Raw genomic sequence first — 230,686 nt, forward strand, 5'->3', positions numbered from 1 at the left:
CAGTAGACATCAGTGCATCGGCAACATTCGCTACTCTTCCTTTAAAACTTACAGCATTCTCTATTCCCAGTTTATTCACTAATTCCTTCAGGATGTTTTCTTCTTCACCTGCACCATATAGGCTTAATCGTACAGACTGATTTGTTTGATAAACTTTTGCAAATGCCTGAATTAAGAGGCGGTGGTTTTTCTGAGTATTTAACCTACCGAAAGTAGCTATTTCTTCAATGGATTCTCTTCTCTGATAATCGCATTCTATTAGGGCATTGCTTACCGGATTAGGAACCACAAAGATTTTTTTCCGTACAAATTTCGGAAAAAAATCAGCTTGTTCTTCCGTTTGCAGAAAGATTCCAGTGGATAACAACGCAACCATCTTGCCAACAAACCTCATGAGGTTTGATTCTGGATAGACAAACGGATTATTTCGGACAGTAAAGATGAATGGAATGTTCATAAATCTTGATGCGATATAGACATGGTTTACTTGATCGGGTAAAAACGGAATGATGATATCAGGCCTGATTTCATCAACCAATTTTCTCATGATTGAAAATTTCCGCATATAGTAATAGATTTTATTTTCGCCTTTTCTTTTAGGCAGGAGGTGCAGTTTTACTTTATCCGAAATCGGATATTCATTTTCAACTCTCACATATAGGATTAAATGAACTTCATACCCTTTCTCAGCGAGAAGGCTTGCTAATATGGATACAACCCTCTCTGCTCCACCGGATGAAAGAGAATTCGTTACAAAAAGATACTTTTTAACAGGCATATCAAATCCCCTTAAACAATTTTTTTCGAATTTAGCCGCCGGAAGTGCTAGTTAGTTGATTTGATTGTAATACATTTCAATTAAGTCCTCGTTGCCATATTCATGTTCTTGTAAATAGTGACTTAATTGTTTCCTTTTACTTGGATTGTTCAATAAATCGATAATGACCCCGGCGATTTGATGAGGTTCAAGCGGGACGATGATTCCTTCCGAACCTCCAATAATTTGATCTTTAACGGTATCATAATTGGAAACCACAATCGGTTTCGCTAAAATTTTCGCTTCATCCAGCACAACTGATTTTCCCTCATATCTCGATGGCTGGACGACGATATCACAATAATGGCAATAGGGATATGGATTCTCCCTGGTCCCTAATAGTATGACTTTGTTTTGTACCTGTGCATCATGTATTTGCTTCTGTAATTTTCCCTTTAGCTCACCCTGCCCGATAATATACCAGATAAAGTTAATGTTCTGATCCTGCATTACTTTTGCCGTTTCAATTGCCATATCAAATCCTTTTTGGCTGCTTAGCCGGCCAATGGAAAGAAGGATTGGCTTCTCAGGATCCATTTCTCTCACTTCCTTATATTCATGCGGAAGAAAATCAAGCGCCATTTTCTTAATTAATGAGGATGATGTGAGATTCGGTATAGATACGGTCCTGTCAGCAAAATCAGTAAAAATATCACTGAATATTTTTACGCATTCATCTGATATGGAAACAATTCGATCGAATTTCGCAAAATAGGGCCGATCTAACTCCTGATCAAATCCAGCGGCATGATAATCATTGTGTACCCATGTAATCTTTTTCTTTGCATGTACCTTATCAGCGACATAATACATCGCTTCACCGTGCATATAAGAAATCGCGACGTCATATTCCCCTGGTAAATCCTTAATCGCATTTCTATAGAACGTGTTCCATCGGATTTGTTTACCCTTATTCATATTGCCTTTATATCTATACCTTGTATAAAAGGTACCGATATACCTTCTTATACCTGAATTTAAGGTAGAAATTTTTCTGACTCCATCCGAGTCCAAAGATTTGAATGCATATTTCAATGTGTTCGGGATGCTTAATATCGTAACCTCTTTCGGTACTTGTTTAATAAACTCACCCTCATGTTTAAATAACAGCAAATCGACTTTGAACTTTGAATAATCCAAAAGATTCAGCAGATTGACTAAGCTTTTTTCTGCTCCTCCGGTTGTTAATGCTGATATGACAAAAAGAACTTTTTTCATTTAAATCATCCCCTAAATGAGGTACTTGCTGCTTAATCCTTACGAATATCCGTGAGTGTATCTACTTATTCCATTAACCTAGAAATTGCTTTTAATATAGAGGTTTTAACCCTATCCTCTGTATAGTTTTCTTTTATCCGATCGTAAACAAATTTTGAATAAATTCCCCATGATTTATCCTGAATGATCTTATCCATAACATTAGCGTATCCGGTTGGATCCATCTCAGTAACAACCAGTTCTGGTTTAGCGACGATACTACTATTAAATCCTGCTGAACTGACAACTGGGACCACACCGAAGGTCATCGCTTCTGTGAGTGAATTGGAATGGCCCTCCTTTTTCTCTTGCGAAGGAAAAATAAAAAAGTGTGCTTTTTGTAATTCTTCGCTTATCATTTCAAAGGGCTGCTGCCCTAAAAATCTGATTGTGCCTTCAGGAATATTCATGTTAGCAATATGCTGATCCAAGTCCTTTTTATATTCTTCTGAATAAGATCCAATAATAATCGTTTCAACGTTGTAGCCTTTTTTTAAGAGTTCATTACACACATCGACAATTAATCCAACATTTTTTGTCTCCGTAACACGACCAAAGTAGATCAACCTAACAACATCTAGAGGACGCTCTGCATTATACTTCTTCAAACTCTTGTTTAAGACATAATTTGGAGTATATACAGATTTTTTCTTATATTGTTGTTCTATAAACTCTACATATTCGAGCCCTTGGCAAAACACGGTATCCACTTGCTTGAGTATAGAACCCATCATGAACCTATAAATCTTTCCAAATTCAAAATATGCCTTAACCAATCTACCGTTCCTTGCTTCATAGATAGTCTTTCGAGAAAGTAACTTTCCAGATATGATAATGAACCATTCCAAGTAAACATTTTTTTCATAGAAACCAACTGTATATAAGATAGCACCCTTATTAGAGACTAATGCTTTCAAAAGTCTGCTATAACCCTTCAGTGCCATCTTTACATAACCAATAATCCCATTTTTCCCCATGATAGGCTTATCGATTGTAATAACATCAAACCCATTTCCTTTTAAAATATCTCTTGTTCTACGGCACCCAATTTCACCTCCACCCAATTGGTATCGTGGCAAATTTGTACCTACTGGAGCATAAAAGACAATAACATTTTTTTCCATATCACATACCTCTAGCTATTAACCATAAAAACTTTGTATTCGTGTAAAGATATCTCTTAAACAATCTTTTCGGGTCTTGCATCAACCGGTAAAACCATTCCAAATTACTCTTCTGCATCCATTCTGGTGCCCTAGAAATGTTTTCTGCATAATAATCAAATCCAGCACCAATGCCAATCATCAAGGAGTTTACCTCTCCCTGATGAGCTGCCATCCATCTTTCCTGCTTCGGTGCGCCTAGACCAATCCAAACAAAGTCAGGGGCTGTGTCATTAATGACCTTCACAATGGCTTCGTCCTCCTTTTCTGTCATCGGACGAAAAGGAGGACTGTACATCCCAGCAATCTCTAAGCCTGGATAGTTTTCTTTCAATTTTTGAGAGAGTTTTTCTAAAGTTTCTTCTGAAGACCCGAAAAAATAATGTCGATAACCTTTCTTTACAGAAATCTTGAAAATTTCTCCCATAAGACTAGGTCCAGTGGTTCTAGCCATATTTTTATGACCCTGTTTTCTGCCAATAGCAGATAGTGGACCACCATCTGGAATAGCCATAATACCACCGTTCTGAATAGCACAATAATCCGGTTCTTCATAGCTGGTTACTGTGGTATGCACATTGGAAACACAGATGTAGTCACCGGTTAAGTCCTTTATATTATTAATTAAATAATCAATTAACCACTCCATATTAATCGCGGCGATATTTACCCCTAAGATATTGCATGTTGGGATCCCCGATTTATCCACTTTTCGGACAAAACCCTCAACAGGTTCCTCTGCAGTCTTTCTCAACACATTTGACATCTGTGTCTGCCCCCGATTAAACCATAGTAATATTCAAATATTCTGTTAAATAACCCCAAAAAAATGATGATTATACTGAAACATAATCAAATATCTTTTTGGCTATATCTTCCTTCTCAACTTTCTTCATATCCGCCTCCACCATGATACGGACTAACTCCTGGAAAGAAGTTTTTGTCGGATTCCAACTTAATAATGTTCTTGCTTTTGTTGGATCTCCTAATAACTGCTCTACTTCTGCAGGTCGGAAGAATTTAGGATCAACCTCAACAATGACTTCACCTGTTGCTTTGTTAATCCCTTTCTCTTCTAAACCATGTCCTGTCCACTCGATATGGACACCAACATGTTTGAATGCTAACTCGACAAATTCTCGTACAGTATGCATTTCACCAGTTGCGATGACAAAATCCTCAGGATTATGGTGTTGAAGGATTAACCACATACATTCAACATAATCTTTCGCATAACCCCAATCGCGTAAAGAGTCTAAATTTCCTAACAATAATTTCTTTTGTTTCCCCTGGGCAATTCGCGCTGCAGCAAGTGTGATTTTTCGTGTTACGAACGTTTCACCGCGACGTTCTGATTCGTGGTTGAACAAAATCCCATTTACTGCAAACATATTATAAGATTCACGATAATTCTTTGTAATCCAGAATCCATATATCTTTGCTACTCCATATGGAGAACGTGGATAAAAAGGAGTTGTTTCTTTTTGTGGAACCTCCTGAACTTTTCCATATAGTTCAGAAGTGGAGGCTTGGTATACACGTGTTTTATCTGTTAATCCTGAAATTCGTACTGCTTCCAAAATATTCAAAGTACCTTTTGCATCCACATCCAATGTATATCCTGGCATGTCAAAAGAAACACGAACATGAGATTGGGCTGCCAGATTGTAAATTTCATCTGGCTGGATTTCACCAATTATACGGGTAACGTTTAAAGCATCTGTAACATCTCCGTAGTGAAGGTGGAAGTTTTGGTTATTTATTAATTCATTTGCTTCTTCAACAGTAAGAATGTCTTCTAATCGTTCTTGATTATAAGAAGAGCTGCGTCGAATAATACCGTGGACTTCATATCCTTTTTCCAATAAAAACTCTGCTAAATAGGAACCATCTTGCCCTGTTACACCGGTAATTAATGCCCTTTTCATGTGAGTCCTCCCATTTATTCATTTCACTTTCATTAATTCATTTTCCAAAAACCATTGATAGGCTTTTTGTAATCCTACTTCTAAAGGCATACTTGCTTTCCAGCCTAACGAATTTATTTTAGATACATCCACTAATTTACGAGGGGTTCCGTCAGGTTTTGTCGTATCAAAAATGATTTCACCCTCATAGCCAATAACCTGTTTAATCGTTTCAGCAAGATTTTTAATCGAAATATCTTCTCCAACACCCACATTTACGATTTCATTTCCTTCATAATGATTCATTAAGAATAGACACGCACCAGCCAAATCATCGGAATACAGGAATTCTCTTTTTGGTGTTCCTGTTCCCCATACCTCGACCTCAGACCTATTGTTGACTTTCGCTTCATGGAATTTACGGATCAATGCTGGCAAAACATGTGATGTATGTAAATTGAAATTATCATTAGGGCCATATAAGTTTGTTGGCATAACAGAAATGTATTTAGTGCCAAATTGTCTATTGTATGATTGGCACATTTTGATCCCGGCGATTTTTGCAATCGCATACGGTTCATTAGTTGCTTCTAGTTCACCTGTTAATAAATATTCTTCTTTTAGAGGCTGAGGGGCAAATTTAGGATAAATGCAGGTACTTCCTAAAAAAAGTAGTTTCTTTATCCCCGTTTTATATGCTGCATCAATCACATTCGTTTGTATTAAAAGATTATCGCGAATGAAATCAGCAGGATATTCATTGTTTGCTACAATTCCTCCAACTTTTGCGGCAGCTAAAAACACATACTCAACTTCTTCTTCTTCAAAAAAGGCTAATACCTTCTCAAAATTCCGTAAATCTAATTCGTCGCTAGTTTTATAGAGCAAATTTGTAAATCCGTCATTCTGCAATCTTCTTAAAATAGCAGATCCAACTAATCCTCGATGCCCAGCAACATATATTTTTGAATGTTTTTCCATTCAAACACTCCCTTAGTTAAAACGCATTCTTTGATCCAAATAAAACGAGAAAAGTTTTTAATATGACTCTAATATCCATCCAAAGATTTCTTTCAGAAATGTATTTAAGATCCAATTCAACCATTTCCTTAAAACTAAGACTATTTCTCCCACTAACCTGCCATAAACCCGTACAACCAGGTGTGACAGTTAACCGTTGTTTATCATAATCATCATATTCCTCTACTTCTCTGGGTAACGGCGGCCTAGGTCCAACTAAGCTCATTTCACCTTTTATTACATTCCAAAGCTGAGGAAGTTCATCAATACTTGTTTTTCTGATAAACTTTCCTACCCTCGTAATACGGGGGTCATCTTTCATCTTGAACATCGCACCACTTATTTCATTTTTTTCTAGTAAATCCTTTAATAATTCCTCCGCATTCATAACCATTGAACGAAATTTGTACATATAAAACTTTTGTCCATTTTTGCCAACTCGTTCTTGCTTAAAAAAAATAGGACCTCTTGGGTCCTGCATTTTGATAAGAATAGCAAAAATCAAAAAAAAAGGTGACAATAAGATGAAACCAGAGAAAGCACCAACAATATCTACGATACGTTTCGTAAGTAGATACCCCACTTTTTGATTAACGAAGTTTTTTTGACTAAAATCACTAACTACGTTCTCTCTTTCTTTCATTTTAGTAAGAGCCAACAGTCTCTCCCCCTACTAGTTGGATACTTTTTCAACTCCAAGATATTTTTCTAATGCTTGAAAAATACCTTCTCTCAACTCTTCATTTTTCATTGCAAAATCAATAGTTGTTAGGATAAAGCCAAGCTTTTCACCAACGTCATATCTAGTACCTTCAAAATCATAGGCATAGACTTCTTGCAATTGATTTAATTGTTGAATGGCATCCGTTAATTGAACTTCTCCCCCAGCACCAATCGTTTGGTTGTCCAAGAATGTAAAAATCTCAGGAGTTAATACATATCTCCCCATAATGGCTAAATTTGAAGGTGGATTTTCTTTTGGTTTTTCAACAAAATTGAATACTTTATAACGTCTTCCTTCTTGTCTAAGGGGATCAATAATTCCATAGCGGCTTGTTTGATTGTAAGGAACAGGTTGAACTCCAATAACAGATGATCCGGTTTGTTCGTATTGCTCAATCAATTGCTTTAATCCAGGCTTTTGAGAAACAACAATGTCGTCTCCAAGTAGAACAGCAAATGGCTCATTACCAATGAATTTTCGTGCACACCATACAGCATGCCCTAATCCTTTCGGTTCTTTTTGGCGAATATAATGGATATCCACAAGCTTTGAGGAATGCTGCACTTTTTCTAACAAATCGTACTTTTCTTTTTCCATTAACGTTTGTTCCAGTTCAAATGCATGATCAAAATGATCTTCAATTGCTCTTTTTCCTTTTCCTGTCACGATGATGATATCTTCAATGCCAGATTCAATTGCTTCCTCTACAATATACTGAATAGTAGGCTTATCAATTATTGGGAGCATTTCCTTTGGCATTGCTTTTGTTGCAGGTAGAAATCTCGTCCCTAGGCCTGCTGCAGGTATAATTGCTTTTCTAACTTTTTTCAAATATTTCCCTCCCTGTTTTTTAAAATATATGAAAACAACTTAAAAGCTCTTATGTATAAAGATCACTTGCGAGACATTATACATAAGAGCTAGAAATTAATAATAATTGGGCATCAAACCCGACCTCACATTACACTTTCGACGACTAGCGTCTAAGGTATCATTAACCCACAGCATAACCGAGTGCCTCCATTGATAGTGGTAAGGAGACATCACCACATTATTGAAAAATGACAAACGGTTGTTCTCTATTAAGAACTAATTGAGTAAAAAAATAATAATAAAAATAACTTAATCGATATTCTTTATTACATCTTTGTCATTGGGTGAATTTTTGTTCCTAATAATGAACTCTTTGAGAGTTTTAATTAAATATCATAGAAAGTTATATGGTTATTACCTACCGTAATAAGAATGCCGGTCACCTTTTCTTTTTTTTATTTAACACCACACCTATGAGCTTTGCTTTTGCTGATTTTAGTGTTTCTAACGCAATTAAGCCCTTGTCTTTTTTCGTTTTGCCACTGTTTACAACTAATACAACACCATCACATGAATTAGACAATATTTGCGTATCGGCAACTGCATTAACAGGCGGGGAATCAAATAAAATCACATCATACATTTCTAAGGCCTGCTCCATAACCTCTTTCATTGCACCTGAACTTAGTAGTTCTACTGGATTGAGAGGAATAGGTCCACTAGGCAAAATATCTAATTGATCAATCTCCGTTTTTCGTATAGCTCTTTGTAATGAAGTTTGTTGTATAAGTACATTGGTTAATCCAGTCGTATTTTCGGTTTTAAACATATAATGCATCATTGGTTTGCGGAGGTCTGCATCGACAATGAGAATCTTTTTTCCTTGTTGAGCCATTACGACTCCCAAGTTTGCCGTTGTCATTGTCTTTCCGTCTCCAAACCCTGGGGACGTAATGATTAATGTACGATAGGCCTTTTCAATGGATGAAAATTGAATTTTCGTTCGAATGGTCCGATATTGTTCTGAAATCATTGATGTCGTATCGATGTAATTAATTAAGTTTGTATCTTTTCTATGTTTTGCCTTTTTACTTCGTATAAGCATCAATTGCCTCACCTCTAATTGATAAATTAACTTGTTTTCCATTTTTCTTTTGTTTGCCTTTTATTTCAGACACTGCACCTAATACCGGAAGATCAAATACCTCTTCCACGTCACGTTCTGTTTTAATCGAATCATCCATCCGCTCAAGCATGAAGCAAAGTCCTATACTTGCGAGTAGTCCAAATATAAAAGCAACGACTATTATTAATTTCGGATTAAGATTAATTGGTGATGGATTAACTTCTGCCTTTGATAAAATATTCTCATTTTCAACATTCAGTAATGTTGGAATTTGTTCATTAAATGTCTCTGCAATCGCGTTAGCTATGTTTGCTGCCGTTTCAGGGTCTTTATCTTGAACTGTTACAGTAAATACTTGTGATTTCTCTCCTCTGCTTATTTCAATCTGATTAATTAACGACTTTCCAGGGCGATCTAATCCCAACTCGGCACTAACAATATCGAGTATCATTGGACTCTTGATGATATCACTATAGGTCTCTATTAATTGGAGGTTTGATTGGATTTGGTTATAATTAATTCTTTGCCCATTTTCTTGTGTTTGATTTACAAGAATCTGGGTAGAAGATTGATAGAAGGGAGTTACAAAGTAAAAACTATAAATACCACTTGTAACTGTTGCGAGTAATGTGATTAATACTATCATCCATAAACGTCTCTTAACGGCATTAAATAACTCTTTTACTGTAATAAAATCCAATTCTTCCATAGTTCCCTCCATTAAAATATATTTTTCAAATATTGGTAGTAAAAATTTTTACCGCTCCTACCTATAAGGCTTTTTACTCACATATGTTCTTAATGATGAACAAGTTGGGAATACAAAAGCACTACTAAAAATAAATAATTTCTTTATAAGCTTATTTTATGTTCCTTATAAAGAACGTGTCAAGTTGAAAATTGTTCTTTTTAAAATTCCATTTAACAAATGTATTGACATTTTAATGTCAGTCAATATTCTTCCTACATGCTTATCCCCATCTTGTTAATACCAACTCTTATGACAATAATCATCAGGTCGTTCTTAAAAGAGAATTGACTTAAAAAATATATCATACAAATTCTTATTTGAACAATACAAAAATGGTAAATTTTGAAATTCCCACTTGGTCCGTTTAGCAAACAAGAAAGCATTCTTCTTGTTCTCTATTTCCTTAATTTATTCTTAAAAATACTTGTAATGCATCATTTCGTTCTTTATAATGAAAATGTGAAATCGCTGTTCAATAAGCATGATCTTTTTCAAACATATAATTCAAGCTGTGTTTGCATTCAATCTGCTGCTGTTGACTACAAACAAAGCTTTAATGTGCCAAATGTTGGATTTTACTTATTAGTAATATTTTATATCCATTTATTTTTTTCACAATCAGTTCGTTATAACGCATATACATTATCTATTTTAAGGAGGTAAAAATGGTTGGAGTTCGTATAAAAAAATTGAGAGAACAAAAGGGGTATTCCATTACGGAATTAGCAGAACTTGCAGGAGTATCCAAATCATACCTGAGTTATATTGAACGAAATCTTCAAAATAATCCCTCACTCCAGTTTTTATCAAAGATTGCTGTACCATTGGATACTACGATTACATTTTTATTATGTATTGATGATAACGAATCACACCCTTTGATGGATCAACTACTGGATGAAGAGTGGAGGGCCTTAATTCAAAAGGCTATTAATAATGGAATGAGTAAAGATGATTTCAAGAATTATCTGGATTATATTCGTTTTACAAAATGGTTAAATCAAAAAAAGGAGTTTGGTGAATAAGCATGACAACAACTATTATGGAACAAGATTCTAAAACCCCTTTTGATGATGAATGGAAGAAATTAATATCATATGCAAAAATTTCAGGCCTTACAAAAGAAGATATACTTCAATTCTTGCAAAAAAATAGTACGAATGAATTATGTAAAAAGATATAAGATTACAATTCTTACATCCTTTTAAAGTGAGATGTATCCTTTTCAGGTTTCTATGAGTTCTTTAGGATGACACTGAACTACTAGAATGGGGTAAACTTTAGCTAAGGATTTTCACAAAATCTTTACACCAGAAAACAAGAACACCTTAACCCACGACATCTATGCCCCCTGCACTTTTATTTTGTTTTGCATTTAGCCGCATAGGCACTTATGTATATTTGTATTCTTTCTTTATCTTTTTCACCAAGTACTTAAATCCCTCTCCATTTTGTTTGTTATTCGAAAAAATGGAAATTTCAGGGTCTGCTTAAGGTCGGTCATTTTTATAAAAATATTTCCGTTTAACTTATGTAGGATTATACGCTGTTACTGAATTTTAAGTGAATCCATAGTGAATTTTTGGAATCCTCTTTGCTGAGTTTATTCTGGAGTTATTAAAAATTGTTCTTTTGGAGGTAATAATCTTGCAACCTTTATTCTTGAAGTCAGTTTTTAAAGAGAGAATTTGGGGCGGTACGACCTTGAAGATGGAATTTGGGTATGATATTCCAACTGAAAATACAGGGGAGTGCTGGGCAATTTCAGCTCATCCAAATGGACCATCAGTGATTGAGAATGGCCCTTATGCGGGAGTAGGGTTGGACACGTTATGGAAGGAACACCCAGAGCTGTTTGGACATCCAAAGGAAGAGGTTTTCCCACTGTTAACAAAAATATTAGATGCCACTATGGACTTGTCTGTCCAAGTTCATCCAGAGGACTCATATGCTAAGGTCTATGAAAATGGCGAGTTAGGGAAAACGGAATGTTGGTATATTCTTGATTGTAAAGAAGATGCCTACATGATCTATGGCCATCATGCACAGTCAAGGGAAGAATTAATGGAGCAAATTAACAAAGGTCAATGGAATAAACTATTGCGTCGAGTTAAGATTAAGCCAGGGGATTTTTTCTATGTTCCTAGCGGAACCATTCATGCGTTATGTGAAGGAACCCTTGTAATTGAAACACAGCAAAGCTCCGATACGACGTATCGTGTATATGATTATGAACGCCGGGATGCAAATGGAAATTTACGTGAACTTCACCTGGAGAAGGCGATTTCTGTAACCAGTGTGCCGTTTCAAGAAACTGGTGTTATTCCCAATATTAAAGTGAGGGAAAATGTCGCGATTACTACTTTCGTAGAATCTGAGTTTTTCTCTGTACATAAATGGGATATTACCGGTCAATCTACCTTCCTAAATGATAATCAATATTTACTAATGAGTGTGATAAATGGGGAAGGAATCCTTGTTCATAATGGGAATCGTTACTCACTGAACAAAGGAACGCACTTTATTATTCCGGTTGGATTTGGAGAATTCAGTATAGAAGGAAGTTGTAGTTTAATTATTTCGCATAAATAAGATGTGGGGGTCTGACCCCAGTACTAAGGTTATTCGTAATCTCTTTCATACGTACCCATTTTGTAAGTATCTAAAAAATGCACACTCTAAAATATTCCATTTATAGCCATAAAAAGGGAATACTAGAATACCAGGGGAATGCCACAGGAATTGCAATAGGGATTGCAATAGGGATTGCAATAGGGACGGTTCCCGCGGTATCTGTAAAAAAATCCGCCAGAACCGTCCCTAAAATTCATTTCCTCAAATTTCAGTTTTTTAAGAGAGTTAAATGTCCGACGATTTCCTTCGCTTCAAATTTTTCCATCGGCGGAAGGGCAATTACAGTTAATGAACCCGCTTTAATCTCTGTTAAGCCACTATCATGTATACTGAAAAAACCTCTTTTTTCTAACTTTTCAAGCTCGGTTTGTTTACCCTTTAGAATAATTTTCTTCATTCCGCTCTGTACCCATTCCACGAAATCATCGTGCCTTTCAGGAAAAGGGGAATGTGAGGACATCAGGTTAATCGTACTTAGAGTTGCAGCATGAGCCACTTGTGCGGCTGTTTTACCCGTCGACATTTTTAGGTCTTGGTTTACAATAAAATATTGAACGAGATCTCGTTTATTCATCTTCGTGTTCAATCCTTCTATAAAGGTTAATTCAAAGCTTCATACTTTAATCATTCTATCTAGTACCGTGACTTACGTAGTTTCGCATCAAGAAAAATATTACCGAAAGGAATAAACGCAACAGCAATCGCTGAGGTTACCCATATAAAGGACCACCTAATCTTAAAAGTTACATATGCAATAGTAAACAAATACATGATAAAGAACAAACCGTGAAGCGAACCAACAACTGTTACTACTTCTGGGAGACCTGCAAAGTACTTAAGCGGCATAGCAATAAATAACAAAATGAGCAGGGATAAACCTTCTATAAATCCCATTAACCTAAATCGACCAATTGCTGAGGTTAACATACTATTCCCTCCTATCTTTTATCTACCATGCATTTTAATTGTTTAATACTAATTTTTCTATGGCATAAGCTACTCCATGTTCATTATTAGATAGTGTATGGAACTGGGCCGCTTCTTTCACAACAGATACTGCATTGGCCATTGCCACTCCACAGCCTGCATACTCAATCATACTTAAATCATTCTCGCCATCCCCCATGCAGATGACCTCTTCTCGTTTAATTCCAAGTTTTTCAGCCAGCTGTTTGACTGCATTTCCTTTGCTGACACGCGGATCTAGGATTTCTAAAAAGAACGGAGTACTTTTTACGAACGTATATTTTTCCCAGAATGATTCAGGTATGTTGGCAATGCTCGTATTCAAACGGTCCGGTTCATCAATGAACATTACCTTCGGAATTAGCATGTCCTCTGGTACTTCATCAATTGGCAGATAATGAAGAGGCATCTGATTGATATGAGCTTCATGAATGGTATACTCGTTTATTACTCTATGCGGTGTATAAAGATGTTCTGTATCAAAGTAATGGAGCGGTGAACCAATCTTTAGGCCTAATTCATATATGTCTTTTAAATCATCATAGCTTAAGGTAATTTGGGATTCTACATCCTTGCTGTACGTATTTTGTACAAGTGCACCATTAAAGGTAATCACAAAGTCATCTTCATCGTTTAATTTTAATTCCTCTATAATCGATTGGACACCAACGATTGGCCTCCCCGTACAGATTACCACCTTTACTCCTTTTGCTTTAGCAGCTTGAATGGCGTCATTGACCTCTTTTGTAATTTCCTTTCGATCATTCATCAGTGTTCCATCAATATCTATTGCTATTAATTTATACAAAACATGTCCTCCTAAATCTCGCTTTTAATTGAGCATATTACCATATTACAAGAAGGACAATGATTAATCCAGAGGACCCATACTATCTTAATATATCCGTAACTCATGGCTTTTTTATTTTTTAACGTTTAAAAAGCTAGTGTTTCGGGTATATATATAGTATTTGGAATAGGAACCCTAAAAACTGAATAATATAGAGTTAAAGACCTATAACTCTACTTCGTAGATATCAGATAGTATCTATATATACATAAACGCAAAACTAAAGGGGCTAACAACATATTTGGTGATCATGCTCGCCAGTTACCGAATACGGTCTCTTACGATTTTTGAAAAATTAAAGGAGACAAACATTATGGAGATCAACAGGAATATGACAAAACTTAGAATTATGTGGCATTCGGCAAGAATAAACTATTTAAAGCAATTATTGGATAGCTGTCTCGATACCATTATTCAAACAAAATTGAGACGAAAAATAACCTATCATTACAATAGGTTAATTGATCTTAATTAGTCGGGTACCTTAACCACTGGGACGGTACATCATGGTTAAACCATGGTAAATATCTTAGGGTGATGTTCATCCCTCGGCTCACTAATATCACCAATTAATAAGCCATATAAACCGCCCACAATGTTCACTCGGTTTTACGCAAAAAACGCCTTTACTTTTTTAGACCCTTTTACTAAGTAAGCAATGGGTTTGATATAGATAGGATATCCTTCAGTGTTATTGATGGCGTCTTCCACATCAATTAAAGCTGGAACCAGTCTCTTCTTACCAAACATAACTTCCTCGCCAACTTTTTCGATTCTGAATTTAAACTTCTCGGTTAATTTTACATAATGATTATGCTCTAAATAGCTAACGTAAAAGCGAACCTGGTTATTCTTAGCATGCATGGCTGCCAGCTTAAGCAAATCCAATAAGATGGATTTTGAAGCAAACTCTTTTGTTACCCCCATTTTACGAACCTGGTAAGAATACTTTAAGTTTTCTAGTATGCGTGTTTCTTTTGATATATCAATTAAATCCTCAATTTCCAAGAGATTCGCATCACATGGCACAAATTCGATTGTTCCAACACTTCTGTTGGTTTTGTCCTTTAACAGATAAGCTTCTGAGTTTTCAGCAAGCGTTGTTACCTGGTATTTCCTTTCATTGGCGATTTGACTCCACAGAGTCATAAACTCTTCTTTTTGTTCATGGTTTTCTACCAAAACATTCATCGTTATCATCCCCGCTAGTTGTATTACTTTGTCCTTTTAATTGTGTAATAATTAACCAAATTTGGCAATAGAAAAACGTTTGGTCTATAAAATGCCCTCCACCATATGCTAAATTATTACATTATTTGACTAGCTACAACAAACTGGTAACTAATCAAACGTTTGATTAGTTTGAATTGAATCTGTTTAGCAACTTGAATTTCCTTTATAATAATGGTGCAATAATTGTCGAGGAAATATCGTCAATATGTGACCCTATAAATAGAACCAATCAAGAACTTTGAAACAAAAAACTGCACCTCCAAATGTTAGTCGCAACTAGCAATTGTGGTGCAGCATTAAATATTGTTCTTCTTTAGAATACCTATCATAATCATAAGAAATAACCTTACTCAACCCGCCATATATAGAAACGAAAAGTTAGTCCGCAAAGATGGTGCCTAGCAAGTGTTCACGTTCAAATTGATCTAAAACCTCACCATCAACTACAATCATCTGATCGATATACGAATCCCCGGTTATCCCTATATCGATGATGACAGACACGACTTCCCCATCCCGGTCTGCTACTCCTGTAAAGCGAACAATCTCATAAGGAAGCTCGGTTTCTTGGTTTTCCCAGTGGGGAGACCCAAAAAACCGGTGAAACCCATTTCCAATCGTAGCTGATGGATAACTTTTATAGGATCCGTTCTGAACACTTACGATATTTATCGCATTAGGTGGAATAAGCACGTCCTGACTAACCAAATAAAAAATTACAAAACCCATGAAAGAAGTTATGGCAGTTATCCAATTAGTTCTGCCCTTCTTTTTCGACCATATGTCCATTTTTTCCTGATTATTGTTTCTTCGTTTACCTTTCGTCAATTGCCGTTTGGTGTGCTGCAAATAAAAATAGTTTCCGAACAATCCATAAAGTAACGTAATGCAAACCTTTAGCACCCATAGGATCGGAAAATAAAAAATAGAATAGGTGATATCAATAAAGTACAACAACAAATCTAACCAAAGATAGATACCTGCCAGAAACCCAAGATACCGATACATTTTTCGGTAGCCGAGCCAAATTGGTCCTAGAAAAAAGGATGCCCAATTCCAGCTTGTTTTGATTGCTCGATTTTCTAACTGGTCCCATTTTCTTCGATAATAATGATGCTTTTTTCCCACATAAGACTGCTCCATCTCAAGGTCGTTTTCAACAAGTTCTTGCGCTGGTTTTGGATCTTGTACATATTCACTGGAAACAACATGCCCACATCTATAGCAATGAGCCTCATGTTCCCCTATTTCCTGACCACAATCTCGGCAACTCAAATTCATCACTTCTCTCTTATAAATAGACGAATGCAAAAAAGTTTTTCCTTGATTATATTCAATAAAAAAATTCATTTATCCTATCTCCATTCATTTTTTTCTTAACTTTTTCAATCAATCGACAAAGAGTGACATATATGAATTCAATTAAACGTTTGATTAGTGGAAGATTCAAACCATACCCAGTTTGGGATTAGTACAAATAATTGTTGCAAGAATTGTCGATGATATGGACATTACTCCATGAAAAAAGAGAGACCATAAGAAGTCTCTCTTAACTACGAAACTATGATTTTTTATATTTTCCAGGTATATATTTTTCACTGGCTTTAAAGTTATAAACGGGTTTGATAAAAGAAACAATCTCCGTTGTTTCCTCGATTTTTTCTAGAATTTCATTCATTGGCTTGTAGGCCATTGGCGCTTCATCAAGTGTTTCTTCAGATACTGATGTCGTCCAAACGCCCTCCATTGTTTTGTGAAAGTCTGCCATATCTAAAGTTTTCATTGCTTTTGTACGGCTTAAGACACGGCCTGCTCCATGTGGTGCGGAATAATTCCAATCCTCATTCCCTTTACCCACCGCTAAAATGGAACCATCCCTCATGTTGATCGGAATAATGAGCCGTTCTCCCTTTTGGGCAGAAACTGCCCCTTTTCGCAAAATCAAGTTATCCGTATCAATATAATTGTGCACGGTATCGAAGCGATCGAGTTCCTCAAATCCCATATTGTCAATGATAGCTCTTGCAATTTCTTCGCGGTTTGATTTTGCGAATGCTTGAGCTAATTTCATGTCATGCATATAATTATAAAAATCCTCACCTTCCAAATACGCTAAATCATTTGGAATCACTGGATTCTTTTCTTTGTAATTTTGAATGGCCGTTTGGATTTCTCTTTCCCGGCCCGCAGCTTTTAATTGTTCAATCATTTCCGTTAAGTCTTGATTACGAAGCTTTGAAATTGCTACCTTCTGATAGTAGGTTGCAATCTTTGCCCCAACATAACGGCTACCAGTATGGATCGTTAAGAAGTGGCAGCCATCGGAATCAATTGACGCTTCGATAAAATGATTTCCGCCCCCAAGGGTTCCCAAGCTATAAAGACTTTTATTCTGACTGAGTATATGTTTAGCCCTGAACTCTTCTGTGGATGGGAAATCCGTGCTAATAAATTTTACCGTATCATCCGTATGAAGTTCATGGCCGCTTGGGACGTATGAACGAATGACGTTATCCAGTTTGTTAAAATCAACTTTTTTATCTTGAAGCCTAACGGTCAGGACACCGCAGCCAACATCGACTCCAACTAGGTTAGGAACGACCTTATCTTTCAACTGGATGGTTGTGCCAATTACACAGCCTTTCCCAGCATGATAGTCTGGCATTATACTAATCTTTGTATCCTTTAAAAACGCTTGATTACATAGCTCCTGTATTTGCTCCATCGCCGTTTCCTGCGGATAATTAGAAAATACCTTTGCTTCTGTTTGTGTCCCTTTTATTGTTATCACAAGATTTCCCTCCCCCAACGCAGATTACCAATAGGCTACCATTTTACCTACATTCTTACAATCGATTTCGTGCGACAATTTTAATGGGTTATAAGTCTTTGTTTGAGTATTAATAATACCGCCATCAATGTTTCCTTAATCGACAAGAAACGTCTTAACTAATCGTTTAATTAAAACTCTCTTAAACCCTTTTGAAAAACGAACTTTTAATAGTTTTCCGGGAAATTTTTTGTCGATAACATATTCTCTTACCGACAGCAAAATGACAATTACTTTCCAAAAACATTATATTTTTCCACTAGTAGACTCCCTTAGACAAATCAAAAACTAATTAAATGATTGATTAATTTGACTAAAATCCCTCCACCTGCAAGAAGTTTCTTCACCCAAGAAGTACGTAAAATGTCGAGAAAAAACACCCTTGAAATTCAAGGGTGTCTAATGATAGTCTTTTTACTTTTAGTTAATTACTTGTTTAATAAAATCTCCACTTACCCATCCGGTAGTTGTGGAATTAGGCACAAACACTTGATACCAGCCATTTTGTGTTACAGGCACTCCGTTGATCGTAACAAGATTCAAATAAGCACCGTTTCTAACACTAGCAATCATACTCGAATCCGTTGAAGCACTGCTGCGAATATTTAAAGAACCGCCAGCAAGGGTTACCTGTGCTAAGTTTTGAATCTGTAAATATCCACCATAAAGCCAGCCGGTTTGGCCATTCACACTTACTCGGTACCAACGATAGGCGTAATTACCTGTTGTAGTCGGTTCATAGTAAACATCAGTATTATATCCTAATACGGTGATGGCTGTACCCTGAGGAATGGAACCGATGACGGTTGATCGTAAAATATATGGTAATGATCTTAAAGTTAGTGATGAAGTATTCACTATCTTTGCGTTGATCCCACTTGGGAAGTTAATAATCGTATCTTCCGGATATGGCAGTCCAGCTGGAATATCTCTCACCAAAGTAGGTGGAGCAATGTTAGACATTCCAAGAACATTCGCATTGGAATAATAGGCGTTATCATAAGGTTTCATACCTTGCATAAGATTTGCAATCCCATTTTTCCAATTTTGATCTGTCGCATAGTTCACATTCATCCCGATTAAATTTGGACCTTCATAATAAGCTCCAGACTCATTTAGATAATCCACTCTAACCTGATAGGCTACTCTAAAAATACTATCCTGAACGGATTGGAAATAGTAACCACAAGTGAAAGGACACGGATCATAGGCACCATATCCATAAAGGTTATTCTTGTAACCTATTAAATCTGAACCGCCCCAGCCAGTCTCCCAAATCGCGTGAGCGACTAAATATTGTGCATTTACACCATATCGATTCTGAGCGTCAATAAAGCTTTGGGCATAATTTTTTAGCGGGCTGCTGGATTGATTTCTAGAATTAAAGAAATTAACAATATCATTAGCAGTTATATTCGCTGGTTTCATTAGATTTAATGAAAGATATGGACTACCATTTTTAACTGTAATGCTTGCAGAAAGAGTATGACTGTTGCCATTTTTCCCCGTTTCTTTAATCGTTAGAGTATGTGGTCCATCTGTGATTTGTTTTGTATCTAACGAGTATTGGAAACCTGCGTTTGAATTAAGGTATTCTGGGAGGACATTTGCCACATCAGTACGGCTTAAGCCATACTGTGCATTTCCAATCAACTTGTCATCCACAAAAACTTCAATTTTTTCTACACCACTGCCATCTAAATACCATCCACGAATCGTTGACACTCCGTTAATGGTTGTACCGGATTGTGGAGTATCTAAGAATCCCAATGTCGGCAAATGATCAAGATTTTGGATACTTACACTACTATCAAACTGTTTCGTTGAACCGTTCTTCGCAGTAGCTTTAACGGTAATGGTGTGTGCACCGTTTGCATAGTTCTTAGTGTCAAGAGCAAACTCATATCCACCGTTTGCGTTATTATACTGAGGGTAGAATCTTTGAACATCTAATCGAGTGAGACCATACTTGGCCTGACCGACCAATTGTCCATCGACTAAAACATCAACTCTAGCAATCCCGTCATCATCTAAAAACCAGCCGCGTACGGTACTGATTCCTTTTACAATTGAATTATTCGCGGGTGCATCCAAAAATCCAACTAACTCCAAATTTACAGCATTTTTAACATTTACACTAACGCTTTGAAGTTCAGTGCTGGCTCCATTTTTACCAGTTTCTCTAACCGTAATCGTGTGCAACCCATTAGTAAGTTTTTTGGTGTCAAGAGCAAACTCATAACCCGCGTTTGCGTTTTGATACTCCGGTAAAACGTTTAGAACATCTGGCCGGGAGCTGCCGTACTGTGCCTGCCCCACAATCTGTCCATCAACTAAAACCTCCACTTTAGAAACACCACTAGCGTCTAAAAACCAACCCCGTACAGACGTTATGCCACTAATCGTAGAGCCATTCTTTGGTGTATCCATAAAACCAACCGTTGGCAAATTTTTAACATTCACTGTCTTAGTTGGCAGTTCAGTTATAGTGCCGTTATTTCCAGTCCCTCTCACAGTAATAACGTGGGTACCATTTGTAAGCTTTCTAGTATCAAGAGAAAATTCATAACCCGCGTTTCCGTTTTGATAGGCTGGAAGAACTTTTAGAACGTCAGGTCGAGAAAGGCCGTACGTTGCTTGTCCCATAATTTTTCCATCTACAAAGACTTCAACTTTGGAAACACCACTAGCATCTAAAAACCAACCTCTTACATTCGTAATACCATTAATGGAAGAGTTAGAGATTGGTGAATCAATATGACCAGTTGGAGCTAAAGCTACATTCTGCACATTTACTGTTTTCCCCTGTAATGACAGTGTAGACCCGGTCTTTGAAGTAGCTTTAACGGAAATGGTATGTTGTCCATTGGTAAGTGACCTGGTATCAAAATTAAATTCATAACCAGAATTTGCATTTTGATAGTCAGGAAAAACGTTATAAACGTCAGGTCGAGAAAGACCATATTGGGCTTGGCCGACAACTTTTCCGTCAACTAAAACCTCCACTTTGGAAACTCCGCTGGTGTCTAAGATCCATCCCCGAACCTTGACCATCCCACTCACCGTTGATCCTGCAGGTGGCGTGTCCAAAAACCCTAGGGGTTGAAGTGGTGTACTGTTTGCTAGCACTTTACCATTATTAAACAATATGAGAATTGTAAAAAAGGCGGCCAACAGTATATACCTGTTTGCTTTTTTGATAATGTGTATGCACCTCCAAGAAAATGTAAAACTAGTAGACTAGTACAACATGAATTTTAGCAAAAAAGGTCGAAAAATGATAGAGTAGCTGTCATTTTAATGCATAAGTCATACAAAATTGTAATAAATTGTAATTTTATAAAAAGTCTCCGTAAATTAAAAAAAGCTTCGAACGATTGAAACTTTTCCCACCTACAAACAGTCTAATTGCAGTAGATGTTAACCAAAAATTTACAATAAATACATATCAAGTTAACTCTATAATTTTATAATGTATTTGGAGTTATATGATGGGAGGGATTTTCATGAAACGAAAGGATTATTTTATTTTTACATCGCTTTTAGTATTAATTGTCTTGATAGCAAGACCTTTTGTATATTCTTTGGAAGCCATCCTGGTTAAAATTTTTTCAGTTTAAACACTAATCGTCTTACTTTGCATGTTGAAAAGATTTGACTAAAAAATACTTAGAGTAAAAACTCTCTCTTTGAAAAAGGGAGAAATACCAAATGGTACTTCCCCCTCTCTTTTAGCGTACTATTCTTTAACATTAAATAGCATTTCAGTCCGTGCTTCAAAGGATTCACCTGAACCAGGTTTGCCCTTTTCTTTACCAAGAACAATGATCGTGTAACTTCCTGCACTCGTTGGTGTCCAAGTTACTGTATCATTGCTGCTATACTCCTGAAGAGTCGCAGGTGCACCCTTTTCACCCTTGACCAAGAATCGGTACTCAGGTTGATTGATTCCTTCAGATGCTGCTGTTAACGTAATCGGAGTTCCAACAATGGTTGATGAAGGCTGATCTGCTTTAACTTGAACACTTGTTTCTTTTCCAGCTTTAATCTTATAACTCATTTCAGTTTGAGCTTCAAATAAATCCTTCGATCCCTTGTCCTTACTATGAACAATTACAGTGTAGTTGCCTTTACTCGTTGGTGTCCATGTAAAGGTGTTATCATCACTATACTCCTGAAGAGTGGTTAGATTTCCCTTGTTATCTTTAACATAGAAAAGGTACACAGGCTCATTGCTTCCTTCAGATGTTGCCGTAAACGTAATAGGTGTTCCAACAACATTTGGAGAAGCTTGATCCGCATCAACCTGTAAACTTGTAACTTTTCCAACATTAATCGTATAGTTTAGTTCATTTCGGGCTTCATAAAAACTAGCTGAGCCAGTTTTGTATTTATCCTTTGCCTCCACAATAATGGTATAGTTACCTGGCGCAGTCGGTGTCCATGTTATGGTATCTTGACTGCTATACTCTTGAATAGTCGTAACGTCTCCTTTATCATCACGGACATAGAACCGATACTCTGGGTTACTGCTTCCTTCTGAAGTTGCCTTAACAGAAATAGGTGTACCTACAATTTGCGGACTTGTCTGATTAACTTCAAGATTTACTGAAGTAACGGGTTCACTTTCGTTTTGGTCGACAAATAGAGGTTGAGGGAATGTGTCATATACGTAATTACCTGCTCTATCCTTTGCCGATACTTCCAATCTCCATTTTCCTGTGTAATCAACTGAAGTAATCGTTTTACTTCCAACCCAGACGTTTTCATTAGGGTCATATTCTAAGTCGATCGTTTCAAAGTGTCCGCCAAATTCACTTGCATTCCAAAACTGTCCATCCATGAAAATAACACTGACACTTTCAACCTCTGATCCTGCATCTGTCGCTTTTACTCTGAAAGAAACTGAGTCACCTAATTGAACGGTTCCAGGTGTAAAGCTCAATTCTTCGAAAACCGGTTTTTCATAATCAGGCGTGTCATTTAAAATTAACAATTCATCGTTCATCCAGTATCCACCGTAATTACCCGCTTGGTCTACAGCCTCTAATGATATAGAATGTAATCCAGTAGAGGAGTATGCTGGAATTGTATAAGATCCTACCCATAATTCACGGGTCTCATCATAGGATAGTGTTACTTTCTTCGTTCTAGATTCAGCATTGCCATACTGACTGATTTGAACGTAGACACTATTCATTCCTGACTGATTTTCACTAACCTTCGCTTCAAACTGAACTGTATCACCAGGTTGTGCAATAATTTTGTCAAAGTTAAAGGATTCAATTGTAGGTGCAGTTATATCTTGATTTGGATTATCGATTTCCATTTGATACGTACCAGACTGAATATTACCAGCGAAGTCCCTTGCCATAATTTCAACAGTCCATATACCGGATGCATCCCTTTGTTCCACTGTGAATTTCCCTATCCATTTCTTGGTCGTTTGATCAAGGGAAAATGTGATATCTCGGTAACCTAGATCCCCCATATTCATGAAGGCATATACAGAGTGGATGCCAGATCCGATATCGGATGCTTCTACTTCAATCGTTACCTCATCACCCAAAGTTGCTGCATCAGGTGTAATCGTCACGTCTTCGATTACTGGCAATTCTGTATCAGCATTTGGATTTTCTATGGTGAACGTCTTCTCTGCTGAAAAATAATGACGATTTCCTTTTACATCTTTTACATTAAAGTATACATACCATTCTCCAGGTTTGTCATTTTGACTTACAGGATAGCTTCCAATCCATGTTCCATTTACTGAATCATAAGTAAGTTCTACATATCTGTTGAGATTTAATTCATCCGTAATTCTTGCTGTTACACTGTTAATTACATTTTCATCATTAGCAAATTTCGCTTGAATTTGAAGATTATCGCCTGCCATAACAGGATTTGAAGAAAATTCAACGTTTTCTAATGTGAGCGGAGTTGGGTTGGATACATAAAATGATTGTGATAACCATTCAGACCTTTTATTCCCCTTGAAGTCGATGGCTTCTACACTATGAACAAAGATCTCTCTTCCATCTTCAATAGATTCAGGAATCATGACTGCTGCCGTCCACTTTCCATTTTCAGGATCATACTTGAATGGTACATAACCTAAGTAGTCCAGATATGCTTGAACATAGGCTACACCTGATTTGTCATCTTCCACGGTTACTGACAATGTCACTTTTTCACCAACCGATACGTCGGTCGGATTAACTTCTAAATTTGAGATTGTAGGAGCTGTATAATCCCCATCAGGATTCATGACAGTAAAATATGATGAATAGTAATTTGAGCTATTATTATCAAAATTGTCTGTTGCACTTACATACAATAACCAATCACCATCATAGGTAGTTTCCTTTGCAGTGAAAGTACCTACCCATTTGTTTAGTTCTTGATTGTAATTCATCTTTACTGTTACATAGTGCTCGTAGTTAGATGAATGAAGACTTGCTGATACTTCACGAACTCCTGATTTACCGTCGCTTACATCAGCCGTTATCGTCACCGTTTCTCCTACTTGAATAACAGAAGGTGAAACCTCGATATTTTCAATAACCGGTGCCGTAAAATCTCCATCTTCATTATTGATATAAAGGGTTTTAGACGTATCAATCGTTCCATAATTACCTGCTGTATCTTGTGTGTCCACCATTAAGGTATTTAAGCCGTGACTGTCGTTTTTTTGTACAGTATATGAACCAACCCATTCCCCTTTTTCTTGGTCATATTCTAAATAGACATAACGATTCGTTCCATTAACAGATTGCAGATATGCATTCACATAAGAAATATCAGACTTATCATCGGTAACCTTCATTGAAATAGTAACAACGTCCCCAACATTAGCAGTAACCGGATCAATGACAACGTTTTCTACTGCAGGAGCTGTAAAGTCTCCGTCAGCGTTATGTATAGTAAATGACTCTGAAATATAAGCCCAGTTTGAATTATACATGTTGTCCATCATGTGAATTTCCTCTAAAACCCATTCTCCAGGTACATCATTCACTCCTACATTATAGGTCCCGATCCAATTAGATGATTCAGGGTTGTAGACAAACTCAATGTACCTGGCACCATTAGGTTTTGATTTGTCTGCTAAGTATATCATGGCAGATACACTTGATACTCCGGAAATGTCATCCGATACTGAGGCTGTAAAAACAATCTCTTCCCCTACATTGACCTCTGTTGTAGATAATTGAACGTTATGAAGAGTAGGTCCCATATAATCAGACTCTGTGGTTTGATCACTTGTAACGAATGACTGAGCCATCGTCATTAGTGGATTCGTGATTAACAAAATGATTAGCAAGAATACTAGTGACTTGTTGTTCAAAAGCCCCACTCCCAACTTATTAATTTCTCTCTCTTTCTATCACTTTCTGAGGTTAAACAAGCTTTTTCATTTCTTCCTTTAATCTCAATAAGCGATCTAACTTCTTTTGTTCGTACTCTCGCTTATACTCTTCTTCCATTGAAGCAGGGAGGTTATTTTCAAGCATGTCTGATTCCAGTTTATCTAAAAAGATTTTAAATTGGCTGTCTGCTTCTTTCTCTTTTTCTCTTAGAATCGCCTCATATTTTATTGGAATGATAGATAAATCCATATTGACTTCTTTTTTCACTTTTACTTCCTTCTCGGCTATCTCTAGTAAAGCGGTTAAGGTTCCTTCTGCCTCCTGTGTGATTCTATTAAACTCAGCCTTAGAATCAAATTTATCATCAACCAGTGTTTTTTCGTCATTTGATTCAGTTTCGGCATTTACAGTTACAGAGTTTTGAACCCTTGTTTCGACTTTTGCTGTTGGAGCTTTTTGAACCTTTGTTTCCTTCAGATTCTCTTCCTTCTCTACTACACTCTTCCCCATCTCTTTGCCAGCCATTTGAAACGATTCCTTAGAGTTCAATAGAGAAAAAACCAGTACCAATAGAGCAGCCAAAGTGATTCCAAATAATAATCCTTTTTTCATTTGCTCCCCTCTCTACAATTATTTTCATACAAAATATTATATTCTTTACATGTGCAATTTGAAAGATACTAGAAGAATTTTACTTATTTTGGAGAATTAATTTGTATAATAAAAGCGCTAAGTATTGGAAACTGCTGTGAAAAACTATCATAAATTTGTTTAAATCTATTAATCTTCAAAAACTGAGATAACGGAATTTGAAAAAGACCGTCCAATATGAACGGTCTCTTTTGTTACTATATAGATATAACCATGTGCTATAGACAAAAGGCCAAACAATCTAAAAGTTATATCGGTTACCAACTTGGTTAAACAAACCTATATTGTAGAAACAACTGAGTTGTCTACAATAGGGTTAGGTTCTCAGGCAATTTGACAGACGTCAATATATCAAGCTCCGTTAATCGAGTATGGGTGTAGGATGAAACGTTTAAAAGGGTATTGTCCAAGTATGCGGGATGGCACATAATTTCAACTCTCTTTCCATCTTCTAGTCGATCCGCCAGGCTTAGAAAATATTCCTCCGTTACACCTTCTCCATAAAAGTCAAAAAGACATAGGTCTGAAAATGCTTTTACCTCAGCAATCTTCTTGCTCCCATTTGTTCTTACCGCTAAGTTATACCTTTTTGCTAATCGTTGCACCACTGGCAGCAATTCTTCCATCGTATGTACATGATGATGACTATCAAAGTGCGTCGGCTTGAGACCCGCAGCTAAAAATCTTTCTATTTGAGCTGTCCATTCTCTTTCCAGTTCCTCCAACGAAAGGTCCTTCGTCCTCGTTAAGTAGGATAATTTCTTAAAGTCCCCATTTTCATCTACTAAAGAAGGTACATTTTTTAATAATGGTTTTCCACAAGTCAGAACAAGGTGAATCCCCACACGCAAACCAGGGTGTTTTTTTGCCAATTCAATCGCATGTTCTGTCCCCGGCATATTCATCATCATCGTTGCGGAATTTACAATTCCGTATAAATAGCTGTCGACGATTCCGTTGTTTACCCCGCGGCTAAGCCCAAAATCATCTGCATTGACGATTAAAGTAATCATACTAATCCCCTTTTAGTTTAACGTTCCAGGTAATTTAATAGCCCGATATAAATCAACCATTTCCGAAGCCAAATCCCTCATGGTTATGGCATTCATTAAATGGTCCTGAGCATGAACCATTAACAGTGAAATCTCCGTCTTTTCTCCCCTAATTTCCCCCTGAATTAGAGAGGTCTGGATGTGATGAGCCTCATTTAATGCTGCAGATGACTCCTTTAGTTTTTCTTCCGCTCCTGCAAAATTGCCCTTTTTTGCTTCCTGAATCGCCTCCATAGCTGAACTCTTTCCATTACCGCCATGTAAGATGATCTGAAAAATCACCGTTTCTAAGTTTTCCATTATTCCTTCCTCCTAAAATAAACTGGCTTACAGGAATTCCTTTCATGGAACTGCCTGCAAGCTAAATCATCAAACCATAGATGAACGAAACTGCGGCAGATAGGCTTTGTGTGCTTCAAGCATTTCATCTAATATGATTTTCGCGACACGATCACTAGGTACAAGCGGATTAATCGTCATCGCAAGCAAAGCCGTTCCATAATCACCTGTAACAGCTGCCTCAATCGCAACTTGCTCAAATGACTTGATTGATTGAACAAGACCTCTGATTGCAACAGGAAGTTCACCCATTGTGATTGGTTTTGGTCCATCCTTCGTAATAACGCAGCTTACTTCTACAGCCGAATCATAAGGCAAACCTGCGATGGCCCCTCTGTTGATCGTATTTACAGGCTGGATATCTCGTTTATCTGTATACATGGAATGAATGAGTCTTACGGCTGCGTCACTATAATAAGCTCCTCCGCGTTTTTCTAACTGCGGCGGCTTGATCGCTAAATTAGGATCTTTATATAATTCAAACAGTTCGTCTTCAAGCTTTTTTACGACCTCGGCACGTGTGCCGCCTTCATTAAAATTCTTCAGCTCTTTTTCAAGCATGTCGCCAGACTTATAATAGTAGTTATGGTATGGACATGGGAAAACGTTCAACGCTTGCAAGAATTCAGGCTCCCAGCCCATCGCATGAATATTTTGCATCGTAATACTTTTCTCCGGGTCTGTTAGTAAAGAAATAACTTCATCCTTAACGGATATTCCATCGACATAAACATCTAAGCCGTATACCATATGGTTTAATCCAGCAAAATCAATTCTGACCCGGCTGTGGTCAACATTTAATAATTTTGCAACGCCCATTTCCATTCCAATAGGCACGTTGCACAATCCAACTACTTTTTTAATATTGCTGTAGCGAAGTACAGCTTCTGTAACCATTCCTGCCGGATTTGTAAAGTTTATCAGCCAGGCGTCAGGACATACCTCTTCCATTTCACGGCAAATATCGAGGATGACAGGGATTGTACGGAGAGCTTTGAACAATCCCCCGGGCCCGTTTGTCTCCTGGCCAAGAACCCCATGCTTTAAAGGAATGCTCTCATCTTTGCCACGTGCCTCAAGCATACCTACTCGAAATTGAGTGGTGACAAAGTCTGCATTTTTTAACGCTTCTTTTCGGTCTAATGTTAAGTGAATCTCAATCGGAACCCCTGCCTCTTTTACCATTCTTTTTGCAAGGTTTCCTACAATCTCAAGTTTTTCCTTACCTGCTTCCACATCAACTAGCCAAATTTCACGAACTGGAAGGTCACTATGGTACTTAATAAATCCTTCAATCAATTCTGGTGTATAACTAGAACCACCACCGATTGTTACAATCTTCAATCCTGTTGTCATAACTCCGCACACCTCTAATTAAGGGATTATTCCCCTGAATTTTTAAAATTTTTTAAAAGATAAAGCCCTGAGCACTTATAAAAACAAAATGTCAGGGCAGCAGTTTTTTAGAAATATAGTTATAATCGATTACATGTTTAACGTATCAGTTTTATTCTCTGCAGCCTTTATTTTTTTAGCATCCATTTTTCCTTGAGCAATGACAAACGGAAGATAAACAACGAATGAAATCGCTAAGTTAACCGCTGCTAATACGGCACCTGAAATATGTCCTCCGGTTGCAAGTAAGCCTCCAATAATCGCTGGCGTTACCCAAGGTATATCAGCAACAACTGGGTGTACAAGCCCAAGACTAATAGCTAAATAGGCTGTCACTGTCATTAAAATTGGACCAAGAATAAACGGAATAAACCAGATTGGGTTTAAAACAATTGGCAAACCGAAAAGGATTGGTTCGTTAATTTGGAATATTCCAGGAGGTGTACCTAGAGCCAATAACTGCTTATTCCGTTTTCTGCCAGCAATAAACATAGCAACGATTAAACCTAACGTTGCACCTGATCCGCCTAGATATACGAATGCATCTAAAAAGGCACCTGAAAGTACATTATATTCACTTAAATCCTTAACTCCTTGTGCATACATGTTCAAGTTTTCTTGGCCAAGCTTTGTCATCAAAGGAGTGGTAATTCCTCCAAGAATATTCGGACCATGAAGACCAATCATCCAGAAGCCGTGTACAAGCCCTACAATTAAAATCGCAAACGGCAGGGAATCAACTGCACCAGTCAGCGGAGTTACTAAAACGGTATTTAACCAGTCATTTAAGTAAGCGCCGCTGCTGATGAACTTACGTAAAATTAAACCAAACAATCCCATGATGAAGATGGTAGCCATTCCCGGAAGAAGCTTTGCAAACGCGCGGGCAACTGCCGGCGGTACTCCATCAGGCAATTTAATTTCGAGTTTCTTTACTTTTGCTAAACGAACGAAAATTTCAGTTGCTGCGATTGCCACAACAATCCCTGTGAATAATGCCGTTGCACTGAAATAGTTCCAGCTGATAAAGCCCCATGCTCCACCTGTAACTGCTTCTCCACCCTCTGGAGTAATGGTTACATTTCCAACCTGAGGTATTAACACAAAGAAAGATGCGGCAGCAACAAGCATTGCTTCAAAACCATCATCCCCGTAGGATTTAGCAAGTTTATGAGAGATTCCGAACACCGCAAAGATTGTCATAAACGCAAGTGTTCCCCACCAAATATCTCCTCCCAGTGTGGTCCATGTTTCTCCGAAAATGCTAATCATTAAATTTTGATAAGGTTTCCCGATCCCAGGTACAGAGCCTAAGTTATTTAATAAAACGGCTAATGACCCAATCATCGTAATCGCAATCATTCCGACTAGAGCGTCACGAATGGCAAGAAGATGCCTATTGTTACCAAGTTTATTAGCGAACGGCATAATATATTTATCTATAAAATTCATCATATCCCTATTCCCCTTTAATAAGCTTAATAGCTTGCTTCAATACTTCTTCTCCATTGCAAAGGCCATAATGCATAGGGTTAATGGAATCCACTGGAATACCCTTCTTTTCTCCAGCCGCTTTAAGTTGTGCAAGCATAAAACGAACTTGTGGACCTAGCAGCAATACATCCGCTTCCGCTTTTTCAATTTGCTCCTGAACCTCTGTCGAGCCGACAGCCCAGATGGTACAATCTAACCCTTGAGCTTCCGCACTTTTCTCCATTTTAGAAACTAAGAGACTTGTAGACATACCAGCAGAACAACACAATAAGATTTTCATTTAAGATACCCCCTAAAATAGAAAACGATTTCAAAGTAAGATAATGGCATTAAATATTTATCCAATTCATCACTAGAACACAACCTCATTAAGAGCTGAAGGTTGCCCCACCTCCTAACACCAAAATGTAATCGCTTACTATAAATTGTTGTAATCTCATTGTAATGACAATTAAGATTAAATTCAATACATTTTTTTAAATGTTATAACAAATTATTTAAAATTGAACTTATACATACAAATCTTACGGCTTTTCTGATAATCTATAGTTACTAGGGAGGAAGATATGATGGAAGAATTAAAGGATAACGGTGCTCTTCATCAGCAGGTGAAGGATGCAATCATTCAATTAATCAACAACGGAGAATATAAACCTCATACCCAGCTGCCAACTGAAGCTGAATTTTGTGAGAAGTATGGAGTAAGCAGGACAACAGTACGCACTGCATTACAGCAGCTTAGTGCGGAAGGGTATGTTTACCGTAAACGGGGTAGTGGGACCTTTGTTTCAGCAAATAAAGTAAAACAAAAATTAACAACAACGGTTGAAAAATTCGCTGAACAAATAACGATGCAGGGAAAAACTCCATCTATAAAAGTTCTCGAACTGGAAGTTATTCCAGCGGACGAATATCTTAGCGACCTTCTAAAAATAGATGTAGGTCAACCTGTTAATGTGCTTGAAAGGGTCCGATTTGTAAATGATGAGCCTATTCAATATGAAACCGCCTATTTGCCCTGGTATAAAACACCAGGTTTAAATAAACAAGCGTGTAAAAATTCACTATATCAGCTTTTGGCTTCCCAATTTAATTTGAAAATCAGCAAGACTGTTGAAACCTTGGAGCTATTTATCGCTGATGAAGCATCAGCAGAAAAGCTCCATATCCATATAGGTGATCCCTGTTTTTCTCTCGATACCCTTGCCTATTTGAACGACGGGACAATCATAGAATATTCGAAAACAATCTTTCGTGGTGATTTGGCCCATTTTGTAATAGAAAGAAATTACGAATAAGTAAATATTTCGACTAAAAAAGGTATAATTCCCCAAATGTTCGTGGGATTATACCTTTTCCTTTCTACTCCTCAGTTGGTATATACCGACTAAAATACTCGAGCAGCTGCTGTCTATTATTTTGGAAATACATACACAATTGGTGCCCAATGGGTGCTGAATAAATAATTTTTTCACATAAACTGCAATTTTCTTGCTTACTAAATTGGTGCTTAACACTCAGTGGATAGGGATTCCTAGAATTCCCTACGATAAAAACAAAGGTTTGCCCGCAGACCGAAAACTCTATTTCAAATCCGTTAAAACCGGAGCTTTTTAAAACTCGAACATTTTCTATTCCCAGCTCTTCCATTTCAACTCTCTTCAATACGTAACCCCCTCGGCCTGTTAAGTTGTTATAACAAATATCTATTCCCATAGATAGTACCTTATTTGTTCCGTTACGTGAACCCTCTAATCGAAGGAATGATTCTTCATAATTTATGAAGAATTAAAGCCAAAGCCGCTAAAAAGATAATAACAATTTCCCTAGAACATAAACATCTCTATAAAAGTAGACAAAATCGTCCTTAAATTTTCCAATTGTCGTATGGATATGTGGACAAAATGGGACATAAAAATGGTATTTTCTCCAACATATTCATTTTTCGACTAATTATGACATTTTTGGGACAAAAAATGGCGAAGTATTACGAATATTTCAGAGTAAGAGTTAATTTAGAAAGAGATAAGGGGAATTGGTTAATTTGACTACACAATTAGTTGTTAATGGTGAATGGACACTTAGCAGGAAAGAAACCTACGGAAAAGGCAAGCAAGCAAAATGTGTACCTGTTTTCACCACAAGAATGGAAAAACGTGAATATTATAAGAGCATCCATTTTGATATTCGAAATGTACTAGATGCCCAAGGGTTTTTAAAGGATATCCGCACAGATTGGAATACATATGTATCACAGGTTCACGAATGGATTCAAAAAAATGTTGTAAAAAAACTGGTCGTGACTGGCATTTTTATGGTCGTCCTTGGCTTGTACTCCAACACGGCCAATGCAGCCATTCATATTCCAGAATACACCTATCAGGTAAAAAGCGGCGAAAAAATTGAAACCATCGCGATGCAACATGGTGTCACAGCCCAAGAAATATTAGAGGCCAATGGACTGACTTCCATTGACGGCAAAAAAATTCTTTTACCGAAAGTAGAAGATAGAACGGTGACCGCTACCACACTAAATATCCGCTCACAGCCAAGCACGAAAAGCAGTATAATTGGAACCTATAACAAAGGAAGTATCGTAAAGGTTGCATTTATCGAAGATGGTTGGGCTGGCATTCTGATCAAAGGGAGGGTTTGTTTCGTCAGCGCTGAATATCTCACAAAAGCACCTGCACAAGCAGGCACATCTACAGTCGAAGCTCAAACGAAAACCATGTATGTAACGGCCACATCCTTAAGAGTTCGTGCAGCTGCTACTACCAGCAGTGCTGTCCTGGGTTCGTTGAAATTTAATGACCGTGTAACGGTAACCTCCAGTTCAAAAGGGTGGGCCAAGATTCAATTCCAAGGCAAAACAGCATATGTGAGTGAAACCTTTTTAACGAAAAAACAGCCAGCTACTGCACCAGATGAGTCTAGTAACAACAACAGCTCACCAGTTGATTCATCTGTGTATGTGATTAAAAGCGGTGATACCTTTACAAAAATCGGCAAGGCTTTAGGGGTCCCTGCCTCAACCATACAAGCACTCAATCCAGCCTTGGAGCCAACCCGGCTAAAAATTGGACAAACAATCAAAGTCCCTGCTGCAACTGTATCTACTGCAAATCAACTAATGGTGACAGCTCAAATTGGAGGTGTCGAACCGAACGGAACCTTCCGATTTATCACGTCGAACGGCAACACGTACGACGCAAAGGCAGCAGGCAACATGATAAACGTACTATTCGCCCATCAAGGAGAAAAAGTAACCCTAACTCTCGAAGCAAAAAGAGGTCAAAAAATGAACCTCCTTGCTATTCATTAGGAATCATGCGAACGGTTCTTATGCAGGTCTTTTGAAAGGCTGAAAAAAGACAGATGATTCCATCCATAAATGATTGTTTCTTTTAATAGAACTTAAAATAGAAGAGCCATTCACGCTCCGAAAATGAGCAGGAATGGCCCTTTTTTTATTTTGAAATATTGCGGGAAAAACGTATCCGCTCTTCTTAATTCCCCGTCACCATTAACCCAATTTGCTAGGTAGGTGTACATCTCTATTTCCTAAATGCCACCAATTAAAAAGCCAGCAGAACCGGCCAATGGTCTAGTAATCTTCCACATACTAAAACCCTTTAACCTATTTAAGATGGGGACACCAATATTAACTCTTATACTTATTAAAAAACAAGTCCCTTTTTGGGAATCGCGGTTCCAATTTGAATCAAATTTCACCCCCTAAAATCAATTTTTCATTATTAAATTCAATTTTCTGTGATTCGAAGTTTTCCTTTATATGAATTATGGTAAGGCTACCTAGGAATATAATCGGAAGCGCGCTGCCTGAAGGATCTTACCAGTGGAGAGCTTTGATGAATTAGTGGTACAGTATCAACCTATGATTCATAAGATTATAAAATCTTTGCATATTTACCGGAACCAAGATGAATTCTATCAAACGGGGTTAATTGGACTTTGGGAGGCTTCACTATCCTATAATGAGGGAAAAGGCAAGTTCTCTAATTATGCTTACACTTATATGAAAGGAAAAATGTTAACGCAAATGAACCAAAACAACCAGTATCAAGAAAAATATGTTCTTCCTCAAAGGGAATTCTGGGAATGTATTGAAGACTCTGAATCATCCCTTTTTCTCGAGAAAGAAGCCATTCAAACCTATTGCGATGGTCTGACGGAAAAAGAATCAATTTGGGTAACCGCCTTCTCAATTGAACACCTAACCACTAAGGAAATAGCGGAAAAGGAGAAGGTATCGGTATCTGCTGTTAAGCAATGGAAGTCTGGGGCACTAAGAAAGCTAAAAGAAAAGGCTGCAATCCTAAATTAACAGATTTATCCCATTTCGGGCGGTTTGCGGTATAAAACCGCCTGATATATCATTTATTGGCAATATTCGACATAATTGGACTAGTTTCACAAAATCTCCACTATTGGTACGCATATGCGGTGGAAATACTATCGTAATAAATGGTATTTTTTGATTAACGGTTTCAATATTGTTTAATGGTAGAAGAAATACTTCTAGAATTACTTTCCTAAAAAAATTCTGATTCCCTTCATGATCTTGATTGAAACGAACCTCTTGGTACCAAACAGAATCTCCCTAGTTTTTTGACCTTCTCAACATGTATTCATCACATATAGCATCAGTTTTCACTTCAACCTAGCTATTTACTTTGGAGGGGAGGCTTTTGGAGCACAGGACCCATATCTAACAGCTATTCGAACAAGAAATCTAATATGATGAAAATTCAGGAGTGATTTGTTTGATTATTAAAAATTACTACGTTATTAATCAGCATATGATGTACATGTTTGGCTTATTGGATCGAAATGCAAAAGTTTGTACGCTAGTAAGAGATTTCTACGGTGTGTTTATCGTAGACCGTTCACCTTTAGAGATATTAGATGATAGTCTTAGAAGTATTGGATTTAATTTGAAGGGTGCCATGGAGTCTGCCAAAATCATCATCGAGAACAAAATGATGTGCCCTGTCATGCTCAACCATATACACAACATCTGTGTCTTTCCTGACAAATCACACAAACACGAAGATACGATTTGGTTTAATCCTTGCCAGATCTTACGAACACATAGCATCAAACGTAAAACACAAATCGAGTTTCGAAATAGGCTTTCACTCAAGATTGATTCAAAACTTTTTTCTTTTAATAACAAGTTAAAATCAGCAGAGCAGCTAAGCAGAATTACCATTGAGAATGCCAATAATCCGCAATCCTATTTCATTGAACCACCAAAGAAGAACAGGAAAAGAAAGTTCAAGAAAGCCAAAAAGTAATCTTAAAAATCTGCACATAGCAATGATATTAATTTCTTTCCATAAGAACATTATTCTTAAAAAAATAACCATATAAAATATGGATTGGGTAAAGGAGAATTATGGATACGATTGTTGTTGTGAAATTAAAGAGTCTACTGTTGGAAAGAGGGATGACGATAAGGGAACTTTCTCGCCGCACCGATGTACGTCATGCCACTATAAGTGAATTAGCGAACCAAAAAAGGCTCAGCGCCCACTTTCCTCATTTGGCAAGTATCGCTCATGCTCTAGACATTAAAGATATGAATCAAATCATTACCTTTGAAAAAATTAAGGAATAAATGATGAATCAATAGGTACAACCATTTTCATTAGATATTCCTTTAAGATAACGGAATTGGATTAAACAGAATTCAGTTCGTTATCTTTTTATTTGTAAAAAATCACCATTGTACCTAACGGGGGTCAGACCCAATTTGTTAGGCAGAAGGAGCCCCTTCTGCCTAACTGTTATCCTATTATTCTTAAGGATTCTTGCACAAATGCCGGTATATCTTCTGGCTGTCTGCTTGTGACCAGCTGGTTCTGGCAAACAACTACTTCCTTGTCATGTAAATTAGCGCCAGCATTTTCTAGATCAACATGAATGGATTTATAGCCTGTTACGTCACGCCCTTCAAGCGTTTTCGCTGTAATAAGCAGCTGAGGTCCATGACAAATGGCTAATACAGGTTTTTTAGCTTCCATAAATGCTTTTGCGAAACGAACAAAACGCTCGTCGGCACGAAGAATATCCGGTGAAAATCCGCCTGGTATGAAAAGTACATCAAATTCCCCATGGGATACATCATCAATGCTTTCATCAATAACAGCTTCGCTTTTCCCCTGCTTTCCTTTCACGGTTTTTCCCTTTTCCATCTCGATGATGATTACCTCATGCCCCTTTTCCTTAAAGGCTTGTACAGGTTCGACATATTCGGAATCCTCAAAATCATTCGTTAGTAAAACAGCAATTTTTTTACTCATTATCATCAACTCCTCACCCATACAGTACCCTTATATTTATTGGGTGAAACATGTGATCAAGTCTAGTCTAGCCATGGAATTCCGACAAATTTGCGGTAGTTTTCCTTCTGAGGTTCAGGAAAATGGGATAATATTTTTGTGGTTGAAACAAGGGGATTAATCGATTCCGATATGTAGGTAGTATAGCTGCTCCATCGATATTCTTCAGGAGCTTTCACCATTTTTGCTTCAACTGGGTTTAAATGAATGTATCTACTAACTTCTAAAAGATAGTCAGTGGAATCAATAATTTTTGATCTATACCTGCCTTGAAAAACGTGCCCTACTAGGGTATGTCGTTTATTAAAATACATCGCATATCTGGAATTAAGCATTTTCATTATATCTTTTGGATGATGTTGGATGGTTTCTACTTGAAGATGTATGTGATTGGTCATAAGACAATAGGCGTGGAGGTGAAAAGGAAAACAATGACGGGCTTCTTCTAGTAATTGCATATAAACTTCACGGTCAAAATCATCATAAAAAATATATTACGATTTCCACGGCTCGTAATGTGATACATGGCACCTGGAAACCAAACACGATGTTTTCTCGACAACTGACATAACATCTCTCTTTCTACCATTTATTCATATATCTATACATTCTACACATTCTACAATTTTAGCCATAATCCTCCTCATTCTGCTAAAAAACTTACAAAAAACATTAAAAGGCAGAAAGCACATGCCATCCACCTTTCCTCATACTTTACCACGTTAAAACTTTAACCCAGCGGGGGTCTGACCCCAGCTTCCCTGTAATTCTATAGGATTTAGTACTGAAGAAAAGTGTTTTCCTTTTAAGGAAAGCACTTCTTTTATTAGCGATAATGATTGAAAGGATAATTGGAGGTTTTAAGTAACGAAAAAAGATTATCGATCATGTCGAATTTATTTTTTGTCGGATGAAGTGTTCTAATTTTGTTGAGAGGAACTTCTGTAAGACCTGCCATTGAAAACCTGGCTACATATTACCTCCCCCACCAATATTTGGTTTAATATCTTGATTAAAGATAGGACCATCTATCATTTCAAAGCTATCTACCTCTGGATGGTGTCTGGTATCCGTTCCCCTTTAACTAATTTTATTTTAATACTCTAAATTTTCAGAATAATATATTGATGATTGTTTCGTTTTTTGTTAGTATATAAACATATTTCAGAATAATATTACAACTGACATCAGGAGGGTTTTATCATGATAACATTTTTAGCAGCAATCGCTCTGTTACTTTTAGGCTATATGTTTTACGGAAAGTTGGTTGAGCGGACTTTTAAAATAAATCCGACAAGTAAAACTCCTGCCTATATGAAAGAAGACGGCCTTGATTATGTTCCTATGCCGTGGTGGAAAGGCTGGCTGATTCAATTATTAAATATCGCTGGATTAGGACCAATCTTTGGTGCCTTAATGGGTGCATTATATGGTCCTGTAGCGTTCATTTGGATTGTGGTCGGCTGTATTTTTGGGGGAGCGGTTCATGATTATTTTTCCGGAATGATGTCCCTTCGTCATAATGGTGAACAATACCCATCGCTTGTCGGACGTTATTTAGGTAAAAACATGAAAGTGATCATTAATGTCGTATCACTTGTGTTAATGATTCTTGTAGCAGCTGCCTTTACAGCGGGGCCGGCACAACTCATTGCACAAGTCACCCCATTGTCTTTTGGTACAGCACTCACCATTATTTTTGCTTATTTTTTAATTGCTACTGTATTACCCGTAAATAAAGTGATTGGAAAAATCTATCCTATCTTTGGTGCAATCTTAATTTTTATGGCTGTAGCCATTGCAGTCTCTCTTTTATTTTTGGATAATCCAATACCAAATCTTACATTTAAAAATCTCCATCCGCAAGAACTGCCTATATGGCCGTTAATGATGGTTACCGTATCGTGTGGAGCCATTTCTGGATTCCATTGTACACAAAGTCCAATTGTAGCAAGGACATTGAAAAACGAACGTGACGGACGAAAAGTATTTTACGGTGCTATGGTTGGTGAAGGGGTTATCGCATTAATCTGGGCTGCTGCAGGTATGACTTTCTTTCATGGTACAGAAGGATTACAAGCTGCAATAGCGGCTGGCGGACCTGCAGGTGCAGTAAACGAAATCTCTACATCTCTTTTAGGTAAAATGGGAGGAATTTTAGCGATCTTAGGTGTTATTATTTTGCCAATCACAACAGGAGATACAGCACTTCGTTCCTCGCGAATGATTCTAAGTGAGATGGTTGGTGCAAAGGAGCAAACAAACTGGAAACAAGCATTACTATATTCCATTCCTGTTGCCCTTCCAACCTTATATTTAACAACCATTGACTATTCATTCTTATGGCGTTACGTAGGGTGGTCCAACCAGCTTGTAGCAACCGTGACATTATGGACAGCGACTGTTTACTGCTTACGTAACGGTAAATTCCATTGGATATGTGGTATTCCGGCATTGTTTATGACAGGAGTTGTCAGCACTTATATTTTCTACGCACCTGAAGGATTAAAACTAAGCTATCAGCTATCCATGATCATCGGATCCATCATTACATTGGCAGTTTCCTTCTGGTATATTTACCAAATACGCAGCCACCAGCAGCAACAAACACTCGAAATGAAAACAGCAGCTTAACGTCTATAGCAAGTTGAGGCAGAGTCCCACTAGTGGACTCTGTCTTTTTTTAATCAAAAGAATGGGCGAGCGATGGTGTGGCTACAGTCAATGCCAGCAGGAGAAGGTACTACATAATTTTTTAATGACCATGCTTTGGCTTACGACGGCGCAGAGTGGTTTCCTTTTCTCTAGAACATTCTTCCAAAAAAAATGCGCATACTTCCCGCACAATTCCCTTCAGAATTTCTCGTAGAACTTCAAGAATGTTCCAGGATTATCACCTCCTCCCTTAATAGGAAAAGATGATTGACACCCCCGTCTCTTACAAGGGAAACTTAACCTTTTTCGAAACGACTTTTCTCCTAAGAAAATGGCACAAATAATGGCGCCATTCCTATTTCTCTTGTAAACTGCCAAGTTAATGTCACTGTATGCAACCTATCTGACTCCTTACCCAACATACTTAATCATAGCGACTTCATCACAGCAATTAAACTTAGGACAATTCATACAATCCACCCAAACTTTTTCAGGCAAAGTCTCCTTTTCTACAATCTTAAAACCACATTTTTTGAAAAACTCTGTTTCGTATGTGAAAGACATTACACGGCTAATTCCAAGTTTCGGAGCATCACTAATAATTCGATTAACTAGTCTGCGACCAATACCTTTTCCAGCATAATCGGGAGAAACAACCAAAGATCGTATCTCTGCCAGATCCTGTCCTAAAACATGTAATCCCGCAACTCCTAGTATTTTATTCTCCTGTTTCATAACATACAAACATTGTAAATGTTGATAGAGTGATAAATATGTACGGGGCAACACGATTCCTTTTTCAGCATAAATTTCGATTAAATCATATATATCATTAACATCACTTGTCACTGCATGATAAATTTCCATTCTGTATCTCCTTTTAATAATTATTTATAAATATACAATAATGTGTATTTATATTCAACTATTTTCAGAGAAAAACAGGTCGGATCAACCTTCCAAGCTACATTGCCATTTAACTGCTCCTACCTTAATTTCATTTTGAATCGTGCCTTCTCCTGTTTCCAAATCCGCAATGGTGGATTTATTCCAATAGGGAGTACCTGCAATTTCAACATCCGCTTTCGACAATTTTCCCTTCCGTCACTTCGTTGAGCTTTTTGATACCCTTTTGTTGACAATTATTTATTACAAGACAGCATTATTAATCTTGATGAATATGTAAAGCCGTAACATTGCATGACAAAACCGGTCTTTTTATCTATCAGAACCCCAACAACATAGCTCAGCTTTCGCTTGTTATTCTTTTTTATTTTCTAGTTGTTGTTATTCTTTTTCTTTTTGCCCACGTATCGTATAACTATGCGGGAACGTATCGTCAATCTCTTCACATTTTGTATCGATATATGTATCAGTTTCATCTAGCCCCACAAATACAGCATTTGAATAGAAGAAACAGGAAACCATTTTCAGGTTCCCTGCTTCTACTTCAAAACGATTTCTTCCTTACATGGACTATTCTAAGGTAAATTTGTTTCATCCATTAAATATCTATCACACTCCCTGGCAGCACCTCTTCCTTCATTTATAGCCCAGACGATAAGACTTTGACCACGACGCATATCACCTGCTGCAAAAACCCCTTCGATATTTGTTTTATATTTTCCATACTCAGCCTTTACATTTGAACGATTATCCGTCTCGACGTTCATTTTTTTTAGTAAATCCTGCTCTGGACCACTAAATCCAATCGCGAGTAATACTAACTGAGCAGGCCAGATTTTTTCTGAACCAGGAATTTCTTTTCGAATTCTTTGTCCGTTTTCATCGGTTGTCGTTTCAACGTTAATGGTATGAATCTCTTTGACATGCCCATTTTCATCCCCCACAAACCTTTTCGTCATCACCGCATAGGCTCGAGGATCTTCACCGAACGTGGCTGCGGCTTCTTTTTGGCCATACTCCACTCGATGGATAACGGGCCATTGCGGCCATGGATTATCATCTTCTCGAACTTCGCCTTTTTTCTGATAAATATCAAATTGTGTTAAGCTCTTGCATTTATGACGTACAGAAGTAGCCAAACAATCTACCCCTGTATCCCCGCCGCCAATAACCACCACATCTTTGTCTTTTGCGGATAAATACTCTCCGTTCTCAAGGTTGGAATCCAATAAACTTTTTGTATTGGCATGCAGAAAATCAATGGCAAAATGGATTCCTGTTAGCTCTCTTCCTTCTACTTGTATATCACGATGTTTTGTTGCACCTCCGCATAGAACGATTGCATCAAATTCCGATTGTAACTTAGTAATGGGATAGTCTTTGCCCACGTCTGTATTGGTTACGAAGGTAATCCCCTCTTCTTTAAGAATATTGACCCGTCTCTCCACCACAGAATAAGGAAGCTTCATTTCAGGTATCCCATACGTTAAGAGGCCCCCAATTCGATCATGACGCTCAAAAACAGTGACATGGTGTCCCGCTTTATTAAGCTGGTCTGCACAAGCCAATCCGGCTGGACCTGAACCGACAACCGCGACCTTTTTATCCGTCCGTGTCTCTGGAGGCTCCGGTTTCACCCAACCTTCCTTAAAGCCTCTATTGATAATTTCCAGCTCGATTGTCCGGATGGCAACCGGCAGCTCATTAATTCCAAGGACACAGGCTCCTTCACATGGGGCCGGACAAGCTAATCCGGTAAATTCCGGAAAATTATTCATTTTATGTTCTCGCTTCAGGGCTTCCTTCCACTGGCCTTGGTATACCAAATCATTCCACTCCGGTATAAGGTGATGGACGGGACAACCTGAAGTCATCCCGTTTATCATAATACCCGTATGACAAGTTGGAATCCCGCAATCCATACAACGAGCACCTTGTTCTTTTAATTCATGTTCTTCAAGAGGTACCGTATAAACATCCCAATCATCCGTTCGTTTCTTAGGGTCACGTTCGGGCCTTGATTGGCGTTCGTAGTCCATAAAACCAGTTGGTTTTCCCATCGCTCACCCTCCCTCTTTTATTGCTTTCACTGCTTTTTGGCTTTCTTCAAATGCCCTGAGTGCTGCTTGATGTTCACTTAACCCTTCCTCTAGCATTCGATTTATTCGCTCTTTCATTTCCAAATAGTCCTTCGGAATGACACGGACAAATTTCTTGCATATGTCTGCCCAGCTATTTAACACTCTCTCCCCAAGAGGACTATGCGTATATTGAACATGCTTTTCAATCATTTGGCGGACAAGTTGGAGTTCCGACTCATCTTGAATGGGATCGAGATAAACTTGAGCCTGATTACATTTGACTCGAAAATCGTTTGAACTATCCAATACATACGCAACACCACCCGACATACCGGCTGCGAAGTTCTTCCCTGTTTCCCCCAGTATAATCACTGTTCCACCTGTCATGTATTCACAACCATGGTCGCCCACACCTTCTACGACCACATTTGCTCCACTATTCCTCACACAAAAGCGCTCTCCGGCAATTCCGCTGATATAGGCTTCTCCTGCCGTTGCCCCGTAAAAGGCAACGTTTCCGACAATAATATTATTTTCCCAGGTAAAGGTAGCCCTCCTAGAAGGGCGAACAATAATTTTCCCCCCCGATAACCCTTTACCGATAAAATCGTTGGCATCTCCAACAAGTCTCATCGTTAATCCGGGTGGAATAAAGGCAGCAAAGCTTTGCCCGGCAGAGCCTGTAAAGGTTAAGTGAATGGTATCTTCAGACAGCCCCTTAGCACCATACCGTTTGGTTATTTCACTCCCTAACATGGTCCCTGTAACTCGGTTAATGTTCCGTATCGACAAAGTCGCCTGAATTGGTTCCTGGTTTTCAAGCGCTTCTTTACATAAAGGGATTAACTCTTGTTTGTCCATTGTTTTATCAAGTCCATGAACCTGTTCCACCGTGGCAAAACGGCTGGTATTTTTCGGAACCTCAGGCTGATAGAGAAGAGCAGAGAGATTTAACCCTTTTGCTTTCCAATGATTAATCGCTTGATTGGTCTCTAAAACATCCGTCCTTCCAATCATTTCATTGACCGTACGGAATCCGAGTTCGGCCATAAGCTCTCTTACTTCCATGGCGATGAATCTCATAAAGTTGATTACATGCTCCGGTTCACCCGTAAATTTTTTCCGTAACTCGGGGTTTTGTGTGGCAACGCCTACCGGACAAGTATCAAGGTGGCATACCCGCATGATGATACATCCTAATACAACTAACGGTGCTGTTGAAAATCCATATTCCTCTGCCCCAAGTAAGGCAGCAATGACAACGTCCCGGCCCGTCATCAATTTCCCGTCTGTTTCCACGACGATTCGATCACGAAGACGATTTAACAGCAATGTTTGATGTGTTTCGGCTAAGCCCAGTTCCCACGGCAATCCTGCATGCTTTAAGCTTGTCCTTGGCGCAGCCCCCGTTCCGCCGTCATATCCGCTAATCAGAACAACATCGGCTCTTCCTTTGGCAACACCTGCCGCAATGGTTCCGACACCGGCTTCCGATACAAGCTTGACACTAATTCTGGCGGATGGATTTGCATTTTTTAAGTTATGAATTAATTCGGCCAAGTCTTCAATGGAATAAATATCATGGTGGGGCGGCGGTGAAATCAATCCTACGCCAGGTGTTGAGCCCCTTACCTCAGCAATCCATGGATATACTTTTTTTCCGGGAAGATGTCCCCCTTCTCCCGGCTTGGCACCTTGGGCAACCTTAATTTGGATTTCATCCGCATTGACAAGATAATGACTGGTCACTCCGAATCGGCCTGATGCTACTTGTTTAATCGCACTGCGCCTCGATTGCCCATTTGCATCACGTGTAAATCTCGCCGGGTCCTCTCCGCCTTCTCCCGAGTTGCTTCTTGCCCCAAGTTTGTTCATGGCAATCGCAAGTGATTCGTGCGCTTCCTTACTAATGGATCCGTATGACATCGCTCCTGTTTTAAACCTTTTACAAATTTCTTCAATGGATTCCACTTCGTCAATCGGTATCGACTCTCGCTTTTTAAAAGATAGCAAGCCGCGAATCGATTGAAGATTGTCGCTGGGATCTGTCAATAATGCTGAATACTCTTTGAAAAGTTTATAATTATTCGTTCGGCATGCTTGCTGTAATAGATGAATGGTCCGCGGGTTGTATTGGTGATCTTCTCCGTCATGGCGCCACTGAAAATCATCACCTGAATCCAATGTCCTCTCCACGCCTCTTGTCGGATCAAATGCTCGTTTATGCCTCATCATCACCTCTTCGGCAATGATACCCAACCCAATACCCTCAATTCGTGAAGCCGTTTTAGTAAAATATTTCTCGATTACGCCTTGATCAATCCCGATTGCCTCAAATATTTGTGCCCCAATATAACTTTGAATGGTTGATATCCCCATTTTCGATAACACCTTAACGATTCCATCGGTTGCTGTCAAAATGTATGTATTAATAGCCTTGTCGACTTCTGTTTCGCGTATATCACCGATTTCAATCAAACCCCTTAGAGACTCAAAGGCTAAATAAGGATTGATCGCTTCCGCCCCGAAACCAAGTAATGCTGCCAAATGATGGACCTCTCTTGGTTCCGCCGATTCAACAATGATGCTTACCTTTGATCGTGTTCCTTTTCGAATTAGGTGATGATGCAATCCCGAGACTGCGAGCAGAGCTGGCAACGCGGCATATTCGGCATCGACTCCGCGATCAGATAAAACCAGTAAAGAAATACCATTGTCGATGGCGGTGTCAGCTTTTAAAAATAAGCTATTTAAAATTTTTTCAAAATCGGGTGTAGCTGTTTCAACAGGAAACAGGATGGATAGTGTTTCCGTTTTAAAGCTGGAATAGTGAAGTTTTTCTAACTGACTATTCGTCAAAATCGGTGTCTGAAGCTGAATTTGTTGACAACTTTCAGGCTCAGGTTTAATTATGTTTTTCTGTGGTCCAATTGTTGTTAAAACGGAAGTAATAATCTTCTCCCGAATGGCATCAATCGGCGGATTGGTTACCTGGGCAAAAAGCTGTTTGAAATAGTTATATAGCAACTGTGGTCTTTTAGATAAAACAGCCAGGGGAGAATCATACCCCATTGATCCAATGGGATCATGCTTATCTGTAACCATCGGCTTCAAAATTTTATTGAGGTCTTCGTTTGTATACCTAAATGCAAGTTGCTGTGTCAGTCTTTCATCCGTATTAAAAACTTGTTGATGGCTATCTTTTTCAGGCAGAGCATCAATATGAACCAAATGTTCTGCTAACCAATCTTTATACGGGTACTCTGAAGCGATTTGCATTTTAATTTCTTCATCCGGAATAATTTTGCCCTTTTCCAAATCAACAAGGAGCATTTTCCCTGGGAGTAGTCTGCCTTTATATTCAATATCCTCAACAAAAATATCCAATGCACCTACTTCAGAACCCAAAACAATCATCCCGTCTTTTGTTACATAATATCGGGCAGGCCGGAGTCCATTACGATCAAGACTTGCCCCGATTTGTATCCCATCCGTAAATACAACGGCTGCAGGCCCATCCCATGGTTCCATTAAACAGCTATGAAATTGATAGAATGCCCTCTTTGCTTCATCCATTGTTTCATCATGTACCCATGGCTCGGGAATCATCATCATCGCTGTATGCGCAAGTGAACGTCCTGAAAGATGCAGAAATTCAAAACAATTATCAAACATGGAAGAATCACTGCCATCCGTGTCGATGACCGGAAATAACTTTTGATAATCCTTCTGGCGAAATAGTTCAGATTCACAAAGAGCCTCTCTAGCCTGCATCCATTTAACATTTCCTTTAATCGTGTTAAATTCACCATTATGAATCGTAAAGCGGTTTGGATGAGCTCTTTCCCAGCTGGGAAATGTGTTTGTACTAAATCGCGAATGAACAAGGGCTAGTGCAGACTTAAAATCACGATGATTTAAGTCAACATAAAAGGAATCTAGCTGTTCAGGAATTAACATGCCTTTATAGACAATCGTTCTTGAGGATAAACTGCAAACATACATCCCTTCTTGATGTTCCTTGTCAGTTGGGCACACTTCTTTTTCTAACCGTTTACGGATTATATATAATTTTCTTTCGAAATCATTTTGATAATGTGTATTAAGAGAAGAAGCAATAAACATTTGACGGATAAACGGTTTTGATTTTTTGGCCATGTCACCAACAAAAGAATCATTAACCGGTACAGTCCTCCAACCTAGAAAGACCTGTTCCTCCTCTATTATGACGTTTTCAATTTGTTTTTGGATTTTTTTTCTGACTTCTGGATCCTGTGGTAAAAAGATCATACCAATCCCGTATTTACCCGCTTCAGGGAGTTCAATGTTTTCTTTTTCACATTGTTTCTCAAAAAATGAATGGGGAATTTGCGTAAGAATCCCTGCTCCATCCCCGGTACTCGTGTCTGCTGATTGTCCACCCCTGTGTTCCAAATTACATAAAATCGTTATAGCATGTTCAACAATATCGTGCGACTTTTTTCCATCTATATTTGCGACCATTCCAATTCCACAAGCTTCATGTTCATATTCAGGGTGATATAAACCTTGCGGGCCAGGATACCCAGGATTTTTCATGACAACATCCCTTCTTACAAGAATTTGCATTTTATGTTCAAGTAGACTTGCTATGTACTACTTTTACTTGGTAAATATTTTTTCACATAAAAATAGTGTATACATTCCAATTCTATTTATCCTACTTCAAATAGGTCTTTCGTTCGGGATAACTTGTGGGTTTGGTATGTTACTTTAATATTGATTGATTTAAAAAAATCAATCTAAAATTAATATTGGTTTAATCTAATTTCAATATATATAATAAAATCAATAACAATGAATGCGTTTACAAGTTGTGGCTGCTTGGCTACTACTCATGTAAAGGGAGGAAATAAGATGAGCAGATTTGAAAGGGATTTTAAAGTCAGGCAATTATTAGAAAAACAAAAATTCAATGAGAAAGAAATTGCCAATATGACAGATTCCCAGATCGAGTATTATCACTGGCTCTATTTTGTAGATTCTGTTTATGATTATATGTAAGATGAAAATCATAATGTTTTTGGTTTTCACACAATTTTAAAACCCAAATTGATCGGAGAGGAGTTTCCTTAAACCCCCCCTCAGATTTTAGTGAAATGATTAACCCACAAGCCTTAAATGATTTATTACAATCGGACCAAGATGGGATAGGGTATAGGTGCCATATTGCCTAACTTTCATTTATTATTTTTAGAATTTACTAGATTGAATTCTCATAGATAAACACTGACTATAAATAATACAAATTGGTGCTACCAGAAAGGTAACACCTTTTTTATGCTCTCTTTTTAGATAAGCCTGCCCCGTTAGCCATCCATGAATCACTAAAAAACAGCTCTTCACCACAAAGAATGAAAATGTATTGAATCCGTCCATACTTGTCCTAAGGCTGGAGAGGAAGGTCGATGTACTATGGTGCCATAGAGCCCATCCGTTAGTCTGACTCCAACGACCACGGTGCACCACAAACTGTCGCTCCCTTACGGGAAGCACTCATGGTAGATTAATCCTTATTCTGATTGTTGCACCAGCCTCCAATTTATAAGCCTAGAAAGGAAGAATTTCAATGGATGTAATCATTGAAAGAGCATGTGGTATGGATGTTCATAAAGATAATATCACTGCGTGTATTATGACACCTGATGGAAAGGAGATTCAAACGTTTTCTACTAAAACAGTTTTTCTACTCAAGTTAATCGACTGGGTTAAAGAACATGGTTGTACACATGTAGCAATGGAAAGCACGAGTGTTTATTGGAAACCTATAGTCAACTTACTAGAATCTGAAGGGATTGAGTTTCTAGTTGTAAACGCCCAACACATGAAGGCACTCCCAGGTCGTAAGACCGACGTTAAAGATGCCGAATGGATTGCACAACTTCTTCGCCATGGTCTACTCAAAGCGAGTTTCATTCCAAATCGAACTCAAAGAGAGCTGCGAGAACTTGTTCGTTATCGCCGTAGTATTATAGAAGAACGTGCAAGACAACATAATCGGATTCAAAAAGTTTTAGAAGGAGCCAACATCAAACTAGGCTCTGTCGTTTCTGATATTATGGGGGTTTCCTCAAAGGATATGCTTCGAGCTATCGCTGATGGCGAAGATGATCCTGAGAAACTAGCAAACTTCGCTCGTCGTACAATGAAAAAGAAAAAAGAACAACTTGAATTAGCACTTCAGGGCTATGTAAACCCACATCAACGCTTAATGCTCAAGACGATTTTAACCCACATTGATTTTCTAACTGAGCAAATTGAAATGCTAGATCAAGAAATAGCCGAACGAGTTAGCACTTATGAAGAAGATATTGAAAGACTAGATTCGATACCTGGAATCGCCAGAAGAATGGCTGAACAAATTCTAGCTGAAATCGGTACTGATGTTAAAAAACAATTTCCAACTGCGGCACATCTTTGTTCGTGGGCAGCTCTCGTACCTGGACATAACGAAAGTGCTGGAAAAAGAAAATCAACTAGATCGAAAAAAGGAAATAAGTATTTAAGATCAGCATTAACTGAAGCAGCTCAATCAGTGAGAGGTTCTAAAAACTATCTAGGTGCACTATATCGACGAACAGCAGGACGAAAAGGAAACAAAAGAGCAGCAATAGTAGTTGCACATGCAATATTGCGGATTGCATATTACCTGTTAATTAGAAAAGAAATGTATGTAGACTTAGGCGAAGACTACTTTGATAAACAAAGACAGGTATCTATTGTACGCCATTCGGTTCGTAGGCTAGAAAACTTAGGCTATTCGGTTACAATAACAGAAGCTTCCTAATCCATTAAACAAGTATATAACCGCCAAAGATCAGACGCTCTCCCCTTTTAAAAAGATGAATGAGCTGCGTTTATTTAAGTATTGCCATTTTTCGGTTCTAACAGAAGTTAATTTTCATGGTAGTGCGCTACCGAAGCAGCCAATAATTCTTAAACTCTAGCACCCGTCTAAGTGTAATTATTCACATTCAAATCAGGGAGTGACAGGGCATTAGAACGAGTTCGAGTCCCTTCTCAACTGGAATAATTTTATGTATAATGGACATATACTAAAAAAGAGAAGTGCTGCTAACACTTCTCCCTGCAACCTCAACCGTCAGGGTGGTGGTTGTCAATAAAAGTTAGTTTTCTCGAGAACCACCCTTTGGCTTGTGACAGCGGGTGGTTTTCTTGTTTTCTAAAACGTTTTTCCGAAAGAAATATGCACTCACTTCACACACAATTCCTTTAAGAACTTCTCGTAGAAATTCAAGAAAAGTTTCCAGGAGTATCACCTCCTTCCCTGATAAAGGAAAAGAAGAGCGACCCATCCACTACTCAATCTAAATCAGCAGATGTATCAGAATGGCCGTCAATGCAGGTCAGTTTGAACCTCCCCAGGGTCCCTGTTCTTTTCGGGACAAATCGAGTAAAATGGTAATAAAAAATTGTGATTTTTGTTAAAGCAGAAAGTTACATCAAGGAGAACCTGGATGATTATAGGATTATTAATTTGTGCAATCGCAATTATACCAATTGTTCTAGCTGTCGGAATAAGAAATCTATATAAAGGCTCTGAATTATCCTTTTGGCTTTTAATTTATATGGGGATTGTTTGTGTCTGGCAATTAGATGTTAGCATTCTTTACTTTAAAGATGTTTTAAGTGAAAATACAATCTTATTTATTTTCCGTCTGCTAAGAATCTCCACTATCTTTTCAATTCCAATCGTTTTTTATATCACATATATTATTATCAATAAACACACGACAACCTTTAAAGATAACTTTTTTAATTTGCTTTTAAGAGTGATCTTTTCAAGAAAAACGTTAATCGTTTTATTAATTTGGAGTACGGTCGTCTATATCACGAATTGGACTTCATTTGGCATAAAGAAATTGGTAGTTAGACAAGCCTCCTATTCCTCTATTGAATTCTATTATCCGGAGTACGGAAATTTATCATGGATATTTGTACTTCATATGAGTAGTTTTTTCATATTTTTATTCTTTATCTATATTGTTTCTCGAAACATATTAAATCAGTATATGAAAAACTTTTTAAAGACCTTTTCAATTTGTTCACTTTTATTATTCTTTACAGGCTTTATGAATTTTCTTCCTAGTTCCGGGGTTATCGTAAGCAGTATCGGCGTTATCATTTTTTCAGTAGCCATTATGTTATCATTTATAAAACTCAATACATTCATCATAATGGATTATAATAACCTACTGGAAAGGCAAAAAAAGTTAGACTACACTGGAAATTTGGCAGCTAGCCTAATCCATGAGATTAAAAATTCAACACAAGTAATAAAAGGATTTGTAGCTCTTCTAAACCAAAATTTTTCTAGTAATGATTATGCGATTAATTCATTAGCAATGGTACAAAATGCTACCGACCAATTAGAGGATTTGACCAATAATTATCAAGACTATATGAAATACTCAAAAATGGAACTTAAGATGGAGGATATGAATGCGATTATTTTATCCTCTATTTCGTTATCAAATGAAATAGTAAAGAAAAAGGGAGTGGAAGTGAAGTTTGATAAAAAATACAGAGCATTGAGGGCATTTGTTAATAAAACTTATCTTCAACAAGTTTTTATTAACTTAATCATCAATAGTACAGAAGCATTCCCAGATGACCTCAAGTCTAGAACGATAAAACTAGAAGCTAATTTGGTTGCCGGTAATATCATAATTAATATGTATGATAACGGAAAAGGGATTCCTCCTCAAAATTGGGAAAGTATTTTTGATCCTTTTATTTCTTCAAAAACTGGTGGAATGGGGCTTGGTTTACCTTTTGTAAAAAAAATTATTCTCGAACATAAGGGAGAAATCCAAATTATTGATAGTACACCCTCAGGAACTCAGTTTCAAATTGTAATACCGCAATTTGAATTAAATAACTTTAATTAACTTTTATCCATTTTTTCCAGATTGGTGAGTGCGGGTCTGACCCCACTGGCTTAACACTCCATTTTTTAGATGAGGTCCTACTTCATTATTACGTAGTTCATTTACTAAGATTTTTTCCCTAATGAAAATATGTAGCTGAGTGAAATCCATCTTCACTCAGCTATTGCTAGTTTTTCTGAAACAGTGTTTGCCACTAATACTTTTCATGACCGTGAATCCTCATATCGTCTTGCAATTCCATTTTCTACTAATGTATTGATTAATCGGGCTGCTCTAGCATGGAGGTCTGACTCTACTATCTAGTGATAGGCATGGGATACCTATAATGGGTGTCTTTAAAAATATGTAGATACAATATAAATGATAATACCCCAAGGTATTAAGGATAGAATTAACCCCCATAAACATCCTTTTGCGAAGGATCCGTCATTCTCATTTAAGTACATTTAATTCCAGTTCCCTTACCTTAGCTTCTACTCTCTTGCTTTCGTACCATTCAACTTTTACGCTCTTTCGCAGTCAAGTACCCCTCTTTGCTTCTAGGTGCATTTTTCCTCATGTTTTTTCGATTCATTCTTCTCCTCCAAAGTAATCGTACGGAGGTTTTTAAGTATTCGGCAACTGGCAGGCATAGTCCAAAGACCTTAGCCCCTATAGTTTTGCGTAACCAACTTTCGTTGGTGCTGCCCTTTCGTACGATTGTATGTTCACTATTAGTATAGAAAACTTTTGTAGTTTTAGGAAGAATTTTGCCGCCCGCAAGTTTAACAATCCATGCACTGTCTGTTCATGAGCGGTGAAAGGCACTAAAAAAGGTACCGGTTGACCAGTACCCTTTACCTTAATGGGAATTCACGGTGAACCCGGGATAAAAAGAGGAAAGCTGGAATCTGCTGACAATGTGGCAGAAACATTGGTCACTTCTATATTAGCTGATTTTGAAGGCGAACAAGAGGTTAAGGAAGTTTCTGTTTTAGTTAACGGCCTTGGCGCTACCCCTTTAGAAGAACTTTATATTGTCTACAGAAAGGTCCATAACTTTCTAACGGAAAGAGGCATTAAGGTTTACAAAAGCTTTGTAGGCGAATATGCTACATCGATGGAAATGACTGGGCTGTCTGTATCCTTACTAAACCTCGATGAGGAAATGAAGGAGCTTCTCGATTCACCATTTGAAACTCCTTTTCATGTCCAACAATAATAGAGGAGATGACTAGATTGATTTATGTAGAGGATGTTAAGGATATTTTTAAAGAAATTCGTGTATTGATTGATGATCATAAAGACTTTTTATGTCAGCTGGATGGAAGCCTTGGCGACGGGGATATCGGTATCACGTTGTCTAAGGGATTTGCAGCCATCGATACTACTAGTTTAGAATATGGAGAAAAAGACATTGGTACTCTATTACTCTCCTATGGGATGGTCATGGGGGAAAAGGCTCCTTCCACCATGGGGACTTTATTGGCATCCGCTTTCCTCAAGACTGGAAAACAGTTTAAAGGACAAGAACATTTAACCCTAAATGACCTTGTTACCTTCCTTGAGACCATGATACAAGGAATCAAAGATCGGGGAAAAGCAGAATTAGGGGATAAAACGGTTCTTGATTCTTTGATACCACCTTGGCAAACGTTAAAGACTTCTTCTGAAAACAAGGAAAGTTATCAGCAAGCTTTTGAAAAAGCCTATAAATCTGCTGATGAAGGTATGAAAAATACGATTAATATGAAATCCCGTAAAGGCAGAGCTGCACGGTACCTGGACGATTCCATTGGAAAACAAGACCCAGGAGCAACAGTAGGTGCTTTGTTTATTAAAGGTATATTAAATTATGTAACGAAAAACCAAACCAAACTGGAAACCGCTAACACAAAGGGTTAAATATTAAAGGGTATGCCATAGGGACGGTTAGTGGAAGGAACCTCAAGAACCGTCCCCCTTGCTTCACAATATGGTCAAAGGGCAAAATCGTGAATGATCAGCCAGACGGCTATTGGGAATGGTATCGTCTCGATGGAACCATCAAGCGTTCAGGGTATTTTGAAATGGGCGAACCTGTTGGTGAGTGGATCACCTATGGCAGCAAAGGCAACAAACACAAAACAACAAACCGTAAATAAAAGTAAACTGCCAGGGGTTCTTGCACTTTAATGTGCGAGAACCCCTTTTTCTCTATCTCGGCTTTTCGACAATTTCCGTGGTCTGTTAGGACAACAAACATAATAGTGACACCAGCTACAGCGATTCTAATCAATCGTTTAGTTAACATCCAGTCTACTAATCAAACGTTTGATTAGATTGCAGTTGAGCCCTTTTGTTGAGCGAACTTTCGATTGGTTTCAGGAGAATTAATTGGTGAATAATGGTTACGAACATCCGCAAAATTAACAATAAAAACTAGTATATTACACATTCTGACAAACCTATACAAGTTGAAATACTAACCAAACGATTAATTAAAAGTACAATAAACCCTTTTGAAAAACGAACTCTTGGCAGTTTCCATTCAAAATAATTGCCGAGGACAAGGATTCCTGTATCCGGTAAATTTTCAAGATCCTTCTAATAAGGGCTTGATTATTTCAGCATTAGACGAGAGGTCCATCTTTTCGTAATTAAAAGAATTTAGGGCTTCATGAAAGCGTCATGAGGTCCATCTTTTCTTTTTTGCAGTCTTTTAGTTTTCTGATGCAATTAGATACTTAGATAGAGCGTTCAGGTACTGAAACTCCACAAAAAAATGGGGAAGAAAAGAAGCTTGTATATATCACTTAACCATTTTCTCCCAAGTAGCCACGAGAACCCTCCCCCCTGGCTAATTAAACTTCATTATATATTCAGCTTGGAACGTTGCTCCTGCTTCAAGCTTGTTCACTCCAAACTTCTCCTTTAAGTTGCCCGTTGTGTCATATGTATCTGCTATGCCATACCAAGGCTCGATGCAAACAAACGGTGCTATCGTCCCATCTGTTTCAATATATATTTGGACCAAATCCCAACAAACGGATAATCTTGAAGCATTACTTCTACACCATGACCGGACTGATTAGATTCCAATGTAACTTTATTGATATTGCTGTAAATAAGAACATCATGGACAAACAGAGAGTTTGTGAGTTGAATCGTTGAAAGATCATTAGCTGCCCCTTCTCCTGAATGAGGGAGTTCTTTAGCTCATATTCCATCACACTCTTATCGCCCAAGAGACTCAAACACTAAAGAAACGTTGGTTGATGTCTGCTCGGCCACATCGAATTCAACGTCACGCAGAAAGCCATGCTGCGACATCTTGTAGGTCTGGCCATCCACTTGATAGTGATCTTCCTTTAACCGTCCCACAATCGGAAATAAGATAGGAGAGACTCGTCCCCAATATGCCTCATCCCCTGTCCACACTTATAAGAATATTCTGGATAATTCTAAATCACCTCTCTATATCACAACTAGGAGTTCAATGGTTTCCCCTCAAATACTTTAGCATCTAAGCGGGCCACTATTATTCCATACTTTATTTTCATAATTTTAATACAGTGGGCAAAAATAAGGTTTGAAATGAGGTGATTGGGTAGATGCCGTTAAAGTATAAAAACTTTTTTTCAATACTGGGGCAATGGATTTTCTTGGGAAGCATCATTGGTATAGTTGTCGGTTCGACAACTAACTTCCTTTTAGAGACAAACGATTTTCTAGGAAAAGATGTACGATTAAAAAGAGATTGGCTTATCTTCCTTCTCCCCTTTGGAGGAATTATCATAGGATACGTATATATGAACTACGGAAAGGTATTTTTGAATCATACTTTAAATGACACTGCTGAAGCAAACAATCTCGTAATAGACTCGGTTCATGGAAAAAAAGAGGTGCCGCGGAGAATGGGACCTATTGTCTATTTCGGGACTTTTATCACAGTCCTTTTTGGTGGTTCAACGGGAAGAGAAGGTGCAGCTGTCCAAATGGGAGGAAGTGTAGCTGCAGCGGTCAACAAATTTTTTAAGGTAAATAGATTTGACAAGAACATTTTAATTATGAGCGGTATTAGTGCTGGTTTTGGGGCTGCATTTGGAGCACCGATAACTGGTGCTATTTTTGGCATGGAAATGGCTGCTTTAGGAAAGCTAAAATTTGAAGCACTTGTTCCTTGTCTTGTGTCTAGCTTTGTTGGTCACTATATAACTACAGCAGCGTGGGGACATAAACACGAAGAATTTATGATACAGAACGTACCAGAAATATCTGCTATTTCATTTCTAAAAGTTATTCTTATGTCTATTATTTTCAGCCTGATCAGTGTTTTATACTGCCAGCTGAGACACGGGATACAAAACTTCTCTGAGAAAATTTCCAAGAAAAACCATATGAAGAGAGCCTTTTTTGGAGGAGTCATCATTGTAGTATTAACATTGATGGTTGGTTCCCAAGACTATAATGGCCGGGGATTAGAGATGTTGGAACAATCTTTTAAAGAAGAAGTCCCTCCCTTCGCTTTCCTGGCCAAGCTGGTATTTACAGCAGTAACTCTCGGAAGTGGATTTGTTGGCGGGGAGGCCATCCCGCTATTTTTTATCGGGGCAACATTAGGTAATACCTTACACACGTTCATTGATTTACCTATGTCTTTTCTTGCTGCATTGGGATTGATCGCTGCTTTTTGTGGAGGTGCGAATACCCCTATAGCAGCTTTCCTATTGGCAATGGAAATGTTTGATGGGAAAGGGTTGGAGTACTTTTTTGTTGCTTGTTTAGTCAGCTATCTATTTTCAGGACATCATGGACTATGGCCTTCTCAAAAAATATATGAACCTAAGAGCAGGTTATATAATATCCCCCACGCAGAAACGATTGAAAATGTAGAAAAAAAGAAAAAACGTTAGGAAATTAGACGTTAAAACAAGCAGGACCATTTTAGTTTATAGGGCAAAAAGGGTCAACCGAAGCTTTATTGATATATTGTTTGAAAAGAGGGGATGCTTTTGGATTTACACTTCATATGGAAAGCTATTTTCATCGTCGTTGGAGGAGTCCTTATTTTGCGCTTAGCTGGGAGAAAATCAATCTCACAGCTTACGGTTGCTCAGACGGTCATGATGATAGCTGTTGGGTCATTGATTATTCAACCTGTTGGCGACAGGAACATTTGGATTACAATGGTGATTACATTTCTAATGGTGAGTACACTTCTCTTTATTGAGTATATCGTTTTGAAATCGAATGCTCTAGAGACTTTTATTTATGGAAAATCAATTATAGTAGTCGAAAACGGCCAAGTTCATGAAAGCAATTTGAAAAAGCTGCGATTAACGGTTGATATGCTTGAAGTAAGAATGAGACAACAAAACATCCCGCATTTTACTGATTTACAATGGGCTACAATTGAAGCGAACGGTCAGTTAGGATATATGTTAAAGTCTGATAAACAATACGCTACGAAAGAGGATATCCAGATGCTGAAATTGCTGATTGAATCCAATCAATCTAATCCATCGAGTGGAACATCAACAAGTCAAGCCATTTTGTCAGATAACCTATTTACTGAGGTTAAAAACAGAAAGCATAAAGATAAACCTAAAGAAAATCTTGATTAAGAGCAATGATCAACTACGGCATGTTCATGTACGTTTTGGTAAAAAGTTTATATAGTTTTATAACCACCACCCTCACAATATTGTGGGGGGTATTTAGTCACTTCAATCTATTCATTAGTTCTATACACTTATACATCTAAATATTTATTTACAACCGTTTTTTTGCATTTGATAAATTCTTTTGTACGGAGTAAACATTCTAACATATAAGACATATAATTCATTAAAAATAAATACCTAAACCGAAAGTCTAAACTAACAAACAATCTTAATAAATTTTTTTGTCCAAAAAGTTTCCCTATGGCAAAAAAGATTCCTTATGGAAAATCAAAAATTAAGGGGGAGTATTAAAATGAAAATTAAAAATTTAAAACTGTTTCCATCACTTATTGTTTTAACACGGGTTCTTTTTGGAATGGGTTGGTTATTGGCAGGAGTAACCAAAATTACGGAAAAATTATGGTTTAAAGAACCGGGTATATTTTTGAGAGAATATCTCAAGCAATCATTACAACAATCGAATGTCCCACCCCTTTATAAGATTTTCATAGAGAATATAGTTTTAGAGCATGTACTAATTTTTAACTATGTTATACCAATTGTTCAATTTATACTTGGTTTATTTCTTATAGCCGGTTTATTCACCATACCTTCTATCCTTGTTTGTCTTTTTATGCACATTAACTTTATCCTATCTGGAAATATGAATTTAATAAGCCTTATCCTTTACACAAATGCATTTTTATTAATTATTTTTAGAACAAATATATATTACTTCAGTTTAGATAAGCATTTTAATTGGGTTTCTCTGTTCACCATTAATTTAAACAAAAGAGGAACAACCGTTTCCCTACAATCTAAGAAAGAAAGGTTACATGATAACTCTTAAATCGTATTTTAATTAAATAAGTCTATTAACATTGTAGTAATCCAATAAAGCAATCCATTAATATTTATTAACACAAGACCATATAATAAAATTCCCGAAATCTTCAAAATCATTACTCCCTTTCTACTAAATGTTTTCAGTACCAATTAACAAAATTATGTTAAAGTCAGCTCAAAAAACTATAAAAGCTGTCACTATTCTTAGTAACAGCTTTTATAGTTTACTTTGTACTATTTATGATACGGTTAACCGTAATGTATCTAAACACAAATTTCTATTTGACCATAAAGTATATATCAGCATTTGAATAGAAAGCACCAAGCTTAAATGGTATGTAAAAAGAATGAGATAAAACCCTCCTAATCGTAGCCAACCGCAAACATTATTCCCAATTGGAATGTTATTCTGCTTAACCAAGTCGGTGTTTCAGTTACTTTTATTATCGGATAAATCGAATAAATATATGAACCGAGAGTAACACTACACATAAAACTAATGTGGGGTATTAATGACATGAAACAGATTATTCTCTGGTCACTCTTGATATTGCCTTGGGCATCCTTGTTTTTTTTGAAGATGGATACTGTACGCAGGTACATGCCGGTCGCTCTATTTATGACCGTTATTCATACCTTGGCATATCAAGCGGCTTACCATTACGGATGGTGGAAAGAGACAGGTTCCAGTCTGTTCGGGTGGGATAAAGTCATCCCGGTTCCTTGGGTGTATGGAGCATATTTAGTTATAGTTATCTGGATATTCCGCTTTACTTTCGGGAAATTTTGGATGTATTTGACTGTCAATATACTTTTGGATGGGTTATTTATGTACATCGTTTACCCAGTATGGCAACGGATGGGGCTTGTTTCGAGTGAATCGACTTTGTCTACAATAGCTATTGTTGCTATGATGGTCGGTTTTGCGTTTATCATCTATCTGTATCAAATGTGGCAGGATGAAGTGTTCAAACAGTCCAAAGCGGAACTCATAAATGACCAAGAACTGACTTGACGTCCCCTTCATTGGAGAAGGAAAGCGAAGTAACCGAAAACATGGAGATTTCCGATTCGAAGACTTTTCCACGTTGACTTCACAATAGCGATAACCTTGCTCCACAGACTGTACGAAGCAGTAGATTCCGCACATTCTTCATTGGATTGGCCTGCCCTTGCTAGGCCTTTTTTGCGAAGATGGCCGCAGCTGTGATAATCAGTGCATTTACCTCCTCTGAATCAAATGATACTCCTTGCTTATGCCTCTATTTATGGTACAGCTCACCCCGATTTATTCGAAAATCCCTATAAATCTGCTCTCCCAAAATCGGTTTCATCAGTTAATAGGAGGTCATTTTTGAAAAAACGGGTGCTTATTTCATCAACCTAATAATCTGCTGATAATAAAGGCCCCTCTAGGGTCCCTCTACAAATAGTGATTTAATTCTCCTTACCTAAACGTTTAATTAAAAGTACCTCAACCCTTTTGAAAAACGAACTTTAGCCTCGCTTTAAGAGAATTTCTTGTCGAGGAAAAGCTTTTTCTACTATCCCCCCAAAGCTCATCAACAAAAATGGATTTCTACAATCATTGACGGCTTCCTCCGACTAACCCCTTCAGAACTTCTCCTAGAATCTCAAGAAATGTTTCCATGATTATACCTCCCTTCGCAATTACTGAAAGAAGAGCAACCAACTCCCCCAACCATTTCCAGATTCAACTTTACTCAAACACTCTTTATGTATTTTACAATCAATCTTCGATAAAAATCGGGGAGTGACTGGCACCCGTATTCAATCGCGAACATCCGCAACTGGAAAAAAGGGGAATTCCTGAGCTAGATAAAACGTTAGACCTGTTAGTACAACAAAATAACCAACAAAGACAACATCAAATTTTGAAAAACCTATTTTGTAATAAAATGTGCGTTCCTTTGCGTAATCAAACCTCTTTGCTTCCATAGCAACGGCTATACGAAAAGCTCTCCGGATGCATTGAGACAGCAATGGAATCGAAGTGATTTTGAATAGGTGAAAAAGACCCTTCATTCCAGCACCGGTTCTCACGCCTCTCACTTTTTGAGCACTGCGAATATGTTGAAATTCTTCGATCATGATCGGCATTAAGCGAATTCCAGCCATAAAACTATAGGAATATTTTGGATTAAGCTTTAACTGCTGCATCATCGAATAAAATAAAAACACAGGCCTTGTTGTAAGGGCAAACGTTAAGCCCAGAAGTGCATAGGTTAAAGCCCTGAATCCCAAGTGAATTCCTCGAAATAAACTTTCTTCTGTTACATGGACGAGACCCCATCTGAAAATAGTACTATCCCCTTTGCCAAAAAAGATCATCGAGGTGGCCGTCGAGATGAAAATAAATAGAAACGGTATCGAGAATAGCAAAATTCGCTTATAGGGATGGCCTGTAAAAAATACAAATAGGATCATCGTCACAATGGTAAAAAGAATCATCTGATTAAGATTATGAATAAAAATCACCAGGATAAACAAGAAAATCATCGTCAGGAGCTTCAGACTTGGATTGATTTTATGTAGCCATGTTTCTCTAAAATCAAATGTTGTGTGCATAAGCTACTTGGTCCCTCCCCTGATGTACATGTTCGTTTTTCCAATCTTTGACGACCTTACCGTTATCCATCTCCCAAACTCTTGTCGCGAAACGCTTAACGATTTCCGAATCATGCGTGACCATGATGATGATGCACCCTTTTTGCCGTTCCCTCTCTAACAACTCAAGCAGATGGAATGTATTCTTGGAATCCTGCCCAAAGGTAGGCTCATCCAAGAGCAAAAGCGTTGGATTTTCTACAAATGCAGTCGCTACACTCAGTCGGCGTTTTTGCCCTATAGAAAGATGATAGGGATGGTGGTGCTGTTTTTTTGATAATCCAAATATGGCTAACAGCTCACCCACCCTCTCTTTAATGATTGAGGGTTCTTCCTTTTTCACAGTGAGAGAATAGGAGATTTCTTCATAGACAGAGTTTGTGATAAATTGGTATTCAGGATTTTGAAAGACAAAATAAGCTTTCTTATGGAGTTGTTTAATATTCTGTATAATTTCTCCATTTACTACATAGGTTCCTGACGTTTTCAGAAGCTGCATCAATGATAATAGCAAGGTACTTTTTCCTGCTCCATTATCACCAACCACCGCGATCCATTCCCCCGATAGAGCAGAAGCGTTATCAAGTTGAACTTTTATTTCTTTTTTTCGGTAACCCTTAAAGTTCTCTAAAATCAGTGAGTGGTTGTAACCGTGTCCAGCATTCGCTTCGAAAGACATTAAGTAATCATCCCAAACCCCCGGGTACCAGATACCATATTCTTGTAGTTGTTTACGATAAAAGGAAAACACGGTATTCACATCATCATCTGCAATGACCACCCCGTCATCGTTAAAAACAATGACACGATCTATAAAATCCAAAATGTGATCAATCTTGTGTTCGACAATAATGACTGTTTTATCTTTAGCGACGCTCTTTACACTATCCCAAATTTGTTTAGTGCCTTCTTCATCAATCAGCGCTGTTGGTTCATCTAAAAATACACATTCAGGATTGAGTGCTAATACGGATGCAAGCGCAAGTCGCTGCTTCATACCTCCAGATAGAGATTGGATAGAAGCATGATATAGATCCAATCGCAACCCAACAGCGGACAATAATGCTTCAATCCTATCAGGCATTTCACCTCTTGGTACATTAAGATTTTCTAATACAAATGCAAGCTCTTCATCGACATATGGCATACAAAATTGCGAATCCGGATCCTGGAACACGTAACCCCAGGATTCGGGATATTGAATATGTCTATACTTAATTGGTACTTCTATAGACTTTGGAATTAATCCTGAAAGTGTTTGTAAAAGAGTTGATTTACCACATCCAGAAGGTCCGAGTAATAAGACCTTCTCACCTTTTTTAATGGTAATGGATAAATCTTTGAACAGCAGGTTGTCGTCTCCCGGAAACTTTAATCTAAGCTGTTCCACCATCGCTATATTTGTCACGTCTTCACCCCTGATTATTGATTTAAGGCGTCGTAATCTTCTTTGGAAGCAGGACGAAGTAAATTGGTAACTCCTGTTGCCTCTAGTGCCTTCGCAATGCCAAATGCCATAAACCCTGTAAAGATAACAGACCCAATCAACCTGAAACCAATGAGCAACATGAAGTTCCATGTTGACAAATCACCCATATATCCTTTGTAGTAATCCATAAATATAGACCCAATAGCCGCACTAATTCCAGCTAAGCTAACAACAAGTAAATCAAAGCGCTTATACCTAAAAGCCATTATGACAAGTTCAGCAAATAACCCCTGCACAACACCATATAAAAGAACTTCTAGTCCAAATTCAGACCCCATTAGAAACTCTCCAGAAGAAGCCGCAACTTCCGCAAGAAAGGCCACACCAGCTTTACGTATGATGAGGAACGCAACGGTCGCAGCAATAAACCACATTCCGTAAATCAGCTGGTCAATATGTAATCCAAAAGGTTTTACTGCGTAATAAAGCGGTCCCCAAATTTTGTAAACAATCCCAAATGCGATGGATATCACGATGGTTACTAAAATATCCGTTAACTTTAACCCTTTTTTCATTGTTTCATTCTCCTTTTTTAGCAAAGGGGAGAACTCATTCCCCCTTGCGAACATGATCGTTTCCTTATTAGCTAGTACTAAGTTGTTCTTGGGAATTCGCTTCAATGGACCATTTTTCGAATGTATAAGCCATTTCCCAGAATAAGTATTCGTATTGACAGCTAATTAAGAAATGATCAATCATTCGACCTTTTTCTTTTTCGGAAGCGGTTTTTGCTAGCTCATCTAGACGATTCAATTGCTCCTGGACCAATTCGCCAAACCATTCTCCACCATAGGCCGCAATCCATTCCTGATAGATCGGTTCATCCGGTGTCGCCCCTTTTAACTGCTGACCGATATCATAATAAATCCAGTAGCATGGTAGAATAGCGGCGATAATCTCTCCTAAACTTCCAGATGCCCCAACGCGATATAGATGGGAAGTATATGCATAGGCCGTTGGTGCAGGCTGGAAGTTTGCTAGCTCCTCTGATGTAACTTGCAGCTGTTTGATGAATTTCTCATGTAAGCTTAACTCTGCTTGTGAAGTACCTTGCGCATGAGCAGCCATTCTTGCTGTAGTGTTTAAATCTTCTGCTCTCGAAGCACCAATCGCTTGAACACGAGCAAAGTGTGATAAATAATAGGAATCTTGTAATACGTAATAGCGGAAACTTTGTAAATCTAATTTTCCACTAGCAATTCCTTGAACAAATGGGTGTTCTAGATTCGCCTCCCATATCGGAGCTGCTTTTTCTCGTAGAATTTCAGTAAATGTAGACATACGTTACCTCCATTTAATTAATTGCTTAGTGTTAACGATTTAATGGTCGTTTTCAAAAACATACAGTTAATACTTTGTTAGATTGATTGTAAATACATCCTTGTTTGCCGGCAGCGGACGTATTTTTTCCAATAAAAAACCACTTTCTATTGGAAGAAAGTGGTTGTATTGGAAATGTGGTTGAAACATAAGGAATTCCCGTTACACCACTTCCCTACGCTGGTATGATCCAGATCAGGTTCTAAGAGTCTTAAAGTTTCACTTTAATCTCAGCCTTCTCAAAAGGCACCCCTAGTGGTATTTTTTATGAAATTAGTATTTTGATTATTATGTTATCACTATCCACAAGATAGTCAAACATTTTATTCATAAGCTTTAATAGTTAAGTGCGGAGATTGTCGAGATTGTATTACCAAATCTAACGATTTGTTAGTTATGATGAAACCTTAGTCAGATTCGTCATGTTTGGCAATACTTTTCTTTTGTTTCGTTGTACATGTACAATAAAATAAAACTAATCAAACGATTGATTAGTTTGGGAATAAAACCAGCTACAGCAACGGTTTTATTTTGGTTAGTAATTGCAAAAATTGTCGGAAATAGACTCTCTGAAACAACATATCTATCAAAACCAATATCTACTCTTTTGTTATCCCCATTAATCGTTTCCTGATATTCAACCCTTTTTTCATCTGATTTCTCTGTTACTTTTTCGATATTTTTTACCTCATTACCCAAATTTACAGAAAATTTACAGAAAAAAAGAAGGGATTTCGGTATCTTTATAAAATAACTAATAGTGTTGCAATAATACATCAAAGGGAGAGAACTTTATGAAAGTATTGGTATCATTTTTTAACCGTATCATGCAGAGGTACTTGCCAGATCCATTTATATTCGTCATCATTTTAACTTTTGTTGTTTTTGGATTAGGCCTTATTTTCACAGATAATGGACCATACCAAATGGTCCAGCACTGGGGAAATGGCTTTTGGGCACTTCTTTCTTTCACGATGCAGATGGTCCTCGTATTAGTAACAGGACATGTCTTGGCAAGCAGCTCTATTTTTAAAAAAGGGTTAGGGTCTCTTGCTTCATTTGCCAAGTCACCAGGGCAAGCTATTGTCATCGTCACGATCGTATCGATGATTGCAAGCTTAATTAACTGGGGATTCGGGCTTGTCATTGGAGCTTTGTTCGCAAAGGAATTAGCGAAAAGAGTAAAAAATGTTGATTACAGGCTGCTAATTGCAAGCGCTTACTCTGGTTTTCTCGTATGGCATGGAGGAATTTCGGGGTCTGTCCCATTAACAATTGCCACTCCAGGACACTTTACAGAAGATCTAATCGGTGTGGTATCAACAAGTGAAACGATTTTTTCAACCTTTAATATCGTGATCGTATTAGGGCTGCTTGTAACCATTCCTATTATCAACCGCTTAAGCATGCCGTCGAAGGAACAAACGATAAGTATTGACCCAGCACTCTTGCAGGGTGATTTCCAGGCAGCGGCCATTGAAAAAGAAGCTCTAACACCTGCTGACAAACTTGAAAACAGTAAACTTGTTTCTTTATTAATTGGAATACTTGGACTGGTTTTCCTATTCTATTATTTCGCTAATAATGGATTTAAGTTGAATCTCGATATCGTGAATTTCTTATTTTTATTTCTTGGCATTCTATTTCACGGTACTCCAAAACAATTCTTGGACGCTGTGTTAAACGCTGTAAAAGGAACGAGCGGTATTATCGTCCAATTCCCTTTCTATGCTGGATTAATGGGATTGATGACGACCTCAGGATTAGCTGCAGTCATATCTGACGCGTTTATTGCCATTTCAAATGACTTTACCTTCCCAATGCTGGCCTTTTTAAGTGCAGGTATTGTCAACTTCTTCGTTCCTTCTGGTGGAGGGCAATGGGCAGTTCAAGGTCCTATTATGCTGGATGCAGCAACACAACTTGGTGCATCACTCCCAAAAACAGCGATGGCAGTTGCATGGGGCGACGCCTGGACGAACATGATCCAGCCATTCTGGGCACTTCCAGCACTGGCAATTGCAGGTCTGAAGGCAAAGGACATCATGGGTTACCTTGTACTGGTTCTTGTTGTCAGCGGTGTAGTCATTTCACTAGGACTACTATTCTTCTAAACAGCAGAGAGGATGATTCAATGAAAATGAATCACCCTCTCTTTTTTATTTCTGTATCCTACTACCACATAATAAAAGCCAGCAGAACCGTCCTCATGGTCTAGTTACTAGCAACTATCGGACTAGAAACCAACTTCGTATAAACAATATACCGATCCGGTGCATCCCCAATAAAATCAAAGGGATAACACGTCGTTAACGTAAGAGTTTCATAATCAGTTGGTACCATAACCGTCATATCGTCTGCTGGGACGATTTTAAAGTCGATGGTTTCATAAACAAAATCACCATATGGGGTACTAAAGGTCACTTGTTCACCTAGTTTAAGGTGTTCTAGCTTCCTAAATACGGTATCTCGGTGTCCGCTTAAAATAACATATTGCCGCCTTGGCCTGGAAGAGCGCTGCCGGCAAAATGACCAGCACCTTTTTTCAGCTCATTGTCATGAGTGCCTTGGACCACAGGAACATTTAAATCAATCGAGGTGAATTGCAGCTCACCGATCGATGAACCTGGGTCCGGCAGTTTTGGCCATGGCTGGTCAAATGTCTGAGCAGGTAATTCTGGTTCGTATTCATCAACCACTTCGTGCGCTAACAAAACTGTCTGTTTTGATAAATCCCAACCAAAATAAGCTACAACGCCAACACCAGCTGCAATTAGTAAAATCGGAAAACTAAGCAGTACCCATTTCCACTTCTGATACCACTTCTTTTTCCTCTTTTTCTTTCTTATTTTTTCTATGATTTTTTAAGCTTCAATTTCGGATTTGCCTACCAAACGTACTGCTGGAACTGCCGCAATTCCGCCTAATAGAATTAATAATCCGCCTAATGCCATATAATCTACGGTATTGCTGTCTGTGTTAGGAATTGGAGCATTTGGCATTGGAACGAATGTGCCTGCTTTGTCTAATTGTTTCTTAGCTTGAACCGCACTTTTTAGTGCATTCATTTTTGCTTGAAGAGCAGCGATATTTAAATCCTCTCTCTTAGGATTTATCGTTGCTAATAAATTTCCTTTCAGATCCTTTAACTGGATAAGAAGGTTCGTACCATCGACCTTAAAGGTTGTGATATCAATTGGGTTCCCAAATTCGTCAACAATTGATGCTTGTAGGTGGGCTAATTTTACACTTTCTAGGAATAAACGTGCGATTTCTACTTTAGACGTATTAGGAAGATCCTGTGGATTAGCGGCACCTTTCAAAAGTTGGCTAACTATCTAACAACCTATCAATCTTCGAAAAATAGCTGGGAGTGACAGGCACGGATTATACGTTGATAGGCACTTTCAACAAGGTCGGAATCAGGGTCTTTCCCGTTCATTTTTGGAACATCAAAGTCAGATAGGACGAAATGATGTTGCGGCGATACATCGTGCCTAGCTAAGCAGCTCTTCACACAGGATAATGGACATCCATCAATCGCAATAATCTCCCGCCCGGATTTTGCGGTTCGTACAAGCGGCTTTACATCCCCGCCAACTCCGGCAATACAGGACATTTCTGCTACCTTTTCTCGGTCCATTTTAATCGCAATCAAATTAGCCGTTTGTGCAGCCGACGAACATCCAGAGCATGAATAGACAATCGGAAAATCAGTTCTTTTCATCACTGTACCTTCCCTCTCTCTTATTTTTTAAAGAGTAATACTTAACTTTTGTCTATTATATTGCTCTTCGACTTCAGTGTCTGTGATATTTTTCAACAATTCAAATTAATTAAAATCCCATCTAGAGGGACCAAGATCCAGAAGTAGCTCTTACCTAGATATTTATAATTTCGAAAAAAGGAAAAGACGCCCCGCATGAAATATATCGCAAAGAGACGAGAACTAGAAGGAAAAATCTTAATCGAAGTGAGATTAGAAAGCAACTAAATAGGTAATATAGCACTCTTTTCCCGAAAGATATAGGCACATACTTCCCGAACTATTCCCTTCAGAACTTCTTGGACAAATACCGGGGAGTGACAGGCACTAAAGAGGCCGGTTTCTTATTTGAAACTGGCCTCTTTTTTGATTTAGGATAACTATCTATACAATGGATACTAAGTTCAATAGTTGACCTCTCTTACCTTCCAATGATAGTGTTGCTTTCTTTCCTTGAAGGTAAAATAAGTCATTGATCATGTTGCCTGATGCTTTGGCAGCATAGGTGGTACCATCTGTCGTCATAAAGCGAAAGGTTCCTTGAGGGTCCACTCCACCGATATGAGCTGTTTGGCCGTAGCTTCAGTAGTTGAAGGAATCTTGATGGTTTGTCCAATTTTCAACTTTGTTGGTTCAACACCTGGATTTAATTCTATAATCTGTGTAACAGACATACCTACTTTTTTAGAGATTTTTGCAAAAGTATCACCACTTTTAATGACAAAAGTGTTTGTTCCAATCATCGGATCATTATTTGTTTTTTTAGGTTCTTCATTCGTTAAATAGGTTGCACTCACATACGCAACTTTTCCATTGAAATCAATCTTTGCCCAACCATTAGAAATGGATACCACGGCTACACGATCTGTTAATTTCAAAGTGCCAAGGATTGCACTACTCGTAGAATCTGCTTGCCTTACTCTCAACGATGTTGCCGTTACATACATGGTTTTCGTCGTCGGACGTGATTCAACTGTTTGTTTGGCTGTAAGATAATCCATACTCACAAAACAAACTCTTCCTTTAACCAAAATACCCGCCCATCCATTTTCTTTAAATGCAACCTTAACCACATCACCTTTTTTATATTTTCCGATAATACTACTTGTAGTGGTCGGCTGCGATCGAATATTCAGTACAGTGGCAGTAACTATTTGATCTGTTACTTTTGGTAGTAATATTTTTTTCCAGCAATGGAAATCAGCCCATTGGCTTCTAATATTTCTTCTGGTGTTACACCATGTTGCGCAGCGATCGTTTCAATTTTTTCACCACTTTTTACGTATATTCTTCTATCAAAGGCTGGGCATTCGCAGTGATGGAGGAAATACATAGAACCACGGTAAAAATTCCCGTCACAACCAATCTTTTTACTGAATTTGTTTACTTAAACCTCATTATATATTCAGCTTGAAATGTTTCTCCTGCTTCAAGCTTATTTACTCCAAACTTCTCCTTAAAGTTTCCTGTTGTATCAGATGTATCCGCAATCCCATACCAAGGCTCAATGCAAACAAACGGAGCAATCGTCCCATCGGTTTCCTCATACTTTGACCAAATCCCAACAAACGGAAAACCTTGAAACATTACTTCTACACCATAACCTGACTGATTCGATACCAATGTGACTTTGTCGATGTTGCTGTAAATAAGAGCATCATTGGCAAATAGAGAGCTAGTAATTTGAATCGTTGAAAGATCATGAGCTGTTCCTTTCTCATGAATGAGGGAATTCTTTATCTCATATTCCATCACATTCTGATTTGCTGCAGGAGTAAATTCCAAATGGTAATCTTCAATCGTTTCATTTGCAAACATTGGAACCTTAAATGCAGGATGTGCACCAATGGAAAAATACATCTCTTCTTTGCTTTCATTTAGGATTTGCCACTGAACAATCAGAGAGTCTTCTTTGAGACGGTACTGTATTACCGCTTTAAATTCGTAAGGATACACATGAATGAAGCGACCAAGAGACTCAAACACAAAAGAAACAGTTGTTGATGTCTGCTCGGCCACATCAAATTCAGCGTCACGCAGAAAACCATGCTGCGACATCTTGTAGGTCTGACCATCCAGTTGATAGTGATCTCCCTTTAACCGTCCCACAATCGGAAATAAGACTGGAGAAACCCGTCCCCAGTATGTCTCATCCCCTGTCCACATATAATCCAGCGCATTTTTCTTATGCGTTACTTTACGTACTTCTGCTCCGTGTCTTTCAATACTGACCTTCAACCAATCATTTTCAATGACAATCATCTTAATCCCTCATCTCTTTATTCTGGCAATTCATATTCTTATTATCCTTATTGAACCTTCATAATACTGTTGATCATTTTGTAGTTAGCAATATTCTATATAAATGCTCCTGTGAATAAGGAAAGGAACTTCTGCACCTGCTCAAATTTACAATATCCCAAGTGTAGCGTTAAATGTAGACCAAATCAAACGACTAGGGTGCCAATGGAGGCGTTTGTGGGCAATTCGACCGGTGCTATAGGTGACAATCATTTTCCTAGTGAGTCTTTTAGAAAAGTGGTTAAATAGTCGACATTGATTATTTTTTTATTACATTCGCTGCTGTCAGCACAAATAAGATTGCCGATGGCCTTATAATAATCCGGGTTATTTGATTTTTTCGCTTTTGTTACTGTTGAAAAATAAGCAACCTCACCAAAACTATTACAGAAGGAACAAAGATTTTTTTTACTCGTTGGTGCAAATTCACATTCAATGCCGACCATTTTTCCTTCTAGCTCATAGACAATAAATTTCTTATTCGATCTCAGATCATTCCAGCTTAAATAGGTTAACTGGCTGTGGTCTATCGTTGATAAATCAGGCAGTTTAAGTTTTTTATGTTTCGGAAACATTCTTTTCAGCTGCTGCTCGGTGATGGTTGGAAAGGGCAGCAAACAGTCCGAAAGGTGCTGGATATATTGCTCATACTCTTTATCTGTTTTCAGGCTGGAAAGATTCAGCATTTCTTGTTGTTCCAATGATACATGTGGAAAGAGATCAATGATTTTGGCATTCGCTAAATCAATCACAGAAGCCAAAACGTTTTGTGGGATGTTCTTTTTAGTGCTGTCCTTAATGAAAGCGATCTGCTTTTTTATAAAATTAAACTGTTCATTTTTAATAAATTTTTCGGTCATCTATCTCTCTCCAATCATTTTGCTACATTTATTTTAAATAATACAGCAACCCCCTAATATAGAAAAAATGACTTATAAACGTTTTTTACATAACAAAAGCACCGGTGAAAGAGCTTCACCAGTGCTGTTCGTCTACTTTTTATGAGTATAAACAATTTTTTTTATGGTTTCGGTTGAAAGATAATATTCCTCAGCCAGCTGCTGAATACTGCTGCCACTAATAAATGAATTTCTAATGGTTTCATTCCGGCGATCAAGCATTCGTCTCCCGCCACTTGAGGTTCCCCATTTCTGATACTCCGTTTCCGGCTTGGGAATATAAAGAGTTTCCCCCTGAACATACTTTTGAATTTCTACAATTAGCTTTTCGGGTAAAACGTGGTTTGCATTCATATATTTCAATTTTGCTCGCTCCTTATTTTGATTTTGAAAATAAGGTGCAAAGCCAAATAGTAGAAAAGCTTTTTGAGCGATAATGTTAACTGTTTCGCCCCATGCAAAGTATCGCCTTTCCAATACTAGGCTTTGCATGAGTGGAAGAAGTATCAGATAGTCGTAAGCGATTATCCAACTGTAACACCCCCTTTAAATGGAATTTTACGCATAAGGAACCTAGCAATCAAGTATACTTTACACTCTTTTCTACTTATCCCCTATCTCGACAATCTTCACATATTATCATTACCACAAATGTTGATATAACAACGGTTACAGCGAATCTAATCAAACGTTTGGTTAGTCATGATTTTTCTAACTAAACGTTTAATTAAAAGTGCCTTAAACCCTTATGAAAAAAGAAAATTGGATTGTTATTTCTAAAAATATTTGTCGAGATAAAAGTACTTCATCCAACTATATTTATATTCGTTTCCAATAAGTATTGGTCCCATTATTTTTTAGAATTGCATCTTGCGGAACCTGCTTCATTATCAGAAGGAGATTTAAGAGATCCACGGATGATGCCATAGCGTTTAGAATGATCAAAAATTTTAATGTCGGTGTTAATAGTCCAAATACACCTAATAGCAATGGCAAAATGATTGAAATAATCATAAAAGGAGCAATGGTAATGAAGAGATATCTTGATTTTGAAATCTCCTCCTCCGTTACAACAAACCCTCCGAAAAGAGTAAGACCTATATATGTTTTTTCGGATTGAATTAAATGAGGGATGAAAATCAGATGAAGTAATTCGTGAAAGATCACAAGTAAAACGATCCAAAAAATAATGCCTAAGTTAATGGATATTGATATGGAATTGGATGTCATTCCGTATTCGCTTAAGGAAATGGAAGAAAAGATAGTAATGATCCCAATCGAGATCATGGCTGCGACAATCATCAAAGGAATCGATAACAAAATAGCACTCATTAAATTCTTAGGTTCTTTCATTGGAACCCAATCATTGTTAATTAAATCCACATGTAAACGATGGTCACTTTTTGGCAGTTTGTTCACAAATTTCATTAAAACACCCCTCCACTCAATTCTCAATTCAAGACAAGTTTATTGAGTACACCCTCCATCCCCTTATACATATTAACATATTTATCCAACTGTCTTAAAAGTACAACTGTTCCTTTCAACCTTTATTGAAGGTCAAACCTAAATGTCCCATCGACAAAAACCGGGGAGTGATCATGGTGCTGCCTGCATAGATATGCTTAACCTAATTCAGAAATTTCTTATTGGCTGGTTTGAGCAACTTAATTATGCTCCTGCTTAAACTAATGCTATTTTTATGCCAAAATTAAATATTGAAAAAAAAAGATTAGGAGGAACTTACCAACCTAAACGGACACGGTTGCCCTTAACATTTCTGGATAGTAATAGTGGCAGGAATATTATGCGTCATGCAATTTGCCTTTTCACTGAACTAGTGACATTAAAAAGACTGCAAATACTATTGATTTTTCTAGTGTGGTATTTAACTATATATAAGCAGATTGGGGCAGTTTGAAAGATCCAAAAATCTCCTCTATCCTAATTAGTGTCATCAGTTAATAGGGGAGGTCGTTTTTGAAAAGACAGCTGCTCAATTGATCTTGTTATTTTACATTTTCCAACAGATATTAAATTTAGCCATATAAAAAACTGCACCTCCAATTGTTAGTTTTGTGTCTAACAATTGGGGTGCAGTTCATTTTGCTGCTACGGTGGGGGGGCCTGGTTCTCTAGTACGTTTTTTCGAAAGAAATATGCGCTAACTTCATGCACAATCCATTTCAGATCTTCTCGTAAGATTTCAAGAAAATCGTCAACCCGGCCACCCAACAATATTCAGCTGCAACTCCATTCTATCACTGATAAGCTATTTAAAAACCTATCAAACTTCGTTAAAAAATCGGGGAGTGACATCACCAATATTCATGGTAATTGACATACATCTTTTTCTGCCCATACATGAAGACAAAAATGTGGACGCCGTGAAGTGTCATTTTATTTCTATGAAATTAAAGTGACATTTTCACAGGTCTAAAACCGTCCCCCTAGTCACATTCCAGCAACAAAAAGCCACCAGAACCGTCCCCTAGGACCTTAAGCAATTCCTTGTTGCTGTTTTTGTTTGGCCTCTATTTCGAACTTTTTGATGTCTAATCGAAGTAAGATCGAGACAAGGAATGCGACGATAATTAATGCTGTAAATACATAGAAGACAGGGATGTAGCTTTCTGTTCTTTCTCTAATTTGTGATACTAATAGTGGACCTAAAATGCCGCCTAACGACCATGTTGTTAATAAATAGCCGTGAATGGCACCAAGTTGCCTGGTTCCGAATAAATCTCCGATGAATGCAGGGAGGTTTGAGAAGCCGCCGCCATAACAGCTCACAACAATTAAAATTAGTGCTTGGAACAATAATACATTTGTTGTATTCGGAAGTGTTAAAAAAGCGATTAATTGCAGGATAAAGAACGTCATGAATACGGTATTTCGGCCGATATAATCGGAAATGGCTGCCCAGCCAAGTCTTCCGCCGCCGTTAAAGATCCCCATGATCCCTACCATCGCAGCTGCTCCAGCTGCTGATAATCCAACGACTTCTTGAGCCATAGGAGAAGCGACAGAAATCATCATAATCCCAGCGGTGGTATTAATGAGCATCATTGTCCATAACATCCAAAAACGCTTTGTTTTCACAGCTTCTTTTGCAGTTAATTGTGATAAATCTTTTTTAACGACTTTTTTACCAGATGCAATATCTTTTTTCAACCCCTGCGGCATCCACCCTTCAGGTGGGGGTGCGATATAGGAAGCTCCTAGTACCATAAGAACAAAATAACTGATCCCCAAAATATAAAAATTCATTTGAATGCCGATTGATTCCATTAGGCTAGCTGCAACTGGGGCTGTAATCAGAGCTCCCGTACCAAAACCCAAAACGGCCATACCAGTGGCTAACCCTCTACGGTCAGGGAACCATTTAACGAGTGTCGACACTGGAGAGATGTAACCAAGGCCCATTCCTAACCCACTTGCTAATCCATAGGTAAGAAGGAAAAGAAAGAGGGAATCAATCGCAACGGCAACACCAGCACCAGCTTGGCCAGCTCCAAATAGTATCGCTGCAAGAATCGCTGATTTTCTTGGACCATTTCGTTCAACAAAATTGCCAAAGAAAGCTGCTGCGATCCCTGCGAGTGCCATCATAATCGTAAAGGATAGCGTAATTCCTGTCTTTGACCAGCCCATTGCATCATGAATGGGATTTGTATAGACACTGTACGCGTATGCAGCACCAATGGAAAGGTGGATCGCAATTGCCGATAAAGCGATCAACCACCTGTTTTTACTAGTTTTCATGTATTTCCTCCTTCAATAATATGATAGTTTTTAAACATCTCGGCTCACGAATAGAAGGGGCGACCTATCCATTCATGAGCAGCCACAGATTCCTACTAGTCTTCCATTGTAGATAAATCACCTGTCGGAAGGTCCAGCTCCCAAGCCTTTAACACTCTTCTCATAATTTTACCGCTTCTTGTTTTTGGCAATTTATCTTTAAATTCAATTTCTCTTGGAGCAGCATGTGCAGCCAATCCTTTTTTTACAAAGTTACGGATATCTTCTTGAAGTTCAGCGCTTTGTTCATATCCATCTCGTAACGCAATAAATGCTTTAATAATTTCCCCGCGCACAGGATCTGGTTTTCCGATGACCCCAGCCTCAGCTATAGCTGGATGTTCAACAAGTTTGCTTTCGATTTCAAAAGGTCCGACACGTTCACCTGATGTCATGATTACATCGTCGATACGTCCTTGGAACCAGAAATATCCGTCTTCATCCATGTAGGCCGAGTCTCCCGAAACATACCAATCTCCTGCAAGAAAATAGGATTTATATTTTTCTGTATTATTCCAGATCGCTCTCATCATTGATGGCCAGCCTTTTTTGATTGCTAGATTGCCCATTCGGTTTGGAGGCAGGACGTTCCCTTCGTCATCGACAATCGCAGCTTCGACCCCTGGAATTGGTTTGCCCATGGAACCTGGTTTCATTTCCATGGAAGGATAGTTACAAATGAGCTGGGATCCCGTTTCCGTCATCCACCATGTATCATGGATTCTTAAGTTCATGATTTTCATTCCCCAGCGGATTACTTCAGGATTTAGCGGTTCACCTACACTTACAACATGTCGCAACGAAGAAAGATTATAGTTTTTAATAAGCTCATCTCCAGCTCCCATTAACATTCGGAAAGCTGTCGGAGCACTATACCATACGGTTACGTTATAATTTTCAAGAGTCTGATACCAATCAGAAGGACTAAATCGTCCACCACGGATGACGTTTGACACACCCGCAAGCCAAGGAGCAAAAACTCCATAAGTGGTTCCTGTTACCCAGCCCGGGTCTGCGGTACACCAGTAGACATCATCGTCTTTTAGATCGAGGACCCATTTAGCAGTTTGGTAATGTTGGATCATCGCGTTGTGTACGTGTAAAACGCCTTTTGGCTTTCCTGTTGAACCGGACGTATAATGAAGGATCATTCCATCTTCACAATCAACCCATTCAACATCGAGCGTGGTGCTTGCTTGTTCAAAGTTTTTAGTAAAATCAATGTACGTTTCATCTTCTTTTACATCTTCTCCAACGATAACAACTTTCTTAAGATTAGGAAGTTCGTTAACTGGAACACGTTTGAGCAGTTCAGAGGTTGTGACAAGGACTTTTGCGTTGCTGTCTTCAAGGCGATCCTTTACAGCCCCTTCCATAAAAGCCTCAAATAATGGCCCAACAATGGCACCAAGCTTTATTGTTCCTAGTAAAGCGAAATAGAGTTCTGGAGAACGGGGCATAAAGATGAACACTCGATCACCTTTGTTTACGCCAATATTTTTTAAAACATTTGCAGCTTTATTCGAGTAATCTTTCATTTCTTTATACGTATATTGTTCTATTCTATATGGATCTGAATAATAGAGAGCCACTTTGTTGGCTTTTTCCGTCTCGGCGTGGCGGTCGATGGCTTCATGTGCGATGTTAACAAGGCCCGTTGTGTGCCAAGAAAAATTCTGCTCTACTTGAGTCCATTGAAATGAGTTGTATACTTCATCATAATTTTTTAAGTTGTAATGATCCTTTTTTGCAGAAAGAGTTTGTGTTGTCATTTTGTATATCCTCCTCATAAATTTTATTAGTTCTTTTATCATTTGAAGCGCTTTCATTCTTGTGTATAATAAAAAAGTGATACAGGGAAGTATGAGTAAAACTTTTATGAAATGCTTCCTTAATATTTAGATAATTCCAGCTATTCTAAAAATATATAGTAAATTGATTACTTTGTGACAAAAAAGTGACAAACCATAATATTCCATGACAGAATAGAAATAACTGCGATAAAACAATAAATAGATGGATGATTTTGGAATGGGGGAGAGAAATCATGAAAAGAAATGTTGTTCACCAATTTTCGAAATTTATTGAAGATTGGGTTCCAGCAGAGGCTTCTATCGCAATTGCAGGTGGAGATAAGTATGTATCGTACATCCCCGGAAGTCATGATATTCAAATTACACAAGGTCAGCCGGTCCCTTTGGGGAGTATAACCGAGCGTGTCTATTCACAGAAACGTCGAGTTGAATCGTTGGTGGATGAAACCGTTTTTGGTACTCCTTATTATGGAGTTGGTTACCCGCTTGAGGATGCGGAAACAGGTTTTAGCGGGGCTTTAACCGTTATTCTGCCGCCGGAATATTCGTTTAAAAAGCACAAACCGCTTTCTTTTATCGTCGGTAGAAAAGATGACCTGTGGATTCCGATCTCTATTGAACAGGTGATGTATATAGAAAGTAAAGACAAGAAAACATTCATTTATACAGAGGATGGCTGTTATCATTCAAAATTTCCTCTTAAAACACTGCAACAACGAATACCAGACACGTTTATCCGAATTCATCGCTCTTATATCGTAAATATTTCTTCAATTAAACACATCTCCCGTGACCTGATATCCAATTTAGAGGTCACATTAAAAGGACCAGAGAGTACCGTTCTTCCCGTAAGCCAGAGCTACGTCCAGCACGTTCGAAAAAACTTAGGATTTTGAGGTGAGGTGTCTAGTGCAGTAAATAGACAAAAGCACCATAAAAAGGACCACCTTTTTCATAGTAATATGGAAGTACCTATCACAGAACTTCCAATTACCATCACTCACCACAAAAGACGTTCTAGAAGAATATCTAGTACTGATGTTTAAGAAGCAAATGAACAGAATTTCACTTCTAAAAAATTACCTCTACGATTATTTTAAGCCTTCAATTTTAAAGCTTTTTATAATTATGAAGTGTAACATTTTTATACACTCTAAAATCTCTGAAACTATTGATATATCAACACTTTTAGGAGGTACATGGAGCAAGGGTTTGAGGGGAATTATGGGAAAACAAGACGCTTTTTAACAGTTATATAAATGAATAAAATAAAATATGATCGGACAAAAAAGAAAAAATCCCCCTGAATTGGTCAGGAAGATTTATAACTTTAATATACAACACCAAAATACTCACTAGGAAAACCATGCCATGTATCTTTATCAAACCGATGTTCAACCGCAACCTTTTCTCTGCAGAATTGGCACTTTCGATAATGTCTTTTTCTTGAATTATTGTTTTCATTAGTAACTCAAAAATCATCATTTGCTGCTGCTCTTACTTTAATGACTGAAAAGTCTCCCATGCTAATTTTACCACGTTAAAACTTTAACCGAGCGGGGGTCTGACCCCAAATTTCCTAGAACTGTCGTTGCTAGTTCTAGTCCTCCCTAGAATACGTTGTATTTTAAATATAGCCATTACATAATTTTAAATGCTTATTTTGCGCATTAGCATGGTTCTCTCTGTTTCGGAATAATTTTGGACATGTAATCCATCAAACTTTGGGCACCTAAAGCCTTCAATCTAATAACCTTTAATTATTAATAACAATTGTATTCTTTGCTAATAGTCGTTGAAGTTTTATAGTATTTTACCCCAGAGATTACATTCTTTATTGATTCATTTGCTATAATTTAATATGCTGGCCAGAATAGCCTATGTACCTATACGCCGTATAAGTATAATGGAAAATTAAGAATAGAGCAGACTGATTAACTAATGTCAGGCTGCTCTTTTAATTTGTTATTCTGCACTATTACCTGTTTATACACCTAAATTAGAGGCTTCAACATGTTAGTATATGATCAAATATATACTTCTTCTTATAGTACTCAACATACCAATCAGCAAACTTTTGCAATCCTTCTTCTATCGATGTCTCTGGCTTAAATCCAACAGCCTTTTGTAGCAAATCAGTAGAAGCAAAGGTAGCAGGTACATCACCAGGCTTAATAGGTTCAAATACCTTCTCAAAAAGGACTTCCTTACCTAGAGCCTTACTCAAAGCTTTCTCAAGTGTTCCGATAAACACCATTAGTTTTTCTGGGCTGTTATTTCCTATGTTAAAGACTTTATGAGCGACATCTCCCGTTGGAGGGTTACTAATAAGCCTCTCTATGCCTTCTACAATGTCATCTATATAAGTAAAATCACGATAAAGATCATTCTCAAAATCACCGTTGTTGAAAATCTTAATTGGCTCTCCGGAGAAATACTTATCAGTAAATCCAAAATAGGCCATGTCGGGACGTCCCATTGGTCCATAAACGGTGAAAAAACGTAGTCCTGTGGCTGGAATCTTATATAAGTGGCTATAAGTATGTGCCATTAATTCATTGGACTTCTTTGTTGATGCATATAGTGATACAGGATTATCCACAAAATCTGTTTCTTCAAAAGGAACTTTTTTATTAGCACCGTAAACCGAACTAGAAGAAGCGTAAACGAGATGATCTACAGGATAGTATCTACATGCTTCAAGAATGTTATAAAAACCAATAATATTGCTTTGAATATATACATCTGGATTGTCAATAGAGTACCTAACACCAGCCTGAGCCGCCAAATTGACAACAACGTTTGGCTTATATTCTTCAAAAAGATTTGTAATCGCATCCTTATCCGAAATATCCCCCTTAATAAAAGTGAAATTTTGATAAGGTTCAAGATTCTCCAAACGAGCATGTTTGAGATTTACATCATAATAATCATTAATATTATCAATTCCTACAACTCTACATCCTTGTTCCAATAGCTTTCTAGATAAGAAATATCCGATGAAACCTGCTGCTCCCGTTATAAGATATGTTTTACTAGTATTAAGAGTTTTGTAATTCAAGGTTCTTCAACTCCTTCATACCTTCTCTAGTAGCAGGTCTTCTTCCGATAGAATGATATTCTACCCCAGCTTCTTGCATTTCTTCAACAGGATATATATTTCTACCATCGTAAACTAAAGGAGTTCTCATCAACTTCTTATATGTTTCAGGAGTCACTGCTTTTACTTCTCCCCACTCAGTGAAAATAAAGCAAACATTTGCGCCTTCTAAAGCATGCTCTATATTAGAAACAAATGTGATACTACCTTTGCCATTTTTACCTTCTGGATGCATTTTAGCAAAATTAGCTGCACCGACAGGATCATAGGCATAAATATCTGCACCTTGTTCTAATAATAATGGTACATTTTCAAGGGATGCTGCTTCTCTTAAATCGTCAGTACCTGGTTTGAATGTTAATCCTAGTACTGCTACTTTTAGACCATTAAAGGTGATAAGTCGCTTACTGGCTTTTTTGTATAATAATGTTTTTTGTTCTTTATTCACATCAATGGCAGCCTTAACTGTTTTAAGTTCATAGCCTTGCTGTCTAGCAATATACTCTAGTGCCTTTGTATCCTTAGGGAAACATGAACCACCATAACCAATGCCAGCATTTAAGAACTTACTTCCGATACGTTCGTCAAAACTCATTCCGCGAGCAACATCCTGGATATCCGCTCCGACTAATTCACAAAGATTTGCAATATCATTCATATAAGAAATCTTAAGAGCAAGGAAATCATTAGAAGCATACTTAATCATTTCTGCTGATCTTCTATTGACTGAAACAATAGGCAAATGAAATGGTTCATAAATATTCATTAATAATTTTTCCGCCCATTTACTTTCTGTACCTATAATAATTCTATCAGCATGCAATGTATCCTTTACCGCTGAACCTTGTGCTAGGAATTCCGGGTTTGAAGCCACTTCTACTTTCACATCATTGATTAAAAAGTCTTGAATAAATTGCTCTACTTTATCATTCGTTCCAATCGGAACTGTCGATTTTACAACGACTAGGCAATCTTTTTCTACTGATTCAGCAATTTGCCTTGCTACAGTTGCAATATAAGAAAGATTAGCGGATCCATCTGGCTGTTCAGGAGTACCCACTCCAATAAATATTGCATCTGCATTTTTATATGCATTCTTATAATCAGTAGTATAATCAATTCTTCCATCTGCGAAATTTTTCTGCATCAACTCTTCTAAACCATCTTCATATATTGGGGATACGCCTGATTTCATTATATTTACTTTTTTTTCATCAATATCAACACAGGTTACTTGATGACCAACTTCTGCAAAACATACGCCTGCAACTAAACCTACATAGCCTGTTCCTGCGACCGCTATTTTATACATTAACATACATCCTTTATGGTTTTATATGAAATATTTTTCTGTTTGATTTAATACTTTACTCCTATTTATCATGTATACTACAACCTATTAACCTTTTTATTCTTTTTTATTTTACCCTTTATGGCATTAATAATTATGTTTACATCATCTATTCTCATTAGAAGAATGATAACCAAATATGAAATAGAACCAACTACTATAGAAATAAACAGTGAAATGTTTTGACTAACAAGTATTATTAACAAGTCAAAACATAATTTGGAGGTTAATCCCATAATTAAAGAAGAAAATGTTATTTTCAAAATTGACTTACTAACATTTTTTAATTTTAGAGGGCCTATCTTAATACGTAGTGAAATAAACAATAATATAGCAGTAAATATTGCAGAAATACTAGTAGCCAGAGCTAATCCACCTACACCTAAATGTTTTGATAGGATTATATTAAGAATAATATTCAAAATGACTCCAATTACTGCATTGATCATAGGCGTTTTGGTGTCTTGCAATGAATAGAATGCATTAGATAAAATTTCTCTAAAGCCCACACCAATCATTCCTAGTGAGTAAAAAAATAAAACATTAGATGTCATTAATGTTGCCTTTGAATCAAATGCCCCTCTTCCAAAAAGTAGTTGTACAATTGGTTCAGCAAAGATTAATGTTCCCACAGTAGCCGGTATTAATAATAAGCTAACCCCAGTTAAAGATTCAGTAAGTTTTCCTTTTAGACCTTTTATATTTTTATTTGCAGCCATTTTAGATATCATAGGATACATTACTGTAGTAATAGAAGTAACAAATATACCCAGAATAAAAAAGTTAAGTCTATTGGCATAGTTTAAGGCAGATATTCCACCTAATTCTAATTGAGAAGCAATCGTCCGATCAATAAGTGTATTAATTTGATTAACAGATGTTCCTAAGATAACTGGTAAAGCTAAAATTATCATTTTCTTTAAATACTTATCTTTTAGCGATGTAGTAAATTTATGTTTATAACCACTTTTAATGGCAAATGGAATCAATAATAGTAATTCCAATGCCATAGCAATTACTATTCCAACTGGAAGAAATTGTTCTCCCAAGGTACCGCTAATTACTATAAAAGCCACAATAGCAAAATTAAAAGGTATACCTAATAACGCCGGTATATTAAATTTACCTTTAATTTGTAAGTATCTAGTAAGTATAAAGACAATCCCTGAGAAAAATATGCCAAGTACACTTATTCTTGTAAACTTTACAGCTAACTTTAATGTTTCACCCTCAAAACCTGATGCAAATATTTTAACAATATTTACCGTTTGGGTTAAGGTAAGGAAAATAATTACAGCACAAATCAGAATAACTAAATTAATCATATTACTAGTAAATCGATTAGCTACTGCAATTCCCTTTTGTTTTTCTATTTCAACATACATAGGGATATAGCTTGTTGCTATTCCAGCTCCTATAAATGCAAAAATGGTCCCTGGAATGGTTAACGAGATTAAGTATGCATCACTAATCATTGAAGTTCCATAAAAATATGATAATGCAATTTCTCTACCAAATCCAAAAAATTTAGATATCACTGCTAATATCATTAGCACTAATGCAGTTTTTCTCATACCATCCACCGTTTAATCAAATTAATTTTTCAATATCCTTTAATTCTGAAATCATAATATCTTTAAATACATCAGGACTTTTTATATCTGGAATAGAATATTGGCTTTGTATTATATCAAAACTTTGTAAATTTGTAGAAGTATTATTTATATTGAATCTAAAATTATGATTTATTGTATTTAAAAATTCCGTGCATTTAGGATGGTATTCAACAAGCATAAACGGTATCTCTAACGCATAAGCCAATATACCTGAATGTAATCTGACTCCAAATACGAAATCACAATTATTCATTTCATTAATCATTTCTTCGGTGTTATTTGTATAATCAACGATTCTTGTTTTAACCCTATTATTAAAATAATTGCTAAACTGCTTTGTTATTTTAAGATCACCGATTTTAGAGCTTCCATTAAATACAATAAAAACAAATTCTTCAATATTATTATATTTTTTAAGAATCTCATTTAAAAATTGTTTAATTGCCTCTTCACGTAATTGTTCATTTTTTAAATCTTTTCCATTATAACTTTCATAACGGCATAAACTAATTGCAATTTTTATTTTGTCGGACTTTCTCTTTTGATCCTTCAATTTTGGATAAACCTCTTTAATTAAAATTGCATTATCAAAACAAAAGCTGCTTTTAACTTCCATTTCATCAGCAATTTGTACTGAAGAATAATCTCTTACTGAGTTAAATTTAAACTTGTTTAATAGGTCTCTTGTTAAATCATAATCATTTCTACTATCAAATGGTCCTATTGAAGTACCAATTGCACCAGTCTTTTTGTACAAAAAAGGTATTTTTCTTAAATAAAATTTTAAATCTTTATACCCTGAACCTCCGCCAGAAAAAAGAGATCCACCAAAGTAAATTATCCTATGAACAAAAAGGCATACTACAAGTTCAACGCCTCTTCTTAAAAGTTCATTTTTTATCTCTATCCTTTTTGTCCCTTTAGAAATAATCGGTAAATCTTTTCCAATTATAATTGGTGTGCAATTATTCCATAAATTATTACATATCCATTCTGCTGTTACAGCAAAGATGTCATCACCAAGGTTCTTATATCCGTAGTAACCTTTAAAATATATTTTCTTCATTTTTTACTCCTTCTGATCTGTAAATAGTTCAAAACCTTACTCTAAAAGATAATAGAGTATTGATATGTTTATATACATCACTTGTTGTTTTGGTGAATACAAGACCTTTTGGCATTTTTATACTTTATTAATTTGCTTGTTTAATTGTCCGAAGTTTTGTAACAATAAGTTTTAAATAGCTTAATAATTTTAATTTGTTTTTCATAATTAAAAAAATAGGGAGTTTTCTTAGTAATGAAAGACTTCTAAACGAAGTACTATAAGCTTCATAGAAGAAAGAATCTGATTGTATTTCTTTGAGCACATTGACAAATTCTTTTTCTCGTCCCCTTATGTTTGCTTGGGAATAAAGAGCAATTCCACTTACATTTTTCAATGTTCTTATAGATAGTTCATTGATATACTTTTCGGTATTCATATCCCACTTAGAAAGATACCCCTTTTTTGCAATTGTTATTAATTTAAACCCATTATAAACATTAGGTTGAAACTTCCTAGTCATACTAGTCTTTATTATTCTATAATTATATAAAATTTCATCAATATACTTTATCTTTTTTGCATTTGTTAGAGGTTCTAAAGTAAACAATACATCATCTCCCATCGAAATTGGAGGATAGTGTCGAACTTTATTATTATCAAAGCATTTAGTTTTTATAGCTTTAGTCCATAAATTATTTAGACTAGAATCTGTTATGAATTTTTCATATACTATTTTTTTATTACTATCTTCAAATATCGTTCCATCTTTAAATAATTTTTCACTTTGAAAAACACCGCCATTTTCAATAAAGTTTTCAGCTCTATAAATAATAATATCTGGTTCATCAATAAGTATATGTTTTTTTAATTGTTCAAGTGTGTATTCCTTTAATGTATCATCAGCATCTAAAAAAACCACATAGTCCCCTAAAGCATTATCAACACCTTTTATCCTTGCATGGAAAGAACCTGAATTTTCTTGATGTATTACCATTATCCTTTTATCTGTTGCGGCATAATTATCAGCTATATCACCACAATCATCATTAGAACCATCATTTACAATGATTAGTTGGAAATCTCCTTCCGTTTGTTTTAATACAGATTCAATACAATTACCAATATATTTTTCAGAATTATACATTGGAACTACTATACTAAACAGCATTATTTTACTCCCCTTATAATTTCATAGTATTCATTTGCCCTAAATCTCTAAAAACGTAATATAAATTTATTTTCTTTTTATAAAATTCATGTACATCCGTCGGAATTAGGTAATTGTTATTGGTTTTCTCAAAAGCAGGAATCAAAAGTACAAAGGTATTAAACTTTAGTAATCAATAAAGCAATTTGAGAGGTTCATATAATGAGTAAGTTCCAAAATACACAAACAACAAAATGCTAATAATTATGCAAATAATAATCCAAATAAATTGGAATCGAGATTCCATTTTTATTGCAGGATAATATAACAATATTGGAATTAGGAACCAGGCATATGAAGCTAACCTATCTGAAAAACCAATGAAACCAAACAGTACGTAAATAATACTAAATGATAAATAAGCCTTTAATAGCCATTCAAAAATTTTATCATTCATTAAAAATCTATTACGAAAGTACAAGCCCCAAACAATCCAAATAGAAGTAAAGATAAGAAAATCAATCCGATTAACTGACCCGTATATAGAAACAACAGATTCAGAAGAATAGCTTATTACAGAATCCCCTAATCTTCCACCAAATAAAACAGCAATATTTGTCATTAGCTTTTGGTTAATACCAGTGATTAATAATATGGAACTAATTACAAAAACGATACAAAGATTTTTTATTGAAATATTAAACCTTTTAACAATAAACAAGATTCCTGCAATAGATGCAGAAACATGAAATGATAATGTTATAATAAAAAATATGAATGCTTTCTTATAGTAATTGTCTGCCAAATAAACTATCATGAACATCAAGAAGCATATTGCAAAACCTTGACGTAACACATTTGAGAATAGATTATAAATTGGAAATAAACTTATATATCCAAACAGTATCAAAGGCAATGACTTAAATGATATATTTTTTTTCAATGCAGATACTATAATTATCCACATGATTATAGATGTAATTAATATGAAGAATGTCTTAGATGTATTGACTTTAGATAGCATCCACTGATAGGTCACAAACCCCGGTTCCCAACGTACACTTGATAGTGCAGCATACCAGGAAAGTGAACTACTAGCTTCGAAAACTCCCAAATAACGTACCATATCAATTCTCAATGGCATTAGGAGTACAACAATTATCATAAGGCTGATAATCATTATTATTACAAGATTTGTAAAGTAATTATTTCGTCTTGACTTTTTTGATTCTAGTTGACTTAAACCAACAAAGAATGCAACTAAATAGTAATATATCACTTAATTCAACCCTTACTTTATTATCTGTAAATTTATATGAGTTCCATTCGATGTACTTTTCATTTTCAAGGGTTCTTGGTACCATAGATATATACAGGTTTACATAACTCTAATACCTTATAGAGTAATTTTTTTAAATCCAATGGTCTCAAAAGAAAATAGTGGATATAATCCTCAATTACATAACAATCTCCGTAATTACCTTCTCTTTTCAGGTAATCCAAACTGCTCACCTAAAATAAAATCAAACTGATCGGGATCAAACTGAACATATCCAGTCCATGGATAAAATGTTAATTCCCCAAAATAAACCTTACCATTAACCCAATACAGATCTACACGAACAAAAGGAAAATCTTCAGCAAGTATATTAGCAACTCTCAACATTTCATCAAGTCCATCCGGTCTTGAGGCACTGTCACCAAAGTTAGGGTAATCTGTATTTACGTCAATAAAATTCCACTCAGTATCATAAATATTTCTTTTATGATCAATGTGCCTATCAACATCAAATACAATGTATTTTGCCTTTCCGTTAAAACAAATAAATTTATAATCATTAATTCCATCAAAAGAATTACTTTCATCTTCTAAATATTCTTCAACTATTATTTTTGGTACTATATCTTTATAAGACCACTCACGGCCTACCGAAAAATTATCTCGGTCCATCCAGTCATTTAGGGAATGTTTCACTATATCTAGTTGCAACTGTGATTTATCCTTGCACAAAATGTTTGTACCACTACCATTTGTAGTTTTAATAACAAACTTTTGAGGCAATATGTCTAAATTAATTTCATCAGTACTATTATAGGATGCATATAACTTATTTAATATTCCTTCCAGTCCTTTTGATTTTATATAATCACGCACCTCGTATTTATCTGCGCATTTTGTCATAAGAGGTGTCCTATAGTAAATTTTGTACCACTGAAGCTTTTCAGTCCAACGTTGGGGATTTTTTATATTTAGTTTCCTACCCATTTTCATTTTATATTGTAACTTTAACATCCAAGGATCTGGGATAAACCGCAAATAATGTAATAGTTTAAATCTCATCTCTTTATTCTTAATAATTTTCCTATAATCCAAACTCAGTCACCTCTATGTTTTCTATCTGCTCAAGATAATTATCAACTACAATCTTTCTATCAAACTCTTTCTCTACTTTTTTTCTCCCTGCCAACCCCATCTGTTTTTTATATCCATAGCTTAATTGGAGGAATTTCTCTATTTTCTGAATTAAATCTTCACTATCCTCTTGGTTAATAACGTACCCATTTACCCCATCATCAACAATTTCTCTACAACCGCTCCGATTTGTAGTTATAATTGGTCTACCACAAGCAGCACTTTCTAGTAATACATTTGACATTCCTTCAGGATAATACGTAGGATGGATCGTACAATGTGAGATTTTGTGAAATTCCCTAACATCACTTTGCTTGCCATGATATTTGATAATGCCTTTGTCTTGCATATCCTTCAGTTTTTCTTCGTATGTATCCTCACAAAAACCTACAATGTTAAATACTGTATTTGGATACTTTCTCTTAATGAAAGTAGCCGCATCTAAGTATTGATCAATACCTTTTTCTTTCATTACGCGAGATATAAATAAGAAATTAATAGATTTTTCCAAAGGATAATCCAATAAAGAATAATGGTTAAGATTCACACCAGATCCGGGTATTATTTTATGTTTACCATTAACAATCTTCTTTTTAATAAACAATTCTTCATTCTCTTTATTTTGAAAAAATACACACTTTGCCTTTTTTAATGATATTCTGTATAAAAGCATAGTTATTTTTTGTAAATAACCGCCATTTTCAACCGCAGTTCCTAACCCTGTAATATTTGCTATGCAAGTAACATTACTCATTCTACAAGCCAAACCACCGTAGACATTAGGTTTAATCGTATATGTTAAAACCACATTGGGCTTAATACTACTAATAATCCTTTTATAATTCATTAACAACTTAAAGTCAGTAATTGGGTTTGTCCCCCTCCTGCTTACTGGTGTGTCAATGAATTTACAGCCCAAACTTTTTAATTTCGGTACATACTCATCATTAGGTAATGAAATATAAACTTCATTATTGTTATTAATTAGTTCTTCTATTAATTCCTTTCTAAAATTATATAAACCCATACCAAAATTAGCTAAAATTAATATCTTCATACTTTATACTCTCCTCACCGGAACTCCTACATAGGTTCCAGGTTCCGTTAAATCCTTGACTACGACAGCACCTGCTCCAACTTTACAATCACTTGTGATGTTTAAATTATTACTTACTAAACTACCCACGCCTAACCAAGACCCTTTTCCCACTTTTACCGTCCCTGCTAAATGCACACCAGGTGATAAATGAACAAAATCCTCAATCATATTATCATGGTCTATCGTAGTACCCGTATTAATAATGCATCCTCTTCCTATTGTAGTACAACAGTTAACAACCGCACCGGCCATGATTACTGTTCCACTTCCTATCTTAACTTGTTCACCAATAACTGTTTTTGGATGTACCAGCACAGGAATACTAGCTCCCAATGTTTCAAGCCTCAATTGTATCTTTTCCCTAATAGAATTATTGCCAATACCCACAATAATATCGCAGGAATCTAGATGTTTAGAAACATCCTCTGAGGACCCAATAACATCTAATCCCATAATTGATTTAATGCTTTCATTATCATCTAGAAATGCAATAATCTTCCATATATTCATCCTCATTGCGATGTCAGCAATAACCTTCCCATGTCCGCTGGCACCGATTATGATAAGTTTTTCTCTCATATCTCTAATTACTCCTTTGAACTGCCTCTAAAAGGTTCAATCGTTGCTGCGGTTTCTGAGTTAATACCTTCTCTTACAAAAACCTTTTTAACTGTCATAATAATAATTTTCCAATCACTAATAAAACTTACATTGTCTACATACTCTACATCGAGGTTAAACTTATCTTCCCAACTGATCGCATTCCTACCGTTTACCTGCGCCAAACCAGATAAACCTGGCCTTACTTCATGGCGTCGTTTTTGATGATGATTATAAAGAGGTAAATACTGTACCAATAACGGTCTCGGTCCTATGATAGACATATCACCTTTTAAAATATTCAAAAGTTCAGGAAGTTCATCCAAGGAAGTTGAACGTAGTGTTTTTCCAAATTTCGTAAGTCTCGCACTATCTGGAAGTAACTCTCCGTTTTTATCTCGCTTATCAGTCATTGTTCGAAATTTAAACATCATAAAAACTTTTTCATTTAATCCTGGTCTTTTTTGTTTAAACAACACTGGGCTACCAAGCTGAACTCTTACTAGAATAGCAACTATCAAAAGAACAGGACTGAGAATTATAATAGCAATCAAAGATAATATGAAATCCATAGGCCTTTTTACTAATCTTCTATAGATGCCACTTTTAGAATTTGTCATTACTTTAACCACAATCCTTTAATAATCTCTACAACCCTCGCCAAATCACTATCTGTCATCTTTGTATCAGACGGCAAACAAACACCATTCTCGAATAGATTTTCAGAAACATTTGTCCCGACAAAATCATATTTCTTAAAAAAAGGTTGCTTGTGCATTGGCTTCCAAATAGGCCTTGACTCGATATTTTCCTTTTCAAGAACTTCCATAATGTCTAATGGTCTAACTTTTCCACTCAAAGTCATTGAACTCAACCAATAATTAGGTTCATTCCATTCATTACTTGGCATAAACTCAATACCTTCAAGTCCACCTAGTTCTCTTTTGTAATATTCAAAAATATAATTCTTCTTCTTTACTCTATTATCTAACACCTTAAGCTGCCCTCTTCCAATCCCAGCAACAATATTACTCATTCGGTAATTGAATCCTAATTCGCTATGTTGGTAATGTCTTGCAGCATCCCTAGATTGGGTAGCCCAAAATCTTGTTTTCTCAATTTTCTCTTCATTATCAGAAACCAGCATACCGCCACCTGATGTGGTGATGATTTTATTCCCGTTAAAAGAGAAAATCCCAAAATCACCAAAAGTACCAGTATGTTTTCCTTTATAGTAAGTACCTAAAGACTCGGCAGCATCCTCTATTAAAACAGCATTATACTTTTTACAAATTTCTACTATTTTATCCATATCAGCAGATAATCCATAAAGGTGAACTACAATCACTGCTTTAACATTTGGATATTTCTCAAAAGCTTCCTCTAACGCTTTGGGACACATATTCCATGTCTCATAATCACTATCTATAAAAACCGGAATAGCATTTTGATAAATAATTGGATTTGCAGTAGCTGAGAATGTTAGAGTTGGACAGAAGACAATATCTCCTTTTCCAACTCCTGCAGCTTTTAATGCTAAATGAATCGCAGCTGTTCCGGAAGATAATGCTGCCGCAGATTTTGAACCAACTTTAGACGCCAATTCCTGTTCAAACTGATTTACATTTTCTCCAAGCGGTGCAATCCAGTTGGTATCAAAAGCTTCCTTTACATATTGCATTTCATAACCTTCATCACTCATATGTGGTGATGAGAGAAATATTCTCTCTCCCATTGTCAAAGACATCCTTCCATGTTAAGTTAAATAATGTATAATAATTTTAGTCACTTAGGACTTAATTGGAATCTTCATATTCTATTGTCCAACTAACTCTTAATTAACCAACCTAAAGGACAATAACCCCTGCCTATTTTAATAAGGACATGACATTGACAGGGGCTTATATAAGTAAAATTCTTATTTCACTTTAATATCATCCATAAGCTCCTCAAGATAAGTAAGCAATTCCGTTCTTAACTCTGGATTATGCAAAGCAAACTCAATCGTTGTCTTCACAAACCCAATTTTCTCTCCCACATCATACCTTTTACCCTCAAAATCATAAGCAAACACTCTCTGAATCTGATTCAACTTCTGAATTGCATCCGTCAATTGTATCTCACCACCAGCCCCAGTCTGTTGTTTATCCAGGAACATAAAAATTTCAGGTGTCAGAATGTATCTTCCCATAATCGCAAGATTTGAAGGAACAGTTCCCGGCGCAGGTTTTTCAACAAAGTTATCCACCTGATATCTGCGGCCATCTTGAAGTGATGGTTCAACAATTCCGTAACGATGAGTCTCGTTATCAGGAACAATCTGTACTCCAATTATGGAAGAATGAGTTTCTTCATATATATTCATTAATTGTCTTAAGCAAGGTGTTTCACTTTGAACAATATCATCACCCAAGAGGACCGCAAACGGTTCATCACCGATAAAGTTTCTAGCACACCAAACCGCATGGCCTAACCCTTTTGGTTCCTTTTGACGTATATAATGGATATCCGCAAGATTCGTTGAGTAACGAACTTTGTCCAACAAATCTAACTTTCCTTTTTCCATCAGATTCTGTTCAAGCTCTGAAGCAAAATCAAAATGGTCCTCGATGGCACGTTTTCCTTTACCAGTCACAATAATAATGTCTTCAATTCCTGATGCAACTGCTTCTTCAACAATGTATTGAATGGTTGGCTTATCAACGATAGGAAGCATTTCTTTTGGTTGGGCTTTCGTTGCAGGAAGGAATCTTGTTCCCAATCCTGCAGCAGGAATGATCGCTTTCCGTACTTTTTTCATATAAATTCCACCTTCAGTAACTTTATTATCAAACTAAAAATATTACAATTATCCCTATTCTGCCGTAGTCAAAATAGGAGAACAATCAAACTTATTATTAGCCACAGCAATCAACGTATCATGCATTTCAACTTCAGGCATTTCTAATAGACCGCTTATTAACTTACCTAGCACCTCTGCTTGAAGTACATTCGCCTTCCCAATATGAATTTTAGGAAAAATACTTTCCGGATGCATCTCATTTTCATTCAGTAACTCTTCATACATCTTCTCTCCAGGTCGAAGTCCTGTAAAATGTATCCCGATTTCTTCTATATTATAGCCAGAAAGCTTAATCACATTTTTTGCTAAGTCAACAATCTTAACAGGCTCACCCATATCAAGAACAAACACCTCACCACCGCGAGCCAAAGATCCAGCTTGAATTACAAGACGGGAAGCTTCAGGTATGGTCATGAAATATCGTGTCATATCCTGATGAGTAACCGTAACTGGTCCGCCAGCTTGAATTTGTTTTTTAAACAATGGAATAACACTGCCACGGCTACCAAGTACATTTCCAAATCGAACCGCTACAAATTTGGTATTGCTGTGTTCCGCTAAACTTTGAATTATCATCTCTGCAAAACGTTTCGTTGCTCCCATTACGTTCGGAGGATTAACTGCTTTATCCGAAGAAATTAATACAAATGTACTAACACCAAAAGTATCTGCGGCTTCTGCTACGTTCTTTGTACCAAACACATTGTTCTTAACCGCTTCTCGAGGATTATATTCCATCAGTGGTACATGCTTATGTGCCGCCGCATGATACACTACAAATGGTCGATGTTGCTCCATTACATCAAACATCCTTGCTCGATCCTGAATATCCCCAATCACTGGAACAATCTCAATTTTATCTTGATATTGTTTTTTGAGTTCCATATCAATTTGGTAGATGCTGTTTTCGCCATGGCCGACCAACACAATTTTTCTAGGATTAAACTTACATATTTGTCTGCAAATTTCAGATCCAATTGATCCACCTGCGCCAGTTACTAACACCGTCTTGCCAGATACATATTCTGAAATACTATCAATATCCAACTCGACGGGATCTCTACCTAATAAATCCTCAACCTGAACTTCACGGAATTGATTGACTGAAATCTTACCCGTCATTAAATCCTCTAACTTAGGTATGATTTGTGTTTTTGCATTTGTTTTTGAACATTCCTCAAAAATACGATGTAACTCACTTTGTTTCAAGGATGGAATCGCAATCACAATATTTTCAATTTGATATTTTTCAACCGTTTGTGCAATACTATCTGAGTTTCCTACAACCGGTATTCCAAGGATATCAAGTTTGAATTTCTTTGGGTCATCATCAATAAATGCGACAGGCTTGAGGTCGATATCATGGTTGGTAAGTAGCTGTCTTGCTACCATCGTTCCACCTGAACCCGCACCAATGATCAATGTTTTTTTGATATCCTTTTGCTTATTCATGATGTTGTCTCGAAACATCCTCCACGAAAACCTAGAACCCCCGATTAATATCACATGAAGCATCCAGGTAATCATCAATGCTCTTACATATGTGTGATTAAAAACCATTAATTGCATCGCTGAAGTTACTAAAATCGAAAAGGTAACAGCTTTAACGATTGCAATTAGTTCACCGACACTCGCATATTGCCAAGCCTTATTGTAAAGATGATAAAAGGAAGCAAATAAATGATGGCAAACTAGTAGGGTAATCGCAGTAACAGTAACCATTTGAACATCAAAGGTGATTTTCGTAGGATCTATAGTCCAATAGCTTATGTAAATTGCTGTTAACACAATAATGGAATCCAATAAAGCAAGTGTCGTTAATCTTTTTTTATACGTCACCTAAATCATTCCCCCTTTATTTCTTTATTTAATTAAAGTAAAATTTTTGACAAAAAAATATAAATATCTAATGGAAACTCAGTTGAAACATCATCTGGCCTTTCATTAGATATTTATTATTATTACTTTTTTATTTACCATAAGGCCTTTAACCTTGCCTCACATCATGCTATTGACGACAAGCGTCTAAGGAATAAAGAGAAGATTTCTCTCCCTTCCCACAGCATAATCGAGTGCCCCCATGGATAACGGACAGATGAGCCTCGCCGCTTCAGACGCCAGCCTGATTAGAAGTATTTACGTGATTAAAACAGATTAAATAGCTTTTTCCTTTTTATTCTCTCCGGGTCCTCTTTATACACATGCTTTCCTTCAATAATGAGAGCTGCATTTTCTTCAAAGTAGTAAAGCATCTCGTTCCCATACCATTTTTGAATGTTGCCATAGGCTTCTCTCATTTTAAAGCCACGGCTTGTGATGTTATGAGCATCTGACGCAATAAGGTGGGTTAGATTTGCTTCAATTAATTGCAGCGAGAAATTTTTAATTTTTTTCCCAAAGTCCCCACAAACACTAGCGGCTGTCACTTGAGTCAGTGCACCTTTTTTAACAAGTTGGTAGAGAAGTTCAGGTCGTTCAATGATTTCCTGATTCCGTTCTGGATGTACTATTACTGGAATTAGTCCACTCATCTGCAAATCATAAAACAACTTTTCCGTATACCTTGGCACATGTTTCGATGGTAATTCTACTAATAGATATGGTGTATGGTTAACTGATAGAATCTGTCCTGCCTCATAACCTTCTACCATTTCACCATGAATCCGCACTTCCTGCCCTGGTACAATCTCTAACTCTATCTTTTCTTCAAGTAAAGCCTTGTTTAAAAGTTCGACCTTTTCCAATATAGATTTCTTGGGGTTTTCATAGGAGTTATTCAAATGATGTGGTGTTGCCACTATTGTATGTATCCCTTGCTCAACAGCTTTCCTTGCCATGTTAAGAGAATCAGAAAGAGATTGTGCGCCATCATCGACACCAGGCAGTATATGACAATGTACATCAATCATGGCAGCACGTTCCTTTCCAGTTATTTGTTAATTTTCTCCGACAATATTCATGGTACCATCGTCGAATACTTAGGTAAAGGGGGGTATTTTGTCGAATTTTAGTTATTTCGTACCATAATAATAGTAATAGTCATTATCTTTCATTTCTTTATGGTTTAATACCACACCAACCAACTTGCTTTGGGCATTCGCCAGTAATTCCTTCGCCTTTTTCGCTTGGTCAATTTCTGTTTTTCCGCTATATACAACCATTATTGATCCATCAACTTTATTAGCGAGTATTTGCGGATCCGCTACCGCTAATAATGGCGGTGTATCGAATAAGACATAATCAAATTGTTCTTTTGCTTCTTCCATAAATTGCTCCATTGACTTTGAGCTAAGCAGCTCTGCGGGATTCGGTGGAATCGGGCCGCTTGTTAAGATATATAAATCTTTTTCTTCTGTCTCAAGAACTGAGTTCGCAAGTGTAGCTTGTTTCGTCAGCACGGTGGTGAAACCAAATAGATTATTGACACCGAACGTCCGATGAACCGTAGGCTTACGAAGGTCGGCATCTACTAGCAACACTTTCTTACCTAGCTGAGAAAAAACCACTGCTAGGTTTGCCGCTGTTGTCGACTTTCCTTCCCCAGGACCAGAGGACGTTACCATAATCGTATTAAGTTCCTCATCTACAGCGGAGTACTGGATATTTGTCCGAATCGTTTTGTATTGCTCTGAAATCGGTGACTTTGGGTCAAGTGCTGCAATTAACTTCCGACTTGGATCAGTTGATTTAAATTTCTTTTTTCTCTTAAACACCATACGTATCACCTCTTCCTGTTGACCTAGAACCTGCTGCTTTACGTAGTTTTAACTCCTCCATCTTTTGATCATCAATTTGAGCAATAACGCCTAAAATAGGAAGTTCAAGGATTTTTTCAATATCCTGTTCGTTTTTAATCGTGTTGTCAAAGTACTCGAGTAAAAAAGCTAGTCCAACAGCTGCCATTAAGCCGACTACAAGAGCAATCGCAACATTTAATAATGGCTGTGGTTTAATCGGTGCTTGGTTTTCGGAAACCGTTGCTGGTGCAAAAATCTTAACATTATCAACATTCATAAGATTGACAATTTCACTTTGGAACACTTCTACTGTTTTATTTGCAATATCCGCAGCCATATTTGGATCTGGGTCTTGTACTGACACATTGACTACCTGTGAGTCCTTTTCACTGCCAACCGTAATTTTTCCTTTAAGTTGTTCTGCCGTCATATCAAGATCAAGTTGGGTAATTACCTTATCCAGAATAGGAGAACTTTTTATGATGACATTATAGGTGTTAATTAATTGTAGATTGGTTTGAACTTCACTAGGACTATAAATTGTTGGCTCATTCTTTGCCTGATTTACGAGTATTTGTGTCGAAGCTTGATAAATTGGGGTTAGAAAAAAGTAACTAATGACTCCGCTGACTAATCCAGCTGTCATGGTAATGAGTATGATCATAACGAGCCGTTTTTTTAACGTCGTTAGTAACTCTTTTAAACTAATTGTTTCTTCCATAATATCCTCCCTGTTACTTATTGCCTATTTCATTTTCAGTATGGTTCGCCTTTTTTTTACAAAACAAAGAGTATTATATCATGAAACAATGTCGATATTTGTCGTTTTATGAAGAACGATGAATATTTATTTTATTTTTTAGATTCCATTTTAACTATTTGCTTTGGGGTAATTAGCTGTCACGGATTTGACATATTTTGTATGAATTTGTAAATTATGTAACCAATTGTAACATAATTATTGTAAAAAAGTGCAGGATTTTCAAAATTGGTATATATTACACTTAATCAGAAAATCTGAGAAAATAGAGGTTTTGTTATTTTTTACAGTACAAAATAAAGAGATTTCCTCCATAACAGGGAAATCCCTCTACATGCACTTATAGACCTAATAATCGGTGAACCACTTGTATTTTCAATTTCGAAATATTGGCCTTTTTATCTGGAACATTGAATTCAGCTATATAGGTTTCACCAAAGGGTTTAATCTTTACGATTTTCCTTAAATTCACTAAATAGGATCGATGCGTCTTGAAAAAGTACTTTGGGAGTCTATCTTCCATTTCCTGCAGCGACTCAACGCTTTCGTAGCGGTCCTTGTCTGTATGAACAATCAATTTTCTGCCTTCTTTTTCAATATAAAGAATATCTTCGATTAAAATATAAACGAAGGTATGATTTGACTTGATGGCCAGCTTATTTTTTATAACAGGGTTCGCTTTTGTCAGCCCCTGTAATTGGAGTGCTTGTTTCGCTTTTTCCAAGGCGATAAATAAGCGGACCTTCTCAATTGGTTTCACAATATAATCGGTTGCTGAAATATTGAAAGCTTCAACAGCAAATTCTTCACAACCTGTTGTAAAGATTACTTGAAGAGAAGGAAGCATTTCTTTACAACTTTTCGCTGCCTCTACCCCATTTAATAAGGGCATTTGTATATCCACTAACACGATATTAGGCTTTTCCTTCATGACCACTTCGATGAGTTCTTTGCCAGTAGAAGCTTGTCCAACTATCTTATATTCAGATAATAACTCAATAAAATAGGAGAGGAGGGTTCTAGAAGACACGTCATCATCCGAAATTACTACTTTTAATTCTTCCATCAAACCCCTCCCTTATACCGAAGTTACCTTTTATTGTAAACACTTCATCGGGAATCGATACAAATGATTAAGAAACCATTTTATGTTTAAAATGAACTAGTATTTATACCTATCTATCTTATCTTTTCTCTTTCATCGAGTCCATTCGACAAAGACCATGATAGGGGCTTAAAACGGCACTTTAGCTACTGCCGGGGACCGTCTGTGTCATCAAAAGGACTTTTCACGACAAAAATTCCAAATTTCTAACATTTACATAGAGCCATTTGGCTAGGCTAAATGTTTTATGATCGCATTTATAACGCTGGGAACATCGAATGGTTTTGTGATATATTCCTTAAATCCCTTTGCCAGGGTACGGCCGATGTCCTCCTGCATGGCATTCGCACTCAGCGCTATAACCGGAATATCCGCCGATTTTGGATTGGATTTCAGCCTTTCAAATACTTCCACACCATTCATATCAGGAAGTTGCAAATCCAATAAGATCAAATCTATCTTTTGGTTCCCCGCTGTCTGGATACCTTCCGATCCCGAACTGGCCGTAAGTAATTTCATTCCCTTTATGTTCCCAAGAATTCCAGCTACTAATTGTTGATTGGAAAGGTGATCTTCTATATAGAGAATGTTATACTCCTTGTGTTCTGGTAAGAGCATTTCATTTTTTTCTAGCGACACGGGGTGGTTCGTTTCATGCTTTTGCATCATCGGGAAGCTAACCCAGAAATCACTACCCACTCCTGGCTGGCTCTCTACTCCAAGCCTGCCACCCATTAGGATTGTAAGTTGTTTAACAAGGGGAAGGCCAATCCCCGTCCCTTCTACGAATGGATTTTCAAGGCGGTAAAACGGTTCAAAAATTTCCGTTTGCGCTTCAGGCGGAATCCCTATTCCTGTATCTCGTACATGAATCGTCAGCAGGTCATCCTTGGATTCACAGCTAATAATGATTTCCCCATTTTCCCGATTATACTTAATACCATTATCTAGTAGGTTCAACAGGATCTGTCTGAGTTTCATTTGATCAGCATAAACAAAAGCATTTTCACATACGTTCCGCTCTTTCATTATTGTAATCCCTTTGACATCTGCAGCTGGGCTTACTAAATTGATACATTCATCGATTACACTCGCTATTTTTATGTTTTCAAATGATAGTTTTAGTTTTCCCGATTCTATTCTCGAAAGATCTAATACTTCATTAATTAAGCTCAACAGATGCCTTCCACCTTTTAATATTTCCTTAACGAAGGTACGTTGCTTCTCAGTAAGTGTTTCCTGGAGCTCAAGCAATTGTGAAAAGCCAAGAATTGCATTCAGCGGTGTCCTCAGTTCATGACTCATATTGGCTAAAAAAGCCGATTTAGCCTTATTCGCTTTCACTGCTTCTTCTTTTGCCCTTAGTACTCCTGTTTCCATCGCTTTTCGCTCGGTAATATCTTCAAAGACCCATAAATACCCCTTTAGTTCTTCATCCATATAAAAAGGAAAATAGCTTCTTTGAATCAATTGGTCATTGCTCATTTGGACTTCATCCACCACAGGCATATTATTCGCTAAAATAACTTTTACTTTTTCCCGCTCTTCCTCACTATATTTATACGATGGCTGATAGTATTTGGAAGCAGGTTGCCCGATTAAGTTCTGTCTTGACTCGTTAATTCTAAATAACTCTAAGCATGGTCGATTTACGGCGACAATCTTTCGATCCGTATTGATAACAATGACCCCTATTGGAATACTATCAATGATCGTTCTCATCAACGCATTCGACTCTCTTAGTTTAATTTCGGTTTCTTTTTGCTTCGTAATATCCATCATCGTCACTAAAACTTGGGGGACGTCTGTAGAATCACATGGTTCAAGAAGCTTTGTATTTAAAGATATCCATCTTGTTTTTCCATTGCTTTTCATGCCTATGACTCTGCCTGTTATCGATTCTCCCGTTTTTAAGGTAATCGCGACTGGATAATCTTCTAATGCTAAAGGATTTCCTTCGTTATCTACGAAAGGAAAGTTTGGTTCCAAAATGTTCAACTTTTCATGAAATGTCTCGCGATCCAAATTAAACATTTTATAGGCATTTTCGTTCAACGCTATTTTCTTGTGATCCGCCCCATAAAGAATGACACCCTCGGGCATTACACTTAGAATATTCTTATACCGTTTTTCGCTATTTTCTATTATTTCTTTTGCTCTTTTTAACGCTGAAATATCATCACTCGATTCAATGAGAGGAATATTATTACGCTCTCTGTATGCATCCAACAAATTATTCATTTTGTAGATTTTATAGCACGCAGCACTTAAGGCAATTATCAATAAAAAGATAATCGTTATAGCAAAAGGTCCCACCTTTGATTTCCCCCCTTCTAAATTCCTCCGCCATCTTATAGACTTACTATTCCCAAAACAAATGATGATAGTTGCCAAATACAGCTACTTTTCCTTTTCACACCATTTATTCTGTATGTTAAACACCTTAATGCAGCAAACAATTAGATACATTATTATACCTATTAGAACAATCTATCCAAAATAAAAAGACTACCAAGGAAAATAAACCCTCCCTGGTAGTCTCTCTTTTTTCTAGATTGAGATTCTTTCTCTTAGTTCATTAATTCTCAATTTAGAAATACCGGCATGTTTGTCAAAATCCTTAAAATAGGCAATAAAGGTTTCGTTCTGCTGCTTAATTTGAGTAATCTTCTGTAAATTAATGATATAAGAACGGTGAGAATGGAAAAAGGTCTCATCAAGTTGGGTTCCTATCCTAGCAATGGTTTCGTTCGTTTCATACACTTCTGTATCGGTATAAATCAGGCACTTTTTCCCGGACTTTTCAATAAAGTAAATCTCGCACATCGGGATAAATAGCGTACAATGTGTATCTCTTAATGCTAGAACATCCTTATTCACTTTCGGTAAGCTGCTTTCCTTTTTGCCTTGTTCAAGGTCAATGAGGTTTTTCGCTTTATTCAGCGCTTGGAGTAAACGTGTTCTTTCTATCGGTTTGACAAGATAATCAACAGCTGCAATTTCAAAAGCCTCCACTGCAAATTCATCAAATCCAGTAATAAAAATAACCTTCACCTTCGGACAAAATGACAGGCATTCCCTTATTGCCTTTACCCCATTTTTCTTTGGCATTTTAATATCTGTCAGGACAAGATCCGGCTTTTTTACCATCGCCTGCTCCACCAGTTCCTCGCCGCTCTCGCACTGCCCGACCAGCTGAAAATCTGGCAGGTCGCTGATGAAATATTTCATCATCTCGAGTGAAGCTAGATGATCATCTGCTACTAACACTTTAATTGGATTCATTCGGAAATTCCTCCGTTAATTACGTAAATCAGAGCGGTAACTTTCTCGCTCTTTCATACTTATAATCATAGCAAATTTCTCTTTCCACTTTTGAAGAAACCCTAATATTTAATAAAATATACCTGTTTTTTTTGCGAATTTTGTAAAAAAACGCAGACTTTTTGAGGATGTATTCATTTAAACGGCTGATAGTTTGCTATAATGATAGGAAGATTCTATTAAGTTTGGGGGAATATGGATGAAGTGTTTACTCACATGCCTTTGGGGATTCGTATGTTTAAGTGTGCTTGTGTATGGTCATATCCACTGGAATAAGGAGACAGCCGCCAATGCAGTTGCAACGACACAAGGGGTCGAACAGCAGGAGTCAGAGGAGTCCAATGAAGTCACCTTTGATCAATACTTGGCCCTTGCAGCAAATTGGCCCGAAACGGCTAAGCAGTCATTTAAGCAAGCCTTGGAAAGTGAGCAGCCCTTTAAAATCCTCTTTGTCGGGACAACCGCAAATCAATGGGAGGCAGAGGTCACTCAACGATTAACAGAAAGTTATGGAAGTGAACATATTACTACAGCTATACATACATACGATCAAACATCTAAGGATATAGTCTCAGAAAATAAGCAACTAGAGTTGGCAGCGGAGAAAGCACAGCTCGTGGTCATTGAGCCGTTTTTACTGAACGATAACGGCAAAGTAAAAATTGATGGTACCTTAGCCAATCTAACAAAGATTATAGAAGATGTGAAGCTTAGCAACCCAGACACTGCCTTCATCATTCAGCCTTCTTACCCGATCTACCTTCCTAAGTATTATTCAACACAGGTGGAAGCGCTAAAGGCATATGCGGAAGAAAACAATTTGACTTATCTAGATCACTGGACAGCTTGGCCCGCAACGGACAATCCAGAAATTAAAAATTATTTAAATGAGGATCAAAGCAGTCCCAACGAAAATGGTTATCAAGCATGGGGGCAGTTTCTAGTTCAATATTTTGTAAATAAATAAGGAAGACTGGCGTTTTTCGCTAGTCTTCCTTATTCTATATATTAACTAATAATATTTTTTAGATCACTTTTTAGTTCCGCCAGTATTTTTTCAAGTGTCATTTCGTTTTCTGTTAGACCTCTTTCGTAAGCCTTCTTCACAATCATAGAGAAATCGACTTGTTTCGAGCTGCCGCCCTTTGCCTTAGTCATCTCTTTCAAATATCCCCCCTCTAATTTTTCTTATTATTTAAGTATTTTAATAAATTACTAGTCAAATGTAAATACATTTCCATTCCAAATTTGTGGAAAAAGGGTGTAATTTACAGAATATTGTAGAAAGGTGCCTTATTAAAGTATCATTATTCCATATTTTATCCACAACTTACATCTATCTATTTTACTGTTTTTTTGGTATTCTATCTGTTGTGGTCAAAATTTGTAAAATTTTCGGAGGAAAAACGATGAGATCAAAAGATAAAAAGAGTAATAAATGGTTAAAAGTTACTGGTATTATACTCCTTGTTCTTATCATTGGAGTTGGAGCTTATGCTTTTACTGTATATAATTCACTAAAAAATGCCGTTGACACTATGCATGAACCGATTGAACGCAAGCAGTCTGAAAAGCGTCCAAAACCTGTAGAATTAGTTGAAAAAGATCCATTCTCCGTCTTATTACTTGGCGTTGATTCCAAGGGTGATAAAGGGCGTACCGATACGATTATGGTACTAACCGTTAATCCGAATACAAATTCTGCAAAATTGCTGAGCATACCACGTGATACACGTACAGAGATTATTGGCAAAGGCTATCAGGATAAAATCAATCATGCCCACGCTTTTGGCGGCGTTGAAATGGCGATGGATACCGTAGAAAACTTCCTTGATATCCCGATTGATTATTATATGAAGGTAAATATGGAAGGGTTTAAGGATATAGTCGATGCAGTTGGAGGCGTAACAGTTAACAATACACTCGACTTCTCTTACCAAGGCATTCACTTCCCAGTAGGTCAAATCACTTTAAGCGGAGAGGAAGCATTACCATTCGTTAGAATGCGTAAAGAAGACCCTCAAGGAGACTTTGGCCGTAATACAAGACAGCGCCAGGTTATCCAGGCAGTTATTAAAGAAGGGGCAAGCCTTTCAAGCTTAACTAACTTCCCTGAAATCTTCAGTGCGATTGGAACCAATATTAAAACGAACTTAACCTTCGATCAAATGGTTGATATCCAAAAGAACTATAAAACAGTTGGAAATAACGTTGAACAGATGAAAATTACCGGACAAGGCACCAAGATTGAGGGTATTTACTATCTACAAATACCAGAAGATGAAAAGCTGCGTGTTCAAACTGAGTTGAAAGCACAACTTGAATTAGATCAAGCAACAGTACAAAACTGATTGGGGACTTTCCCAATCAGTTTTTTTGTTTAGGATACCATCTTTTTATTTAGTTGAATTTCAATGTCGTATAGGGCGTTTTTAAAGTCTTCTCTCAGCCAATGATAGGTTTTTGTCTGTTTGAATTCCTTCATACAGCTTTTCAAACTTTCCTCTATTTCCATAGTTGTCTCTAGCCTTGCCCTGCCCACCGTACTAGGGATTGTTGCAAGAAACTCCCTTAGGAGGCCGTTATCGTAATTAGAAAGAACCTCTAAAGAAATAGAAATGGCTGATTTGAAGCTTAAAAGATCTTTCACGTATAACATTAACAACAACCCCTTTTCATCTTATTTTATTTATTATTTCATATCCTTATTAAATAATCTGTTGAAATATGGTTATTGCCCTCTAATATTATTGTCGAATACTTTTGAGATATAAATCAGATTTTGTCCTTTTAATAATTTTTAAAGAAGGCCATAGTATAAGTAATGCAAGCTGATTTTATTACTTCTGCTGGGTCTAGTAGTAAACCTAAACGATACCTAAAAACCATGATATTGTTTAATTTGCTGGTTATTGTTATTACAAAAGGAAGCGGTTACTTTAACCATTCTATATTGGGTTATATTTCCTACTTTGCCGTTTTTCAAACATATATATAGTATTTATATGGTATAATAGCCAAGTTAATAGTTAGAACCTAATTAATTTTAAATACTTTATAAATAACACTAATAGAATTGAGGGTTTTTACATTATGAACATTGGGATATTTGGTGGCTGTGTTTCTAGAGATATCTTTAGATTATTTCCAGAAAGAGATCATGTTCAGCATTATTCTGCAAGGACATCATTAATAAGCCAGTTTTCTGAGCCTACGAAAGTAGATCTAAATGATATTAACCTTTCATCCGCTTTCCAAAAAAGAATTGTAGCTGCTGATTTTAATAAAACACTTAAAAAGGATTTAGAGAGTTTGGATGTGGATTTCTTTATTATTGACTTCTTAGTAGAAAGAATTAGTTTATTAGCTAATGGTAATAAATATATTACCCGTTCCAAAGAACTAAGCAATTCTGGCATTTTGAACAATAAGAAATATCGACTTGGTAAAGTTGTTAACCGTAAAGCGGATGATATGGTACTCCTTCATGAATGGTTTAATGCATGTGACCAATTTATTGCATCTCTTCAGAAAAATTTCAAACCAAATCAAATTATTTTAAATGAAGTATATTTAACCGAGCAGTATAGAGAGCAATCAGAGATTAAAAACTTTGACGAAAAGCAAACTGAAGGTATCCGGGAAACAAATTCTTTGTTGAAAATGTATTATTCATACTTTAAAGCGAGATATCCTAGTATCAACTGCATTCAGATTTCGAAGGAAAACAATGTAGGGGATTTAAATCATCAATGGGGTCTTAGTCCTATGCACTTTGTTGATGACTATTATCTCGAGGCAAGACAACAATTGAACAAGATTTATCAAGAAAATCAAGTTCAAACAACAACTTTATAACAATCAAAAAACCGGCATAGTGATGTATCTAGCCGGTTTTTTTAATCTGTTTAATTGTACTTTGGAACATCGTAATAAAGCGTATAATTATCTAGCATCTGATATATATTATAAATACTACTTACTTGCTTATAAGCCCAGCTAATATCTGTCGCATATTGATGCCAAGGTGCTATTGGATTCCATCTCATTTTATAAAGGGTATCCTGTTGAAAAGTAGTATTATAGATATAGTCTTCGCTAATAAATTTTGCTCCACCTATAATGGCTGCCTCAGGGGTAAACCATCCGTTATCATACGCGGTTTGTGCACCACATGTTAATGGACAAGCATCTACCGCCCCGTAACCATACATATTGTACACTGTCTTACCGTTAACTTCGATTCCATTGGCCAACTTAGATGTCCCATTACCTGTTTCTAAGAGTGCGTGCGCTATCAAGTAAACCTCATTAACGTTATATTTCTTAGCAGCGTCAACGAACGCTTGACCTTTTCCAGCCAAGATTCCTTTCCCATTCAGAATCTTATCATTAACCTCAGCAGCATTTAACTGTGCTGATTGTGAAAGTTTAAGGAACTGGAAATAATCTTTGGTATTATCTATTGAAAAATTGCTAGGATCTAAATAAGATTTGACATCTTCTTGTTTAGCATTCTGCCAAGTTACTCTTACTTCTACCCAATCACCTATTTTTCCGATAACTAGCACACTATTGCCACTATTTAATTTTTGAACAATCTCACTATCTATTGAAGGTGCTGTTCTTAAGTTAACACCATTCCCTGTAATTACCTGTCTGGCCATGTCTACAAATTCAGCTGACACATATCTTCGCTCATTACGATACATATCTGTTTGGGGACTTCTAGTCATTTGTATGTCCAGCATACTATTTAGGGACAAACCATAATTTGTATACATTAGTTGAGGCCCAACTTTAGTTTTTATCGCCGTACCTATCCAGCCATACATTTGATTAAGCTTCAAATTAGCGGCCCTGACATTTTCATATCCAATAATATCTTCAATAACAATTTGATATTGTTCTAGTCTATTACCTGTTGCTTGATAAGTAGCTGAAAGGTTATTATTCTTAAAGAATTCCTGCCCTTTTTTTACCAATGTCATTCCAAGCACAGGCTTTGAAATGACCCTATAACCTGCATATCCAATAAGCCCAGTTGGCTTATAGGTTATTGACCAGTTATTATTGATAAAGAACCTGCGTCCTTTATTCACATGCTCTAATCCTAAAACCGGATTTGAAATAATTTGGTATCTTTCATATCCAGATTGACCTGTAGGCTTATAGGTTACTGACCAATTATTGCTTTTGAAGAAATTTCTTCCTTTGTTAACCAAATCTAATCCTAACACTGGATCTGAAATGACTTGATATCTTTCATATCCAGTTTGACCAGTTGCTTGATACGTTACAGACCAGTTATTATTTTTGAAGAAGTTTCTCCCCTTATTTACTAGGTCTGTTCCTAAAACGGGTACAGATTTAATCTGGTATCTGTCATACCCTACTCTTCCTGTATCCTTGTATGTTATAGACCAATTATTACTTTTAAAAAAGTCTCGGCCAATATTGACTTGCTTTATTCCTAATACAGGTTCAGAGATGATTTGATACCTATTATTCCCTATAAAAACATAGCTTCCCTTTATTCCTGTAGCTTTTTCGAACTGTTGAAGAATATTTTGGGTAGCCGCTTCACCAGAGAACCCGCCGCTGACTAGTTGATAGTAACTCTGGGGTGTTCCTAAGCCTATATAAAAAGCGCCGATTCCAGTTTCTCTTTTAAACTGCTCCATTATCTCAATAGTCCTAGCTTGGCCGGAAAACCCTCCACTAATGATTTGATAGTAGTTTAACTTTTCTCCTAAACCAACATAACTAGCATTAATCCCAGTGGAATTCTTAAATTGCTCTAATATTTGTTTAGCTGTGGTTTCTCCGTTAAAACCACCACTAATGATTTGATAATAGTCTAGTTTTTCTCCGATACCAACATAATTACCCGTTATCCCGGTTTCAGTTTCTAATGCTTGGAGGATCTGTTTAACTGTTTCTTCCCCTGAGAAACCTCCCGTTATTAGTTGATAATAGAGTAGTTTATCACCTAAACCAACATAATAAGCAGGAATACCAGTACTAGTTGTAAATTGGTTAAGGACATTTTTCGCATGACCTTGATCGAATATTTCACTAGACTGAATTTGATAATACTCTTCATATGTTCCTGTAGGTTGATATTTCCCTGTCCATTCTGTTTCACTATGAAGCTTATTAAGTGCAGCATTTGCTTGTATTTCTCCACTAAATTTCCCTGTATAGAGCTTATAGGTAGATAAATCTATATAAGCGTCTGTGGTCTTAGGAAATAGTAGGAAAAAAAGCAAAGAAACACAAATTATCTTTACTATATTATAGGACTTTTTTCTCATTATTTTCCTCCCTTCTATATAACAATCTATAATAATATTATATAAAAGCAGGAAAACAAGCAACCAAATTTAGACAATTTTCTTCAATTCTCTTACTCTTGTTGTTTTATAACTCTATTATCTTTCACTGTAAAATCTTGTAAATTTTCTGTTTTCCCTTTAATAAACGGTCCTTTTAAACCCTCTATACTATTACCAGAAGCGTTAATGGTCCCTTTATATGAATCTAGTAACATAATAAATCCTTCTAGGGAACTTTTATTTATGCTTTTATAGGAGTTATTTAAAATATTCACATGATTACCAAGAGAAACGGCTATGAAACTTCTGCTAAAACCTTCGTGTACATTATTCTCAACAGTAATGTTTGTACCCCTCGTTAAGAATCCATAGCTAAAATTTTTCACATAATTGTTCTTAAATGTTATATGATCGGCAGTTGAATGTGTTCCGAAACCACTATTTCCACTAGCAAGAACACCATCTTTATACCCATAGGCTATTGAATTTGCAACTGTTCCAAATCGTGAAGGTGTATCACCAGAAAAGTCTACACCCCGTCGTACTCTAGCAAATGAACTGTTTGTGATCAATGTTCCTCTGCCGCCCCAATCCTGTATACCATATCCGGAAGTAATATCTTTTGTTGTACCTAGGTTAATCTTCACATTACTCACGACAGAGTTGTAGGTGTTTTTCAGTTGTATTCCAAGAAGCTTTGAATTTGTTACGGATACATTATTGATTTTTGCATCGATGGTATAATTCACCTTTATCATTACCGTTTTTAATGGAGTAGGATGCATAAACGATACATGGCTTAATTCTAGAGATATTTGGGGATAAATTTTAGCCTCGACACTTTCATCTTTTCCTACATTGTACTTTCCATTGGTATTGCTATCTAAATAGACTTTCTTACCTTCAACTTTTTTTACCCTATGCAATTCACCCTTTTTTAGATAGCCTCTATTATCCCAAAACCAAAGTTTAGATGAGACTAAATGAATCAAGTCACCCGGCTCTATTCCCTTCGTATCATTTAACTCAACGTAAGGTTGATCATAGGCTATTTTTTTTGATACAAACGTAGATATATTTTCTACATTGTTAATTAGAATAGCACTCTCACTACTTTTTTGAATGATCATAGCCGGCCTGTCACTATCCTCACTTTTAATGGTGATTGTATGACTGCTTTCCAAAGGTTGATCTATGATATATCTTGCCCCCGCTTTTAGAAGAAGGGTATCACTATGATCAATCGCCTTTTGAAGAGAGTTTGTATCTGGTTTGTTATCAAACCCATTTGCACCAAAATCCTCTGGTCTATGTTGAGATAATTCAGTTATTTCGGATTCCCTTAAATCTTTACTCTCAACCGGGTGGTCCTCATACTTTAATGTGGGAATTTTCTCTTCTGATGTAAAATAAGAGACGACAATTGTTACAATAAAAAGCAAGATTACTATTATTGCATTACTCTTGATCTTCATGGAAACTCTCCCTTTCTTATATTAGTGGATGATGAATGGAGAGGACTTCATATCCACTATGACTCACCTCTTAAACTACAATTGGATTTGCACCAATTTTTACAATTCCCTTCTCATTTCGTACGTATATCCTAACCCGGTAATTCCCCGCTTCTCTAATTTGTACCTTGCAGGTGTTTGCTCTACTATAATGTACCTTTTCAAAAGGATCATTTTCATTCCCTTTAAAGAAATAATAGGCATATCTGACCGATGAATCATTTTTTAAAGAGTCTGAAATCCTGCAGCTAACTTTTAACTCATTTCCTTCTTGTTCTAACAGAGCTTCTGAAACAGCTATCTTCCCCGTAATTCTGGATAATTGGTTCAGTAAAAAAGGTGTATAGTATGTACCGATTAGTCCATGATCCGAGTATTCTTGTATATCTAAGTTAAAAGGGATTCTAGACTTCTTCAGATTTTCAATAAAAGGTTTTCCATAATTAATAAAATGATGATCACCAGAACCGCCATGGATATTATATTCTGTATTTTTCCTCGGATTAAAAAAGATTTTGTCATAAAACCGGTTTAAGAATCGTCGATCATTTTCTTCATTGCCGCCCGTTATTAACTTTAATACTGTATCTCGGGTGTATTTATTTAGCCAAAGGTAGTCGCCAACTTTTGTTTGCATTCCTCCAGCAATTACATGACCTAAGCTGTATTTCATTCCAAAATACAAAGCAGCGGTGCCGCCTTTACTTGAGCCAATCGTAATCACATTTGACATCGGAATTCGCATCCGATTTGCTATATAATTAATTAAGGCCATAACGGTTACTTCATAATCTAGAGATTTATTTTTCCCAAGATAATAACATGGGTGATCCTCGTAACTATCTAAGATATAAAGTTGGTGGCAATTAAAGTTTTTCAACTGTTTCACATAGTTATATCTAGCTGGCTCACCTGTAGATTCTTTCCCATTGAAGCCTGAAAATCCAATAATTAAGTGATTACATTCTTCTGTTGAAAGGGATAAATAATATTTAATGGGTATCGCACCATTAAAGACCTTTTCATTCTCTTTAATCATTTCCGAAATTGAAGACAAATTGACCCACCCTTTGTTTCTCTTAATTTAATGTTTCTTATTTAAAATACCCCTTATATTTCTCTATATCTGTACTGATAACTCTTGCCGGTACACCAGCAACAACGCAATTGTCAGGTACATCTTTAGTCACAACAGCATTCGCACCAATGATTACGTTGTTACCAATTCTTCCGCCAATACATTTAGCCCCAGGTGAAATAAAAACATTATCTCCTATGATAGGCGTTTCACCGCGTGAACCAATGGTTACATTTTGTCCAATTACGCAATTTTTTCCTATTCTTGCTTTCGTATGTATGACAACTCCAATTCCTCCATATCCAAATCTAGTTCCTTCTCCTAACTCAGCGGTATAAGGCACAACTGAACTAAAACGGAAATGGATAAAGCGCTTAATTAGCTTTGCCCCGGATAGCAACCCATTTGAGTAACAGTATTTTGCAATTTCGTAAAGCTCTAACAAACTTAATTCAAACATTGTTTTAGTCACTAAATTATCTGGTACAAAAATGGAAGTAAAGATATCAGATTGATCATTTATTCTTTCGTTTTTAGGATCTACATAAACAATCTTTAAATGATCTAACCTTTCGGCATATGCAGGTTCAATAATTTTTACATTAAAAAATGATTGTCCCCATTTCTCCATGTCATCATCAATAAAAAAAGAAACCTTATATTTTGTTTCCAGGATTGCTTTAACCGCAGCAGCTAATCTTGAAACCCCGTAAATAGCCACCTCTGGTTTACCAATAGGAGAAGCTTTGTCCTTAAAACCATTAAATGTGATTTTTTCACTCGTGTTGATAATTTTATTATTTTGTTTATCTTTAATAAAAACTCGCACAGAGTAAATCCCTTTATCCTGAAGGTTAAATAAGATACTCGGATTGTCTGAATAAGCGACCTTTTCAATAATTTCTTGATCCTTGTATAGATAGAATGCATACTTTAATTGCTCACCAATTGCCTTACATTCAACCTTTAGCTGAAAAAAGTTCACCAATTTTGTAATGAATTTTTCTACATTAATGGCCATCCCATAACACCTCTTACAGTAATCTCACAATCTTTGGCAATACACAAAATATCCACCTATTCAAGGTGGGGTATTTTATCGTTCTTCTATTATTATTGATCTTTCACTTTTATTTATAATAATTTTATTGTTATCTGTATTTATAAGAGAATAATTTTCCTCTTCATCTATTAATGAAGCATTCTGAACTACTTCCATAAAATCTTCTGATTCGATATCAATATTGTTTATTATAATTGCGTCAGCTACTCCATTTTCAATTCGATATTGAATATCGCCGCCGCTAAACTCGAGTAAAGTTATCATTGAGCTTACTTCAACTACACCACTTAACCCATTAAGGTTATTCTTTATAACCTCTTCTTCTGAGCCAATATAGGATAGATAAAATTGATAAGCATTTTTAAAAGAGTTTGGAGCAATGGATAACATATCATTCATGGTAATATCGTTATCACTAACTTCAGAGTCCATTAATTTAATATTACCCTCCTGTGTGTATCCTATCACTCCATCCTCCAATTTAACTTTATATAAATCATCACTTTGTTCTAAGACATAGACCTTTTCAGAAAACGACAAGTTACGAATTGGGCTTTTTTTTTCAACTTTTTCATAAACATCTGAGCCATTCTTTATGACAAGGCCATCACTGTTTATGATTGTTTTTTTATTTGAGGAATCAGCCGCTGATTGTTCTTTACCAGTGACCTTTTCCTTACTTCCAATAGCTTCAGCCGTTTTTTCATCACTCGTAACCCCATTATTAATTAATAAAAATGCATTAATAATAAAGAAGATAAATAAAGCCCCAAGCAGAAGATTTTTCTTTTCCTTTACCTCCGGCACCTTTGACTTACGTAAGGATCGGCTTCTTGAAAGTTCTTGATTGTTTCCTGTAGAAGGATCATTTTCTTCGTTCACTAATTGCTTTGCCATCATTTCATTTTTATATCTTCTCTGTTCCTTAGGACTAAGCCCCTTATGCCAGGAAATGTAATCTTTATAATCTTTAATCACTTTACCGATTCTTCCGAAATCTTGTACTTTTCCATGATGTAACCAAATAACCTTATCGCAAAATGAACGAACTTGCGAAATGGAATGACTAATAAAGAAAATGGTCTTTCCCTGCTGTTTAAACTCTTCCATCTTCGCTAAACACTTTTCATAAAATGTTTCATCTCCAACGGATAGTGCCTCGTCAATAATCAGGACATCCGGATCTGTATGAACCGAAATAGCAAATCCTAAACGTGAACGCATTCCACTTGAATAGTTTTTTACAGGTTGATTAATAAAATCGCCTATATCAGCAAATTCAATAATTTTAGGTGTGATTTCTTTTATTTCTTCTTTTTTTAATCCATGCATTAAACATTTAATTTCAATATTTTCCATGCCGGTTAAATTATTATTTAATCCTGCTGAAATAGCAATAAGAGATGTTTCGCCATTAATAGTGATTTTCCCAGATGTAGGCGGTAAAACTTGTGCTAACAAATTGGACAGTGTTGACTTACCAGAACCGTTCACACCAATAATTCCAATTGTCTCACCTTCATATACCTCAAACGATACATTTTTAAGTGCATAGAAGGTTTTATTCTTTCGTTTTGTTGTTTTAAATAGATCTAACAACTTATCAAATTTCCCCTCATAAAGGGTATAGCTTTTTGAAACATTTTCAAATTTCACTTTTGGCTTCATAATATAAGCCTCCGATTAAATGTAGTCTACAAATTTATTTCGAAATTTAATATGCATATATGAACCCAAAAAGAGCAGTAGTAAAGTAAGACTCCAGAAATAAGAAGTATACTTAATATCTATAAAAAACCAACCTTGTCCAAGAAATGTATTTCTAAATCCTTGTATTAAGTAGAAAACGGGATTTAATTTTAATATATTTATATAGATAGTTGGCAGGTTATCCATTTTCCATACAATCGGTAATAGATAGAACATCATTCTCATTGCCGACTGAATAATCATCTGAAAGTCTCTAATAATAATTGAAATTGTTGAAAATAAGAGTGATGTAGCAAATAAAAAAGTAAATAAACAAAATAAATAATAAGGAAGCTGCAGTAAGTAAATTCCAGAATTTATATTATTAATAAACAGTAATATGACTAATACTATCATCATAACCAGAAAATTAAAGCCATTGGTTACTAAGTTAACCGAAGGCAATATACTTACTGGGAATTTCATCTTTGAGACTAAGCTAATTCTTGAGTAAATACTATTGGAGCCTTGCATCATCGTAGGACCTATAAAAAACCATGGGATTAATCCTACTAAAAGCCAAATCAGAAAAGGAGTGTCCCCAACCGGAGACCCCTTCCTGATTCCAAAACCAAACACAAACCAATATAAAGCCACTTGGATAGCAGGATTTAAAAATTGCCATAGCCACCCTAAGTAGTGTAACTGGTATTTTCCTTTTATATCATAAATAGCTAATCGGAAAATAAGGTGAACATTTTTCAATTGTTCATTTAGGACTTGTAAAACAAATCTCATATAGTAATTGCTTCCTTCTTAGTCGCTTTATAAAGGTTTCCAAAGTTGTAGTATTCTACTTCAGTAGGAATCATGCCGACTACATTTTTAGTATCAAAGATTCTCTTATGAGCCATGCCATTAAGTTCTTCTGGTTTGATTTCTTTAAACTCATTATGGTCTGTAAGAACAACAATTAGATCTGAAGCATGAACTGCATCATTAATGTTTTCAATAACAAAGTCTTCCTCAACATGTGGGTCGTACGCACGAACGTTGTACTTTCCTTGTACTTGTAGCATTTGATAGATTTCCATCGCTGGACTCTCGCGAATATCGTCAACATTACCCTTATATGTTAAACCAAATAGAGTAACATTCTTTCCTTCTACTGATTCCATTAATCTATCAATATTTTCTATTACATACTCAGGCATAGAAGTATTGATAGTCCTTGCTAGATTAATTAATTGTGCTTGTTCTGGCGCTTTTGCTACGATGAAATATGGGTCAACAGCTAAACAGTGACCGCCAACACCTGGCCCTGGTGTGTGAAGATTTACACGCGGGTGCTTATTAGCCATCTCAATTACATCAAGAGCATTAATCTCTAACTCGTTACATACTTTTGTAAGTTCATTCGCCAATGCAATGTTTACATCACGGAATGTGTTTTCCATTAACTTAGACATTTCTGCTGTTTTCGCATTTGTCTTAATGATTTCGCCCTTAACAAACGTGCTATAAACCATTGCACCCGCTTCAGTACACTCAGGTGTAATTCCGCCTACAATACGGTTGTTATAGATTAATTCGTGAAGAATTTGACCCGGAAGTACTCTTTCAGGACAGTGAACTAAGAAAATATCCTTACCCACTACAAAGCCAGCTTCTTCTACTAACGGCTTAACATGGTCATCCATACTTCTTGGTCCAATTGTTGATTCTACGATTAAGACATTCCCCTTCTGTACATATGGAAGTGCTGCTTTCACACCGCTTAATACATAGGTTAAATCACAAGATTTATATAAATCATCATTATTGGGAGTAGGAACTGCAATAATAAATGCATCTGCAGCTTCTGGAGTTAGGGAAGCCTTAAACTTTCCGCTCTCAATTACTTCTGTAAGTGCCTCTTGTAAGCCAGGCTCTTCAATATGAATTTTGCCACTATTTAAAGATTCGATTACCGCTGGTTTAACATCTACACCTACAACCTCTACACCGTGTTTTGCGAACATAATTGAAGTTGGTAATCCTATATAACCTAAGCCAATCGTTACTAGTTTCATTTCTCTACCATCCTTTTATTAGTTTATTGTGATCTTTGTTGTATTCATAGCTGTTTGGGCTCCGAACTGGTCTCTTACATAAACCCTGGCAAAATATACGCCGCTTGAATCAACATTGTGTTCCAATTTTGACTCACTTGTATAAGAGTACTTTTTCAATACTTCATTATCTTTATAGATATAAAAGGCATATTTAAGTCCTGATCCACTAACTACAGATTCTACCTTAATTTTCCTGCCATCCGCTGAGATAGGTAATTTAATAATTTTTAAGACACTTTGTTGTGGAAGCACATCTGTCTTCCCATCTAACTCAATACCAAGTATTTCTTTTGCTTTTCCTAATAGATAATAAGGGAAGTAGACTTTTAACTCTTCATGGTTAACCCCTTCTGAAACCTTTAAATCTACTTTAAAACCTCTATCTTTCAAAACGTTATATAATGGCATAACATGATTTTGATAGTGATGGTCATTTTTCCCTACGAAAATATGGAGGTTCGGAGAAAATTCCGATGGCTGATTAATAACCTTAAAGAGAAGGTCATCTAAATACAAGCAATCTGCCTCTTCCGTACCGCCTGCAATGTACTGTGCTATATTTGGATGGTTCGCCTCTTTTAGCAAGAAAGATCCCATCTTACTTTGTGGTGCACCAGCTATAACATTACCAAAATAGTATTTTATACCATAATAAAGTGCCGTATATCCACCTTTAGAAGACCCCATTGTGGTTACATTTTCAGCATTTATTTTATTTTGTCTCATAATATAGTGAATTAATGAAACAACAGAGGTTTCTATACTATAGTCTCTATTTTTCCCTAAATAATAGGATCCTTGGTCACCAAAGTCATCCAAGATAAATAGCTTATTAGCAGGTATGTCCTTTAATGTGCTCATATAATTATATAAATAACTATATCTAGTTCCAAGTGCTGAAAACACCACAAACAACTGGTCTTTGTGTTTCTCCGATGCAGCTGGTTCAAAATGATATCGAACACTTCTAAGAGACTTAAATTCCTTTTCTAAAGCAAAAGGCGCTTTATCACGTTTCGGTATTTTGAAATCTGTTAATCTAAACTCAGTGGTACAACTAACATTTTCCCCGCTTAAATCCACTTCTATTGTTGTCAGCATTTCCTTTGCTTCCATTTTCGGAAACTTCCACCCTAATACAATTGGCAATGTTTGCCCCTTAACCGTTCTAATAGAAAAAGGAGCGTTTGCGGAAACCTCTATTTCCATCACCTTTTCATCATTTCGGAACAGCTCTATCATTCGATCACGAAGATGTACTTGTACATCTGGCGCAACATGCCATAACAGCTTATATGCATGTTTCTTATCTGACATTATTTCATCATTAACAAAAATGGAATTATTGCTGCGTTGATATTTTACATTCCGTTGATGTTCAACATTCTCGAAACGCTTATTGACTCCCGTTACTTCGCTTATATCCTCAGAAACGTTATAGTCTGAGAAGTAAACACTATCGAATTTACCGTCGGTACGAGGCAGTCCCTTGCCATCGACAATGAGCGTATTATGGGCAAAGGAAGAGTACGCATATTTTGTATATGGATCTTGATAGTTATAACCATTTGGTCCTGCCTCAGTAATAATTTCACCGCCGGAATAAATCGTAAGGTTTAAATCATCACTATGTTTATGATAATTTGCATTATAGGCAGCAGAAAACAGCACATATGTCGCCTTTTCCTTTTTCATCCAATCATCGCGGAAAATCGCATATCCTGCTTCTGGGAATACCTTCACATTCTCATTCGGTGCTTTACCAGTTTTACCTGATGAGACCGCAAATCTATACGTTTCACTTGTATATAACGAACCGTAACTGCTAGCGTTAACAGGTATTGACTCCGTATCACACATAGGAGGAAATTTACCATCCGGACGGATAATATAAGTTGAATATTCCTCAGATTTATCAAATAACCTTACAAAATCCTCGCTAATCCTTGGATCAATTTCTTCCATCCACGAAACTAACTTCTTTATATTTAGTGCCACCATCATATGATAGTTCGGCGATTGTTCTTTATGAACTCCATCTTCCGTGAAAACACTAAAAAAGTATTCCTTTAATCTATTTACAGCTAGATTAATATAACGCTTGCTAAGAGTGTTCTTGCCATTATCGAAGTAAAATCCAAACAGTAAAAGAGAAATATCTTGAAACATCCCATGGTTGGTATTAGTTGCATGAAAATGCTCCTCACTCAACAGTCCGGCTGTTTCCCACATTCTTGTTTCAATCTTTTCTCTGTCACTTTCAGTGATAAAGTTCCACGCATATATATAAAACTTTAATAAGTATTGTAAACGAAGTGCCGTTGTTTCGTCGTGATAGGCCATCGTACCTTTATTGAGTTGGTATGAATGTTTCCCCAGCCAATCACTTATTAACTCCATACCTTTGTTTATATATTTCAAATCAAGCGTTTCTTTATAGGCGTCAGTTAAACAGCCTAGAAAGGTAAATCCATGAATCAACCTTTCAAAACTTCTTGAACGATTATCATTCCAGTCAATCAATTTAGAGAACTTTACTACTCCAAATGGAGGTAAGGTATAAGAATTTTTATCTACTATATTATTTGCAGCTAGTAGATAATCCTTATTTCTACTCTTCGGCAAAGCCCCTAGAATGGCATCTAGCCTGTCCGTACTTAAATTAGAAGGATTAAATATCATTTTAGTTTTCCCCCCCTCGACTCTTCCCATTTTACTATGTTATTTTTATTTTTAAATGTAAAATAATTACCATCTAATTGGATAGGATTTCTTCCACAAGGTCTACCCACTGTTTCCCTACCGTTTCAATATCGAATCGCTTAACGTAATTTTTCGCATCCTGCCGTAGTTTCTCTGTAGATTCCATCTTATTAACTTCCTGTATACGATTAACAAATCCATTGATATCTTCATACAAATACTCTTGATTATAAATGGTCTCACTTCCATCCCATTTAAGGATTAATGGAATAGCACCTGAAGCCATTCCTTCACTTGGTGCTAAATGGAAGCTTTCAAAATCACTTGTAGATAGAACAAATCCAATTTTTTGAAGCCATTCATCTACATCGCCGTATCCGTCAAAACTAACAGCGTCTTTCCACCGAGCTTCTTCGATTCTCTTGAACTGTTCCTCGTAGTATTCTCGTTGTTCTTCCTTGTTCCATAACCATGGATACTCTTGTGGTAATTTTCCTTTAATAAACAATTTGTATCGCTTATCTGAAGCCCATAGCTCTTCTAAAACATTTAAGGCTAGATCGAGTCTTTTCATTTTTGGAGCAATTCCAATGATTCCTAAATGGTAATCCGCATCTGTTTTGGGCTTGTCCAATTTCGAAGCGTCCAACACATTGTAAATCATTCTGGTCTTTTCCCGTGGTAATTTGAAAACACGGTAAAATTCTTCATAAACATATGGTGAAATGGCAATGATTGCATCAATATTCTCAATCGTGAATTGACGGGGGTATGCAGTATCTAATTCCTGTCTATGCATACGGACAATTAATTTTTGATGCGGTCGTTTGTGGGAGGAATACCAAACAGCGTTCCCTAAGCCCCACTCACAGATAATTAAATCAGCCCAATCAAGGCATTCTTTACTGTACTTCTCATCATGAACGTTATGACCTGTCCAGTTATCTAAGCGAATTTCAAACTTATTGGTTTTTTCTAGATAATCAATGATCAAGTTCACGAATTTTAAGTCATGTCCGGCAATAACCATCTTTACTTTACTCATTTATATCAAGCCTCATATTTCTATTTGTTTTAAGATTTTATTATTTAACTGCTCGCCTTGGTTACCGTCAAAAGCATTAGCCAGATAGTTAAATTTATCATTACTATACAATTGTCTTCCGAACTTTAAATAAGAAGTATACTCGGTACCATTTTCCAGCTTACTAAGCACATCCAGCAGCGATTCTTTTGAGAATACTTCCGTTTTAACGACAGTAGAAGCTGGTTGTAATGATGTGACAAATTCATATTCAGCATTGGCATTCTGTTCTATTACTGCCTTATTCTCATATTTATAATGTGCACTTTTTCCAATGAAATCACTATCCGTAAAGGTAGTTGCTAACATTAAATCCAATAGGTAATTACTTCCATAAAAATCATTTTTATTAAAATAAGTGATGTATGGACTATCAATCCATTCCAGGATATTTTGATATTTATGCATATAGCTTCGAATAAACGTTTTAACTGATTTCGTATTATATTTTTGGAATAGCTCAAGATAACCATCAAACGTATCTACTAATAGATAAAGTTCTTTATGTTCATATTTCTGGTTTTCGAATTGCTGAAGTACCCTATAAAATTCATCTTTTGAGTGGATAAGTGCTAGTACCGTAACTTTAGGCAGTTCATAATAGACAGGAATTCCAGCAATTTCACAAATGTATTTTAATCTTTCTGTATATGTGTGTTTGCTTAAAACGTCTCGAATTCCTATCATTGACTTTTGTCTATACACCTCATCATTTGTAAGCAATTCTTTGAAGGCTTTATCAATTTCTTCCTCATTCTCTGAAATGTAGACCAAATCACCAAAAATTTCTTCGATACCTTTCGCATACGTACTTACAACAGGTGTACCAGAAGCTAACCCTTCAAATACCCTGCGTGAGAACATCGTAGGAGAATCTTTAACCGTATTCACATTGATCATGACTTTGTAGCCTTTATAAGCTTTATCAATCTCATAATACTTGAGACTTCCCTTGATATTCTCTTCAAGTCTTTCTGGGAATCGATGATTAGGCATTAAACCTTTTAAGTTCTTTTCAAAGTTACGATCATAAATGTCTAAACCGTACTTAGCCGCATAATCTAAAACCCTGTCCATGTCCCTTGCACGTTCTTCATGGTGACGATAATAAGAGCCAGCAAAACAAGCTTTATTTTCCCGTTCTTCGACAATCTTTATTGGATTATGAATCGCAGGTTGTGCTGCAAATGGAAGTGCATATACTTGCTCATGACCCGCTTGTTCTTTGTAGCTTGGGACCATTCTCTCGTCTGTTGTAAAAATATAATCAAATTTAATCGCAGTTTTAATAAAACGATTAAAGTGCACCGGATCTTCTTTATTCCAGAATACCGTTGGAACGTTGTTCTCGTTACACCATTTTATCAAACTAAACAATGACTTCATGTTATCTTCACCATAATAGCCAACGAGTTTGTTCCAGCTGCCGTTGTTCCCTACCCACGCAGACTCAACCATTAACAAATCTGGTTTATTGCTGGTTAAGATTTCTAACCAGTTATCTGGTGTAAAGGTGATTAATTCACACTCTTTTGCATATGAGGCTGTTGTGAATTCATCAAAAATAACGGCCATTTTTAGTTTCTTTAACGGCTTTGGATTTACTAATTTAAGTTCATATGGCTCACGATTATCTATAAATTCAGTCCGATCAGTGTCTGGATAGACCAGCATTTCCTTCAGGTCAAATTCTTCAATTGTTACGGTTCCTGCACCGCCAATTCTAAAGGCAATCCGGATATCTGTAGTATCAGGGTGGAATCTTAACGTGTTTGCCGTATTTAACCTGAGTTGATATACCTCTAACTTCTTCTCTCCGGCATACTCAACTACCATTGGAATAAATTGAACTCCTTCAGGTACTAGAACACGGAGGTTAAATTCATATACTGCGTCTTTATTTATCGGCAGCAGGTGCGAAACAGGCGGAGTCGCATAACTATTATTTTTCTCCTTATACGCTGCATAGGCACGCTTGTCTCCAGCAGCAGTTGATTCCACCACTAAACCTGTATTCTCTGTTTTTATGGTGATTAATTTGTTAGATGGGAACCAGCTTTCCTTGTTCAACTCTATCTTTAATTCATTTGTCGTCTCAATTTCTTTTTCATCTATATTAATTCGAATATTTTGGAATACACCTGTCCCATTCACTCTTATTATTGCTTTAATATCAGTAGTATCATCACTGAAACTAATGATGGATTGTTGATTAAATGGAACTTGTTTAATGTCTATTCTTCTGTCATTTTTGTAGCAAAGTATAAATAGCTCTAAATTAACATCTTCGAACAGGTTAGCATATGGAAATATTTCATAATAATGCTTTGGTTTCGGGATTAATAAGGATTTTTTTGGAGCCTCATTAATATCAACATGTTCGATACAAGGTAAGTAGCGATATTGTTTTGCAGTCAGCAAGGATTCAAAGCAATGGAATTCATTGTGAACTAATATTTTATTATCCTTGTATAAGCCAAATAGGTTCTCTTTGTCTACATTAAACACATAATCATACTTTGGATAACTCGTTTCAGATGTGGTTATCCTATTTGAAAGCCAATAACCCACTCCTGATACCCCTATAGCATTTAACTGGAAGTTTCCAGTTCCTTGTACTCTTAAAGCAATCCGCATATTCACTGCATCAGGATTTGGTAAAACTAACTTTTTACTATTTAGGTCAATTTGCTGGATTTCTATTTTTTCATTTTCGTTATTGTAGAAGATTAGGAAAAGCTTAACATCAAGCTGCAAGTCCTTTTCTCCTTCAAAAAGAACGGATAGCTTGTCGCCTTTCTTGACTTCAATAGGATTTTGAGGAGCGTTATTAAAATTTATGTTTGCTTCTCGATACGGGATATATAAATGACTTCCTTTTTCTAAATTAATATAGAAGGAAGAATGTAAGCTTTCAAAAGTAATCTCTTTCGTATTAGGTGCATACCAATTGGAACCACTTAAGCGAAGAAACTTGCTGTTGCCTTTCTTAGTCGTTTCCCACACAGAGATATCTCCAATTTGAATAGTATCAATTGTAAAATTACCTGTCCCCATTACCTTGATAGCAAGCCTAATATTGTCAAAGTCATTAGAAACGTGGATAGAAGTACCCTTATTAAGAGCAATCGTTTGATCTTCGATTCTGTTTCCATCCTTGTAAAATATAGCAATCATAGAAATAGCTATATTTTCATCCTTCAATCCTTTAAAGAAAACCTGATACTCTTGATTGGGTTGTAAATTTAGGGGCTTTTCTGCTGGTGATAAAGAGAACTTTGTATTTTGCTCTCTAAATGAAAAGTAAGCATGTTGATTGCTTTCTAGTTCGGAATAAAACGTACTGGTTAAATGGTCGAATGTAACAGGAGCGTCTATCTGTTTATACCAGCCTGTATTTCCTATTTCTTCAACAGATTTTCTTTCAAACTGTGGATTATAGCCCTGATTCAACCATTTTCTAGTTCTATTTATTTGTTCTAGTTTATTTGATATTCCATTACTCATATTTGATATACTCCTTTTACATTACCGTTATTTCTTTAGCTTTTTCCTAAGACCCCAGTATTTCACTGTTACTTTTCCAAGAAACGAATTTCTTATGGAGTTATATCTTTTTTCTAAATCGCCGTATTTTTTTTCAAGCTTAAGGTAATCGTTCAATTCTGTTTCACGCATATCTAATTGTAACTTTAGTTCTTTTTTTAATAATTCTATTTCCTTTTGAAGTATTTTCGTCTGGATTTCTGCAGCTTGATGTTCTTGATTTAAATCCTCTCTCGCACTCATAATTACCCGCCCTTTAAACAAAATTATTACCTGCCCAATACAGTTGGGCAATCAAGGGTAGTTTGTAATTATAACCAATCTCTCCACTTGATTTTGCCCTTTGGGTTTATTAATTATTATCAAATATTATTAACCATTGAAATCAGCTGGCTTTTCGCTTATTTTTCCAAAATGGTAGAGAATTGCTTCTACAATTCTTCTCGAAGCCTGTCCGTCACCATATGGGTTTGAGGCCTTCGCCATTGCGTCATGTGCTGATTTATCGGACAATAATTCATCTGCTAAACCGAAGATATTTTCCTCGTCCGTTCCAGCCAGCTTCAATGTACCTGCTTGAACGCCTTCTGGACGCTCGGTTGTATCTCTTAAGACTAAAACAGGAACTCCTAAAGATGGAGCCTCCTCTTGGACGCCGCCAGAATCGGTTAGGATTAAGTGAGCCCTGGACGCGAAGTTATGGAAATCAATGACATCTAGCGGTTCAATCAGATGGATTCGACTATTATCACCGAGAATTCTGCTGGCAATTTCCCGAACCACTGGATTCATATGAACAGGATAGACCACCTGAATATCATCGTGTTTCTCCACTAGTCTACTTATTGCACGAAACATATTTTCCATTGGTTTTCCCGTATTTTCACGGCGATGGGCTGTCATTAATACCAATCTGTTATTTCCTAACTTTTTGAATATAGGGTGATCATAATTTGCTTTAACTGTCGTTTTTAAGGCATCAATAGCTGTATTACCGGTAACAAATATATCCTTTTCCTTTTTATTCTCTACCAAGAGGTTTTGTTTCGATTGATTAGTAGGTGAAAAGTGAAGGTCTGCTAGAACTCCTGTCAGCTGACGGTTCATTTCTTCTGGATATGGTGAGTACTTATTTCCTGTTCTTAGACCTGCCTCGACATGTCCAATTGGAATTTGATTATAAAGAGCAGCTAAGCTTGCCACAAATGTTGTTGTGGTGTCTCCATGGACTAATACAATATCAGGTTTTACATCTTGTAATACTTGATTTAAACCCTCTAGACTCCTTGTAGTAACATCAATTAAGGTCTGCCTGTCTTTCATAATGTTTAGATCATAATCTGGTGTGATTTCGAAAATAGTTAATACCTGATCCAACATTTGTCGATGTTGCGCTGTAACGGTAACAATTGATTGAATGTGTTCATGGTTCTTTTCTAACTCCTTCACAAGCGGAGCCATTTTTATCGCTTCTGGTCGTGTTCCAAATACCGTCATTACCTTTAATTGATTACTCATAGAAACCTCCAAATTGTTAATAAAGCTTTTAAAGTGGTGCACTTTTATAATAAATATTTAAGAAAATGTTTTTTTCATTGTCCCAGTTGTATTTTTGACTGGCTTTAATTGACTTTATCTTCATCTCTTCATACTCTTTATGATTTTCTAATAACCAATTCGCCCCATTGGCTATTGAAATAGGATCATGTGAATCAACCGTTACTCCTGTTTCATCCCCCTCAACCACTCTTTGAATCTCTGGAAAACTACAGGCTACCACAGGCACGCCAGCCATCATGTATTCAAACAGCTTGTTTGAGGAAGCTGAGTAGTGGTTGAAACAAACATTATTTAGCACCTGAAATCCTATATAACCATTTCTCGTGTATTTTGGCAGGTCACCTACAGGTACCTTCGGATGGAATTTCACCTTATCCTCAAGCCCCATCTCCTTGACCATATTTTGTAATTCTTTTTTAATTTTCCCTTCACCAATTAGGACCAAAACTCCCTCTTTAAAATAAGGGACTGCCTTTATTAATTTATCTAAACCGCGGCCTGTTTGAATTCCACCTTGGTATAAAAGAATCTTTTCATTTCTCGGAATGTTTAAGATCTCATGTAAATCGACTTTTTCTTGATGATTTACTGTTTGTTGTTTGAATGGATAGTTGTGCACAACATGCGGATAAAAACCATATAAGTCTTCGTTGTATTTTGCTCTTGTATTATTTTCAACGATCATTTCGTCAATTTTCTTTATTAAAAATGCTTCCAGCTTCCCATGGATTGGACTATTATATCCCGTACGACTGGTTTGAACTTCATGGGAATCGTAAATTAGTTTTTTCGGCTTTAAGCGCCACTTTGCACTAATATAGCCTTGAGGCAGGGTATTTAAATCATTAGAATGATAAATATCATAATTGCCTGAATACCCTTTTAGGATCATTCTTAGGATCAAGCTGCCACGGACCCATACTACATTTAATTTTGTTTTCAATAAAAAGAATACCAAAAAAGTCAATGGGATAATTACCAGTGGCACTAAATAGGCCAAAACTGCCCATAAAATCACGCCAAAAGTTCCAAACAATTTATTCTGTTTGGAGAAACGGTAAGCCTTTTGCAATAGTTCAAGTAAAACAGGATATCTTCTAAGTCGATATACTTTAAATCGTTCATTTCTTTGTTCTAACATTGGCAGGTTCGGATCTTTTGGATCATGTATACAAATAAGGTCAACATCATAACCAGCCTCTGATAAAGCTGTACACTCTCTTAACACCCTGGCATCATTTGTGAAATGATTCCATACAAACATCCCTACTCTTTTAGACATCGTAATCCTCCTTTCTTGTATTTCTAATTCATATACTCAACCAATTTCTTAATATTCGCTTCCCAGTTAAAATCCCTAAGTATTACTTTATGCTCTCGTTGAGACATCTCTTCCCTCAGCTTTTTATCGTCTAATAATTTCTTAATAAGAGACACCATTTCCTGAGGATCATCCGAATTACTTGCAATCCCTACCCGCTCTTTTTCTACTATTTCCTTGGCGTATCCATCGATGACACCAACTATTGGTACTCCACAGGTCATATAATCAATAATTTTTCCTGGAAGGACTGTTTTAAAAACTTCCTTATCTTTTAGAGTAACCAAACCCAAGTCATGCTCCGTTATAATCTTAAAGCATTCTTTGCGCGTCAACGGTTTAATGATGGTTACATTTTTGTATTGTTTAATAGAGTTAAAAAGTTCATTTTTATTTACACCGTAGCCAATGATTGTCAAATTGATTCCCTGATTTTCTAGGAGGGGGACCAAGTTATTAATTAGCTCTGTGTTTTGAGCCAACCCTAAATTCCCTGCATAAATAATTCTAGGTATTTTGTTTTCTTTCTTATCATTAGAAGCAATCTCTTCTCTGACTGCTCCATTTGGAATAAATAATATTTTCGACTTTGGTATATTAGCCTTTTTCTGAATATACTCTTCAAAACCCAAGCTGTTAATGATAATTTTATCTGATTTTTTATAAAGGATTTTCTCCAGAACGCCAAAGAAGTTTAGTATAAAGGGATAGTTAAATACCCCAACGCCCTTTAAGGATTCAGGCCATAAATCCCTTATATCTAAGATAAAGTTACATTTGTATCTATATTTTGCGAATAAACCAACGAAACCAGTAAATATCGGCGGTGAGGTAACAAAGATATAATCATACTGTTGCTTATCTTTAACAATGAGGAAAAGAAATTTCAAGGCTACCTCTAAATAGTAAAATAAGCGGTTTAGAATACTGTTTGAATATTTTCTGTTGTTAATTTTGATTCTAACAATGTTATCTTTTTCACAATTTAAGGACTCCTCATCCCAGAAATCTGCATTCTCATATATTTTCTTATTAGGATAAGAGGGTTCCGAAGTGAAGATCCTCACATCGAAATTTTCCTGTTTCAGTTGCATAAATAGGTGTTTAATGCGGTTCGCATGACTCCCTATTTCTGGATAAAAATGCTGTGATATGATCAATACTCGCTTCACTAACAGGTTACCACCTTTTACATATCATAATCGCTTTGCTTGTCACATTTTGTAAGTTAATGTAAAATTATCCTTTTTATCATACTACAGCCTTGAAGTAAATTAAACAAGATCAATGGGCTGAAAGTGTATAGTTCAAACTATTTCGTTTTACAAAATAACTTAGTAAAAAAATAAATACCTAATAGAATTTACTAGGTTATGACACCTACTCACATTAGATATTTTTCTATAATTTTATCGGTTTTAGCAGTTTCCTGACACCATAAAACTGATATAAATGGATTGTCGAAACATTTAATCATTCATACAATAATCGACAAAATCCTAATAAGTTTATCACTTTTACTATTTGTGGTAAAGGCAAGATATTTGTTAAGAGACATAACAGCTTCTTAACTAGTTTTATTTTTTATAAAAAAAAGGTGGAAAAGAGCGTTACTCCTCTTCCACCTTTACATAAATTATTGATTATAGATAAAGTTATATCCTCCACTAATTCTTTGATAAGTAATCTTGCCTGGTGATAATTTACTATATGCAATATACCAGTCACCCTTTACTAACACAGCTTGCACATCACGGCCTTCAATTTGAAATAAACCTTTTCCTTTATCTGTGTATGGAATATTTAGAGCCTTTAAAGCATTCCAATTCACATATGCTCCATTATTAATCCTATAACCGCCTTGGGCAAAATCATTTCCATTTAATTGCACTTTTATAGGAGGCGTGATGATAAAGTTATATCCTCCACTAATTCTTTCATATCTAATCCCTGATGATAGATAACTATATGGGATATACCAGTCTCCGTTTACCGAAACAGCCTGCACATTACGACCTTCAATAGCAAATAAACCTTTCCCTTTATCTGTAAATGGTGTATTTAGAATCTTCAAAGCATTCCAATTGACATAGGTACCATTATTAAACCTGTATCCGCCTTGTATAAAATCATTTCCATTCAACTGTACTCTAACAGGAGTTGTGTAGATAAAGTTATATCCACCGCTAAATCTTTCGTAAATGATTTTCCCTGGTGATAAGAGACTGTAAGGGATATACCAGTCTTTGTTTATTAACACAGCTTGCACATTGCGACCTTCAATTACAAATAAGCCATTCCCTTTATCTGTGTATGGAATGTTTAGAATTTTTAAGGCGTTCCAATTCACATGGGTCCCATTTTTATAGATATAACCACCTTGAGAGAAATCATTTCCATTTAATCGTACTTTTACAGGAGTAGTGTAGATAAAGTTATATCCACCACTAATTCTTTCGTAGATGAGTCTCCCAGGTGATAATTCGTGCCAAGCGATATACCAATCTCCGTTAATTGATAATGCTTGAACGGTACGACCTTCAATTTCGAATACTCCATTACCTTTATTACTGTGTAGAATTTTTAATGCATCTAACGCCTTCCAATTTAAATGCGTATGGGAATTGGCAATATAACCTTCGGCAAAATCTACTCCATTTAGTTGTATTTTACGTGCTTGGTAACTTAGTGCTGTTTCTACCTCTGTGGTACTTTCATTTCCCGCCTCATCTTTAGCTATTACAGCGATAGTAGTACCTGAAGCTTGTGCTGCTATCGTAATACTAAACTTGCCTTCAGCATCCGCTTTACCGCTGCCGATTACTGTATCACCAATCTTTACTGTTACTTCTGCGTTTCCTTCTGTTATTCCATTTACTGAAGTTGTTTTGTCGGTAATGGCATCCACTATTGGAGCTGCTGGAGGTGTCTTATCAACCACCGTTACCGTTGTTACTTCACTAACATTATCACCAGCATCTTTCGCCGAAACCGTAATCACTGTTCCAGCAGCTTGAACTGGTATGGCTATTGTAAAGTTCCCGCTTTCATCTGCTGTTCCTGAGTAGGTTTCTGAACCAATTGACACTGTAACACTTGCTCCGGCTTCTGTGGTTCCTGACACTGCTGTTGATTGGTCATTTACCTCCGTTACCACTGGGTTGGCTGGTGCTGTTTTATCTACCACGGTTACCCTTGTTTCCTCACTGACATTATCGGACGCGTCTTTTGCCGAAACTGTAATGACTGTTCCTTCACTTTGAACCGGTATTGCTATTGTAAAGTTCCCGCTCTCATCTGCTGTTCCTGTGTATATCTCTGAACCTATTGATACTGTCACACTTGCTCCAGCCTCCGTCGTACCAGACACTTCTGTCGATTGATCACTTACCTCCGCTACTACAGGGTTCACTGGTGGTGTAGAATCTGCATTAGGGTCGCGGACTACGAATGATACATCATTAAAAAATGCTACAGACTGATTTCCTGACAAGTCTAACGCGTTAATAAAATCGATCGTAATAACTTCCCCGTCAGGAACATCTGTTGGAACAGTGATGGTACCTATCCATTTCTGCAGGTTATTATCGTATGTTAAATTGATACTTTCATTTCCATTATAGTAGGCTGTTACATTTGCTACACCTGACTCTGCATCTTCAACCATTGCAAATATGGTGACCTGTTCACCAATATTCACCTCTGTTTTATCGAGTTCAACAGCTGAAATGACTGGTCCAGTATAATCGCCTTCCAAATTAACAACCGTAAAGCCGCCTTCTGCATCTCCAAAATTAAAATTAAATGATGGATCATAGGCAGCAACACTAACTTGATAGAAGCCTGGTGCCGTGGTTTCTTGTACCACAAAACTTCCAGTCCATTGATCATTCTCTTCATTGTAATTCATTTCAACAAACTGAGATCCCTCTTGGCTGTAGAAAGTAGCAAATACCGAATCTACTGCTACATTGTCCGTAACGTTAGCTGTAACAGTAACCGTTTCGCCTACTTTAACTTCTCCCTGTGTCACTTGAACATTTGAAATGACTGGAGCATCAAAGTCACCGTCATTGTTGATGACATCAAAGGCTGCAGGGTGTTCTTTATACCCGCTGTTTCCTGCTTTATCAGTCGAATGGATGACCACATTCCACACTCCTGATTGGAAACCGGATTCGATGTTTAAGTCAGCCACCCATTCTCCCGTGTTTGGATCCAATGTCATGTGACGAAGATAAATATCATTCGGATGGTCAATATGTGAGAATTCCGCATAGACCGACCTTACACCCGATTTGTCATCACTGACTGGAACTGAAACCCTCACACTCTCTCCTGGAGCGGCTGTTTTTGGTGAAATGACTGGCGTACCAATCGCTGGGCTTGTATAGTCACTAAGAGGATTGGTTAATACTAATTTCTCCTCTAGCGTTACCCAATCAAAGTTTCCAGCTTTGTCAAACATATCGATATCGATATACCATGAACCCGGCTGATCGCTTTCGCTAAAAATATGGCTGCCTACCCACTCACCTGTAGCTTCATCTAATGTTAGAGGTACATAATGATACCCCGTGCTATCAGCTGTGTATATAGCAGCAAATACGGATGCTACTCCGTTCGCATCATTCACTTTTGTACGAATGGTAACCTCTTCATTTACACCTACTGCTAGAGGTGTGATCGTTCTAGACTCTAACGTTGGTGCTTCAGCGTCCCCGCCATTTGGGTTCACTACTTGAACTTCAATCGGTTCCGCTGGCAGTGCATACGTGTAATTACCTGCTGCGTCGAATAAATCAAAATCTATTATCCAGGTACCTTCTAAGTCTAACTCCGTGATCGTATATGTACCTTTCCATTCCCCTGTAGCTGTATCAAGTTCCAGTGGAAGGACTTTGTACCCAGTTCCATTTGGTAGATTTAAGTAGGCATCTACCGCTGCCACACCACTTAGATCATCAGAAACCTGAGCCGTAATTGTAATTGTTTCTCCTACTGCCGCTGTAGTTGGATTGACCGTTGCACTTTCAAGAACGGGTCCGAATAAATCTTCTGCCAGCGCTCCAATAGAAGTAGAATCTACTGCAGCCTTTACTTGACTCTCTACTTTTATGGATTGCGGAATCACTGCTCCATTAGTCCCTGCCAAAGCACCTCCCGGAAGAGACAATGATAAGCACAAAACACTAATAACAATGGATTTTTTCCTCAAACATAACCCTCCCTATTATTAATTCTCTACTCAAAAATACCTCCTCCTTCGCTACTATGTATAGGAATTATATCCTATTTTAGAACCCATGAATATACTATTGACATAATATTACATATATTTTGAATATAATAAATATTGCAACAACAGTCGACAAACCCAAATAAAAAAGGCTGCCTCTCATACGATGTCGAGAGAGCAAACCTACTAAGCTCTAGGACAGTTTTTTCAATTCAGCAACCACTTTTTCAATACGTTTTTCTTTTTGAATTCGATACAATTCAACATATTCATCCGAGATATTATTGGTTAGATTCTTTGAAATAACCTCTTTTTGCATATTGGAAATGATACTATCGATCTGAGTCTTTGTACTTTCTTCATAATCATTATAAATAGCAAGATACTTACCTTCTAATCTTGTAACATCCTGATTTCTTTCTTTCTTCGCATTAAACTCTTTTTCCGCCTGTTTGATAAGTTCCACAAGCCTTTTATCAGCTAATTGATTCACTTTTTCCCATTGCGGATTATACATTCTCTTAACCTCTTGAATGGTTTCTTCTTGTTTATTAGTCTGTGAATCTGAGAGATTTGTTTTATTTACCACCTGTTCTACTGCGACATTCTGACCAGAAGAATCTACCGCTTTTTGGTCTTTTTTATCATGATTCACAACCAGTAATAGACTCGTTCCAGCTACAACTACGGCAAGCGCAGATCCAACCCAGTATTTTTTCATTTTTTTCACTCCACTGTATGTATTTATAACGTTCTTTTTTAGGATTTGCGACTAGAAGCTTTGGAAAGTAGGAAAAATTGATGGTAGATATGTGTATCTAAGGTACTATGCAAGTTAAATTTTCCCAATCATAATCTGAAAGCACACTTATTATATAGTAATTTTAACCCATTTTAGAACTACTTTATGCCTAGCCGCAACGATTTTCGTCCTTCAAAAAATGACCATTTTCTTCTTTTACCTATACTTTCGTCATCTTTTTGCTAGAATTGGTCACTCTTTGCAATTTTATGTACTTCATTAGAGGAAATTCATGGTAGAATATGTTTAAAATACCAGAATAATAGAGGTGATTCGTGGATGAAGAAATTAATGGTTCGCGCAGTTTCGACTGCTGCCTTTCTTTCGACGGTTTATGCAGGGTCGGCGTATGCCAGTACCCATACTGTTGAAAAAGGAGATTCCCTATGGGAAATAGCAAAAAAATATCAAACTACTGTTTCAGAATTAAAAAGCTTGAATAACTTAACATCTGATTTTCTTCAGGTGAATCAAACATTGAAGGTTTCAGCTGTTCCAGAAATTAAGAAAACAACAGCAGCTAGTACTAGTACATCATCACCTTCTACTAGTAATTATGTTGTTAAGAGCGGTGATTACCTTGGCAAAATCGCTGGGCAATTTAACACGACGGTTCAAGAGTTGAAGTCACTTAATAGTTTGAAATCTGATATGATTTATGTTGGACAAACACTTAAGGTCTCAGGAAAGGTTGAGACAGCGCCTCCCGTTGCCGTTACACCGCCGCCAGCAGCCGTTTCATCCACTGCGGTTTACACGGTTGTAAGTGGGGATACCTTGAGTAAAATCGGTGTACAGTATAAAATGACTGTTCAAGAATTAAAACAGCTAAATGGCTTAAAGTCCGATATGATTTATGTAGGCCAGAAATTGAAGGTTTCGGGAAAGGCAAGTGTAACCACTCCGCCTCCAGCCCCTGCAACACCACCCGTTACGGCTCCTGTAACAACTCCTGTTGGACCTGCGAAAACGACTGAATACACAGTTAAAAGCGGCGATACATTAGGTGGTATTTCATCTAGTTATAAAATGACTGTCCAGGAATTAAGGAATCTTAACGGATTGAAATCCGATATGATTTACGTGGGGCAAAAACTGAAGGTTAGCGGTTCTGCACCGGAGGTAAAACCGACTGCAGCACCGAGCACTGCGTTCCAGACGGAACTTATTACTGTTGCAAAAAGCTTAATCGGTGTCCCTTACGTGTGGGCAGGCAGCTCCTTATCTGGCTTTGACTGCAGCGGCTTCATTTATTATGCTGCCAATCAAGCCGGCTACAAAATCGGGCGCTATTCAGCAGAAGGCTACTATAGCCGTACCTACTACGTTGATCAGCCACAACCGGGTGATTTAGTCTTTTTTGAAAATACATATAAAAAAGGAATCTCTCATCTAGGTATTTATCTTGGCAATAACGAGTTCATCCATGCCGATGCAACGAAGGGTGTTACCATCTCAAACCTGTCCAACTCTTATTACAAAGCACACTTTGATGGGTTTAAGCGATTTTATTAATTCAACGATTTCATGAAAGCCAGACATTTTGTCTGGCTTTTTAGTATTGAGTTTTGGGGATTGAATTTGTTAGGCAGATAAACAAGGCTTATAGGCAGGTAAAATGGAATCTATGCAGGTAAGCCGGCAATATCCGCAGGTAGAGTATTCATTTTGGCAGGTAGGTAATTAAAATGTACACTGGAATTTAGAATTTAAACTTATTATCGAGCTCAAAACCCAAATATAGAAATTAAATCATCTATAGCAGGCGGTATCCTGACTTTTTCAGTGGTGAGTTTGGTCCGCTGAATTTGGAAGGCAGGTAAACATAGCATTTAGGCAGGTAAAATGGAATCTATGCAGGTAAGCCGGCAATATCCGCAGCTAGAGGATTCATTTTAGCAGGTAGGTAATTAAAATCTACACTGGAATTTGGAATTTAAGCTTATTATCAAGCTTAAAACCCAAATATAGTAAATTAAATCATCTATAGCAGGCGCTAGCCTGACTTTTTCTGTGGTGTGTTTGGTCCGCTGAATTTGTTAGGCAGATAAACAAAGCATATAGGCAGATAAAATAGAATCTATGCAGGTAAGCAAACCAAATCCGCAGGTAGAGGATTCATTTTGGCAGATAAGATAAAAGAGGTAAATAAAAACCACACTCGAATTCAGCCCATATGCCTAATTCCAAAACAGAATACCCATATAAAGGAAATTTAAGACCTTAGCCAGGCTGCCGCCTTGCTTTTTCAACTATATAAATCTGCCATCGAGATAAAATGACAGAAAGGGTGTGGTTTTTGCAGGTAAAAGGCTTAATTAGGCAGGTAAACAAACCAGATCTGCAGGTAGAGTAACACTTTTGGCAGATAACAAAGTTACTTTAACACCGGACCTTTCTTTTTAGTTCTCATCGGCTTCTTATCACCCTTCTCCTTCGCATTCTTTTGTAACCACAGAAAGATGTCTGTGATCACTTTTGATAAGACAAGGATTACGATATAGCTTAGAAACAGGTGAAAGTAATTTGCCCATGAGTTGAACTTGAACAAATTATGCATGACAAGAATTGGTTTTAGGATGAACGAGAGACCCAAACTTAATAGCAATGTATAGAGGTAATAGTTTTTATTATGTTTATTCGTCCATTGGTACACTAATATGAACGATACCGGAACCAACGATGCGTCCAATCCGAGATTATGTGCGACAAAAGGTATCATCTTATAAGGAAACGACCAAAGTGCTTGAGTCGAACCAAAATCATCAAAATAGGCAAACCAAACATGTACGTTGAATCCATAGAAGCCAAGCTGGAGCGCCCGTTTCCAGTCCATAGCAAAATAAAGAATGATGAGCGGGGACAGAAACATAATAACGGTGAACCAAAATTGCCACGTATCCAAGGCAGAAAAATCATGCCAATATTTCAGCCATTGTGCAGCTCCCTCTTGCTGTTCTTTTATTAATTTATTTAAGGCCTCTTTTTGTGCATCACTCATTGGAATTCCCTGCCTTGGTCTTATTTTTCATCTTAATTTACCCAAAACATTGGAAAATAAATGGATGCTTAAAAATCTTTTCTTAAGTAGTATATCGAACAGGAATTACGGCGATGAAAGTAGAAATGGTAACTAACTCGAGGAGGTTTGAAATATGGAGAAATTCGGGATTTACGGTAAGTTAATTGCAAAAGAAGGCGAACGGGAACAGCTGGAAGCGATACTATTAGAAGCTGCAGAATCATTGCAAAATCATGATGATTGCGAACTATATCTTGTAAGTGTGGCACCAGAGGATTCTAATGCGGTTTATGTTTATGAGGTGTGGAGCAGTGAGAATGCCCATCAAGCTTCATTATCATTGAAATCCACGCAAACATTAATACAGCGTGCGAAACCGATCCTTGCTGGGATGGAAAGGATTTCGACGCTAGTTCCTAGAGGGGGTAAAGGAATATAGACTATTCCTTTGCCTCTCGGATTGTCGAGGAAGATATTTTTCTCGGCATTTTTATATTTACAGCACACTGTATTGACCCGAGGATTTTCTGCCAGGCTTCGGGCACTCCAGCACCTCTGCATTGACCCAAATTCTTATCTTGTCGGGCTTCAGTCACTCGCCCTTTGCCTTTAGATTTAGCTGCTTCACCATCGCCGTGACCAGTGCACCCAATGGATTAATAACCATTTGAGAAGTTTCCTGCTCTACCTGCTGCGCCGCCCCAACCATCGATAACTGTGCAACAGAGACAGTCCTCCCCTGATAATTTTTCAAAGAATCAGCCACTTCTTTTTGGTACTCATCCTTTTTGCCGCTCATGATTAATTCAAAGGTATTCTCGATGACCACAACCTCAATATCCAGCACTTTCTGCTTGGATTTTGCATATTGCTGAAGCCGGTTCATCGTTCCAGGTACGGTATCCGGATTTGTAAACAATATTGTCTGAGGCTGATCAATCTCGCAAAGAACCTCGAAGTACGGTTCATCCATCTTGATGATTGGCACGTTGGCCGCAAGATCTTCCAGTAGCGCAATATAGTTTGTACATGTAATAAGGACGGCGTCTACACCTGATTGTACAACCCACTCTACTTGTTCCTTCACTTTCCTTTGAGCATTAGAATCAGTGAAACCCTCGTCATTCTTCACACGATACATGAGCCCCGGATCGACGAAATGACTTAACTCGACATCATAGGCCGAAAGCGCCATTTCTATATAATTAATATTTGAATAATGTGCATGCAGACAACCAATTTTTTTCTTCAAGCCTCATACCTCTTTTTTTAAAATGAGTCATATATCCCGTTTCTGAAGCCAGGTACATAATTTTCATATGGGATGCCATGATAGTAAGACACAAAGGAGGTGCTTATATGAAAAAGCTTCTAATTTGTTTCTTATTACTATTTGGCTTTACCTGTTCCTCTCTGCCTCAACTCGGCCATACTGCCTATGCCCAGCAAAAACCGATTCCTCCCTATGCTAAGTGGAGTAAAATCGCATTGGCTAAAACAAAAGAAAAGTATCCGAATGCCCAAATCATCGATTATCTTTATGTTGGCAGGCAAAATGGAACGCGTACCTCAACTGAGAAATTCAAATTATGGTTAAAAGAAAACGGTAAAGAATTCGGTGTTTATGTAGACATTGAATTTATCAAAGAAACGGAACAAGTTGTAAATATAACGTATACGGAAACGGCCAGATAATGGCCTGCCAGGGGTCCATGACAGTTTTTATTTTTTGACAATGTAGTGTAATTCGGCAAACTGTTTATATCGTCGAACATCGACCAGTGTAAGTTTGCTCTCCTGGTCCCCTGGTACAAACATCGGAATACCCTTCCCGATGATGATGGGAGCTATTTGGATAATAAACTCATCCACCAGCTTTAGCAGCAGTTGAAGCACTTCGCCGCCGCCGACAATCCAAATCCGTTTGCCCTCCTGCTCCTTCAACGACTGTGTAAAACCTGCAATATCTTCATTAATAAACGTTACGTGTTCATCCGAACCAGTCACTGTCCGTGAAAAAACATAACAGGGCTTGCCCTCGTACGGGAATTTTTCAGGAGAAAGAATGGCGATTTGGTCGTACGTACTTCTTCCCATCAGGATTGTGTCGATACTATCGTAAAATTCATGATAACCCGTTTCCTCTTCTCCCTCTGTCCCAAATAACCAATCCAATGAATGATTTTCACGTGCGAGGTAACCGTCTAAACTGATTGCACCGTAAAAAACTAACTTGCTTTGTTTATTCATACTTCTGCCTCCCTACTATTTTCGTTTCTCATGCATATACTTCATCCACTTTTTCTGTTTTAGGCTGCAAACATAGTATCCCACTAAAGCAATCGCAGTACCTCCAACAGATAAGTTCAAAATCAGTGAGTGAGAGGTATAAATACCCGCCAGGATTCCTATGATTCCAAGTACGGTTAACTGGAATAAATGCTTTTTATTATTTTCATAAATCATAAATTGGAATTGTCTTCGCTGCTCTAGTTCCTTTATATCTTCGAACTTTTGTGGCGCTTGTAAAAATTCAGTAACAGAGTGAATCAGTTTAAACGCTGGCTGTGATTGAATCCATTTCCATAATAATGACCATTTATTGTTTCCTTGTTTGTTCAGCCACTCGAGAAAAATCGGTTTTCCTAAATCGAGGAGCTCCGCCTCAGGGGCCAGATTGCGGATGATCCCTTCAATCGTAACAAATGAGCGGCCTAAAAAGACAAATCTAGTCGGAACCTGAATGGGCAAAGCCTGAATGGTATCGTTCATTTCCTTCTTAAATGCCAATATATCCATTTGCTTTAACTGTTCTGGTTCGAATGAAACCAATTCTGCCAACAGTTTTTCAATCGTTCTTGAGTCCGCCTCTGGAAGTAAAAATCCTAGTTGGGCTAAGCAATCCACCGCCTTCGAATAATTTTTTGAAAGAAAGCTTTCGATTAAGCCTTGAAAGTGGGCTGCGTCCTTTTTGCTGATTTCACCAATCATTCCAAAATCGAGCAAGATGATTTTCCCGTCCTTTGAGACGAGAACATTGCCTGGATGGGGATCGGCATGGAACTTCCCAGGCTCTAGCCATTGAGGAAGGAACACTTTCATCAGCCTTTGAGCAAGCTCTTCACGTGTTACCGATAAGTGTTCCAACATCTCGTTATCCGTGAGCCGCATCCCCTCTACCCACTCCATTACCAGTACATTTGATGTGCTAAGTTCCGGATAAACCGATGGGATTTTTACCTCATCCATCTCCTTAAACCTTTCTTTAAAAAACAAGATTGTCTCAAGTTCCTTTGTATAATCTAACTCTCGTTCGATCACTTGCTTTAGTTCCTGAAATAAGACTTTAAAGTTTATAAATCCTTTTGGAATCGGAACAAAGTGATCGGCAAACCAAATCACAACCGCTAAAACCTTAAAATCCGTTTGAATAATGCTATCGATATACGGCCGCTTCACTTTGATTGCCACTTCTCTGCCATCCTTAAGCACACCTTTATAGACTTCTCCAATCGAAGCGGAGGCAATCGCTGTTTTTTCAATAGAAAGGAAATTTTCATGGTTAAGAATTTTCTCTATCTCACTCCAGTCAGAAGGAGGAACTTTGTCGGTGAGGTCTTCAATTTGACTGATAAAAGCCTTCGGCAGCAAATCGCCACGTGTGCTCAAAATCTGCCCGACTTTAATCAATAAGCCTTCTAATTCAAAAAGAGTATTGCGATACCGTGCCCCTATTTGCCCCCACAGTTTTTCCCACTCCTCCTTCGGTTTTCTGCGAATCTTGTACCAATAAATTTGAATGAAAATGCCGAAAGCGAGCGAAAGCACTTTGGACATGCGCACCAGCTTATTTCTCTGTTTCAACCAGATTCCCCCCTTAAAACGCATCTGCGACTAAATTACTAAACTCCCTTAAATAATGAAGATAATTACTGCCTCCATAGTTATAGTGCTTGTTGTACATTTTTGCAACAACGACATTGTATTCTGGAATCACTAATAGGGTTGGCCCGGTAACGCCTAGTATTTGATAGGACCCTTTAGGGACTCTTTCCCCCAGTTCGCTTTGTTTGGCCGGAGTACCTTGTACAAACCAGAACAGGCCGTTTTGCGGCAAATCTTTATTTTTATAAGAAGGATTTTGAACTTGAGTTGCTAGTTCAATTACTTGTTTTGGGACGATCTGCATTCCATTGTTCAAATGAAGATTTCCCCATTGGGCAAACTCCCGGGCCGAAGAATGTAGATTGGATTCCATCCCGTTCTTTGTTAGTCCTATTTTATAGGAAGCCGTCTCTCCAGGGTCATCGACAACCTGAACCAATTTTTCATTTTGTTCCGTTTGCCACGCCGTTTCATTGAATCCCATTGACTTGAACACTCGGTCTTCGAGGAATTTGGGAAAACTTTTACCGTAAAGCCTGTTTACTAATTGTGTCATCATGATGATGTTAATCCCTCTGTACGCCCAATTCGTTCCAGGCTCAAACTCTCGAAAAATCGTTCCGTCCTCCTGTTGATGCAAGCCGTGAGAATGGGTAACCAAATGCCTGATCGTGGTTTTCCCTAGCAGTTCCTGATCTATGTCTCGAAAATACTGAACAGCAAGGTCATCTAAACTATTGATTTTACCTTCATACAAAGCATATGCGACCACTAAACCTAGATAACTTTTTCTTGCAGAAGCGACATTAAATTGCGAAGTTTCATCAATACGGCGGGAGTTTTTTGTGTTAGAATGATAGCCGCTGTAGTGCTCTAATATGACTTTGTTGTTTTTCATGATGACCAATGCCGCACCGCTGCTGTGATTTCGTTCTTTTATCTCTTCTATGTATGAAATTAATTTTTGAAAAATAACGGCCACATACCTTTCTAGTGTTTTTTATTTGTGTGTAACACTTTTCTACCTACTTGAATATAATATATTAGACGCGAGGAAGCACCTGGCGTTACATGGACTGACTTTTTATAGTCAGCCTTTTTTTTCTGGTATTTCATTATGTGTTCCAAATTCATAGTTTATATGCAGATTTTTTGTTTTACGTGGACATTAATGCTAAGACCTCCAGGCGAACGACCGGATAAGGTCATTGAGATTGTTCTATTTCTGAGTGCAGAACGCTAATTTCCGAACTCTATTAGATGACCTTTTTAAGAAAAACCAACTTATGTGCCAAAATAAAAACTTATGTGCCGAATCATAGTTTTATGTGCCGATTTGATAATTTACGTGCCCAAATTGATATTTCCACAAAGGAAAAGCCAAAAAATCCAGCGAACGCCTGGATTAGATTTAGAAAGCGGACATTTTGAGTGCGGAAAGCTAATCTAGTATTCTATTAAATGCCCTTTTTAAGCAAAGCCACTTTTATGTGCCAAAATAATAACTTACGTGCCGAATCATAGATTTACGTGCCGATTTTCAATTTTACGTGCCAAACCCAGCCAGTGTCTAAGCCAAGCCCTCACAAGGTTATAGCAGGATTTTCCTTTTTAGTATCGAATTAAATGCTAGTGAATAAAAGGAGGTATACATATGAAACGTCGTCATGAGGTATTGTTCACCCAATTAGAAACCTATCGAAGCTATATTTTAAGCGTACTAGAAAATGTAACGGAAGACGAGGCGGAATTCATTCCTAACGGATTCAACAATAATATCCGCTGGAACCTTGGACATATTTATCTTGATCAATACTTATGGATTCAGGCTGTGACGAAGGAAAAAGCGGAAGTTCCTGAATCCTTTCAGACTTGGTTCGGATACGGGACATCACCCGCTGACTTCACTTCGGATACTCCTGAGTTGGACGAATTAAAGAAACTGCTCAAAGAACAACCTGCTCAAATCAAAGCACAGTACGGAGAACGACTTGAAGAGGAATTTCCACCAACCGAAATGGGCATGCACACCATTGAGCAAGTACTGATTCGAACCATTTTTCATGAAGGCATGCATTTACAAACGATTCTTGATTTGAAGAAATGTATGAAGTAAGCAGGAAAGAGGGACAGGTTCCGTGTCCTATCGCAAAAAACCCAAAATGCAATCGAAATTGTAGCCGAATTTGTACTGCCTTTTGTATCTTTTTTTTTGCAATTAAATATATAATGGCTCAGTACCATACTGAGCCATTTTAAATATCCATTTTTTGTAACTTGTTAACTTTAAGTACATTACTTCACATTTTCTTTTTTGTGTTTTTTCGGTATTCTCTCGGTTTTCTCATTAGTGCCAATAATGCTATAACAAAACAAATCATTAGAATTATATTTAAGCTCCAACCGAAACTATCAATATACTGCATTACCCTTCCTCCTCAGATATGTTTTGTTCACTTTAGCATGATTAATGTGCTTGTTGGTTGTTTTCTACAAAAGAAGATAAAACGTTACAATTTTTTCTATCAAAATCCGTTTGCTGTAATTCCCATAATAAAACACCACCCTTCCACTATTACAAAATGTAGAGAAAGGATGGTGCATGGCTTTCATTATCTATTTTCAACCAATGTAAGTTAATGCAGCAACACCAATGTTTTAGCTGCAGTTAGCATCCCATATTGAAGGAATGCTACCCTATAGTTTAAGTGAAAAATTTTACAATCTTGCTTTAAATAAAGTTGTCTCTTTACTAACTCTTTAAATTTTCAACCTTTAGACCTACCTTTTTTCGTAAATAAACTCAACACATATATCACTACAAAATAACTCATCCAAGAATATTGTCACTATGAATATCGTTGACACGGAGGCAGGATAAATTACAACTGAAAGGACAACAGAAATTAGTGAGGAAATTAATATATTTTTAGAAGGAATGGGAAGGCAAAGTATATGCTTTTGCTGAAATACGCGTGAATGTGATAGAAAGGAGAATGGATTCTCATATTTTTGATCGACCTCCACAAAATCACGGTTAGTAATTTGCTTGATTAATTGAACCGCCAGTTATCGATTTTTCTTGTAAAAGTAATCATAGTCTGCATTTAACTTGTCCACCACGCTATCATTTCTATCCCCACAGTAATGTTTAATAATCGTTTCATCTGTAATTTTGGAACAACAACTATTCCACTTCCTATCAAGAGGTCCAATATATTTGCAATATTTTGTTGGATTGCACTCAACATCATGTGGTTGTGGATTATCATCTTTAAAAGTATATCCCATCAGATCCATTAACGCGGATTGTTCCCACCATACGTGATTAAGAAACTTGGTATTTTCCCAAATCTTATTTAGTATTTTCTTTGTTTTTCGTTTTCTTTTCAGAACCCATACACCCGTGTTTGGGATATTTCCCCATTCTTGATAAACCAGGTACATTGGATATTCACCAATTAAGGAATCCCGAATATCAGGTTCTGGATTACAAATAATGGCATCACAATCTACCCATATTACTGTGTCATAGAATTGAAGCATATGGTTTAAAAATATTATTTTATCCCAGGCTGGGGAACGTGAATCATCTAATCTTTGATCAACTAATTCTAATAAAAAATAATCCATCTGATGCAAGTGTGCATAATGAGACAATGTTTGGCCCATTATTTTTAGCATGTTTACATGTTTTGCGCCAATTGCCATACTACAGATCACTGTTTCACTTTTCGGAGAAGATATATTTAATTTAATCTCAGGAATCATATTATCACCTCGAACCTTTAAGATATTATATTACTATGTATATTCGATAAATAAGTATAGGCAATTAAAAGAGGATAATGGTAATAATATACCTATAATTAAACCCAAATACATGTACCGGAGGAGGAAAGAGGGACAGGTTCCATGTCCTATCGCAAAAACCCCAAAATGCAATCGAAATTGTAGCCGAATTTGTACTGCCTTTCGTATTTTTTTCAATTAAATATAAGATGGCTCAGTACCATACTGAGCCATTTTAAATATCCATTTTTATAACTTGTTAACTTTAAGTACATTACTTCACATTTTCCTTTTTGTGTTTTTTCGGTATTCTCTCGGTTTTCTCATTAGTGTCAATAATGCTATAACAAAACAAATCATTAGAATTATATTTAAGCTCCAACCGAAACTATCAATATACTGCATTACCCTTCCTCCTCAGATATGTTTTGTTCACTTTAGCATGATTAATGTGCTTGTTGGTTGTTTTCTACAAAAGAAGATAAAACGTTACAATTTTTTCTATCTAGATCCGTTTGTTGTAATTCCCATAATAAAACACCATCCTTCCACTATTACAAAATGTAGAGAAAGGACGGTACTTGGCTTTCATTATTTATTTTCAATCAATGTAAGTTAATGTAGCAACACCAATGTTTTAGCTGCAATTACATCCCGTATTGAAGGAATGCATCCGATAGTTCAAGTATCCTTATCGAACTTCAATTACAAAAGCTTAACTCGAACTTCCCTTTTCCCAACGTGCATTGACATCGGAAATATAAACACCTTTTCCTTTTGGTGCTATCAAAACATTATTCTTTAACGAAACGTCTTCCACTTTGTTATCATTAAGCCATCTATTTACTCCCAATGTATTTGCATTAGGTTCTTTTTCAAATTCTATTTTTAATTCGGATTCAGGTGATACAACAACAGGTTTAAGTTCTTGATGTTCAATAATACCTGGTGGAGAAATCATATCAACACACCTAGAGTTAATAAGTCCGTTCCAACAATATGAACCTTGTGCCACTTCTACTTTTTTACCTTCAACAGTTATGGTTGGTTTTGGTGGATTAGTATTAATTAATCCGATAATAAAGTAAATCCCCACTCCTAATAAAACTAACACTATTAAAGTAATCAAAGACTTTTTCATAAATTTCTCCTATATTTTTTTACACCCTTCTTCAACTCTACTCCCGTGTTAGTAAATGGATAAAATCATTTTATATTTGCCTTTTCATGCTGCTATCATAAATTTTCCACTTCAATAAAGGTCAACAAAAAGAGGTGTTAATCCTTCTTGGATCAACGCCCACCGTTACACCAATTCGCATATTGTGATCAATCGTCCCACAAGAAAAAAATTCTTTCGTTCATTTATTTTGCTTCAAATAGCAAGCGGCTTATTCCCCTACCAGACCGTCCTTATCAGCATCGTGCATATAGGGGTATAACCAATGATCACTCGTAATTGGCAGACTGAAACCTGCTGCCTTTGCTTCTTTAATCGTCACCTGTCCATTACCGTTTGTATCAACGTTAGAAATATCTCCGTTTGTGTTTGAACTAGTTGAAGCGGAAGGATTACTTCCTGTTAAACCGAGTGAGGCGTTTACTTCATCAGGGTTCACATTGTCAAATGTATCAACGATCTTGTTACCCATTAACGTATAGGTATACTGATAACTTGAAGGAATCTGCGTTTCCGTATTCGGATAGGTGATAATGGCTTCAAAATGAGTGGCTCCACCTGCTTTACGGATTGCGTCTTCCATGTAAGCTTGATCACCATGTCGGTTGAGCGTACTATCTTGTGGGGTAATATTATAAGCATTCGATACCGCTCCGAGAGAATCAGCAATGATATGTCCTTCATCTAAAAGTTCACTTTCGACACCAGGAACCTTTGCCTCATCAGCGTAGTATCTGCCAGACGATAATACCGGTTCGTTGGTGTCATCTTGCAGAATGATTTCGTCCGCAATGACACGTACAAGTTGCCCGTATTCATTCGTAAATGCCCAATATTCACGGTCCCCATAACCAATGTCAACGACAACATTAGGTTCACGTAATCCAGACAAATCACCACCATCCACTTCAATCCGTTTGTATCCTGAGAACATTTCATTATTTGGTTGTGGTAGTGGTTGTGTTTCCTCTAATGCGGGTTCATCAACAACCGGAGTATTCGTTTCTTTTTCTGTAATGGACACATCTTCTGCGTTGGTACAACCAACAATAAAGAGTGCCGTTAAAAGTAAGATGAAATAGTTCACTTTCATTTCCATTCTACGACTCTCCTATAATAGTTTCATATTATTTGCTCTAAAAATCTCGGAATGTCAACATAGATTAATGATTCATCTACGAATGCAAGAACTCATTTGTATATTTTAGTACAGTCGTACGAAGAATTCAAAACTAATAATTCCCACTACCATTTTAAGAAAGGGTCGGCAAAAAATCCGCCGTCCCCTTCTGTAACTCTTTTTACATTGCTTTATCTTCTAAACTATATCCCTCTTGCTAGGTAATCAGCTAGAATGGAAATATAACCTAATCTATTAAATGAATGGAGTTTTTACCATGTATAAACTATTAATTGTAGAGGATGATATGGTGATTGCCAGAACGGTCAGTCATCACCTTCAGTCGTGGGGATTTGAAGTCGAATACGTTTCGGATTTCCAAAATGTCATGACTCAATTCGTTTCTTTTGACCCGCAATTAGTTTTATTGGATATCTCCCTCCCCTTTGTGAATGGCTTTACGTTATGTAATGAGATTCGCAGAGTATCCAAGGTACCGATTATTTTTGTCTCTTCGGCTTCCGATAATATGAATATTGTCATGGCGATTAATATGGGCGGGGATGACTTTATTGCTAAACCATTCGACTTAACTATCCTGACTAGTAAAATACAAGCTTTACTTCGGCGAACCTATGATTTTACCGGTCAAACAAATTTGATCGAACATCGTGGAGCGATTCTGAACACCAGCGATGCCACACTGATCTTTAATGGTCAAAAAATAGACTTAACCAAAAATGAAATGAAAGTCTTGCATGTTTTACTAGAAAATAAGGGCAAAGCGGTTTCAAGAGACACCTTGATGACACGGTTGTGGGAAACAGACAGTTTTATTGATGACAATACCCTGACGGTGAATATCAATCGCCTCCGCAAAAAATTAGAAGCGATCGAGCTCAATGATTTTATTAAAACAAAGAAAGGACTCGGCTATTTGGTGGTTTAGGATGAAAAAGCAGACAGATAACGTCGTACTCCTCTATTTACATAAAAACTGGAAACCGTTCGCTCTGTTCAGCTTGTTTGTGGGATGCTTTACGGTTGTTTTTTCGCTTAGTCATCTCCCCCTTGACCCAATCCTCTATAGCATTCTTTTATGTTTATATAGCGGCCTCATCTTTTTTGTGATTGATTTTTTACGATTTAGGAAGAACTATGAAATTCTAAAGCAAGCACAAAAAACGATTATGGTGCATATGGACCAATTGCCTTCCCCAAAAAATGCAATTGAACGCCAATATCAAGAACTACTTAAAATTCTTACGGAAAATAAGAACGAATTGACCGTACAAGCTGATAATAAACAAAAGGAGACCGTTGATTATTTCACGCAATGGACCCATCAAATTAAAACACCGATTGCGGCCATTCGCCTGTTGCTTCAATCAGAACAAAGTGAACAAACTGCCGAGCTGGAGATGGAATTGGCTAAAATTGAACAATATGTAGAATTCGTCCTGCAATATCATCGCTTAGAAAATATGTCGAATGATTTAGTTTTAAAAAAGTATGAACTAGATGAAATTATCAAACAAGCAATCCGGAAAAATGCCAAAATGTTTATCCGAAAAAAAATCAGTCTAAACTTCTCGGAAGTAAATTATACCGTGCTAACTGATGAGAAATGGCTGCTTTTTGTGATGGAGCAAATTCTATCAAATGCATTGAAGTATACAAAAGAAGGTTCTATTTCTATCTATATGCAGGAAAAAGTATTGATTATTGAAGATACTGGTATTGGGATTCGGGCCGAGGATCTGCCACGGGTATTTGAAAAAGGATTTACCGGTTACAACGGCCGCGCCATGAAACAATCTACGGGGATTGGTTTGTACCTATGTAAACAAATAGTAAGCAAATTATCTCACAACATCACTATTGAATCAGAAATTGGAAAAGGAACAAAGGTCAGCATTGATCTGGAAACGAAGGAAATGGTGGTGGAATGATTCAATCTTACATTATTGTAAGTTTGCGGGCTGTTTTGTAAGGGAAAGCGATGTCTGCACGGCTTCTGCACTTGCTATACTGAACATGAAAATAAACAAAGGAACGGAGGAATTTTTCATGACATTACTAGATGTGAAAAATCTAAAAAAAATATATACAACCCGTTTTGGCGGTAATCATGTTCAGGCACTTACAGATGTCAGCTTTTCAGTGGAAGAGGGAGAATATGTTGCCATTATGGGCGAATCTGGTTCCGGTAAGACAACACTGCTAAATATCTTAGCCGCTCTTGACAAACCGACGAGCGGTGAGGTCCTGTTGAATAACCAAAATATCGTATCCATCCGCGAAAAGGAAATTTCTGCCTTTCGCAGGCAAAATCTCGGCTTTGTGTTTCAAGACTTTAACTTACTTGATACCTTTTCCTTACAGGACAACATCTTTTTACCGCTTGTACTATCCGGTACATCCTATCATGAAATGAATAACCGCTTAACACCGCTTGCCGAAAACTTAAGAATTAAGGATATTTTATCTAAATACCCGTATGAAGTTTCCGGCGGCCAAAAACAGCGGGCAGCAGTAGCTAGAGCGCTAATTACGAATCCAAAGCTTGTACTTGCAGATGAGCCTACCGGTGCACTTGATTCCCGTTCAGCGGATGATTTATTGAAAATTTTTTCGCAAATTAACCAATCAGGACAAACGATTTTAATGGTTACACATAGTACAAAGGCTGCCAGCCATGCCAGCCGAGTGCTATTCATCAAAGATGGTGCTGTGTTCCATCAAATATATAAAGGATCACTTTCCAATGAAGCTATGTATCAAAAAATTTCAGACACCTTGAATGTGATCGCAACCGGCGGTGGCAGAAAATGAGGAAGTTTTTCTACAGCAAGCTTGCGTTAACCAATATCACTAAGCACCGGAAAACATATATTCCTTATATTTTGACATGTATTTGTACGATCGCGATGTTTTACATGATGCATTTTATTTCTGGAAACCCGGGCCTGAAAAAAATGTCAGGTGGCGATTCACTAATCACCATCTTAAATTTAGGAAACAACGTCATTGGGATTTTTTCATTGATTTTCTTGTTTTATACGAACAGTTTTTTAATGAAACGGCGAAAAAAGGAATTTGGGCTATTTAACATTCTGGGAATGGAAAAAAAGCATATTGCCAAAGTCATTGTTTGGGAGACTTTTTTCGTCACCGTCAGTAGTATTGTGATTGGGTTAGTGAGCGGAATCGTGACCGGCAAGTTAATGTTCTTGCTGTTAAATAATATTCTTCAGTTTGATGTACCACTTACGTATTTTGTTTCAGTGAAATCCATCATTGTGACATTGGCACTTTTTCTTGGTATTTTTGGCCTCACAATGCTTAACAATTTAAGACAAATCCACCTGGCAAAACCGATTGAATTGCTGCGTGGCGGTCAGGTCGGAGAAAAAGAACCAAAAACAAAATGGCTTCTCGTTGTGATTGGTGTGGCAGCACTCGCATACGGATACTACATTGCACTTGTAACAGAATCGCCTCTTGCTGTACTGAATAAATTTTTCTTAGCTGTACTGCTCGTCATTATCGGGACATATGCTTTGTTTACAGCCGGCACCATCGCTGTGTTAAAACTATCGCGAAAAAACAAACGATTCTATTATCAAACCAAACATTTCATCAGTATTTCTGGCATGATTTATCGGATGAAACAAAATGCAGTCGGACTCGCCAATATTTGTATTCTTTCCACCATGGTATTGGTGATGTTGTCCACAACTGTATCACTTTATATTGGAATGGAAGATTTATTAAAAAATCGCTATCCAAAAGAAATAGATCTTTCAGCAACTAATATTTCTCCAGAGCAGGCACAAGTGCTAGAAAAAATGATTCAGGAAGAAGCAGTAAACTACCAAGTGGAACTAAAAGAACCCATATTTTATCGTTCTGCAGCATTTCCTTCAAAAAGACAAGGAAATCAATTCAAAACAGACAGCAACTCCATAGACTCAGTGGCGAGAATATCCATAGTTGAACTAATCCCACTCGATGTGTTCAATCAGTTAAAAAATCAATCGGCTACTCTTGAAGACAATGAAGTCCTAGTCTTTACTTATCGGGGTGAACCTGTTGAAGATACTCTTTCTATCTCAGGAAAGGAATTTCGAATTAAAGCACAGGTAAAAGATTTACCAATCAATGGCGATGCTGCTGCCATGTTGGCAGACAGTTATTTTGTGGTCGTAAAAGATGAGGAAACGATAAAATCTCTTTACCCTGCTAATGTAAACAGAACGATAGAATGGAAAGATTTATCCTTCTATTATGGCTTTGACACAGAAGGAAAACCTGAAAATAAAATCGCTCTAACGAATGCACTATCTCAAAAAATACAGGAAGCTAACATCCAAGGCTTTGCGGAAGGACGAGAGGCATCGAGAGAATCCTTCTTTTCTCTATACGGCGGTCTATTTTTCCTTGGACTGTTCCTAGGAGCATTATTCATTATGGCAACTGTCTTAATCATGTACTATAAGCAGATATCTGAAGGATATGACGACAAAGACCGATTTGCCATCATGCAAAAAGTAGGCTTAAGTAAAGATGAAATTAAGAAATCGATCAAGAGTCAAGTTCTGCTGGTTTTCTTTTTGCCACTGATCGCAGCCGTCGTACACATCGCCTTTGCCTTTAAAGTCATCACAAAACTTATGGCATTGCTAAATTTAACGAATGTGGGTCTCTTTGCCATCTGCACAGCCGCAACCATCCTTATATTTGCTCTATTCTATGCTTTGGTATATACGTTAACAGCAAGGGAATATTATAAGATTGTCAGTTAAAGGCATGCCCTAGATTGGGCATGTTTTTTTTGTAGTTGGCATTTATCTTTTCAACTATAAAAAATAGCTTTTAATCACCAAATGCAAATATTATCTCTGTTTCGCAAACTACTTCTCCATCAACTGTAGCTATGCCTTTGCCTTTTCCAATAGTACCTTTTAATCGGGTTATTTCAACCTCAAGACGGAGTTGGTCTCCTGGTTTTACTTGCTGTTTAAATCGGCATTTATCTATACCTGCTAAAAGCCCTAATCTTCCTTGGTTTCCTTCACTAGTTAACATTATGACTGCACTTACTTGGGCTAATGCCTCTAAAATTAATACGCCTGGCATAACTGGATAATTGGGGAAATGTCCGTTAAAAAAGTCCTCATTCACAGTCACATTTTTAATACCAACTGCTCTTTTTCCTTCTTCTAATTCCAAAATTCTATCCACTAAAAGAAATGGATAACGATGTCTAATAACTTCCTTAATTTTTTGAGTATCTAACATCATTAAAACCCCCATAACAATAATATTTGGAATAAATCTATGTATTGCTTTATTTTATCACTTGGTATTAGTAGTTGATACTAAAATAGTGAGCTACTTTAACTATACTGGTTCTTTAATTTAATTAGTAAAACGTTAGCTCAATAAAGAAAGGAGCCGCCACCAGGCAACCCCTTTGTTTACACTTGTATACAGTAGTTGTAGTTCAAGGATATGTTTTTAAGTGTTTATAACTGATTAGTTCACCATTTGTATTAATCACAACCTCATCTTCCCCATAACTGTTATGAGCACGATAATAAGGGTATACCTTCACCGTTATCTCATATAATCCACCAATTCCATACAACTGTTTTATTTTAAGGATTTCTGTGTCATAGGATGCCCAAGTAAGACCGAGTTCTTGTGCTTTTTTGTCGTTTTTATAAATTTCAGTAATTGCTCTATCTACTGGTTTTCTATTGCTACTTATAAGTGCCATTTTTAGCGTTTCACACAATTCCGTATCTGCTTCATTTACTGTTTTAGCCTTAACCCTTGTGTTATTAATCATTAAAAACATTCCAATCATAAGTATAACCGCAAGTTTTTTCGTAATAACCACCTCATTTTAGTTTCCTAAGAACTAAGATGGTTTATTCAATTAACCTGCTAAGTTAGTGTTTCCATCCTCTTTTTGTCATTTTATCTATTTTTCAGAATGGAAGCTGAGGTTTCGGCAATTATCCAGGTGTGGGAATTAACTGCCGAAATGGACTCTCGATTTTACCGCTCAATCAATTCCCGTTGCTTTTAGATCAGGCTGTAATATTTCGCAAGTAGGTTGACGAGGTTTAAGATTTTATTTTAAACCAGATTCCTTTAGAAAGTTGTATAATGGAATACGAGCTTAACTCAATTACGGAGGTTATGATGAAGTATTTTTTAAGGTTAAATACGCTTAGTGCCCTATACGCCTTAGCGTTGTTTATCGCCATCGAACTCATAATAAATGTTTCTCATATCAGCGAAGTGTATGGCTGGGAATGGGATAATGTTTACATTGCCATTGCTATTATTAATGTTATTGGACTTCTTCTATCGACCCTTATATTTATTAAACTAACAAAAAAATGGATGTTAGGCAGAAAAAACAGTTATTGGACACTTATTCTGTGGGTGCCTTATTTTATTGTTCTGCTCTATTTTTTCACTGTTATTGTGCCTCTTAATCCAGGAGTGACGCTGTTCCCTAGATTTAGCCTTTTGATTTTCGGGTCTTGCATTCTGTTTCCGGTTTACATAACTTTTATCAATCAATATGCTTTACCTATAAGGATGGATGACCCTGATACGCGCCTTTGAAAAACCGCTGATAAGAGCACGGAAACAGGCTGCTAATAAACAGGTAGAAACCTCTTTACTTGAGATTTCTACTTGTTTTTAGTTAGTGTAGATTTAACAAATATGGTCTTTCAACCCCGCCGGTTTCAGCATTTAGATAGGTCCGTCTGCTCTTTTCCCTTTCAAAAATTTGAACTAGGACATAATCCGCCGCAACCGTTGAATAGATAACACCCGTTGCCACTGATTTAACCTTTCCTCCTAAAATTTGCTCTGCCTTCTTTTCAAGTGAAGCTTGTGTTTGCTTAACCTGATAATTTTTCGAGAAGAACTCTTTAGATTGGAGTGCCGGTTGGGCTGATAAGCTGTAAAACTCTCCTGTTCCCGCATCCAATTCCAACACAAATGGTTCTCCTAATGGGAAGTACAGCTTATACTTTCCAACAAGAGGAGTGAATCGAAAACGATAGGTGTTCGGCTCTCCACCTAGCTCATCCTTTAGTTCAAAGGTGGCAGCCTCGCCGTATATTGCCTTAAGGATTTCTTCGGCTCTCACCTTGACAACTTCCTTATCCAAAGGCTTCTTTACATTTAACTGCTGCCCATAGTGATGTACAGATAATATCAATCCAGTATAGCCATCAATTTCTCCATCCATCTTGGTTTCTCCATCTTGAAGATCAAAACGATAAACCCCAAAATCTTCCCTTTTCAACTCGACCTTGCCGTCCTTGGCATTAAATGCTGTTCTTATGGTCTGCTTCAGTTCCTTCTCTTTTATCAACTCCATCTCTGAAGGGAGCTTGTGGTATTTGTTATAAAAAAAGGCGAGCTCATTAATTTTTCCGATTGGAGTCCCTATTCCTTCAATATCTAGGAATTCGAAATAAGAACTATAGCCATGATGAAATTCACTATATTCCTTTTGAACGTGTTTATATACCATGTTGGTATACTTTTGTAAAAGTTCAATTGCCTTTATGTCCGTTTCATCCTCAAGCCCCTGGCTTTTTCGCTCCCTCAAGGTCACCGCCATTTCATCAAGCTCCTGGCTATTTACAAGAAGAGGACCATTTCGTTTACGTTCAAACCACAGCAATTCGTCGTCTACATCGACGACATCTTCCGCTGCATAAGATAGAATGTCTCCGCTTGAATCGATTTCGTATAGATTTTGGGCTATTTTGTTAAGTGACTCGGCATATAAATAAACACCATTGAGAAGGTTGGCCACTTTTTCACGATTAGCAGCATACTGATTGATTCCTGAAACAATAATGACCGTTGCCAGAAGGGCGGCAATCACTTTCATTCTCCTCAACTTAAAGTGAAGCCGAATACGCCCATCCATTTCCTTCGACAATTTCTCTTCAGGAGGAGGCAGCTCCGAAAATCCCGTTCCACTTTTATATAGTTCACTGCACTTCGTACAGTGCTGTAAATGCTCTTCAACTGCTAGGCGGTTTTCCGGTCTTAATTCATTTTCTTCATACAAAGGATACAAATCCTCGACTAAGCTGCATTCTAGTTTCATTTCAATCCCCCTCCCCTTCAAGATAATATTTTTTAAACTTCTTTTTTGCGCGATGAATTCCCACCTTAATACTGCCTTCTGTCTGTGCTAGGATTTCAGCCATCTCGCTAAGCGAGAAACCCTGTTCCCGTAAAGCCAAAAGCGATTTTTCATGATCGGTCAACATTTGAAACGTTTGCCTTACCATCATTTCTGTTTCAATGTTCCGAGTTTTGCCGCTGGCTTGAAGCTCCGGCTCGGCATATGGAATTTCGTTCTTTTGGGAAAATTTCTTCGCCTCATTCAAATATGTATTGCGCGCGATTTTAAAAAGCCATGTCTTGAGGGAAGACTCGCCGCGAAACCGACTAAATCCCTTGAATGCCTTAATAAACGTATCATGCGTCAATTCCTCAGCCATCGTGTTGCTGTGGCACATATGGCGGAGATAGTTGTAAACCGAATCTTTATGTGCCTGATACATTTCTTCAAGCGGATCTGTCATGTCTCTCACCCCTCCCACTACTAATGACAAATGAAAACGTAAAAGGTTACAAAAAATTTTTACACTGTTCTAAATGTTTGTGATAAATTAAGTTTAACAATTACATTGCGGAGGTGCTGATAATCTTGGAGAACTTCTATATGTTTGTATTTATGTGTATTTTACTAATCCTTTTGCCTGGCCCTGATACAGCTATTGCTACAAAAAACACCCTCACCGTTGGCAGAACAGGCGGTTTCAAAACGATGTTTGGCACTTGTTGTGCATTACTAATCCACACATTGGCGGCGGTCGTTGGCCTTTCAGCGATTATTGTGAAGTCAGCTATTGTTTTTTCTATTTTCAAATACGTCGGTGCTGTGTATCTCGTGTATTTAGGTATCAAGACACTATGGGCACTCAGGAGCAAGAAAATTACGACTGAAATAAGTACTGAAAATAAATATGAAGGTAAATCTTGCTTTAAACAAGGTTTCCTTACCAATCTTCTAAATCCAAAGGTAGCAGTATTTTTCCTTACTTTCCTGCCGCAGTTCGTGGATTCCGGCAGCAATACCTTTTTTCCGTTTCTCACCATGGGAATCACGTATACCATCTTAACCGCAGTCTGGTTTTTGTTCTATATTTATCTGCTTAACCAGATAAGTGCTTTCATGAAAAGGCCTAGGACGCAAAGTGTTATGGAAGGAATTACTGGTACGATCCTGATAGCGTTCGGGGTCAAACTAGCGCTCGAGAAGGCTCACTAATAGAAAGGCAGTGGATCCATTTCCACTGCCTTTTTTTAACATTTACAAATCATTAATAGATTTCCATCGGGATCCTTGAAATTGAAATAATGGCCATGTTGAATTTCTGTTACGAGGTTAACACCTTTATTTTTCATAAAAGTAAATGCCTCTTCAATGTTTAAGGTATTGAAATGGAACACCGGTGTCTTAAATAGATTATCTTCGGAATAGATTTTGCTATCCAATACAATCCCCGCACCCTCCATGGGAATGACATAAAGATGGCCAAACTGTATTTCACTCGTTGCTTCGATTCCTAATAACTCACAATACCAATCTCTTGCCTTTTCTATGTCTTTTACCGGGATGAAAACCGTTCCGATTTGATTTAGGATAGGACTATTCATACAAAAACACCTCCAAAATTAGCTCCAAGTGGTATCTAATTTATCTGAATAAAACTTGATGGCTCTCTTGTAATGCAAGATCTGCTCGTCCGATGTTGTCTCAATTAAGCACGTAAGCAGAATCTCCATTGCCTCATTATGCTGTTTTAAATTATACAGCGCCATGGAATAGAATACTTGTAGTGCCCGATTGTTCGGAAATTGCGCAATTCCTTTTTGAAAAACTGCTTTTGACTTTTCATATTCCCCTAGCGCACGATAGGAACTCCCTAGACCAAGCAGCGCTCCCTCTAGGTCGTTTCCAGACAACCCTAACTGTATTGCCCTTTCATAAAAAGGTATCGCTTCGGTTTCCATGCCTAATAAATCATAACTCCAAGCACACTGGTAGTGGACGAACGGATCTTCCGGGAACTCTTTCACCAATTTTATTAACAGGTCATTCGATTCCTGATTTTTCCCCTCGTGCCGTAACTCTATTGCTCGATTTACTTGTTGTTCCAATGGCCTTACCCCCTATCTCTGTTATCTGTTTTTTCCCGGACAAATTCAATAACCTCGCCATTCGGCTGGATTTTTATCCCCGTTAAATACCCGGAATACGCTGCACCGGTATCAATATTCCACGAATGACTATGTACATCATACTTCGGCTCATCACATGGCGTGTGGCCAATAATTTGCAGCTTCTGAATATTTTTCAAAGGACTCCGATTCCATAGAACCCCGCAGGAATCCTCTTCGTCAAATGGGTTTTTTGTTTGTGCAGAAATCCCCGCATGACTTACAAACAGATGGGCATTTTCGTAACAGAGAGGCAGCTGTTTCATCCAGTTGACATCGCTCATGCAATCCCGCTCTTCCGCCTCATACTGCCGTAATGTTTCCTCCCCGCACTGCCTCAGCCAATTGTGATTCGGCTGGTTCGTAAAGTGACCAATCATCTCGAACTCATGGTTCCCTTTTAAAAAATAAACCTGGGTAGGAAACTCATCACGTAACTGCCTAGCAAACTGAACCATCTTCGGCGAATAATTGCCTCTGTCAATTAAATCACCGAGCTGTATCAAAATTTCATTTTCTTTATCCCAATACTTCGTAAGCATCGTAACAAACGTATAATAGCAGCCGTGCACATCCCCAATTACAAAGTAATTCATTGATGGTTCTCCCTTCTCGGCATATAGGCTGCCGGATTTAGCTCCTCACTTTCAATCACAATCGCCGTTAACCCTGTGTCTGTTTTGGTTTCGTGCCATTCATCTTTTTCCCAAAAAACCGCGTCCCCGGACTGCACTTTGAAATATTCATCACGCTGGGTGCTGACAAACCCCTCTCCGCTCACCACTAGTAGAAGCTGAGGAATGACCGCTTGATGATAGCCAATTACCCCTTTTTCCTCTAGGTGCATACATCCTATGTGTGCACCCTTAGTCGTCTGAAGAATACGCGACATAATAAAATCCGACTGAAATGCTGAAATCTTCTTCCCAGCTTCCTTTGAAAAATTAAAAACTTCCATGAAGCACCTCCAAAAACATAGATTATAAGTATTCAAGATGAAATTTGATAATCCTCTTAGGTTTGTAAAAAAGTAGTATACTCGATAGACAGAAGTGGAATAAAAAGGTATTACAAAGTAGTGCTGCTGCCTGTCTTTTTCAGTGTTGAGGTTGGGTGAGTGAGATTTGTTAGGCAGGTAAACATGACAAATGTGCAGGTAAAATGGATTCTATGCAGGTAAGCAGATATGTTTTGCAGGTACGGTACATTTTTTGGCAGGTAAAGGATTTTTGTTAAAATAGGTAATTAAAAAAACGGCACCTGAATCCAGAATCTACGATTAATTTAGCGTTGAATTTCCATATATAAGGAATTTAAATACCTGTGCCTGGCTTTTTCAGGGTTGAGATGGGGCGGCTGAATTTGTTAGGCAGGTAAACATGGCAATTATGCAGGTAAAATGGATTCTAGGCAGGTAAGCGGATAAGATTCGCAGGTAAGCTATTCATTTTGGCAGGTAGAGAATTTTTACTAAAAAAAGGTAATCAAAGAACTGCACTTATTCCGGAACCTACGATTAATTCACGAGCACATTTCCCATATATAGGAAATCAAAATACCTGAGCCATGCCACTGCCTGGCTTTTTCAGGGGTGAGGTTGGGCGGCTTAATTTGTTAGGCAGGTAAACATGACAAATATGCAGGTAAAATGGATTCTATGCAGGTTAGCGGATAAGATTCGCAGGTAAGCTATTCATTTTGGCAGGTAGAGGATTTTTACTTGAAAAAGGTAACCAAAGAACTGCACTTATTCCGGAACCTACGATTACACGCATTTCCTATATATAGGAAATCAAAATACCTGAGCCATGCCGCACCCTGGCTGTTTTAGTCTTGAGTTTTGGCGGGCTTAATTTGTTAGGCAGGTAAACATAGCAAAAATGCAGGTAAAATGGATTCTGTGCAGGTAAGCAGATAAAATTCGCAGGTACGCAACACATTTTGGCAGGTAGCAATATTTTACAAAAAGTATGGACTTTAATCTGCACATAAAAAAACACCGAATCCGCTTCTTACCGCGAATCCGGTGTTTCCACATATCTTAAGCTGCCTGCTCCAACATAGAAATATTAGTCTTATTTTTTTTAAAACGAATGGCCATATAAGTGAACGTCACACCCATAAAACCTGCCATGTACGCAAGCAAGATCGCGTTATTGTGCCACATATAAGCAAAGTCCCCGCTTGAAATCACAGCTTTAAACGCCTGAACAGTGTACGTCATTGGGAAGAACGCGTTAAATGGCTGCAGTGCCTCCGGAATTAACGCAAGTGGGAAGGTTCCCGCGCTTGTCGTTAATTGCATGATCAAGATGAGAATCGCAATAAAGCGACCAACATCCGCAAGCGTTGTGACTAACATCTGAATCAACGTCACAAACACCATGCTTGTGATAATCGTTGTCAAAATAAACAACGGCAAGTTTTGCACCTCAATTCCCAATCCAACGAGTAACACAAAATCGACTAATAGTGCTTGGAGCACACCGATAATGGTGATGACGCCTAATTTACCGAAAAACCATTGCGAAGCGGATGCCGGTTTGACGGCAGGTTCTCTTAGTCCAAAAACGATTGAGATAATGAGTGCACCTACAAAAAGTCCGAGTGAGACAAAATATGGTGCAAAGCCGGTACCGTAGTTTGGCACGGTGTTAATCTCATTTTTATCAACCTTAACTGGCTCGCCCATCATATCATAGGTATCATCGTCTGCATGGACACTGTTTGCCGCTTCCGCCCCCTGTGATAGCTTCTCGTTTAATTCGGAGGTGCCATCCTGAAGTTTTTCTGTGCCTGCTTGTAACTCAGCGGAACCTTCCGCAAGCTTGCCAGTACCTTCTGTTATTTTACCTGCACCAGCAGACAACTCACCCATCCCTGCTGTCAGTTGGTTGGCGCCTGCATTAAGCGCGGTTGACCCTGAATAAATCTGATGGATACCCTGTTGCAATTTCACCTGATTCGCATTGATCTCACCGATTCCGCCAATCAGTTGATCAAAGACTGGGTCCGTTTGCTGCTTCAGTTTTGTTTCTAAACCGTCAGTCGCTCCAAGTAATTGACCATTTACCTGAGTTTTAAATTGCGTGAAGCCTTGATGTAAACCAGGGGTAATCGCTTGTGCAACCTGCTGTTGAACTTCTGCCTTGCTTGGTGCAGTTTGCTGCGCCATAATTTCGGTTACGGTTTCTGCCGGAACACCATTAGCGATTAACGCCGCGGCAAGCTCCTGCATTTTTGCGGTTTGCTGTGCAATCATTTGGTCCGCAATCTGCGCCGACAATCCTGCACCAAGCTGATTTTCGAATTGATTAATACCTCCGTTTAATTTTCCCGTACTTCCCGCTAACTGTGAGTTGATTTCAGCCGCAATTCCAGCCGGCAGTTCTTTTTTGATCTGCTCTGCCCCCGCTTGTGCTTTTTCGGTGCCTGTCACCAATTGCGGCAGCTTTTCATCTACCTCTTTTAAACCTTGTTGAATAGCCATAGTCCCTTGGGCGACTTCTTTTGATCCAGTCGCAGCGCTGTTCATACCTTCCTCAAATTCAATGGATTTGCTTGCTAAGGTTTGAAGGTTTTCTTTGATTTGTCCGGCTCCCTCGTTAAGTTTTACCGAACCTTCGTTAAGCTGGCCAGCTCCCTCACTTGCTTGGGCTAACCCATCGCCCATTTCTGTTACTTTTTCAAAAATGCTTTCGGAGTAAGTGGCGACAATCTGCTTTGAAATTTCTGCTTTAATTTCCTTCATCGCAGTTTCGCCAATTTGTGCTGATAGGAAGTTTGCTCCCTCATTCGGTACATATTTGATTTGGAGCTTTTCCGGTTGATCCTCTAGCAGCGTTGTCGCATTTTTTGAAAAATCACTAGGAATCTCAACGAGAATATAATACTTTTGATCCTCTAAGCCTTTGTAGCCCTTCTCCTTGTCTACGATATCGAAGTCAAAGGTGTTACTTTTCTTCAAATTTTTGACCAGGTCGTCGCCAATCTCAAGCCTCTCTCCGGCCAGTTCTGCGCCCTTATCCTGATTGACGATCGCCACAGGCAGGTCACCTAAATATTTATACGGATCCCAAAACGCCCATAAAAACATTCCCGCATATAAAACTGGAATAAAGAGGATGGCGATAATCGGGATTAATACTTTTCGATTGGTAAAGATACTTTTTAATTCTGCTTTAAGTCCTTTCATGATGTTTACCTCCTGACTATTTTATTCATTTAGTCATTTTTGTTTGAAAAATAATGACCGTTTTGTTCAAATGGTCAATTTGTTGCAAAATAAAAGACTCATGTTAACAAGCCTTTTAGTAAGTAAAGTTCAAAGAGCTTAGCGATTTCTTCTTTTTTTAAAGGCGGATGGTTTCTTTGCCATTCATTCACCAAAGAGAAGTACATCTTCAACATCACAAAGGCTGTAATCTCAGTGTCGCAGGCTTTAATTTCACCCTTATCAATTGCTTTTTGGATAATCGCCTTTATATATTGAATGATCGATTGCTCCACTCGCTGCATCGCGTCTACCACCGTTTGCGTCCCCATATCCCGTTCTTCTTGAATCAGTTTTATAGTCAATTGATGCGATTCCCGAAACTCATGAATCCGGGCTAACACATTGTTCACATTTTCAAGGATAGATGCCGATTCATTCAGAGCACTCTCCACTTCGAACCGGATGTCAGCAATTAGCGAATTGATAATTTCATCGAATAACTCTTCTTTCGTTTTAAAAAAGGTGTAGATTGTTCCTTTCCCCACATTGGCTAACTTCGCAACCTGATCCATCGTCGTTGCCTTGTACCCATACAAAGAAAAAGACTTCGCTGCTGCCTCGAGTATCAATTTCTTTCGATCAATCACTGCCAAACTCTTCACCTCCAAAACTGACTAAAATACCAATTTGGTCATTTGTACGAAAAGTAATATATCATATCAATTTTAGAAATGCAACACGTGCAGATTTTGTCAAACGCTTTTATGGAACCAAATACGATTTACTGACGTCTAATTGAGTAGAGATAAAAGGAAATAACTGGGGGATCACTTCGATGAAAAGGCTGTTAATTGCTTTGTTTATTGCGCTTGTTTTGTTTTGTGCTACAGGGGGGTTGGAACGGTTTGCTACTGACGGAGAAACACAGGAACCTGAAGTTACTCAAAATATAGAAAGCTTATAGAAAATAGTCCAGTCCTAGCGCTGCTGGGGCTGGTTTTTACGCGCCTGCCGTGACCACTTTTCTAATTTGGACATACCTTGTAATGGTGAGAATGATGGGATTACGATAGATGATGGTGATTTCAGCATACTGCAGCCAGAACAACTTGAGTACGTGTGGATCGATTTGAGCGTGACAGCAACAACGTGCAATTGAGCTTGAGCAGCTCCAACACGGTTTCAAAGATTGAACCAGAGACTGCGTACTATCGAACGTGATTGTTCGGGGAACTAGATCCTGTCCATGATGAATCATGTAATGATTAATTACTCGGCCATATGCATTTTGGCTGCCCTTTTTTGACGGTATATTGTTTTTTCAAGAAAGTTTCCTATGAATCCAAGTACTAGTCCAAAAAAGAGTCCACTAAAAACAGGCATATCCAAAATGCTAAAGAATTTAACTTGATTCAAAAACGCAAATTCATGCCAAAACAGCCCGCAATCCATGCCCATCACTAAACCAATAAAGAAACCAGTATAGTAGGTCCTTTTTTTCGACTCACTATTCAATGTTCGGCCATTATGGGCCTTGGCTGCATTAAACGCCTGCCAAATTGAAAAGGCATAAAGTGATGGGTAAAACATCGCCCAGCGGTAGTCTATCACACTGTGGGCCTGAGCGAAATCTCCAGTAAAAGAATGGACAAGTGCCAGATTTAAGTTGGAGTATAAATTGATGAGGAACTCAAAGCCGATCAATGCAAAGCCGATAATATAATCCTTATTATAAAACTGCCCAAAACCCGGCAAAACCATTGACCATACCGCTGCTGCATATGGGGATTTATACTCAGTTCTCTGCCTCATTGTGCCATCCTCCCTTACTCATATATTATCTTTTAAACCTTTAGTTTTGGGAGTGTTTCAAAAAGTTTCATAAAATTTGGGAATATAGTTATATCGGAATAATGACCAACCAGGCAGTTAGAACTAAATTTATTTTTTATGTATAAGAGAATGATAGATTGGTAAAAATAATGGTAGAAAGTAATCTTAAGGGGGAACGAAATTATGAACGAATCTAAATTACTATTATCACAGTTTGCTAATGAGGAAGGCTTTGAGCTAAGTAACTATTTAACTCACTTGTTCGAATATGTCTCCATTCAACTGGAGCAGAATCCAGCTTGCACCACTGAAGTTGAAAATACCTAAGCCCAGGCACCGCTAAATGCCTGGACTTTTTTTGTTTACGGGCGAATCAAGTTTTGGCACATACACTAGGATCTTTTTTTAAAAAATAGGGGTCTTAAATAGAAATCCTCTTTTATTTCCTCTAACGTTCCATTTTTGGGTATAATATAGGAATATGGATTTTTCTAAAAAAGGGGGTCGTGGCTTTGGAGGCAACGACTGCTAATGAACGGATTGAACTTCTGGCAGAAGAAATTAAAGATTTGCTCCATCCGCATGCGGCCGATGATGTGAAGCTTGTTCAAAAGGGCTTAATGCTGTACCGGCAAGGGATGGTTAAGCAATTACAAATATGGAATGCTCAAATTACAGCGATGGTACAGGACGTGGCGCCGTGCCATGTGAAACTGAATTTTTCACATTTGTCGTTAAACAGCTGTACTTGTCCTCACGAGGGCCTGTGCCGCCATCAGATGGCTGTATTTTTTGCTGCTTATTCCCGGGTCGGCAGTGTTGCGGATTGGGTTGCGGAATGGCGGGAACCAATGAAAGAGAAGAGTGACATTGCGAGCTGGGGGCTTCAAAAGGCTAAGGATTTGATCAAGGCAAATGGTGTGATGAAGCCTGATTACGATCGCTGGGTAGAGTCCTTCGAAGTCAGCTTCGACACGATTCTCAATTCCAAGAAATATTCTAGCCCTTTTATTATTGCGGAGCTGTTCAATATTTATGAGCGGCGGATTAAAGCGAGTGCTCCCGTGGAACAGGAATGGCGCTTGCTTTATGAAATGGTCGGGATTGTCGTTTCCTTTAAGAAGCTTGCGGCGTTAACCGTGCAATCAGGATTTGCGGAGGATGTTGTAAGACGCGCCTACCTCTCTGTGTTCCATAATTTAATTGAGGACGCCGATGAGCTTGTTTTGAAAATTGGTGTTCAATCGCTGCCGTTTGATTTTGACGCCTTTATTTTAAAATTAAAGGACGAAGTGTTTGAGTTGTTGACTGTTGCGAGCGAACTGGAGCAGGAACGCATTTATCTCTATCGGCTACTCTGGACCAACCTTTTTAAGAAAAAGGAATGGCGTGACCAGGAAATCATACTGATTAACGACCGGATGAAGTCTTTGAAGGATTGGGAGAATCCTAATCCGCTGTTAGTTGCTGGGATTCATATCAGTATTTTGCAGCAAAAGGATGAACTGGCGTTAGACTTGATTAATAAAATGGATGATAAAGTGATCACTCCCTATATGCTTCATTGGATTGAACTATTGTCACAGCAAAAAGCTTGGAAACGGGTGGGACCGCTAAATGAGCTGTTTATTTCTAAGCTTAAAGGCTATTTAGATTTTCTGAGAACCTATCATTCCTGTGCGTCTTTTACCCGCTCTGCACTTAAGGCAATTTCTCCTTACGTTTCGGAGAACGGGAAAGTTGAATTATATGAGCGTGCGATGCTCTCGACTTTGCCATACAGCTATACGGAATATGAGCATTCACTGTTTGAACGGAAGCAGTACGATAAATGGGGTGACCTACAGGCGTTTATGGGCTGGAATTTTCACGATCTGCCACGAGAGCGGGTTAAGGTGATTGAAAAGGAAAAACCGGAAGTGCTGCTCGGCATGCTGCACCAATCCGCCCTGAACGAAATCAATCAAAAAAACCGTTCCAGCTACAAAGCAGCCGTCCGGCACCTAAAAAAGCTGCGAACCCTATACAAAAAAATCAAACGCCTCGACGACTGGCACTACTACCTCGACAACCTAATGGAAAAAACCAAAAGACTCCGCGCCTTCCACGAAGAATGCAAACGGAGCAAACTTATTGAGGAATAGCGGGTTGGTGGCGGGTGTGGCGGTGCCTGTCACCGGTCGTGGATAGTGTCTTTCTGTGGTGACAGGCACCGCTCGTGGACAGTGTCCACCTCAGGCGGACAGTTGTGATATGTTGTCGGGCTCTTATAAGGTTTTGTACATTTTTTGCGGTGTTTTGTACATTTTCTCTGGCCTTTTGGATATTTTTCGGATACTTTTGTACATTTTTTAGGGGCTTTGTACTTTTAGACATTATTTGGAAATCAAACACCCCAAAAATAACAGCCCCACCCTAGTAAAAGGAGTAAACTTACGATGCTGAAAACTAGATTTATTAAGCTTCTGACAATTAAATTGGATAATGCCCGTTATCTCCTTGCTGCTGAGGATGAGCACGGGTATGGATTACCGCCTTCTGAGTGGAAGAATGTGCTGTTCAGCCGCCATGATGAGAGCTTTTTTGGCACGCTTTTGGAAACGGAGTCAGTTGATGGCATCGAGGGTGTGGTCGTGACCGGCTGGCACCTGGTTTCTCTTTTTGCAAAGGAGTCTTTCAACCGGTTTATCCACTGGGATTGGAGTGAACAATCTGAAATCTGTTTAGCTGCCGCCCACTCTCTCCATGAGGGGATCCTTGAGAAAGACTGGCTGCCCGACTTTTCCGTTTGGGAGCAGGGTGAATTCCGCTGGAAGCTTCCTGTCCGGGTAGAAGATGAGTTCGACCCTTCTTTTTGGGACCAGGAAGTGGACCCTCAGGATGAAACGTCTGAAACGGTACAGAAATTTATCTCTGATTTATACGACCATGCCTTGGATTCGTATTTAACGCGAAATGCTTCTATGAAGGAGTTATTTGGACCGAAGCTTGCGTTGCTGAGGAAACAAGGAATTTCGGGTGCCGAACTGGCACGCTATTTTGATGAAGATTCCTGGCTTGAATGGGTCGGAATCAAGGAGAGCGACACCCCTTTCACAATTGGATTAAGGTTAGAGGAACCACTGGATGGAGAAGGACCTTGGAACCTGGGTGTCTTTTTGCGCGGTAAAAAAAATGTCGATGATGTTTATGACTTGGAGGCAAAGATTCCTGCTCGGTGGAAGCCGTTTTTGGAAAGGGTTGACCGTGAGCAAGAGCGCTGGGCTAGGTTAATTCCGTGGCTGAGTGAGGACGGAGTAACATTAAAATCAGGACTCTCTGAGGAAGAAGCATGGATGTTTTTGACTGAGGCGAGTGAAACCCTCGTTGCTTTGGACGTGGAGATCCTCCTCCCTTCTTGGTGGCAGGCAATGAAGAATGCCAATCTAAAGGTGAAGGCGTCATTAAAGGGTTCCTCCAGCCATCGTCCATCTTTTGTGGGGCTGCAGGCGATGCTTGATTTCAACTGGCGTTTTTCCATGAATGGTGTCGACCTGTCCGAGGATGAATTTAGTCAGCTTGTCGAAGAAAAACGTCGACTCGTGTTTATTCGCGGACGTTGGGTGAAGCTTGATCCAGGCTTTATTCGACAAATTCAGGATTTAATGAAGCGCGCTGAGAAGGAAGGCCTGCATGTTAGGGATTTGCTTGAGCAGGAACTGGTAGAGACAGCTCCTACCGAAGATGAGCTCGAAAATCCAAAAGCCTTCGCAAAGATACAAATCGAATTAAACAGCCAATGGAAAAAAATGATTAAGCAGCTATCTGAAGCACATGAGATACCGCTGGAAGAAGTTCCAGCAGGGCTTCAAGGTGAGCTCCGCCCTTACCAGCAGCTGGGTATGAGCTGGCTCTGGTTCCTGCGTCAATACGGATTTGGCGCCGTTCTGGCCGACGACATGGGACTTGGGAAAACCGTGCAATTAATCTCGTATCTATTGAAAGTAAAAGAAGAAACACATGAAATGGTGACAGGCACCGAGGATGGAAAAGATTCTAAAGGCAGCACAACTGAAAAAATCCCAGTTAAAACTGCTTTAATTATCTGCCCAACTTCCGTTCTTGGTAACTGGCAGAAGGAGCTTGAGCGCTTTTCCCCTGAGATGAATGTATATTTGCATTATGGTTCGAACCGCTTGAAAGAAGAGGCTTTTAAGGAAAAAATCAAAGATGCCGATGTGGTGCTGACTTCGTATGGATTAAGCCATATGGACTCTGAGGAGTTTGAGTCCATCCTATGGAGTTCGATTTCCATTGATGAGGCACAAAATATTAAAAATGCAGGGACGAAGCAGTCGCGGGCAGTACGAAGACTCCGCGGCGGCCATCACATCGCCTTGACTGGTACTCCGATGGAAAATCGTTTATCCGAGTTGTGGTCAATTTTTGATTTTACCAATCATGGCTATCTTGGCAGTTTGGGGCAATTCCAGAAGAAATTCGTGATTCCAATCGAGAAGGATGAGAAAAAGGAAAAGGTCAATGAACTGCAATCTTTAATCCGTCCATTCCTGATGAGAAGGACAAAAAAGGATGAAGAAGTGGCACTCAATCTTCCTGACAAACAGGAGCAAAAAGAGTATTGTCCGCTTACAACGGAGCAGGCTTCGTTGTATGAGCAGCTGGTCCGAGATACGTTTGCTGAGATTGAAAAGCTGTCAGGTTTCGAGCGCAAGGGATTGATACTACAGATGCTTAGCAGGCTGAAACAGCTTTGCAATCACCCTGCTCTTTATCTGAAAGAAAGATCCGCTGATAGGCTGCTTCTAGAGCGTTCCAATAAATTGGAGAAGCTTGTCGACCTGGTTGACGCTGTTTTAGACTCTGGCGAAAGCTGTCTCATTTTCACGCAATATATCGAAATGGGTGAAATGATTCGTTCGACAATTAAGAAGAAGTTTGGGGTTGAGGTGCCGTTCCTAAACGGAAGTGTACCAAAAACGCAGCGTGATGCCATGATTGAGCGGTTCCAAAATCAGGAGTTCCCCGTGTTCTTGCTTTCCTTGAAAGCAGGAGGAACAGGTCTCAACTTGACGGCAGCCAACCACGTTATCCACTACGATCGCTGGTGGAATCCAGCAGTCGAAAACCAGGCAACAGACAGAGCGTACCGTATCGGCCAATCCCGGTTCGTACACGTTCACAAACTCATCTGTACCGGTACACTTGAGGAAAAAATCGACGCCATGCTCGAGAAAAAGCAGCACCTAAACGACCAAATCATCCAAAGCGAAAACTGGATCACCGAACTCTCCACAGACGAACTCAAAGACTTGGTGTATTTGGGATAAGTGCTTGGCCCTCATGAAACGTTCATAAAGCCCGAAAAAGGAATCGGCAAAGAAAATGGGCCTCATGGAATGTTCATAAGGCCCAAAAGTAAGAATCAGCATATGAAATAGCTTCATGAAACTGCTCATTAAACCAATTTGGAACAATTTGTCTAAATATACAATGATGTATATTTGGTGCCTGTCACCCATCTGTAAACCCAAACCAGTCTCCGGACTGGTTTTTGTTATGTTTGAGACCCTAATAATACGGGTATAAAAAAAGAGATCCCACATCTATTTAGGATGTAAGATCTCTATTATGATTTGCTAATTTAAGATGACAATTTTCACAGTCTTTCTGCCCCATGCGAATGCACGCGCATTGTCTGGCATTACTACATCAATTTTATGACCTTTGATGGCACCGCCGGTATCACCAGCAATCGCTACACCATAGCCTTCTACCCATACTTTAGATCCCAATGGAATAACAGTAGGATCTACCGCAATTAATTTGATATTTGGATTTTCTTTAATATTGTAGCCCATGTAAGTAGTAGTTCCTGATGATTGCCAGCTGTAAGCGGTTGCGGTCACATACATTTCTTTACCTTTTGTATCAGCAGGTGCTGGTGTTGCTGCTGGTGCAGGAGCGTTAGCTGCTGCAATTGCCCGTGCTGCGGCTTGTTCTTGGCGAACTTTCTCTTGCGCCGCTGCCAGCTGTGCTTGAATTCCTGCCATTTCTTGATTCACTTGACTATATTTTTGTTGCATAACCGTTAAGGATTCTTGTCTCTTTTGTAAATTAAGATCAAGTTCAGCTTGTTGTTTGGCAAGGTTTTCTTGCTCGACAGCGAGCTGTTCCTCTTGCTCAGCAATTACTTTAACATTCTCTTCGATTTGTTTAAGGTCGTTTTCTTGATCCTTAATAATATCATTATCTGCATTAAACAGAGTAGTTACAGCGCTCGCGCGTTGAATCAGGTCTGCCACACTTTTTGATTCTAGAATGACATTGATGGCCACATTCAGCTTTTCATCCTCTTGTAAAGCCACTAACCTGCTTTTCATCACATCTTTGCGGTTATGGATTTTATCCTCAAGGAAGACAATTTCCTCTTTTTTCTGTTCAATCAATTGGCGTGTTGCATCAATTCTCTTCTGAGTTTCTGCTAAGGCTTCTCTATTTTGTGTAATATATGTTTGCAATTCTTCCATTTCTTTGTTGAGCTTCACAATTTCATTATTAATAGAGTTCTTTTCATTTGCCTTTTGTTCAAGCTCTTGTTGCACATTATGTAGTGCTTCTTTACTTGATTGTGCATGTGCCACAACGGTACCTGACACCAATATTACGCATGTTAGAAACATGAAAATCATACGCCTTACAAGTTGCATACGGTTTTCCCCCTTCTCTATTAATCTATTTATACCATGACAATGTACCAGTTATATTACAAAAATATTAAAACTCTATCACAAATTGTCATATAACAGTGGAAAACAATGTGAACAGATGAAAAATATGGGTGATTGGTGCGGTGCCTGTCACCACTCGTGGACATTTTGGCCATTTTGTCCACGTGGGGTGGACAGTAGGTGTTTACAGGTGATATTTACGCTCTTGGATGGTGTGGATTATATGGTTTTTGCACGCGCATGGAGGGGGAAATGGGGGTCTTTTTGTCTATATTGTGAAACAGTTGATTTATGTTTCGTCATGAATCCCTTTTTGAAAGCAAAAAAGGGCTCGGAATTACTCCGTTCCCCTTTATTGTGTGTTTTTTGTCATCTCTTTGTTACATTAGCTATAAATTTCAACAGGTCCAGTTAAAATTAGACTTCCACTATTTCATAGGCATACAAATCTCTTGGTTGTGCTTTTTCTCTTAATCTGATGCGATTCCTACCTGAGACCATGATGAAGGCGACTTTGTTATCATCTATAATGGCGAAGTTAGTAAAAATATCATAGGCGTCTTTCTCTGAAAGCGGTCTTTCTCCTTCGATCAGCTGCAAGGATTGCCGATAACAGTTAAATTGGGACTTATTTTCACGGATGTGGATAGTAACACTTGATTGATGAAGAGGGATAGAATGGTAAGACAAATGTGAAGATGGATTTTTTGAGAGAAGTAAGGCATCGTAAAAATCTGGTTTTCCTTTAATATGCATTTCCATCTGACTCGGTCGTTCCCCTATAAAGATTAATGAGTTTGGCATATATTTTTATTTCCCCCCATGAGACAAATATTTACATCAACACTTATTATTCGACAATAATTTTTATACTCCTTTTTTTCTTGATTTAAATAATAAGTCTTTTATAAAGTGCATTGTGCACTGGTGTAATCATCATTATATCAGTGAAAAGTTAATCGGAATAAAGGCTTTTAGGGCAAAAATCACCACATTTTACTTATTTTCCTAGGATGTTGTGTGAAATTTGGAGTTAATAAAAAAAGCGGAACTTGGGAAGAGAATGATGATGATTTAATAAGTCCGGGTTACCATACTCTTCTACCATTGCTTAATAAAGGGGAAAATATATCTGGTTTGTCTAAGGATACTGGTTTGAGTAAGTAAAAATATTTATAATGACATCATATCTAGCTCGTTATAATTTAATTTGCTCGATTATATTGAATTATTAGAGTATAAAAAAGATGTAAAATATATCATGAGAGATAAAGTAAAGAGAGGCAAAAAGCCTCTCTTTACTTTGTCTCTATAAAAAGAATATATTTCCCATCTCCTACTACCCTGCTCCGTTAGTGAAAGAGCGTCTCCGGTTCTTGTAGAAACACCCCCTATAATTTAAGTGCATTGTTTCACAAATTTGAGTATAGTAAAAGCGATGCTTTTAAAGTATCGCCTTTACCTCATCCTAGACACCAAGGTACATTTCAGTGATGGGCATGACTTTTTTAATATAGTCCTCCGCGGTTAGTGTGCTATTGGCTTGCCAATCTAACATTGCCCCATAAACTGCCCAACTTAACATGACAGCTGTCATTCTTAAAGACTCCTCATTTCCGAGGTAGTTTTGTTTTAATAACCTCTTATACAATATATCTTGTAACTCTTTTTTCATGACAGCTTCAATTGTGGATGATAATTGTTGGAAATTTCTATTACATTTTGTTTCTAAAGTTTCTAGATATCTTGTCATCGATAAAAATATTTTAATAATCAATGCCTCGTTCAGTACATCTTCCTCATCAATTTGGCTAAGGACATTCACCATTAAATCTTCTTTTATTAGCTTTTCCCTTAAGTCATACTTATCCATAAAGTGATAATAAAATGTCGCCCGATTAACTGTTGCTTCCTTTGTAATATCTAAAATTTTAATATCTTTAAATTCCTTTTTCTTCGAAACCTCCAAAAATGAATCCATAATTAATTTTCGTGTCCGCATAACACGGGGATCTAGTCTTGTCTCAGCCATAAGATATACCCCATTTCTACTTGTTTTTTAGACTATTCCTTAATAATGTCGTATTTACGATAAAACATAGAAAGTATTGATTGTGAGTAATATGTCCTGAGCTTATAATCACATTATACAACAATCGTTGTATAGACAAAAGGTATTGGTTAACAAACTGAACCCACCAAATATTAGCATAAATATTAACAAGAATGGGGAGCAACTAATTTGTTAACTAAAACTCATTTTGCCTACTTAAATAATAAAACAATATAAAAATTGGAGGAATTTAGGATGAATGATTTAACAGGAAAAGTAGCCCTTATCACTGGAGCTTCACAAGGAATTGGTGCAGGAATTGCCAAAACGATGGCCAAGGCAGGAGCAAAGGTAATTGTTAACCACTTGGATTCTCCAGTAGAAGCACAAAAGGTAGTAAATGATATAAATAACGCTGGGGGACAAGCTATTCATATTCATGCGGATGTGACCAGAGCTGATGAAATCAGAGCAATGTTTGATGAGGCAGAGAAGAACTTTGGACTTGTTGATGTTATCGTAAACAATGCTGGTGTCTATGAGTTTAGTAAAGTAGAGGACCTCACGACAGAAAAAATTCGCTTCCAATTCGATGTAAACGTAACAGGGCTATTACTAGTTATTGGGGAAGCTGTACGACGTTTGGGCAATCATGGTGGCAGCATTGTGAATATTGGTTCAACAGCGACGCAAATATCTGAAACAGAAAAAGTTGTTTATACCGCGACAAAGAGCGCAGTCGATGCTGTCACTCGAGTTCTTTCCAAGGAACTTGGTCCACGTAATATTCGTGTTAATTCTGTTAATCCTGGAGGAACAGAAACAGAAGGAGGACATAAACACGGCTTAATTGGTAGCCCTTACATTAATGATCTTGTAAATCGTACTCCATTAGGTCGTCTGGGTCAGCCAGAGGATATTGGACTCGTTGCCACCTTCCTCGCATCGGAGGATGCGCGATGGCTCACAGGCGAAGTCTTACTCGTTTCCGGTGGTTTAAGACCCTAACAATATAATAAAATAAGCTAAAAGAACAGGAAACTCGACTACCTATTTAACTGGGTTCCTGTTTCTTTCTTTGTATTTTCTATGTTTCTATCCGTACATGCTAGTAGTTTAGTCACTTAGTACTACCCTGTGGTTTAATAAATTCATCGTGTATCATCCATAAGATTGCTTAATGACTGCTTATATATGGATGGTGAAACACCAAATCTCTCTTTAAATACCCTCGAGAAATGAGCTACATTTTCAAATCCAGTAGAAAAACATACTTCTGTAATAGAAAAAGGAGAATGTGATAAAAGTTCCTTTGCTTTATCTAGCCTACGATTACGAATCCATTTAAGAGGAGGTGAATTGTATATTTCTTTAAACTCTCTTTTGAATGTGGATAAGCTTCTTCCAGATAAATACGCCAAATCATCTATAGATACAGGATTGAATATGTTTTCCTCAACTACCTGATTAATACTTTTCCTTTCGTTATGTCTTAAATGTAGAAATTGGTATAGAAACTTTTCATCTGTATCTGCAACATCATATAGTAACTCAAGCAGTTTTAATCTGACTAATCCTTCTTTAATTTTATTTGAATCTTTTAATATAGGCTTTAATGATTCAATATATCCTATTAAACGCTCATTCATAGGATAAACTGATACTGGAATAACTCTGGATGGGAATGAGGATTGCAATTTAGTCATTTTTATAAACTCATTTAGTAATTCATCTTTTAAAAAAAACATCATGTAATCAAGCAAATCACCTGAATTTCCATCACCAAATTTCTCGTAACTAACTACAATGGATTTATGAATTAAGAGCATTTCTCTTTCCTTCACTAAGTAGCCCTGGTTACCAAACTTTAATAAATACCTACCTTTAAGGACAAACAATAGCATATGATCCTCTAAAAACATTCTCCCCTCCGTTTTTTTTGTAGGTAAGCATGATTCAATAACAGTCATACCATTCATTTTTATAATTTGACTAGAAGGTTCATGCGACATTCCTTCTGGTACTTTAATTAGCTCACTTATAACGTTTAGCAAGATTCTAACCTCCTTTTCCAAGTTATTTCTTTGTATTTCTAAGCTTTTTTCTAATCATATTCCTAACTATGTTAACCACAAAGATCAAGGGGATATAAAAATAAACAAAATAAAACCCTGAAGCGTAAACATAATTATTAACCTTCTCTAATTTCAAATAATTATCAATTCCAACTGTAGACATTAATACAATCCCAAGTGAAATAACTAGTGAGATTCTAGGCTTAATATCAAACAATCTCTTATAAATTCGGCAGACACTCCATAAATGTAGACATATTGTAGGGATAATAACAGCTAACCAACTAAAGACAAATATAAATTCAAATCTTTCAACAAATGGAAGCTCAATAATCTTTATCATCTCTAATGTTGGCCACTTACTATTTATTAATTGTCCAATACTGAAATAGGTGAAACTTATTAAGGTAACTATAGTAAATAAGAAAATAATATATATAATGGCATAATTTGCCCACTTTTTAGAACTCTTACCGTTTTTCAATAAAGGATAATAAATAAGTAATGTTTCAAAACCAAAATAAATGGAACTGCTTTCCTTAAAGCCACTAATAAAATCAGAAAAGGATAAATTTAATATTGGGGAGAGATTATTCAAATGTACGAATTTCAACGGGAAAAACAGACTAAATAAAAACAAAAGACTAGGAATAAGCGCAAACATGAAACAAATACCAGTTACTACCCTAAAACCACCAGACACTATATAATAGATAATTATTAACATAAGGACACCTAACTCTATAATACTTACCGATGGGAAAGCCCATACTCGAACTATTTCTAAGTAGGTGCGAAAAACAAATATTGATACAGATAAAAAATAAATAGAAATAATAACTGATAATACACTCCCAATAAATTTACCGAAAATATCATTATGAACAGCTATTATATCGCTACTTTCTCCCTGCAATAATTTATATATTAACCATAAAATAAGGAGGATACTAATCCCAATTGACATTACAACAATCCATCCATCATGTCTTGCATTTTTTGCAAGGATATTCTGAAACCCCAAAAGTCCTGTTCCGTTTATGGATGAGATAATAATAAAAAATATAAAAAAATTTGAAACTACATAATTTTCCTTCTGTACGTTTTGCATTATTTGGCTGCTCCTGTATTTACGATATTTACATTTGCTTTAATATTAAATTTTATATTGGGATAGACTCGTTCATAGAATTCGTATCTTTTCCAATCTCTCTGAGCCCCTCTGAATAGTTCCCCAACCCCTACTGGATCAACATCTTTGTTTTTTAGTTTTTCTAATAGCTTTGTTAATTCTGTCCCTATATTAGTTTCAATTTCTTTTGAAAGTTTATTATTTATATTTGCAACAGATAATTTAGAAGCTTGTTCTTTAAGGTAAACCTTTAATTTAAAATTGAATGTTACCTCAGCATTATTTATCTGTACATCTGAGTTCTTATGGTTTGAAACTATTTTTATTAATAAAGGGTTATTATCACTCGTTGTAAACTCATATGTACTGTTAAACCCAAGTTCATCAACTAAGATTTTCAGCATTAGGGTCTCTTTATTATTAAGAGATAATGTAAGCTTCTCATCTTTAAAAACCCCTACTCCATTACTCACAATCAAACCCTTTTCATTTATATCCATTTTAGGGATATACATATCTTGCCCCTCACTAAAATATTGATAACTTACTGTATGAAGATTACTAAAGGGAACATTTCCATTACGCATACTCTGGTCTAATACTGAAGATAGATAGTATGGAGGGTAGTCCATACTTTCCTCTAATAGTTCACTTGCAGGTTTATTAGAAATAATAAGGGTAATATTGCTGCTTATATTGGGATCACTATTTAAATTGCGTATTAAATCCGAAATTCCCTTTTTGGCAAAATTTCTACTAACTAAAACTGAACCCAATTGTGACATATCAATCCTATGTGCAGTTTGGTTTGAAAAGGACGTGAATACGCCCGTTGTCGTGTTTGACTCAGATGTAAACAACTTTCTTGGGTGAGATTCCTGCATGGATTCAACATAAACAGGATATGACGCTGTACCTTTTATTTTGTTATTTTCTAAATCATAACCTAGGCTTTGAATGATCTTTACATCATCTATTATCGTTGTCCTTGAACAACCGCTTATAAATAAACAAATAATAAAAATCCCTACAAGTCTCCTACACAAGTTACTTTTATTCATTATTAAAATCATCCCTCTTGTCTTTTCTCCTTCCATTCACATAGAATCTGGACAGGATGAGTGGTCTAAAAATTGTTCGTCTCTTATTAATGTAAGGTAAAGGGAACCTAACAAAACCGTCAGTCAAATCATGATAACGAAAGGGATAAAGGGGGGCCAGGTATGGGATCCCAAATGATTTCAGACGAATAATATGTGTGAATAGGACTATTACTCCCGCAACTAACCCTAATCCTCCCCATATTGATGCTAGAATAATTAAAGGGAACCTTAAAAAACGAATAGTGTTTGACATTTTAAAAGTCGGGGTGGTAAATGATGCTAATGCAGACAAAGCAACAATGATAAGTAATATGTTACTGGTTAATGCTGCTTCAACAGCTGCTTGTCCAATAACAATCCCCCCTACAATTCCCAATGTTTGCCCAACCTTTGTTGGAAGTCGAGCACCAGCTTCTCGTAGAAACTCAATAATGATCTCCAAGAAGAGCGCCTCTATTAATGGTGGAAAAGGAACGTTTACTCTCGAATCAATGATAGGTCCTAGCATATCCTTTGGTATTATAGCAATGTGATAAGTTAGAACAGCTACATAAATGGGAGTTGCTGTAATTGAGAACATAACTCCTAAAAACCTTATCATTCGAAAAAAGCTTCCAAGTACCCACGGTAATAAATAATCTTCAGGAGAAACAAAAAAGTCGAAAATGGATGTTGGAGCATTAATTGCGTAAGGAGAACCATCACATAGTATAGTAAGTTGTCCGTTTATTAGGCAAAAGGCTGCACGATCTACTCGCTCAGTAGTCAATAACAAGGGAAAAGGAGTATTCGAATTATCAGTAATTAATTGGTCTAGCATTGAACTATCACAGATTAAATCATAGTCAAGTTCTTTAATTCTTTGTCTAGCTGTATAAAGATATTCTTTATTGATGACCCCATCCAAATATGCAATTACAACTTTTGTATTTGAAGTGGTTCCGACAATCATTTCCTCAAATTTAAGATTAGGTGTATTCAAACTTTTTCTTAATAAACGCAAATTAATATCGATATTTTCTACAAAACCAACTTTAGGGCCGATAACACTAGACTCATTTTCGGCATCATTCTGTTCACGATAACCTTTAGAAGTTGTTAACGAGTTTACAACAATACACTTATCTGCATTATTTTTAAAAAATATTATTGAACTGCCCTGTAATACTTGCTCCGAAATCTCTTTCGTATTATTATTTATTTTTGTATCTTTTATAGGAAGTATTGTTCTTATATCCTCTAAACTTGTTATATCTTCAAGGTTTTCCAGAATCGGTGTGGAGATATTATCGTGGATAATTTTTCCATCAACTAAAGAATTAAAATATGCAATAGATAAAGATAATTCACTACTTATAATTAAATTTGAGAAGTCACTGGATTGAGTATAGTAGGAAATAATATCATTAATATTTTTAAATTCAGGTAATGTACTTTTAAGGGAAACCATTGCCTTACTCCCTTCTATCAGTATCTTAGTTCATTATTATAATGTTATCTTCACAATTTTAAGATATACACGGATTAAAAATATTTAAAACACTTAATCCTTACCTTATAAAAAAAGCAAGGAAACAATTATGTCTCCTCGCTTTAATATATAAACGTCTGTAGTAATAAATAATATAGGGTTAAATTTGTGATACTCCACCATCAATTAAAATTTCACTACCATTTAATATAACTACTATCTTCGGTAGCAAGGAATACAATAGCATTAGCTACCTCATCAACTGTCCCCAGCTTTCCTCTTGGAAAGGATACAATTTGTTTTGCTGCTCACGGCAAACGAGTTTAACGCCATTACTTCCCCCTATTACAACTTCTACTGTGCCATTAAACCTGTGTATTTGGTAACCCCATATAGAATAATAATTTTTTTAGGCTTCTTTTATCTTGCACTCTGTTTGATACTTAATTATTAACAAGTCAAGTTCTTGGCTTTTCAATAAAATATAATGGTTTGAAAGTATCCTATTACTCTTATATAGTGTATATAGTTGACATCTTAATATATGAATTTCCCTTAAAAGGTTTTGACATTTATTCATGATTTTTTTCCTTTTTACGGGGACTCTCTATAAATTGTTAATGAAAGATTAATTATTTATATCCTCATGATCTGTACTAGTGATAACATCCTTCCAGGCTTGAATATCTCTTTCAAAGTTTGCTGTCTTTTCTTTAAACATTTGAAGAGTATCGCTACCTAGCGGGAGATGTACGGGTGCTTCTTTGGCATTTCCTAACAAAACAATTGCTTTGGCTAACTTCACTGGATCACCAGGTTGTTTTTTATTTATATGATTAGCAATTCTTCTCATTTCACCAACTGTTTCATCATAATCAGGAATAATGTTGCTTGATTGAATTAGGGAAGAGTTATCTAAGAAATCTGTTCTAAAGAATCCTGGTGCTACAACGGTTGCTTTTATACCAAGTGGAGCCAACTCTAGTGCAAGCGATTCAGTCAATCCTTCTACTGCAAACTTGGTTGCACCATATACTCCCCAGCCAATAAACCCACTCAATCCGCCAATTGATGAAATGTTAATTACATGACCGGACCTTTCTTTACGCATGTATGGCAATACTGCTCTAGTAACATTAAGTAAACCAAACACATTGGTCTCAAAGTTTTTTCTTGCCTCATCTGTGGATGATTCCTCAACAGCGGCCAGAAGTCCGTATCCAGCGTTGTTTACTAGAATATCGATCTTTCCGTATTTTTCTATTGTTTCATTTACTGCTTTAAGAGTCTGTTGTTCATTAGTTACATCCATAACAACAACACTAAGATTTTTGGGATTCGCTAATTTATCTGATAGAAGTTCTACTGAGTTTCTAACTGTAGCAACTACAATATCACCTGAATCAAGTACGGCCTTTACAATCTCTAATCCAATACCTCTCGACGCACCAGTTATGAACCAAACTTTTTGTTTTTTTGACATCATTATCCACTCTTTTCTTGTTTTTATGAATTGTTCTAGTTGAGCAGGTTATCAATATATATAAATTCAATGCAATTACTTAGTTATCTAAATAATGAAAAAGTTAAATGCATTAGAGTTTAAAGAGACCTAAAAAGGACTAATGAAATAAGCAATCAATTTATCGTTAATCTCCTCCATTGTACGATTTCAGCAAATTGGTTATCTTTTAGCTGATAAGGTAACTATACTAAATAATCTTCATCCTCCCTTTTCTATTTAGGCCAAAATAATTGTCTATTTGGTTCACCCTGAAATGCTTTTTGATATATTACTCTAAATTTCAACGTAAATACTGATATAAAATTACTTTGAGCTGATTATGGTAATAAAAAAGGGACGCTTAACTATTCAGTTAGCTCCCTATCATATTCAACATCCTATCGTATTCAATACCTATAATACGATAGGATAATCCTTGCTATTAGAATGTTTGTGCAACTTTTACAGCTTTCTCAATACCAGCATGAATAATCTCCTGTGCTTGTTCTGGATATTGATTATGCCCTTCTATTATGACGGTTGTTATATCTTTTACCCCCCAGAAGTTTAAAATTACTTTTAGATAACTCACAGCCATTTCCAATGACTTTGCAGGTCCTTCTGAATAAACTCCTCCACTTGCATTTAATAAAACTATTTTCTTCTCACTGAGTAATCCTTTAGGTCCTTCCGCTGTGTAGCTGAAAGTTTTTCCTACCTGACCTATATAATCTAAATAGGTATGCAATGGAGCAGGTATTGTAAAATTCCAAAGAGGAAAAGCGAATACAACTTTATCAGCAAAAAGGAACTGGTCCAGGTATTTATTGACTAGGTTTGTTGCTGTTTTTTCTTCAGGGCTTAATTCTAGTCCCTTACTCAACTTAAACATCCCATTTATCTTATCTGTATCGTAATAAGGTAAATTCTCTTTAAAGATATCAAGCTCTATTATTTCATCCTCAGGATGAGTCTCTATATAACTCTCTAAGAATGATTGATAGAGTTGTACACTTACTGATTGCTCTAATGGTCGAGAATTTGCTTTTATAAATAAAACTTTTGCCATTTTAAATTCACTCCTTAATTTGATTGATCCTTAATACTTACGCAACACCCGTTGCATAGTTTATAATAAGATAGGCAGGAAGAAGGTACAATCGTCAAATTTCTAAAAATATTGTTTATCCAACAAAATTTAAAAATTGTCTTATTACTGAGGTGAAAAAATGACTATACAGAAACTTGACCCAAGAATTATACGAACCAGGAAACTACTTGAAGATGCCTTCACTAGCTTAATACAGGAGAAAGACTTCAATTCTATTACAGTAGGAGATATTACAACGAGGGCAACCGTTAATCGAGCAACTTTTTATGCGCATTTTACCGATAAATACGAACTATTAGATTCTACAATAACGAATGATTTCAGAAATTATCTTACACAAAGACTCAATTGTCATAGTCTATTCAATCAAGAGACTCTTACTAATATCCTATTCGTTATGTGCGATTATCATAAAAACCTTAGTACCCTTTGTTCTAATAGATATCAATCCTTGGGAACGGTTATTCAAAATAATATTATTGAAGAATTACACAATTTTATCTATAACTCTTTAGTTCATACTAATGAACAAACACCTGGTTTATTCAAACTAGAGTCAATTAAAACCATTTCAACAATGCTAAGCTGGAGTATCTACGGTGCAACATACTCTTGGAATAAAGAGGGTAGGAAAATCTCTACAGAGGAATTTACAATAAATATGCTACCAATAATAATGGATGGGGTAGGTTCTTTTATTTTTAATAATGAATTATAGAAAAAACAAGAAAAGGACACTATTTTTTTGACAGTGTCCTTTTCTGCTGATTTATTTATTAAAGATTAAACAAAATATTATTTAAGACAAAAAACTCTTACACGCATACAAAAGATTTTGTATATAGACCTTACTTTATTAATTTTCAGCAGAAACCTTCTCCATTAAACGCTTTAATTTACTTTCTGTTTCCTCTACAGGTGTATAGATGCTGCATCGTAAATCCAAATCACCTTGAACTTGAAGAGAAGTTAAATTAAACAACATTTTCCCTGCTTTAGCATGTCTGAATTCAATTATCATTTCTGGAGCCTTACTTACTTGACTTTCTTGCCATAAATCGCGGAATTCTGAATGTGAATGACTCATTTCGTTAATAAATTGGTTATACCACTCATCACCTAAGTATTGTCCGTAATAGGTACGGAAAATGGCCAGAAAACCTTTCGCGAAATGTTCCCAATTGACGGCCAATGCCTTAAATTCTTTTCTAGTGAACACTAAATGTATCAAATTTCTTTGTTCATTTGGTATTTGTTCAAAATCTAAAAAAACTTGAGCAGCAGCAGGATTCCAACCCACAATATGGCAATGCCGATCTGTAATGATAGTCGGACAATATCTTAATTCAGCTAATATTCGTTTTAGTGAGGGGCTAAGCTCTGATTGAACCTTTTTTGGATTTGTAATTTCTGATTTTGATTCTAATGTCAGGTCATATAAGTAGTCTGTTTCATCATTGTTTAATTGCAAAGCTGCAGAAATACAATCAAGTACGCTTGAAGAAACTTTTATATCCCTTCCTTGCTCTAGCCATGTATACCAAGTGGTACTTACACCCGCTAATTGTGCAACCTCTTCCCTTCTTAACCCCGGTGTCCTTCTACGGGTTCCGGTAGGTAAACCTATCGACTCTGGCTTAATTTGGGCACGCTTAGCTTTTAAGAATGTCGACAAAGCTTCAAGCCTAGTTTTATCATTCATTTTTTGACTCCTTATTGAATTAATTTAACATAGTAGTAATTATACTAGGATAAACAATCACTTGTAATAGCATAATGTGGATGTAATATATAAGTATATTATTGATTTGGAGGAATGAAAAGTGGAAAGAGTCGTAATTACCGGTATGGGAGTAGTTTCTCCTATAGGAAACAACATTCAAACATTTTGGAACAATCTAATTAACGGGGAATCTGGTATATCTGCTATTGACAAATTTGATGTTAATAATCATAAGACAAAAATTGCAGGTATCGTCAAAGATTTTAATGCAGATGAAGTTTTAGGAAAGAAAGAAGCGAGACAATTAGATCGTTTTTCTCAGTTTGCTCTGGCTGCAGCTGAACAGGCTTGGGCAGATTCTAAGTTGGACCTCGATCGTATAGATGTAGAAAGGTTAGGCGTATACGTAGGCTCAGGCATAGGAGGACTTGAAACCTTAATTGAAAATATTGATACACTTAGGCAGAAGGGGCCAAGAAGAGTCAGCCCAACTCTAGTACCTGCCATGATTTCTAATGCTGCTGCTGCACAAATCAGTATCAAATGGAACGCGATGGGACCTTCTATGTCGCCTGTATCTGCTTGCGCAATTGGAAATACAGCTATTGGAGAAGCCTTTAGACTAATTCGTACTGGAGATGTTGACGTTGTTTTTGCGGGTGGAACAGAGGCAGCTATAACAGATTTATCAATAGCAAGCTTTGGTAATGCTACAGCATTATCAACAAGAAACGATGATCCCACTAAAGCTAGTCGTCCATTTGATGAAGATCGAGATGGATTTGTCATGTCAGAAGGAGCTGGAATTCTAATACTAGAATCTTTATCTCATGCATTACGCAGAGACGCAAAGATTTATGCTGAAATCATTGGGTATGGTGCAAGTTCAGATGCACACCATATCGTAGCTACACATCCGGAAGGTAGAGGCGCTTATCTAGCAATGAAATCTGCTTTAAAAAATGCCAATATATCACCTGAAGAAATTGATGTAATTAGTGCACATGCAACAAGTACAAAAGTGGGGGACATTTCAGAAACGATAGCTATTAAACAGCTTTTTGGAAAACAAGCTTATCAAATTCCTGTAACAGCTAATAAATCTATGCTTGGTCATATGCTAGGAGCGGCTGGAGGAGTAGAAGCAATTGCGCTAGCGATGAGTTTAAAGGAAGGGATCATTCCTCCAACAATTAACTTGAAATATCCTGATCCATTATGTGATCTAGATTATGTACCATCTGTTGCTCGCCAAGTGAATTTGACTACAGGGCTATCTAACTCATTTGGTTTCGGAGGTCATAATGCAGCTATTATTTTAAGGAAATACGAGTGAATAAAATTTCCCTCGTCAATCTAACCGTCTCCTCTAGAAACGGTTCCATTTTCATACTCTTTTCCTGCCCATAACTTGTCCTTAAAACAAATTAAAGCTATCATGAAGTATAAAAATATCTAAAAAAATAGGCCGCTGATCCATAATCAGCGGCCTTGAAAAATAAAACACAGGGGGTTTTGTACTAGTTTGCCCTGGCTGAGAAAAATTATACAAAAAATAAACAAAAAATTTCCGGCGCAGCTTGGCCGGAAAATGAGGATTATTTTGAGGGTAAAAGTTTTTCTTTTAAAGAGGAACCTCTAAATTCGGGGAAAATGTTCAACAAAGGAACCGTTTTAGTTTTACCAATAATAACCCGGGTTACGACGTCAAAGATGCAGTTTTTCAGAAATGTGAGATATGGTCGTGAATTTCGGATGGTGTATGTGTATGGTGATGGGTGGGGTAGGTCCTGATTGGGCCCATATTTCTTTCAGTTAGCTGCCCTTTCATAATCCATTCTAGCTGGCTGATTCTCTTCTGGAGACCTTCGATGTTTTCATTCATCTGACTGATTTGGCCTTGCAGGTTATCATTCTTCTTATTCGCCCGGCCGACCATTTTTATCAGACTTTCAAGCAGCTGTTCTAAACTGGCGGCGACATCATCACGATTTTTCAAAATGGCAGCTCCTCCTTCGAAATGCTAACTGTAACTGGAGGTGCCGATTCAGCAGCCACATAGTTTGGTTTTGTTCCCAAGAAACGGATGGATTCGGCCACGACTTCTGTTACATAAACACGCTTTCCTTCTCTATTATCATAATGCCGGGTTTGAAGTCTGCCTGTAACCCCGACAACTGAACCCTTTCGACAGTATTGTACAGTATTCTCAGCGGCCTTCTTCCAAATTGTACACTGAACAAAGTCTGCTTCTATCTCTCCATGCTGGTTACGAAATTGCCGGCTGACGGCCAAGGTTACCGTCGTTACTGACAGCCCATCAGAGGTTTTCCTCAACTCTGGTTCCCGTGTCAGCCTTCCAACAAGCGTGACTTGATTGATCATACCATTTTCTCCTCTCCTTTTGATGGCTTAATCATAGACCTTTACGGCCTAGTTGTAAAACTGCGAAACGCAGATTTCAATCGTATTTTCTGATCCAAAATGGTTTCTTCACCAAGGTGAAAAATCCATTTTGAAGCAACGTTTTGAAACCAAATGGTCATTTTGCAAAATACGACAAATATTTTTCGACATTTGTTTCCAGTACTGATATGTTATACTTTAGAAAATGGGACCCGAGAAATGGTATAGGAGGTATTGCAGATGAAAACCTTTAAGTTAGTCGCTTTAGAAATTGTTGAGGATGGAAATTCGGTTGAAGTTCCTTTAGAAGATGGTTTAATTATCAATAAAGAAAATGAACGCGCCAGCTGGCTGCTTGAAGCCTATACAGATTTATCCCTTTACGACTACTTCCAAAAAATCCACGAGCAAAGCCGCGAGGTGATTGTACAAGTAGTGATCACCAAGCGCGAAAATGATCCCGCCTATTTCCAAACCAAAATTGCATCACTTAAAAAATTCGAAAACCACTTGAGCGTCTTGTTTGAAGGCAGATTACGCCGCAACAGAAGTGATTACTCTGAACTTCTGCTCGACAGCCTGCTTGAAAAGGGGTTGGGCGGCCAGGCACTGCTTGAAGAATTCAGGGACAAAATGAAAAGCAAACCAAAGCTAAAAATGAAACACGATTAGTAAAAGGGCAGGCTGCTCCAGCCTGCCCTTTTACTATTATCTGTCTCTGTTGTCACGGTCGTTAGCGTCGCGGTCGTCTTCGATTATTTCTTCACCGGGAGTATTTCGGTCTCTCATCATGTCTTTGTCGGTATCAGTGTTAATATCGTTGTTTCGATAATTCGTGTTGGTGTTGTTTAAATCATTGTCATCGTTGTCACCATTGTTGTTGTTGTTCCCATCTAAATTGTTATCGTCGTCGAGTGGTGTATCCACTTCATCATTTACCGGCGGTGCAGGATTTTGATCATCATCATTATTATTACATCCTGCTAAAAAAGACCCTGATAGAAGTACACTTGCTAGTAATAAAAACAGTTTTTTCTTCAAACGTAAAAGCCCCTTTCCATAGGAAATTATTGACCCTTTTATCGGTCTTATGTTAGTTTCCCCAAGTATGAAAGGACTATTACAAAAAAAAATAATCGGAGATATCCCCGACTATTTTCCTAATGCAAATGTGATTTCAGCTTCGCAGGCCACTTCTCCATCTACTGTCGCCACTGCTTTTCCTTTTCCAATTGGCCCGCGCAAGCGGATTATTTCTACCTCAAGCCGCAATTGGTCACCTGGTTTTACCTGTCTTTTAAAACGGCAGCCGTCGATTCCAGCAAAAAAAGCCAATTTGCCGCGATTTTCTTCTTTTTTCAATACCGCAACTGCTCCAACCTGTGCAAGCGCCTCAACAATTAACACCCCAGGCATTACCGGATAGTCAGGAAAATGGCCATTAAAAAATTCTTCATTTGACGTTACATTTTTGATCCCGACTGCCTTTACTCCTTCTTCCACTTCTAGGATTTTATCTACAAGCAAAAAGGGATAACGATGGGGAATAATTTCTTTTATTTGTTGTACATCTAACATTTTTAGTACCTCCTCATAGGAACTGATATATATATCATACTATTATGAGCATACAAAAAGGAAGGGCAAGATACCCTTCCTCGTTTATTTTTTTTCAACCAATTCAATTATATGTGTCCACGTAGAGGCTTTTAACACATCTCCCGGCTTTCCATTCCCCAGCACACCATAGCCAACCGCGGCACCTGCAACCAAAGAAACACCAGTAAAAATGAGCAAAAGAACAATTCGAAGCCAAATGGGAATCAAACGGATCCGAATCCGTTTATTTGCCATTTCTGTCTTTTGAGCTTTTTGGCCTTTAGGTTCCTTTTCTGCCACAGGACCCTTCTGCACCTCGGCTTGTGTCTTTTTATACTCTTCCCTCGATTTCACCTGGTTTAGATGATTTACTGACATCTCTTTATTCCCCTTTAACCGAAATCCATCTATAGTATCGGATAGATAGTTTGCCCATTCTTCTGCTGTTATTTCGTTTTACTTAATATTATACTCTATTATAAAAAATAATTAGGGAATATACAGTAGTTTTTTGCAGAAAAAAGTATTTCCATGGCAAAAAGTGGCGAAAAGTTATGATTGATAATCAAAAAAGCCCAATGATTTATGTCATTAGACTTTTAATTGGTAAGATGTCCTACCTTATTAAATAATTTTACGCTTCGCAATGCGGTCAATGTTGTCGAGCATAATTCCTGTTCCGACCGCTACGCAGTCCATTGGGTTTTCAGCCACTAAGACTGGTACCTTGAGCTCGTCTGCAAGTAATGTGTCGATTCCGTGCAGCAAGGCTCCTCCGCCTGTTAAAATAACCCCGCGGTCGATGATATCAGCAGAAAGTTCTGGCGGTGTGCGCTCTAGAACACTTTTTGCAGCCTGAACGATAACTGCCACAGACTCGCGTAAAGCTCCTTCGATTTCTTCTGAACGAACCGTAATCGTACGCGGCAGGCCGCTGACCATATCACGTCCGCGGATTTCCATTTCTTCCGAGCGTGATCCTGGGAATACGGTACCAATGTTGATTTTAATATTTTCGGCTGTGCGTTCACCAATCAATAGCTTGTACTCACGCTTAATGTGATTGAGGATTTCCATGTCGAACTTGTCGCCGGCCATTTTTATGGATGAAGAGGTAACAATATCGCCCATTGAAAGGACCGCTACGTCTGTTGTTCCACCGCCGATGTCGACAACCATGTTACCGCTTGGCTGGAATATATCCATCCCTGCACCAATTGCTGCCACTTTCGGCTCTTCTTCCAAGTAAATTTTCTTTCCGCCGCTCTTTTCCGCTGCTTCTCGGATCGCTTTTTGCTCAACGCTTGTAATATTCGTTGGACAGCAAATCAGAATACGAGGTTTGGATAAAAAGCCCTTTACGTTCAACTTATTAATAAAATGTTTTAACATTGCTTCTGTTACATCAAAGTCAGCGATTACCCCATCTTTTAATGGGCGGATCGCGACGATATTACCAGGTGTACGTCCTACCATTCGGCGAGCTTCCTCACCAACAGCAAGAACACGATTCGTATTTTTATCTATTGCTACGACAGATGGCTCATTCAATACAATTCCGCGGCCTTTTACGTGGATTAACACGTTAGCCGTTCCCAAATCAATCCCAATATCCCTAGCAAACATTCTCTTTTCTTTCCTCCTTGAAACGGTCATACTTTCCTAATTGCTAATTGTATCATATTCCATAAAAATTCCATACTATTATCCTAAAAAACGTAGAAATTTGTCGGAAAAAATATCTTGAAGAGAATGCATGCCTTTTTAACCATTAAAAATGGCCCTTTCCCCGACTTTCTTAGAATGCACTAAGAAGTCACTTGAAAATGGCCATTTTAAACATTTATTCTTTTTGCAGAGATCCTTCTGAAAGTCGGCCTATTTAACAGCCTCACCTTCTTTTTCTTCCTTCTGGTACTTCATTTTTGTCGCCTCTCCACCACGGAGATGTCTGATTGATTTATGATAATCTAAAATTTCTTTTACCTCATTTGCCAGCTCAGGATTTATTTCAGGAAGCCTCTCTGTCAAATCTTTATGGACAGTACTTTTGGACACGCCAAACTCCTTCGCAATTACACGAACCGTTTTCCTCGTCTCCACGATATACTTTCCAATCTTGATAGTTCTCTCTTTGATGTAATCGTGCACACCACTCGCCCTCCCTAAATTGGATGTGAGAAGTGCGAAATGAGACCCGCTTATCACTAAGACGAAATACTAAATCCGCATGACTGTCCACCACAGGTGGAAAGTGTCCACGAGCGGTGCCTGTCACCATTTATGCAACTATGCGGCATTACAATGTATAATCAAGTCCCCAACTGAATCCACAAAAGGCTAAAACGACTCTTCACCTCAGACACTCTCTTTGTAAAGGTTTGTAACCATTTTATTAGCTTGGATATGAGAATATGCACGAATTATCTAATCGGGACAAGGGTTGGTGTAAATTTTTTGAAAAATCGGACAGTTGGCTTGAAAAATAATTCCTATGTTGCTTTATTCGACAGCCATGCGAAATTGCTGTAACGTGCATGGTAATAGGATTTATTATGGAAATATAAAACATGATTGATTATTTCCTAAGAAATTTGTCGCGGCGGGATGTCGAATGAAAATTTAGCTGAAAATAATTAAATTTTATAATAGGACATGAAGATAGAAAGGAATTAACAGATGCAGCCTTTTACCGAAAGAGTTATTGAGATAATAAAAGCGATCCCCGAAGGCAAAGTGATGACCTACGGACAAATTGCCAGGGAGGCAGGAAGCCCGCGTGCGGCACGTCAGGTTGTCCGCGCCCTGCATTCGATGTCAAGGAAACATCGCCTTCCCTGGCACCGTGTCGTCAACAGTAAAGGTCAAATTGCTCTCCAGGATGATGAGTCCTATCATGAGCAGCTTTTTTCACTCGAAAGTGAGGGAATTCAGGTGGGCCTGAACGGCACCATTGACCTTGAAAAATACCAATACCACCCCTAAAAAGAGGTGGTATTTTATATTTTGGTCAGACCAAGCGCCAGATGGTCCCATAAGATTTTTTCAACCATTTCCCATTTATTCTCCTCACACCGAACCATAAGGACAATTTCTGAAGAGATATTTTTGCTGCCCCACTTATTTTTCCTAAGTATTAAGATTTTTATAAGAAACCCTAAAAGCAGTCCAGAAACAGCACCAATAATTCCCCAAAGAATCGGTCCCCATTTTAGCTCATAGCCGTATATCGCTCCTAACAGCATTAAACACGTTCCTAGAATGGCCGGTCCGTCAAACAAACTAAATCCGTCTGAATTATGAATTGTATCAAACAAATTTCTTGGTGCCTTGCGCTTATCCAGCGGGGCGGCTAAAATCATTTCCTTTGAGATTCCCTGCTCCTCCAATGCCGTAATTGCCAGCTCAATATAAAGGGAATTTTCAAATGTTGCAATAACAAACATCTACTCAACCCACTTCTTAAAAAGGAAATTTGAAATTTTTATTTTGGTAATTTTTTCGTAAAAATTTTTTCATCTCTTTTTCAAATAGAACATTATAATCAATAGCACCGACGTATGCATCGTAATGGATAAAAAAATAGATGGAAGGTAAATACATGGCCCACTGCATGTGCAAAACTTCCTTAGCTGTATCGAAATCTCCTATCATGGTTAGGTGAATGGCTTGTGGCAGATGGCCAAAATAAAGAATTACCACTGTGTAGGCAAAAATAAAAAATCCAACAATGACTTTATGAATATATAAATGCCCCAGTCCCGGAAACAACACCGACCATAGAAGAGCAACCCACGGTTTTCGCTTATCGAGAAAATTTATATCCCATGCACCCATGGCCATCGGCTGCAAAGATACATCTTCACGGTCGGCTAAAATGTATTGTTTATTCATGTCCACTGTCTGTCGATAACCGTCCCAGATTCCAAACATATAAATGGCCACATAAACCATCAGCCATTGTTCATCAATCACAACCATCGCTTTCGCAAAATCACCTGTTAATGTATAAAAAATCCCAAGATTTATTTTGGCACTTTGATTAATAAAGGTTTCCCAAATGATGAGAATGAAGCCAGCAATATAACGATGCAGCAATAAATGGCCAAAACCAGGATAAGAAAATGAAAAAAAAGCCACCACCCACGGGTTCTTTGGGTATAACATAGTGTTGGAAAATTGTGATAAGTGAGCCCTTTGTCTTCGGGCAATAGGATATTGGCTCAATTTTGTTCTCCTGTTTTTTAATTTTATTTTTGCTTATTTCTGGTCCAAATATCCTAAAAAAACAGAAACCATAGACTGGTTTCTGTTACTTGAGTTCTGTAATGACATTTTTTACTTTTTTAACTGGAATCTGTGATCCGCCGCGATCCAGTACATTTTCAACCATCATCGCAACCATCAAATTGGGCGAGTTGGTGTTGTAGGCAATGAACCACCCGTTCTCTGTTCCTTTTTCACCTTGTTTTTGTTTGATTTCAGCGGTACCCGTTTTGCCTGCAAGTGGATAGTCTGCCATGTCCGCAGAATGGGCCGTTCCTTCCGAATCACCGACCACCTTTCTTAACTGCGATGAAAGTATTGCAGCGATCTCAGGTGAACTGACTGCCTTCTCTGTTTTTTCACCGCCAAGTAATAGGCTTGGTTTAATCATATTCCCGCCGTTCACAAATGGAGTATAGGTTTGCAATAAATGCACGATACTCATCTGAATTTGCCCCTGGCCGTAGCCGGAGTCTGCTAAGGCAATGTCTTTATCTAAATTACCGATCGTTGATTTTTCAAGCGGGAACGGATAATCCAGCTCTTCTTCAAAGCCAAATTCCCTCAATCCAGCACTGAATGTGTCTTTACCAATTTCTAATGCTGTTCGTGCAAAATATATATTATCCGAATACACCAGTGCTTTTTCTAAATTTACTGGGTTGGCTTCATGAACTCTTGTTATAAAATAGTTACCCCATGAGGCACCTTTTTGCCATTTCAATCCCTTAATATCCATCGTTTGCTCTGGGGTAATCATATTATTCTTAAGTCCGATGGATGCGGTGAGCGGCTTGAACACAGAACCTGGTGCATACGCCTTATTAAACCGGGTTGTCAACGGCTTTTGCGGATTCTCCTGAAGCTCGTTCCACTCTAGCGTTGAGAAGCCCAGTACAGCTTGATTTGGGTCAAATGAAGGTGTGCTGACTAGCGCAAGCGTCTCACCTGTTACGGGGTTTATTGCCGCTCCTGTGCCTGCCTCACCAGCCAGTTCATTGTATATCTTTATTTGAAGTTCAATATCAATCGTTAGCTTTAGATCCTGACCATCTTCGACTGGCTTTTCAGCAAGGACTTCGCTTTTGCCATCGGGCTTTTTAATCGTAATTTTCACACCGCTTTTTCCTTTAAGCTGCTCGTCAAACACTTCCTCAAGCCCTCTTTTTCCGATGATGTCTGTACTAGTATAGCCTTTATCTTTTAACTTTTCCAGCTCGTCAGCGGTTATAGAACCAACATAGCCGATTAAATGAGCCGCTGTTTCCTTAAAAGGATATAATCGGGCTTCTACCTTTTTCGTTTGTACAGGTTCTAAAGCGATTAATTGAGCGATACGCTCTTGGTCGTCCATTGATACCTTTTTTAACGGTACAAACAAGTCTGGCTTTACCCAATTGGCGGTTAGCGCCTTGTTGATTTGCTCCGGTGTCATCTTTAACAGGCTGGATAATTGCGCAATGACAGGCCCTTCCTGTCCCTCCATCTTGCCAGGAACCACACCCACTTCATATACCTGACCGTTATATGCAAGCGTGTTGTCTGCTCGGTCAAAAATTTGGCCACGCTTTGGCTTTACACTGCTAATCCCGATCTTGTCGCCATCTTTCAATTGTGGAAAAATATAGGTAGTATTCCAGTCGACATACCAGTTATTCTTTTTGTCACGTTCTTCTTTCTTCATCTTTGCTTTGTGTGTAAATTGGATTTCTCCGGCGATGCTGTTCATGGATGCGGAAAAGTCATATGTGACGGTGTCTTCATCCTTTGCCAGTTCTTCTTCTCCCGGTTTATTGAAGGTCATCTTGAGGTCTGTAATTTGCAGGTCATCGTAGATTTTTTGATAGCGGCTCGTGAAGTCTTCCTTGGAGATTACCTCTTTGGAACCCTCTGTTAAGTAATCGTACATCTTATCAAACTTTTGCTCATTCCATAGCTTTATGTACGCGTCGAACCGATCCTGAGGCGTTGGCTCCTTGCTGCAGCCCGCTGCTGCCACGGCGAACAGGACAAGCATTAACAGCAATCCAATGATTTTTTTCAAAAAACTCCCCCCTTTTTCTACCATTTTAACATATTTAGGTAAAGGTTGTTTTTTTTATATCGATGTGGAGCCTAGGCAAAAAAAAAAGAGGAAGGTATATTCCCCTTTCCCCTTTGTTCCGATTAAGAGTTTGTTTTTTCTGTAGACTCTGAAGATTCGTCTTCGGATGGAGTTTCATCATCTGAAGGTGTTTCATCTTTAGCTGGTTTCTTTTCATCTTTAGATGGAGTTTCCTCTTTTGCAGGAGCCTTATCTTCACCAGCTGCTGGTTCATCTATCATTTGTTGCTTTGCATTGTCTACTGATTTTTGTTCCGTTGTATTGGCGTCATGTAAATCACTTACTGGTTTATTGAAAAATTTAGTCGGATTTACAGCTACACCATCTTTACGAATTTCAAAATGTACATGCGTTCCAGATTCTTCATCAAACAAGCTTTGTCCAGCCATGGCAAGAACTTGTCCTTGCTTTACTTTGTCGCCAACCTCAACCTTGACATCTTTAACTGATTGATATTGTGTTACAATACCTTTATCGTGTTCGATTTCAATGACATTACCAAGGGTTGCGTCTTCTTCTACTCTAGAAACTGTTCCACTTAAGGCAGATACTACTTCAAATGTTTCGCCATCTTTGGATGTGAAGTCAACACCAGTGTGCGGAACATAGGTATTGTTGTAAAATACTAATGCTGCTTCTTGTTTTTCTTCACTTGCGTTGAAATCATAGAATTCCATTTTGACAACTGCACTCATTGGATCCTTCACAGGCATTTTCAAGTTTTCTAAGCTCGAGTTAACTTCAAGTGCCGGAGTATCATTGTTCTTACCCGTTAGATCTGAAGACTCGTAATTATACTTGTCAGTTGCGTTGTCGCTGCTTTGATACCAAAGAACTCCTGTCAGAATGATTGCTGCACTTGCAATATAGATGGCTGGAAATACCCAACGCTTCTTGAAAAAACGTTGTACACTGGAACTTTGAGAAGATCGTTTGTTTTCTTCCTCTCTCATTTTCATCACCTCAGCAATCATTCTGAACAGATAAGTAGAATTATATACACTAGCAAAAAAAATTTTTGCACTTATTTTTCGATAAACACAAATTTTTTATGCATCAAGGAGGAAATTTTTTTGAAATACGTATTACGGTTACTTCCCATCGCCTACATGGCAGCGATTTGGATCATGTCGAGCCTGCCATCGAACCACTTCGTTGAACTCCCGGATTCCGAGATTGACCGTTTTATAAAGGAATCCCTGCATTTGATAGAGTTCGCAATTTTATATGTATTGCTAGTTTTAGCCTTTCTCACCCGTGAGCGGACGTTTAGCGCGGGCTTAAACGTGCTCTGTGCCGTGATAGCAGGTCTTTACGGACTTACAGACGAGATTCACCAATCCTTCTATGCGTATCGCTCTGCGTCTTGGTTTGACCTCGTTAAAGACGTCACAGGGATTTTGGTGTGCTTCTATTTTATTAGGGGTGCGCTGTTTAAAGGTCGATTTGAGAGGTTAGGGAAGATGCTTGGGAAAGTGAGGAAGTTTTAGCCACTGCGTTTGTGCGGTGGTTTTTTATTTGTGATAGATTTTATTTTTGAAAGTGCCTGTACTCTTTAGGCTGCTGGAATTTAGGTAATGGTGGGCCATTTTTGGAGAATCGATTTGTAAAAATCTGCGCGCCTCCGCGTTGGTAATAGTGGGGCTAATAATTTGAAAATAATCATGGATGGTGTTTAGGAAGGCTGTTTTTGAATGAGTTCGACAGTTTGGACATTTCCATGTTCCAGCATAATATTTCATGGGTAAATGATCGCAATCGGGGCAATGAACGCCTGTTAGTATATCATTATGTGAAAGATGATACTTTTGAAGAAGGTCGATATTTTCAGGAGTGTGGTTGGTTAAAAGGAGTTTATTTATTTTTTTTAGTTCTTTTTCATCCAGTAATTCAATCTTGAATTCATTGTCGAATTGATCAATTCTCTCTAGCAAATATTCGCTATTACATACGTTCCACTTGTATTTATTGTCTTCTTGGATAATGATATTTGAATTTTCATTACTGTTGACGAATAAATACTGGATGGGTATACCTGTAATGTTATGCAGTTTTAGCCATTCTCTTAACTTAAACGCTTGTAACCTTGCCTGAAAAACAGGATTTTTTGTTCTTTCCAATTTACCATCGTTACCTGTCATTGTCTGATGAAGAACTTTTTCGAAGTGCCAATCTCTTGCCCAATTCTTTACCTCAAGCACCAAGGCAAAGAAGGCACACAGGATGAGGATATCAATTTGGAAGTAATAGTTGCCGTAGAATATTCGAAGATCATGATAAATTTTGAATTTCATGTTTGATATTGGTTCGAGGTGGAAGTTCATAACCGATTCCTCTCCACTAAAACCAGTTATGCGGTTATTCATATCGGTCATCACTTCTAATTTTTTGATATGACTATCTGATAATCTCCTTTTTAAAATATGATACTTTTCCAGAATTGGCGGTGGTACACATGGCTTAGCGATCATACGCAACTCTCCTTTCATTTTGTCATTTATTCTACTTTTTAATGTGGAAGTCCTTTATAAAAGTTGTTACAGAAATAAGGAGTTTTTGTGTACCCGCCAAAATTTGTGTTTTACCTGCGAATTTTGTTTGCTTTCATGCATAGATTTCTTTTTACCTGTATTTTTGCTTTGTTTATCTGCCTAATTAACTTGGCCGCCCTGGCATGACTCTGAAATAGCTAGGCGGCGGCTAGGCTTAGGTGATTTAACTTCCTTTATTTGATATTTTGTTTTGAATTACGCGTAATTCTCGATTTCAGTTGCGTTTTTTAGCTACCTTTTTGTATATAAAAATCCTCTACCTGCCAAAATATGTTCCTTACCTGCGAATCTTGTTTGCTTACCTGCATAAATTCCATTTTACCTGCATTTTCGCCTTATTTACCTGCCTAACAAATTCAGCCACCCACCCCAACACTGAAATAGCCAGGCGGCAGCATGGATTAAGTATCGAATTTTCCTATATATGGATATTTTACTCATGATCAAGCCTAGAATCTGGATTTAGATTACAATATTTTAGTTACCTTTTTTATCAAAAACCCTCTACCTGCCAAAATATGTTCCTAACCTGCGAATTTGGTTAGCTAACCTGCGTCAAATTCAATTTTACCTGCATTTTTGCTTTGTTTACCTGCCTAACAAATCAGCCGCCCGCTCCAATCTATTCAACACACGATAAAAAAACCAGACCCCATATAAGGTCTGGCTCGAAAAAAACATTATTTCTGCGCCGTAATCGTCGCAATCATACTATCCGCAGAGGTCACTTCAATGCCCTGGTAATAGTGCTTCACAATTTCCTGATAGTTCTTTCCGGCGGCGGCCATGCCGTTTGCGCCGTACTGGCTCATGCCGACGCCGTGCCCGAAGCCGCGGGTGGTAATCACAATGCTGTTTCCTTTTCGTTCCCAGTCAAAGTCCGACGATCTTAAGTCTAACTTTTCGCGAATTTCCTTACCGCTCAATACCTTCCCATTAAAATCAACCTTAGCGACCCGCTTGCCTGCAGTGCGCTCAACAATTTTTCCAATGGTCCCGCTCGCCCCCACCTTGACACCTAGTGCAGATTCAAATTGATTAACGGTCACTTCCTTTACAGAATTAAATTTTGGAGAATTTTTGTCCCATGGACTTGATACACTGCGCAGGTATGGCATTTCATTGTTCCAGTAGTCTTCAGAGTTTTCAGTGTAGCCGTTGCTGGTGGAGAAGAAGGAGGCGTCGATGGCCTGACCGTCATAGGTCAAGATTTGACCGCTCGTGGCCCGTACCGCAGAAAGGATCTTTGCGTAATTCGATTCAAATTCCATTCCCCAGTTATTTCTCATTTGCTCTTTGCTGAGGTACACCTGATGAATTTGCGTATCGGTTACCTGTGCTCCTTCTGGAACACCGATGTTATCCTTGCTAAGCATTTTTTTCACGATATACGTTCTCGCTGTCAGAGCTTGTGCCTTCAAAGCTTCCTCCTTGAATTCAACAGGCATTTCAGCTGCCACTACCCCGACCAGGTATTCTTCTAATGGAACGTTATCGATTTGTCCGACGGAAGAGCGGTAAACTGCCACTTCCACTGCAGCATCTGCTGAAGATGTATTTTCGGTATTTGGGGCCTTGGTAGACAGGTCTTCACCTAATTTACCGCTGACCTTTCCATCCCCAAAAGGCAGTACTAAAATGGCTGGAATGAGTAAGGTGAGGGCAAATAAGAATGACGCTAGTAGGATGAGTGGTTTGAATTTTTTCATGTAGGAGCCTCCAATTATGAAATTTGCGCATCCCAACCTGGGCTGCTTTCTCATTCCATCATATGGAGGCGGACAAGCATTTATGACTAAAAATAGATTCTAGAATATTCAGAAAACTAATATACATAAAAATAAAAAACCGAAGAATGCATCTCTCCAGATACCCTCTTCGGCTCGTTATTTTTACGCGTTTAAATCAGTAATATAGCTTTGTACTTCTGTAAAAGCTTCCTCTGCTTCTTTGACACGTTCGATATCTGCGCCCAAAGCCGCTAATTTACCATGGAAGTTCACATATCCACGGTCTAAATGCTTTAATTCCGTTACGCGCGTATTACCTTCAGAAACCAGCCCTGTTAAAATAAGAGCAGCCGCAGCACGAAGGTCTGTAGAGGTTACTTCTGCGCCTTGTAAGTTAGAAGGTCCGTTTAAAATAACAGAACGTCCTTCAATCTTAATGTCAGCATTCATCCGGCGGAATTCCTCCACATGCATGAAGCGGTTTTCGAATACCGTTTCCGTAATCATAGATGTTCCATCCGCACGAAGCAGAAGCGCCATCATTTGTGATTGCATATCTGTTGGGAAGCCCGGATGAGGCATTGTTTTAATATCAACAGCCTTAAGCTTTTCAGGACCGATGACGCGGACGCCATCACCTTCCTCAATAATCGTAACGCCCATTTCTTCCATTTTTGCAATTAAGGAAGATAGGTGTTCAGGAACAGCACCTTGTACCAATACATTTCCGCGCGTAATCGCACTAGCAACCATGAAAGTTCCAGCTTCAATACGGTCAGGAATAATATTGTGGTCAGCACCAAACAATACATCGACACCCTCAATACGAAGAGTGCCCGTGCCAGCGCCTCGGACATTTGCCCCCATTTTATTCAAGAAGTTCGCTAGGTCAACGATTTCCGGTTCCTTTGCTACGTTCTCAATGACAGTTGTTCCCTTTGCCAAGGTGGCAGCCATCATAATATTTTCGGTTGCACCAACACTTGGGAAATCCAAGTAAATCTTTGCACCTTTTAAGCGGCCATCAACCTCCGCTTCGATAAAACCATTTCCAACTTTAACCTTAGCGCCCATTGCTTCAAAACCTTTAAGGTGCTGATCAATCGGTCTAGAACCAATCGCACATCCGCCTGGCAATGCTACACGTGCACGGCCATTGCGCGCGAGTAAAGAGCCCATCACGAGGACAGATGCACGCATTTTACGAACATATTCAAACGGCGCTTCTTCTTTCAACACTCTAGATGCATCAACGACAACTGTATTATTGTCAAAGCCAACCTCTGCATTCAGGTTGCGCAATACTTCATTAATTGTGTATACATCGGAGAGTGTAGGTACATCACGAATTACACTTTTTCCGTCACTTGCTAATAATGTGGCAGCGAGTACAGGCAGGACCGCATTTTTTGCGCCTTCTACTTTAACGGTTCCATATAGCCTTTTTCCGCCGCGGACGATGATCTTTTCCAAGAGTATTCCCCTCCGCGTCCATTTTCTCTATATTAATATTCAATCGTAATGATTGGTGTGCCAACTACAATGGTAGTCTTCGCGCCCAATCCTTCGGAGCGTATCCCAATTTGTAAATTCATGTCCCGAGCTATGGAGTCTGAAAACATTGGCGAGTTCGCCGATACAGACATGAAATTATCCTCTTTTAACGCTTCGATTTCTTTTGCACCAAAAATTTCCATTAACTCATTTGTAATAGTCGGAACAGCTTTATCCATCTTATCACTGATACTGCCCTTCATACCAGAGAAAATTGTTGGATTTTCTCGAAATATGTCAGAAAGCCTATTTTTGACTTGATCCTTCGTGAAAAAGGACTCCATCTCCTTATTCCACTCGTCACCGCTGACCCTATATACTATATACGCATTAACAGGTTGTTTTGTGTGGGTTGCCATCATTTGAAGCATTTCTTTGTGGTGTTTAGAAGTTGGAGATACTGCTGTTACTTCCCATTTTTCGCTGGTCTTACTTGTGGACCAATCCCAATCAGGAAACTTTTGCTGAAGCTCCTTAACATATTCCTGCACTTCTTTCTCTGTAGTCAGGTCAACCAAATGCTCCCGTGCATAAAACGACCATTCTTCGAGCAAAATATCTTCTGTTTGAAAAGCGTCAGCGATTTTTACCAAATCCGGCTCACCGCTGGCTGCCGTTAACCGGCTGCCAAGTACCGCCATCAAACCTACAACCATCATTAAACTTATGCTAAAAAGTACCTTTGTTTTTCTCTTCATCTCTACTCTCCCCCCTTACTACCATTGTTACCAAGGGGAGGAATAGCATACTTGGGAAATGTCGACACTTTTGGACAAGCTTTTTGAAGCAAAAGATCTCTCTCGAAAAATTATCTTTTTCCAGCGGCAGATAGGTTCAAGCATTTGTTTTTCGAAGTCTCTCGATATATCCATCTATTTTCTAAGTTGTTAACTTTTTGTTGTAGATTGCACTTTTTTTCACACACAAAGAGAATTGTACTCAATTTTTCTCAAAAAAGATACATGCTTGAAGACCTAAATTTTTTCCAGTTGTATGTATTGTAAGATTAAAGGCAGCTGCCTTGACCACAAAAGGTAGTCTAGGAAGAAGTTACTAACCGACGATCCAATAATAATCGCCAATAATATATACAATAAACGCGCTTGAAAAACATGATTAGGCTTCAACAACTTATCCAAGCGTATCGACTGCAGCGCCCACCACGCCAAAGCAATAAACACCAGATGAGAAAAAATACTCAACAAAGCAATCTGTCCAAAGTTCTCCATTACACCCTCCTTCGGTGTTGGTGCCTGTCACCGTTTATGCAAAATACTGCTTTTATGCATGAAATAGTGCATACCATATTGACGGATGAAACCTTGAAAAGTTTCGCTTTTATTATAGCAAATTTTTAACGCATTAACTGCCTAAACACTGGTTGTGTGTGAAAAATCAGTGTTTAGGCAGTTAATAGGTAAGTGGGAAGTTTAGATTCCATTCCAGATCCTGCTGATTCTTAATGGAACGTAAACTCTGTCTCCGTGTATCTCCTTATGAATGATTGGTTTTTTAAAATACTGCATGAGTGACTGGCTCTCACTATTGTTACGTCTTGCTCTTTGCCGCATTCCTTTTAGTTTCTCTATACTTTGATTAGACTTTTTCATTATTTTTCACCTCATCCTTTTTTTATTAATTTATTAAGCCGACTTCGTTGCAACGACAACGACTTTTCCATGGTCCATTTGTTCTTCACAACGCTCTGCTGCCGCTTTTGATAACCCCAGTGATTCTAACTTCGAACGGAGCTCATCCCCTCTGGAACGAAAAACATTGGCGAAGGATTCAAAGACTCCCTGCTCTCCAACACCAACCGCGCTTATGTCCAGTGCGTCTGTCAGGTGTTCAGTTCGGTTTTCGTCATGAGCGAATAGATAAATTTCATCCTTTGTGAATCCCTCCATCATGAAATCCGTGATTTCCTTTTTAGCCTGAACTCCATTTTCTACGATTTTTACGTTTTCCATGTTTATTCCTCCTCGCGCGTTACGCATGATCTATTTTGCTGATGTCTCAGCTTGTACCAGTTATATATCCGCTCTTTAAACGAACGAAACCTATTTATCTAAAATTCTATTTAGTTTAATGATTAACATTTTGGGTATATACCTTTTAGTTATTTAAATAAGGATTAATTGGAGGGGTAAGATGAAAACTAAAGCAGAGTTAATTACTAAAATAAGTTTGTTAAAACGAAAAATCGATCAGTGTTTGGATGAGCGGGATCAGGAAGCATTTAATCGATTAACCTTTGAATTGAGAGTTTGCCAGCGTTACCTCGAAACGCGTATGAATACCACTGAGACGAGTATAAAGGAGCGATTGGAACAAAATCGCGATAAGTTTTTTTATTTATAAGTTTAGCCGCTGTCATTTCGGGTATTTACTAACCATACTCATTGAAAACAGAAAGGAGAGAATTTTATGGGATTTATTTGGTCATTAATTATTGGAGGAATTATCGGATGGTTAGCAGGATTAATTCTGGGGCGTGATGTTCCTGGAGGAGTCATCGGAAATATTATCGCAGGTTTCATCGGGGCCTGGATTGGATCAGCTTTAGGCAACTGGGGACCTGAAATTGGAGGATTTTATATTTTACCAGCACTCCTAGGTGCCATTGTCATCGTGCTAATTGTGAGCATGGTATTGCGAATGATTAGAAAAAGAGCATAATATAGAACGACGAATAGACTGCAAATTTTGCAGTCTTTTTTACTGTTTAGAATTACATCATGCAGGTGCGGCGGAATTTGTTAGGCAGATAAACTAAGCAAAAATGCAGATAAAATGAAATCTATGCAGGTAAGCAAACCAATTCCGCAGGTAAGGAACTTATTTTGGCAGGTACAGGGTTTTTGATATAAAGAGGTAACTCAAAAACTGAACCTAATCCAGAAATAAAGCTTAATTTCGAGTGACATATCCATATATAGGAAAATAAAATACATGAGCCAGGCCACAGCCTGGCTTTTTAATTGGTGAGGTTTGCGGCGGAATTTGTTAGGCAGATAAACTAAGCAAAAATGCAGATAAAATGAAATCTATGCAGGTAAGCAAACCAAATCGGCAGGTAAGGACCTCATTTTGGCAGGTAGAAGGTTTTTCACAAAAATGGTAACTTAAAAAACGCAGCTAAATCTAGAAACCACGCTTATTTTCGCCCCAAATTATACATCTATACGAAAAAGCAAAACCTAAGCCAGGCTTAGGTTTTGCTTGCTGAATTTGTTAGGCAGATAAACAAAACAAAAATGCAGGTAAAATGAATTCTATGCAGGTAATCAAATGAAATTCGCAGGTAGAGAACAAAATCCCGCAGGTAAAATAATTTTCATCAAAAGCTCAATTACAATAAGCCCAAATGTAACCCCGCCAATACTCAGTTACAACACCCCGGAAAACAACCTAGCAAAAGACTCCTTCCATTTGACACCTAAGCCCCTCTTATAAAAGGCAACCGGTCTCACCCGCCTGCATTCTTTAAGGTCCTCTTCAAAATGACTCGCCAGGACATCAATACTGGAAGTGCCTGTTAGAAATAAATTTACCTCAAAATTCAAATGAAAGCTGCGCTGATCCATATTTGCGGTTCCAATCGTGGCCATGTTGCCATCAACAATGATGACCTTCTTATGTAAGAAGCCTTTTTGGTAGGTGTAAATTTCAATACCTGCACGAAGGAGGGTCGGAAAGTAGGATTGAGTGGCATATTGGGTTAGAAAACCATCATTGCTCTCAGGAACCATGAGCCGAACTTGAATTCCCTTTTTTGCTGCCACACGCAGCGCCGTCATAATGGTCTGGCTTGGAATAAAGTATGGTGTCGCAATCCAGATTGATTTTCTTGCACTTGAAATCATCGCATAAAAATGATCCCCCATGTCCCTTGTTTCCGGTCCACTCGCGACCACGTGGACGAGACCCTCACCCGCTAATGGCACCGGCTGAAGATAGCGGCGATCTTCAAACAACGCTTCTCCGCACACATATTTCCAATCCAATAAAAAAACGGCATGCAGTGTCTGGACAGCCTCACCTTCCAGCAAAACATGCGTATCACACCAAAAACCAAACTTGTCATCCTCGCCAAGGTATTCAACTCCCACATTCAATCCGCCGACAAATCCAATTTTTCCATCAATCACAATAATTTTTCGATGATTACGGAAATTAAACTTTTGCGTAAACCAACCGGAAATCAGCGGCAGAAAAGGGTGAACCTGAATCCCGGATTCCGCCATCTTCCTTTTATCCTGTTCGGAAAGGGCAAAACTGCCAAACGCGTCATAAATCAGCCTGACCTCCACCCCTTCCTTTACTTTAGCAGTCAAGATCTCCATCAGCTCCTGCCCGAGCCGATCATAACGAAAAATATAATACTCTAAATGAATAAATTCCTTCGCCTCTTTTAACCTCTGTTTCACCTCTTGAAAGGTTTCTTGCCCGTTTTTTAAAATTTTCGTCTTCGTATTCTGGCTTTGATTGGTTAACGTCACCCGTTCAAGATAGCTGACAAATCCTCTTTGATGTTCATTGAGCGTGATTGGCGCCTCATCGAGCTCCTTTTTTTTACCTATTGCCTCAAAGAACTCGCGGTCGCTTGCACGCTTACTTTTAAAAAGTTCCCCTTTAAATAGCATTTGCCCTGAATATATGTAGAAAATATAGCCTGCAACCGGCAACAATATTAACAGGCATGTCCATAAAAGCGTTCTCGGTACAGGACGATTCTGCAGCCATAGCTCTGCTACACTATATAAAATAATACCTATATACAAACTAATACCTATTACTTTCCACCAGATAGGGAATCTCGTAAAAAGAACCATCCAGGAGAAGAAAAACATCAACATGACAAAGAAGATTTCGATTCTTATTTTCATCCAGTTTCCCTCACAGTCTTTTTAAAAAGAAATACCCTTCCAGGCACCCTATCAAACATAAAAAGACGCCTGGCTAAGCTCAGGCGTCTACTTTTTTTCGATATATCTTTTCACTAGAATTAAATTCAATATATTTCATACCCTTTGGCATTCCTAGAATCGATTCTTTACTTCCCAGTCCAATGAATCCGCCTTCTGCCAAGCTGTCATAAAAAAGTCCATGCACCTGCTGCTGGAGGGTGCTGTCAAAATAAATCATGACATTGCGGCATAAAATCACATGAAATTCATTAAATGAGCTGTCACTCACCAAATTGTGCTGGGCAAACGTGAGGTTCTCGGTCAAGCTGGGTGAAAAATAAGCAAATTGATGGTCGGTAGAATAATACTCGGAAAACGCCATTTTTCCGCCCGCTTTTAAGTAATTTTTCGTATATTGCTGCATTTTTTTGAGCGGGAACGCACCCTTTTGCGCCGCCGTCAGCGCTTTTTCATTCATGTCTGTGGCGTAGATTTTCGTTTTCGCCGACAGACCCTCCTCCTGAAGCAGGATCGCCATAGAGTAAACTTCCTCACCCGTAGCGCAGCCCGCATGCCAAATCCTGATTTCAGGAAGCTCCCGCAGCAACGGGACCACCTCGTTACGAAAGACGGCAAAGAAACTAGGGTCACGATACATTTCCGTCATCCGGATGGAAAAATCATTTAGCAGCCGTTCCAAAACGCCGGGTTCGTGGAGCACTTTTTCCAATAAAGCTGTAATGGTTGGCAGCCTCTCCGCCTTCATCCGGTTTAAAATCCGTCTGCCAATCGAACCCCTGACATAGCCCCGGAAGTCATATCCATACATTTGATACAAGCCTTCCAGCAGTAATTTGATTTCTATTTCCTGAAGCTCATTTGGCTCTTGCAGATTGATATCTGTTACGATCTCTTTGGTTGTTTCGTTCAATCTTCATTCACCTGCTCGGTCAGCCATACCCGCATTAACGAGAATAACTGATTGATATTTAATGGTTTCATAATATAATCAGATGCGCCCGCTTCCATACACTTGTCTCGTTCACCTTTCATCGCCTTGGCCGTCAGCGCAATAATCGGCAGTTTTTCCATTTCCATATCTTGCCTGATGATTTTCATCGCCTCATAGCCGCCCATCACCGGCATCATGATGTCCATGAAAACAAGGTCAAAATCTGCTTCCTTACGTAAAAACTCAATCGCACTCTTACCATTATCCGCTACCTGAACCTTCACTCCCTTTTTCTCAAGGGCAGTTACAAGTGCATATACATTCCGGCGGTCATCTTCTACTAACAGCACTTTCTTTCCTTTAAACAACTGGTCATCAGATGTCTCCGCTTCTACTGCCTCGACTGATTCTGTTTCTTCATTGACCGGCTGTTGTTCCTCTGCCGCCTCACTCACACTTACCGCTGTCTCAGCAAGTGCCAATTGTTCTTCAAGCTGAAGAGGATATTCCCCGGACTCCAGACTGCAAGGAATATACAGAATAAACGTGCTTCCTTTTTCCGGCTCGCTTTCAACCGTAATCGCACCGCCAAGCAGACGGGTGAATTCACGGCAGATCGATAATCCTAAACCAGTGCCGCCATACTGTCGGTTGGTCGTACCATCCACCTGCTGAAATGCCCCGAAAATAATTTCCTGCTTCTCCTGAGCGATTCCAATTCCCGTATCCGTCACTGAGATGGACAGCACCTGTTCCTCCATATCAAGACCAGGCCAAAGTTTCTCCACCTTTTCTGGCGATGCAAGTCCAATATTTACTGTGACAGCACCGTGTTCCGTAAACTTAAAGGCATTAGATAACAAATTCTTCCAAATTTGCTGCAAGCGGTGGCCGTCTGTTGTAATCACAGAAGGTACATTTGCAGCGGTATGAACCTCAAAGGTTAAACCCTTTTTCGCTGCAACGGGGCCGAACATGTTCTTCATCATTTGCGGAATTTCCGTCACGTTCACTTCATCTGTTAAAATTTCTATTTTACCCGCTTCAATTTTGGATAAATCGAGGATATCATCAATTAACCGCAGCAAATCACTTCCAGCCGTGTAAACAACACTGGCAGATTCTTTTACTTCTGAACTGTCTATTTCGCCATCATGTTCCATCAGCATTTGTGAAAGAATTAAAATACTGTTTAATGGCGTACGCAGCTCATGTGACATATTTGCAAGGAAATCGGTTTTATACTGCGAGCTCATCTGCAGTTTCCGTGAGTAGTCCTCAAGCTCATCCTTTGCTTTTTTCAGTTCAAACGCTCGTTGTTCGGCGTATTGCTTTTGTTCTTCTAAATATTCATTGGTAATCCGCAGCTGTTCCTGCTGCATTTGCAACTCTTCCGATTGGGCTTGAAGTTCCTCAGACTGCGCCTGAAGTTCTTCGGTGAGTACCTGTGATTCCCCCAGCAGCCTTTCTACTTCCATCCGGCCGGCGACATTGGTAATCGCGGAACCGAACTTATCCTGAAGCAGATCCAATAATGTTAAATGCTGAGACAAAAACGGCTGAAGCGAAGCGAACTCCACCACTGCTTCTACCCGGCCATCCACTAAAATCGGGGCAACCAAAAGATTCGTTGGTGAAGATTGACCTAACCCCGATGTGACTTTAAAGTGTTCCTCTGGCAGCTTATCAATCAAGAAGATTCTTTTATCCAGTGCAGCCTGGCCAATTAAACCCTCTCCTATCCGGAAACTCGCCGCAGCACCTTCTTCTCCGGCAACCGCATAACCCGCCTCTTTCACGTAGCGAACTTCGCTTCCTTGATTCCTGCGCAGGTAAACAACACCGTAGACCCCGCCAAGCAAAGGAGTAAGCTTCGTGATAAACGCATGCGTCAATTCTGTTAAATCCGTCTTCCCCTGGTACATGGTCGAGATTTCTGCTACGCTTTTTTGAACCCAATTGTGTTTCTCAAGACTCCCGAGAAGTTCGTTCATCGCTTCTGCGAGTTCTTGGGTTTCATCATGAGTGCTGACCTCGATTCTAGTGGAAAGGTCTACCTCGGTCTCTCTTGAATCCGTTATACTATTAATCGTGCGAACAACCTGCCTAATGGTTTTGGCAATCGAATTCGCCAGGAAAACTGCCGTAGCTATTGTAATCAAGGTTACCACTATGATAAGGCCATACAACGAAATTCTTAAATTGTTATTGTCCTTATCCAGTTTCTCAACACGATAATTTGTCAGTTCCTTTTGATTTTCAAGAAAGGAATCAAAATGTGCGCGGAGCTCGTCGGTCATTTTTTTACCTTTGTTCTCTCTAAAAAACTTGTCTAATGCGCTTTGATTATTTACATTTTTCTGGTTAACAACAAATTCTGCAGACCCGGTAACCCAGTTATGGATCAGTGGTTTCATTTCTTCTAAATTCCGCTGCTGCCTCCCGTTATCTCCCAGCATGGAATGAAGTGTATTATAGTTATCGAGCCAGTTCTGTCTAGCTGTATTGTAAGGCTCAAGGTACTCCTCATTACCCGTAATCACGTACCCTCTCATGCCCGTTTCCATATCTAATACATTTTTTTGTATCTGATTTGCTAGGTTGTGCACTTCCATATCATGCTGTGTGATGAAATCGACCTCTTCCTGCATGGCTGACATCCGATTCATGACGATCAGCAGGGAGACCACTAAGCAAACCAAAATGAATATATAGCCTGCTATAATTTTCGTGTGAATGTTGAAATGAAATTCCTTCATTCTCTACTTTCCCCCTTTTGTAAAAAAATAACTAATTCTATCATATCGTTTCTCGCAATCTCACCCAATGGGAAATTTGTACCAACCTGCAGGGAAAACTCTCTCGCACAACCCAATCTCCTTCATGAATTTAATAGTTTCATAACAAGCAAACCGGGTATGTAATAAGTACACCACAAAATTGGAGGAGGTTTTTTTCATGGCAACATCCACAAAAACTAAATCAAAATCAAAAGAAAAATCATTAACTTTATCGGAGGCTCTAAACAGGCAGGTGGCGAACTTTTCGGTTCTTCATATGAAGCTGCACCATTTCCACTGGTATGTAAAAGGAGAAAATTTTTTCACGCTGCATCTTAAATTTGAAGAACTTTACAAGGAAGCTGCTCTGCATCTTGATACGATTGCGGAAAGAATGCTTGCACAAGGAGCATTACCGGTCGCAACTCTTGAAGAAATCCTTGATCTTACGACACTGAAAGAAGCAAAAGGTGATGAAAATGCGAAGCAAATGGTCCAAACACTGGCTGATGATTTTGACATGATTTGTACCGAGCTGACAGAGGGAATCTCACTGGCTGAAGAAAATGAAGATCAGCCTACGGAAGATCTACTCGTTCACATTCGTACCTCTTTAGAAAAACATAGATGGATGTTTGAAGCCTATCTGGCGGATTAATTTTCACAATAATGGGGTGTCAGTCACAGTGCTGACACCCCTTTTAATTCGTAGAAATTAAAACAAGACACATATCGTCTTTTGGTGGATTTATGAGCTCCCAGCCTGGCTGCAGTTGATGAAGCAGCGCAGCAGGGTCCCCTACATCAACCGTTTGTAAGGAGCGAATCAGCTTATCGGTCGCATCCTCGTACTTCTCCTCCAGCCATTCCGATAACCCATCGGTAAACAGCAGAAGCCGGGCAGAATCACGATATGTAATTACACCTTTGGTCACATCAATCTCCTCAAAAAAACCAAGCGCGCAGGAACCTTCTGTTAAGAGTTTCGCTTCCTGATCCACGATCCCAATCCCGGCTGGATGGCCAGCGTTGACGTATTCAATCGTTTGCTTTTCCGTATCAAGAACAAAGTAAATCGCCGTAAAATAATAGTTCATTAAACTATCAGGCGTATGCAGCTGAAGCATCCGCCTGTTCAATTCCTTCATAACCTTTTCCGGGTCCACAATTCCGGTAATCGTATCCTTTAACGCGGAATAAATGTACATCCCTACAAGTGAGGATGAAATCCCGTGGCCCATCATATCCAGCAGGATCACGCCGTACTTAGTGGGGCTTATCTGATACCAGGCGTAGAAATCACCAGCAAGCTCAAATGTTGGCCTGTAAACAGCTGAAATGTTAACATCCTTTTCCTGAAGGGGGGCGCTAAGCATACTTCGCTGCACCTGCCTGGCTAAGTCCAGTTCATATTGAATGCGTCTGTCCCGTTCCTTCCGCAAATCTTTTTCCTGCTTTAACCTAAGGACGGAACGAATCCTTGCTAGAAGTTCGACTTTATTAATCGGTTTCATCACATAATCGAGGGCTCCGGCATCCATTGCTTCCGCCATTTTGTTAGAATCGCCCATCGCCGTAACAAAAATAATCGGCAAATCGGAGAAGCGCTCATTGGCCAGTACTGTCCGGCAAGCTTCCATCCCATCAATTTCTGGCATCATCAAATCCATTAGGATGAGGTCAACCGGGACTTCTCCAGGATTAAGTGAATCAAGCTGTAAATATTGATATAACTCTCCGGCAGATGAAAGCAAAAGCAGATTATTATAATTTGCTTTCCTGAGAATTTTCTCGACAATCATTAGATTTGTTTTATTATCATCTACGATGACAATCTTCATTGGCATTTGGGTTTCCCCCTTTTGCAAAAGATGAGCCTGCCCCCTCTAATAGGGTGACAGGCACCAACTAGTTTAGTCTGTCCTGATAGGTATTACCGGCAAGTGCCTTTCGCAGTTTTTCTATTGCTTTTTTTTGCAGCCGGGATACATGCATTTGCGAAATTCCCAGAGATTCTCCCACTTCGCGCTGGCTTTTGTTATCGATAAACGTCCACTGTATAATTTGCTTCTCCCTATTGTCCAATACATGAAGGGCACTCTCCACCAACAGCTGCTGGTCGACTTTTTCATACCCTTTATCTTCTGACCCGATTACATCTAACGGTGTAACCCCGCTCCCGTCAGAACCGGTCTCAATCGTTTGGTCCACGGAGGCTGTTTGATACCCTTTTCCTAATTCCATCGTCTCCAGCACTTCTTCTTCAGAAATCCCTAAATACTCAGCGATCTCATGGATTTTCGGTGAGCGTTGATAGCGGTTAGTCAGCTCGTCTACAGCTCCATTTAACTTTGGCCATGTTTCTTTAATTCGTCGTGGTACATGAACATCCCACGTCTTATCTCTTAAAAATCGTTTAATTTCACCAACCACCATCGGAACTAGGTAGGCTTCAAACGGATTCCCGGTATTAGGGTCAAACCGTCTAATGCTGGATAATAATCCAATCATCCCTACCTGCATGATATCTTCATGCAAATTTCTTCCTTTGGAATATTTTCTCGCTATGCTGCCGATCAAATTAGTGTATTGTTCAACTAACTGGAGCTGGGCACTCTCGCTTTCATTCTCCTGAAAGTCTCGAATCAATGCATAGGTTTCTTCCTTAGTTCGTTTCACGGTCTGAGGTGGCTTTGTCATGATTTTCACGCTCCTCGCCTAGATACTTCACCATGAAGACCGTTACTCCGGAACGATTCAACACACGGACTTCATCCATGAGCGTTTCGATCAGATAGAGACCTAACCCTCCCTCTGTTAGTTGATCGACTGTACTTGACTCTGTATAAGGACCAAGTTCTTCTTTTTTCTTTAAAAAATTAAAACTCTGACCGCTGTCAGCAACCATCGTTTCTAGCTTATCTTCATAAATGCCAAAGCCGACGATGACTTCTCCGTCCTCGTCTTCCGGATAGGCATGCTGTATCGCGTTTGTGCAAGCTTCACTAACAGCAATTTTAATATCTTCAATCTCCTCATATGTATAACCCATGCGGCTCGCTATTCCTGAAAGCGTTAATCGAATGACACCAACATACTCCGGTTTGGCAGGAATCTTCATTTCAACATAATCCATCACGTTTTTCATCGTCCTCCGTCCTCTGAAATATCCATAATTTTATCCAATCCTGTCAGTTCAAACAGACGCACTAATCGGCTCGATAATTCTACTAACTTTAGTTCTCCCTCATTTTTGTTCAGCTGCTTGAACAATCCAACAAATACCCCTAATCCGGTACTATCCATATAGGAAACTTCCTTTAGATTAACCGTTAGGATTTTTCCAGTGCCTTCTGAAAGCGGCAATAGCTCCTCACGAAGTTTTGGTGCTGTATAGGCATCGATTTCTCCGGCAACCGACACGAATATTTCCTTCTCATTCTGATGTTCCTCGACCTTTATTTTCATCCCAATCATCACCTCTGAAATATTTACTGTTTATATACCCTATTAAAAAAAAGTTAAACCTATTTTTTAAAAAAATATTTTTCTAGCATTATACTAAAATTTAGAGGAGTTACGAATAGATAGAACCTCCTAGTCATTTTATCCCACACGAAAGAGGCTTGCACGAATCCGTGCAAGCCTCGTCTATATAGTAAAGGCAGTGTATGGCGGGTTAAGAATCAGTAACGATTTTGATTGTTACTTTTATTTTTCGATTCCCCGTTCGATTCTCCACTTCTTTGTTGAAATTCAGCATTCTTGGAAATCGAATCACCATATCTTTGCCTGTCATTCTCTGGTTGGACATTTTCACCGCGTAAACTGGTTGGGTCGCCGCCCCTTTGCCCCTGCTGACGTGAAAGCTCTCTTATATCTTCCACAATTTCTTCGCCAGGCAGCTCTTGCATGATAGAAGGATCTTCACCATCATTATATCCTGTTAGACGTTTTTCATTAATTCCGTAACTTTTGTTTTCATCCTTACGTCTTAATGAATCCATTGCCGTGTTACCAACATAATTTTTAGCCATGATCGTTTCCTCCTTATAAATTTCTAGATTGCTGTTTTTCATCCCTATCGGTTTTACTGAACATGCAACCACATACTTCAACCACCCTCTTTCTATTAATCTCGAGATCAGGTTAAGCGGTTACTTAACCATGCTAGTGTTATACCCCGCTCAACAACTATCAAACCTTTTCTAGCGAAAAAACGAACCTTTCTTTTTCCCTTTTAATAGATCTCCTGTCCAGCCCTTTGTTTTTATGTATCCATAAAGCAGTGCTGTCGACAAAATAATGGAAATGATAGAAATAAGGTAACCGTACTTCCACTCGAGCTCCGGCATATGTTTAAAATTCATCCCCCATAGGGCCCCAAATGCCATAATGGGAGTGAAAATGGTGGTTAGAACTGTTAGGGTTTTCATTATTTCATTTCCGCGATGAGAGGATATGACCTCTTCTAAATGAATCACCGAGTCTATCTCCTGCTCATACTCCCGCAGCAGCACCATCGCCCGTTCAATTCGTTTGCATGTACGGATAAAGATTTCCCCGTTGTTAACGTTTGGAAAATTAGTTTCCTCTATCGCCATTTTCAGTTCCTGGATGGGAATTAATAGATTATTACAAACTAATAGCTCATGGCGTTGCTGAAAAATATGTTCTAGAATCCGCATGTTATTCTGTTTTTTCACACCCCACATTAACTTTTGGAGTGACACCTCAAACTGGTCAATCTCGACCAGTATGTCATTCACCAGTTCTCCTAGTAAAAACAAAAAGCCATCTACTGCATTTTCCGTCTTATTTAGCTGCCGCAGCATTACGTCTGGTTCTAATTGTTTAAAAGAGGTAAACTCTAAATCGACCGTAAATAAGGTATTACTCGTTATATAGAAATGAAAAATTTGCCGGTCTTCTTCCGCATCGACATTTTGTCGATAAATTAGAGATCCATTCACGACCCTTTCCTCATCTATAAAGCCATGCACTTTCACGCAATTGTTGTTATTTTTTCGAACATTCGCTAACCAGCCTGATAGCATGGTCTCCTGGTCCCATACTGCATGCAATTCATTCTTATTCAATTGAACCCATTTCCACTGATCAAAATTCATATTACTCTCCATCGACTGCCTCCTCCCTTATCAGTTGATTACCCTAAAAGGAATCATACAAACGTAAAAAAATGTTTAATAGACTGATGAAACGGGTATTTACAAAACAAGTTCAAATTCAAGGAGGTTTTAATGATGAAAAAAGGCTTTGGTATGGGCTCACTAGTAGCGGTAGGAATTGGCGCATCGGCAGCGGTATGGCTTTCAAATAAACCAAATCGCATTAAAGCCGAAAGTATGTTACGAGACTGGAAAAACAAGGTAGCACCGAATGTCTATGCGAAATCAGATCAGCTTCCGATTGATAAGGGCGGAAATCCGCACCCGAAGGATTTTCCTGATAATGATATGGTCAGCGAGGGAGCACAGTATGCCGTTCAATTTTATAACGAGAAAATTCAATAATAGAGCAGCGGTTGGGTTCCTAGGAACCCAGCCTTTTTTCATATTCAAAAAAATGTCTTCCTTTCCCCCGAAAAGAAGACATTTTTTATCCTATGACGATGAGTTTCCATGCATGCTTATCAGTTCATCTACGGTCTGAATCCGCTTATCGCCTCTTATATCGTTCTCAGGAGTGGAAAAAGACTGATCCTCCGGAATACTACTCACTGTCTCATTCTCTTGCTCCTTTTGCGCTTCTACCGTTCGTTTGGCATATGGCAGGGCTTTAAGTCTCTCATAAGGAATCCTTTCTCCTGTATCGACACAAACTCCATAGGTTCCTGTCTTAATCCGCTCCAAAGCCTCATTTACTTCTTCGAGAAGATTGTTTGCTGTTTCATGCAAAACCCTTTGTTTTTCCCGTTCTTCCAATTGTGTTGCCGTATCGGCCAAATGATTATCATAGCTAGTTAATTCTCCGTCATCCTCTAACGCTAAAGGCTGATTGGCTTCTAGCATTTGAATGGTTTCTTCTTTCATCTTTAATAACCTTTTCTCAAAATAATTCATCTCTTCTTTTGATAACATTTAGTTTTCCTCCCTTACGTCTTTCCTTTTATTTACCCTTTCATGTATGAACATGAAACTTTGTATCCACATCCAGTTAAAAAATGGCATCATTGTATTGCTTCGTTTCATCATTGTTTTCTCCCTTGATAATTTTTTCCTCTATTGATTTCTCTTTTCTCAGCTTCCATAACCGATAGGTATGATGGGCAATTACCTTAAGAACCGCATACACGGGAACCGCTATGATTAACCCGAGAATCCCGCCCATACGTCCTGCTGCAAGTAACAAGGATATAATCGTGAGCGGATGGATCTCTAACTTTCTCCCCATCACCTGAGGTGAAATAATATGTCCTTCAATCTGTTGGACGACAATCATCACCATTAGGACTTTTACCACCATCATCGGTGAATCGATTGACGCAATAATCACGGCAGGAATCACCGCAAGGATCGGGCCGATAAACGGGATGACATTGGTAAACATTGAAAAAATTGCAACAAGAAGGGAGTAGTCAAGGTCAATAAGCAAATAACCGATAAAAAGCATGACACCTATACAAAAACTAACAAGAATTTGGCCTTGGATATAAGAACTAAGCGCTTCATCTAAATCTGCCAGAATCTTTCGTCCATTTTTCTGCTGCTGGGATGGCAATAAACGAAGAATCTGCTGTGGCGCCTTTTCTCCTTCTTTTAACATGTAATAGAGAATAAACGGAACCGTTGCCAAGACAGTTACAATACTTGCAAGTACCCCAATAATATTCATAAAATTGGTTCCAATCGCAGCAAGACTGGAGGAAACTGACTCTGTAATCGCATCGGAAGCTTTTTCTATATCCACACTGTCATTTTCCTGTAAATGATTGATCCATTGTTGCAGTTCAGTCAATTTGTCCGATATGGCCTCAATAAGATGGGGCGTACTATCAGCAAAACTTTTCATTTGCTCTTTCAGAACAGGTCCTCCAAGAGAGATTAATGATGTAATCAAAAGACCGAATACTACATAGATCAGCAGGATAGAAAGTGTTCTAGGAATATTTTTTAACTGAAGATAATTTACCAGCGGGCGAAACAGGTAATAAAGCACACCGGCAAACAAAAAAGGAAAAAACAGTGTTTGGACAAGTAAAAAGATAGGCTGGAAAATAAAATCAATTTTCATCGCTATAAAAATAAGTAAAAAAATAAGCAAAAGACCGTAACCAAATCGAAATGCCTTTGTTGTCAGCATTTTTCTCACCTCCTAATAGCAAAATCATTTATGATTAAATACCCGTTCTTCCATAAAGCTAATCCACCATTTTGCTGATATACAAAAAGACATGCGGAGCACCGCACGTCTATTGACTTACTTCCATTCCATTAGGAAGAGTTTATTTTTTAACATACGAAGGTGTAATGTTCAATTTGCTGAGGATATTTTTCACTTTCATTCTGTTCGTTTCAGAGGCTAACCACTTTGCGACCGAAACTCCCATTCCTAAAACCGTCAAAAATCCTTTCATCGATACAATTCGTTTCATATCAAGTCCTCCTTTACATCCGATTTAAAGAAAAGAAGCTTGTACAAATTGCACAAGCTTCTTTTATACCAGTCATCCTGATATCATGAATACGATTAGTCGTTATCACGTTGGTTACTCCGTGATTCTCCACCCTTGCGCCCAATCTCTTGATAGAATTCTTTATCGTGGTTTTCGGAAGTTGCCTCTCCACCTTTACGGCCAATCTCTTGATAGAATTCTTTATCATGGTTGTCAGAGGTTGCCTCTCCACCCTTGCGGCCAATTTCTTGATAGAACTCTTTATCGTGGCTTTCGGCGGTTGCCTCTCCACCCTTGCGACCAATTTCTTGATAGAACTCTTTATCGTGGTTTTCAGAGGTTGCCTCTCCACCCTTGCGGCCAATCTCTTGATAAAACTCTTTATCGTGGTTATTTGAGGTTGCCTCTCCACCTTTGCGTCCTGCTTCTTCTCTGCTCATTGTTTCATTATTCCTAGCCATTTCTACGTCCTCCTTTAGATTTTTTTGTCTTCAGTCAGATTCGTACATTCGACTTCCTTCAATCGGGTTAACTTGTAACCCATGCTTATGTAGTACCACCAACTCTCCTTTTTAAAACTCCTTTTTCTCGGTTTAATCATTTTGAAATACTCGTAATCTACTCGTATATTTTTTAAAAAGATTATAAGGTTTAGGACTACGTATATCGGGGTATTTAATTAGAATATTTCACACGAACAGTAAAAGCAGGGGTAAGAGGGTTGGCGCGCTTCAGCACCAGCCAATTTTTTGATTCCGGGGTGAAAAAATGAATTTATTCTTTCTACTCATTTATTTCCTGATTATTATGGCCGTCATTGAAATTTTTGTGATTCTTTTTCGGCTGACGGACCTGAAATTGGAGGTTTCGCGGTTTCAGGTCATTTCCTTGATGACAGGTACAGGTTTTACGACGGGAGAGTCTGAGCTGATTTTAGGCCACCCGATTCGGAGGAAACTAGCTACTTTTCTAATCCTATTCGGGGCCTTCTCACTTGCTGTAATCATTTCATCAATTAGTACGATTTTATCTGAGGACCTTCGCACGAAGGATATTTTCTATGCAGCAGGCGGAGTGGTGCTAGTCTTTGCTATTTTAAAGCTGAAGAGTGTACAAACCAAGTTATCCAAGTTATTTAAACAAGAAATGAAGCAGAATATTGAACTTGGAGATCTCCCTATGAGAGATATTTTTATGTCAGAAGAACAAGACCATCTGCTCAATCTTCATATCTATAAAGAATCTTCTCTCTTTCTTAAACAGATTAGTCAGGTGATCCAGAATTATGAAGACTTAGAATTTGTTGTATTGTTTATCAAAAGAGGAGAATTAAAACTTAGAAAAAATATCTATCACACAAAAATACACGAGGGCGATCAGATTCTATTATTCGGAGAAGAAGACGTCATTTTCAAACTATTTAAAGATGACATTAAAATTATGGAGGAAAAGCTTAAAAATGCCCAGCATACGCCGGTCAGCGAGTACCAATCATCACAATAAGGGCCGTACTAAAATCCGACTCATCCATTACGACATAAAAAGGCACACGTTACATTAAAATGACGTGTGCCTTACGTTTTTTTCCACTGCTTAGCTAACAATTTTTTTCACATCTAGATACAAAATATGGTGACCAACAGCTTCACGGACTTTGAACAAGTATCCATCGAATTTAGCCTCTGTCCCAATCTCCACGTCAAAGTTTTGTGTAAGAAACCAGCCGCCGATTGTATCAATTCTATCACCGGTTATGTTTGTACCTAGTAGACTGTTAACATCCTCAATTAACACTTTTCCATCCAGTAAATAATGGCCTTCCTTCACCTTTTGAATCTTTGCTACTTCATCGGTATCAAATTCGTCTCTTACTTCACCGACAATTTCTTCAATAATATCTTCTACGGTCACTAATCCTGAGGTACCCCCGTATTCATCGACAAGAATCGCCATTTGACTGCGTTCTTTTTGCATTCTCACCAATAAGTCATGAATGGGGATGGTTTCAATTGCTTTAATCACAGGTTTAATAAAGGGTCTCAGACTCATGGCTTCTGTATGATTTTTATTCATTATTTGGGCGGTAATTAACGCTTTAACATTAAGAATCCCTATAATATTGTCTTTGTCACCCTCAATGACAGGGTAACGAGAATAATTTTCTGTTCTTACCCGGCTTACAACCACATCAAGGGTATCATTAATCGATAGCGAACTCATCTCTGTCCGCGGAACCATGATTTCTTTTGCCACTCTTTCATCAAATTCAAAAATATTGTTCACATAATTTAATTCATTTTGATTGATTTCACCTTTCCTAAAGCTTTCCGACAAAAGCAAACGAAGCTCTTCTTCGGAATGAGCTAATTCTTGCTCCGATTCAGGCTTTAAGCCAAAGATTCCGACCAAGAGCCTGGCAGATCCATTTAATGCCCAAATAAATGGCCGCATTACTTTGGTGAATCCGATAATCGGAGCAGCAAACATAAGTGCTACCTCCTCGGCCTTATGAATGGCGACTGTTTTGGGTGCTAACTCCCCGACTACCACATGCAGAAATGTAACCGAGGCAAAGGCAATGATAAAAGAGATCAGATGCGATAGCGATTGATTCAGATTTATCGCCGAAAACAAGGGATGAATTAATTTTTGCACAGTAGGTTCTCCCAGCCACCCGAGTCCGAGAGCCGTAACCGTTATTCCCAATTGACAGGCTGAAAGGTATTCATCTAAATGGTTTACTACCCTTTTAGCGGACACTGCCCCCTTTTTCCCTTCTGCAATCAATTGATCGATTCTCGATGGACGTACTTTCACAATCGCAAATTCTACCGCTACAAAAAATCCCGTGAGCGCGATTAAAAGAGCGATTAATAATAGATTAATAATCGTCATTGAGCAGCCTTCCTCCCTTCTTATTAAAAGGCTGTGTTAAACTGGGCTGTTGATTTACGCTACAGGCGCGAGCGGTTCGCGGGCTCGCCCGTGAGCCTCCTCGGTCGTCCCGACCTGCGGGGTCTCACTCAGCTCGTTCATCCCGCAGGAGTCGAGCGCCTTTCGCTCCAATCAACAGGTTCTAAAATCAACAGTGTCCTTTTAACACAGCCTATAAAAATAACAATCCGAAATCTCATAGATCCGGATTGTTATTTTTTCGTTTAGCTTCAACGAATCTTTTATTCTATTATTTTGTTATCGATTTTATCGTCCAGTTTACGCAGATATTTGGATGCAAAGTCCTTTCCTCCGAGACCGAATGCCAGCCCAAACGCTAATGCTAATCCTCCTAATAGAAGAATAAAGGCAGCATTGACGATGGAATGTGCTACACCCAGCTGATCCAATGCCATAAAGATGGAAATCGAGAAAATAGCATATTTCGCAACCGCTGCAAGCGTTCTAGAATAGCTGTTCTTAAGAATATTCTGCAGGATACGCTCTACAAGGTTCCCTAGGTATAAACCAATTCCTAAAATAATAAGAGCGGCAAATAACATCGGTAAATACGAAATCACCGCGGTACCAAGAACAACAAGGAACTCCAATTGGACGATTTGCAATGCTTCGACTGCAAATAATAAAATGACGACAATTTTTGCTAACAATCCGATAATTTGAGAGAGTGTATACGTTGATTGCTCAGGTTTAAGTGAACCCACACCCATTTGGGTAAAGATATTATCAACCTTTAAACGCCACAGCATTTGCGCAACGACCTTTTCCACCCATTTTCCAAGCCAAATCCCAACTAAAATCAGAATCACGGCCACGGCAATGTTCGGGATTAACCCTACAACATCATGAAGCATAGCAATTGCTGGATCAGAAATGCCTTTTAGTTCAAGTTTTTCTAAGGCTGTAATGATTGTAGGTATTAAGATTAAAATAAACGCGATGTTGCCGATAATGCTTGAAAGACTTATGTTATCACTTGTTTTTACCATTCCTAAACGCTGGCCAAGTTTTTCTGTACCGATGCTGCTTAGGAAGTTTGTTAGAATATCTCGGACTATTTTTGCAATCAGCCAGCCAACAAACACAATAAGAGCGGCCGCAACTAGTTTAGGGATGAAAGCAAGCAGATTTGACAGCGTATCTGCAAATGGTTCTGAAACTCCTTCAATCTGTAACGCTCCTAATACACCCGGCAAGAATAGTAATAGAACAAAATAGAATAGTGCCTTTGCAATACCGTTTACCTTGTTTACCGCTTCACTTTGACTTACCGCCATTTTCCACTGTACTAGGCGGCGTTCTAAATGGAGCATTGCCGCACCCTTTTTAAACAGCATACGAAGCAGCGATGCAACACCCCAGGCAAAAAGTAAAATAAGGGCAGCTTTTAAAACGTTTGGAATCGCCGCTGTAATCATCGTCAGCATTTCTACGAGCGGTGTCGCAATAAAGCTTAAGTTAAGCATATTAAAGAAGATAATCCAGACGACAACCAGTAAGATGTAATATACTATTTTTCCGATAATGACTTCGGAAGAATATTTTTTGGTGCCAATGTTTGAAAATAACTTATCATCAAGTTTTGTTCTCTTTAAAAGGGCCTCCACGCTTTTACCAATGCTTTTGGCAATCAGCCAGCCAACCAATAAGACTAAAAGGGCAAATAATAGGTTGGGAAGCTGATAAAAGTACGAGGTCCATCCTGTCATCATTTCATTTAGATTCATTCTACCTATCTCCTTTTCTATCGTTTAATAGATAAGAAAAAGAAGATACTCTTCCCTTTCTTATCTCCTCAGCATTTAGTTTGTTTCTGGGTTTTTATTTTCTGCCTCATCTTTGTGGGATCCGTCACTTACACCGTTATCCTGGTCCACTCCATCTCCACAGCCTGTCAGCGCACCAAATGTTAATGCAAAAATCATTCCTGTCATCATCAATTTCTTTTTCCAAATTTTATTCATCGTTGTTTCCTCCTTTAATTTGTCTAGTATGCTTTTACCCTTTTAGTAAGTGACCTAAACAATAAATGTACATTTTTCTATTACCTCAAGTTTTTTTAAAAAAAGACATTTAATAGAAAGAAAATGGTTTTGCTGCATTTTTCTGGTGAAAAGAGTTTCAGATTTTTCTTATTGGGAATATAAAAAGGGCATAACCAAACACGACGAAAGGAGCTGTAAGTATGAAGAAAAGTTTACTAGTTGGTGGATTGGCTGTTTCTCTTACTCTTGCCGGATTAACTGGCTGCGGTGACGGGGTCGATCAAGATAACGGGGCCAGTGATGGTCAACAGAAAGACGTAATAGATAAAGACACGAAGCAAAATGCCAAAGATGCTGTAAATAAAGTAGAAACAGAATTAAAAGAAGCACAACAGGATATAGAAAAAAAGGTTGAGGATAACGGTGTTAATGATGGTGTTAACCAATAATTTTTTATAAAAATTAAGGAGGCTTATTAAAATGAATAAAGACAAAATGAATGGATTTGTAGATACAGTTAAAGGGAAAGCCAAAGAAGAATGGGGTAGATTGACGGATGATCGCTCAACAAAAAATGAAGGCAAAGTTGACCAGGCGAAAGGGAGATTGCAGGAAGAGGTTGGCAGAGTAAAGGATAAAATAACAAAAAACTATTAAGCTGTGAATCTCTCGGAACCAATAATAGAAAAGGGGAGGAACCCGAAAATGGACAAGGTTGAAAAGAATGTTGTAGGAGTTTATGAAACCGAACAGGAAGCCATTATTGCGATTGAGAAACTTGTTAAAGAAGGATATGATAAACAGGATATCTGTGTTATTGGTAAAGACATCAAAAATGTGAATTATATTGCCGATGAGACAGGGACCGTTGCGGAAGAAACCGCTGCCACGGGTGCATTAGCCGGCGGAACACTCGGAGGCTTAACTGGTTTACTCGTAGGAGTAGGTGCGCTGGCCATCCCCGGTGTTGGTCCAATCATCGCCGCGGGGCCCATCGCTTCAAGTTTAATTGGAGCCGTTGCAGGTGCCGGCTTAGGTGGATTAACCGGCGCACTCATTGCGATCGGAATTCCAGACGATGAAGCCGAATATTACGGAAACTCCGTTAAAGAAGGTAAAATTTTAGTTTTAACGAAAAATAGATTGAATCATCCTCTTGAGGACCAGAATACCTTAGCACAGGCAAACAATAGCTCAATGGCACAGGATTGGGATGAATTGAAGAGGCTTGGCAATGAAATGAATAATGGTGAAACGAAGGAAGATTTAGAGGAAAGAGAGAAAGTTCGTGATCCCTTACAATAATAGCTATTAAAAAAACGGTCCCCTAAAAGGACCGTTTTGCATGTAATGAAGAGGTCCCCATGCCTCTTCTTTTACCTATATGGTTACCCCTATATTTGACCTAGACCGGTTCCTTCCCCCAAAGTTACCGATCTATTGTAGAAAGTCTGCGAAGTGGTTAAAGTTTTCGTTCACGAAGTCGATGGCGATGTCTGGGAAAATTCCAAACAGTATCGACGCAGCGACGGTAACGATTAAGACAACCACAATTCCAAATGGAATGTTTGAAAACTTGCTGTCATCCGCTGCCGGGCGGAAAAACATTTGTGTCATAATACCGAAATAGTAGAAGTAAGACACTACCGTTGTGGCAATCATAACAGACGCCAAAACATAATGCGGTTCCTGTACCATAAAGGCACCGATAAAGATGTTCATCTTCCCAATGAAGCCTGCCGTTCCTGGGAAGCCAGCCAGCGCGATTAATAAAATTCCCATCGCAACAGCCAGTATCGGCGAACGTCGATATAATCCCGCAAAATCAGCAATTCTTGTAGAACCAGTCTTTGCTTCAATCAACTGGATGATCGCAAAAGCCCCAAGGTTCATGAACAAGTAAGCTAACAAATAGAACCAAACGGTATAAAAGAAGTTCGAACTCAATGACGTAAACGCCACCAGCACATATCCGGCATGCGCAATACTTGAGTACGCAAACATTCTTTTAATATTGCTTTGTTTCAGAGCAACAACGTTTCCGATGATCATCGTAGCTCCGGCAATAACGGCGATATAATCCTGCATGTTATAAAGAATTGGTATGGAGCCCGGACCTTTTGTAGCGGCTACACCGAACATAGAAATTAAAATCCTTGCCACAATGACAAAGCCAGCTGTTTTCGAAACAACGCTTAAAAAAGCCGTAACCGGTGTTGGTGCACCCTGATACACGTCCGGCGCCCACATATGGAACGGAGCTGCCGCCAATTTAAAGCCTAATCCAACGAAAATCATTAAGAATGCCAATCCTAGCAAGTACGCATGCTGCGCATCAGCTAAAGCCTGAAGTGTTCTAGCGATGGCTAACAGGTTGGTTGTGCCAGTTAGACCGTATACATAGCTCATACCGAACAAAGTAATTGCAGTAGCAATCGATCCGTTGATGACATATTTCATTGCCGACTCGTTTGACTGCAAATTCGTTTTGCGAATACCAGCTAAAACATAAGAAGAAATCGACAGCAACTCTAAACCGATAAATAACGTGATTAAGTCACCAGAGGATGTCATAATCATTCCACCGAGTAACCCGGTTAAAAATAAATAGTAAAATTCTCCGCGATATTCATCCATCCCCTCATCACCCTTGTAGGAGACAGCTAAAAATAATACAAGCGCTGCGCCTGCTAGCAGTAGGAGTTTGAATGCTTTCCCAAAAGAATCAAGACGGAAGGTATCATCTAAAATCGAATCAGGCGCTGCACCAAGCAGTCCGACGACAGAAACCATCGCGGCAAAAATGGCTGCAATTCCGATCCAACCGAGGATTCGGCGATCTTGATTTTTCGGCATAAATAAATCGATTACTGTAAGAAGCGCTGCTACACCAACGATGATGAACTCTGGTGTCATGATGCTCCAGTTAAATGATGTTAATTCCTCAAGACTCATCCTGACGTCACCCTCCTAACCCTAGCATAATCGTTTCAAGTGTGGCTTGAAGCGGTGAGCTTAGAACGCTTGGTACTACTCCGATTAAAACGATTAAAGCAATGAGCACGATAACCGGCACAAATTCGACGCCCTTCAAATCAAGAACCCCGGTAAAGTCACGGTGTGATTGGCCGTACGTAATACCGAGCACGGCACGTAATAAATAAACAGCGGTCATAATAATCCCGATACATCCGACCGCGGCAATCCACGGCATTTCTTCAAATAATCCTAAGAACGCCATAAATTCGCTGACGAATCCGGACATCCCAGGTAATCCAAGTGAAGCCATCGCACCTGCAAGCAAGAAGCCTGAAGCGATCGGCATTCCCTTTGCCATTCCGCCAAGGTTTTCCATTAGAGACGTGTCTGTACGCTCATAGAAAGCACCGACTAAGAAGAATAATAGTGCTGAGATCAAACCGTGTGAAACCACTTGGAAAATTGCCCCTTGCACACCCGCTTCATTCAATGCTGCTAACCCGATTAACACGATTCCCATGTGAGAAATCGAAGAGTAAGCCAAAACCATTTTAAAGTCTGTTTGAATGAACGCCAGGAACGCTCCGTAGAGAAGATTTACGACTCCAAGGACGGCCAAAAGTACTGCAAGTGTTTCAAACTGCTCCGGAAAAATGCCCATTCCGAAACGAATTAAACCGTACGCACCGATTTTCAATAGAATACCAGAGTGAATCATAACAAGCGAAGGCGGCGCCTGTACGTGGACCCGAAGCATCCAGCTGTGTAACGGGAAGATTGGCAGCTTAACGCCAAACGCGACTAAGAGCGCAATCAATAAGCCTAATTTTAATCCGCTAGTCATTGGTACGTTCGGATCACTCACAATCTTTGTGAGCATATCAATATTGGTGGTTCCTGTTTTTGAAAATAGAATCATAATCACAATTAACAGCACGGCTGAGCCTAAACCGTTATAGATTAAGAAACTGTATGCAGCTTTTTCTTTTTCAAAATAGCCCCATTTTCCGATTAAGAAGAAGGTTGGGATTAAGGTAATTTCAAAGAATAAGAAAAATAGAATTAAGTTTTCAGCTGTAAAAACTCCAAGCATGCCGATTTCTAATAGCAGGAATAACATGAAGTAGCCTTTCCATTCGTGTTTCACATAAATGGAGGCAATTGCTGCCAGTGTTGCGACTACCGCTGTTAGAACAACTAAAAGCATCGTGAAGCCATCAACACCAAGTTCATAGTTTACTTTCCAGAATCCCGCTTCGGCACCTTGCAGGCCTCCGAAGGTAATCCAATCCTTTGCAACATCAAAGTCGCTCAAACTTTTGCCAGCTAGGTAGTGAAGGTAAAGACCGAATGCAACTCCCAGAGCCGGAAGTGTCGCTAAGAAACCGACGAGTTTAATGCTCTTTTCTTCTGTTTTCGGCATGAACGCTAAAACGATAATTCCGAGTAACGGGGAGAATACTAATATTGATAGAACGAAAGAAAGATCCATTTTTATAAGTACCCCCCTGTTAACACGAAGATGACCGCAAGCAGTGCCAAGCCTACAAAAGCAAACGCTGCATAGGTTTGCGTTTGACCGCTTTGAAGCTTCGATCCCGCTGCTCCAAGCCCTTGAACAATCCCAGCTACGCCCTTCATGATTCCTTCAACAAGGAATACATCGATGAAGCGTAAGAAGTAACTGATACCCTTTGTGACGGCCACTACTGACATTTGATAGAATTCGTCAATGTAATATTTGTTCAGCAAAATGCTGTGAAGCGTATCTCCGCTGCCAGACAGCCAGTTGCGTGAGACTGAACGCTTGTAGTAAATAAGGTAAGCAAGGTAGATACCTGCTAAGGAAACGACTGTTGCCGCAATCATAATCCAAATTGGACCTTCAATATGGCTGTGTCCCAGTGCTTCGTTTCCATCGACGAGCCATGCACCCAGGTTATGATTAAATGGTGTTTGCACGTAACCAGAGATAACCGCTAAAACACCTAGAACAATCATTGGCAATGTCATAATTGATGGTGATTCGTGTACATTTTTCATTGGTGTCCGTGATTCTCCGGTGAAAACCATGAAGAACAAACGGAACATATAAAATGCGGTCATAAATGCCGCTGCAAGCGCTAGTAAGAATAGGACTGGATGTCCGCCTTCCCAGGCTGCAATTAAGATTTCATCTTTACTGAAGAATCCTGAAAATAATGGTACACCGCTGATCGCGAGTGTTCCGATTAAGAATAGCGGTGCGGTAAACTTTAGCTTTTTCCAAAGACCGCCCATTTCTTCGATGTTCTGTGTGTGTACCGCATGAATGACGCTTCCCGCTGCTAAGAAGAGCAATGCCTTGAAGAAAGCATGTGTCATCAAGTGGAATACACCCGCAACATAGCCTGCAGAGCCGAGCGCAAGCATCATATATCCAAGCTGGCTGACTGTTGAGTATGCTAGAACGCGTTTAATATCTGTTTGTACAAGACCAATGCTGGCCGCAAAGATGGCTGTAAACGCACCAATGACCGCCACAGTTAACAATGCTGTTTCACTCGCTGCAAACAGCGGGAACAGTGAAGCAACTAAGTAAACACCGGCAGCAACCATTGTCGCCGCGTGGATTAAGGCCGAAACTGGTGTCGGACCTTCCATCGCGTCCGGAAGCCATGTGTGTAATGGGAACTGACCTGATTTACCAACAGCACCGATGAAGATGAGGATCGCTATTAATGTAATCATGGTGGTGGAGACAGCGCCAGCTTCGACTGCGTCGAATATCTCACTGTACTCAAAGCTTTTTGTTTCCCAAAATAATAAAATCATCCCGATTAAGAGACCAACGTCTCCGATACGAGTCATAATGAATGCTTTTTTTGCCGCAGCCTTCGCTTCTTCTTTGTAGAAGTAGAATCCGATTAAGAGGAAGGAACCGACTCCGACGAGCTCCCAGAAAATATATGTTTGCAGCAGGTTTGGCGAGATGACAAGCCCGAGCATTGCAAACGTAAATAGTCCTAAATAGGCATAGAATACTGGAAACCGCTCATCCCCGTCCATATATCCCTTTGAATATGTATGTACCAGGAAGCTGACGAGCGAGACAATTACTAGCATTAATGCATTCAATTGATTCACTTCAAAGCCCGCTGTTAAAGAAATATCTCCTATCCTGAGCCACTCCGTTGAAGTTTTATACGTTGGTTCACTGAAACGCTCGAACAACACCAACAACGAATACACAAGCGACGCCAATGTAAGCAGAATCCCTACGAACGCACTCGCACCCTTCAGCCGCTTACCAAATAGAAGAAGAATCAAAAACGATAATAGCGGGAAAAGCGGTATGATCCATGCATTTTCCATCATCATCACAATCCCCTTTTTAAAAATGGTGCCTGTCACCGCTCGTGGACACTGTCCACCGAGGATGTACACCAAATATTACCAATTTGTCCACCTGAGACGGACAGTGTCTTTCTGCGGTGACAGGCACCGCAGTGTCTAAAAAAAATATCCAAACCTAAAATTTAGTTTTTCATTGTGTCCATATCGTCGATGTTGACGGTTTTGCGGTTGCGGTATAAGGCCATTAGGATGGCTAGACCGACTGCTGCTTCTGCAGCGGCTACGCAAATCGTGAACAGCGCGAAGATTTGACCGGTGATGGATGGTGCTACACCGTATTTGCTGAAGGTTACCAGGTTGATATTGACGGCATTCAGCATTAATTCAATTGAGATGAGGACAATAACGGTGTTTCGTTTTGTCAATGCCCCATATAATCCGATACAGAATAAAATCAGTGCGAGTGCCAAGAAGGCTGAAGCAGGAACTGAGCTCATTCCTTGTCACCCTCCTTCTCGTCTTTCTTCGCGAGAATAATCGCTCCAACAAGTGCCACTAATAGTAAAACAGATGTTAATTCAAATGGAATGACCCATTTAGAGTATAGGGCTTCCCCGATTTTCATTGTATTGTCCACATGTAAGTCGGTTGGTACCTGTACCACGTTGAAATCATAAATTCCATAGTACACAGCCCCTGCAAAACCGACTATTCCAAGGAATAATAGAACCTTTCTCCATTTGCCTGTGGTTGTTTCCCCTTCATCATCATGCTTCGTTAACATTATTCCAAATAACATGATAATGGTGATCGCACCGGAATAAATCAAGATCTGTACCGCAGCGACAAATTCTGCTGACAGCAGCACGTAAATTCCAGCAATGCTGACGAACGTAAAAATGAGGGCAACGACCATGTGCACGACTTTGGTAAGGTTCAATAACAGTACCCCGCCAATAATGGCGACTAGGGCGAGGCCAAAAAATGCGATAAACTCGCCTGTTATGTTCATGGTTTATTCACCTGCCGTACGTTTTCGTCGTTCTCATCTAACCATTCAAGGTTTTTAAATAACATATCACGGCTGTATGATGCTAACTCAAAGTTATTGGTCATAACAATCGCTTCAGTCGGGCAAACCTCGGTACAGAGGTCACATAGGATACAAATCTCGAAATTAATATCATACGTATCAATGATTTTCCCTTTTTTCGTTGGATCCGGATGTTTTTTACCCGTTAAATTAATACATTCTGTCGGGCAAATGTTCATGCACTGATTACACACGATACACTTTTCCGGATAAAATTTTTGAATACCGCGGAAGCGGTCCGGAAGCGGAAGCGGCTCATCTGGATAATTATAAGTAACCTTTTCCTTTGTCAGCTGTTTAAGGGTATACTTCAAGCCTTTTGTAAATCCAAGCACGTTTTTCACCCCTTTTATTTATTTAGAATTACTATAATGTGGTGCCTGTCACCAAATATTATGTAAACTGGTGATGAGTCACCCTAGAAAAATAATGTTTTGATTAACGCGGTCAAGAAAATGTTTGCTAATGCGACTGGGAATAGTACTTTCCACGCGAATTCCATTAGTCGGTCGATTCGGAAACGTGGAAGTGTAGCCCGTAACCACATGTAAACGAAGACGACAAGACAGAATTTAAGTGCGAACCATACAGCGCCCGGGATAAATCCTAAGATGTCCAGCGGCGGCAGCCATCCGCCTAAGAAAATGACGGTGATTAAAGATGACATTGCAAACATATAAACATATTCAGTGAGCATAAAGAATGCCCAACGGAATCCTGAGTATTCTACAAAGTATCCGGCAACCAGTTCGTTCTCTGATTCAGGAAGGTCAAATGGTGTCCGGTTTAATTCTGCAATCGAAGCGATGAAAAACACGATAAACGCAATTGGCTGATAAAGAATGAACCAGCCATGCTCCTGCTGGAGGACAATATCGGACAAATTCAAGCTTCCTGTTAATAAAATAACACCTAAAACGGACATGACAAGCGGAATTTCGTAAGAGATCATTTGTGCACCTGCACGCATGCCTCCTAGGAGCGCGTATTTATTGTTAGACGCCCAGCCGCCAAGAACCATTCCAAATACAGTCATTCCTGAAACGGCGATATAATAGAGCAAGCCAACCCCAATATCGGCAAATTGAAATTTGTCGGTAAAGGGAATGGTCGCAAGTACCATAAAGGCAGGAGTAAAGGCAATGATTGGCGCAATGATAAATAACGGCCTGTCAGCTGCCTTCGGAATAACGTCTTCTTTGATTAAAAGTTTAAGAACGTCGGCTACTGTCTGTAATAATCCCCACTTACCGCCAAGCTGGTTAGGGCCGTGACGGGCCTGCATATATCCTAAAACCTTTCGCTCTGCTAATATCGCATAGGTTACGAAACCTAAGACCACTAATAGTAAGACAACGGCGAGTAAAAAGAAGATTCCAAAATTCATCCAGCCGGGACTGGACCCAAGCAACTCTTCTACCATTAGCCGTCCACCTCCCCAAGGACAATGTCAACTGCCCCTAAAATCGCAATCAAGTTTGCAATGTTTTCGCCTACTAATAATTTCGGGAGAATTTGCAGATTATAGAATGAAGGTCTTCTAAACTTCAAGCGGTACGGTTCTTTTTTACCGTCACTTGAGATATAGCAGCCGATTTCTCCACGCGGAGATTCAATTCGTACAAAAGCCTCCCCTTTTGGTGCTTTAATAATCTTTGGCACTTTCGCCATAATCTCACCTTCAGCAGGGAATTGTTCACAAGCCTGCTCAAGGATTTTTAAAGATTCTTCAATTTCATCAAGGCGTACATGGTAACGGGCTAAACAATCGCCTTCATCTCTTGTGACGACATTGAAATCAAAACGGTCATAGATGGAATATGGCTCATCTTTACGCAGATCCCATTTCACACCGGTGCTGCGAAGGTTTGGACCGCTAAGTGAATAGTTGATCGCTTCTTCCTTTGAATAAACGCCAACCCCTTTTACACGGTCTAAAAAGATTTCATTTCCCGATACGAGGTTGTGATAACCCTTCAGCTGTTCGCGCAAATAAGGAACGAATTCCCTTACTCCGTCAACCCAGCCTTCTGGAGCGTCCCACTTAACCCCGCCAACACGCATATAGTTGAAGGTCAAACGAGCACCTGATAATTCGTTAAGCATATTAATGATCATTTCACGGTCACGGAACGCGTAAATAAACGGACTTGTCGCACCAAGGTCGAGGATGTATGTACCCCATGCAACCAAGTGGCTTGCGATTCGTCCTAATTCCATTGCCATGACACGCAAGTATTCAGCACGTTCCGGAACTTGGATTCCCATCATCGTTTCAACGGCATGACAGATGACATAGTTGTTTGTCATTGCAGACAAATAGTCCATCCGGTCAGTGTATGGAATGATTTGTGTATATTGCAGGTTCTCTGCCAGCTTTTCTGTTCCGCGGTGTAAATAACCGATGACCGGGGTTGCTTCGGTAATAATTTCCCCATCGATTTTAACCACCAGCCGGAACACTCCGTGTGTACTCGGATGCTGAGGACCGACGTTTAGCAGCATTTCTTCAGTTCTGATCATTGGTTACACCTCCACATCATACTGTTCATAATCTTTACGCAGTGGATGGCCAACCCAATCTTCTCCTAGCAAAATCCGATGTAAATTCGGATGTCCGGTAAACTTAATTCCTAATAAATCATAAGCTTCGCACTCAGGCCAGTTGGCTCCTGCCCAAATAGGCTGCAAGGACTCGATTGTTGGTTCATCTCGGTCAATCTTCACTTTTAACGCCACTGATTGGCGATTTTTGTATGAGAACAAGTGAACATAAATTTCCATATGTGTAACGAAATCTGTCCCATGCAGCTCAGAGAGATAATCAAACCCGAGAAGCTCATTGTATTTTAAAAATTGAGCCACTTTGAAATATGTATCTTTCTTTGCAACCAGTGTTGGAACATCTTTCGATAATTTATTAATATAAGAATCTTCCAAAACATCAGGGCCTAAGTTTTCCTCAATCACCTTTCTGTACTTGTCTAAGAAAGGCTGATTTGGTGATGGTGCAGCCGCTGCCGTCTCAGCTGGTGCTACGTCGCCTGCTTTTCCAGCTGCTTTCGCTTTTGCTGCTGCTGCGGCTTTTGCCTTGGCTACTGCCGCTGCTTTCGCTTTCGCTTTTTCATCATCATCAGCGCCGCCCTCTACTCCAGCTGCCTTGGCTTTTGCCGCTGCTGCCGCCTTTGCCTTCGCTGCTGCCGCTGCTTTCGCTTTTGCAGCCGCTTTTGCTTTCGCAACTGCTGCTGCCTTTTTCTTCGCAAGATCATCACTGTCATCACCTGCGTCCGCTTCTGCTGCTGGTGTTTCTTCTGCCGGCGCATTGCCTGCCGCTAACTCCATTGCTTTCCGCTTCGCCGCTGCCGCCGCTTTTGCTTTCGCCACTGCTGCTGCTTTTTTCTTGGCAAGGTCATCACTGTCATCACCTGCGTCCGCTTCTGCTGCTGGTGTTTCTTCTGCCGGCGCATTGCCTGCCGCTAATTCCATTGCTTTCCGCTTCGCCGCTGCCGCCGCCTTCGCCTTAGCAACCGCTGCCGCTTTCTTTTTCGCAAGGTCGTCTCCATCCTCTGGGGTTTCAGCCGCAGGCGTTACTTCCGCAGCTTCAGCCGTAGCAGGAGCCTCTTCCTCTACAATACCTTCTCGTTTCTTCTTCGCGAGTGCAGCCGCTTTCGCCTTTGCTGCCGCTGCTGCCTTTTTCTTCGCAAGGTCTGCATCATCAGCAGGTGCAGCAGGTTCCGCTGGCTTCGCCTCCTGACTAAGCGCTTGCTCAGAGGGTTTGTCCTCCTGCTTCGGTGCAGCTGTTGTTTCGCCTGCTTCCTTCGCTTTACGCTTTGCCAGCGCAGCTGCCTTCGCCTTCTCAGCCGCTTCTCTTTTTAATTGATCGAGATCCTTCTCCCCGCTCATCGGTTAGATCACCTTCTTCCCAGTCTTCGCTTCATAGCGAATCTTTTCCTTTAATTTATTAATTCCATAAATTAATGCAGCCGGGTTTGGCGGGCATCCAGGGATATAAACATCAACAGGTACGATTTGATCGACACCCTTAACAACAGAATAAGATTTTACATATGGACCTCCTGCAGTTGCACAAGACCCCATCGCAATAACCCATTTCGGCTCTGGCATTTGATCATACAAACGGCGGACAATTGGCGCCATCTTTTTCGTAACCGTACCCGATACAATCATACAGTCTGATTGACGTGGAGACGTTCGGAAAATCGTCCCAAAACGGTCAAGGTCATAGTTCGCTCCACCCGTACCCATCATTTCAATCGCACAACAAGCCAGACCAAATGTCATCGGCCACAATGAATTACTGCGTGCCCATGCCTTAATTTGCTCTAGCGTCGCAAAAAACACATTTCTTTCTAGCTCTTTCATTTCCTGTGGTGAAAGGTCATCTAGTTTTAAGTCCATCGTAGCACCTTCTTCTTCCAAGCGTAGATTAAGCCAATCAACAACATAACAACAAAAATCAACATCTCAATTAACGCAAAAACCCCAAGTCTTTCATAGGCCACAGCCCATGGATATAAAAATACAGTCTCTACATCAAAAATAACAAACATAAGGGCAAAAATATAATAGCGGACATTGAACTGTACACGGGAATCGTGAAATGGATCAATACCGCTTTCATATGTCGTATACTTCTCGACACTCGGCTTATGAGGACGCAAAAACTTACCTAAAAACAACGCCACCAACGGCAGCAGCACCCCAAGACAGAGGAACACAAAAACTATCAGATAATTATTCTGATATAAATTTAAAAGTTCCATGCCCATCCCCTCCAATGTTGTAAATTTTCATAACAATTAAATTTGTAACCGATAACATTATAGCATTGTTACAAACTTGTGTCGACAACACCACCCCATTAAAATTGGAAATTCTATCGCCGCAAAATTTAACAATCCAAGCGTTTGAGAGCTAGCTCTCAGAAACGCCTTGGATTGTGAAATTTTGCAAGCGGACGCGACAGCGGAAGCGCAATGTGCGTTAGCACATGGCGATAGAATTTCCAATTTTTCCATCGAACTGGTTTTGAGACACAAAAGCCCCACCCCCTGAGCGTTGCGTGATCTCGCAGAAAAGGCTCCCTGAAAACACTTCAGAGATGACGCAAAAGCGAATTGTTGAACCTTGCACTTAGGTGCACGTGAACTGCAGCGGAGCGGAAGATGACGTGCATAGTATCAGGCTCGCAAGAGCCAATTTGGTCCTTTTATCGACATTTAACAACAAAAACTAATTATTGTCAGTGAGAATTGTCATAAAATATACACCAAATCTTACCCTTTTATATAAAAAAACGATTTACATCAAGTCCAAAAGCAGTTTTTAAATAATACTCCTGTACAACCCATCATATTCACAATATACCAAATCATTCAAAACTTTCTATTAAAAAGGAATAAATATAATCAACATCCTACTAAACTCCCATAAACGCCATTCGCAAGGCTGGCCATTGTCATTTTCCCTTAATCAAATTACCTGAGTCCCCTGCCCCCCGTACCTGCCATTTCCCACCCTCTACCTGCCAATTTCACAAACTTACCTGCCTTTTTCCTCATTTACCTGCCAATCCCCTTCGTTTACCTGCCTAACCAATTCCCCACCGCTATCAAACCCCAAAAAAGCCAGTCGCAAGACTGGCCATCGTCATTTCTCTTAATCAAATCACTTGAAATCCCCCTGCCTCCAACCATTACCTCCTAATTTTTTACCTACCTCACCCCCGTACCTGCCATTATCCTTCCTCTACCTGCCAATTCCCCAAACTTACCTGCCTTTCTCTTCATTTACCTGCCAATACCCTTCGTTTACCTGCCTAACCAACTCCCCCACCCCACCAAACATCAAAAAAAGCCAGTCGTAAGACTGGCCCAACCATTTTTTATCTCTCCCTCAAAATATATCCAACAACCCAACTACCTCTCCCAAATCCGAAACAATCTTATAAGCTTTTTCTCTCATTTCCTCAGTAGGATCAATCAAATCAGGCACCATCACACAGCGGATTCCCGCTGCACAAGCTGCCTTTAATCCATTAAGCGAGTCTTCTAAAACAAGGGCCGACTCCGCTGGTTCGCCCGCTAGTTTACAGGCCACAACAAAAATATCCGGATGAGGCTTGCCTTTTTTTATATCATTGCCGCTAATATAAAAATCGAATCGGCCTTCAAGTCCTGTCCGCTTTAAATACCCCGCTATTGTTTCTCGAGTGCTGGAAGAAGCGATACATTTTTTTATCCCCCGTTCCTCCAAAGCGGTTAACAACTCAACAACGCCCGGCTTCACCGAAATCCCCTCATCCACTAAAATCCTTTTAAACCGCTCGTGATATTCCTCTGAAATCACATCAAACGGAAAATCATCTCCGTACATTTTCAGTAATACTACATCAGATTCTCTATCTGGTATACCAATGAGCTGTTTATAATGATCTAACGTAAACGGATAGCCTCTCTTTACAACCACCTCTTGCAAAGCCTGGAACGAAGGCCGCTCCGTGTCAAATAACAACCCATCCATATCAAAAATAACTAAATTGGTGCCCACCAAACTCCCTCGCTTTCAAAAAAAATAGGCAAAGAACTAGTCTTCGCCATTGTTTATATTCCGGTTCAGCTCGCCTTATACCCTTTCCCAATCACTTCCTGCACGTGATGGACCGTAACATAGGCGTGCTCGTCAATTTCACTAATTATATTTTTCAACCGAACGACCTCTTGTCGGCTAATCACAATGTATAAGACTTCCTTATTATCACCGGTATAACCGCCGCGTCCCTCTAACACGGTAATACCCCTCGACATTTTACTCGTCACCCTGTGCAATACCAATTGCGGGGAATTCGAAATGATAAGAACAGCCACTTTTTCCTCAAGTCCATCAACAATAAAGTCAATGACCTTAGCGCCAATATAAACGGCAATGAGAGTATACATCGCTTTCACAAGTCCAATGATAAAAACAGAACCAGCGACAACAATGATATCAATCAATAGAATACCCTTGCCCATGCTCCAGCCTAAAAATTGATTCGCCAATTTCGCCAAGACCGTGGTTCCACCCGAAGTGCCGCCCGCACGAAAAATAATCCCTAAGCCTCCGCCGACTAAAATTCCAGCAAAGATTGCTGCTAATAGCGGGTCATCCGTTATCCTCTTTCCAGTCTGCTCCGTAATATACATAAAAAGAGAACAGGAAAAAATAGAAAATAACGTATATATAATCGCTCTTTTTTCTAAAAATTTATACCCAATCAGCACCAGGACCGTATTTAGGACGAAATTCACCATCCCTGGCGACAAGTCAAAAAGATAATGCGCAATCACAGTCAGGCCGATTATACCGCCTTCTGACAACAGGTTTGGGATTGTAAAGTAGTTGATACCTACTGAAAAAATGAGTCCACCAAATAAAATGTATAAACATTCTTTGACTGTTTTCCACATTGTGATCTACTTCCTCATAAGAATATTCCGTTATCCCATGTGTTA

Annotated in this window: 219 protein-coding genes, 2 pseudogenes and 2 riboswitches (1 of these 223 only partly in view); of the genes and pseudogenes, 54 read left to right on the forward strand and 167 right to left on the reverse strand. The window is 38.2% G+C overall.

Features of this window, described 5'->3' with window-relative positions:
- The 10 genes from QNH29_RS28105 to QNH29_RS28150 form a co-directional block, all read right to left on the reverse strand.
- Positions 1-778, reverse strand: partial view of a glycosyltransferase gene (locus tag QNH29_RS28105; RefSeq protein WP_283862522.1) — the 5' portion only. Its footprint begins 347 nt before the window's first position; 778 of the gene's 1,125 nt are visible here — the first part of the coding sequence; it begins with the start codon at positions 776-778; its stop codon lies off the left edge, out of view.
- A 51-nt stretch (positions 779-829) separates the two neighbouring features.
- Positions 830-2,035 (reverse strand): glycosyltransferase, encoded by a 1,206-nt coding sequence (locus QNH29_RS28110; RefSeq protein ID WP_283862523.1) that lies wholly within the window; start codon positions 2,033-2,035, stop codon positions 830-832.
- Positions 2,036-2,100: 65 nt separating this feature from the next.
- Positions 2,101-3,198 carry a glycosyltransferase family 4 protein gene (locus QNH29_RS28115; RefSeq protein ID WP_283862524.1) on the reverse strand — a complete coding sequence of 366 codons (1,098 nt, stop codon included), beginning with the start codon at positions 3,196-3,198 and terminating at the stop codon, positions 2,101-2,103.
- 1 nt (position 3,199) lies between these two features.
- Entirely contained in the window at positions 3,200-4,003 is an 804-nt protein-coding gene (locus tag QNH29_RS28120) for a WecB/TagA/CpsF family glycosyltransferase (RefSeq protein WP_283862525.1), read from the reverse strand.
- A gap of 70 nt (positions 4,004-4,073) precedes the next feature.
- On the reverse strand, positions 4,074-5,165 hold the full coding sequence (gene gmd / locus QNH29_RS28125; RefSeq protein ID WP_283862526.1) for a GDP-mannose 4,6-dehydratase: 1,092 nt from the start codon (positions 5,163-5,165) through the stop codon (positions 4,074-4,076).
- A gap of 18 nt (positions 5,166-5,183) precedes the next feature.
- The gene (fcl, locus tag QNH29_RS28130) at positions 5,184-6,125 is read right to left on the reverse strand and encodes a GDP-L-fucose synthase (protein WP_283862527.1); all 942 of its coding nucleotides are present in this window, start codon (positions 6,123-6,125) and stop codon (positions 5,184-5,186) included.
- Positions 6,126-6,141: 16 nt separating this feature from the next.
- The gene (locus QNH29_RS28135) at positions 6,142-6,822 is read right to left on the reverse strand and encodes a sugar transferase (protein WP_481858764.1); all 681 of its coding nucleotides are present in this window, start codon (positions 6,820-6,822) and stop codon (positions 6,142-6,144) included.
- Positions 6,823-6,837: 15 nt separating this feature from the next.
- The gene (galU, locus tag QNH29_RS28140) at positions 6,838-7,719 is read right to left on the reverse strand and encodes a UTP--glucose-1-phosphate uridylyltransferase GalU (protein WP_283862528.1); all 882 of its coding nucleotides are present in this window, start codon (positions 7,717-7,719) and stop codon (positions 6,838-6,840) included.
- A gap of 421 nt (positions 7,720-8,140) precedes the next feature.
- Positions 8,141-8,806 carry a CpsD/CapB family tyrosine-protein kinase gene (locus tag QNH29_RS28145; RefSeq protein WP_283862529.1) on the reverse strand — a complete coding sequence of 222 codons (666 nt, stop codon included), beginning with the start codon at positions 8,804-8,806 and terminating at the stop codon, positions 8,141-8,143.
- Positions 8,790-9,536: a YveK family protein gene (locus QNH29_RS28150; RefSeq protein WP_283862530.1), complete on the reverse strand. Its 747-nt coding sequence runs from the start codon at positions 9,534-9,536 to the stop codon at positions 8,790-8,792. The genes QNH29_RS28145 and QNH29_RS28150 overlap by 17 nt, the downstream gene beginning before the upstream one ends.
- A gap of 707 nt (positions 9,537-10,243) precedes the next feature.
- Here QNH29_RS28150 and QNH29_RS28155 point away from each other — a divergent pair.
- The 3 genes from QNH29_RS28155 to manA all read left to right on the forward strand — a co-directional run bounded on the left by QNH29_RS28155 (position 10,244) and on the right by manA (position 12,170).
- Entirely contained in the window at positions 10,244-10,603 is a 360-nt protein-coding gene (locus QNH29_RS28155) for a helix-turn-helix domain-containing protein (protein ID WP_283862531.1), read from the forward strand.
- Positions 10,604-10,605: 2 nt separating this feature from the next.
- Positions 10,606-10,761 carry an anti-repressor SinI family protein gene (locus tag QNH29_RS28160; protein ID WP_283862532.1) on the forward strand — a complete coding sequence of 52 codons (156 nt, stop codon included), beginning with the start codon at positions 10,606-10,608 and terminating at the stop codon, positions 10,759-10,761.
- A 461-nt stretch (positions 10,762-11,222) separates the two neighbouring features.
- Positions 11,223-12,170 (forward strand): mannose-6-phosphate isomerase, class I, encoded by a 948-nt coding sequence (manA, locus tag QNH29_RS28165; RefSeq protein ID WP_283865773.1) that lies wholly within the window; start codon positions 11,223-11,225, stop codon positions 12,168-12,170.
- Positions 12,171-12,420: 250 nt separating this feature from the next.
- On the opposite strand, the gene QNH29_RS28170 is transcribed toward manA, so the two are convergent.
- Genes QNH29_RS28170 through yidA form a run of 3 tightly spaced genes read right to left on the reverse strand, consistent with a single transcriptional unit; the run spans position 12,421 to position 13,986 of the window.
- Entirely contained in the window at positions 12,421-12,786 is a 366-nt protein-coding gene (locus QNH29_RS28170) for an aminoacyl-tRNA hydrolase (protein ID WP_283862533.1), read from the reverse strand.
- A 59-nt stretch (positions 12,787-12,845) separates the two neighbouring features.
- Positions 12,846-13,139: a DUF3817 domain-containing protein gene (locus QNH29_RS28175; protein WP_283862534.1), complete on the reverse strand. Its 294-nt coding sequence runs from the start codon at positions 13,137-13,139 to the stop codon at positions 12,846-12,848.
- A gap of 34 nt (positions 13,140-13,173) precedes the next feature.
- The gene (gene yidA / locus QNH29_RS28180) at positions 13,174-13,986 is read right to left on the reverse strand and encodes a sugar-phosphatase (protein ID WP_283862535.1); all 813 of its coding nucleotides are present in this window, start codon (positions 13,984-13,986) and stop codon (positions 13,174-13,176) included.
- A gap of 355 nt (positions 13,987-14,341) precedes the next feature.
- Here yidA and QNH29_RS28185 point away from each other — a divergent pair, with 355 nt between their 5' ends.
- Positions 14,342-14,503, forward strand: coding sequence for a hypothetical protein (locus QNH29_RS28185; protein ID WP_283862536.1), 162 nt, complete (start codon positions 14,342-14,344; stop codon positions 14,501-14,503).
- A gap of 134 nt (positions 14,504-14,637) precedes the next feature.
- Here the strand turns inward: QNH29_RS28185 and QNH29_RS28190 are convergent, their stop codons facing one another.
- The 11 genes from QNH29_RS28190 to QNH29_RS28240 form a co-directional block, all read right to left on the reverse strand.
- Positions 14,638-15,219, reverse strand: coding sequence for a hypothetical protein (locus QNH29_RS28190; RefSeq protein ID WP_283862537.1), 582 nt, complete (start codon positions 15,217-15,219; stop codon positions 14,638-14,640).
- Between the two features lie 420 nt (positions 15,220-15,639).
- A complete protein-coding gene (locus tag QNH29_RS28195) occupies positions 15,640-16,611 on the reverse strand; it encodes a DUF2628 domain-containing protein (protein ID WP_283862538.1) in 972 nt (323 codons plus the stop codon).
- 211 nt (positions 16,612-16,822) lie between these two features.
- Positions 16,823-18,052 (reverse strand): RtcB family protein, encoded by a 1,230-nt coding sequence (locus QNH29_RS28200; RefSeq protein ID WP_283862539.1) that lies wholly within the window; start codon positions 18,050-18,052, stop codon positions 16,823-16,825.
- A gap of 459 nt (positions 18,053-18,511) precedes the next feature.
- Positions 18,512-21,220 carry an Ig-like domain-containing protein gene (locus QNH29_RS28205; protein ID WP_481858849.1) on the reverse strand — a complete coding sequence of 903 codons (2,709 nt, stop codon included), beginning with the start codon at positions 21,218-21,220 and terminating at the stop codon, positions 18,512-18,514.
- 610 nt (positions 21,221-21,830) lie between these two features.
- Complete coding sequence (locus tag QNH29_RS28210) at positions 21,831-25,439, reverse strand: triple tyrosine motif-containing protein (protein ID WP_283862541.1); 3,609 nt, start codon at positions 25,437-25,439, stop codon at positions 21,831-21,833.
- Between the two features lie 52 nt (positions 25,440-25,491).
- The gene (locus QNH29_RS28215; RefSeq protein WP_283862542.1) at positions 25,492-26,073 is read right to left on the reverse strand and encodes a hypothetical protein; all 582 of its coding nucleotides are present in this window, start codon (positions 26,071-26,073) and stop codon (positions 25,492-25,494) included.
- Positions 26,074-26,417: 344 nt separating this feature from the next.
- Positions 26,418-27,125, reverse strand: a complete 708-nt coding sequence (gene chbG / locus QNH29_RS28220; RefSeq protein ID WP_283862543.1) for a chitin disaccharide deacetylase — start codon at positions 27,123-27,125, stop codon at positions 26,418-26,420.
- Between the two features lie 12 nt (positions 27,126-27,137).
- On the reverse strand, positions 27,138-27,464 hold the full coding sequence (locus QNH29_RS28225; RefSeq protein ID WP_283862544.1) for a PTS lactose/cellobiose transporter subunit IIA: 327 nt from the start codon (positions 27,462-27,464) through the stop codon (positions 27,138-27,140).
- A 69-nt stretch (positions 27,465-27,533) separates the two neighbouring features.
- Complete coding sequence (locus QNH29_RS28230) at positions 27,534-28,859, reverse strand: 6-phospho-beta-glucosidase (protein ID WP_283862545.1); 1,326 nt, start codon at positions 28,857-28,859, stop codon at positions 27,534-27,536.
- A 129-nt stretch (positions 28,860-28,988) separates the two neighbouring features.
- Entirely contained in the window at positions 28,989-30,353 is a 1,365-nt protein-coding gene (locus QNH29_RS28235) for a PTS sugar transporter subunit IIC (RefSeq protein WP_283862546.1), read from the reverse strand.
- Between the two features lie 4 nt (positions 30,354-30,357).
- Entirely contained in the window at positions 30,358-30,672 is a 315-nt protein-coding gene (locus QNH29_RS28240; RefSeq protein ID WP_283862547.1) for a PTS sugar transporter subunit IIB, read from the reverse strand.
- A 286-nt stretch (positions 30,673-30,958) separates the two neighbouring features.
- Here QNH29_RS28240 and QNH29_RS28245 point away from each other — a divergent pair, with 286 nt between their 5' ends.
- On the forward strand, positions 30,959-31,690 hold the full coding sequence (locus tag QNH29_RS28245; protein WP_283862548.1) for a GntR family transcriptional regulator: 732 nt from the start codon (positions 30,959-30,961) through the stop codon (positions 31,688-31,690).
- A gap of 64 nt (positions 31,691-31,754) precedes the next feature.
- Here QNH29_RS28245 and QNH29_RS28250 read toward each other — a convergent pair whose 3' ends face one another.
- Positions 31,755-32,057, reverse strand: coding sequence for a hypothetical protein (locus QNH29_RS28250; protein WP_283862549.1), 303 nt, complete (start codon positions 32,055-32,057; stop codon positions 31,755-31,757).
- A gap of 379 nt (positions 32,058-32,436) precedes the next feature.
- On the opposite strand from QNH29_RS28250, the gene QNH29_RS28255 reads away from it, so the two are divergent.
- The 4 genes from QNH29_RS28255 (at position 32,437) to QNH29_RS28270 (ending at position 36,036) form a co-directional block, all read left to right on the forward strand.
- Positions 32,437-33,717, forward strand: coding sequence for an SH3 domain-containing protein (locus tag QNH29_RS28255; protein ID WP_283862550.1), 1,281 nt, complete (start codon positions 32,437-32,439; stop codon positions 33,715-33,717).
- 534 nt (positions 33,718-34,251) lie between these two features.
- The gene (locus QNH29_RS28260; RefSeq protein WP_283862551.1) at positions 34,252-34,740 is read left to right on the forward strand and encodes a sigma-70 family RNA polymerase sigma factor; all 489 of its coding nucleotides are present in this window, start codon (positions 34,252-34,254) and stop codon (positions 34,738-34,740) included.
- Between the two features lie 439 nt (positions 34,741-35,179).
- Positions 35,180-35,713: a competence protein ComK gene (locus QNH29_RS28265; protein WP_283862552.1), complete on the forward strand. Its 534-nt coding sequence runs from the start codon at positions 35,180-35,182 to the stop codon at positions 35,711-35,713.
- A gap of 101 nt (positions 35,714-35,814) precedes the next feature.
- Positions 35,815-36,036 carry a helix-turn-helix domain-containing protein gene (locus QNH29_RS28270; RefSeq protein WP_283862553.1) on the forward strand — a complete coding sequence of 74 codons (222 nt, stop codon included), beginning with the start codon at positions 35,815-35,817 and terminating at the stop codon, positions 36,034-36,036.
- A 169-nt stretch (positions 36,037-36,205) separates the two neighbouring features.
- On the opposite strand, the gene QNH29_RS28275 is transcribed toward QNH29_RS28270, so the two are convergent.
- Together QNH29_RS28275 and QNH29_RS28280 are read right to left on the reverse strand one after the other, a co-directional pair.
- On the reverse strand, positions 36,206-36,721 hold the full coding sequence (locus QNH29_RS28275) for a type 1 glutamine amidotransferase domain-containing protein (protein ID WP_283862554.1): 516 nt from the start codon (positions 36,719-36,721) through the stop codon (positions 36,206-36,208).
- Positions 36,722-36,783: 62 nt separating this feature from the next.
- Entirely contained in the window at positions 36,784-37,218 is a 435-nt protein-coding gene (locus tag QNH29_RS28280; RefSeq protein ID WP_283862555.1) for a transposase, read from the reverse strand.
- Positions 37,219-37,963: 745 nt separating this feature from the next.
- On the opposite strand from QNH29_RS28280, the gene QNH29_RS28285 reads away from it, so the two are divergent.
- Positions 37,964-39,394 carry a carbon starvation CstA family protein gene (locus tag QNH29_RS28285; RefSeq protein WP_283862556.1) on the forward strand — a complete coding sequence of 477 codons (1,431 nt, stop codon included), beginning with the start codon at positions 37,964-37,966 and terminating at the stop codon, positions 39,392-39,394.
- A gap of 432 nt (positions 39,395-39,826) precedes the next feature.
- Here QNH29_RS28285 and QNH29_RS28290 read toward each other — a convergent pair whose 3' ends face one another.
- The 5 genes from QNH29_RS28290 to gltB form a co-directional block, all read right to left on the reverse strand.
- Positions 39,827-40,282 carry an N-acetyltransferase gene (locus QNH29_RS28290; protein WP_283862557.1) on the reverse strand — a complete coding sequence of 152 codons (456 nt, stop codon included), beginning with the start codon at positions 40,280-40,282 and terminating at the stop codon, positions 39,827-39,829.
- Between the two features lie 84 nt (positions 40,283-40,366).
- Positions 40,367-40,507: a hypothetical protein gene (locus QNH29_RS28295; protein ID WP_283862558.1), complete on the reverse strand. Its 141-nt coding sequence runs from the start codon at positions 40,505-40,507 to the stop codon at positions 40,367-40,369.
- A gap of 195 nt (positions 40,508-40,702) precedes the next feature.
- A complete protein-coding gene (locus QNH29_RS28300; protein WP_283862559.1) occupies positions 40,703-40,843 on the reverse strand; it encodes a hypothetical protein in 141 nt (46 codons plus the stop codon).
- A 53-nt stretch (positions 40,844-40,896) separates the two neighbouring features.
- Positions 40,897-42,381 carry a glutamate synthase subunit beta gene (locus tag QNH29_RS28305; RefSeq protein ID WP_283862560.1) on the reverse strand — a complete coding sequence of 495 codons (1,485 nt, stop codon included), beginning with the start codon at positions 42,379-42,381 and terminating at the stop codon, positions 40,897-40,899.
- Positions 42,382-42,384: 3 nt separating this feature from the next.
- A complete protein-coding gene (gene gltB, locus QNH29_RS28310) occupies positions 42,385-46,980 on the reverse strand; it encodes a glutamate synthase large subunit (protein ID WP_283862561.1) in 4,596 nt (1,531 codons plus the stop codon).
- A 318-nt stretch (positions 46,981-47,298) separates the two neighbouring features.
- Here gltB and QNH29_RS28315 point away from each other — a divergent pair, with 318 nt between their 5' ends.
- The 6 genes from QNH29_RS28315 (at position 47,299) to QNH29_RS28340 (ending at position 53,476) form a co-directional block, all read left to right on the forward strand.
- Positions 47,299-47,445: a BH0509 family protein gene (locus QNH29_RS28315; protein WP_283862562.1), complete on the forward strand. Its 147-nt coding sequence runs from the start codon at positions 47,299-47,301 to the stop codon at positions 47,443-47,445.
- Positions 47,446-48,010: 565 nt separating this feature from the next.
- Positions 48,011-49,228: an IS110 family RNA-guided transposase gene (locus tag QNH29_RS28320; RefSeq protein ID WP_283862563.1), complete on the forward strand. Its 1,218-nt coding sequence runs from the start codon at positions 48,011-48,013 to the stop codon at positions 49,226-49,228.
- Between the two features lie 691 nt (positions 49,229-49,919).
- Entirely contained in the window at positions 49,920-51,353 is a 1,434-nt protein-coding gene (locus QNH29_RS28325; protein WP_283862564.1) for a sensor histidine kinase, read from the forward strand.
- 613 nt (positions 51,354-51,966) lie between these two features.
- Positions 51,967-52,051, reverse strand: a riboswitch (cyclic di-GMP riboswitch).
- Positions 52,052-52,197: 146 nt separating this feature from the next.
- The gene (locus tag QNH29_RS28330; protein ID WP_283862565.1) at positions 52,198-52,554 is read left to right on the forward strand and encodes a dihydroxyacetone kinase subunit DhaK; all 357 of its coding nucleotides are present in this window, start codon (positions 52,198-52,200) and stop codon (positions 52,552-52,554) included.
- Positions 52,555-52,571: 17 nt separating this feature from the next.
- Positions 52,572-53,237: a dihydroxyacetone kinase subunit DhaL gene (dhaL, locus tag QNH29_RS28335; protein WP_283862566.1), complete on the forward strand. Its 666-nt coding sequence runs from the start codon at positions 52,572-52,574 to the stop codon at positions 53,235-53,237.
- Positions 53,238-53,326: 89 nt separating this feature from the next.
- Entirely contained in the window at positions 53,327-53,476 is a 150-nt protein-coding gene (locus tag QNH29_RS28340; protein ID WP_283862567.1) for a toxin-antitoxin system YwqK family antitoxin, read from the forward strand.
- 695 nt (positions 53,477-54,171) lie between these two features.
- Here the strand turns inward: QNH29_RS28340 and QNH29_RS28345 are convergent.
- Together QNH29_RS28345 and QNH29_RS28350 are read right to left on the reverse strand one after the other, a co-directional pair.
- Positions 54,172-54,348: a hypothetical protein gene (locus QNH29_RS28345; protein ID WP_283862568.1), complete on the reverse strand. Its 177-nt coding sequence runs from the start codon at positions 54,346-54,348 to the stop codon at positions 54,172-54,174.
- Between the two features lie 200 nt (positions 54,349-54,548).
- Positions 54,549-54,752, reverse strand: coding sequence for an aldose epimerase family protein (locus tag QNH29_RS28350; RefSeq protein WP_349654877.1), 204 nt, complete (start codon positions 54,750-54,752; stop codon positions 54,549-54,551).
- 173 nt (positions 54,753-54,925) lie between these two features.
- On the opposite strand from QNH29_RS28350, the gene QNH29_RS28355 reads away from it, so the two are divergent.
- The 4 genes from QNH29_RS28355 to QNH29_RS28370 all read left to right on the forward strand — a co-directional run bounded on the left by QNH29_RS28355 (position 54,926) and on the right by QNH29_RS28370 (position 58,838).
- Positions 54,926-56,227, forward strand: coding sequence for a voltage-gated chloride channel family protein (locus tag QNH29_RS28355; RefSeq protein WP_283862569.1), 1,302 nt, complete (start codon positions 54,926-54,928; stop codon positions 56,225-56,227).
- Between the two features lie 93 nt (positions 56,228-56,320).
- Positions 56,321-56,938 carry a DUF421 domain-containing protein gene (locus tag QNH29_RS28360; RefSeq protein ID WP_283862570.1) on the forward strand — a complete coding sequence of 206 codons (618 nt, stop codon included), beginning with the start codon at positions 56,321-56,323 and terminating at the stop codon, positions 56,936-56,938.
- Positions 56,939-57,290: 352 nt separating this feature from the next.
- Positions 57,291-57,827 (forward strand): hypothetical protein, encoded by a 537-nt coding sequence (locus QNH29_RS28365; RefSeq protein WP_283862571.1) that lies wholly within the window; start codon positions 57,291-57,293, stop codon positions 57,825-57,827.
- 576 nt (positions 57,828-58,403) lie between these two features.
- Positions 58,404-58,838 carry a hypothetical protein gene (locus QNH29_RS28370; RefSeq protein ID WP_283862572.1) on the forward strand — a complete coding sequence of 145 codons (435 nt, stop codon included), beginning with the start codon at positions 58,404-58,406 and terminating at the stop codon, positions 58,836-58,838.
- Between the two features lie 776 nt (positions 58,839-59,614).
- Here QNH29_RS28370 and QNH29_RS28380 read toward each other — a convergent pair.
- From QNH29_RS28380 to QNH29_RS28405, 6 genes are all read right to left on the reverse strand, one after another.
- The gene (locus QNH29_RS28380; RefSeq protein WP_283862573.1) at positions 59,615-60,412 is read right to left on the reverse strand and encodes an energy-coupling factor transporter transmembrane component T family protein; all 798 of its coding nucleotides are present in this window, start codon (positions 60,410-60,412) and stop codon (positions 59,615-59,617) included.
- Complete coding sequence (locus QNH29_RS28385; RefSeq protein WP_283862574.1) at positions 60,396-61,859, reverse strand: ABC transporter ATP-binding protein; 1,464 nt, start codon at positions 61,857-61,859, stop codon at positions 60,396-60,398. Before QNH29_RS28385 ends, QNH29_RS28380 begins: the two co-directional genes overlap by 17 nt.
- Positions 61,860-61,873: 14 nt before the next feature.
- Complete coding sequence (locus QNH29_RS28390; protein ID WP_283862575.1) at positions 61,874-62,455, reverse strand: ECF transporter S component; 582 nt, start codon at positions 62,453-62,455, stop codon at positions 61,874-61,876.
- A gap of 67 nt (positions 62,456-62,522) precedes the next feature.
- Positions 62,523-63,221, reverse strand: coding sequence for a thiaminase II (gene tenA, locus QNH29_RS28395; RefSeq protein ID WP_283862576.1), 699 nt, complete (start codon positions 63,219-63,221; stop codon positions 62,523-62,525).
- Between the two features lie 66 nt (positions 63,222-63,287).
- Positions 63,288-63,410: a hypothetical protein gene (locus QNH29_RS28400; protein ID WP_283862577.1), complete on the reverse strand. Its 123-nt coding sequence runs from the start codon at positions 63,408-63,410 to the stop codon at positions 63,288-63,290.
- A 5-nt stretch (positions 63,411-63,415) separates the two neighbouring features.
- Positions 63,416-63,524, reverse strand: a riboswitch (TPP riboswitch).
- Positions 63,525-63,680: 156 nt separating this feature from the next.
- Positions 63,681-63,959: a hypothetical protein gene (locus tag QNH29_RS28405; RefSeq protein ID WP_283862578.1), complete on the reverse strand. Its 279-nt coding sequence runs from the start codon at positions 63,957-63,959 to the stop codon at positions 63,681-63,683.
- A 95-nt stretch (positions 63,960-64,054) separates the two neighbouring features.
- Between QNH29_RS28405 and QNH29_RS28410 the strand changes: the two genes are divergently transcribed.
- Positions 64,055-65,374, forward strand: coding sequence for a short-chain fatty acid transporter (locus QNH29_RS28410; protein ID WP_283862579.1), 1,320 nt, complete (start codon positions 64,055-64,057; stop codon positions 65,372-65,374).
- A gap of 100 nt (positions 65,375-65,474) precedes the next feature.
- On the opposite strand, the pseudogene QNH29_RS28415 reads toward QNH29_RS28410, so the two are convergent.
- The 13 genes and pseudogenes from QNH29_RS28415 to acsA form a co-directional block, all read right to left on the reverse strand.
- A pseudogene (locus tag QNH29_RS28415) lies at positions 65,475-66,109 on the reverse strand (class D sortase).
- A gap of 15 nt (positions 66,110-66,124) precedes the next feature.
- Positions 66,125-66,583 (reverse strand): hypothetical protein, encoded by a 459-nt coding sequence (locus QNH29_RS28420; protein ID WP_283862580.1) that lies wholly within the window; start codon positions 66,581-66,583, stop codon positions 66,125-66,127.
- 26 nt (positions 66,584-66,609) lie between these two features.
- Positions 66,610-66,987: a putative zinc-binding protein gene (locus tag QNH29_RS28425; protein WP_283862581.1), complete on the reverse strand. Its 378-nt coding sequence runs from the start codon at positions 66,985-66,987 to the stop codon at positions 66,610-66,612.
- Positions 66,988-67,410: 423 nt separating this feature from the next.
- Positions 67,411-67,551: a hypothetical protein gene (locus QNH29_RS28430; protein WP_283862582.1), complete on the reverse strand. Its 141-nt coding sequence runs from the start codon at positions 67,549-67,551 to the stop codon at positions 67,411-67,413.
- A complete protein-coding gene (locus QNH29_RS28435) occupies positions 67,548-68,027 on the reverse strand; it encodes a LysM peptidoglycan-binding domain-containing protein (RefSeq protein WP_283862583.1) in 480 nt (159 codons plus the stop codon). Before QNH29_RS28435 ends, QNH29_RS28430 begins: the two co-directional genes overlap by 4 nt.
- Positions 68,028-68,246 (reverse strand): annotated as a pseudogene (locus QNH29_RS30520) (SH3 domain-containing protein); the annotation flags it as partial.
- Positions 68,189-68,359: a LysM peptidoglycan-binding domain-containing protein gene (locus QNH29_RS28440; protein WP_283862584.1), complete on the reverse strand. Its 171-nt coding sequence runs from the start codon at positions 68,357-68,359 to the stop codon at positions 68,189-68,191. The gene QNH29_RS28440 and the pseudogene QNH29_RS30520, both read right to left, overlap by 58 nt.
- 50 nt (positions 68,360-68,409) lie before the next feature.
- Positions 68,410-69,288 carry an aldose 1-epimerase family protein gene (locus QNH29_RS28445; protein ID WP_283862585.1) on the reverse strand — a complete coding sequence of 293 codons (879 nt, stop codon included), beginning with the start codon at positions 69,286-69,288 and terminating at the stop codon, positions 68,410-68,412.
- A gap of 248 nt (positions 69,289-69,536) precedes the next feature.
- Positions 69,537-70,187, reverse strand: a complete 651-nt coding sequence (locus QNH29_RS28450; RefSeq protein WP_283862586.1) for a FusB/FusC family EF-G-binding protein — start codon at positions 70,185-70,187, stop codon at positions 69,537-69,539.
- A 132-nt stretch (positions 70,188-70,319) separates the two neighbouring features.
- On the reverse strand, positions 70,320-70,589 hold the full coding sequence (locus tag QNH29_RS28455) for a CD3324 family protein (protein ID WP_283862587.1): 270 nt from the start codon (positions 70,587-70,589) through the stop codon (positions 70,320-70,322).
- Positions 70,590-71,045: 456 nt separating this feature from the next.
- Entirely contained in the window at positions 71,046-71,654 is a 609-nt protein-coding gene (locus QNH29_RS28460; protein WP_283862588.1) for a DUF3267 domain-containing protein, read from the reverse strand.
- Between the two features lie 1,071 nt (positions 71,655-72,725).
- The gene (locus tag QNH29_RS28465; protein WP_283862589.1) at positions 72,726-73,991 is read right to left on the reverse strand and encodes an L-lactate MFS transporter; all 1,266 of its coding nucleotides are present in this window, start codon (positions 73,989-73,991) and stop codon (positions 72,726-72,728) included.
- A 95-nt stretch (positions 73,992-74,086) separates the two neighbouring features.
- Positions 74,087-75,802: an acetate--CoA ligase gene (acsA, locus tag QNH29_RS28470; protein ID WP_283862590.1), complete on the reverse strand. Its 1,716-nt coding sequence runs from the start codon at positions 75,800-75,802 to the stop codon at positions 74,087-74,089.
- 275 nt (positions 75,803-76,077) lie between these two features.
- Between acsA and QNH29_RS28475 the strand changes: the two genes are divergently transcribed.
- Entirely contained in the window at positions 76,078-76,740 is a 663-nt protein-coding gene (locus QNH29_RS28475) for a LytTR family DNA-binding domain-containing protein (protein WP_283862591.1), read from the forward strand.
- Between the two features lie 1,112 nt (positions 76,741-77,852).
- On the opposite strand, the gene QNH29_RS28480 is transcribed toward QNH29_RS28475, so the two are convergent.
- From QNH29_RS28480 to QNH29_RS28570, 19 genes are all read right to left on the reverse strand, one after another.
- Positions 77,853-78,905, reverse strand: coding sequence for an SDR family NAD(P)-dependent oxidoreductase (locus tag QNH29_RS28480; RefSeq protein WP_283862592.1), 1,053 nt, complete (start codon positions 78,903-78,905; stop codon positions 77,853-77,855).
- Positions 78,886-80,256 (reverse strand): UDP-glucose dehydrogenase family protein, encoded by a 1,371-nt coding sequence (locus tag QNH29_RS28485; protein ID WP_283862593.1) that lies wholly within the window; start codon positions 80,254-80,256, stop codon positions 78,886-78,888. The genes QNH29_RS28480 and QNH29_RS28485 overlap by 20 nt, the downstream gene beginning before the upstream one ends.
- Positions 80,257-80,333: 77 nt before the next feature.
- Positions 80,334-81,869, reverse strand: coding sequence for a murein biosynthesis integral membrane protein MurJ (gene murJ, locus QNH29_RS28490; protein ID WP_283862594.1), 1,536 nt, complete (start codon positions 81,867-81,869; stop codon positions 80,334-80,336).
- A 16-nt stretch (positions 81,870-81,885) separates the two neighbouring features.
- Positions 81,886-82,977, reverse strand: coding sequence for a polysaccharide pyruvyl transferase family protein (locus QNH29_RS28495; RefSeq protein ID WP_283862595.1), 1,092 nt, complete (start codon positions 82,975-82,977; stop codon positions 81,886-81,888).
- Between the two features lie 127 nt (positions 82,978-83,104).
- Positions 83,105-84,127 (reverse strand): glycosyltransferase family 2 protein, encoded by a 1,023-nt coding sequence (locus QNH29_RS28500; protein ID WP_283862596.1) that lies wholly within the window; start codon positions 84,125-84,127, stop codon positions 83,105-83,107.
- Positions 84,128-84,299: 172 nt separating this feature from the next.
- Positions 84,300-85,286, reverse strand: coding sequence for an EpsG family protein (locus tag QNH29_RS28505; protein ID WP_283862597.1), 987 nt, complete (start codon positions 85,284-85,286; stop codon positions 84,300-84,302).
- Between the two features lie 297 nt (positions 85,287-85,583).
- Entirely contained in the window at positions 85,584-86,480 is an 897-nt protein-coding gene (locus tag QNH29_RS28510) for an ATP-grasp fold amidoligase family protein (RefSeq protein WP_283862598.1), read from the reverse strand.
- Positions 86,470-87,576 carry a glycosyltransferase family 4 protein gene (locus QNH29_RS28515; protein WP_283862599.1) on the reverse strand — a complete coding sequence of 369 codons (1,107 nt, stop codon included), beginning with the start codon at positions 87,574-87,576 and terminating at the stop codon, positions 86,470-86,472. Before QNH29_RS28515 ends, QNH29_RS28510 begins: the two co-directional genes overlap by 11 nt.
- 3 nt (positions 87,577-87,579) lie before the next feature.
- On the reverse strand, positions 87,580-88,197 hold the full coding sequence (locus QNH29_RS28520) for an acetyltransferase (protein WP_283862600.1): 618 nt from the start codon (positions 88,195-88,197) through the stop codon (positions 87,580-87,582).
- An 8-nt stretch (positions 88,198-88,205) separates the two neighbouring features.
- Positions 88,206-88,838, reverse strand: a complete 633-nt coding sequence (locus QNH29_RS28525) for a sugar transferase (RefSeq protein WP_283862601.1) — start codon at positions 88,836-88,838, stop codon at positions 88,206-88,208.
- Positions 88,838-89,953, reverse strand: a complete 1,116-nt coding sequence (locus QNH29_RS28530) for a DegT/DnrJ/EryC1/StrS family aminotransferase (RefSeq protein ID WP_283862602.1) — start codon at positions 89,951-89,953, stop codon at positions 88,838-88,840. Before QNH29_RS28530 ends, QNH29_RS28525 begins: the two co-directional genes overlap by 1 nt.
- Before the next feature lie 183 nt (positions 89,954-90,136).
- Positions 90,137-91,018: a UTP--glucose-1-phosphate uridylyltransferase GalU gene (gene galU, locus QNH29_RS28535; protein ID WP_283862603.1), complete on the reverse strand. Its 882-nt coding sequence runs from the start codon at positions 91,016-91,018 to the stop codon at positions 90,137-90,139.
- A gap of 54 nt (positions 91,019-91,072) precedes the next feature.
- Entirely contained in the window at positions 91,073-92,899 is a 1,827-nt protein-coding gene (locus tag QNH29_RS28540) for a polysaccharide biosynthesis protein (RefSeq protein ID WP_283862604.1), read from the reverse strand.
- Positions 92,900-93,204: 305 nt separating this feature from the next.
- Entirely contained in the window at positions 93,205-93,969 is a 765-nt protein-coding gene (locus QNH29_RS28545) for a tyrosine-protein phosphatase (protein ID WP_283862605.1), read from the reverse strand.
- A 102-nt stretch (positions 93,970-94,071) separates the two neighbouring features.
- On the reverse strand, positions 94,072-94,776 hold the full coding sequence (locus QNH29_RS28550) for a CpsD/CapB family tyrosine-protein kinase (protein ID WP_283862606.1): 705 nt from the start codon (positions 94,774-94,776) through the stop codon (positions 94,072-94,074).
- Positions 94,766-95,518, reverse strand: coding sequence for a YveK family protein (locus tag QNH29_RS28555; protein WP_283862607.1), 753 nt, complete (start codon positions 95,516-95,518; stop codon positions 94,766-94,768). The genes QNH29_RS28550 and QNH29_RS28555 overlap by 11 nt, the downstream gene beginning before the upstream one ends.
- A 379-nt stretch (positions 95,519-95,897) precedes the next feature.
- Entirely contained in the window at positions 95,898-96,623 is a 726-nt protein-coding gene (locus QNH29_RS28560) for a LytR/AlgR family response regulator transcription factor (RefSeq protein ID WP_283862608.1), read from the reverse strand.
- Between the two features lie 270 nt (positions 96,624-96,893).
- Positions 96,894-98,978 carry a PAS domain-containing hybrid sensor histidine kinase/response regulator gene (locus tag QNH29_RS28565; protein WP_283862609.1) on the reverse strand — a complete coding sequence of 695 codons (2,085 nt, stop codon included), beginning with the start codon at positions 98,976-98,978 and terminating at the stop codon, positions 96,894-96,896.
- Positions 98,979-99,212: 234 nt separating this feature from the next.
- Entirely contained in the window at positions 99,213-99,947 is a 735-nt protein-coding gene (locus tag QNH29_RS28570) for a LytR/AlgR family response regulator transcription factor (RefSeq protein WP_283862610.1), read from the reverse strand.
- A gap of 238 nt (positions 99,948-100,185) precedes the next feature.
- Here QNH29_RS28570 and QNH29_RS28575 point away from each other — a divergent pair, with 238 nt between their 5' ends.
- Positions 100,186-100,953, forward strand: a complete 768-nt coding sequence (locus QNH29_RS28575; protein WP_283862611.1) for an SGNH/GDSL hydrolase family protein — start codon at positions 100,186-100,188, stop codon at positions 100,951-100,953.
- 41 nt (positions 100,954-100,994) lie between these two features.
- Here the strand turns inward: QNH29_RS28575 and QNH29_RS28580 are convergent, their stop codons facing one another.
- A complete protein-coding gene (locus QNH29_RS28580) occupies positions 100,995-101,144 on the reverse strand; it encodes a YwzD family small protein (RefSeq protein WP_481858850.1) in 150 nt (49 codons plus the stop codon).
- A gap of 251 nt (positions 101,145-101,395) precedes the next feature.
- On the opposite strand from QNH29_RS28580, the gene tagU reads away from it, so the two are divergent.
- Positions 101,396-102,337: a polyisoprenyl-teichoic acid--peptidoglycan teichoic acid transferase TagU gene (tagU, locus tag QNH29_RS28585; protein WP_283862613.1), complete on the forward strand. Its 942-nt coding sequence runs from the start codon at positions 101,396-101,398 to the stop codon at positions 102,335-102,337.
- Positions 102,338-102,366: 29 nt separating this feature from the next.
- Here tagU and QNH29_RS28590 read toward each other — a convergent pair whose 3' ends face one another.
- Positions 102,367-102,645, reverse strand: coding sequence for a hypothetical protein (locus QNH29_RS28590; RefSeq protein ID WP_283862614.1), 279 nt, complete (start codon positions 102,643-102,645; stop codon positions 102,367-102,369).
- Between the two features lie 434 nt (positions 102,646-103,079).
- Between QNH29_RS28590 and QNH29_RS28595 the strand changes: the two genes are divergently transcribed.
- The gene (locus tag QNH29_RS28595) at positions 103,080-103,844 is read left to right on the forward strand and encodes a DUF6270 domain-containing protein (protein ID WP_283862615.1); all 765 of its coding nucleotides are present in this window, start codon (positions 103,080-103,082) and stop codon (positions 103,842-103,844) included.
- A gap of 50 nt (positions 103,845-103,894) precedes the next feature.
- Here the strand turns inward: QNH29_RS28595 and QNH29_RS28600 are convergent, their stop codons facing one another.
- From QNH29_RS28600 to QNH29_RS28675, 16 genes are all read right to left on the reverse strand, one after another.
- Complete coding sequence (locus QNH29_RS28600; protein ID WP_283862616.1) at positions 103,895-106,303, reverse strand: N-acetylglucosaminidase; 2,409 nt, start codon at positions 106,301-106,303, stop codon at positions 103,895-103,897.
- Positions 106,304-106,395: 92 nt separating this feature from the next.
- Positions 106,396-107,799 (reverse strand): right-handed parallel beta-helix repeat-containing protein, encoded by a 1,404-nt coding sequence (locus QNH29_RS28605; protein WP_283862617.1) that lies wholly within the window; start codon positions 107,797-107,799, stop codon positions 106,396-106,398.
- Between the two features lie 70 nt (positions 107,800-107,869).
- Positions 107,870-108,895: a hypothetical protein gene (locus tag QNH29_RS28610; protein ID WP_283862618.1), complete on the reverse strand. Its 1,026-nt coding sequence runs from the start codon at positions 108,893-108,895 to the stop codon at positions 107,870-107,872.
- Positions 108,896-108,932: 37 nt separating this feature from the next.
- Positions 108,933-109,937: a serine O-acetyltransferase gene (locus tag QNH29_RS28615; protein WP_283862619.1), complete on the reverse strand. Its 1,005-nt coding sequence runs from the start codon at positions 109,935-109,937 to the stop codon at positions 108,933-108,935.
- A 75-nt stretch (positions 109,938-110,012) separates the two neighbouring features.
- Positions 110,013-111,647, reverse strand: coding sequence for a teichoic acids export ABC transporter ATP-binding subunit TagH (gene tagH / locus QNH29_RS28620; protein ID WP_283862620.1), 1,635 nt, complete (start codon positions 111,645-111,647; stop codon positions 110,013-110,015).
- Between the two features lie 15 nt (positions 111,648-111,662).
- Positions 111,663-112,466 (reverse strand): ABC transporter permease, encoded by an 804-nt coding sequence (locus tag QNH29_RS28625; protein WP_283862621.1) that lies wholly within the window; start codon positions 112,464-112,466, stop codon positions 111,663-111,665.
- Complete coding sequence (locus QNH29_RS28630) at positions 112,463-113,740, reverse strand: nucleotide sugar dehydrogenase (protein WP_283862622.1); 1,278 nt, start codon at positions 113,738-113,740, stop codon at positions 112,463-112,465. The genes QNH29_RS28625 and QNH29_RS28630 overlap by 4 nt, the downstream gene beginning before the upstream one ends.
- An 18-nt stretch (positions 113,741-113,758) precedes the next feature.
- The gene (locus QNH29_RS28635) at positions 113,759-116,464 is read right to left on the reverse strand and encodes a heparinase II/III domain-containing protein (protein WP_283862623.1); all 2,706 of its coding nucleotides are present in this window, start codon (positions 116,462-116,464) and stop codon (positions 113,759-113,761) included.
- A 73-nt stretch (positions 116,465-116,537) separates the two neighbouring features.
- Positions 116,538-117,530 carry a glycosyltransferase family 4 protein gene (locus QNH29_RS28640; protein ID WP_283862624.1) on the reverse strand — a complete coding sequence of 331 codons (993 nt, stop codon included), beginning with the start codon at positions 117,528-117,530 and terminating at the stop codon, positions 116,538-116,540.
- A 12-nt stretch (positions 117,531-117,542) separates the two neighbouring features.
- Positions 117,543-121,076, reverse strand: a complete 3,534-nt coding sequence (locus QNH29_RS28645; protein WP_283862625.1) for a CgeB family protein — start codon at positions 121,074-121,076, stop codon at positions 117,543-117,545.
- Positions 121,077-121,103: 27 nt separating this feature from the next.
- Positions 121,104-121,358 (reverse strand): hypothetical protein, encoded by a 255-nt coding sequence (locus QNH29_RS28650; protein ID WP_283862626.1) that lies wholly within the window; start codon positions 121,356-121,358, stop codon positions 121,104-121,106.
- 129 nt (positions 121,359-121,487) lie between these two features.
- A complete protein-coding gene (gene wecB / locus QNH29_RS28655; RefSeq protein ID WP_283862627.1) occupies positions 121,488-122,633 on the reverse strand; it encodes a non-hydrolyzing UDP-N-acetylglucosamine 2-epimerase in 1,146 nt (381 codons plus the stop codon).
- Between the two features lie 28 nt (positions 122,634-122,661).
- Positions 122,662-123,957 (reverse strand): glycosyltransferase, encoded by a 1,296-nt coding sequence (locus QNH29_RS28660; protein ID WP_283862628.1) that lies wholly within the window; start codon positions 123,955-123,957, stop codon positions 122,662-122,664.
- Between the two features lie 23 nt (positions 123,958-123,980).
- On the reverse strand, positions 123,981-125,168 hold the full coding sequence (locus QNH29_RS28665; RefSeq protein WP_283862629.1) for a glycosyltransferase family 4 protein: 1,188 nt from the start codon (positions 125,166-125,168) through the stop codon (positions 123,981-123,983).
- Positions 125,169-125,632: 464 nt separating this feature from the next.
- Complete coding sequence (locus tag QNH29_RS28670) at positions 125,633-129,214, reverse strand: Ig-like domain-containing protein (RefSeq protein ID WP_283862630.1); 3,582 nt, start codon at positions 129,212-129,214, stop codon at positions 125,633-125,635.
- A gap of 214 nt (positions 129,215-129,428) precedes the next feature.
- Complete coding sequence (locus QNH29_RS28675; protein ID WP_283862631.1) at positions 129,429-129,956, reverse strand: hypothetical protein; 528 nt, start codon at positions 129,954-129,956, stop codon at positions 129,429-129,431.
- 360 nt (positions 129,957-130,316) lie between these two features.
- Between QNH29_RS28675 and QNH29_RS28680 the strand changes: the two genes are divergently transcribed.
- Positions 130,317-131,552, forward strand: a complete 1,236-nt coding sequence (locus QNH29_RS28680) for a C40 family peptidase (RefSeq protein WP_283862632.1) — start codon at positions 130,317-130,319, stop codon at positions 131,550-131,552.
- 862 nt (positions 131,553-132,414) lie between these two features.
- On the opposite strand, the gene QNH29_RS28685 is transcribed toward QNH29_RS28680, so the two are convergent.
- Complete coding sequence (locus tag QNH29_RS28685; RefSeq protein ID WP_283862633.1) at positions 132,415-133,038, reverse strand: CBO0543 family protein; 624 nt, start codon at positions 133,036-133,038, stop codon at positions 132,415-132,417.
- A gap of 154 nt (positions 133,039-133,192) precedes the next feature.
- On the opposite strand from QNH29_RS28685, the gene QNH29_RS28690 reads away from it, so the two are divergent.
- Positions 133,193-133,498, forward strand: a complete 306-nt coding sequence (locus tag QNH29_RS28690; RefSeq protein ID WP_283862634.1) for a putative quinol monooxygenase — start codon at positions 133,193-133,195, stop codon at positions 133,496-133,498.
- Between the two features lie 153 nt (positions 133,499-133,651).
- On the opposite strand, the gene QNH29_RS28695 is transcribed toward QNH29_RS28690, so the two are convergent.
- The gene (locus QNH29_RS28695; RefSeq protein ID WP_283862635.1) at positions 133,652-134,311 is read right to left on the reverse strand and encodes a hypothetical protein; all 660 of its coding nucleotides are present in this window, start codon (positions 134,309-134,311) and stop codon (positions 133,652-133,654) included.
- A 107-nt stretch (positions 134,312-134,418) separates the two neighbouring features.
- Here QNH29_RS28695 and QNH29_RS28700 point away from each other — a divergent pair, with 107 nt between their 5' ends.
- Complete coding sequence (locus tag QNH29_RS28700; RefSeq protein WP_283862636.1) at positions 134,419-134,754, forward strand: DUF3889 domain-containing protein; 336 nt, start codon at positions 134,419-134,421, stop codon at positions 134,752-134,754.
- 27 nt (positions 134,755-134,781) lie between these two features.
- On the opposite strand, the gene QNH29_RS28705 is transcribed toward QNH29_RS28700, so the two are convergent.
- The 3 genes from QNH29_RS28705 to QNH29_RS28715 are packed head-to-tail and all read right to left on the reverse strand — an operon-like array spanning position 134,782 to position 137,917.
- Complete coding sequence (locus tag QNH29_RS28705) at positions 134,782-135,309, reverse strand: dihydrofolate reductase family protein (RefSeq protein WP_283862637.1); 528 nt, start codon at positions 135,307-135,309, stop codon at positions 134,782-134,784.
- Positions 135,310-135,324: 15 nt separating this feature from the next.
- Positions 135,325-136,923 (reverse strand): ABC1 kinase family protein, encoded by a 1,599-nt coding sequence (locus QNH29_RS28710; RefSeq protein WP_283862638.1) that lies wholly within the window; start codon positions 136,921-136,923, stop codon positions 135,325-135,327.
- 13 nt (positions 136,924-136,936) lie between these two features.
- Entirely contained in the window at positions 136,937-137,917 is a 981-nt protein-coding gene (locus QNH29_RS28715) for a serine hydrolase domain-containing protein (RefSeq protein WP_283865775.1), read from the reverse strand.
- Between the two features lie 681 nt (positions 137,918-138,598).
- Here QNH29_RS28715 and QNH29_RS28720 point away from each other — a divergent pair.
- Complete coding sequence (locus QNH29_RS28720; protein ID WP_283862639.1) at positions 138,599-139,060, forward strand: DinB family protein; 462 nt, start codon at positions 138,599-138,601, stop codon at positions 139,058-139,060.
- Positions 139,061-140,013: 953 nt separating this feature from the next.
- Here the strand turns inward: QNH29_RS28720 and QNH29_RS28725 are convergent.
- The 3 genes from QNH29_RS28725 to QNH29_RS28735 all read right to left on the reverse strand — a co-directional run bounded on the left by QNH29_RS28725 (position 140,014) and on the right by QNH29_RS28735 (position 143,015).
- Positions 140,014-140,715 (reverse strand): hypothetical protein, encoded by a 702-nt coding sequence (locus tag QNH29_RS28725; protein WP_283862640.1) that lies wholly within the window; start codon positions 140,713-140,715, stop codon positions 140,014-140,016.
- Between the two features lie 736 nt (positions 140,716-141,451).
- Positions 141,452-141,877 carry a hypothetical protein gene (locus QNH29_RS28730; protein WP_283862641.1) on the reverse strand — a complete coding sequence of 142 codons (426 nt, stop codon included), beginning with the start codon at positions 141,875-141,877 and terminating at the stop codon, positions 141,452-141,454.
- A 250-nt stretch (positions 141,878-142,127) separates the two neighbouring features.
- Complete coding sequence (locus QNH29_RS28735) at positions 142,128-143,015, reverse strand: DNA/RNA non-specific endonuclease (protein WP_283862642.1); 888 nt, start codon at positions 143,013-143,015, stop codon at positions 142,128-142,130.
- 298 nt (positions 143,016-143,313) lie between these two features.
- Here QNH29_RS28735 and QNH29_RS28740 point away from each other — a divergent pair, with 298 nt between their 5' ends.
- The 4 genes from QNH29_RS28740 (at position 143,314) to QNH29_RS28755 (ending at position 147,844) form a co-directional block, all read left to right on the forward strand.
- Positions 143,314-143,985 carry a response regulator transcription factor gene (locus tag QNH29_RS28740; protein ID WP_283862643.1) on the forward strand — a complete coding sequence of 224 codons (672 nt, stop codon included), beginning with the start codon at positions 143,314-143,316 and terminating at the stop codon, positions 143,983-143,985.
- Between the two features lies 1 nt (position 143,986).
- Positions 143,987-144,988, forward strand: coding sequence for an ATP-binding protein (locus QNH29_RS28745; RefSeq protein ID WP_283862644.1), 1,002 nt, complete (start codon positions 143,987-143,989; stop codon positions 144,986-144,988).
- Between the two features lie 118 nt (positions 144,989-145,106).
- The gene (locus tag QNH29_RS28750) at positions 145,107-145,871 is read left to right on the forward strand and encodes an ABC transporter ATP-binding protein (protein WP_283865776.1); all 765 of its coding nucleotides are present in this window, start codon (positions 145,107-145,109) and stop codon (positions 145,869-145,871) included.
- The gene (locus QNH29_RS28755; RefSeq protein WP_283862645.1) at positions 145,868-147,844 is read left to right on the forward strand and encodes an ABC transporter permease; all 1,977 of its coding nucleotides are present in this window, start codon (positions 145,868-145,870) and stop codon (positions 147,842-147,844) included. Before QNH29_RS28750 ends, QNH29_RS28755 begins: the two co-directional genes overlap by 4 nt.
- 70 nt (positions 147,845-147,914) lie before the next feature.
- On the opposite strand, the gene fabZ (QNH29_RS28760) is transcribed toward QNH29_RS28755, so the two are convergent.
- Both fabZ (QNH29_RS28760) and QNH29_RS28765 read right to left on the reverse strand, forming a co-directional pair.
- A complete protein-coding gene (fabZ, locus tag QNH29_RS28760; protein WP_283865777.1) occupies positions 147,915-148,340 on the reverse strand; it encodes a 3-hydroxyacyl-ACP dehydratase FabZ in 426 nt (141 codons plus the stop codon).
- Between the two features lie 205 nt (positions 148,341-148,545).
- On the reverse strand, positions 148,546-148,911 hold the full coding sequence (locus QNH29_RS28765) for a DUF3888 domain-containing protein (protein ID WP_283862646.1): 366 nt from the start codon (positions 148,909-148,911) through the stop codon (positions 148,546-148,548).
- 305 nt (positions 148,912-149,216) lie between these two features.
- On the opposite strand from QNH29_RS28765, the gene QNH29_RS28770 reads away from it, so the two are divergent.
- Positions 149,217-149,684, forward strand: coding sequence for a hypothetical protein (locus QNH29_RS28770; RefSeq protein ID WP_283862647.1), 468 nt, complete (start codon positions 149,217-149,219; stop codon positions 149,682-149,684).
- A gap of 82 nt (positions 149,685-149,766) precedes the next feature.
- On the opposite strand, the gene QNH29_RS28775 is transcribed toward QNH29_RS28770, so the two are convergent.
- Positions 149,767-151,197, reverse strand: coding sequence for a zf-HC2 domain-containing protein (locus QNH29_RS28775; protein ID WP_283862648.1), 1,431 nt, complete (start codon positions 151,195-151,197; stop codon positions 149,767-149,769).
- Position 151,198: 1 nt separating this feature from the next.
- On the reverse strand, positions 151,199-151,681 hold the full coding sequence (locus tag QNH29_RS28780) for an RNA polymerase sigma factor (RefSeq protein WP_283862649.1): 483 nt from the start codon (positions 151,679-151,681) through the stop codon (positions 151,199-151,201).
- Between the two features lie 140 nt (positions 151,682-151,821).
- Here QNH29_RS28780 and QNH29_RS28785 point away from each other — a divergent pair, with 140 nt between their 5' ends.
- Positions 151,822-152,430, forward strand: coding sequence for a LysE family translocator (locus tag QNH29_RS28785; RefSeq protein WP_481858765.1), 609 nt, complete (start codon positions 151,822-151,824; stop codon positions 152,428-152,430).
- A 35-nt stretch (positions 152,431-152,465) separates the two neighbouring features.
- On the opposite strand, the gene QNH29_RS28790 is transcribed toward QNH29_RS28785, so the two are convergent.
- From QNH29_RS28790 to QNH29_RS28815, 6 genes are all read right to left on the reverse strand, one after another.
- Entirely contained in the window at positions 152,466-152,819 is a 354-nt protein-coding gene (locus QNH29_RS28790; protein WP_283862651.1) for a VOC family protein, read from the reverse strand.
- An 18-nt stretch (positions 152,820-152,837) separates the two neighbouring features.
- On the reverse strand, positions 152,838-153,323 hold the full coding sequence (locus QNH29_RS28795; protein ID WP_283862652.1) for a tetratricopeptide repeat protein: 486 nt from the start codon (positions 153,321-153,323) through the stop codon (positions 152,838-152,840).
- A 5-nt stretch (positions 153,324-153,328) separates the two neighbouring features.
- Positions 153,329-153,979: a metallophosphoesterase family protein gene (locus QNH29_RS28800; RefSeq protein WP_283862653.1), complete on the reverse strand. Its 651-nt coding sequence runs from the start codon at positions 153,977-153,979 to the stop codon at positions 153,329-153,331.
- Positions 153,976-154,341: a cupin domain-containing protein gene (locus tag QNH29_RS28805; RefSeq protein ID WP_283862654.1), complete on the reverse strand. Its 366-nt coding sequence runs from the start codon at positions 154,339-154,341 to the stop codon at positions 153,976-153,978. Before QNH29_RS28805 ends, QNH29_RS28800 begins: the two co-directional genes overlap by 4 nt.
- 1,083 nt (positions 154,342-155,424) lie before the next feature.
- Complete coding sequence (locus QNH29_RS28810; protein WP_283862655.1) at positions 155,425-157,578, reverse strand: YhgE/Pip domain-containing protein; 2,154 nt, start codon at positions 157,576-157,578, stop codon at positions 155,425-155,427.
- Between the two features lie 98 nt (positions 157,579-157,676).
- Positions 157,677-158,243, reverse strand: a complete 567-nt coding sequence (locus QNH29_RS28815) for a TetR/AcrR family transcriptional regulator (RefSeq protein ID WP_283865778.1) — start codon at positions 158,241-158,243, stop codon at positions 157,677-157,679.
- Between the two features lie 191 nt (positions 158,244-158,434).
- Between QNH29_RS28815 and QNH29_RS28820 the strand changes: the two genes are divergently transcribed.
- On the forward strand, positions 158,435-158,563 hold the full coding sequence (locus QNH29_RS28820; RefSeq protein ID WP_283862656.1) for a hypothetical protein: 129 nt from the start codon (positions 158,435-158,437) through the stop codon (positions 158,561-158,563).
- A 305-nt stretch (positions 158,564-158,868) separates the two neighbouring features.
- Here QNH29_RS28820 and QNH29_RS28825 read toward each other — a convergent pair whose 3' ends face one another.
- The gene (locus QNH29_RS28825; protein WP_283862657.1) at positions 158,869-159,411 is read right to left on the reverse strand and encodes a DUF5683 domain-containing protein; all 543 of its coding nucleotides are present in this window, start codon (positions 159,409-159,411) and stop codon (positions 158,869-158,871) included.
- Positions 159,412-159,615: 204 nt separating this feature from the next.
- Between QNH29_RS28825 and QNH29_RS28830 the strand changes: the two genes are divergently transcribed.
- From QNH29_RS28830 to QNH29_RS28840, 3 genes are all read left to right on the forward strand, one after another.
- A complete protein-coding gene (locus QNH29_RS28830) occupies positions 159,616-159,759 on the forward strand; it encodes a hypothetical protein (protein WP_283862658.1) in 144 nt (47 codons plus the stop codon).
- A gap of 185 nt (positions 159,760-159,944) precedes the next feature.
- A complete protein-coding gene (locus QNH29_RS28835) occupies positions 159,945-161,576 on the forward strand; it encodes an SWIM zinc finger family protein (RefSeq protein WP_283862659.1) in 1,632 nt (543 codons plus the stop codon).
- A 294-nt stretch (positions 161,577-161,870) separates the two neighbouring features.
- On the forward strand, positions 161,871-164,762 hold the full coding sequence (locus QNH29_RS28840) for a DEAD/DEAH box helicase (protein ID WP_283862660.1): 2,892 nt from the start codon (positions 161,871-161,873) through the stop codon (positions 164,760-164,762).
- A 309-nt stretch (positions 164,763-165,071) separates the two neighbouring features.
- Here QNH29_RS28840 and QNH29_RS28845 read toward each other — a convergent pair whose 3' ends face one another.
- Both QNH29_RS28845 and QNH29_RS28850 read right to left on the reverse strand, forming a co-directional pair.
- Positions 165,072-166,142: a 3D domain-containing protein gene (locus tag QNH29_RS28845; RefSeq protein ID WP_283862661.1), complete on the reverse strand. Its 1,071-nt coding sequence runs from the start codon at positions 166,140-166,142 to the stop codon at positions 165,072-165,074.
- 438 nt (positions 166,143-166,580) lie between these two features.
- Positions 166,581-166,967: a hypothetical protein gene (locus QNH29_RS28850; protein ID WP_283862662.1), complete on the reverse strand. Its 387-nt coding sequence runs from the start codon at positions 166,965-166,967 to the stop codon at positions 166,581-166,583.
- Positions 166,968-167,183: 216 nt separating this feature from the next.
- Between QNH29_RS28850 and QNH29_RS28855 the strand changes: the two genes are divergently transcribed.
- Complete coding sequence (locus QNH29_RS28855) at positions 167,184-167,330, forward strand: hypothetical protein (protein ID WP_283862663.1); 147 nt, start codon at positions 167,184-167,186, stop codon at positions 167,328-167,330.
- Positions 167,331-167,631: 301 nt separating this feature from the next.
- Here the strand turns inward: QNH29_RS28855 and QNH29_RS28860 are convergent, their stop codons facing one another.
- Positions 167,632-168,195 carry a TetR/AcrR family transcriptional regulator gene (locus tag QNH29_RS28860; protein ID WP_283862664.1) on the reverse strand — a complete coding sequence of 188 codons (564 nt, stop codon included), beginning with the start codon at positions 168,193-168,195 and terminating at the stop codon, positions 167,632-167,634.
- Positions 168,196-168,471: 276 nt separating this feature from the next.
- Here QNH29_RS28860 and QNH29_RS28865 point away from each other — a divergent pair, with 276 nt between their 5' ends.
- Positions 168,472-169,224, forward strand: coding sequence for an SDR family NAD(P)-dependent oxidoreductase (locus QNH29_RS28865; protein ID WP_283862665.1), 753 nt, complete (start codon positions 168,472-168,474; stop codon positions 169,222-169,224).
- Positions 169,225-169,367: 143 nt separating this feature from the next.
- Here QNH29_RS28865 and QNH29_RS28870 read toward each other — a convergent pair whose 3' ends face one another.
- From QNH29_RS28870 to QNH29_RS28895, 7 genes are all read right to left on the reverse strand, one after another.
- Positions 169,368-170,270 carry a helix-turn-helix domain-containing protein gene (locus QNH29_RS28870; RefSeq protein ID WP_283862666.1) on the reverse strand — a complete coding sequence of 301 codons (903 nt, stop codon included), beginning with the start codon at positions 170,268-170,270 and terminating at the stop codon, positions 169,368-169,370.
- Between the two features lie 22 nt (positions 170,271-170,292).
- A complete protein-coding gene (locus QNH29_RS28875) occupies positions 170,293-171,402 on the reverse strand; it encodes a GerAB/ArcD/ProY family transporter (RefSeq protein ID WP_283862667.1) in 1,110 nt (369 codons plus the stop codon).
- A complete protein-coding gene (locus QNH29_RS28880) occupies positions 171,402-172,496 on the reverse strand; it encodes a Ger(x)C family spore germination protein (RefSeq protein ID WP_283862668.1) in 1,095 nt (364 codons plus the stop codon). Before QNH29_RS28880 ends, QNH29_RS28875 begins: the two co-directional genes overlap by 1 nt.
- A complete protein-coding gene (locus QNH29_RS28885; RefSeq protein ID WP_283862669.1) occupies positions 172,477-173,976 on the reverse strand; it encodes a spore germination protein in 1,500 nt (499 codons plus the stop codon). The genes QNH29_RS28880 and QNH29_RS28885 overlap by 20 nt, the downstream gene beginning before the upstream one ends.
- Positions 173,977-174,406: 430 nt before the next feature.
- A complete protein-coding gene (locus QNH29_RS30525; RefSeq protein ID WP_481858766.1) occupies positions 174,407-174,577 on the reverse strand; it encodes a Spo0E family sporulation regulatory protein-aspartic acid phosphatase in 171 nt (56 codons plus the stop codon).
- 48 nt (positions 174,578-174,625) lie between these two features.
- A complete protein-coding gene (locus QNH29_RS28890) occupies positions 174,626-175,483 on the reverse strand; it encodes an oxidoreductase (protein ID WP_283862670.1) in 858 nt (285 codons plus the stop codon).
- A 460-nt stretch (positions 175,484-175,943) separates the two neighbouring features.
- Entirely contained in the window at positions 175,944-176,570 is a 627-nt protein-coding gene (locus tag QNH29_RS28895) for an FMN-dependent NADH-azoreductase (RefSeq protein ID WP_283862671.1), read from the reverse strand.
- A gap of 160 nt (positions 176,571-176,730) precedes the next feature.
- Between QNH29_RS28895 and QNH29_RS28900 the strand changes: the two genes are divergently transcribed.
- A complete protein-coding gene (locus QNH29_RS28900; protein WP_283862672.1) occupies positions 176,731-177,330 on the forward strand; it encodes a TetR/AcrR family transcriptional regulator in 600 nt (199 codons plus the stop codon).
- A gap of 138 nt (positions 177,331-177,468) precedes the next feature.
- Here QNH29_RS28900 and QNH29_RS28905 read toward each other — a convergent pair whose 3' ends face one another.
- Complete coding sequence (locus tag QNH29_RS28905) at positions 177,469-178,314, reverse strand: helix-turn-helix transcriptional regulator (RefSeq protein WP_283862673.1); 846 nt, start codon at positions 178,312-178,314, stop codon at positions 177,469-177,471.
- A gap of 121 nt (positions 178,315-178,435) precedes the next feature.
- Between QNH29_RS28905 and fabF the strand changes: the two genes are divergently transcribed.
- Positions 178,436-179,671 carry a beta-ketoacyl-ACP synthase II gene (fabF, locus tag QNH29_RS28910; RefSeq protein ID WP_283862674.1) on the forward strand — a complete coding sequence of 412 codons (1,236 nt, stop codon included), beginning with the start codon at positions 178,436-178,438 and terminating at the stop codon, positions 179,669-179,671.
- Positions 179,672-180,058: 387 nt separating this feature from the next.
- Here the strand turns inward: fabF and QNH29_RS28915 are convergent, their stop codons facing one another.
- Together QNH29_RS28915 and ssb are read right to left on the reverse strand one after the other, a co-directional pair.
- Positions 180,059-180,334 (reverse strand): hypothetical protein, encoded by a 276-nt coding sequence (locus QNH29_RS28915; protein WP_283862675.1) that lies wholly within the window; start codon positions 180,332-180,334, stop codon positions 180,059-180,061.
- Entirely contained in the window at positions 180,331-180,720 is a 390-nt protein-coding gene (gene ssb, locus QNH29_RS28920) for a single-stranded DNA-binding protein (RefSeq protein WP_283862676.1), read from the reverse strand. The genes QNH29_RS28915 and ssb overlap by 4 nt, the downstream gene beginning before the upstream one ends.
- Positions 180,721-180,981: 261 nt before the next feature.
- Between ssb and QNH29_RS28925 the strand changes: the two genes are divergently transcribed.
- The gene (locus QNH29_RS28925) at positions 180,982-181,413 is read left to right on the forward strand and encodes a YwpF family protein (RefSeq protein WP_283862677.1); all 432 of its coding nucleotides are present in this window, start codon (positions 180,982-180,984) and stop codon (positions 181,411-181,413) included.
- Positions 181,414-181,449: 36 nt separating this feature from the next.
- Here the strand turns inward: QNH29_RS28925 and QNH29_RS28930 are convergent, their stop codons facing one another.
- The 5 genes from QNH29_RS28930 to spoIIID form a co-directional block, all read right to left on the reverse strand.
- Positions 181,450-181,782, reverse strand: a complete 333-nt coding sequence (locus QNH29_RS28930) for a hypothetical protein (protein ID WP_283862678.1) — start codon at positions 181,780-181,782, stop codon at positions 181,450-181,452.
- 111 nt (positions 181,783-181,893) lie between these two features.
- Entirely contained in the window at positions 181,894-182,319 is a 426-nt protein-coding gene (gene fabZ, locus QNH29_RS28935; protein ID WP_283862679.1) for a 3-hydroxyacyl-ACP dehydratase FabZ, read from the reverse strand.
- Between the two features lie 84 nt (positions 182,320-182,403).
- On the reverse strand, positions 182,404-182,718 hold the full coding sequence (locus QNH29_RS28940) for a DNA-directed RNA polymerase subunit beta (RefSeq protein WP_283862680.1): 315 nt from the start codon (positions 182,716-182,718) through the stop codon (positions 182,404-182,406).
- Between the two features lie 246 nt (positions 182,719-182,964).
- On the reverse strand, positions 182,965-183,966 hold the full coding sequence (gene mreB, locus QNH29_RS28945; protein ID WP_283862681.1) for a rod shape-determining protein: 1,002 nt from the start codon (positions 183,964-183,966) through the stop codon (positions 182,965-182,967).
- A gap of 252 nt (positions 183,967-184,218) precedes the next feature.
- Complete coding sequence (spoIIID, locus tag QNH29_RS28950; protein ID WP_007086083.1) at positions 184,219-184,491, reverse strand: sporulation transcriptional regulator SpoIIID; 273 nt, start codon at positions 184,489-184,491, stop codon at positions 184,219-184,221.
- 528 nt (positions 184,492-185,019) lie between these two features.
- Here spoIIID and QNH29_RS28955 point away from each other — a divergent pair.
- The gene (locus tag QNH29_RS28955) at positions 185,020-185,325 is read left to right on the forward strand and encodes an MGMT family protein (protein WP_283862682.1); all 306 of its coding nucleotides are present in this window, start codon (positions 185,020-185,022) and stop codon (positions 185,323-185,325) included.
- 14 nt (positions 185,326-185,339) lie between these two features.
- Here QNH29_RS28955 and QNH29_RS28960 read toward each other — a convergent pair whose 3' ends face one another.
- The 4 genes from QNH29_RS28960 to spoIIQ form a co-directional block, all read right to left on the reverse strand.
- Positions 185,340-185,786, reverse strand: a complete 447-nt coding sequence (locus QNH29_RS28960) for a hypothetical protein (RefSeq protein ID WP_283862683.1) — start codon at positions 185,784-185,786, stop codon at positions 185,340-185,342.
- 16 nt (positions 185,787-185,802) lie between these two features.
- Positions 185,803-186,438, reverse strand: coding sequence for a hypothetical protein (locus QNH29_RS28965; RefSeq protein WP_283862684.1), 636 nt, complete (start codon positions 186,436-186,438; stop codon positions 185,803-185,805).
- A 214-nt stretch (positions 186,439-186,652) separates the two neighbouring features.
- A complete protein-coding gene (locus QNH29_RS28970; protein WP_283862685.1) occupies positions 186,653-188,650 on the reverse strand; it encodes a penicillin-binding transpeptidase domain-containing protein in 1,998 nt (665 codons plus the stop codon).
- Between the two features lie 122 nt (positions 188,651-188,772).
- Positions 188,773-189,663: a stage II sporulation protein SpoIIQ gene (spoIIQ, locus tag QNH29_RS28975; protein ID WP_283862686.1), complete on the reverse strand. Its 891-nt coding sequence runs from the start codon at positions 189,661-189,663 to the stop codon at positions 188,773-188,775.
- Between the two features lie 120 nt (positions 189,664-189,783).
- Here spoIIQ and QNH29_RS28980 point away from each other — a divergent pair, with 120 nt between their 5' ends.
- On the forward strand, positions 189,784-190,200 hold the full coding sequence (locus QNH29_RS28980) for a VanZ family protein (RefSeq protein WP_283862687.1): 417 nt from the start codon (positions 189,784-189,786) through the stop codon (positions 190,198-190,200).
- 24 nt (positions 190,201-190,224) lie between these two features.
- Here the strand turns inward: QNH29_RS28980 and QNH29_RS28985 are convergent, their stop codons facing one another.
- From QNH29_RS28985 to QNH29_RS29015, 7 genes are all read right to left on the reverse strand, one after another.
- Entirely contained in the window at positions 190,225-191,181 is a 957-nt protein-coding gene (locus QNH29_RS28985; protein WP_283862688.1) for a nuclease-related domain-containing protein, read from the reverse strand.
- A gap of 761 nt (positions 191,182-191,942) precedes the next feature.
- A complete protein-coding gene (gene spoIID, locus QNH29_RS28990) occupies positions 191,943-192,971 on the reverse strand; it encodes a stage II sporulation protein D (RefSeq protein ID WP_283862689.1) in 1,029 nt (342 codons plus the stop codon).
- Between the two features lie 183 nt (positions 192,972-193,154).
- Positions 193,155-194,465 (reverse strand): UDP-N-acetylglucosamine 1-carboxyvinyltransferase, encoded by a 1,311-nt coding sequence (gene murA / locus QNH29_RS28995; RefSeq protein WP_283862690.1) that lies wholly within the window; start codon positions 194,463-194,465, stop codon positions 193,155-193,157.
- Between the two features lie 32 nt (positions 194,466-194,497).
- Positions 194,498-195,244 (reverse strand): YwmB family TATA-box binding protein, encoded by a 747-nt coding sequence (locus QNH29_RS29000; RefSeq protein ID WP_283862691.1) that lies wholly within the window; start codon positions 195,242-195,244, stop codon positions 194,498-194,500.
- A 276-nt stretch (positions 195,245-195,520) separates the two neighbouring features.
- Positions 195,521-195,775, reverse strand: coding sequence for a DUF1146 family protein (locus QNH29_RS29005; RefSeq protein WP_283862692.1), 255 nt, complete (start codon positions 195,773-195,775; stop codon positions 195,521-195,523).
- 201 nt (positions 195,776-195,976) lie between these two features.
- Positions 195,977-196,156: a hypothetical protein gene (locus QNH29_RS29010; protein WP_283862693.1), complete on the reverse strand. Its 180-nt coding sequence runs from the start codon at positions 196,154-196,156 to the stop codon at positions 195,977-195,979.
- Between the two features lie 33 nt (positions 196,157-196,189).
- Positions 196,190-196,516 (reverse strand): YflT domain-containing protein, encoded by a 327-nt coding sequence (locus tag QNH29_RS29015; RefSeq protein WP_283862694.1) that lies wholly within the window; start codon positions 196,514-196,516, stop codon positions 196,190-196,192.
- Positions 196,517-196,697: 181 nt separating this feature from the next.
- Between QNH29_RS29015 and QNH29_RS29020 the strand changes: the two genes are divergently transcribed.
- The gene (locus QNH29_RS29020; RefSeq protein WP_283862695.1) at positions 196,698-196,907 is read left to right on the forward strand and encodes an IDEAL domain-containing protein; all 210 of its coding nucleotides are present in this window, start codon (positions 196,698-196,700) and stop codon (positions 196,905-196,907) included.
- A gap of 66 nt (positions 196,908-196,973) precedes the next feature.
- Positions 196,974-197,225, forward strand: coding sequence for a GlsB/YeaQ/YmgE family stress response membrane protein (locus tag QNH29_RS29025; protein WP_283862696.1), 252 nt, complete (start codon positions 196,974-196,976; stop codon positions 197,223-197,225).
- Positions 197,226-197,935: 710 nt separating this feature from the next.
- On the opposite strand, the gene cls is transcribed toward QNH29_RS29025, so the two are convergent.
- From cls to QNH29_RS29040, 3 genes are all read right to left on the reverse strand, one after another.
- A complete protein-coding gene (gene cls, locus QNH29_RS29030) occupies positions 197,936-199,435 on the reverse strand; it encodes a cardiolipin synthase (protein ID WP_283862697.1) in 1,500 nt (499 codons plus the stop codon).
- A 79-nt stretch (positions 199,436-199,514) separates the two neighbouring features.
- A complete protein-coding gene (locus tag QNH29_RS29035) occupies positions 199,515-200,387 on the reverse strand; it encodes a CheR family methyltransferase (RefSeq protein WP_283862698.1) in 873 nt (290 codons plus the stop codon).
- A complete protein-coding gene (locus QNH29_RS29040; protein WP_283862699.1) occupies positions 200,384-203,167 on the reverse strand; it encodes a CHASE3 domain-containing protein in 2,784 nt (927 codons plus the stop codon). Before QNH29_RS29040 ends, QNH29_RS29035 begins: the two co-directional genes overlap by 4 nt.
- A 199-nt stretch (positions 203,168-203,366) precedes the next feature.
- On the opposite strand from QNH29_RS29040, the gene QNH29_RS29045 reads away from it, so the two are divergent.
- Positions 203,367-203,846 carry a Dps family protein gene (locus QNH29_RS29045; protein ID WP_283862700.1) on the forward strand — a complete coding sequence of 160 codons (480 nt, stop codon included), beginning with the start codon at positions 203,367-203,369 and terminating at the stop codon, positions 203,844-203,846.
- A gap of 43 nt (positions 203,847-203,889) precedes the next feature.
- Here QNH29_RS29045 and QNH29_RS29050 read toward each other — a convergent pair whose 3' ends face one another.
- The 6 genes from QNH29_RS29050 to QNH29_RS29075 form a co-directional block, all read right to left on the reverse strand.
- Positions 203,890-205,029, reverse strand: coding sequence for a PP2C family protein-serine/threonine phosphatase (locus QNH29_RS29050; protein WP_481858851.1), 1,140 nt, complete (start codon positions 205,027-205,029; stop codon positions 203,890-203,892).
- Between the two features lie 67 nt (positions 205,030-205,096).
- Positions 205,097-205,888: an RNA polymerase sigma factor SigB gene (gene sigB, locus QNH29_RS29055; protein WP_283862702.1), complete on the reverse strand. Its 792-nt coding sequence runs from the start codon at positions 205,886-205,888 to the stop codon at positions 205,097-205,099.
- Positions 205,854-206,336, reverse strand: coding sequence for an anti-sigma B factor RsbW (rsbW, locus tag QNH29_RS29060; RefSeq protein ID WP_283862703.1), 483 nt, complete (start codon positions 206,334-206,336; stop codon positions 205,854-205,856). Before rsbW ends, sigB begins: the two co-directional genes overlap by 35 nt.
- Entirely contained in the window at positions 206,333-206,656 is a 324-nt protein-coding gene (locus QNH29_RS29065; RefSeq protein ID WP_283862704.1) for an anti-sigma factor antagonist, read from the reverse strand. Before QNH29_RS29065 ends, rsbW begins: the two co-directional genes overlap by 4 nt.
- A 218-nt stretch (positions 206,657-206,874) precedes the next feature.
- Positions 206,875-207,225 carry a hypothetical protein gene (locus QNH29_RS29070; RefSeq protein ID WP_283862705.1) on the reverse strand — a complete coding sequence of 117 codons (351 nt, stop codon included), beginning with the start codon at positions 207,223-207,225 and terminating at the stop codon, positions 206,875-206,877.
- A gap of 171 nt (positions 207,226-207,396) precedes the next feature.
- Positions 207,397-208,329: a magnesium transporter CorA family protein gene (locus QNH29_RS29075; protein ID WP_283862706.1), complete on the reverse strand. Its 933-nt coding sequence runs from the start codon at positions 208,327-208,329 to the stop codon at positions 207,397-207,399.
- 120 nt (positions 208,330-208,449) lie between these two features.
- On the opposite strand from QNH29_RS29075, the gene QNH29_RS29080 reads away from it, so the two are divergent.
- Entirely contained in the window at positions 208,450-208,722 is a 273-nt protein-coding gene (locus tag QNH29_RS29080) for a hypothetical protein (protein WP_283862707.1), read from the forward strand.
- 90 nt (positions 208,723-208,812) lie between these two features.
- On the opposite strand, the gene QNH29_RS29085 is transcribed toward QNH29_RS29080, so the two are convergent.
- The 4 genes from QNH29_RS29085 to gsiB all read right to left on the reverse strand — a co-directional run bounded on the left by QNH29_RS29085 (position 208,813) and on the right by gsiB (position 211,285).
- Positions 208,813-209,289 carry a TraR/DksA C4-type zinc finger protein gene (locus QNH29_RS29085; protein WP_283862708.1) on the reverse strand — a complete coding sequence of 159 codons (477 nt, stop codon included), beginning with the start codon at positions 209,287-209,289 and terminating at the stop codon, positions 208,813-208,815.
- Between the two features lie 76 nt (positions 209,290-209,365).
- Positions 209,366-210,511: an AI-2E family transporter gene (locus tag QNH29_RS29090; protein ID WP_283862709.1), complete on the reverse strand. Its 1,146-nt coding sequence runs from the start codon at positions 210,509-210,511 to the stop codon at positions 209,366-209,368.
- A gap of 142 nt (positions 210,512-210,653) precedes the next feature.
- Positions 210,654-210,803: a hypothetical protein gene (locus QNH29_RS29095; protein WP_283862710.1), complete on the reverse strand. Its 150-nt coding sequence runs from the start codon at positions 210,801-210,803 to the stop codon at positions 210,654-210,656.
- Positions 210,804-210,898: 95 nt separating this feature from the next.
- Positions 210,899-211,285, reverse strand: a complete 387-nt coding sequence (gsiB, locus tag QNH29_RS29100) for a glucose starvation-inducible protein GsiB (protein WP_283862711.1) — start codon at positions 211,283-211,285, stop codon at positions 210,899-210,901.
- Positions 211,286-211,592: 307 nt separating this feature from the next.
- Between gsiB and QNH29_RS29105 the strand changes: the two genes are divergently transcribed.
- Complete coding sequence (locus tag QNH29_RS29105; RefSeq protein ID WP_283862712.1) at positions 211,593-212,327, forward strand: hypothetical protein; 735 nt, start codon at positions 211,593-211,595, stop codon at positions 212,325-212,327.
- A gap of 90 nt (positions 212,328-212,417) precedes the next feature.
- On the opposite strand, the gene QNH29_RS29110 is transcribed toward QNH29_RS29105, so the two are convergent.
- The 3 genes from QNH29_RS29110 to QNH29_RS29120 form a co-directional block, all read right to left on the reverse strand.
- Positions 212,418-213,719, reverse strand: coding sequence for a hemolysin family protein (locus QNH29_RS29110; RefSeq protein ID WP_283862713.1), 1,302 nt, complete (start codon positions 213,717-213,719; stop codon positions 212,418-212,420).
- Between the two features lie 281 nt (positions 213,720-214,000).
- Entirely contained in the window at positions 214,001-215,506 is a 1,506-nt protein-coding gene (locus QNH29_RS29115; RefSeq protein ID WP_283862714.1) for a mechanosensitive ion channel, read from the reverse strand.
- Positions 215,507-215,581: 75 nt separating this feature from the next.
- Positions 215,582-215,743 carry a hypothetical protein gene (locus tag QNH29_RS29120; protein ID WP_283862715.1) on the reverse strand — a complete coding sequence of 54 codons (162 nt, stop codon included), beginning with the start codon at positions 215,741-215,743 and terminating at the stop codon, positions 215,582-215,584.
- 221 nt (positions 215,744-215,964) lie between these two features.
- On the opposite strand from QNH29_RS29120, the gene QNH29_RS29125 reads away from it, so the two are divergent.
- Genes QNH29_RS29125 through QNH29_RS29135 form a run of 3 tightly spaced genes read left to right on the forward strand, consistent with a single transcriptional unit; the run spans position 215,965 to position 217,069 of the window.
- Entirely contained in the window at positions 215,965-216,213 is a 249-nt protein-coding gene (locus QNH29_RS29125; RefSeq protein WP_283862716.1) for a hypothetical protein, read from the forward strand.
- A gap of 31 nt (positions 216,214-216,244) precedes the next feature.
- Entirely contained in the window at positions 216,245-216,421 is a 177-nt protein-coding gene (locus QNH29_RS29130) for a CsbD family protein (protein WP_283862717.1), read from the forward strand.
- 48 nt (positions 216,422-216,469) lie between these two features.
- Positions 216,470-217,069 carry a general stress protein gene (locus tag QNH29_RS29135; protein ID WP_283862718.1) on the forward strand — a complete coding sequence of 200 codons (600 nt, stop codon included), beginning with the start codon at positions 216,470-216,472 and terminating at the stop codon, positions 217,067-217,069.
- Between the two features lie 132 nt (positions 217,070-217,201).
- Here QNH29_RS29135 and nuoN read toward each other — a convergent pair whose 3' ends face one another.
- The 13 genes from nuoN to QNH29_RS29200 form a co-directional block, all read right to left on the reverse strand.
- Complete coding sequence (gene nuoN / locus QNH29_RS29140; protein WP_283862719.1) at positions 217,202-218,719, reverse strand: NADH-quinone oxidoreductase subunit NuoN; 1,518 nt, start codon at positions 218,717-218,719, stop codon at positions 217,202-217,204.
- Positions 218,720-218,726: 7 nt separating this feature from the next.
- Entirely contained in the window at positions 218,727-220,235 is a 1,509-nt protein-coding gene (locus QNH29_RS29145) for a complex I subunit 4 family protein (protein ID WP_283862720.1), read from the reverse strand.
- Positions 220,236-220,237: 2 nt separating this feature from the next.
- Complete coding sequence (gene nuoL, locus QNH29_RS29150) at positions 220,238-222,100, reverse strand: NADH-quinone oxidoreductase subunit L (protein ID WP_283865779.1); 1,863 nt, start codon at positions 222,098-222,100, stop codon at positions 220,238-220,240.
- Positions 222,101-222,261: 161 nt separating this feature from the next.
- Entirely contained in the window at positions 222,262-222,576 is a 315-nt protein-coding gene (nuoK, locus tag QNH29_RS29155; protein ID WP_063255620.1) for an NADH-quinone oxidoreductase subunit NuoK, read from the reverse strand.
- A complete protein-coding gene (locus tag QNH29_RS29160; RefSeq protein ID WP_283862721.1) occupies positions 222,573-223,091 on the reverse strand; it encodes an NADH-quinone oxidoreductase subunit J in 519 nt (172 codons plus the stop codon). The genes nuoK and QNH29_RS29160 overlap by 4 nt, the downstream gene beginning before the upstream one ends.
- Positions 223,088-223,507 (reverse strand): NADH-quinone oxidoreductase subunit NuoI, encoded by a 420-nt coding sequence (gene nuoI, locus QNH29_RS29165; protein ID WP_063255622.1) that lies wholly within the window; start codon positions 223,505-223,507, stop codon positions 223,088-223,090. The genes QNH29_RS29160 and nuoI overlap by 4 nt, the downstream gene beginning before the upstream one ends.
- An 83-nt stretch (positions 223,508-223,590) precedes the next feature.
- The gene (gene nuoH / locus QNH29_RS29170; protein ID WP_283862722.1) at positions 223,591-224,595 is read right to left on the reverse strand and encodes an NADH-quinone oxidoreductase subunit NuoH; all 1,005 of its coding nucleotides are present in this window, start codon (positions 224,593-224,595) and stop codon (positions 223,591-223,593) included.
- A complete protein-coding gene (locus QNH29_RS29175) occupies positions 224,595-225,695 on the reverse strand; it encodes an NADH-quinone oxidoreductase subunit D (protein ID WP_283862723.1) in 1,101 nt (366 codons plus the stop codon). The genes nuoH and QNH29_RS29175 overlap by 1 nt, the downstream gene beginning before the upstream one ends.
- Before the next feature lie 3 nt (positions 225,696-225,698).
- Positions 225,699-227,075 (reverse strand): NADH-quinone oxidoreductase subunit C, encoded by a 1,377-nt coding sequence (locus tag QNH29_RS29180; protein WP_283862724.1) that lies wholly within the window; start codon positions 227,073-227,075, stop codon positions 225,699-225,701.
- Between the two features lie 3 nt (positions 227,076-227,078).
- Positions 227,079-227,591 carry a NuoB/complex I 20 kDa subunit family protein gene (locus QNH29_RS29185; protein ID WP_063254614.1) on the reverse strand — a complete coding sequence of 171 codons (513 nt, stop codon included), beginning with the start codon at positions 227,589-227,591 and terminating at the stop codon, positions 227,079-227,081.
- Positions 227,582-227,956, reverse strand: a complete 375-nt coding sequence (locus tag QNH29_RS29190; RefSeq protein WP_283862725.1) for an NADH-quinone oxidoreductase subunit A — start codon at positions 227,954-227,956, stop codon at positions 227,582-227,584. Before QNH29_RS29190 ends, QNH29_RS29185 begins: the two co-directional genes overlap by 10 nt.
- A 1,132-nt stretch (positions 227,957-229,088) precedes the next feature.
- A complete protein-coding gene (locus QNH29_RS29195) occupies positions 229,089-229,742 on the reverse strand; it encodes an HAD family hydrolase (RefSeq protein WP_283862726.1) in 654 nt (217 codons plus the stop codon).
- A gap of 65 nt (positions 229,743-229,807) precedes the next feature.
- Positions 229,808-230,641, reverse strand: coding sequence for a YitT family protein (locus QNH29_RS29200; protein WP_283862727.1), 834 nt, complete (start codon positions 230,639-230,641; stop codon positions 229,808-229,810).
- Between the last annotated feature and the right edge of the window lie 45 nt (positions 230,642-230,686).

This window comes from Neobacillus sp. DY30 (genome assembly GCF_030123065.1).
Lineage (GTDB): Bacteria > Bacillota > Bacilli > Bacillales > Cytobacillaceae > Neobacillus.

What these genes read in the sequence shown, in the direction of transcription:
- QNH29_RS28110 (WP_283862523.1), bottom strand. Translation starts at nt 2,035, where the DNA reads ATGAAAAAAGTTCTTTTTGTCATATCAGCATTAACAACCGGAGGAGCA.
- QNH29_RS28115 (WP_283862524.1), bottom strand. Translation starts at nt 3,198, where the DNA reads ATGGAAAAAAATGTTATTGTCTTTTATGCTCCAGTAGGTACAAATTTG.
- QNH29_RS28120 (WP_283862525.1), bottom strand. Translation starts at nt 4,003, where the DNA reads ATGTCAAATGTGTTGAGAAAGACTGCAGAGGAACCTGTTGAGGGTTTT.
- gmd (WP_283862526.1), bottom strand. Translation starts at nt 5,165, where the DNA reads ATGAAAAGGGCATTAATTACCGGTGTAACAGGGCAAGATGGTTCCTAT.
- fcl (WP_283862527.1), bottom strand. Translation starts at nt 6,125, where the DNA reads ATGGAAAAACATTCAAAAATATATGTTGCTGGGCATCGAGGATTAGTT.
- QNH29_RS28145 (WP_283862529.1), bottom strand. Translation starts at nt 8,806, where the DNA reads ATGCTTATACGAAGTAAAAAGGCAAAACATAGAAAAGATACAAACTTA.
- QNH29_RS28150 (WP_283862530.1), bottom strand. Translation starts at nt 9,536, where the DNA reads ATGGAAGAATTGGATTTTATTACAGTAAAAGAGTTATTTAATGCCGTT.
- QNH29_RS28155 (WP_283862531.1), top strand. Translation starts at nt 10,244, where the DNA reads ATGGTTGGAGTTCGTATAAAAAAATTGAGAGAACAAAAGGGGTATTCC.
- QNH29_RS28160 (WP_283862532.1), top strand. Translation starts at nt 10,606, where the DNA reads ATGACAACAACTATTATGGAACAAGATTCTAAAACCCCTTTTGATGAT.
- QNH29_RS28170 (WP_283862533.1), bottom strand. Translation starts at nt 12,786, where the DNA reads ATGAATAAACGAGATCTCGTTCAATATTTTATTGTAAACCAAGACCTA.
- QNH29_RS28175 (WP_283862534.1), bottom strand. Translation starts at nt 13,139, where the DNA reads ATGTTAACCTCAGCAATTGGTCGATTTAGGTTAATGGGATTTATAGAA.
- QNH29_RS28185 (WP_283862536.1), top strand. Translation starts at nt 14,342, where the DNA reads ATGGAGATCAACAGGAATATGACAAAACTTAGAATTATGTGGCATTCG.
- QNH29_RS28190 (WP_283862537.1), bottom strand. Translation starts at nt 15,219, where the DNA reads ATGAATGTTTTGGTAGAAAACCATGAACAAAAAGAAGAGTTTATGACT.
- QNH29_RS28195 (WP_283862538.1), bottom strand. Translation starts at nt 16,611, where the DNA reads ATGAATTTTTTTATTGAATATAATCAAGGAAAAACTTTTTTGCATTCG.
- QNH29_RS28215 (WP_283862542.1), bottom strand. Translation starts at nt 26,073, where the DNA reads ATGAAAAAAGGATTATTATTTGGAATCACTTTGGCTGCTCTATTGGTA.
- chbG (WP_283862543.1), bottom strand. Translation starts at nt 27,125, where the DNA reads ATGATTACTTTAATCGTCAATGCAGATGATTTTGGGCTTAGCCGCGGG.
- QNH29_RS28225 (WP_283862544.1), bottom strand. Translation starts at nt 27,464, where the DNA reads ATGGAAAACTTAGAAACGGTGATTTTTCAGATCATCTTACATGGCGGT.
- QNH29_RS28230 (WP_283862545.1), bottom strand. Translation starts at nt 28,859, where the DNA reads ATGACAACAGGATTGAAGATTGTAACAATCGGTGGTGGTTCTAGTTAT.
- QNH29_RS28235 (WP_283862546.1), bottom strand. Translation starts at nt 30,353, where the DNA reads ATGATGAATTTTATAGATAAATATATTATGCCGTTCGCTAATAAACTT.
- QNH29_RS28240 (WP_283862547.1), bottom strand. Translation starts at nt 30,672, where the DNA reads ATGAAAATCTTATTGTGTTGTTCTGCTGGTATGTCTACAAGTCTCTTA.
- QNH29_RS28245 (WP_283862548.1), top strand. Translation starts at nt 30,959, where the DNA reads ATGATGGAAGAATTAAAGGATAACGGTGCTCTTCATCAGCAGGTGAAG.
- QNH29_RS28270 (WP_283862553.1), top strand. Translation starts at nt 35,815, where the DNA reads ATGGATACGATTGTTGTTGTGAAATTAAAGAGTCTACTGTTGGAAAGA.
- QNH29_RS28275 (WP_283862554.1), bottom strand. Translation starts at nt 36,721, where the DNA reads ATGAGTAAAAAAATTGCTGTTTTACTAACGAATGATTTTGAGGATTCC.
- QNH29_RS28280 (WP_283862555.1), bottom strand. Translation starts at nt 37,218, where the DNA reads ATGCAATTACTAGAAGAAGCCCGTCATTGTTTTCCTTTTCACCTCCAC.
- QNH29_RS28285 (WP_283862556.1), top strand. Translation starts at nt 37,964, where the DNA reads ATGATAACATTTTTAGCAGCAATCGCTCTGTTACTTTTAGGCTATATG.
- QNH29_RS28290 (WP_283862557.1), bottom strand. Translation starts at nt 40,282, where the DNA reads ATGGAAATTTATCATGCAGTGACAAGTGATGTTAATGATATATATGAT.
- QNH29_RS28300 (WP_283862559.1), bottom strand. Translation starts at nt 40,843, where the DNA reads ATGGTTTCCTGTTTCTTCTATTCAAATGCTGTATTTGTGGGGCTAGAT.
- QNH29_RS28305 (WP_283862560.1), bottom strand. Translation starts at nt 42,381, where the DNA reads ATGGGAAAACCAACTGGTTTTATGGACTACGAACGCCAATCAAGGCCC.
- gltB (WP_283862561.1), bottom strand. Translation starts at nt 46,980, where the DNA reads ATGAAAAATCCTGGGTATCCTGGCCCGCAAGGTTTATATCACCCTGAA.
- QNH29_RS28315 (WP_283862562.1), top strand. Translation starts at nt 47,299, where the DNA reads ATGAGCAGATTTGAAAGGGATTTTAAAGTCAGGCAATTATTAGAAAAA.
- QNH29_RS28320 (WP_283862563.1), top strand. Translation starts at nt 48,011, where the DNA reads ATGGATGTAATCATTGAAAGAGCATGTGGTATGGATGTTCATAAAGAT.
- QNH29_RS28325 (WP_283862564.1), top strand. Translation starts at nt 49,920, where the DNA reads ATGATTATAGGATTATTAATTTGTGCAATCGCAATTATACCAATTGTT.
- QNH29_RS28330 (WP_283862565.1), top strand. Translation starts at nt 52,198, where the DNA reads ATGGGAATTCACGGTGAACCCGGGATAAAAAGAGGAAAGCTGGAATCT.
- QNH29_RS28355 (WP_283862569.1), top strand. Translation starts at nt 54,926, where the DNA reads ATGCCGTTAAAGTATAAAAACTTTTTTTCAATACTGGGGCAATGGATT.
- QNH29_RS28360 (WP_283862570.1), top strand. Translation starts at nt 56,321, where the DNA reads ATGCTTTTGGATTTACACTTCATATGGAAAGCTATTTTCATCGTCGTT.
- QNH29_RS28365 (WP_283862571.1), top strand. Translation starts at nt 57,291, where the DNA reads ATGAAAATTAAAAATTTAAAACTGTTTCCATCACTTATTGTTTTAACA.
- QNH29_RS28370 (WP_283862572.1), top strand. Translation starts at nt 58,404, where the DNA reads ATGGATACTGTACGCAGGTACATGCCGGTCGCTCTATTTATGACCGTT.
- QNH29_RS28380 (WP_283862573.1), bottom strand. Translation starts at nt 60,412, where the DNA reads ATGCACACAACATTTGATTTTAGAGAAACATGGCTACATAAAATCAAT.
- QNH29_RS28390 (WP_283862575.1), bottom strand. Translation starts at nt 62,455, where the DNA reads ATGAAAAAAGGGTTAAAGTTAACGGATATTTTAGTAACCATCGTGATA.
- tenA (WP_283862576.1), bottom strand. Translation starts at nt 63,221, where the DNA reads ATGTCTACATTTACTGAAATTCTACGAGAAAAAGCAGCTCCGATATGG.
- QNH29_RS28400 (WP_283862577.1), bottom strand. Translation starts at nt 63,410, where the DNA reads ATGTTTCAACCACATTTCCAATACAACCACTTTCTTCCAATAGAAAGT.
- QNH29_RS28410 (WP_283862579.1), top strand. Translation starts at nt 64,055, where the DNA reads ATGAAAGTATTGGTATCATTTTTTAACCGTATCATGCAGAGGTACTTG.
- QNH29_RS28425 (WP_283862581.1), bottom strand. Translation starts at nt 66,987, where the DNA reads ATGAAAAGAACTGATTTTCCGATTGTCTATTCATGCTCTGGATGTTCG.
- QNH29_RS28430 (WP_283862582.1), bottom strand. Translation starts at nt 67,551, where the DNA reads ATGACGACAGATGGTACCACCTATGCTGCCAAAGCATCAGGCAACATG.
- QNH29_RS28435 (WP_283862583.1), bottom strand. Translation starts at nt 68,027, where the DNA reads ATGGATTATCTTACAGCCAAACAAACAGTTGAATCACGTCCGACGACG.
- QNH29_RS28440 (WP_283862584.1), bottom strand. Translation starts at nt 68,359, where the DNA reads ATGTATTTCCTCCATCACTGCGAATGCCCAGCCTTTGATAGAAGAATA.
- QNH29_RS28445 (WP_283862585.1), bottom strand. Translation starts at nt 69,288, where the DNA reads ATGATTGTCATTGAAAATGATTGGTTGAAGGTCAGTATTGAAAGACAC.
- QNH29_RS28450 (WP_283862586.1), bottom strand. Translation starts at nt 70,187, where the DNA reads ATGACCGAAAAATTTATTAAAAATGAACAGTTTAATTTTATAAAAAAG.
- QNH29_RS28460 (WP_283862588.1), bottom strand. Translation starts at nt 71,654, where the DNA reads ATGAAATTTGTGAACAAACTGCCAAAAAGTGACCATCGTTTACATGTG.
- QNH29_RS28465 (WP_283862589.1), bottom strand. Translation starts at nt 73,991, where the DNA reads ATGAAAACTAGTAAAAACAGGTGGTTGATCGCTTTATCGGCAATTGCG.
- acsA (WP_283862590.1), bottom strand. Translation starts at nt 75,802, where the DNA reads ATGACAACACAAACTCTTTCTGCAAAAAAGGATCATTACAACTTAAAA.
- QNH29_RS28475 (WP_283862591.1), top strand. Translation starts at nt 76,078, where the DNA reads ATGAAAAGAAATGTTGTTCACCAATTTTCGAAATTTATTGAAGATTGG.
- QNH29_RS28485 (WP_283862593.1), bottom strand. Translation starts at nt 80,256, where the DNA reads ATGTATAAAATAGCGGTCGCAGGAACAGGCTATGTAGGTTTAGTTGCA.
- murJ (WP_283862594.1), bottom strand. Translation starts at nt 81,869, where the DNA reads ATGAGAAAAACTGCATTAGTGCTAATGATATTAGCAGTGATATCTAAA.
- QNH29_RS28495 (WP_283862595.1), bottom strand. Translation starts at nt 82,977, where the DNA reads ATGAAGAAAATATATTTTAAAGGTTACTACGGATATAAGAACCTTGGT.
- QNH29_RS28500 (WP_283862596.1), bottom strand. Translation starts at nt 84,127, where the DNA reads ATGCTGTTTAGTATAGTAGTTCCAATGTATAATTCTGAAAAATATATT.
- QNH29_RS28505 (WP_283862597.1), bottom strand. Translation starts at nt 85,286, where the DNA reads ATGATTATCAGCCTTATGATAATTGTTGTACTCCTAATGCCATTGAGA.
- QNH29_RS28515 (WP_283862599.1), bottom strand. Translation starts at nt 87,576, where the DNA reads ATGAAGATATTAATTTTAGCTAATTTTGGTATGGGTTTATATAATTTT.
- QNH29_RS28520 (WP_283862600.1), bottom strand. Translation starts at nt 88,197, where the DNA reads ATGAGAGAAAAACTTATCATAATCGGTGCCAGCGGACATGGGAAGGTT.
- QNH29_RS28525 (WP_283862601.1), bottom strand. Translation starts at nt 88,838, where the DNA reads ATGACAAATTCTAAAAGTGGCATCTATAGAAGATTAGTAAAAAGGCCT.
- QNH29_RS28530 (WP_283862602.1), bottom strand. Translation starts at nt 89,953, where the DNA reads ATGGGAGAGAGAATATTTCTCTCATCACCACATATGAGTGATGAAGGT.
- galU (WP_283862603.1), bottom strand. Translation starts at nt 91,018, where the DNA reads ATGAAAAAAGTACGGAAAGCGATCATTCCTGCTGCAGGATTGGGAACA.
- QNH29_RS28545 (WP_283862605.1), bottom strand. Translation starts at nt 93,969, where the DNA reads ATGATTGATGTACATTGTCATATACTGCCTGGTGTCGATGATGGCGCA.
- QNH29_RS28550 (WP_283862606.1), bottom strand. Translation starts at nt 94,776, where the DNA reads ATGGTGTTTAAGAGAAAAAAGAAATTTAAATCAACTGATCCAAGTCGG.
- QNH29_RS28555 (WP_283862607.1), bottom strand. Translation starts at nt 95,518, where the DNA reads ATGGAAGAAACAATTAGTTTAAAAGAGTTACTAACGACGTTAAAAAAA.
- QNH29_RS28560 (WP_283862608.1), bottom strand. Translation starts at nt 96,623, where the DNA reads ATGGAAGAATTAAAAGTAGTAATTTCGGATGATGACGTGTCTTCTAGA.
- QNH29_RS28570 (WP_283862610.1), bottom strand. Translation starts at nt 99,947, where the DNA reads ATGAATCCAATTAAAGTGTTAGTAGCAGATGATCATCTAGCTTCACTC.
- QNH29_RS28575 (WP_283862611.1), top strand. Translation starts at nt 100,186, where the DNA reads ATGAAGTGTTTACTCACATGCCTTTGGGGATTCGTATGTTTAAGTGTG.
- QNH29_RS28580 (WP_481858850.1), bottom strand. Translation starts at nt 101,144, where the DNA reads ATGACTAAGGCAAAGGGCGGCAGCTCGAAACAAGTCGATTTCTCTATG.
- tagU (WP_283862613.1), top strand. Translation starts at nt 101,396, where the DNA reads ATGAGATCAAAAGATAAAAAGAGTAATAAATGGTTAAAAGTTACTGGT.
- QNH29_RS28590 (WP_283862614.1), bottom strand. Translation starts at nt 102,645, where the DNA reads ATGTTATACGTGAAAGATCTTTTAAGCTTCAAATCAGCCATTTCTATT.
- QNH29_RS28595 (WP_283862615.1), top strand. Translation starts at nt 103,080, where the DNA reads ATGAACATTGGGATATTTGGTGGCTGTGTTTCTAGAGATATCTTTAGA.
- QNH29_RS28600 (WP_283862616.1), bottom strand. Translation starts at nt 106,303, where the DNA reads ATGAGAAAAAAGTCCTATAATATAGTAAAGATAATTTGTGTTTCTTTG.
- QNH29_RS28605 (WP_283862617.1), bottom strand. Translation starts at nt 107,799, where the DNA reads ATGAAGATCAAGAGTAATGCAATAATAGTAATCTTGCTTTTTATTGTA.
- QNH29_RS28615 (WP_283862619.1), bottom strand. Translation starts at nt 109,937, where the DNA reads ATGGCCATTAATGTAGAAAAATTCATTACAAAATTGGTGAACTTTTTT.
- tagH (WP_283862620.1), bottom strand. Translation starts at nt 111,647, where the DNA reads ATGAAGCCAAAAGTGAAATTTGAAAATGTTTCAAAAAGCTATACCCTT.
- QNH29_RS28625 (WP_283862621.1), bottom strand. Translation starts at nt 112,466, where the DNA reads ATGAGATTTGTTTTACAAGTCCTAAATGAACAATTGAAAAATGTTCAC.
- QNH29_RS28630 (WP_283862622.1), bottom strand. Translation starts at nt 113,740, where the DNA reads ATGAAACTAGTAACGATTGGCTTAGGTTATATAGGATTACCAACTTCA.
- QNH29_RS28635 (WP_283862623.1), bottom strand. Translation starts at nt 116,464, where the DNA reads ATGATATTTAATCCTTCTAATTTAAGTACGGACAGGCTAGATGCCATT.
- QNH29_RS28640 (WP_283862624.1), bottom strand. Translation starts at nt 117,530, where the DNA reads ATGAGTAAAGTAAAGATGGTTATTGCCGGACATGACTTAAAATTCGTG.
- QNH29_RS28645 (WP_283862625.1), bottom strand. Translation starts at nt 121,076, where the DNA reads ATGAGTAATGGAATATCAAATAAACTAGAACAAATAAATAGAACTAGA.
- QNH29_RS28650 (WP_283862626.1), bottom strand. Translation starts at nt 121,358, where the DNA reads ATGAGTGCGAGAGAGGATTTAAATCAAGAACATCAAGCTGCAGAAATC.
- wecB (WP_283862627.1), bottom strand. Translation starts at nt 122,633, where the DNA reads ATGAGTAATCAATTAAAGGTAATGACGGTATTTGGAACACGACCAGAA.
- QNH29_RS28660 (WP_283862628.1), bottom strand. Translation starts at nt 123,957, where the DNA reads ATGTCTAAAAGAGTAGGGATGTTTGTATGGAATCATTTCACAAATGAT.
- QNH29_RS28675 (WP_283862631.1), bottom strand. Translation starts at nt 129,956, where the DNA reads ATGAAAAAATACTGGGTTGGATCTGCGCTTGCCGTAGTTGTAGCTGGA.
- QNH29_RS28680 (WP_283862632.1), top strand. Translation starts at nt 130,317, where the DNA reads ATGAAGAAATTAATGGTTCGCGCAGTTTCGACTGCTGCCTTTCTTTCG.
- QNH29_RS28685 (WP_283862633.1), bottom strand. Translation starts at nt 133,038, where the DNA reads ATGAGTGATGCACAAAAAGAGGCCTTAAATAAATTAATAAAAGAACAG.
- QNH29_RS28690 (WP_283862634.1), top strand. Translation starts at nt 133,193, where the DNA reads ATGGAGAAATTCGGGATTTACGGTAAGTTAATTGCAAAAGAAGGCGAA.
- QNH29_RS28700 (WP_283862636.1), top strand. Translation starts at nt 134,419, where the DNA reads ATGAAAAAGCTTCTAATTTGTTTCTTATTACTATTTGGCTTTACCTGT.
- QNH29_RS28705 (WP_283862637.1), bottom strand. Translation starts at nt 135,309, where the DNA reads ATGAATAAACAAAGCAAGTTAGTTTTTTACGGTGCAATCAGTTTAGAC.
- QNH29_RS28720 (WP_283862639.1), top strand. Translation starts at nt 138,599, where the DNA reads ATGAAACGTCGTCATGAGGTATTGTTCACCCAATTAGAAACCTATCGA.
- QNH29_RS28725 (WP_283862640.1), bottom strand. Translation starts at nt 140,715, where the DNA reads ATGATTCCTGAGATTAAATTAAATATATCTTCTCCGAAAAGTGAAACA.
- QNH29_RS28730 (WP_283862641.1), bottom strand. Translation starts at nt 141,877, where the DNA reads ATGAAAAAGTCTTTGATTACTTTAATAGTGTTAGTTTTATTAGGAGTG.
- QNH29_RS28735 (WP_283862642.1), bottom strand. Translation starts at nt 143,015, where the DNA reads ATGGAAATGAAAGTGAACTATTTCATCTTACTTTTAACGGCACTCTTT.
- QNH29_RS28740 (WP_283862643.1), top strand. Translation starts at nt 143,314, where the DNA reads ATGTATAAACTATTAATTGTAGAGGATGATATGGTGATTGCCAGAACG.
- QNH29_RS28745 (WP_283862644.1), top strand. Translation starts at nt 143,987, where the DNA reads ATGAAAAAGCAGACAGATAACGTCGTACTCCTCTATTTACATAAAAAC.
- QNH29_RS28750 (WP_283865776.1), top strand. Translation starts at nt 145,107, where the DNA reads ATGACATTACTAGATGTGAAAAATCTAAAAAAAATATATACAACCCGT.
- QNH29_RS28755 (WP_283862645.1), top strand. Translation starts at nt 145,868, where the DNA reads ATGAGGAAGTTTTTCTACAGCAAGCTTGCGTTAACCAATATCACTAAG.
- fabZ (WP_283865777.1), bottom strand. Translation starts at nt 148,340, where the DNA reads ATGTTAGATACTCAAAAAATTAAGGAAGTTATTAGACATCGTTATCCA.
- QNH29_RS28765 (WP_283862646.1), bottom strand. Translation starts at nt 148,911, where the DNA reads ATGATTGGAATGTTTTTAATGATTAATAACACAAGGGTTAAGGCTAAA.
- QNH29_RS28770 (WP_283862647.1), top strand. Translation starts at nt 149,217, where the DNA reads ATGGAATACGAGCTTAACTCAATTACGGAGGTTATGATGAAGTATTTT.
- QNH29_RS28775 (WP_283862648.1), bottom strand. Translation starts at nt 151,197, where the DNA reads ATGAAACTAGAATGCAGCTTAGTCGAGGATTTGTATCCTTTGTATGAA.
- QNH29_RS28780 (WP_283862649.1), bottom strand. Translation starts at nt 151,681, where the DNA reads ATGACAGATCCGCTTGAAGAAATGTATCAGGCACATAAAGATTCGGTT.
- QNH29_RS28785 (WP_481858765.1), top strand. Translation starts at nt 151,822, where the DNA reads ATGTTTGTATTTATGTGTATTTTACTAATCCTTTTGCCTGGCCCTGAT.
- QNH29_RS28790 (WP_283862651.1), bottom strand. Translation starts at nt 152,819, where the DNA reads ATGAATAGTCCTATCCTAAATCAAATCGGAACGGTTTTCATCCCGGTA.
- QNH29_RS28800 (WP_283862653.1), bottom strand. Translation starts at nt 153,979, where the DNA reads ATGAATTACTTTGTAATTGGGGATGTGCACGGCTGCTATTATACGTTT.
- QNH29_RS28805 (WP_283862654.1), bottom strand. Translation starts at nt 154,341, where the DNA reads ATGGAAGTTTTTAATTTTTCAAAGGAAGCTGGGAAGAAGATTTCAGCA.
- QNH29_RS28810 (WP_283862655.1), bottom strand. Translation starts at nt 157,578, where the DNA reads ATGAAAGGACTTAAAGCAGAATTAAAAAGTATCTTTACCAATCGAAAA.
- QNH29_RS28820 (WP_283862656.1), top strand. Translation starts at nt 158,435, where the DNA reads ATGAAAAGGCTGTTAATTGCTTTGTTTATTGCGCTTGTTTTGTTTTGT.
- QNH29_RS28825 (WP_283862657.1), bottom strand. Translation starts at nt 159,411, where the DNA reads ATGAGGCAGAGAACTGAGTATAAATCCCCATATGCAGCAGCGGTATGG.
- QNH29_RS28830 (WP_283862658.1), top strand. Translation starts at nt 159,616, where the DNA reads ATGAACGAATCTAAATTACTATTATCACAGTTTGCTAATGAGGAAGGC.
- QNH29_RS28840 (WP_283862660.1), top strand. Translation starts at nt 161,871, where the DNA reads ATGCTGAAAACTAGATTTATTAAGCTTCTGACAATTAAATTGGATAAT.
- QNH29_RS28845 (WP_283862661.1), bottom strand. Translation starts at nt 166,142, where the DNA reads ATGCAACTTGTAAGGCGTATGATTTTCATGTTTCTAACATGCGTAATA.
- QNH29_RS28850 (WP_283862662.1), bottom strand. Translation starts at nt 166,967, where the DNA reads ATGCCAAACTCATTAATCTTTATAGGGGAACGACCGAGTCAGATGGAA.
- QNH29_RS28860 (WP_283862664.1), bottom strand. Translation starts at nt 168,195, where the DNA reads ATGGCTGAGACAAGACTAGATCCCCGTGTTATGCGGACACGAAAATTA.
- QNH29_RS28865 (WP_283862665.1), top strand. Translation starts at nt 168,472, where the DNA reads ATGAATGATTTAACAGGAAAAGTAGCCCTTATCACTGGAGCTTCACAA.
- QNH29_RS28875 (WP_283862667.1), bottom strand. Translation starts at nt 171,402, where the DNA reads ATGCAAAACGTACAGAAGGAAAATTATGTAGTTTCAAATTTTTTTATA.
- QNH29_RS28880 (WP_283862668.1), bottom strand. Translation starts at nt 172,496, where the DNA reads ATGATTTTAATAATGAATAAAAGTAACTTGTGTAGGAGACTTGTAGGG.
- QNH29_RS28885 (WP_283862669.1), bottom strand. Translation starts at nt 173,976, where the DNA reads ATGGTTTCCCTTAAAAGTACATTACCTGAATTTAAAAATATTAATGAT.
- QNH29_RS30525 (WP_481858766.1), bottom strand. Translation starts at nt 174,577, where the DNA reads ATGAATAAATGTCAAAACCTTTTAAGGGAAATTCATATATTAAGATGT.
- QNH29_RS28890 (WP_283862670.1), bottom strand. Translation starts at nt 175,483, where the DNA reads ATGATGTCAAAAAAACAAAAAGTTTGGTTCATAACTGGTGCGTCGAGA.
- QNH29_RS28895 (WP_283862671.1), bottom strand. Translation starts at nt 176,570, where the DNA reads ATGGCAAAAGTTTTATTTATAAAAGCAAATTCTCGACCATTAGAGCAA.
- QNH29_RS28900 (WP_283862672.1), top strand. Translation starts at nt 176,731, where the DNA reads ATGACTATACAGAAACTTGACCCAAGAATTATACGAACCAGGAAACTA.
- QNH29_RS28905 (WP_283862673.1), bottom strand. Translation starts at nt 178,314, where the DNA reads ATGAATGATAAAACTAGGCTTGAAGCTTTGTCGACATTCTTAAAAGCT.
- ssb (WP_283862676.1), bottom strand. Translation starts at nt 180,720, where the DNA reads ATGATCAATCAAGTCACGCTTGTTGGAAGGCTGACACGGGAACCAGAG.
- QNH29_RS28925 (WP_283862677.1), top strand. Translation starts at nt 180,982, where the DNA reads ATGAAAACCTTTAAGTTAGTCGCTTTAGAAATTGTTGAGGATGGAAAT.
- fabZ (WP_283862679.1), bottom strand. Translation starts at nt 182,319, where the DNA reads ATGTTAGATGTACAACAAATAAAAGAAATTATTCCCCATCGTTATCCC.
- QNH29_RS28940 (WP_283862680.1), bottom strand. Translation starts at nt 182,718, where the DNA reads ATGTCAGTAAATCATCTAAACCAGGTGAAATCGAGGGAAGAGTATAAA.
- mreB (WP_283862681.1), bottom strand. Translation starts at nt 183,966, where the DNA reads ATGTTTGCTAGGGATATTGGGATTGATTTGGGAACGGCTAACGTGTTA.
- QNH29_RS28955 (WP_283862682.1), top strand. Translation starts at nt 185,020, where the DNA reads ATGCAGCCTTTTACCGAAAGAGTTATTGAGATAATAAAAGCGATCCCC.
- QNH29_RS28960 (WP_283862683.1), bottom strand. Translation starts at nt 185,786, where the DNA reads ATGTTTGTTATTGCAACATTTGAAAATTCCCTTTATATTGAGCTGGCA.
- spoIIQ (WP_283862686.1), bottom strand. Translation starts at nt 189,663, where the DNA reads ATGAGAGAGGAAGAAAACAAACGATCTTCTCAAAGTTCCAGTGTACAA.
- QNH29_RS28985 (WP_283862688.1), bottom strand. Translation starts at nt 191,181, where the DNA reads ATGATCGCTAAGCCATGTGTACCACCGCCAATTCTGGAAAAGTATCAT.
- spoIID (WP_283862689.1), bottom strand. Translation starts at nt 192,971, where the DNA reads ATGAAAAAATTCAAACCACTCATCCTACTAGCGTCATTCTTATTTGCC.
- QNH29_RS29000 (WP_283862691.1), bottom strand. Translation starts at nt 195,244, where the DNA reads ATGAAGAGAAAAACAAAGGTACTTTTTAGCATAAGTTTAATGATGGTT.
- QNH29_RS29005 (WP_283862692.1), bottom strand. Translation starts at nt 195,775, where the DNA reads ATGGAGAACTTTGGACAGATTGCTTTGTTGAGTATTTTTTCTCATCTG.
- QNH29_RS29010 (WP_283862693.1), bottom strand. Translation starts at nt 196,156, where the DNA reads ATGAAAAAGTCTAATCAAAGTATAGAGAAACTAAAAGGAATGCGGCAA.
- QNH29_RS29015 (WP_283862694.1), bottom strand. Translation starts at nt 196,516, where the DNA reads ATGGAAAACGTAAAAATCGTAGAAAATGGAGTTCAGGCTAAAAAGGAA.
- QNH29_RS29020 (WP_283862695.1), top strand. Translation starts at nt 196,698, where the DNA reads ATGAAAACTAAAGCAGAGTTAATTACTAAAATAAGTTTGTTAAAACGA.
- QNH29_RS29025 (WP_283862696.1), top strand. Translation starts at nt 196,974, where the DNA reads ATGGGATTTATTTGGTCATTAATTATTGGAGGAATTATCGGATGGTTA.
- cls (WP_283862697.1), bottom strand. Translation starts at nt 199,435, where the DNA reads ATGAAAATAAGAATCGAAATCTTCTTTGTCATGTTGATGTTTTTCTTC.
- QNH29_RS29040 (WP_283862699.1), bottom strand. Translation starts at nt 203,167, where the DNA reads ATGAAGGAATTTCATTTCAACATTCACACGAAAATTATAGCAGGCTAT.
- QNH29_RS29045 (WP_283862700.1), top strand. Translation starts at nt 203,367, where the DNA reads ATGGCAACATCCACAAAAACTAAATCAAAATCAAAAGAAAAATCATTA.
- QNH29_RS29050 (WP_481858851.1), bottom strand. Translation starts at nt 205,029, where the DNA reads ATGAAGATTGTCATCGTAGATGATAATAAAACAAATCTAATGATTGTC.
- sigB (WP_283862702.1), bottom strand. Translation starts at nt 205,888, where the DNA reads ATGACAAAGCCACCTCAGACCGTGAAACGAACTAAGGAAGAAACCTAT.
- rsbW (WP_283862703.1), bottom strand. Translation starts at nt 206,336, where the DNA reads ATGAAAAACGTGATGGATTATGTTGAAATGAAGATTCCTGCCAAACCG.
- QNH29_RS29065 (WP_283862704.1), bottom strand. Translation starts at nt 206,656, where the DNA reads ATGAAAATAAAGGTCGAGGAACATCAGAATGAGAAGGAAATATTCGTG.
- QNH29_RS29070 (WP_283862705.1), bottom strand. Translation starts at nt 207,225, where the DNA reads ATGGCTAAAAATTATGTTGGTAACACGGCAATGGATTCATTAAGACGT.
- QNH29_RS29075 (WP_283862706.1), bottom strand. Translation starts at nt 208,329, where the DNA reads ATGGAGAGTAATATGAATTTTGATCAGTGGAAATGGGTTCAATTGAAT.
- QNH29_RS29080 (WP_283862707.1), top strand. Translation starts at nt 208,450, where the DNA reads ATGATGAAAAAAGGCTTTGGTATGGGCTCACTAGTAGCGGTAGGAATT.
- QNH29_RS29085 (WP_283862708.1), bottom strand. Translation starts at nt 209,289, where the DNA reads ATGTTATCAAAAGAAGAGATGAATTATTTTGAGAAAAGGTTATTAAAG.
- QNH29_RS29090 (WP_283862709.1), bottom strand. Translation starts at nt 210,511, where the DNA reads ATGCTGACAACAAAGGCATTTCGATTTGGTTACGGTCTTTTGCTTATT.
- QNH29_RS29095 (WP_283862710.1), bottom strand. Translation starts at nt 210,803, where the DNA reads ATGAAACGAATTGTATCGATGAAAGGATTTTTGACGGTTTTAGGAATG.
- gsiB (WP_283862711.1), bottom strand. Translation starts at nt 211,285, where the DNA reads ATGGCTAGGAATAATGAAACAATGAGCAGAGAAGAAGCAGGACGCAAA.
- QNH29_RS29105 (WP_283862712.1), top strand. Translation starts at nt 211,593, where the DNA reads ATGAATTTATTCTTTCTACTCATTTATTTCCTGATTATTATGGCCGTC.
- QNH29_RS29110 (WP_283862713.1), bottom strand. Translation starts at nt 213,719, where the DNA reads ATGACGATTATTAATCTATTATTAATCGCTCTTTTAATCGCGCTCACG.
- QNH29_RS29115 (WP_283862714.1), bottom strand. Translation starts at nt 215,506, where the DNA reads ATGAATCTAAATGAAATGATGACAGGATGGACCTCGTACTTTTATCAG.
- QNH29_RS29120 (WP_283862715.1), bottom strand. Translation starts at nt 215,743, where the DNA reads ATGAATAAAATTTGGAAAAAGAAATTGATGATGACAGGAATGATTTTT.
- QNH29_RS29125 (WP_283862716.1), top strand. Translation starts at nt 215,965, where the DNA reads ATGAAGAAAAGTTTACTAGTTGGTGGATTGGCTGTTTCTCTTACTCTT.
- QNH29_RS29130 (WP_283862717.1), top strand. Translation starts at nt 216,245, where the DNA reads ATGAATAAAGACAAAATGAATGGATTTGTAGATACAGTTAAAGGGAAA.
- QNH29_RS29135 (WP_283862718.1), top strand. Translation starts at nt 216,470, where the DNA reads ATGGACAAGGTTGAAAAGAATGTTGTAGGAGTTTATGAAACCGAACAG.
- nuoN (WP_283862719.1), bottom strand. Translation starts at nt 218,719, where the DNA reads ATGAGTCTTGAGGAATTAACATCATTTAACTGGAGCATCATGACACCA.
- QNH29_RS29145 (WP_283862720.1), bottom strand. Translation starts at nt 220,235, where the DNA reads ATGGATCTTTCTTTCGTTCTATCAATATTAGTATTCTCCCCGTTACTC.
- nuoL (WP_283865779.1), bottom strand. Translation starts at nt 222,100, where the DNA reads ATGATGGAAAATGCATGGATCATACCGCTTTTCCCGCTATTATCGTTT.
- nuoK (WP_063255620.1), bottom strand. Translation starts at nt 222,576, where the DNA reads ATGAGCTCAGTTCCTGCTTCAGCCTTCTTGGCACTCGCACTGATTTTA.
- QNH29_RS29160 (WP_283862721.1), bottom strand. Translation starts at nt 223,091, where the DNA reads ATGAACATAACAGGCGAGTTTATCGCATTTTTTGGCCTCGCCCTAGTC.
- nuoH (WP_283862722.1), bottom strand. Translation starts at nt 224,595, where the DNA reads ATGGTAGAAGAGTTGCTTGGGTCCAGTCCCGGCTGGATGAATTTTGGA.
- QNH29_RS29175 (WP_283862723.1), bottom strand. Translation starts at nt 225,695, where the DNA reads ATGATCAGAACTGAAGAAATGCTGCTAAACGTCGGTCCTCAGCATCCG.
- QNH29_RS29180 (WP_283862724.1), bottom strand. Translation starts at nt 227,075, where the DNA reads ATGAGCGGGGAGAAGGATCTCGATCAATTAAAAAGAGAAGCGGCTGAG.
- QNH29_RS29185 (WP_063254614.1), bottom strand. Translation starts at nt 227,591, where the DNA reads ATGGACTTAAAACTAGATGACCTTTCACCACAGGAAATGAAAGAGCTA.
- QNH29_RS29190 (WP_283862725.1), bottom strand. Translation starts at nt 227,956, where the DNA reads ATGGAACTTTTAAATTTATATCAGAATAATTATCTGATAGTTTTTGTG.
- QNH29_RS29200 (WP_283862727.1), bottom strand. Translation starts at nt 230,641, where the DNA reads ATGTGGAAAACAGTCAAAGAATGTTTATACATTTTATTTGGTGGACTC.